The 230,686-nt window shown below is 48.0% G+C and carries 193 protein-coding genes, 2 tRNA genes, 1 other RNA gene, 3 pseudogenes and 1 CRISPR repeat array (2 of these 200 only partly in view); of the genes and pseudogenes, 87 read left to right on the forward strand and 112 right to left on the reverse strand.

Features of this window, described 5'->3' with window-relative positions:
• Window positions 1–1,915, reverse strand: partial view of a glycosyl hydrolase 2 galactose-binding domain-containing protein gene (locus PRU_RS06065; protein ID WP_177168148.1) — the 5' portion only. The gene continues 1,616 nt to the left of window position 1, outside the view; 1,915 of the gene's 3,531 nt are visible here — the first part of the coding sequence; the start codon lies at window positions 1,913–1,915; its stop codon lies off the left edge, out of view.
• 115 nt (window positions 1,916–2,030) lie between these two features.
• Between PRU_RS06065 and PRU_RS06070 the strand changes: the two genes are divergently transcribed.
• The 6 genes from PRU_RS06070 to PRU_RS06095 are packed head-to-tail and all read left to right on the forward strand — an operon-like array spanning window position 2,031 to window position 12,784.
• Window positions 2,031–3,401, forward strand: a complete 1,371-nt coding sequence (locus PRU_RS06070; RefSeq protein ID WP_013064128.1) for an alpha-L-fucosidase — start codon at window positions 2,031–2,033, stop codon at window positions 3,399–3,401.
• 26 nt (window positions 3,402–3,427) lie between these two features.
• Window positions 3,428–5,704, forward strand: a complete 2,277-nt coding sequence (locus PRU_RS06075; protein WP_041385820.1) for a GH92 family glycosyl hydrolase — start codon at window positions 3,428–3,430, stop codon at window positions 5,702–5,704.
• Window positions 5,705–5,715: 11 nt separating this feature from the next.
• On the forward strand, window positions 5,716–7,521 hold the full coding sequence (locus PRU_RS06080; protein WP_013064749.1) for an alpha-L-fucosidase: 1,806 nt from the start codon (window positions 5,716–5,718) through the stop codon (window positions 7,519–7,521).
• Window positions 7,522–7,523: 2 nt separating this feature from the next.
• The gene (locus PRU_RS06085) at window positions 7,524–9,872 is read left to right on the forward strand and encodes a glycoside hydrolase family 3 N-terminal domain-containing protein (protein ID WP_013065738.1); all 2,349 of its coding nucleotides are present in this window, start codon (window positions 7,524–7,526) and stop codon (window positions 9,870–9,872) included.
• Complete coding sequence (locus tag PRU_RS06090; RefSeq protein ID WP_013065110.1) at window positions 9,873–12,056, forward strand: GH92 family glycosyl hydrolase; 2,184 nt, start codon at window positions 9,873–9,875, stop codon at window positions 12,054–12,056.
• 56 nt (window positions 12,057–12,112) lie between these two features.
• Complete coding sequence (locus PRU_RS06095; protein WP_013063564.1) at window positions 12,113–12,784, forward strand: copper homeostasis protein CutC; 672 nt, start codon at window positions 12,113–12,115, stop codon at window positions 12,782–12,784.
• Here the strand turns inward: PRU_RS06095 and PRU_RS06100 are convergent.
• The 10 genes from PRU_RS06100 to PRU_RS06150 form a co-directional block, all read right to left on the reverse strand.
• Window positions 12,768–15,134, reverse strand: a complete 2,367-nt coding sequence (locus PRU_RS06100) for a transglutaminase-like domain-containing protein (RefSeq protein ID WP_224083075.1) — start codon at window positions 15,132–15,134, stop codon at window positions 12,768–12,770. The two genes, PRU_RS06095 and PRU_RS06100, sit on opposite strands and share 17 nt — an antisense overlap.
• 55 nt (window positions 15,135–15,189) lie before the next feature.
• Window positions 15,190–15,984 (reverse strand): prephenate dehydrogenase, encoded by a 795-nt coding sequence (locus tag PRU_RS06105; protein WP_013063524.1) that lies wholly within the window; start codon window positions 15,982–15,984, stop codon window positions 15,190–15,192.
• Window positions 15,985–16,079: 95 nt separating this feature from the next.
• Window positions 16,080–17,144, reverse strand: coding sequence for a bifunctional 3-deoxy-7-phosphoheptulonate synthase/chorismate mutase type II (locus PRU_RS06110; protein WP_013064980.1), 1,065 nt, complete (start codon window positions 17,142–17,144; stop codon window positions 16,080–16,082).
• 28 nt (window positions 17,145–17,172) lie between these two features.
• Entirely contained in the window at window positions 17,173–18,339 is a 1,167-nt protein-coding gene (locus PRU_RS06115; protein ID WP_013063091.1) for a pyridoxal phosphate-dependent aminotransferase, read from the reverse strand.
• Window positions 18,340–18,402: 63 nt separating this feature from the next.
• Complete coding sequence (locus PRU_RS06120; protein ID WP_013065389.1) at window positions 18,403–19,245, reverse strand: prephenate dehydratase; 843 nt, start codon at window positions 19,243–19,245, stop codon at window positions 18,403–18,405.
• A gap of 316 nt (window positions 19,246–19,561) precedes the next feature.
• The gene (locus PRU_RS06125) at window positions 19,562–22,087 is read right to left on the reverse strand and encodes a BT4734/BF3469 family protein (RefSeq protein WP_013063948.1); all 2,526 of its coding nucleotides are present in this window, start codon (window positions 22,085–22,087) and stop codon (window positions 19,562–19,564) included.
• Entirely contained in the window at window positions 22,045–22,503 is a 459-nt protein-coding gene (locus PRU_RS06130) for a hypothetical protein (protein ID WP_013064123.1), read from the reverse strand. Before PRU_RS06130 ends, PRU_RS06125 begins: the two co-directional genes overlap by 43 nt.
• Before the next feature lie 2 nt (window positions 22,504–22,505).
• A complete protein-coding gene (locus PRU_RS06135) occupies window positions 22,506–22,799 on the reverse strand; it encodes a hypothetical protein (protein WP_013063331.1) in 294 nt (97 codons plus the stop codon).
• Between the two features lie 49 nt (window positions 22,800–22,848).
• Entirely contained in the window at window positions 22,849–23,280 is a 432-nt protein-coding gene (locus PRU_RS06140) for a hypothetical protein (protein ID WP_041385824.1), read from the reverse strand.
• Window positions 23,281–23,750: 470 nt separating this feature from the next.
• Window positions 23,751–24,857, reverse strand: a complete 1,107-nt coding sequence (locus PRU_RS06150; protein ID WP_041385827.1) for a hypothetical protein — start codon at window positions 24,855–24,857, stop codon at window positions 23,751–23,753.
• A 478-nt stretch (window positions 24,858–25,335) separates the two neighbouring features.
• Between PRU_RS06150 and PRU_RS06155 the strand changes: the two genes are divergently transcribed.
• Both PRU_RS06155 and PRU_RS06160 read left to right on the forward strand, forming a co-directional pair.
• Complete coding sequence (locus tag PRU_RS06155) at window positions 25,336–25,635, forward strand: glutaredoxin (RefSeq protein WP_013065484.1); 300 nt, start codon at window positions 25,336–25,338, stop codon at window positions 25,633–25,635.
• 59 nt (window positions 25,636–25,694) lie between these two features.
• Window positions 25,695–26,051 (forward strand): sigma-70 family RNA polymerase sigma factor, encoded by a 357-nt coding sequence (locus tag PRU_RS06160; protein ID WP_041385830.1) that lies wholly within the window; start codon window positions 25,695–25,697, stop codon window positions 26,049–26,051.
• A 134-nt stretch (window positions 26,052–26,185) separates the two neighbouring features.
• Here the strand turns inward: PRU_RS06160 and PRU_RS06165 are convergent, their stop codons facing one another.
• Window positions 26,186–26,671 carry a DUF4112 domain-containing protein gene (locus tag PRU_RS06165; RefSeq protein ID WP_013064758.1) on the reverse strand — a complete coding sequence of 162 codons (486 nt, stop codon included), beginning with the start codon at window positions 26,669–26,671 and terminating at the stop codon, window positions 26,186–26,188.
• A gap of 6 nt (window positions 26,672–26,677) precedes the next feature.
• Window positions 26,678–27,046 (reverse strand): YccF domain-containing protein, encoded by a 369-nt coding sequence (locus PRU_RS06170; RefSeq protein WP_013065493.1) that lies wholly within the window; start codon window positions 27,044–27,046, stop codon window positions 26,678–26,680.
• A 103-nt stretch (window positions 27,047–27,149) separates the two neighbouring features.
• Between PRU_RS06170 and PRU_RS06175 the strand changes: the two genes are divergently transcribed.
• The 7 genes from PRU_RS06175 to PRU_RS06195 all read left to right on the forward strand — a co-directional run bounded on the left by PRU_RS06175 (window position 27,150) and on the right by PRU_RS06195 (window position 31,691).
• Window positions 27,150–27,602, forward strand: a complete 453-nt coding sequence (locus PRU_RS06175; RefSeq protein ID WP_013065178.1) for a LexA family protein — start codon at window positions 27,150–27,152, stop codon at window positions 27,600–27,602.
• Entirely contained in the window at window positions 27,587–28,879 is a 1,293-nt protein-coding gene (locus PRU_RS06180) for a Y-family DNA polymerase (protein ID WP_013064217.1), read from the forward strand. Before PRU_RS06175 ends, PRU_RS06180 begins: the two co-directional genes overlap by 16 nt.
• A 411-nt stretch (window positions 28,880–29,290) precedes the next feature.
• Entirely contained in the window at window positions 29,291–29,860 is a 570-nt protein-coding gene (locus PRU_RS06185; protein WP_013064714.1) for an HU family DNA-binding protein, read from the forward strand.
• Between the two features lie 58 nt (window positions 29,861–29,918).
• Window positions 29,919–30,020, forward strand: coding sequence for a smalltalk protein (locus tag PRU_RS16055; protein ID WP_157054530.1), 102 nt, complete (start codon window positions 29,919–29,921; stop codon window positions 30,018–30,020).
• Between the two features lie 216 nt (window positions 30,021–30,236).
• Window positions 30,237–30,728, forward strand: coding sequence for a 3'-5' exonuclease (locus PRU_RS06190; protein WP_013065136.1), 492 nt, complete (start codon window positions 30,237–30,239; stop codon window positions 30,726–30,728).
• A gap of 94 nt (window positions 30,729–30,822) precedes the next feature.
• The gene (locus PRU_RS16060) at window positions 30,823–30,978 is read left to right on the forward strand and encodes a hypothetical protein (protein WP_013063483.1); all 156 of its coding nucleotides are present in this window, start codon (window positions 30,823–30,825) and stop codon (window positions 30,976–30,978) included.
• A gap of 104 nt (window positions 30,979–31,082) precedes the next feature.
• The gene (locus PRU_RS06195; protein ID WP_143040060.1) at window positions 31,083–31,691 is read left to right on the forward strand and encodes a hypothetical protein; all 609 of its coding nucleotides are present in this window, start codon (window positions 31,083–31,085) and stop codon (window positions 31,689–31,691) included.
• Between the two features lie 52 nt (window positions 31,692–31,743).
• Here PRU_RS06195 and PRU_RS06200 read toward each other — a convergent pair whose 3' ends face one another.
• From PRU_RS06200 to PRU_RS06280, 17 genes are all read right to left on the reverse strand, one after another.
• Entirely contained in the window at window positions 31,744–32,718 is a 975-nt protein-coding gene (locus PRU_RS06200; RefSeq protein WP_013063234.1) for a F0F1 ATP synthase subunit gamma, read from the reverse strand.
• Between the two features lie 6 nt (window positions 32,719–32,724).
• Window positions 32,725–34,311: a F0F1 ATP synthase subunit alpha gene (gene atpA / locus PRU_RS06205; RefSeq protein ID WP_013063841.1), complete on the reverse strand. Its 1,587-nt coding sequence runs from the start codon at window positions 34,309–34,311 to the stop codon at window positions 32,725–32,727.
• A gap of 6 nt (window positions 34,312–34,317) precedes the next feature.
• Complete coding sequence (locus PRU_RS06210) at window positions 34,318–34,854, reverse strand: F0F1 ATP synthase subunit delta (protein ID WP_013065407.1); 537 nt, start codon at window positions 34,852–34,854, stop codon at window positions 34,318–34,320.
• An 11-nt stretch (window positions 34,855–34,865) separates the two neighbouring features.
• On the reverse strand, window positions 34,866–35,381 hold the full coding sequence (gene atpF, locus PRU_RS06215) for a F0F1 ATP synthase subunit B (protein ID WP_013065315.1): 516 nt from the start codon (window positions 35,379–35,381) through the stop codon (window positions 34,866–34,868).
• Window positions 35,382–35,435: 54 nt separating this feature from the next.
• Window positions 35,436–35,678 (reverse strand): ATP synthase F0 subunit C, encoded by a 243-nt coding sequence (gene atpE, locus PRU_RS06220; RefSeq protein WP_028913239.1) that lies wholly within the window; start codon window positions 35,676–35,678, stop codon window positions 35,436–35,438.
• A gap of 68 nt (window positions 35,679–35,746) precedes the next feature.
• Complete coding sequence (gene atpB / locus PRU_RS06225; RefSeq protein WP_033150092.1) at window positions 35,747–36,802, reverse strand: F0F1 ATP synthase subunit A; 1,056 nt, start codon at window positions 36,800–36,802, stop codon at window positions 35,747–35,749.
• 6 nt (window positions 36,803–36,808) lie between these two features.
• Window positions 36,809–37,201 carry a hypothetical protein gene (locus PRU_RS06230; RefSeq protein ID WP_013063652.1) on the reverse strand — a complete coding sequence of 131 codons (393 nt, stop codon included), beginning with the start codon at window positions 37,199–37,201 and terminating at the stop codon, window positions 36,809–36,811.
• Between the two features lie 15 nt (window positions 37,202–37,216).
• On the reverse strand, window positions 37,217–37,459 hold the full coding sequence (gene atpC, locus PRU_RS06235; protein ID WP_013063897.1) for an ATP synthase F1 subunit epsilon: 243 nt from the start codon (window positions 37,457–37,459) through the stop codon (window positions 37,217–37,219).
• Between the two features lie 32 nt (window positions 37,460–37,491).
• Window positions 37,492–39,018, reverse strand: coding sequence for a F0F1 ATP synthase subunit beta (gene atpD / locus PRU_RS06240; RefSeq protein WP_013063092.1), 1,527 nt, complete (start codon window positions 39,016–39,018; stop codon window positions 37,492–37,494).
• A 131-nt stretch (window positions 39,019–39,149) separates the two neighbouring features.
• On the reverse strand, window positions 39,150–40,250 hold the full coding sequence (locus tag PRU_RS06245) for an AAA family ATPase (protein WP_033150090.1): 1,101 nt from the start codon (window positions 40,248–40,250) through the stop codon (window positions 39,150–39,152).
• A 61-nt stretch (window positions 40,251–40,311) separates the two neighbouring features.
• On the reverse strand, window positions 40,312–41,289 hold the full coding sequence (pfkA, locus tag PRU_RS06250; protein WP_013064537.1) for a 6-phosphofructokinase: 978 nt from the start codon (window positions 41,287–41,289) through the stop codon (window positions 40,312–40,314).
• A 21-nt stretch (window positions 41,290–41,310) separates the two neighbouring features.
• Window positions 41,311–42,702 (reverse strand): SLC13 family permease, encoded by a 1,392-nt coding sequence (locus PRU_RS06255; protein WP_013065361.1) that lies wholly within the window; start codon window positions 42,700–42,702, stop codon window positions 41,311–41,313.
• A 13-nt stretch (window positions 42,703–42,715) separates the two neighbouring features.
• Window positions 42,716–44,539, reverse strand: a complete 1,824-nt coding sequence (locus tag PRU_RS06260) for a transporter substrate-binding domain-containing protein (RefSeq protein WP_013063454.1) — start codon at window positions 44,537–44,539, stop codon at window positions 42,716–42,718.
• A 112-nt stretch (window positions 44,540–44,651) separates the two neighbouring features.
• A complete protein-coding gene (locus tag PRU_RS06265; protein ID WP_013064275.1) occupies window positions 44,652–45,452 on the reverse strand; it encodes a DnaJ domain-containing protein in 801 nt (266 codons plus the stop codon).
• Window positions 45,453–45,458: 6 nt separating this feature from the next.
• Window positions 45,459–46,028 carry a Maf-like protein gene (locus PRU_RS06270; RefSeq protein ID WP_041385833.1) on the reverse strand — a complete coding sequence of 190 codons (570 nt, stop codon included), beginning with the start codon at window positions 46,026–46,028 and terminating at the stop codon, window positions 45,459–45,461.
• A gap of 48 nt (window positions 46,029–46,076) precedes the next feature.
• On the reverse strand, window positions 46,077–46,595 hold the full coding sequence (locus PRU_RS06275) for a KdsC family phosphatase (RefSeq protein ID WP_013063720.1): 519 nt from the start codon (window positions 46,593–46,595) through the stop codon (window positions 46,077–46,079).
• Between the two features lie 73 nt (window positions 46,596–46,668).
• Window positions 46,669–47,196, reverse strand: coding sequence for a nitroreductase family protein (locus tag PRU_RS06280; RefSeq protein WP_013064502.1), 528 nt, complete (start codon window positions 47,194–47,196; stop codon window positions 46,669–46,671).
• Window positions 47,197–47,330: 134 nt separating this feature from the next.
• Between PRU_RS06280 and PRU_RS06285 the strand changes: the two genes are divergently transcribed.
• On the forward strand, window positions 47,331–48,311 hold the full coding sequence (locus tag PRU_RS06285; RefSeq protein WP_041385834.1) for a GNAT family N-acetyltransferase: 981 nt from the start codon (window positions 47,331–47,333) through the stop codon (window positions 48,309–48,311).
• On the opposite strand, the gene PRU_RS06290 is transcribed toward PRU_RS06285, so the two are convergent.
• On the reverse strand, window positions 48,312–48,608 hold the full coding sequence (locus PRU_RS06290; RefSeq protein WP_013065404.1) for a hypothetical protein: 297 nt from the start codon (window positions 48,606–48,608) through the stop codon (window positions 48,312–48,314).
• A gap of 17 nt (window positions 48,609–48,625) precedes the next feature.
• Window positions 48,626–50,698: a RelA/SpoT family protein gene (locus tag PRU_RS06295; RefSeq protein WP_013064455.1), complete on the reverse strand. Its 2,073-nt coding sequence runs from the start codon at window positions 50,696–50,698 to the stop codon at window positions 48,626–48,628.
• A gap of 108 nt (window positions 50,699–50,806) precedes the next feature.
• Here PRU_RS06295 and PRU_RS06300 point away from each other — a divergent pair, with 108 nt between their 5' ends.
• Window positions 50,807–52,306, forward strand: coding sequence for a DUF4301 family protein (locus PRU_RS06300; RefSeq protein WP_033150082.1), 1,500 nt, complete (start codon window positions 50,807–50,809; stop codon window positions 52,304–52,306).
• A gap of 265 nt (window positions 52,307–52,571) precedes the next feature.
• Here the strand turns inward: PRU_RS06300 and PRU_RS06305 are convergent, their stop codons facing one another.
• Complete coding sequence (locus tag PRU_RS06305) at window positions 52,572–53,195, reverse strand: TetR/AcrR family transcriptional regulator (protein ID WP_013063633.1); 624 nt, start codon at window positions 53,193–53,195, stop codon at window positions 52,572–52,574.
• Between the two features lie 118 nt (window positions 53,196–53,313).
• On the opposite strand from PRU_RS06305, the pseudogene PRU_RS06310 reads away from it, so the two are divergent.
• The 4 genes and pseudogenes from PRU_RS06310 (at window position 53,314) to htpG (ending at window position 61,970) form a co-directional block, all read left to right on the forward strand.
• A pseudogene (locus PRU_RS06310) lies at window positions 53,314–55,618 on the forward strand (NADP-dependent malic enzyme).
• A 231-nt stretch (window positions 55,619–55,849) separates the two neighbouring features.
• Window positions 55,850–57,187, forward strand: coding sequence for an NADP-specific glutamate dehydrogenase (locus PRU_RS06315; RefSeq protein WP_013064508.1), 1,338 nt, complete (start codon window positions 55,850–55,852; stop codon window positions 57,185–57,187).
• 355 nt (window positions 57,188–57,542) lie between these two features.
• Window positions 57,543–59,321: a 30S ribosomal protein S1 gene (rpsA, locus tag PRU_RS06320; protein WP_013063631.1), complete on the forward strand. Its 1,779-nt coding sequence runs from the start codon at window positions 57,543–57,545 to the stop codon at window positions 59,319–59,321.
• 594 nt (window positions 59,322–59,915) lie between these two features.
• Complete coding sequence (htpG, locus tag PRU_RS06325; RefSeq protein ID WP_013064202.1) at window positions 59,916–61,970, forward strand: molecular chaperone HtpG; 2,055 nt, start codon at window positions 59,916–59,918, stop codon at window positions 61,968–61,970.
• Window positions 61,971–62,020: 50 nt separating this feature from the next.
• Here htpG and PRU_RS06330 read toward each other — a convergent pair whose 3' ends face one another.
• The 11 genes from PRU_RS06330 to PRU_RS06380 all read right to left on the reverse strand — a co-directional run bounded on the left by PRU_RS06330 (window position 62,021) and on the right by PRU_RS06380 (window position 73,138).
• Window positions 62,021–63,928 (reverse strand): sensor histidine kinase, encoded by a 1,908-nt coding sequence (locus PRU_RS06330; RefSeq protein ID WP_013063932.1) that lies wholly within the window; start codon window positions 63,926–63,928, stop codon window positions 62,021–62,023.
• Window positions 63,921–65,402 (reverse strand): HAMP domain-containing protein, encoded by a 1,482-nt coding sequence (locus PRU_RS06335; RefSeq protein ID WP_013065163.1) that lies wholly within the window; start codon window positions 65,400–65,402, stop codon window positions 63,921–63,923. Before PRU_RS06335 ends, PRU_RS06330 begins: the two co-directional genes overlap by 8 nt.
• Window positions 65,403–65,404: 2 nt before the next feature.
• Window positions 65,405–66,373: a PDC sensor domain-containing protein gene (locus PRU_RS06340; RefSeq protein ID WP_143040059.1), complete on the reverse strand. Its 969-nt coding sequence runs from the start codon at window positions 66,371–66,373 to the stop codon at window positions 65,405–65,407.
• Between the two features lie 130 nt (window positions 66,374–66,503).
• A complete protein-coding gene (locus PRU_RS06345) occupies window positions 66,504–67,208 on the reverse strand; it encodes a sigma-70 family RNA polymerase sigma factor (protein ID WP_049769098.1) in 705 nt (234 codons plus the stop codon).
• 86 nt (window positions 67,209–67,294) lie between these two features.
• Window positions 67,295–67,371: transfer RNA gene (locus PRU_RS06350), tRNA-Arg, on the reverse strand.
• Window positions 67,372–67,401: 30 nt separating this feature from the next.
• A tRNA-Arg gene (locus PRU_RS06355) sits at window positions 67,402–67,475 on the reverse strand.
• A gap of 84 nt (window positions 67,476–67,559) precedes the next feature.
• Window positions 67,560–68,444, reverse strand: a complete 885-nt coding sequence (locus PRU_RS06360; protein WP_013064863.1) for an AraC family transcriptional regulator — start codon at window positions 68,442–68,444, stop codon at window positions 67,560–67,562.
• A gap of 3 nt (window positions 68,445–68,447) precedes the next feature.
• Complete coding sequence (dapA, locus tag PRU_RS06365) at window positions 68,448–69,335, reverse strand: 4-hydroxy-tetrahydrodipicolinate synthase (protein ID WP_013064109.1); 888 nt, start codon at window positions 69,333–69,335, stop codon at window positions 68,448–68,450.
• A gap of 17 nt (window positions 69,336–69,352) precedes the next feature.
• Window positions 69,353–70,306: an SPFH domain-containing protein gene (locus tag PRU_RS06370; protein WP_013064961.1), complete on the reverse strand. Its 954-nt coding sequence runs from the start codon at window positions 70,304–70,306 to the stop codon at window positions 69,353–69,355.
• Between the two features lie 42 nt (window positions 70,307–70,348).
• A complete protein-coding gene (locus PRU_RS06375; RefSeq protein WP_041385839.1) occupies window positions 70,349–70,798 on the reverse strand; it encodes an NfeD family protein in 450 nt (149 codons plus the stop codon).
• 6 nt (window positions 70,799–70,804) lie between these two features.
• Window positions 70,805–73,138, reverse strand: coding sequence for a C10 family peptidase (locus tag PRU_RS06380; RefSeq protein ID WP_013064282.1), 2,334 nt, complete (start codon window positions 73,136–73,138; stop codon window positions 70,805–70,807).
• A 114-nt stretch (window positions 73,139–73,252) separates the two neighbouring features.
• On the opposite strand from PRU_RS06380, the gene PRU_RS06385 reads away from it, so the two are divergent.
• From PRU_RS06385 to PRU_RS06405, 6 genes are all read left to right on the forward strand, one after another.
• Window positions 73,253–75,613: a TonB-dependent receptor gene (locus PRU_RS06385; protein WP_041385841.1), complete on the forward strand. Its 2,361-nt coding sequence runs from the start codon at window positions 73,253–73,255 to the stop codon at window positions 75,611–75,613.
• 121 nt (window positions 75,614–75,734) lie between these two features.
• Window positions 75,735–78,290, forward strand: a complete 2,556-nt coding sequence (locus tag PRU_RS06390; RefSeq protein ID WP_013064675.1) for a DUF4842 domain-containing protein — start codon at window positions 75,735–75,737, stop codon at window positions 78,288–78,290.
• A gap of 153 nt (window positions 78,291–78,443) precedes the next feature.
• Complete coding sequence (mce, locus tag PRU_RS06395) at window positions 78,444–78,854, forward strand: methylmalonyl-CoA epimerase (protein ID WP_013064811.1); 411 nt, start codon at window positions 78,444–78,446, stop codon at window positions 78,852–78,854.
• Between the two features lie 42 nt (window positions 78,855–78,896).
• Window positions 78,897–80,462 (forward strand): acyl-CoA carboxylase subunit beta, encoded by a 1,566-nt coding sequence (locus PRU_RS06400; RefSeq protein ID WP_013063032.1) that lies wholly within the window; start codon window positions 78,897–78,899, stop codon window positions 80,460–80,462.
• A 16-nt stretch (window positions 80,463–80,478) separates the two neighbouring features.
• Entirely contained in the window at window positions 80,479–80,631 is a 153-nt protein-coding gene (locus tag PRU_RS16065) for a hypothetical protein (RefSeq protein ID WP_170857798.1), read from the forward strand.
• Between the two features lie 2 nt (window positions 80,632–80,633).
• Entirely contained in the window at window positions 80,634–81,062 is a 429-nt protein-coding gene (locus tag PRU_RS06405; protein ID WP_028908504.1) for a biotin/lipoyl-containing protein, read from the forward strand.
• 79 nt (window positions 81,063–81,141) lie between these two features.
• Here the strand turns inward: PRU_RS06405 and PRU_RS06410 are convergent, their stop codons facing one another.
• Window positions 81,142–82,191 (reverse strand): ATP-grasp domain-containing protein, encoded by a 1,050-nt coding sequence (locus tag PRU_RS06410; protein ID WP_041385842.1) that lies wholly within the window; start codon window positions 82,189–82,191, stop codon window positions 81,142–81,144.
• A 126-nt stretch (window positions 82,192–82,317) separates the two neighbouring features.
• Between PRU_RS06410 and PRU_RS06415 the strand changes: the two genes are divergently transcribed.
• The 3 genes from PRU_RS06415 (at window position 82,318) to PRU_RS06425 (ending at window position 88,346) form a co-directional block, all read left to right on the forward strand.
• Complete coding sequence (locus PRU_RS06415) at window positions 82,318–83,511, forward strand: ATP-binding protein (RefSeq protein ID WP_013063784.1); 1,194 nt, start codon at window positions 82,318–82,320, stop codon at window positions 83,509–83,511.
• 68 nt (window positions 83,512–83,579) lie between these two features.
• Window positions 83,580–87,155 (forward strand): pyruvate:ferredoxin (flavodoxin) oxidoreductase, encoded by a 3,576-nt coding sequence (nifJ, locus tag PRU_RS06420; RefSeq protein WP_013065372.1) that lies wholly within the window; start codon window positions 83,580–83,582, stop codon window positions 87,153–87,155.
• Window positions 87,156–87,230: 75 nt separating this feature from the next.
• Window positions 87,231–88,346, forward strand: coding sequence for an alpha/beta hydrolase family protein (locus tag PRU_RS06425; RefSeq protein WP_143040058.1), 1,116 nt, complete (start codon window positions 87,231–87,233; stop codon window positions 88,344–88,346).
• A gap of 6 nt (window positions 88,347–88,352) precedes the next feature.
• Here the strand turns inward: PRU_RS06425 and PRU_RS06430 are convergent, their stop codons facing one another.
• The gene (locus PRU_RS06430; RefSeq protein ID WP_013063206.1) at window positions 88,353–89,249 is read right to left on the reverse strand and encodes a LysR family transcriptional regulator; all 897 of its coding nucleotides are present in this window, start codon (window positions 89,247–89,249) and stop codon (window positions 88,353–88,355) included.
• 223 nt (window positions 89,250–89,472) lie between these two features.
• On the opposite strand from PRU_RS06430, the gene PRU_RS06435 reads away from it, so the two are divergent.
• The 8 genes and pseudogenes from PRU_RS06435 to pflA all read left to right on the forward strand — a co-directional run bounded on the left by PRU_RS06435 (window position 89,473) and on the right by pflA (window position 98,425).
• The gene (locus PRU_RS06435) at window positions 89,473–89,802 is read left to right on the forward strand and encodes a hypothetical protein (RefSeq protein ID WP_143040057.1); all 330 of its coding nucleotides are present in this window, start codon (window positions 89,473–89,475) and stop codon (window positions 89,800–89,802) included.
• Between the two features lie 20 nt (window positions 89,803–89,822).
• Window positions 89,823–91,109, forward strand: coding sequence for a threonine/serine exporter family protein (locus PRU_RS06440; protein ID WP_013064314.1), 1,287 nt, complete (start codon window positions 89,823–89,825; stop codon window positions 91,107–91,109).
• A gap of 110 nt (window positions 91,110–91,219) precedes the next feature.
• Window positions 91,220–92,890, forward strand: a pseudogene (locus PRU_RS06445) (Na/Pi cotransporter family protein); the annotation flags it as partial.
• A 24-nt stretch (window positions 92,891–92,914) separates the two neighbouring features.
• Window positions 92,915–93,175: a winged helix-turn-helix domain-containing protein gene (locus tag PRU_RS16270; protein ID WP_224083076.1), complete on the forward strand. Its 261-nt coding sequence runs from the start codon at window positions 92,915–92,917 to the stop codon at window positions 93,173–93,175.
• Between the two features lie 159 nt (window positions 93,176–93,334).
• Entirely contained in the window at window positions 93,335–93,784 is a 450-nt protein-coding gene (locus PRU_RS06450) for an HU family DNA-binding protein (protein WP_013064464.1), read from the forward strand.
• A 129-nt stretch (window positions 93,785–93,913) separates the two neighbouring features.
• On the forward strand, window positions 93,914–95,311 hold the full coding sequence (locus PRU_RS06455; RefSeq protein WP_013065206.1) for an endo-1,4-beta-xylanase: 1,398 nt from the start codon (window positions 93,914–93,916) through the stop codon (window positions 95,309–95,311).
• A 130-nt stretch (window positions 95,312–95,441) separates the two neighbouring features.
• Window positions 95,442–97,688: a formate C-acetyltransferase gene (gene pflB / locus PRU_RS06460; RefSeq protein ID WP_013063977.1), complete on the forward strand. Its 2,247-nt coding sequence runs from the start codon at window positions 95,442–95,444 to the stop codon at window positions 97,686–97,688.
• Window positions 97,688–98,425 (forward strand): pyruvate formate-lyase-activating protein, encoded by a 738-nt coding sequence (gene pflA / locus PRU_RS06465; protein ID WP_013064441.1) that lies wholly within the window; start codon window positions 97,688–97,690, stop codon window positions 98,423–98,425. The genes pflB and pflA overlap by 1 nt, the downstream gene beginning before the upstream one ends.
• Before the next feature lie 59 nt (window positions 98,426–98,484).
• Here pflA and nqrF read toward each other — a convergent pair whose 3' ends face one another.
• Genes nqrF through PRU_RS06495 form a run of 6 tightly spaced genes read right to left on the reverse strand, consistent with a single transcriptional unit; the run spans window position 98,485 to window position 104,236 of the window.
• Complete coding sequence (gene nqrF, locus PRU_RS06470) at window positions 98,485–99,753, reverse strand: NADH:ubiquinone reductase (Na(+)-transporting) subunit F (protein ID WP_013065499.1); 1,269 nt, start codon at window positions 99,751–99,753, stop codon at window positions 98,485–98,487.
• A gap of 29 nt (window positions 99,754–99,782) precedes the next feature.
• Entirely contained in the window at window positions 99,783–100,409 is a 627-nt protein-coding gene (gene nqrE / locus PRU_RS06475; protein ID WP_013064075.1) for an NADH:ubiquinone reductase (Na(+)-transporting) subunit E, read from the reverse strand.
• A gap of 3 nt (window positions 100,410–100,412) precedes the next feature.
• Window positions 100,413–101,036: an NADH:ubiquinone reductase (Na(+)-transporting) subunit D gene (locus PRU_RS06480; RefSeq protein ID WP_013065051.1), complete on the reverse strand. Its 624-nt coding sequence runs from the start codon at window positions 101,034–101,036 to the stop codon at window positions 100,413–100,415.
• Between the two features lie 3 nt (window positions 101,037–101,039).
• A complete protein-coding gene (locus PRU_RS06485) occupies window positions 101,040–101,702 on the reverse strand; it encodes an FMN-binding protein (RefSeq protein WP_049769215.1) in 663 nt (220 codons plus the stop codon).
• Window positions 101,703–101,704: 2 nt separating this feature from the next.
• Window positions 101,705–102,865 (reverse strand): NADH:ubiquinone reductase (Na(+)-transporting) subunit B, encoded by a 1,161-nt coding sequence (locus PRU_RS06490; protein ID WP_013063817.1) that lies wholly within the window; start codon window positions 102,863–102,865, stop codon window positions 101,705–101,707.
• Window positions 102,866–102,892: 27 nt separating this feature from the next.
• Window positions 102,893–104,236, reverse strand: coding sequence for a Na(+)-translocating NADH-quinone reductase subunit A (locus tag PRU_RS06495; protein ID WP_033150052.1), 1,344 nt, complete (start codon window positions 104,234–104,236; stop codon window positions 102,893–102,895).
• A gap of 123 nt (window positions 104,237–104,359) precedes the next feature.
• Between PRU_RS06495 and PRU_RS06500 the strand changes: the two genes are divergently transcribed.
• Window positions 104,360–108,802 (forward strand): translocation/assembly module TamB, encoded by a 4,443-nt coding sequence (locus PRU_RS06500; RefSeq protein WP_013064785.1) that lies wholly within the window; start codon window positions 104,360–104,362, stop codon window positions 108,800–108,802.
• A gap of 113 nt (window positions 108,803–108,915) precedes the next feature.
• Here PRU_RS06500 and PRU_RS06505 read toward each other — a convergent pair whose 3' ends face one another.
• The 8 genes from PRU_RS06505 to PRU_RS06540 all read right to left on the reverse strand — a co-directional run bounded on the left by PRU_RS06505 (window position 108,916) and on the right by PRU_RS06540 (window position 116,919).
• Window positions 108,916–109,833 (reverse strand): DMT family transporter, encoded by a 918-nt coding sequence (locus PRU_RS06505; protein ID WP_013065547.1) that lies wholly within the window; start codon window positions 109,831–109,833, stop codon window positions 108,916–108,918.
• A 43-nt stretch (window positions 109,834–109,876) separates the two neighbouring features.
• Entirely contained in the window at window positions 109,877–110,611 is a 735-nt protein-coding gene (gene truA, locus PRU_RS06510) for a tRNA pseudouridine(38-40) synthase TruA (RefSeq protein ID WP_013064180.1), read from the reverse strand.
• Window positions 110,605–111,198: a hypothetical protein gene (locus PRU_RS06515; RefSeq protein ID WP_013065160.1), complete on the reverse strand. Its 594-nt coding sequence runs from the start codon at window positions 111,196–111,198 to the stop codon at window positions 110,605–110,607. Before PRU_RS06515 ends, truA begins: the two co-directional genes overlap by 7 nt.
• A 2-nt stretch (window positions 111,199–111,200) precedes the next feature.
• Entirely contained in the window at window positions 111,201–112,406 is a 1,206-nt protein-coding gene (locus PRU_RS06520) for an ABC transporter permease (protein ID WP_013064127.1), read from the reverse strand.
• Window positions 112,390–113,517 (reverse strand): ABC transporter permease, encoded by a 1,128-nt coding sequence (locus PRU_RS06525; protein ID WP_049769216.1) that lies wholly within the window; start codon window positions 113,515–113,517, stop codon window positions 112,390–112,392. The genes PRU_RS06520 and PRU_RS06525 overlap by 17 nt, the downstream gene beginning before the upstream one ends.
• 62 nt (window positions 113,518–113,579) lie before the next feature.
• Entirely contained in the window at window positions 113,580–114,572 is a 993-nt protein-coding gene (locus PRU_RS06530) for an HlyD family secretion protein (RefSeq protein WP_013063338.1), read from the reverse strand.
• An 8-nt stretch (window positions 114,573–114,580) separates the two neighbouring features.
• Window positions 114,581–116,038, reverse strand: coding sequence for a TolC family protein (locus PRU_RS06535; protein ID WP_013065337.1), 1,458 nt, complete (start codon window positions 116,036–116,038; stop codon window positions 114,581–114,583).
• Window positions 116,039–116,046: 8 nt separating this feature from the next.
• Complete coding sequence (locus tag PRU_RS06540) at window positions 116,047–116,919, reverse strand: hypothetical protein (protein ID WP_013064421.1); 873 nt, start codon at window positions 116,917–116,919, stop codon at window positions 116,047–116,049.
• A gap of 198 nt (window positions 116,920–117,117) precedes the next feature.
• On the opposite strand from PRU_RS06540, the gene PRU_RS06545 reads away from it, so the two are divergent.
• From PRU_RS06545 to PRU_RS06555, 3 genes are read left to right on the forward strand one after another with little or no spacing between them, the layout of a single operon-like run.
• The gene (locus PRU_RS06545; protein WP_033150046.1) at window positions 117,118–117,336 is read left to right on the forward strand and encodes a DUF4492 domain-containing protein; all 219 of its coding nucleotides are present in this window, start codon (window positions 117,118–117,120) and stop codon (window positions 117,334–117,336) included.
• 46 nt (window positions 117,337–117,382) lie between these two features.
• A complete protein-coding gene (locus tag PRU_RS06550; RefSeq protein WP_013065568.1) occupies window positions 117,383–118,915 on the forward strand; it encodes a cytochrome ubiquinol oxidase subunit I in 1,533 nt (510 codons plus the stop codon).
• Window positions 118,912–120,060 (forward strand): cytochrome d ubiquinol oxidase subunit II, encoded by a 1,149-nt coding sequence (locus PRU_RS06555; protein ID WP_013065060.1) that lies wholly within the window; start codon window positions 118,912–118,914, stop codon window positions 120,058–120,060. The genes PRU_RS06550 and PRU_RS06555 overlap by 4 nt, the downstream gene beginning before the upstream one ends.
• 109 nt (window positions 120,061–120,169) lie before the next feature.
• Here the strand turns inward: PRU_RS06555 and PRU_RS06560 are convergent, their stop codons facing one another.
• From PRU_RS06560 to PRU_RS06585, 6 genes are all read right to left on the reverse strand, one after another.
• A complete protein-coding gene (locus tag PRU_RS06560; RefSeq protein ID WP_143040056.1) occupies window positions 120,170–120,706 on the reverse strand; it encodes a TlpA family protein disulfide reductase in 537 nt (178 codons plus the stop codon).
• A 47-nt stretch (window positions 120,707–120,753) separates the two neighbouring features.
• Complete coding sequence (locus PRU_RS06565; RefSeq protein WP_013063877.1) at window positions 120,754–122,283, reverse strand: sodium:solute symporter family transporter; 1,530 nt, start codon at window positions 122,281–122,283, stop codon at window positions 120,754–120,756.
• 81 nt (window positions 122,284–122,364) lie between these two features.
• A complete protein-coding gene (locus PRU_RS06570) occupies window positions 122,365–123,453 on the reverse strand; it encodes a hypothetical protein (RefSeq protein WP_013063054.1) in 1,089 nt (362 codons plus the stop codon).
• Between the two features lie 376 nt (window positions 123,454–123,829).
• A complete protein-coding gene (locus tag PRU_RS06575) occupies window positions 123,830–125,050 on the reverse strand; it encodes a DUF4374 domain-containing protein (protein ID WP_013065406.1) in 1,221 nt (406 codons plus the stop codon).
• 13 nt (window positions 125,051–125,063) lie between these two features.
• The gene (locus PRU_RS06580) at window positions 125,064–127,160 is read right to left on the reverse strand and encodes a TonB-dependent receptor (RefSeq protein WP_224083030.1); all 2,097 of its coding nucleotides are present in this window, start codon (window positions 127,158–127,160) and stop codon (window positions 125,064–125,066) included.
• Window positions 127,161–127,362: 202 nt separating this feature from the next.
• Window positions 127,363–128,688, reverse strand: coding sequence for a glycosyl hydrolase family 8 (locus PRU_RS06585; RefSeq protein ID WP_013063655.1), 1,326 nt, complete (start codon window positions 128,686–128,688; stop codon window positions 127,363–127,365).
• A gap of 134 nt (window positions 128,689–128,822) precedes the next feature.
• Here PRU_RS06585 and PRU_RS06590 point away from each other — a divergent pair, with 134 nt between their 5' ends.
• The 5 genes from PRU_RS06590 to porE all read left to right on the forward strand — a co-directional run bounded on the left by PRU_RS06590 (window position 128,823) and on the right by porE (window position 140,309).
• On the forward strand, window positions 128,823–130,931 hold the full coding sequence (locus PRU_RS06590; RefSeq protein ID WP_013063148.1) for a DNA topoisomerase 3: 2,109 nt from the start codon (window positions 128,823–128,825) through the stop codon (window positions 130,929–130,931).
• Window positions 130,932–131,321: 390 nt separating this feature from the next.
• Window positions 131,322–136,613 carry a GLUG motif-containing protein gene (locus tag PRU_RS06595; protein WP_041385851.1) on the forward strand — a complete coding sequence of 1,764 codons (5,292 nt, stop codon included), beginning with the start codon at window positions 131,322–131,324 and terminating at the stop codon, window positions 136,611–136,613.
• 30 nt (window positions 136,614–136,643) lie between these two features.
• The gene (locus PRU_RS06600; RefSeq protein ID WP_013064395.1) at window positions 136,644–137,996 is read left to right on the forward strand and encodes a hypothetical protein; all 1,353 of its coding nucleotides are present in this window, start codon (window positions 136,644–136,646) and stop codon (window positions 137,994–137,996) included.
• A gap of 14 nt (window positions 137,997–138,010) precedes the next feature.
• The gene (locus PRU_RS15825) at window positions 138,011–138,208 is read left to right on the forward strand and encodes a hypothetical protein (protein WP_013064869.1); all 198 of its coding nucleotides are present in this window, start codon (window positions 138,011–138,013) and stop codon (window positions 138,206–138,208) included.
• A gap of 61 nt (window positions 138,209–138,269) precedes the next feature.
• On the forward strand, window positions 138,270–140,309 hold the full coding sequence (porE, locus tag PRU_RS06605; protein ID WP_013063923.1) for a PorE family type IX secretion system protein: 2,040 nt from the start codon (window positions 138,270–138,272) through the stop codon (window positions 140,307–140,309).
• Here the strand turns inward: porE and PRU_RS15580 are convergent.
• Genes PRU_RS15580 through PRU_RS15260 form a run of 4 tightly spaced genes read right to left on the reverse strand, consistent with a single transcriptional unit; the run spans window position 140,221 to window position 142,031 of the window.
• Window positions 140,221–140,604 (reverse strand): DUF5056 domain-containing protein, encoded by a 384-nt coding sequence (locus PRU_RS15580; protein WP_176763599.1) that lies wholly within the window; start codon window positions 140,602–140,604, stop codon window positions 140,221–140,223. The genes porE and PRU_RS15580 overlap by 89 nt on opposite strands.
• A complete protein-coding gene (locus PRU_RS06610) occupies window positions 140,594–141,136 on the reverse strand; it encodes an RNA polymerase sigma factor (RefSeq protein ID WP_013063870.1) in 543 nt (180 codons plus the stop codon). The genes PRU_RS15580 and PRU_RS06610 overlap by 11 nt, the downstream gene beginning before the upstream one ends.
• A gap of 15 nt (window positions 141,137–141,151) precedes the next feature.
• Window positions 141,152–141,349 carry a PspC domain-containing protein gene (locus tag PRU_RS06615; protein WP_013063085.1) on the reverse strand — a complete coding sequence of 66 codons (198 nt, stop codon included), beginning with the start codon at window positions 141,347–141,349 and terminating at the stop codon, window positions 141,152–141,154.
• Window positions 141,342–142,031 (reverse strand): DUF6249 domain-containing protein, encoded by a 690-nt coding sequence (locus PRU_RS15260; protein WP_143040055.1) that lies wholly within the window; start codon window positions 142,029–142,031, stop codon window positions 141,342–141,344. The genes PRU_RS06615 and PRU_RS15260 overlap by 8 nt, the downstream gene beginning before the upstream one ends.
• Window positions 142,032–142,147: 116 nt before the next feature.
• Between PRU_RS15260 and PRU_RS06625 the strand changes: the two genes are divergently transcribed.
• Genes PRU_RS06625 through PRU_RS06635 form a run of 3 tightly spaced genes read left to right on the forward strand, consistent with a single transcriptional unit; the run spans window position 142,148 to window position 144,763 of the window.
• Window positions 142,148–143,371, forward strand: a complete 1,224-nt coding sequence (locus PRU_RS06625; RefSeq protein WP_013064490.1) for a methyltransferase RsmF C-terminal domain-like protein — start codon at window positions 142,148–142,150, stop codon at window positions 143,369–143,371.
• Between the two features lie 54 nt (window positions 143,372–143,425).
• Window positions 143,426–144,220, forward strand: coding sequence for a thymidylate synthase (locus tag PRU_RS06630; protein ID WP_013063515.1), 795 nt, complete (start codon window positions 143,426–143,428; stop codon window positions 144,218–144,220).
• 27 nt (window positions 144,221–144,247) lie between these two features.
• The gene (locus tag PRU_RS06635) at window positions 144,248–144,763 is read left to right on the forward strand and encodes a dihydrofolate reductase (protein WP_013065700.1); all 516 of its coding nucleotides are present in this window, start codon (window positions 144,248–144,250) and stop codon (window positions 144,761–144,763) included.
• 3 nt (window positions 144,764–144,766) lie between these two features.
• On the opposite strand, the gene PRU_RS06640 is transcribed toward PRU_RS06635, so the two are convergent.
• Window positions 144,767–145,150: a hypothetical protein gene (locus PRU_RS06640; protein ID WP_143040054.1), complete on the reverse strand. Its 384-nt coding sequence runs from the start codon at window positions 145,148–145,150 to the stop codon at window positions 144,767–144,769.
• A gap of 588 nt (window positions 145,151–145,738) precedes the next feature.
• Complete coding sequence (locus PRU_RS06645; protein WP_013064940.1) at window positions 145,739–147,121, reverse strand: inositol-3-phosphate synthase; 1,383 nt, start codon at window positions 147,119–147,121, stop codon at window positions 145,739–145,741.
• A gap of 181 nt (window positions 147,122–147,302) precedes the next feature.
• On the opposite strand from PRU_RS06645, the gene PRU_RS06650 reads away from it, so the two are divergent.
• A complete protein-coding gene (locus PRU_RS06650; protein ID WP_013063693.1) occupies window positions 147,303–149,348 on the forward strand; it encodes a TonB-dependent receptor plug domain-containing protein in 2,046 nt (681 codons plus the stop codon).
• A 50-nt stretch (window positions 149,349–149,398) separates the two neighbouring features.
• Here PRU_RS06650 and dnaA read toward each other — a convergent pair whose 3' ends face one another.
• From dnaA to PRU_RS06675, 5 genes and pseudogenes are all read right to left on the reverse strand, one after another.
• Window positions 149,399–150,820, reverse strand: coding sequence for a chromosomal replication initiator protein DnaA (dnaA, locus tag PRU_RS06655; protein WP_013063129.1), 1,422 nt, complete (start codon window positions 150,818–150,820; stop codon window positions 149,399–149,401).
• Between the two features lie 330 nt (window positions 150,821–151,150).
• Entirely contained in the window at window positions 151,151–152,053 is a 903-nt protein-coding gene (locus PRU_RS06660) for an MlaD family protein (protein ID WP_013063690.1), read from the reverse strand.
• A gap of 17 nt (window positions 152,054–152,070) precedes the next feature.
• On the reverse strand, window positions 152,071–153,297 hold the full coding sequence (locus PRU_RS06665; protein ID WP_013063107.1) for an N-acetylmuramoyl-L-alanine amidase family protein: 1,227 nt from the start codon (window positions 153,295–153,297) through the stop codon (window positions 152,071–152,073).
• A gap of 99 nt (window positions 153,298–153,396) precedes the next feature.
• The gene (folB, locus tag PRU_RS06670; RefSeq protein WP_041386700.1) at window positions 153,397–153,756 is read right to left on the reverse strand and encodes a dihydroneopterin aldolase; all 360 of its coding nucleotides are present in this window, start codon (window positions 153,754–153,756) and stop codon (window positions 153,397–153,399) included.
• An 82-nt stretch (window positions 153,757–153,838) separates the two neighbouring features.
• A pseudogene (locus PRU_RS06675) lies at window positions 153,839–154,279 on the reverse strand (ribonucleoside-triphosphate reductase); the annotation flags it as partial.
• Between the two features lie 307 nt (window positions 154,280–154,586).
• Here PRU_RS06675 and PRU_RS06680 point away from each other — a divergent pair.
• Window positions 154,587–155,351 carry a nitroreductase family protein gene (locus PRU_RS06680; RefSeq protein WP_013065629.1) on the forward strand — a complete coding sequence of 255 codons (765 nt, stop codon included), beginning with the start codon at window positions 154,587–154,589 and terminating at the stop codon, window positions 155,349–155,351.
• A gap of 181 nt (window positions 155,352–155,532) precedes the next feature.
• On the opposite strand, the gene PRU_RS06685 is transcribed toward PRU_RS06680, so the two are convergent.
• The 7 genes from PRU_RS06685 to PRU_RS06715 form a co-directional block, all read right to left on the reverse strand.
• Window positions 155,533–156,987 carry an MFS transporter gene (locus PRU_RS06685; RefSeq protein WP_013065039.1) on the reverse strand — a complete coding sequence of 485 codons (1,455 nt, stop codon included), beginning with the start codon at window positions 156,985–156,987 and terminating at the stop codon, window positions 155,533–155,535.
• Window position 156,988: 1 nt separating this feature from the next.
• A complete protein-coding gene (gene kduI, locus PRU_RS06690) occupies window positions 156,989–157,975 on the reverse strand; it encodes a 5-dehydro-4-deoxy-D-glucuronate isomerase (RefSeq protein WP_041385854.1) in 987 nt (328 codons plus the stop codon).
• 30 nt (window positions 157,976–158,005) lie between these two features.
• Window positions 158,006–159,382: a PTS galactitol transporter subunit IIC gene (locus PRU_RS06695; protein ID WP_033150025.1), complete on the reverse strand. Its 1,377-nt coding sequence runs from the start codon at window positions 159,380–159,382 to the stop codon at window positions 158,006–158,008.
• Window positions 159,383–159,463: 81 nt separating this feature from the next.
• Window positions 159,464–161,416, reverse strand: coding sequence for an ATP-binding response regulator (locus tag PRU_RS06700; protein ID WP_013065242.1), 1,953 nt, complete (start codon window positions 161,414–161,416; stop codon window positions 159,464–159,466).
• Window positions 161,413–162,876: a PDC sensor domain-containing protein gene (locus PRU_RS06705; protein WP_013063485.1), complete on the reverse strand. Its 1,464-nt coding sequence runs from the start codon at window positions 162,874–162,876 to the stop codon at window positions 161,413–161,415. Before PRU_RS06705 ends, PRU_RS06700 begins: the two co-directional genes overlap by 4 nt.
• 186 nt (window positions 162,877–163,062) lie before the next feature.
• Window positions 163,063–163,569, reverse strand: coding sequence for an NUDIX hydrolase (locus PRU_RS06710; RefSeq protein WP_041386701.1), 507 nt, complete (start codon window positions 163,567–163,569; stop codon window positions 163,063–163,065).
• Between the two features lie 6 nt (window positions 163,570–163,575).
• The gene (locus PRU_RS06715; protein ID WP_041385857.1) at window positions 163,576–164,187 is read right to left on the reverse strand and encodes a DUF4840 domain-containing protein; all 612 of its coding nucleotides are present in this window, start codon (window positions 164,185–164,187) and stop codon (window positions 163,576–163,578) included.
• A gap of 199 nt (window positions 164,188–164,386) precedes the next feature.
• On the opposite strand from PRU_RS06715, the gene PRU_RS06720 reads away from it, so the two are divergent.
• Window positions 164,387–165,211 (forward strand): EFR1 family ferrodoxin, encoded by an 825-nt coding sequence (locus PRU_RS06720; RefSeq protein WP_013065619.1) that lies wholly within the window; start codon window positions 164,387–164,389, stop codon window positions 165,209–165,211.
• On the opposite strand, the gene PRU_RS06725 is transcribed toward PRU_RS06720, so the two are convergent.
• From PRU_RS06725 to PRU_RS06735, 3 genes are read right to left on the reverse strand one after another with little or no spacing between them, the layout of a single operon-like run.
• Window positions 165,183–165,857, reverse strand: a complete 675-nt coding sequence (locus tag PRU_RS06725) for a YggS family pyridoxal phosphate-dependent enzyme (protein ID WP_013063833.1) — start codon at window positions 165,855–165,857, stop codon at window positions 165,183–165,185. The two genes, PRU_RS06720 and PRU_RS06725, sit on opposite strands and share 29 nt — an antisense overlap.
• A gap of 20 nt (window positions 165,858–165,877) precedes the next feature.
• On the reverse strand, window positions 165,878–166,354 hold the full coding sequence (locus PRU_RS06730; RefSeq protein WP_013065229.1) for a DUF4494 domain-containing protein: 477 nt from the start codon (window positions 166,352–166,354) through the stop codon (window positions 165,878–165,880).
• The gene (locus PRU_RS06735; RefSeq protein ID WP_041385859.1) at window positions 166,351–167,640 is read right to left on the reverse strand and encodes a protein kinase family protein; all 1,290 of its coding nucleotides are present in this window, start codon (window positions 167,638–167,640) and stop codon (window positions 166,351–166,353) included. Before PRU_RS06735 ends, PRU_RS06730 begins: the two co-directional genes overlap by 4 nt.
• A gap of 127 nt (window positions 167,641–167,767) precedes the next feature.
• On the opposite strand from PRU_RS06735, the gene PRU_RS06740 reads away from it, so the two are divergent.
• From PRU_RS06740 to PRU_RS06755, 4 genes are all read left to right on the forward strand, one after another.
• On the forward strand, window positions 167,768–168,973 hold the full coding sequence (locus PRU_RS06740; protein WP_013064730.1) for a pyridoxal phosphate-dependent aminotransferase: 1,206 nt from the start codon (window positions 167,768–167,770) through the stop codon (window positions 168,971–168,973).
• 19 nt (window positions 168,974–168,992) lie between these two features.
• Window positions 168,993–170,240 (forward strand): ABC transporter permease, encoded by a 1,248-nt coding sequence (locus tag PRU_RS06745; protein WP_013065170.1) that lies wholly within the window; start codon window positions 168,993–168,995, stop codon window positions 170,238–170,240.
• 86 nt (window positions 170,241–170,326) lie between these two features.
• Window positions 170,327–171,985 carry an AMP-binding protein gene (locus tag PRU_RS06750; RefSeq protein ID WP_013063510.1) on the forward strand — a complete coding sequence of 553 codons (1,659 nt, stop codon included), beginning with the start codon at window positions 170,327–170,329 and terminating at the stop codon, window positions 171,983–171,985.
• Between the two features lie 6 nt (window positions 171,986–171,991).
• Window positions 171,992–173,653 carry an AMP-binding protein gene (locus PRU_RS06755; protein ID WP_013063867.1) on the forward strand — a complete coding sequence of 554 codons (1,662 nt, stop codon included), beginning with the start codon at window positions 171,992–171,994 and terminating at the stop codon, window positions 173,651–173,653.
• 105 nt (window positions 173,654–173,758) lie between these two features.
• Here the strand turns inward: PRU_RS06755 and PRU_RS06760 are convergent, their stop codons facing one another.
• From PRU_RS06760 to PRU_RS06775, 4 genes are read right to left on the reverse strand one after another with little or no spacing between them, the layout of a single operon-like run.
• Window positions 173,759–174,922, reverse strand: a complete 1,164-nt coding sequence (locus tag PRU_RS06760) for a DUF6057 family protein (RefSeq protein WP_013064436.1) — start codon at window positions 174,920–174,922, stop codon at window positions 173,759–173,761.
• A 3-nt stretch (window positions 174,923–174,925) separates the two neighbouring features.
• Window positions 174,926–177,010, reverse strand: coding sequence for an alpha amylase C-terminal domain-containing protein (locus PRU_RS06765; protein WP_013063337.1), 2,085 nt, complete (start codon window positions 177,008–177,010; stop codon window positions 174,926–174,928).
• A gap of 33 nt (window positions 177,011–177,043) precedes the next feature.
• Window positions 177,044–177,490 carry a YhcH/YjgK/YiaL family protein gene (locus PRU_RS06770; RefSeq protein WP_013064912.1) on the reverse strand — a complete coding sequence of 149 codons (447 nt, stop codon included), beginning with the start codon at window positions 177,488–177,490 and terminating at the stop codon, window positions 177,044–177,046.
• A 26-nt stretch (window positions 177,491–177,516) separates the two neighbouring features.
• Window positions 177,517–178,635 carry an MORN repeat-containing protein gene (locus PRU_RS06775; RefSeq protein WP_013065480.1) on the reverse strand — a complete coding sequence of 373 codons (1,119 nt, stop codon included), beginning with the start codon at window positions 178,633–178,635 and terminating at the stop codon, window positions 177,517–177,519.
• A 139-nt stretch (window positions 178,636–178,774) separates the two neighbouring features.
• Here PRU_RS06775 and kdsB point away from each other — a divergent pair, with 139 nt between their 5' ends.
• A complete protein-coding gene (gene kdsB, locus PRU_RS06780) occupies window positions 178,775–179,521 on the forward strand; it encodes a 3-deoxy-manno-octulosonate cytidylyltransferase (RefSeq protein ID WP_013065425.1) in 747 nt (248 codons plus the stop codon).
• Here kdsB and PRU_RS06785 read toward each other — a convergent pair.
• Entirely contained in the window at window positions 179,501–180,184 is a 684-nt protein-coding gene (locus PRU_RS06785; protein WP_013064824.1) for a DnaJ domain-containing protein, read from the reverse strand. The two genes, kdsB and PRU_RS06785, sit on opposite strands and share 21 nt — an antisense overlap.
• 128 nt (window positions 180,185–180,312) lie before the next feature.
• Between PRU_RS06785 and PRU_RS06790 the strand changes: the two genes are divergently transcribed.
• Both PRU_RS06790 and nudC read left to right on the forward strand, forming a co-directional pair.
• A complete protein-coding gene (locus PRU_RS06790; protein WP_013064270.1) occupies window positions 180,313–182,079 on the forward strand; it encodes a bifunctional metallophosphatase/5'-nucleotidase in 1,767 nt (588 codons plus the stop codon).
• Entirely contained in the window at window positions 182,076–182,849 is a 774-nt protein-coding gene (gene nudC, locus PRU_RS06795; RefSeq protein ID WP_013063651.1) for an NAD(+) diphosphatase, read from the forward strand. The genes PRU_RS06790 and nudC overlap by 4 nt, the downstream gene beginning before the upstream one ends.
• On the opposite strand, the gene PRU_RS06800 is transcribed toward nudC, so the two are convergent.
• Both PRU_RS06800 and PRU_RS06805 read right to left on the reverse strand, forming a co-directional pair.
• Window positions 182,846–183,625: a DUF4738 domain-containing protein gene (locus PRU_RS06800; protein WP_013065637.1), complete on the reverse strand. Its 780-nt coding sequence runs from the start codon at window positions 183,623–183,625 to the stop codon at window positions 182,846–182,848. The two genes, nudC and PRU_RS06800, sit on opposite strands and share 4 nt — an antisense overlap.
• The gene (locus tag PRU_RS06805) at window positions 183,626–184,945 is read right to left on the reverse strand and encodes a UDP-glucose dehydrogenase family protein (protein WP_013063748.1); all 1,320 of its coding nucleotides are present in this window, start codon (window positions 184,943–184,945) and stop codon (window positions 183,626–183,628) included.
• A 109-nt stretch (window positions 184,946–185,054) separates the two neighbouring features.
• Here PRU_RS06805 and PRU_RS06810 point away from each other — a divergent pair, with 109 nt between their 5' ends.
• From PRU_RS06810 to PRU_RS06835, 6 genes are all read left to right on the forward strand, one after another.
• Complete coding sequence (locus PRU_RS06810; protein WP_041385860.1) at window positions 185,055–186,158, forward strand: HU domain-containing protein; 1,104 nt, start codon at window positions 185,055–185,057, stop codon at window positions 186,156–186,158.
• A 3-nt stretch (window positions 186,159–186,161) separates the two neighbouring features.
• Window positions 186,162–186,692 (forward strand): FHA domain-containing protein, encoded by a 531-nt coding sequence (locus tag PRU_RS06815; RefSeq protein WP_013065595.1) that lies wholly within the window; start codon window positions 186,162–186,164, stop codon window positions 186,690–186,692.
• A gap of 5 nt (window positions 186,693–186,697) precedes the next feature.
• Entirely contained in the window at window positions 186,698–187,570 is an 873-nt protein-coding gene (gene pepI / locus PRU_RS06820) for a proline iminopeptidase (protein WP_013064585.1), read from the forward strand.
• A 1-nt stretch (window position 187,571) separates the two neighbouring features.
• Window positions 187,572–188,363, forward strand: coding sequence for an MBL fold metallo-hydrolase (locus tag PRU_RS06825; RefSeq protein ID WP_013064200.1), 792 nt, complete (start codon window positions 187,572–187,574; stop codon window positions 188,361–188,363).
• Window positions 188,364–188,437: 74 nt separating this feature from the next.
• Entirely contained in the window at window positions 188,438–188,761 is a 324-nt protein-coding gene (locus PRU_RS06830; protein ID WP_013065371.1) for a nucleotidyltransferase domain-containing protein, read from the forward strand.
• Window positions 188,762–188,764: 3 nt separating this feature from the next.
• Window positions 188,765–189,142 (forward strand): HEPN domain-containing protein, encoded by a 378-nt coding sequence (locus tag PRU_RS06835; protein WP_013064160.1) that lies wholly within the window; start codon window positions 188,765–188,767, stop codon window positions 189,140–189,142.
• Window positions 189,143–189,292: 150 nt separating this feature from the next.
• Window positions 189,293–190,248: direct repeats of the CRISPR family, unit length 36 nt; unit sequence GTTGTATATCATTCCTTTCCTACATCAAACCACAAC.
• Between the two features lie 92 nt (window positions 190,249–190,340).
• Here the strand turns inward: PRU_RS06835 and cas2 are convergent.
• Window positions 190,341–190,649 (reverse strand): CRISPR-associated endonuclease Cas2, encoded by a 309-nt coding sequence (cas2, locus tag PRU_RS06840; RefSeq protein ID WP_013065591.1) that lies wholly within the window; start codon window positions 190,647–190,649, stop codon window positions 190,341–190,343.
• 40 nt (window positions 190,650–190,689) lie between these two features.
• Entirely contained in the window at window positions 190,690–194,304 is a 3,615-nt protein-coding gene (gene cas9 / locus PRU_RS06845; protein ID WP_013063831.1) for a type II CRISPR RNA-guided endonuclease Cas9, read from the reverse strand.
• Window positions 194,305–194,571: 267 nt separating this feature from the next.
• Here cas9 and PRU_RS06850 point away from each other — a divergent pair, with 267 nt between their 5' ends.
• Window positions 194,572–194,889 carry a type II toxin-antitoxin system RelE/ParE family toxin gene (locus PRU_RS06850; protein WP_013064830.1) on the forward strand — a complete coding sequence of 106 codons (318 nt, stop codon included), beginning with the start codon at window positions 194,572–194,574 and terminating at the stop codon, window positions 194,887–194,889.
• 7 nt (window positions 194,890–194,896) lie between these two features.
• Window positions 194,897–195,238: a HigA family addiction module antitoxin gene (locus PRU_RS06855; RefSeq protein ID WP_041385863.1), complete on the forward strand. Its 342-nt coding sequence runs from the start codon at window positions 194,897–194,899 to the stop codon at window positions 195,236–195,238.
• On the opposite strand, the gene PRU_RS06860 is transcribed toward PRU_RS06855, so the two are convergent.
• The gene (locus PRU_RS06860; RefSeq protein WP_013064412.1) at window positions 195,235–195,633 is read right to left on the reverse strand and encodes an HU family DNA-binding protein; all 399 of its coding nucleotides are present in this window, start codon (window positions 195,631–195,633) and stop codon (window positions 195,235–195,237) included. The two genes, PRU_RS06855 and PRU_RS06860, sit on opposite strands and share 4 nt — an antisense overlap.
• Before the next feature lie 725 nt (window positions 195,634–196,358).
• Here PRU_RS06860 and PRU_RS06865 point away from each other — a divergent pair.
• On the forward strand, window positions 196,359–198,473 hold the full coding sequence (locus tag PRU_RS06865) for a virulence-associated E family protein (protein WP_013063776.1): 2,115 nt from the start codon (window positions 196,359–196,361) through the stop codon (window positions 198,471–198,473).
• 33 nt (window positions 198,474–198,506) lie between these two features.
• Here the strand turns inward: PRU_RS06865 and PRU_RS06870 are convergent, their stop codons facing one another.
• From PRU_RS06870 to ssrA, 4 genes are all read right to left on the reverse strand, one after another.
• Window positions 198,507–199,784 carry an MATE family efflux transporter gene (locus tag PRU_RS06870; RefSeq protein ID WP_218140768.1) on the reverse strand — a complete coding sequence of 426 codons (1,278 nt, stop codon included), beginning with the start codon at window positions 199,782–199,784 and terminating at the stop codon, window positions 198,507–198,509.
• A gap of 92 nt (window positions 199,785–199,876) precedes the next feature.
• A complete protein-coding gene (locus PRU_RS06875) occupies window positions 199,877–201,151 on the reverse strand; it encodes an FAD-dependent oxidoreductase (RefSeq protein ID WP_013065449.1) in 1,275 nt (424 codons plus the stop codon).
• A 7-nt stretch (window positions 201,152–201,158) separates the two neighbouring features.
• The gene (locus PRU_RS06880) at window positions 201,159–202,121 is read right to left on the reverse strand and encodes a sulfide/dihydroorotate dehydrogenase-like FAD/NAD-binding protein (protein ID WP_013063434.1); all 963 of its coding nucleotides are present in this window, start codon (window positions 202,119–202,121) and stop codon (window positions 201,159–201,161) included.
• A gap of 333 nt (window positions 202,122–202,454) precedes the next feature.
• Window positions 202,455–202,855, reverse strand: a transfer-messenger RNA (tmRNA) gene (gene ssrA / locus PRU_RS15585).
• Window positions 202,856–203,009: 154 nt separating this feature from the next.
• Between ssrA and PRU_RS06885 the strand changes: the two genes are divergently transcribed.
• The 8 genes from PRU_RS06885 to PRU_RS06920 are packed head-to-tail and all read left to right on the forward strand — an operon-like array spanning window position 203,010 to window position 210,857.
• Entirely contained in the window at window positions 203,010–203,792 is a 783-nt protein-coding gene (locus PRU_RS06885) for a polysaccharide biosynthesis/export family protein (protein ID WP_013063582.1), read from the forward strand.
• Between the two features lie 10 nt (window positions 203,793–203,802).
• Window positions 203,803–205,356: a GumC family protein gene (locus PRU_RS06890; protein WP_013064213.1), complete on the forward strand. Its 1,554-nt coding sequence runs from the start codon at window positions 203,803–203,805 to the stop codon at window positions 205,354–205,356.
• A complete protein-coding gene (locus tag PRU_RS06895) occupies window positions 205,356–206,657 on the forward strand; it encodes an oligosaccharide flippase family protein (protein WP_013064226.1) in 1,302 nt (433 codons plus the stop codon). The genes PRU_RS06890 and PRU_RS06895 overlap by 1 nt, the downstream gene beginning before the upstream one ends.
• On the forward strand, window positions 206,644–207,774 hold the full coding sequence (locus tag PRU_RS06900; protein WP_013064479.1) for a hypothetical protein: 1,131 nt from the start codon (window positions 206,644–206,646) through the stop codon (window positions 207,772–207,774). Before PRU_RS06895 ends, PRU_RS06900 begins: the two co-directional genes overlap by 14 nt.
• Window positions 207,740–208,498, forward strand: coding sequence for a glycosyltransferase family 2 protein (locus tag PRU_RS06905; RefSeq protein ID WP_013065078.1), 759 nt, complete (start codon window positions 207,740–207,742; stop codon window positions 208,496–208,498). Before PRU_RS06900 ends, PRU_RS06905 begins: the two co-directional genes overlap by 35 nt.
• Window positions 208,495–209,364 (forward strand): alpha-1,2-fucosyltransferase, encoded by an 870-nt coding sequence (locus tag PRU_RS06910; RefSeq protein ID WP_013063247.1) that lies wholly within the window; start codon window positions 208,495–208,497, stop codon window positions 209,362–209,364. Before PRU_RS06905 ends, PRU_RS06910 begins: the two co-directional genes overlap by 4 nt.
• Window positions 209,361–210,176, forward strand: a complete 816-nt coding sequence (locus tag PRU_RS06915) for a glycosyltransferase (protein ID WP_013063026.1) — start codon at window positions 209,361–209,363, stop codon at window positions 210,174–210,176. The genes PRU_RS06910 and PRU_RS06915 overlap by 4 nt, the downstream gene beginning before the upstream one ends.
• 54 nt (window positions 210,177–210,230) lie before the next feature.
• A complete protein-coding gene (locus PRU_RS06920) occupies window positions 210,231–210,857 on the forward strand; it encodes a sugar transferase (RefSeq protein WP_013063779.1) in 627 nt (208 codons plus the stop codon).
• On the opposite strand, the gene PRU_RS06925 is transcribed toward PRU_RS06920, so the two are convergent.
• Both PRU_RS06925 and PRU_RS06930 read right to left on the reverse strand, forming a co-directional pair.
• On the reverse strand, window positions 210,854–211,249 hold the full coding sequence (locus tag PRU_RS06925; RefSeq protein WP_013064896.1) for a lipocalin-like domain-containing protein: 396 nt from the start codon (window positions 211,247–211,249) through the stop codon (window positions 210,854–210,856). The two genes, PRU_RS06920 and PRU_RS06925, sit on opposite strands and share 4 nt — an antisense overlap.
• Before the next feature lie 12 nt (window positions 211,250–211,261).
• A complete protein-coding gene (locus PRU_RS06930) occupies window positions 211,262–212,746 on the reverse strand; it encodes a capsule assembly Wzi family protein (protein ID WP_013065659.1) in 1,485 nt (494 codons plus the stop codon).
• Between the two features lie 158 nt (window positions 212,747–212,904).
• Between PRU_RS06930 and PRU_RS16070 the strand changes: the two genes are divergently transcribed.
• Window positions 212,905–213,744: a hypothetical protein gene (locus tag PRU_RS16070; RefSeq protein WP_013063004.1), complete on the forward strand. Its 840-nt coding sequence runs from the start codon at window positions 212,905–212,907 to the stop codon at window positions 213,742–213,744.
• A gap of 3 nt (window positions 213,745–213,747) precedes the next feature.
• Here PRU_RS16070 and PRU_RS06940 read toward each other — a convergent pair whose 3' ends face one another.
• Complete coding sequence (locus PRU_RS06940; protein ID WP_041385866.1) at window positions 213,748–214,254, reverse strand: histidine phosphatase family protein; 507 nt, start codon at window positions 214,252–214,254, stop codon at window positions 213,748–213,750.
• A 93-nt stretch (window positions 214,255–214,347) separates the two neighbouring features.
• On the opposite strand from PRU_RS06940, the gene PRU_RS06945 reads away from it, so the two are divergent.
• On the forward strand, window positions 214,348–214,995 hold the full coding sequence (locus PRU_RS06945; RefSeq protein WP_013064269.1) for an HdeD family acid-resistance protein: 648 nt from the start codon (window positions 214,348–214,350) through the stop codon (window positions 214,993–214,995).
• On the opposite strand, the gene udk is transcribed toward PRU_RS06945, so the two are convergent.
• The 3 genes from udk to PRU_RS06960 are packed head-to-tail and all read right to left on the reverse strand — an operon-like array spanning window position 214,982 to window position 217,214.
• Entirely contained in the window at window positions 214,982–215,596 is a 615-nt protein-coding gene (udk, locus tag PRU_RS06950) for a uridine kinase (protein WP_013065046.1), read from the reverse strand. The two genes, PRU_RS06945 and udk, sit on opposite strands and share 14 nt — an antisense overlap.
• A complete protein-coding gene (locus PRU_RS06955) occupies window positions 215,593–216,171 on the reverse strand; it encodes a uracil-DNA glycosylase family protein (RefSeq protein WP_013064858.1) in 579 nt (192 codons plus the stop codon). Before PRU_RS06955 ends, udk begins: the two co-directional genes overlap by 4 nt.
• Window positions 216,171–217,214, reverse strand: coding sequence for an endonuclease/exonuclease/phosphatase family protein (locus PRU_RS06960; protein WP_041385868.1), 1,044 nt, complete (start codon window positions 217,212–217,214; stop codon window positions 216,171–216,173). The genes PRU_RS06955 and PRU_RS06960 overlap by 1 nt, the downstream gene beginning before the upstream one ends.
• Window positions 217,215–217,365: 151 nt before the next feature.
• Here PRU_RS06960 and PRU_RS06965 point away from each other — a divergent pair, with 151 nt between their 5' ends.
• The 4 genes from PRU_RS06965 to PRU_RS06980 all read left to right on the forward strand — a co-directional run bounded on the left by PRU_RS06965 (window position 217,366) and on the right by PRU_RS06980 (window position 221,238).
• Window positions 217,366–217,620, forward strand: a complete 255-nt coding sequence (locus PRU_RS06965) for a type B 50S ribosomal protein L31 (protein ID WP_013064062.1) — start codon at window positions 217,366–217,368, stop codon at window positions 217,618–217,620.
• 103 nt (window positions 217,621–217,723) lie between these two features.
• Window positions 217,724–218,275 carry a glutathione peroxidase gene (locus PRU_RS06970; RefSeq protein WP_041385870.1) on the forward strand — a complete coding sequence of 184 codons (552 nt, stop codon included), beginning with the start codon at window positions 217,724–217,726 and terminating at the stop codon, window positions 218,273–218,275.
• A 29-nt stretch (window positions 218,276–218,304) separates the two neighbouring features.
• Window positions 218,305–219,237: a thioredoxin-disulfide reductase gene (trxB, locus tag PRU_RS06975; protein ID WP_013063673.1), complete on the forward strand. Its 933-nt coding sequence runs from the start codon at window positions 218,305–218,307 to the stop codon at window positions 219,235–219,237.
• A gap of 396 nt (window positions 219,238–219,633) precedes the next feature.
• Window positions 219,634–221,238: a hybrid sensor histidine kinase/response regulator transcription factor gene (locus PRU_RS06980; RefSeq protein ID WP_177168146.1), complete on the forward strand. Its 1,605-nt coding sequence runs from the start codon at window positions 219,634–219,636 to the stop codon at window positions 221,236–221,238.
• On the opposite strand, the gene PRU_RS06985 is transcribed toward PRU_RS06980, so the two are convergent.
• The gene (locus PRU_RS06985; RefSeq protein ID WP_013063139.1) at window positions 221,159–222,592 is read right to left on the reverse strand and encodes a sodium:solute symporter; all 1,434 of its coding nucleotides are present in this window, start codon (window positions 222,590–222,592) and stop codon (window positions 221,159–221,161) included. The two genes, PRU_RS06980 and PRU_RS06985, sit on opposite strands and share 80 nt — an antisense overlap.
• 143 nt (window positions 222,593–222,735) lie before the next feature.
• On the opposite strand from PRU_RS06985, the gene PRU_RS06990 reads away from it, so the two are divergent.
• A complete protein-coding gene (locus tag PRU_RS06990; RefSeq protein WP_013064193.1) occupies window positions 222,736–224,097 on the forward strand; it encodes a TrpB-like pyridoxal phosphate-dependent enzyme in 1,362 nt (453 codons plus the stop codon).
• A 58-nt stretch (window positions 224,098–224,155) separates the two neighbouring features.
• On the opposite strand, the gene PRU_RS06995 is transcribed toward PRU_RS06990, so the two are convergent.
• From PRU_RS06995 to PRU_RS07010, 4 genes are all read right to left on the reverse strand, one after another.
• Window positions 224,156–224,941: a hypothetical protein gene (locus tag PRU_RS06995; protein ID WP_013065341.1), complete on the reverse strand. Its 786-nt coding sequence runs from the start codon at window positions 224,939–224,941 to the stop codon at window positions 224,156–224,158.
• Between the two features lie 178 nt (window positions 224,942–225,119).
• On the reverse strand, window positions 225,120–225,581 hold the full coding sequence (locus PRU_RS07000; RefSeq protein ID WP_013064554.1) for a DUF4293 domain-containing protein: 462 nt from the start codon (window positions 225,579–225,581) through the stop codon (window positions 225,120–225,122).
• A 1-nt stretch (window position 225,582) separates the two neighbouring features.
• Window positions 225,583–225,921, reverse strand: coding sequence for a DNA-directed RNA polymerase subunit omega (locus PRU_RS07005; protein WP_013063820.1), 339 nt, complete (start codon window positions 225,919–225,921; stop codon window positions 225,583–225,585).
• A gap of 3 nt (window positions 225,922–225,924) precedes the next feature.
• Window positions 225,925–226,752 (reverse strand): outer membrane protein assembly factor BamD, encoded by an 828-nt coding sequence (locus PRU_RS07010; protein ID WP_013063050.1) that lies wholly within the window; start codon window positions 226,750–226,752, stop codon window positions 225,925–225,927.
• 109 nt (window positions 226,753–226,861) lie between these two features.
• On the opposite strand from PRU_RS07010, the gene uvrB reads away from it, so the two are divergent.
• The 3 genes from uvrB to PRU_RS07030 form a co-directional block, all read left to right on the forward strand.
• Window positions 226,862–228,901 (forward strand): excinuclease ABC subunit UvrB, encoded by a 2,040-nt coding sequence (gene uvrB, locus PRU_RS07015; protein WP_013063438.1) that lies wholly within the window; start codon window positions 226,862–226,864, stop codon window positions 228,899–228,901.
• A gap of 96 nt (window positions 228,902–228,997) precedes the next feature.
• Window positions 228,998–229,615, forward strand: a complete 618-nt coding sequence (locus PRU_RS07020; RefSeq protein WP_013065701.1) for a DUF4468 domain-containing protein — start codon at window positions 228,998–229,000, stop codon at window positions 229,613–229,615.
• 182 nt (window positions 229,616–229,797) lie between these two features.
• A protein-coding gene (locus tag PRU_RS07030; protein ID WP_013064143.1) for a putative porin crosses the window boundary here: on the forward strand, window positions 229,798–230,686 show its start. 1,442 nt of this gene lie beyond the right edge of the window; the window shows 889 of its 2,331 coding nt (coding positions 1–889); its start codon is at window positions 229,798–229,800; the stop codon falls past the right edge of the window.

The following is a 230,686-nucleotide window of genomic DNA, read 5'->3' on the forward strand; positions in this document are numbered from 1 at the left end:
ACTGCTTGTTGCAATGAGGACAGAAGCTTACCTCCTGCTCGGTGTTGGCAGGCAGCGTCATCTTCTTCTCAAACTTCACGTCACCAATCCAGCCCTTCAGGGTACCAGTAACTGGCTTGTTATCGTTGTTGCGTACAAACACAGCAGGCTTTACACTGGCGGTTTTGCCATCAGCAGCCAACTTGGTTTTTACATATGGATCGCTCACAGTCACATTACCTGTTGAGGTGAGATAAACCTCGTTCCAGATACCAACCTCGCGTCCACGTACAGTGGTAATCCAGTCCCATCCGATGGTAGCATGGAAGGTAGGATTATCGGCACCAAGCAGTCCACCATTCAACTGTGTGGTGTTGCGGTCCTTCTCCTTTACGGCACCAAAGTACTTGTTGCACTCCACCTCTACTGCCAGGTAGTTCTTACCCTTATGCAGCAGACCGGTTACATTGAATTTGCCACGCATAAAGGCACCCTCGATACGGCCCAGACGCTGTCCGTTCAGATAAACGTTAGCTTTCCAGTTGATACCATCGAAGTTGAGCCACTGCTGCTCGCCATCAATACGCTCTACGTTGAACTCCTGACGGTACCAGAAGTTTGAGCGGAAATATGATTCTGAAATCTGATTGATATCGTCGGCATAGTTTGGATCGGGAACAGCACCGATATTCATAAACGATGCCAGCACGGTGCCAGGAACTGTAGCAGGCACCCAACTTCTACTATCATAATCAGCCGATGCAATCTGCTCGCCACGGGCATCCACCTCCGATGCACGCTGCAACTGCCACATGCCGCCACTCAACTCGTAGCGTCCGTTCTTCATACCAGCCAAAGCATGTGGGGTGTAAACCTGTTTCTGCTTCGACAGCACCTCCAACTCACGCAGAGCATAGCAGCCAGCCTCGCCGGGCTCCTGGAGGAGCAAGCGCACGTAGCGGGCAGTACATTGAACATTGACCATTGAAGATTGACCATTGAGAGATGCCACCTTTTTCCAGGTTTGGGCGTCGTCGGATATTTGAATGATGCCTTTCTTGGGGGCATAAAGCCAGTCGAGATTAATCTGCTCGATAGGCAGACTCTTTCCAAGGTCGGTGTATATCCACTGCTCGCCGCCACCATCGCTCATCCATACGCTGCTGAACTGCTGCGATGGCAACAGCTCTACATACTCGCCGATGGCATTCTGGAACTGCAACTCGTACACGTCCCAGTGGGCAGCGCCAGTCATATCCATGACCACACGCAGATGCTGGGTGTTTACAGGTGTTTTAAACTTAATCAGCTCATCCAACTGGCGTGCTGGCAACAGGCTCTCCTCGGTCTGTTTGTTGGGGTCGGAATGCAACTTATAATACAGTGGTTTACCAGGCAGTTTGTCGCCCTTCAGTTCGCCAACCACCTGCCAGTCTTTTCCATTTTCCGAAGCCTCGCAACGAATGCTGTAGCCCTCGGTAGCCAGCTGGTCGTTATAGGCCATCATACCTACCACACGTACCCCGGCAGTTTTTACTGTCATGGCACCGCTATAGTCGTACTGCAGCCAGGTCTTCTCGCCCATCAGGATATTCTTTGAATAGGCACCGCCATCGATAGCCCACTCTGCCTCCTTACGGGGCAGCACACCATCCTGGGTAGAAACCTTCAGCAGGATGGGATCGGCAGTATCGCAGATACCATCTGTTACCAGATGTGCCGTCAGGTTGTAGTCGATAGCCGACGAAGCCCAGACCGCACGGTGGCGTGCTACATTTGTTAATGTCTGGCCATTCTCCACCCAGCTCAGTGTGGGTGCGTAATACTCACTCTTGGCACCCGGATACTGTCCGATGCCACGCGTGTAATCAGTTGGTTGAGGTGCAGCCACAGCGCACATACCGATACACGAAAAAATTGCTGTAAGATACTTCATATTGTCGTAGTTTCTGATTTTTGTGCACAAAAGTACAAAAAAAATGGATACCATACTAAACTTTCGTCATTTTTTTGCTATCTTTGCAACCATAACTAATATACAATTTCTATTTATGCTAAAAACAAGAAGATTATGTCTGGCCTTAGGGCTGGCAGTGTGCCTGACGGTAGGCGCACAGGATAACGAGATTCATCAGCGTTCCGAAACCTACGAGTGGCCAACCGACCAGCTGGTAGTTAAGAATCTTAAAGCATGGCAGGACCTGAAGTTCGGCGTGCTGTTTCATTGGGGATTGTATGCCGTACCAGGCATGGTAGAATCATGGGCTATCTGCGACGAGAACTGGATAACCCGCGACTCTACACGCACCTATCAGCAGTATATGGACTGGTATTTCGGACTGGCCGATGAGCTGAAACCCACCAAGTTTGATCCTACCCAGTGGGCTGAGGCCTGCAGCAATGCGGGTATGAAATATATGATTTTCACCACCAAGCACCACGATGGTTTCTGTATGTGGGATTCACAGGAGACCGATTTTACCATTGCCAAGCACGCCTTTAAGGACGATCCACGTCGCGATGTGCTGAAGCATGTGCTGGATGCCTTCCGCCAGAAGCAGTTCACCATCGGTACCTACTTCTCTAAGCCCGACTGGCACTCGCAGTACTACTGGTGGGATGTGTATGCCAAGAAAGGTCGCAACGTGAACTATCCCGTTGATCAGCACCCCTGGCGCTGGCAGCAGTTCAAGAAGTTCACCCACAATCAGATGAACGAAATTCTGTCGCGTTACGGTAAGGTAGATATCCTGTGGCTCGATGGCGGCTGGGTAGCTAAAGAAAACCGCGGTCAGGATCTGGATATGCCCGAGGTGGCCCGTATCGCCCGTAAGAATCAGCCTGGCATCATTATCGTAGATCGTACCATCCATGGTCCTTACGAGAACTACCAGACACCCGAGCGCACCATCCCTGAGACACAGTTGGATTTCCCCTGGGAGAGCTGTATCCCTCTGAGCGACGACTGGGGCTGGGTACCACGTCCACGTTTCAAGAGTCCTGAGAAGGTGATTGGCACCCTCATCGAGATTGTTGCCAAGGGTGGAAACCTGGTGTTAGGCGTTGGTCCTACTCCCGAAGGACTGATCGAGCCTGAGAGCGTGAAGCGCCTGAATGCCATTGGTGCCTGGCTTAAGCTGAACGGTAAAGCCATCTATAACACCACCATCACCCCTTATTACAACGAGGGTAATGTATGGTTCACCAAAGCCAAGGATGGTAGTCGCTACTATGCCATCTACCGTTTGAACGATGGCGAGAAACTGCCTACCAGCATCACCTGGAGCCAGAATCTGCCAAAGAAAGCCATCCGTTTGGTTAGCAACGGCAAACGTGTAAAATACAAGCTGCAGGGCAATCAGGTAACCGTTTATCTGCCCAAGCAGCTGCCACAGCAGTCGATTGCACTTGAAATAGAATAACACTTGTAAAACTAAACTTTGAACTTATGAAGACATTAAGCATGAAGAAGGCTTTCATTGCCTTGTCACTTCTAACATGTCAGTCGGTTGCTTTTGCTAAGATGCAGCCGGTGGATTATGTGAGTACCTTGGTAGGTACCGAGTCGAACTACAACCTCTCAACAGGTAACACCTACCCTGCTGTAGCCATGCCCTGGGGTATGAACTTCTGGGTAGCGCAGACCGGTAAGAATGGCGATGGCTGGCAATACACCTATACCGCCAACAAGATTCGCGGCTTGAAGCAAACCCACCAGCCCAGTCCTTGGATTAACGATTACGGACAGTTCTCGCTGATGCCCACGGTAGGTCCGAAGGTGTTCAACGAAAACAAGCGTGCCAGCTGGTTCTCGCATAAGGCCGAGGTAGCCACACCCTATTATTACAGCGTGTATCTGGCTGATTACGATGTAACTGCCGAGGTGGCTCCTACCGAGCGAGCTGCTGTGATGCAGTTTACCTTCCCCGAGACTGATGAGGCCAACGTGGTGATTGATGCCTTTGATAAAGGTTCGTACGTAAAAATCATCCCCACCGAGAATAAGGTGATAGGCTATACCACCAAGAACAGCGGCGGTGTACCCGAGAACTTCAAGAACTGGTTTGTGATGGTGTTCGATAAGCCATTCGCCAGCAGCGTAACGGTGCAGGATAGCATTTTTACCAATCAGTTGGAGATGACAGCCCATCATGCCGGTGCCATCGTATCGTTCAAAACCCGTAGAGGCGAGAAGGTATGTGCCCGTGTGGCATCATCATTCATCAGTCTGGAGCAAGCCGAGCAGAACCTCAACGAGATTGGCAAGCGTTCGCTGCAGCAAGTAAAAGCTGCCGGCTGCAAACGCTGGAACGAGGTATTGGGACGTATCGAGATCGAGGATAATGATATCGACCACCTGCGCACGTTCTATAGCTGCTTGTACCGCTCAGTGCTCTTCCCACGTAGTTTCTACGAGCTCAACGCCCAGGGCGAGCCCATCCACTACAGTCCTTACAACGGCGAGGTCCGTAAGGGTTATATGTTTACCGATACCGGTTTCTGGGATACCTTCCGCTGCCTGTTCCCACTGCTTAATCTGGTTTATCCCTCGATGAACACCAAGATGCAGGAAGGACTGGTGAATGCCTATCTGGAGAGCGGTTTCCTACCCGAATGGGCCAGTCCAGGTCACCGTGGTTGTATGGTAGGCAACAACTCTGCCTCGATTGTAGCCGATGCCTACCTGAAGGGTCTGCGTGGCTACGATATCAACAAGCTGTGGGAGGCTGTGGTTCACGGCACCCAGGCTGTACACCCCGAAGTGAGCAGCACAGGCCGTTTGGGCTACGAGTACTACAACAAGTTGGGTTATGTGCCTTACGATGTAAAAATCAATGAGAATGCCGCCCGCACCCTGGAGTATGCCTACGACGACTGGTGTATCTACCTGTTAGGTAAAGCCTTAGGAAAAAAGAAAAAAGAGATCGACGTGTTTGCCAAGCGCGCCATGAACTATAAGAACCTGTTTGATGCCGAGACCAAGCTGATGCGAGGTCGCCTGAAGAATGGCGAGTTCATGAAGCCCTTCAACCCTTTGAAATGGGGCGATGCCTTTACCGAGGGTAACTCATGGCATTACACCTGGTCGGTATTCCACGACCCACAGGGACTCATCAACCTGATGGGTGGTAAGGCAGCCTTTAATCAGATGCTCGACTCGGTATTTGCCCTGCCTCCCGTGTTTGATGACAGCTACTATGGCTTTACCATCCACGAGATCCGTGAGATGCAGATTATGAACATGGGTAACTATGCCCACGGCAACCAGCCCATACAGCACATGATCTATCTGTATGGCTACAGCGGCGAGCCTTGGAAAACCCAGTACTGGATTAACCAGACGATGAACCGCATGTACAATGCCAACCCCGATGGCTATTGCGGCGATGAAGACAACGGACAGACATCGGCCTGGTATGTGTTCTCGGCTCTGGGATTCTATCCCGTTTGTCCAGGTAGCAACCAGTATGTGATTGGTACCCCATACTTTAAGCAGGCTACCGTACACCTGGAGAACGGCAATACGCTCTCTATCGATGCCGACGGCGAAGGCTGCTATATCCAGCAAATGACGCTGAACGGCGCCGACTACCAGCATAACTACCTGGATCACAACCAGCTGATGCAGGGCGCTACCATCCGTTTCGGTATGAGTACCACCGCCAACAAGCAGCGCGGCACCCAACCACAGGATGCGCCGTATTCATTCTCGAATGCACAATAATAACACAAAATATGAAACAATTACTTTTACTATTCAGTTTTAACTTCCTACTACTCCCTACTTTTGCCCAGAAGCAGGCCCCCGCACCAGTTGCGCCCCTGCCTACAGCCCATCAGGTGGCTTGGCAGAAGTTAGAGACTTATGCTTTTATCCACTTCGGTCCCAACACCTTTGGCGATCGCGAGTGGGGCTATGGCGATGCGCCATTGAGTGATTTCAACCCCACCAAGCTCGACACCGAGCAATGGGCCCACACCATCAAGGCTGCCGGTATGAAAGGCGTGATACTCACCGCTAAGCACCACGACGGTTTTTGTTTGTGGCCCACCAAGTACACCGACTACAGCGTTCGTAATACGCCTTACAAGGATGGTAAGGGCGATATTGTAGGCGAGTTGGCAGCCGCCTGTAAGAAGTACGGCCTGAAACTGGGTCTGTATCTCTCGCCATGGGATCGCCATCAGGCATTCTACAGCACCCCACTCTATGTGGAGTATTTCTATGCCCAGCTCGAGGAGTTGCTCACCCAGTATGGCGAGCTTTTCGAGGTGTGGTTCGATGGTGCCAACGGTGGTGATGGCTGGTATGGCGGTGCCAAGGAGCAGCGCAAGATTGATCGCCGTACCTACTACGATTTCCCCCGTGCCCACAAACTGGTGTATAAGCATCAGCCACAAGCCATCATCTTTAGCGATGGCGGCCCCGGTTGCCGTTGGGTTGGCAACGAAGAGGGTTATGCCGATGCCACCAACTGGTCGTTCCTGCGAATCAACGAGGTTTATCCTGGTTACGATAAGTACTACGAGCTGACCAGCGGACATGCCGATGGCGACACCTGGGTTCCCTCGGAGTGCAACACTAGTATCCGTCCGGGGTGGTTCTATCACGAGAGCGAGGATGCCCGTGTAAAAAGCATCCCACAGCTCACCGACCTGTACTACCGTAGCGTAGGTCATAACGGCACATTCCTGCTCAATTTCCCCGTAGATAAGGAAGGACTCATCCATCCTATCGACTCGGCTAATGCCGTGAACTATCACCAGCAGGTAGCTGCCGAACTGAGTAACAACCTGCTGCGTAAAGTCAGCATCAAAGCCTCGAACGTACGTGATAAGAAACTGTACGCAACGGCAAATCTGACCGACGGCAACTACGATACCTACTGGGCTACCGAGGACGGTGTAACTACTGCTACACTCGAGATTGCACTCAAAGGTACGCAGAAGATTAACCGTATCATGCTGCAGGAGTATATTCCTCTGGGTCAGCGTGTTAGCAAGTTCCACTTAGAGTACTTTAACGGCGGCAAATGGCAGCCCGTCAGCATCAAGGAGGCTACTACCACTATCGGTTACAAACGCCTGCTGCGCTTCCAGACCATTACCGCCAAGAAGCTGCGTGTATGCTTCGACGAGGCTCGTGGTCCGCTCTGCATCAACGGCATCGGTGCCTACTATGCCCCCAAGGCTATGGAGAGCTACCAGCAGCAGGAACTGAATCTGAAAGGCTTTGATTACACCATCCAGCAGCAGGATGCCAAAGCCATCACCATCGACCTGGGTCGCACCCGTCAGATACGTTCGCTGCATTACAAGCCTACCACCACTGGTATGATCTCGCACTACGAGATATGGGCTGGTAATACCCTCGACAACATGAAGCGTATTGCCGCAGGCGAGTTCTCGAACATCCGCAACAACCCCATTATGCAGGATGTGTATTTTGCACCCGCCGACTGCCGTTACGTACAGCTGAAAGCCGTACACCTGGTTAACGAATCAGAATCAGCATCTTACGATAAACTCATCATTCTGTAAACATGAAACGAATACTGATATCAACAATGGCTTGCTGCATGGCCCTGAGCCTGTCGGCCGCCAAAAAGAAAGCTAAGGAGCTACTGCCCTACCAGAACCCGAAACTCTCGGTAGAACAGCGTGTAAACGACCTGGTTAGTCGTATGACATTGCAGGAGAAAGTGGGCCAGTTACGCTGCACCTTGGCATGGAACTACTACACCATCAAAGGAAAGAATGTAGAACCCTCGGAGCTGTTTAAGAAGGATATTGCCGAAGGACAGATAGGTATGCTCTGGGGTACCTACCGTGCCGACCCCTGGACACAGAAGTCGCTCGAGAACGGACTCAACCCCGAACTGGCAGCCAAGGCTGGTAATGCCCTGCAGAAGTATGTGATAGAGCACACCCGACTGGGTATCCCCCTGTTCTTAGCCGAAGAGGCACCCCACGGACATATGGCTATCGGCACTACCGTATTCCCCACCGGATTCGGTATGGCTGCCACCTGGAACCCAGCCCTGATTGAGAAAACCGGCGAGGTGATTGGTCAGGAAATCCGCTTGCAGGGCGGCCATATCAGCTATGGTCCGGTATTAGACCTGGCCCGCGAGCCCCGTTGGTCGCGTGTCGAGGAGACGATGGGTGAAGACCCCGTACTGGCAGGCGAGTTAGGTGCTGCCATGGTAAAAGGACTGGGTGGCGGCATCCTGTCGAAGCCCTATAGCACCATCGCCACACTGAAGCATTTCATCGGCTACGGCACCACCGAGGCCGGACAGAATGGCGGTATCACCATTGCCGGTGCACGCGAGTTGCAGGAGAGTTTCCTGCCCCCATTCAAGAAAGCCATCAATGCCGGCGCCCTGTCGGTGATGACCAGCTATAACTCGCTGGATGGTATCCCCAGCACCTGCAGCAAGGCGCTGCTTACCGACCTGCTGCGCACCCAGTGGGGATTCAACGGCTTTGTAGTCAGCGACCTGTATAGCATCGACGGTATCCATGGCACCCACCGTGTAGCCGAGACCAAGCAGCAAGCAGGTGTGATGGCACTGAAGGCAGGTGTTGATGCCGACCTTGGTGCCCTGGCTTTCGGCAGATTGGAAGATGCCGTACAGAAAGGCATGGTAACTGAGGCTGAGATTGATGTAGCTGTCAAGCGCATTCTGAAGATGAAGTTCGAGATGGGCTTGTTTGAGCATCCTTATGTAGATGCAGCCCAGGCCAAGCAGCTGGTTCGCAGCGATAACAACAAGGCTGTTGCCCTGCAGGTGGCTCGCGAGATTATCACCCTGCTTAAGAACCAGAACCACGTGCTGCCACTTAGTAAAACCCAGAAGGTGCTGGTGTGCGGACCTAATGCCGACAACGTGTATAACATGCTGGGCGACTATACCGCACCACAGGAAGAAGGCAACGTAAAAACCATCCTCGCTGGCATCCGCAGCAAACTGCCAGCCAGTCAGGTAACCTACGTCAAGGGTTGTGCCGTACGCGACACCACCGCATCGAACATTGCCGAGGCAGTAGCTGCAGCCAAACAGGCCGATGTCGTCGTGGTAGCTGTAGGCGGTTCGAGTGCCCGCGACTTCAAGACCAGCTATAAGGAGACCGGTGCTGCTGTTACCGACAGCAAGACTATCAGCGATATGGACTGCGGCGAAGGATTCGACCGTGCCACCCTCACCCCATTGGGTCATCAGATGCAGCTGCTCAAGGCCCTCAAGGCTATCGGTAAACCACTGGTAGTGGTATATATCGAAGGTCGTCCCATGGATAAGAGTTGGGCCGCCCAGCATGCCGATGCGCTACTCACAGCTTACTATCCCGGACAGGAAGGTGGTACCGCCATTGCCGACGTGCTGTTTGGTGATTATAACCCAGCCGGACGCCTGCCTGTATCGGTACCCGCCAACGTAGGTCAGATTCCAGTTTACTACAACAAGAAGCCACCTATGCCACACGATTATGTAGAGATGAGTGCCCGTCCGCTGTATGCCTTTGGCTACGGCTTGTCGTACACCACCTTCAAGTACGACGACCTGAACATCGAGGAGACTGGCGATACCCAGTTTAAGGTAACCTTCAACGTTACCAATACCGGCGATATGGATGGCGACGAGGTGGTGCAGCTGTATCTGCACGACGAGTTTGCCTCTACTGCCCAGCCTATGATGCAGCTCAAGAAGTTCAGTCGTATCTTCATCCCCAAGGGCGAAACCAAGCAGGTATCGTTCACCCTCGAAGCCGAGGACCTGGAGATTGTAGACCAAGAGATGAACCACGTCGTAGAGACTGGCGACTTTACCGTGATGATAGGTCCCAGCTCGGATAACATTATTCTTAAAGCCACATTTACCCAGAATTAAATGAAAAAGCTCATTTTTACATTTTTAAATTGTTACATTTTAGGCTCTCTGTCTATCAGCGCCCAGCAGCCCGTGGATTACGTCGATCCCTTTATCGGCACCACCAACTACAGCGTATGCAATCCAGGTGCCGTGTGCCCCAATGGCATGATGAGTGTGGTACCCTTTAACGTGATGGGTAGCGACCTGAACATGTACGATAAGGATAAGCGCTGGTGGTCGGCGCCTTACGAATATAACAACAAGTATTTCACCGGCTTTGCCCATGTAACGCTGAGTGGTGTGGGTTGTCCCGAACTGGGCACCCTGCTCACCATGCCTACCACCGGCAAACTGGATGTGGATTACCGCCACTACGGCTCGGAATACAGCAACGAGCAGGCCACCCCTGGCTACTATGCCGTAAGTCTGAAAAAGTACGGCATCCGTTGCGAGGTTAGTGCCACCACCCGCAGTTCGGCCGAGCGTTTCACCTTTCCTAAAGGCGAGGGTCATATCCTGCTGAACCTGGGTAACGGACTCACCAACGAGGTAGGTGGCATGGTGCGCCGTGTCAGCGATACCGAGATTGAGGGTTATCGCCTGGTGGGCACCTTCTGCTACAACCCGCAGGCCGTGTTCCCCATCTACTTTGTGATGCGAGTTAACAAACACCCCGTATCGGCAGGCTACTGGAAAAAGCAGCCACCGATGGACGGACCCGAAAAAGACTGGGACCCCGATCAGGGCAAATACAAGCTCTACACCACCTACGGCAAGGAGCTGGCTGGCGATGATGTAGGCTACTATTTCAACTACGATTGTGCCGAGGGCGAACAGATTGAGGTGCAGATGGGCGTATCATTCGTATCTATCGAGAATGCCCGCCAGAACCTGAACACCGAACAGCCCCAATTTGCTTTCGACAACACCCGTCAGCAGGCCCGTCAGACTTGGGCTGAAACGCTGAACCGTGTTACCGTCGAGGGTGGCACCGAGGCCCAGCGCCGCATGTTCTACACCGCCCTGTATCACACCCAGATTCACCCCAACATCCTGCAGGACGTTAACGGCCAGTACCCCGAAATGGAGAGCTTTAAGATTGGAAACATCAACAAAGGCAACCGTTATACGGTATTCTCACTCTGGGACACCTACCGCAACGTGGGTCAGCTGATGACACTACTCTACCCCGACAAGCAGTTGGATATGGTACGCTCTATGATTGGCATGTACAAGGAATGGGGCTGGATGCCAAAGTGGGAACTGTACAGTCGCGAAACCTGGACGATGGAGGGCGATCCTGCCATCCCCTTTATTGCCGACACCTGGTTGAAGGGGCTGTGCGATTTCGATATCGACACCGCCTACGAGGCTTTCTATAAGTCGGCCACCCTGCCTGGCAAGGATAACAAGATGCGCCCCGATGTTGACAACTACTACAAGCGCGGTTACGTGCCTATGGGCGAATATGCCGCCGATATGTCGGGCGACAACTCGGTATCGCACGCCTTGGAGTACTATATTGCCGATGCCTCGCTGGCAAACTTAGCCGAGGCTCTGGGTAAGAAACAGGATGCCAAGCGATTCCGCCAACAGAGTCTGGGCTACCGTCATTACTATTCTAAGGAGTCGGGTACGCTGCGCCCTATCAATCAGGATGGCACGTTCCTCACACCTTTCGATCCCAAGGATGGTGCCGACTTCTCGAATGCGCCCGGATTCCACGAGGGCAGCGCCTGGAACTACACCTTCTACGTGCCTCACGACATCAAGGGACTGGCACGCCTGATGGGTGGCGACAAGAAGTTTGTGCAGAAGCTGCAGCGCGTGTTCGACGAGGGATTGTACGACCCTGCCAACGAACCCGACATTGCCTACCCTTACCTGTTTACCTATTTCAAAGGCGAGGAATGGCGCACCGAGAAGATTGTTACCAGTCTGATTAACAAAAACTTCAGCGATAAGCCCAACGGCATTCCAGGCAACGACGATTGCGGCACCATGTCAACATGGCTCATCTTCTCGATGATGGGCTTGTATCCCGATTGCCCTGGCACACCCAGCTACGCGCTTACCAAACCGGTATTCGATAAGGTAACGCTGCATCTCGACAAGCGTTATTACCCCAAGGGCGACATCATCATCGATGGCACCAAACCCCTCAAGAAATATCGCATCTCGCATAGCGAGCTGGTGCATTAAACATGAAACATGAAACATTAAAGATTAAACATTAAAGATTAAAGAATAAACATTATATGAAACGAACATTAGAAGTATGTACTGGCAATATGGCCAGTGTGATTGCAGCTGCTGAGGGCGGTGCCGAGCGCATCGAATTGTGTACAGCTTTGGCATTAGGCGGTGTTACCCCCACCATAGGTATGATGAAGTGGATTCGCCAGCAGTATCCCGAACTCAAGATTCAGGTACTCATCCGTTCACGCGAAGGCGATTTTGTGTATAACAAGGCAGATATCGAGGCGATGCTCGAGGATATCCGTCTGTCGTTGCCATACTGCGATGGTATCGTGTGCGGCGCCCTCACTGCCGATGGCGATATCGACGTAGAGGCATTGAAGCTGATGGTTGAGGCTTCAGGCGACAAACCCTTTACTTTCCACCGTGCTTTCGACCGCTGTCGTGAGCCCGAGAAGGCCCTTGAGCAGATTATCGCTGCCGGTTGTGCCCGCATCCTCACCTCAGGTCATGAGCCATCAGCCGAACAGGGTATCCCCCTGTTGCGTAAACTCGTGGAACAGGCAGCCGGACGTATCATCATCATGCCAGGCGGCGGCGTAACAACAAAAAATGCCCGCCTGATCATCGACCAGACGGGCTGTATGGAAATTCACGGTTCATTCTCGGCAGGCAGTGGTGTTACCAGTGCCGACGACGTGAAATACGTGCTTTCTACAATTGACGAATAACCTTGATCAGCTGCTCACCTAAGTTGATGGTGTAGCCCTGCTGAACAAATACCACGCGGTTAAACGAATCGCAAATCAGGAACACAGGGAGTGCTGGGCTCTGCAGTTTCATCTGCTGCCACACTTCCTGTTTTATTTTACCCTCTACATCGGTTCCCCATACCACGGTGTTAGGCAGCTTGTCGAACTCGGCAAAGTTAAAGCGCTGTGCCTCGTCGTCGTTCTGGAACAGGAATATCATCTTTCTACCCCACTCCTCAAACTGCTGCTTATAAACCGAGATATCGCGCATAGCGTGGTTGGTAGGCTCCTGGTTAGGTGCCACAATAGCCAGCACATAATACCCGCGCCCAGTAGTAGAAAGCAGACTCTTATCGCTATCGGTAGCTTTGTCGTGATAGATATCCTCGGCATTTATCGACCCAATCACCTGTACATCCTCCTGATTCTCGCGCAGGGCGTAACTGATGGTGGTATCACCGTTAAGTGTAAAGCGCTGCATACGAGCCAGTACCTTACCGCTGGCCATACGCACACCGGTAGTAAGGATATACTCGCCCTTATCTATCTCCTGTCCGTTCACGAAATCTTGCTGGGTGGCATCCTCGGGGAATGTCTGCAACTGCAGCTGTCCATCCACCACCTTGCTCAGCGTAAAGTGGATGTAGTACTTAGGATTATCGTTGTGAGCCGACAGCTTGTAGTCCAGCTTCAGCTTGGCGGTGTTACCCTGCTTGGCGTTCTGGGCCTTGGCAAACACATCCACCCAACGTCCATCGGCATAGTACTGGGGCTTGCCGTTCACCTCGTTGATACGGGCAGGCATGCCTAAACTGCGAGCCACCGATACAAAGAAGATGTTACGACCCAGATCGTCGGTCAGCTTTTCGCGATACACACTCATAGGCTGCATACGCAATCCCTGTGGGTTATGATCGTTGTCGATGCGGATGTTCTGGTTGCACCATGCCTCCAGCTGGGCAGGACTCTTGATGCTACCCATGTGCTCGCGGAAGAAAGCCTTATAAGGTGTGAGCCACTCCAGCTCTACACGGGGGCACAGCACATACTTCAGATAGATATCCGATGTATCCACGGCAGCCACCTGATTATCCTTCAGCACAGCCAGTTCGATATCACGCAGGTCCTTCTTAGCCAATACGCCGAGCAGTTTCTCTGCCATCAGCTGGTTGGGAGCCTCGTCCAGGAACTGCTGGATAGTACGGTGGTTACCGCGCCAGTCCTCAACCGGCATGGTAGCCTCGTAGGCATGACGGATACTGTCCTCGTAAGCCGAACGACGGTTGTTCTCAGCACGCTGCTCAGCAGTTACCAAAGGCAGCTGACCACTAACTGGTGGTGGCACGATATCGAGATCCACCAAATCAGGCAATTCCTTGCTGTTCAGCACGATTTTCACCTGCTTGTCCTTACCGAACGATACCTTACGGGTAGCCACCAAGCCACCTTTCGATACCCACAGCAGCATGTCGCCCTTACCGGCAGTCAGCGAGGCATGGCCCAGCTTGTCAGTAGTTTTGTTAGCTACGGTGTAGAACTCAGCATAGTTATACAGCTTAAACTCTACGCGGGCACCCGAAACAGGCTTGCCTTTAGCGTTAACCACCTGTACGTTAACCTGCGCGGTAGGTGCATAGTTATCTACCACGTTAATCTCTGTGTAACAAGGTGTCTGGCTCATCACCTCCTCAGGTCCGTCGTAGTTACCAAAAGCCTTGGTGTGCATCAGCATACCACGCGAGGCACTCTCGTTAAACCAACCCAGGTTCAGCACAGGCTCTGGCTCGCAGGCACCCAAGAAGTACCACTTGCCATCGGCCCAGGCCTCTACCCACGCATGGTTATCGTCGGTATGCGCCCAACGCGGGGTATAAACCTGACGGGCAGGAATACCTACGGCACGCAGGGCTGCAACAGTAAAAGTGCTCTGCTCGCCACAACGTCCATAAGCCGTACGGAGCGTTGCCAGCGGACTGCTGGTTCTGCCATCCGACGGACGATACGTCACGTGCTCGTGGCACCAGTGGTTCACCTCGAGGATAGCCTCTTGCATACTCAGTTTCTCAACACGGGGCTTGAGGGCCTTGTAGAACACCTCGCGACTGTTGTCGAGATTCTCGTTGTTAACTCGCACGGGCACCACAAAATGGCGGAACTCGCGCTCTGGAATGGTTTTGCCCCATGGCATCTCAGCACGTGCTTTGAGCGACAGGGCAACGTTCTGCTGGTAGAACTCGCGACTGTAATCAGTCTTGTCTGGCTGTGGCATAAACTGGTAAAGGTAGTCCACATAGCTGTCGCGGGTTTGAGCGCTGGCTGGTAGGCACATGGCGCTCAGCAGAATGGTGAAAATAGTTAGCGTTTTGTACATGTAAAATATCTAGTTAGCGTTTAATCTCTATGTCGTTCTTGACGTTGTTGCGAATCTTCGTCAGATAGCCCTTCATACCAGCGGCATCCTTCTGGTCGATAATCTCCAGCAGCTCCTTCAGCTCGGTACGAATCTGTGCCACCTGATCGTGCGTGTAGGGGTTGAACAGGATTTCCTGCAGCAGGTAGTCGTCCTCATTCAGCACGCCCTTGGCAATACGCATATGGCGCTTAAAGGTAGTACCTGGTGCATCCTGATGCTTCATCACAGCAGCGAACACAAACGTTGAAACAAATGGAATACTCAGCGAGTAAGCCACCGTTTTATCGTGCTCCTCAAAGGTATACTCGTAGATGTTCAACCCCAGCTTGCGATACAGCTCCTTAAAGAAGCAACGACCCATGCAGTCGCCCTCCTGGATAATGATGGCATTCTCCTCGCTCAGCTGTTGCAGGTTGGCGAAGGTAGGACCAAACATCGGGTGCGTAGATACAAAGCGCATACCGGTCTGCTCATAGAAGTCCTTCAGATCGGTCTTTACGCTGGCGATATCGCTGATAATGCACTCCTTAGGCAGGTAAGGTATCACCTCTTTAAACACGGGGATGGTATATTTCAGCGTTACCGCATTGATGAGCAGTTCGGGCTCAAAGGCCTTAATCTCATCGTAGGTGGTGAAACGCTGACAGTTGTATGTAAATCGCATGCGTTTGGCATCTCTCTCAAACACAGCCACTTCGTGGTCGAAACTCAGCAGGTCGATGAAGAACGATCCCATCTTTCCTGCGCCCATTACTAATATTTTCATTGCTTTTTTATTTTGGCACGAATTACGCGAATTTACACGAATTTTAGCTTATTATTCAATAATTCGCGTTAATTCGTGAAATTCGTGCCTAATAATTACTTATTTATTATTTCAATCTGCTGGCGAACGCTCTCTTCGTGGATGTTCTCGAATACGTGTGCTACGAACTCTGGGTCCATGCCACAGAGTGAGCCCTGGGCACCACGCTTGTTCAGGATTTCGTTGTAGCGGTTAGCCTGCAGTACTGTCATGTTGTGCTCCTTCTTGTACTGACCAATCTCGCGGCACACACGCATGCGCTTAGCCAACAGATCCATCAGCTGGTTGTCCAGCTCGTCAATCTGCTTACGCAACTGGGTGATACCCTCGGTAGTGGTCTTCTCATCGCGGATTACCAACAAGCTCAGGATGTAGTCGAGTACATCAGGTGTTACCTGCTGCTTGGCATCGCTCCAGGCCTTATCAGGATCGCAGTGGCTCTCCACAATCAGACCGTCGAAACCAAGGTCCATAGCCTGCTGACACAGAGGTGCTACCAGCTCACGACGTCCACCGATATGCGAGGGGTCGCTGATGATAGGCAGCTCAGGAATACGACGACGTAACTCAATGGGAATCTGCCACATAGGTGCGTTACGATAAATCTTTTGTTCGTAGCTTGAGAAACCACGATGGATAGCACCAAGACGCTTGATGCCAGCCTGATTGATACGCTCCAAAGCACCAATCCAGAGCTCCAGGTCGGGGTTCACGGGGTTCTTTACGAACACGGGGATGTCCACGCCCTTCAGCGAGTCGGCAATAGCCTGCATGGCAAAGGGGTTGGCCGACGTACGGGCACCAATCCACAGGATATCTACACCGTGCTTCAGGCACAGCTCTACGTGCTCGGGAGTAGCAACCTCGGTAGAAACCAGCATCTTGGTTTCCTTCTTCACCTGCTCCAGCCATACCAGAGCGGGCTCGCCATGACCCTCAAAGCCACCGGGCTTGGTACGAGGCTTCCACACACCAGCGCGGAAGTTATGGCAGCCCTTCATAGCCAGCTGCTTAGCGGTTGTCATTACTTGTTCCTCGGTTTCAGCACTACAAGGGCCTGCAATCACAAAGGGACGTTCGTTGTCACTTGGTAAATTCAATGGTGATAATTCTAATTCCATGACTATATTTTTCTATTTTACTATTTCACTATTTTACGATTTTCTCGATGCGCTCGAGGGCGGCTTTGATCTTCTCTTCCTTGGCACAGAGCGAGATGCGGATGTATCGCTCGCCGTTGCTACCGAAGATAAAGCCTGGAGTTATAAATACGCGGGCCTCGTGCAACACACGCTCTGTCAGGTCCTCTACGTTCTGGACATCAGCGGGAATCTTTCCCCACAGGAACATACCCACCTGATTCTTATCGTAGGTACAACCCAGCACATCCATAATCTTCTCGGCCCACTGGCGGCGACGCTTGTAGCTATCGATGTTGAACTCGCGATGCCAAGCCTCGTCGTTGTTGTTCAGCGCCTCGGCAGCAGCCAACTGAATGCCACGGAAGGTACCACTCTCAATGTTACTCTGCACCTTCAGTATCCACTGGATAAACTGTGGGTTCGACAAGCACATACCTACACGCCAACCGGGCATGTTATGACTCTTCGACATCGAGTTGAACTCAATACAGCAGTCCTTGGCGCCTGGCACCTGCATAATGCTCATGTGCTCCTCGCTCAGGATAAACGAGTAAGGGTTATCGTTCACCACCACAATGTTGTGATCCTGGGCAAACTTCACCAGTCGCTCGTAGGTTTCCATACGGGCACGTCCGCCTGTAGGCATATTGGGATAGTTGGTCCACATCAGCTTCACCTTCGAGAGGTCCATCTTCTCCAGTTCGTCGAAATCAGGCTGCCAACCGTTGTCCTCACGCAGATTGTAGTTTACGATTTTGGCACCCAGAATCTTGCTGAGCGATGTGTAGGTGGGATAGCCAGGATTGGGCACCAGCACCTCGTCGCCAGGGTTTACAAAGGCCAAGGTTACGTGCAGAATACCCTCTTTCGAACCAATCAGAGGCAATACCTCAGTCTTCCAGTCGAGCTCCACGTTGTACCAACGCTTGTAGAAGTTAGCCATGGCCTCACGCAGTTCGGGTGTACCTACTGTTATCTGATAGCCGTGTGCATCGGGCAGCTTAGCCACCTCGCACAGCTTTTCGATGGTTCGCTCCGATGGTGGCATGTCGGGACTACCGATAGCCAATGAGATAATATCCTTACCCTCGGCGTTCATCTGCGCCACCTCCTTCAGTTTCCTACTAAAGTAGTACTCCTGCACCAAACTTAATCTATCTGCGGGTTGTATCATTTTAATCTTTAATGTTTAATCTTTTAATCGTTTCTTTAGTACGCTTGGCATCGCCAAGAATGTTTAATTGGTCTGCTTCCCATCCTTGTACTCACCCAGAATCTTCAGCGCCTTGGTAAGTGGGATGATGGCATCCACCGCCTGACGGTATCGTGTCAGATCATCGTACATCACATCTACGTAGAACAGGTACTCCCACTCCTTGCCGATGATGGGCAGACTCTGAATCTTTGTGAGGTTGATGTGATAGAACGACAGGATGGCCAGTACGTGTGCCAGCGAGCCCTGCTCGTGAGGCAGCGAGAACACCATGCTGCTCTTGTTAGTCTCTGTAAGCGGACGCATCATATCGGCCTTGTTAGGATTGCTCACTACCAGGAATCGGGTAAAGTTATGCTTGTTGTCCTCGATGTGGTCCTCGAGCACCTTCAGTCCGTACAGCTTGGCAGCCTCGGCATGACAGATGGCAGCCCATCCGCGCTTCTTGCCCTCGGCAATCATCTTGGCACTACCGGCAGTATCCTCGGCCTCCACATTCTTAAGCTGTGGGTGCTGTGCCAGGAAGTTGCGGCACTGCATCAGGGCTACGGGGTGCGAGTGTACCTCGGTAATGGTGTCCCAATCGTCCTCGGGCAAACAACAGATGCTGTGGGTGATGTGCAGCTTATGCTCGCCTACGATGGCAGTACCGCTATCACGCAGCAGCTCGTAGTTGTGCAACAGACTACCCGCAATCGTATTCTCGATAGCCAGCATACCTATGGCGGTAGGATCCTTCTGCATCTCCTCAAACACCTGTTCGAAGGTTGAGCAGCAAATCAACTGTATCTGTTCTCCCTCGAAGTACAGGTGCGCCGCGATATCGTGGAACGACCCGATTAATCCTTGTATTGCAATTCTCTTCATTATCTCAATTTTTACATTTTCTAATTTTTACACTTTAAAAAAGCAAGTCCCGCTATCACTTGGTTGTGAAGCGGGACCTTGTTGTTTTATCTTCCATTGTCATAAGTTGAACTTTACACGCAACTTCCCGCTTCACAGTGTCCTGCAAAGTAAAAATAATAACCGTAAAACCACACATTCAACATTGACATAATTCTCTCGTTTATTTGTTTACGGCTGCAAAAGTATAGTATTTTTGCGAAATAAACAAATAAAATGGCAGAAATTTTGCGATTTCTGCCACAAATTGTTATTTTTCGTGCTTTTACCTATATATTTACGGTAATTCTTTTAAAATTTTACGATATACGCCATAACTTACTTTCTTGATTACGCCATCCTCTTTCAAGCGCTTTAGAGCACGCGATGTGGCAGAATCACTCGTGCCAAAACTGTCCTTAAACTGCTGCGTATTAAACTCCTCAGGCAACTGGCGGAAACATTCATCGTAACGCGTGGTGCGACGACGCTGTACAAACTCCTTATTCTGATCGGCAAAATAGTTAAACGCCATCTCGCCAAAGAAGAACTTCTGAGACTGATACTGAATGTCCATCACCACACGACAGAAACGCTTATCTGTCTCATCCATGGATAGCGTGTGGTGCTCCTGCCACTCGTCCCAATGGCGCATCAGGATAAAGGGCAACGAGATGCCAATACCGTAATACGGAATACGCTTTAACAACATGCGATCGGCCTTATCGCCATTAAATTCAGCTATCTCCATCTTATCGGTCTGCCACTCATAGGTTTCGTCGTTCAGCGGTTCAATGGGTATCTCACCAGCCACCTTATCCAATCGGTAGGCCCACTTCTTCAACGTTTCTTCGCTACCCTCAATCACCTCTTGGTAGCGCTCCACCTTACCTTTATCAGGCAAAGGGATAACTGCCAGTCGGGTGCTCATACCCGTACCAAAATTACGCTGGTTCACTTTGCGATGCAGGGCATAAGGCGTGCCGGTGTAGATAAAGTTCCAATACACGTTGAACATACCCGTTACGCTCTCCTGATTAGCGTACATCTGTCCGTCCTCCTCGTTGTGAAAGGCTTTCAGCTCCAGAATCTCACGGTCTTTCCAATCGCCACCTTTGTTATTTTTGGTAACGTTGTCAAGTTCCGAGTCGAACGAGAACATGTGCAGGTTCAGCGGCTTGCCATCTATCGTTTCGATGGCTGCATTCATGTGGCGGATAAACTCACCGGTAGCCGTACGTGCAGGGTGTACGCGGATGCCTACAGCAGGTCGTTTCAATGCCTCGCCCTTCTGCGCCTTGGTGCTGGTGGTGCGTTCCGTGCGCCCCTCCTTGTAGCGGTTCACAGCATCTATCAAACAGCTATCGGCTTGAATCATCGGGTCGGCAATCTGCTTGTAAAACTCCTCAATCATATGCTTTCCCGCACCAGGATCGCCGATAATAAAGATGCAGTAATTCAAGCGACGCACAATCTTTGGCGCAAACCAGAAGTGATACCAGGCACGCGTCATCAACGTCCCGAACAGCGCCGCCGATGAGAACAATACCGCTGGCAGTTTATGGGGATGCACATTCACAAACAGCTCCTTCATACAAGGATAAAACTCAGCCATCTCCTGCAACTCTTCAGCCCACTTATCCAGCGGCAATTGCGAGTAAACATCATCAGCCTCCCCCGCCCCCTCCAAAGGGAGGGGAGAATTTACAGTTGGTTCCGAAGGCTCTAATACAGCCTTCATCTCCTTTGAGATTTTTGGCAGCCAGGCCTTCCCCTTCTTGGCATTATCGTTCTCCTGTGCCGTTACGTAGTCGGCAGCATTATCCACGGTACGCTTCACATCCTCGCCGCGCTCTGCTATCATATCCTGTACCCAAGGCTGTACCATCAGCAGGGCCAGTGTCTTAGCCTTATCACGGTCGGTCATAATGTACAAATCGCGAGCCAGCACCACGCTGGCCTCATGCCTCGAAACCTCATCGCTGCTGGTAGATCGTTTTTTCCACCATGCTGCGATTATCGAGAGTAACGGCATGCCATTGTACGTCAGAAGCTCAGCAATCCGCAGGTTGTCTCCATCGCCAGCTGATAAAGCAGGTTGGTTTTCTCCAGCACTTTCCACAGCGGCCATATCAGCGCTATCAGCACTATTCTTAGCAACGTTAATAGTAGGCTGGCTACGACCAGCATGGTACTCATCGTTATACTTCTTACCAAATTCTTCGTTTTCATACGTAATCAATTTTTCTTCGTCAATAAAAATAATATCTTCACTTGTAGTAAGGAACGCACCCCTTGAGGCATCCTTGCAAGCCTCATCGGGGTTAAGCCCCAGCTTTTTAGAGAACACTATCTGGTTGTCAATCAGGTTGCCTACGTTGGCATCAGCCATAAACACAACCTTCAATCCATGCCCCGATGGCGTAACGTACACAAACAGAATCCTGGCCTTATCCTCGTCAGACAACTTGGCATAAGCTTCCTCCCAAACCTGGCGCACATCGCCCTCCACATGGTCAAAGTCAATCACACACAAGCCGTTTAGCTTACAATGTTGCTGACTGCGCCAACTGCCCTTCTTAAAGGTTACATCGCCAGTAAGTTTGTTCTCAAACTTCTTATCCCATTCTTCATAGGTGGCAATGAAAATCACAAACGGCAGACTCTTTTTCTTGTTGTCGTAGGCATTCTTATCACCTCGGGCCAGCGCCTCGCGGGCTTCCTTTACTTTTCTGATAGTTTCAGGCGCCGTAATTAGCGCCCGAAACTGTTCTACTGTAACTATTTCGGTTGGTAAACCGAAGCTTCGTTGAAAGCAAAACATTTGTCTATTTCACTTGTTAGTTGGTACAACTGCTTCCTTACGTCCAATGCTCCTTCAACCTCGAATGTGAGCCAGGCCATCAGCTGGGGATGCTCACCTTTAACAAGACAGACCTTCAGGTTGTCGTTGTTTACCAGATACTCGCCTTTCGGCATAGTAGGTTCTGTAATCTCGATGTCCTTGGTCAGCTTAGCCAACTCCTTATGGAAATAGGCCGCCTTGTCAGCCACTTCATCCGGACATTTCAGTTCAATACACGTCAGCGGGTTCTTACCAGTGGTAGCATAACGCTTACTGCGCCCCACTTTCTTCACATCCTTCTGACTGGGCACACCCTGAGCCTGAGGGTCAACCTCTATCGAACCATCATCATAGATTCTGGTGTTCGACTTATACGATTTCTGTAGCTTTCTCATACTCATTTCACGCTAATCTTATCAATATAAATCGTGGTAGCCTGAATCTGTTCACCAGTCTGCTGCGACATCCAGTCTCTCACTACCATCGAGCACTGCACCCTGTAGAAGTAGTTCTTGTCGTAAATCGGACAGTTAACGGCTCGTTCGCCTGTCACCTCGCCTAAGAACGTGTCAATACCATCAGTCAGCTTAAATGTAACAGCATTCATTACCTTTTCCTGACCAGTCTTTTTGTCGGTGTACTTTCTTGTTGAAAGTGCCGACTGCTCCAAAATTCTAACAGTCTTTTCCATTTTAATTTTTACCTTTTTTCATTTTTACCTTTTCCTTATATCTTGTTCCTTATTTCTTTAGCATAAACAATAAATAATCCTTCGTCTCAGCCAGCAATTCGATACCTAATTGGAAGTATTCCTTTTCTGGATTGAGATGCAGCAGATTCACCAGGTTATGGGCCAACCCGGTATTGTTGAACTGCAGGTTGTTGGAACCTGTCTTAAACTTAACCTCAATGCCCCGCGTGCGATTAAACATCAGCACCACATCGGTAGTCTGTCGGCTTCTTGTAAGCAGCATGTGGGTTGATAGCTTTTTGGCTATCATCCGCGAATGTTCCTGATTAAACGTCAGTCGGTTGCCGCCCCTCAAACTCAGCGAACAGGTATCCTTGGGCAGACCCAGACAGTTACTCCTAGTCTTAACATTAATAATCTCCAAGTCCAAACTTTCCAACTGTGCAGCCTCATTAAGATCGGCACGCTTGGTTGATATCATCTTCAACCATTCTTCGTGTATAGCTAACCAAAAATCCTTGTCGTAAATCGACTTGGGATAAACACAAACGCCTGAGGTATCACGTTTTCTACCTTGGCTTTTTCAAGATAAGCCTCCCATAGTAGGAGGATTAACCGAAAGATGATTCTGTCGATAGTTCTGCGAAAACATCACATAGATATTTCGCACGTGTAGGAATCTTTTAAATTCCTGTATCTCTGTTCTTGTCATAATAAAATGCTTTTTTACGTCGCCCCCTTTCAGGCGACCTTTATAATTAATAAATAATGTATTAACAGCCAATGTATCAATAAATTAAAGAGCACTTGCAAACTGATTCTGAGCGTCCTCAGGTTTGCAAGTGCAAAGATAGATACAAATAATGTACGGGGGATAGTTTTAGGCAGCACCCGCCCTTACTATCCCCTGATTACCCTTAATTGCCCATGAAAGCCCTTAATTGCCCAAACTTATTTGCTTAGATATTGGTTGCTAAAGTGTTTTTCGCTGAATCCTTTACCAGTAGGCATACCCAATCTCACCAACTCGGCATAGACTGGCGACGGATTGGGTGGCAGAAGTATTTTCTTGTCGCGAGCCATCTGCTGCAGATACTCGCATATCACTTGTACACTTTGTCGTTTTACTAAGCGTTTCACTTCATTATGAATCGCCACCCCGTCTTCGTCACTAATCGTTGGATGAATAAACTTAAACAGCTCCTCATCCGGTGTCTTTGCATGGGATGTTTGCTTCTCTAAGTCTTTCTGTTCTGCTTTCAAGTTTATGATGTCTTCGTGAATCATTTTCAGCTGCACGTCGTACTCATACAGGGCTATGCGCTGCTCCTTTGTAAACTTCTCGAAACAATACGAAAAAAGATAGGTGTATATTTGTTGGTAATCAATCATAAACATGCGTTCATCTTTCCAATACGAATACCGCTTCAGTTTAGCACACTCCTCAACAAAGTTTCCTGGCAACTCTTGTCCATGTTTGATGTCCTTCTTTACCAGCTCCAACTTCACCGCGGCTATCTCGTCGCCTTTAGGATCCTCATCGTAGTACAAGACACCTTTTATCAGCATGTCAGCGGTTAGTTGCACCTGCTGCTGTATCAGCTGTTTTATCGTGGGATGCGGATGGCGTATGCGCCATAACTCATAATCAAGGGTATGGGTTGATTTCTCTAGTCGTGCTGCCATCCGCTTAAATACTTTTTCAGCATAATCTACATCCACTTGCAGAATCTTAATTTGCAGCTCCTGCAGCATGTTCACCAGAGTAACAATCTTCTGTTTCAGTGGCTCGATAAGCGGTTGACGAGGCACGCTAAAGATTTTGCTTTTCAGCCAGTAGTCCACATCAGTCATGCGGTCAAAGTCAATTACCAGTGGAATCCTACAGCTTCTTATTGCCGACTTATCCAATAGCCGCTTTACAACACGTATGGCATCATCGGCCAGTTCGTTCATACACAAGCTGCAATGCACAAAAATCCGTTCACAGGTAAGGTCGTGCATGTTACAATGCTCCATCAAATCAGCTAGATTCATCAAAGTCTGTTTTTGTTTCATAACAGCCAAACACCTCCTTTCTGTTTGATGGTTAGATACTTGGTTGCATAGCGGGAACACTTCACACAGAAGGTTCCCTCGCGTTGGAGCCAGTTAGCTCCGGTTTTGGGGTTGATAGTCATAATTATAAATTTTGAATGGTAATTTATTAGCGTGTTCTATTGAAGAACAGACGCAAAGGTACAAATAAGTGAGCACAATACAAAAAATGGGTACCCCAAAAAACTACATATTCATTTAAGATGTAGGATAATTAAGAATTTTTATGTACCTTTACTCGATATGCCACATGCACAACTGACGCAGTTCTGAGTGATCTGTGTATATTTTGCACATACCACTTCTCGTTGTAACTCACCCTCTTTAATTAGATACAAAGAAAAATAAGAAATACAAACATTTTAGCCAATAATTCTTGGAATTGGAAAGAAATTCGTAATTTTGTACCCAAATAACAAACATTCAAAAACGATAAGCTATGATTAAGATGTATGTAATGGAGACTTGTCCCGACTGTGCTTATGTCGAGAAGCAAGTAGAAGGAAACCCTAATTTTGAAGTGATCGACATCGGTAAGCATGTCAGAAACCTGAAGCAGTTTATCAAGCTTCGTGATACACATCCGGCTTTTGATGAAGCGAAGGCCGTGGGTGACTTAGGTATTCCCTGCTACGTACTGGAAGATGGCACAGTAACGCTCTACTCGAAGGATGTCGGTTTGGAGCCACGTCCCCAGGACGAAGGTGCTGCTTGTAGCCTCGATGGACGAGGATGTTAGGTATGTAACTCAATCGTTTAGAAAACAACATATCCTTTATATTGGATATATATTTTCAAATGGAGCTATTTGACGAGGAGAATATACATACCACGCTTGATGAACAGTGGGAGAATTACGGGACGCTCAACTATATTGAAGATGAGCGTCGTGAGAGCTATGCTGATTCTGCTGTGGAACGTAGTGAACTACTTGGACAGATAGCAGCAATGATAGATCGACATCTTACCCGTCAGGAATCAGAAATACTCCGTTCCTATTTTGGGCTGCAAATGAAGCGCGTATCTGTAGAAGAACTGGCACTAAGAAATGGTGTGTCGAAAAAACGAATCATACGGATTGTTGGTGATGCTGTAGATAAACTACGCTTCAGCGACGATGCTATTGACATCTGGAAGTATCTGTATAGAAAATGAATAAAGCCTGTCATCACGACAGGCTCTTCAATTGGAAGTTATTCAAACATGTAGATATTTTGGCTAAAACATTGTGGGTGCAAAGGTACGGTGATTCTCCGACATTTGCAATACCTAAAACATGGGATTTATATTCAGATCGATGCTATCAAAGAATAGAGGTAGCTGCCGAAGGATATGAGCAGCCATATCATGAGGGCGATTAGTAGCAGGAGTACAAGCAGGACGATGGCGGATTGCAGCGCACGGCGGTTTACTTGTTTGATGATAGCATCGTCGCCATCGATGAAGCCCTGAATCATCGCCATGTTTTTCATGTTGGCGCGGTGGAAGATATCTATCACGTCGCCGATAAAGAATGGAATCATCCCTAAGAGCACATCCCTCAGCGCATTGTTGAGTACGGCTAATGTTAATGGAATGCTCTTGATGATACACATGGAGAAATAAACGAATGGCACCACGCAGAGCAAGGCCACAGCATCACCCCACCCCGGAATCAACCCGATGACCGCATCGAGATAGAAGCGGTCCATATATCGGGTAAGTGATTGCATCGACTGATAGACTTTATTATCCATCAGCCGAGCGCGTCGTTGCAGTCGTATTTCGTCGTTCATCTGTTGCTAGATTACTGCTCTGCCAAATGGTGAGAGGGCAAGTTTGGCCAGACGGAAGTGCATTTTTCCGAATGGGATACCGATGATGGTGATGCAAAGGATGAAGCCATAGAATATATGTGTAAGCCAAATCCAGATTCCACCAACAAAGAACCAAAGTATGTTCATAAAGGTGCTCAGACATCCTGGTTGCGACTGCATCCACTCAACCTTGGTGCCGAAAGGCCACAAAGCAAGTATGCCAAGTTTGAAGCTTTGCAAACCGAACGGGATGCCTACGATGGTGAGCATCAGGATAAGTCCTGCAACGAAGTACTCGAGGGCAATGTTAATGCCTCCGAAGATGAGCCAGATGATGTTTCCTAATAGTTTCATATTCTGAATTTTTAAAAGTCTTCAACTTTTAGACGTATGAAAAGGTAGAAAAGTTGCATGATATACGAAAAAAAGTGTAATTTTGCAGCAAAATAATAAAAATATGAATGAACCAGAGATAAAAAAGGCGGATGTTTCTACCGAGCTGGAGCTGCCGATGTACGATGCGATTGCAGCCGGATTTCCCATTACCAGCGACTATCCTGCTGACAGGTTGGACTTTAATCGCGACTTTATCAAGCACCCCGAAAGTACGTTTTATGTACGTGTGAAAGGTGACTCGATGAAGGAGGCCGGCATTTTTGATGGCGACTTGTGCCTGGTGGATAAAGCCGAGGAGATGGAACACGGCAATATCGTAGCTGCGTATGTAAACGGTGGCTTTACGGTGAAGTATCTCGATACATCCACCAAGGATCAGGGCTTTATCCGACTGGTGCCTGCCAATAAGGATTTCAAGCCGTTTATCATCGATTCGTCAGATGAGTTTACCGTCTGGGGCAAAGTAATTTTTACCATTAGAGACTGGAGGAATAGCTATTGTTTGCCATTATAGATTGCGATAATTGCTTCGTGAGTTGCGAGCGTGTATTTAGGCCCGATCTCAACGGAAAGCCCGTCGTTGTATTGTCGAACAACGATGGTTGTGTGGTTGCGCGCTCAAACGAAGCAAAGGCCATGGGCATCAAAGCTGGAACACCTTATTATCAGCTGAAGGAGCTCTTCCCCGGACAGGAGATAGCCGTATTTTCATCGAACTACGAACTGTATATCGATATGACCGACAGAGTGATGTCGCTTATCCGAAAGGAGGTGCCTGAATTCTATCGTTACAGCATCGACGAAGGTTTCTGTATGCTCAAGGGGTTGGAGCATCTCGACCTGAAAGCATGGGGCGAGGAGATGCACCAGCGCATCAAACAATGCACGGGCATGCCGGTAAGCATAGGCATCGCCTCTACCAAGACCTTGGCTAAGATGGCCAGCCATTATGCCAAGAAATACCCCGGATTTCACCATTGTTGCTATATCAACCATGTGTCACGTCGCGACAAGGCCTTGGAACTTTATCCCATCAGCGAGGTTTGGGGTATAGGCCGACAGTATGCCAAGCGACTTGAAGCTATAGGCATCAAGACAGCCTATGATTTTGCAACTCAAAGCCGAAGTTGGGTTCGATCCACCTTTAATGTGGTGGTTGAGCGCACCTGGCGTGAACTGAATGGCGAGGATTGCATTTTGCTGGAGGACATGAGCAAGAAGAAAAGTATCTGTACCAGCAGGAGTTTCCCCGGGATGGTGAACGATTTTGAGACGCTGCGAACCAGTATCAGCAACTTTGCCGCCCATTGTGCCGAGAAGCTACGCAAACAGCAATCGGCAGCGGCGATAGTGAGTGTATTTATCGACACGAACCACTTCAGAGAAGATCTACCCCAGTATTGGAACTATGCCGAGGAACGACTGTTGACACCCAGCAGTAGCACGCAGGATATCGTGCAATGTGCGCTGCGATGCACCAAACAGATATACCGACAAGGCTACCAATACAAGCGAGCGGGTGTGATTGTGATGGGCATTTGCCCTGATACGGCTGTGCAGACCAATTTCATCGACTACGATTCGGAGAAATATGAGAAAAAGCGAAAACTGGATGAAGCCATCGACCGTATCAATCGCATAAATGGTAGTGAGACTGTGGTGCTGGGGGCGCAACAATATACGGCTAAAGACGGTAAAGGCCGAGCTAGTATTTTCCGTGACAGCATCAAGCACGACTTCCGCAGTCCAAGCTACACTACCAAGTGGAGTGATATCCCAGAAGCGGAATAACTTTTGCAGTTTTGCGGTTTTGCAAACTTGACTTAAAGGTTTTTAGAAATCTATAATACTAAGCCTATTATTATATAATATATATATTATATAATAATAGAGATATTTTACTAAAATATCCAATACCTTAATGTCAAGTTTGCAAAAGTGCAAAAGCGCAAAACCATCATCAGATAAAAAAAGTAGCTTTGTGGACTAAAATAACTACCAAAACATTTGCACAATTCAAATATTTTTTGTACCTTTGCAATGTTGTTGAAAGGCAACAAAAAAGAGCGCTTAAGCCATAGAAAAATTTTCAGTAGGCCTACCAGAAAATTTTAGATGGCTACACCCGCTCAAACACGACTAAGGAAGAGGTTTTAAGGAAAAGGAAAGATTATAACAAACCCTTTAATTTAAAACAAAATTATGGCACTTAAAGTAAAGGCAGTTGAGCGACTGCTTAAGTTTGACAAAGAGAAAGAAGGTAAGTATCGTTATGTACTGAGCCCCGACCTGTACTCAAGTCTGGATCAGGACAAGGTAATCAAGGAGGCTGCCAGTCGCAGCGGTGTGATGGAAGGCGTGATGCAGGCCTGCTGGAATGCTGCTGGCGAGGTAATCAAGGCCTGGGCCACCGAAGGACACTCGGTTGCCATTCCCGGACTGGGCACCATGCGTTTCGGACTGCGCGGTAAGGCGGTTGAGAACGTGAACGAGGTCAAAGCCGGACTGATCACCACCCGTCGTATCATCTTTACACCAACGGTTAAGCTGAAGGATGAGCTGGCTAACACCGCTATCCAGATTACCTGTATCGACCGCAACGGCAAGGAGGTGAAGCGTGTAACCAGTAGCGACAGCGGCGACGTGGAGGATCCTGAGAACGAGAATGGTGGCAACACCAATCAGGGTGGCAATCAGCCAAGCAATGGTGGCGGTAACCAGGGTGGTAACACAGGCGGTGGCAGCGGTAGCCACGAGCCGATTGGAGACTAAGGGCTTGGGGCTTAGGCCCCGCCCTACATTAAACATGAAACATTAAAGATTAAACATTATGAGTAAGAGAGAAACAGTAAAGTTCATCGTACAGATGATAGCGAGTATCGCCACAGCGATAGTAACCGCCCTAGGTGCAACCAGCTGCATGGGCCTGTAATCAAAGAAATCAGCCGAGGTACCCACCCCTCGGTTGATTTTTTTGCCCCCATCCCAAAATTTCCCAACCTATGCCTTGTTTTTGCACACCTTTTTTGTATATTTGCAGCGTCTAATCTTTAAAAGTATGGCAAAGAATCTATTAAACAAGTACGTATGGCTGGTGGAAACCATCTGCAAGGTTCAAAACAAATGTGGAACAAAATAAGAACGACAAATGAAAGATTTTGCTGCAATAGATTTTGAGACTGCTAACAACGAGCGAACCAGTGTTTGCTCAGTAGGAGTTGTGATTGTGAGAGATGGCGAGATTGTGGATTCCTTCTATTCGCTGATACAGCCAGAGCCCAATTACTATAATTATTGGTGTAGTCAGGTGCATGGACTAACACGTCAGGATACAGAGGAGGCCCCAATATTTCCAGAAGTATGGAAGCAGATTGAGCCAATGATTGAAGGTTTGCCCTTGGTGGCACATAACAAAGCTTTCGATGAGAGTTGCTTAAAGGCCGTGTTTCGTTGTTATCAGATGGACTATCCAGATTATCAGTTCTATTGTACTTGTGTGGCTTCTCGCAAAGCATTCCCAAATGCCGCGAATCACCAGCTACATACGATTTCTAAGCTATGTGGTTATGAGCTAGAGAACCACCATCATGCCCTCGCCGATGCCGAAGCATGTGCCTGGATAGCCAGAGAAATCCTATAAATATTCTGGTATTTTATTAGATTCTTACAAGGTGTGCACTCAAACGGCACACCTTTCTTGTATCTTTGCATCGTGAACATAAGATAATGTAAAGATGGAAACGAGACAGAAGAAAAAGATGGATTTGCTCACAGCTATTGAGCAGATAGTAGAAAAGGCCAAGGACTCGATGCTAAGCCCTGAGTTCTATCGCAAGGCCTCGCGATATATCAAATATGTGTCTGACAAACTCGATCTGACCAGGAACTGAGCGTGATGCTGGCCCTCTTCATCAATCGTAGCGATGATACTAATATTCATATCAGCGAGCTGTCGGAAGATGTTAATTGCTCTACAATCCATATAATACGCTACATGAACGACATTGATATTCTTGAAAAAAGAGAATTCGTACGTTGTTGTAGAGACTTTCATAGATATAGAAAGAGTGTTTCGTATAGAATACCATTTGAGGTTATTGAGGCTCTGAAGCATGACGAAAAGTATGTACCCAGAAGATGTACAGGCCTTACATGCCAGGAACTATTTGGCGAACTCGAAGAAATCTTTGACTTGCGCAAGGAGAATGAGATGACTTATGAGGCTATGCTGCAAAAGATCAATTCTCTTTTTGCAGATAATAGCAAACTAAATTTCGTTCAAATGGTGGATAGTTTCTTTCCTGATGGTGAAGAAAATGAAGAAAGGATGTTGTTAATTTTATTCTGCCATCTATGCGTAAATAATGGTGACGACAATATTCGCTTTCATGATTTAGATTTCTTGTTTGATGACAAACGGGAATGGAATCGTCAGAAAGTAAGACTTAATAATGGGAATCATTTTCTAATTGAGGAACATCTAATTGAGTATAACAATGATAATGGCATGATTCATACTGGAGTAATAAAAGAATATCCTGCTGATTTCATGGATGAAGCCATCCTTAAATACGCCAAAATTAATCTAAGTAACATAATTTAGAATAAAAAGAAAAGAAGTTTGCGTTTTTGGTTGCGCAAACTTCTTTTACATGTTAGTTATTAACCGAACCACCCACAATATCGAGCAATTCGGATGTAATGGCTTGCTGGCGGCTCTTGTTGTATTGCAAGTTGAGCTGGCGCAGCAATTCATCGGCATTATCAGTGGCCGTTTGCATAGCTACCATTCGGGCTGCATGCTCGGAGGCATTGCTATCCAACAGGGCTGTGTAGAGCATCAGGTGAGCCAGTTTTGGCATGAGCAGCGAGAGCACACAGTTCATGTCGGGCTCAACGATAAAGTTATCGTTAAGTGGCTTAACCTCTTCGCTCTTAGCACCCTCGTCCTTTCGCTCTCCCCTATTCTTAAGGTACTCCTGACTCTGCTTGGTGGCAATCACACTCTCAAGATCGCGCTCATGATCGGCCTGCAACTCACTCTCCACATCGATAGGCAGGAAGGTTTTGCGGGTAAGCACCTGTGAGCCTGCACTCTTAAAGTGGTGATAGATGAGTTCTACCTTATCAATCTCGCCCTGAGCAAACTTACGACCCAGCTCCATGGCTATCTCGATGCAGTCGTGCACATTGGGATGATCGGCAAGGGCCGAATACTCGCCCTGCACATTCAAGCCCATCTTGCGTGCCTTCTCGTACACCTTGCGACCAATGGGATAAATCTCCACATTATCACGACCGATGGTTTCGGCGTACTCATTCACAGCATGTGTCATCTGCTTGATGATGTTGGCATTGAAACCGCCGCAAAGCGACGAGTTACTTGAGAACACCACCAGCGCAGCCCTTTTTACGGGGCGCTCCTGATCGTAGATAGTCTGAGCCTCGGCTTCGGCAGCTAAGAACGACTTGAGGATGTGTTCCAACAACTCCTCGTAAGGCAGCATATTCTGAATAGCCACCTGTGCGTGGTGCAGTTTGCTGGAGGCAACCATCTTCATAGCCGACGTGATCTTTCGCGTAGAATTGACTGAGGCTATGCGGCCTTTAATTTCTTTCAGGCTAGGCATAGGCTATCAGGCTTTATACGTTCCAGCAATGTCGGCCATTACAGCCTCGATAGTTGCGGTGGTAGCATCGTCGATCTTACCACTGGCCAGTGTCTCGATAACCTCGGGATGAGCTGAGCGCAGCTTATCGAGGAACGATGTCTGGCATTCGCGTACCTTAGCGATGGGCACTTCGCGCATCAGGCCGTGTACACCGCAATACAGGATGGCAATCTGCTCGCCTACTGGCATTGGGCTGTACTGTGGCTGAATCAACAACTGGTTGTTCTTACGTCCACGGTCCAGTGTCATCGCTGTTACGGCATCCATATCACTCGAGAACTTAGAGAAGGCCTCGAGCTCACGATACTGAGCCTGGTCGATCTTCAGGGTACCAGCCACCTTCTTCATACTCTTGATCTGAGCCGAACCACCCACACGAGATACCGAGATACCTACGTTGATGGCAGGACGGAAACCTTGGTTAAAGAGGTCGCTCTCGAGGAAGATCTGTCCGTCGGTAATCGAAATTACGTTAGTTGGGATGTAAGCTGATACGTCGCCGGCCTGAGTCTCGATGATAGGCAGAGCGGTAAGCGAACCACCACCCTTAACGTGACCCTTCATACACTCGGGCAGGTCGTTCATCTGCTCGGCTACCTCCTGCTGTTCGTTCATCTTAGCAGCACGCTCCAAAAGACGAGAGTGCAGATAGAACACGTCACCGGGATAAGCCTCACGTCCTGAAGGACGACGCAGAATCAGCGATACCTCACGATAGGCCACAGCCTGCTTCGACAGATCGTCGTAAACTACCAGGGCTGGCAGACCACGATCGCGGAAGTACTCACCGATAGCGGCACCTGCAAATGGTGCATAGTACTGCATAGCGGCAGGATCGGCAGCTGTAGCGGCTACCACGATGGTATAAGGCATAGCGCCGTGCTCCTGCAGTGTAGAAACGAGGGCTGCAACGGTACTGGCCTTCTGACCGATAGCTACATAAATACAATACACGGGCTTACCAGCCTCGTAGAAACTCTTCTGATTGATGATGGTATCAACGGCGATGGCAGTCTTACCTGTCTGACGGTCGCCAATGATCAACTCACGCTGTCCACGACCGATAGGAATCATCGAGTCGATGGCCTTCAATCCAGTCTGCAGAGGCTCCTTAACGGGCTGGCGGTAGATAACACCAGGGGCCTTACGATCCAGAGGCATCTCGAATGCCTCGGTGAGATCGATATCACCCTTACCGTCGATAGCCTGACCCAGCGGATTGATAACGCGACCGAGCATGTTGTCGTTTACACGGATAGAAGCGATACGCTTGGTACGCTTCACTACCATGCCTTCCTTGATGCCTGAGGTAGAGCCCAAGAGCACACAACCTACGTTGTCCTCCTCAAGGTTCATCACGATAGCCATGGTACCGTTCTCAAACTCCAGCAGCTCGTTAGCCTCGGCGTTGCGCAGTCCGTAGATACGTGCCACACCATCGCTGACGGTGAGTACGGTACCTACCTCGTCGAACTTCTCGGCATCCGAGATTCCCTTGAGCTGATCGATCAGCACCTGGGAAACTTCGCTTGGTTTAATCTTATCTGACATTGTTGTTTACTTTTTTAATGTATTGAGAATACTGTTGAGTTTGGTTTTGACACTGGCGTCCATGCGGTAGGTGTCGTATTCGAGGATAAAGCCACCGATGATATCGGGGTTAACCTGCGACTCAAACTCTACTGTTCCATTAGTCTTACTCTCCACCATGCGGCGCATCTTCTGTTCTGTTTCAGGCGATACGGCTGCAGCGGTGATGAGTCGTCCGCGGATGACATTCTTCTGCTGGCGGTAAAGCGTGACGTACGAATTGGCGATGAACTGCATCACACTCTCGCGGTCTTCCTTCAGCACAAGCTGTACGAAGGCCTTCATCAGGGGCGAAGGTTCCTTGCCTGCTGCTGTGAGCAGCAGCGCCTCCTTCTTATCCTTCGAGAGCATCGGATTGTCAATCGTAGAGCGCAACTGTGGCACCTCGATGTAGCTCTTTGCTATCTGCTGCATCTCGGCATACACCTGCTGCTCTATCTTGGCGTCGGTGGCACTCTTGAGGAGTGCTCGCGCGTATCTTACCGATATGACTCCTATATCCATACGTTTAATGCTTATTTATCAGTAGAAACATCATCCAGCATACGGTCAATCAAATCCATCTGTGCCTTGTCGTCCTTCAGGCTCTGCTTGAGAACCTTCTCGGCGATGCCAACACTGAGAGCGGCAACCTGCTGACGGATATCGGCAATGGCGGCTTTCTTCTCCTGGTCGATAGCCACACGGGCATCTTCCAAGAGTCGGGCACCTTCGGCCCTAGCCTTCTCCTGAGCCTGCTCCACAATAGCGTCGCGTGTTTCGGCAGCCTCCTTCAGTATCTGAGCCTGCTTGGCACGTGCCTCCTGCAAGATGGATTCTCCCTCCTTCTCGATGTTAGCCAAACGCTCCTGGGCCTCGTGGGCCTTCTTGAGACTGTCTTCAATGTAGCGGTTTCGCTCCTCAACCATACCTACGATGGCAGGGAAACCGTACTTGGCAAGTACGAAGAAGACGACGGCAAACGCCAGAAGCATCCAGAACAAGAGTCCCAGATCGGGGGTGAGGATTGCTGGCAGTTTACTGAAATCCATATTATTTAAAATTTTTCAGTTCTTGAAAACTTCAATTCTAGAATTCTTCAATCCTTACTTGATAAGGAATGCACAAGCTGCGATAGCGAAAAGGGCACAACCCTCAACGAAAGCTGATGTCAGAATCATGTTGGTCTGAATCTTACCAGTAGCCTCTGGCTGGCGAGCAATAGCGTCCATAGCGCTACCACCAATCTTACCAATACCCAAACCTGCACCAATTGTTGCAATACCTGCACCGATACCGCAGCCCAGCTGAGCCAGACCCTCGGCTAAAAATAAAGCTGAAATCATAATACTTTTAATTTTTAATTATTAATAATGTTGTTTCTATTTCAATTTTTGAATTTTGCAATTCTTACATTTTACTCTGCGTGGTGCTCTTTGTGGGCAAGCCCGATAAACACCGCACTAAGCATGGTAAATACATAAGCCTGAACAAAAGCTACCAGCAACTCGAGTGCATTCATAAACAGAAGCATGATGATGCTGAAAGCATTCAGTCCGAGACCGAATCCTACACCCATCGACCAACCGAGGAAAATCACACAGGTAAACGAAAGAATTACTGCGTGACCAGCCATCATGTTGGCAAAAAGACGGATCATCAGCGCAAAAGGCTTGGTGAACACGCCGAACAACTCGATGAGTGGCATTACCGGAGCGGGATAGGCCTTGAGGAACAGAGGTACCTCGGGCCAGAAAATCTCCTTCCAGTACTCCTTATTGGCAAACAGGTTAATGGCCAACATGGTGCACACCGCCAGGAAGAAGGTGATGTTAATGTTGCCAGTAACATTGGCGCCGCCTGGGAATACAGGTATCAATCCGATGAGATTACAGGTAAGGATAAAGAAGAACACCGTGAGCAGGTAAGGGGCATACGGCTTGTAGTGCTTCTCACCTATCGACGACTTGATGAGGTCGTCATGAATCGTCATCACGATCATCTCCATGGCTCCTACAAATCCCTTCGGAGCCTCGCTCTTCGCATCGTGGTTCTTATACCAGCGGGCACAACTCAGGAAAACAGTAATCAGCACTACCACCACAATCCATATCTGCAGCACACTCTTGGTGATGCTCAGGTCGAGGGGGCGTACCTCTTCGCCTCCCACACGCTCATATATCTTGCCGTGATGTTCCTCGCTGAAGAAGAACTGATCGGGCAGACTGTGAGCGGTGCAGAAGAACCACTTTTGTCCTGGATTATCGCTCGCACTACGAAGGATGATTGGCAGCGGAATGCTGATATGACTACCCTGATAGCTGGCGATATGCCATTCGTAAGAGTCGGCCAGGTGCTCGAGTACAATCTCGGGGATGTCGAGCTCCTCACCTTCTCCACCCTCGTTAGCCAGGGCAGGCACAGGCAGCAGGGCTACCATCATCAGGAGGATTATCGTTCTAATTGTTTTCATTACTACTTATCTATTATTAATTCTGGCGAAGAAGATGGAATGGTGCGCAAGCATAGCAAAATAGAATGCTATAAACACCATGAAGAAACGAAGCATAGAGTCCTGAGTATCAACCAGATAATAGACAAACATAACCGCCAGCGCCAACAGCATACGGAAGCCTGACACCGCCGTAAAGAAGGTAGGCAGACTATCGGCTGAACGCTGGGCTACACGGCGCCATATCAGGGCAATACTCACGCATACTACAAGCGAGAATGCCACGCTGACGATGACGGGTGTTAGCAAGTCGAGATACTTTACCTGCATCACCAGGAAAGCGATGAGTGCCAGGGCTACTGTTACCATCAGTCCCTGTCGGATGTAGGCTACGCTCAACTTCTGGATATCCATTGTCATACGATTAACTCAAAATTACTTCAGTTCTACACAAAGACTTACCACATTCTTCTGCACCTCCACGAAACCACCTTGTATCTCCAGCTGGGCTTTACCCTCGGCTGTGGTGTACTCCACGGTGCCGCACTGGAGGGTAGAGATGATTGGCGCATGATCCTGCAGTATCTCGAACTGGCCCATTGTGCCAGGCACGAGAACGCTCTCAACCGCACCACAGAACTCTATCTTTTCGGGAGAAACAATCTTAAGCTGCAACATAAACTTTAATGTTTAATCTTTAATGTTTAATGTTACGCTTTAGCAGCTTCCAGCAGTTTCTTGGCTTTCTCCTTGGCATCCTCGATAGTACCAACATTCAGGAATGCCTGCTCAGGCAGATCGTCGACCTCGCCATCGAGAATAGCATTGAAGCCCTTGATAGTCTCTTCGATAGGTACCATTACACCAGGCAGACCGGTGAACTGTGATGCTACCGAGAATGGCTGCGACAGGAAACGCTGTACACGACGTGCACGGTTCACAGTCAGCTTATCCTCGTCAGAAAGCTCATCCATACCCAGAATAGCAATAATATCCTGAAGTTCCTTATAGCGCTGCAGAATCTCCTTGACACGCTGGGCACAATCGTAGTGAGCCTTACCTACAATCAGTGGATCGAGGATACGTGATGTAGAACCCAGAGGATCAACAGCGGGATAGATACCCAGCTCGGCAATCTTACGATCAAGCACGGTAGTAGCATCCAGGTGTGTAAACGTGGTTGCTGGTGCAGGGTCGGTCAAGTCGTCGGCAGGTACATATACAGCCTGTACTGAGGTGATAGAACCTGTCTTGGTAGAAGTGATTCGCTCCTGCATCGATCCCATCTCAGATGCCAGTGTGGGCTGATAACCTACAGCTGATGGCATACGTCCCAGCAGAGCTGATACCTCTGAACCTGCCTGGGTGAAACGGAAGATATTATCGATGAAGAACAGGATATCGGCAGCACCGCCATCCTTACCGCCACCATCACGGAATCCCTCGGCAACAGTCAGACCAGAGAGGGCTACCGAAGCACGTGCGCCAGGGGGCTCGTTCATCTGTCCGTAAACCAGTGTGGCCTGCGATTTCTTCAACTCCTCAGGGTCAACAAGACTCAAATCCCACTTACCCTGATCCATAGCCTCGCGGAACTTCTCGCCGTAGCGGATTACACCACTCTCAATCATCTCGCGGATCAGGTCGTTACCCTCACGGGTACGCTCACCTACGCCTGCGAATACCGAGAATCCGTTGTGACCTTTGGCAATGTTGTTAATCAACTCCATAATCAGTACCGTTTTACCTACACCGGCACCACCAAACAGTCCGATCTTACCACCCTTCATGTAAGGCTCCAGCAGGTCGATAACCTTAATACCTGTAGCCAGAATCTCTTTCTTGGTTGATAATTCTTCGAATGTTGGAGCCTCGCGGTGGATAGGATAAGCGCCTTCCATATCGAGCTGTTTCATACCGTCGATAGGCTGACCGATAACGTTCAGCATTCGACCCTTAATCTGATCGCCTGCAGGCATCACGATAGGTGAGCCCAGGGGGATAGCCTCAAGTCCACGATGCAGTCCGTCGGTATTGTCCATAGCCACGCAGCGCACCGTATCCTCGCCGATGTGCTGCTGCACCTCGACAATCAGGTCGCGCCCGTCGCCACGATCAATCTTCAGAGCATCGTAAATCTTTGGCAACACCTTTTCGGCATCCTGGCCCTCGGTATCGAAATATACGTCGATAACAGGGCCGATAATCTGCGAAATGTGTCCAGTAATTTGTGACATACGCTGTTTTATTTTTTAAGTTACTATAGATTTATATTTTCGTTATAATGCTTGCAAAGGTAAGTATTATTATCCGAACAAACGAACTTTTACACGACAAAATTCCCAAATTCACCATTTTTGGCGACTTTTCAATGTCGCAAAGCGATGTTATAGTTCAGATATTTAGGATTTCCGGTCACATCCTCGAGCACTTTTACGAACGGGGGGAAGTTAACGGTTTCCTGTTCCGAAATACCTTTGGTTTCCATCATCACCAGATTGCTGACAGGGTCCTGGAAGGTGTCGATCTGGAAGAACTGACCTTTCCAGATAAAGCTCTGACGCTTTTTGTGGATGGTTACGCGGTAAGGATCGGCCTGCTGCAGCATCTGCTCGTACAGGTTGTTGTCAACCTGACGCTCGGTCTCAATCACTTCGGTTTCGCTGATGCGTTTCTTCGAGCGGTGAACATTCACCACCTTACCCCCACTCCACTCGCGGCGGCGCAGGCGCACCTCGCTACCAGGCTCAGCTACCAGATAGGTCTGGGTAATCAAGCTCTCGGAGCACTCGGGAATCTCACCGATAATCTCTACGCGGAAGATACGCTCCTCCTGCACAGGCTGTGGCAAGCCTACAACCTTTGAAATCTCGGTAAGCACACGCTTAATCTTATTATCGAAATCGTCGTGATTGTTAATTACACGCAGATGGGGATGACCGGTCCAAGCCTCGATCACCTTCTTATCCAGCTCGCGGGCAATACGCAATCCTTCTTCGTTGGCCTGCTCGTAACGCGTGGCGTTGGTGGCAGTAGTATAATACTGCTCGGCGCCATCGGCTGCACTCACCAGGTGCAGCACGGCATCGTAACTCTCGCGCAAAGCCTCTGAATTGGTACCAGCCATGTGGGTAATCTCCTCCCACTCCTCGGGTTTGATATAGGCCGAAATGTCCATCGCGCCTCTATCACATACCACCAGCACGGGATCTTCACAAACCTCGGCCAACTTCATAAACTGGTTTTCGAGTGCCAACTGGGTCTCCAGAATGGCACGTTCGCCTTGATAGTACAACTTACGGTTAGGCGTCAGGTAGTTCCAGCCTGCGGTGCTATAGATAGTAGGCACCTCGGGCACGTTGAACACCTTGTAACCAAACCCTGAGAAATACTCGGTAATCTTTACCAACGCGGTAGTCTTACCAGCACAAGGTCCTCCTGTCAGAACTATTTTCTTTATATCTGGCATTTAATGTTTAATCTTTTAATCGTTTCTTTAGTACGCTTGGCATCGCCAAGAATGTTTAATATCAAATGCTGAGCTCGTCGAGTACCTTAATCAGTCGCTTGTCGAAACGCTTATCAGTACGGATGCACTCGCTGAAAGGTACATAAACCACCTCGTTATTGCGGATACCAACCATCACGTTGCGCTGTCCCTGTTTGATGGCTTCGATAGCACCAACACCTGTGGTAGCAGCCAGAATGCGGTCGCGCGCTGATGGTGTACCACCACGCTGCAGATGGCCCAGGATAGACACACGTACATCAAACTCAGGGAACTCCTTTTTTACACGGTCGGCATAGTACAGAGCGCCACACTTAGGACTCTCCGACACAATCACGATACACGACTTCTTTGATTTACGGATACCACGACTCATGAACTGTGCCAGCTGGTCGACATCGGTACTCTCCTCGGGTACGATAGCAGCCTCAGCACCACATGCAATGGCCGAGTTCTGTGCCAGGAATCCGGCATCACGCCCCATCACCTCGACAAAGAAGATACGCTCATGCGAGTTGGCTGTATCACGGATACGATCGACACACTCCATGATGGTATTCATGGTTGTATCATAACCGATAGTAGAATCGGTGCCATACAAATCGTTATCAATCGTACCAGGCAGACCGATTACAGGGAAATCGAACTCCATACCGAAGTTACGGGCACCAGTAAGCGATCCGTTACCACCGATAACTACCAGCGCATCAATCTCTTCCTTTACACAAGTCTCGTAAGCCTTCTGCATGCCCTCGGGAGTTGGGAACTCCTTTGAGCGGGCAGTCTTCAGGATAGTACCGCCACGTGTCACAATTCCACTTACATTTTCGGTGGTAAACTCCTGAACCTCATCATGAATCAGTCCTTCGTAACCACGATATATACCTTTAATCCTAAAACCGTTGTAGATACCGGCACGTGTCACAGCACGTATAGCGGCATTCATTCCTGGTGCATCGCCTCCCGACGTCAGGATACCAATTGTCTTAATCTTTGTCATATTACTATTATAATTGTTTAGTTATACATAATTCAACTCAATCCAAAGCACAGCCAAGCCTACCAGCATACCTGCCAGCACCTTCAACGTCAGGTTCTTCAGATACCAGCTTAAGCGCATGTGCTCCATCTTCATCAGGGCCAGTCCGCTAACCGAACCAACGCTAAGCAGACAGCCACCTACGGCGGTACAGAAAGCGATAATCTTCCAGTAGGCACCATTGATAACAAAATTCTCGTCGTACGAACCAACAAGTGCAGCATCGGCTATCTGATAAAGTGAGATATCGCTCATGGCGATGGTGAAAGAATCAACGATACCGCTGAGGAAGCCAGATACGATACCGAGTACCCATACGCTGTGAACGGTATCATCTATCCACTCGGCCACATCGCCAAACACGCCTGTTTCGGTTACTACACCCATCGCCAGCATGATACCCATCACAAACAGTATCTGCTGCAACGAGCCGTACTGCACCGAACGTGGTGTCAGGCGCTGCATCATTTGGTCGGCGCTGTTCAGCTTGCGGTTCATCACCTCGTTTACCACCCATAATATGCTGAGTACACACAGGGCACCAAGGAATGGCGACAGTTTGGTGATGGTATGGAATGTTGGGATAAACCACAAACCACCGATACCAACAAACAGCATTACCACACGCTGCCAAGGCAACAGATTGGTATCGTCGCCACGGAACGGCATTGGCGCCCACTGGGTATCCAGGCGTTCAGGCAGTTCGCGGTTAATCAGTATGGTAGGTACTATCCAAGCCAAAAGGGCTGGCAGAGCCAGATACGACGAATAGTTGGTGGCTGTGATAGCCTCGTCGCCCCACAGCACCAGCGTGGTAGGATCGCCAATCACCGTCAGGCATCCACCACAGTTGGCAGCTATCACAATGGCAGCACCAATCAGCATACGCTGGCGACGGTTCTGCACGATGCTATGCATAATAACCAGCATCATGGTAGCTGTAGTAAGGTTGTCGAGATTAGCCGACAGGATGAAAGTGGCCAGTGTGATGGTCCACAACAGGCGCTTCGAGTTACGGGTTCTGATCCACTTGGTAACAAAGTCGAAGCAACCGTTGTTATGCAGAATCTCTACAATACTCATGGTAGCCAGCAGGAACATCACAATGCTGGCAGCCCGACCCACATAATAAAGAAATACATTATTATATATATAGTACTTAACGGCCTCGCTCGACGGCAAGCTTCCCGCTAAGAACTCCCAGTAATCCTGGGCATGGCGCTGCATCACGAAATCGGTGCCGTAGCAGATGTATACCACCCACCCCACGGTGCCGATAAAGATGGCAATAGCCGATTTGTTTACTCCCGTTGTGTGACCAGTGGCAATCACAACGTACCCTAACAAAAGTAATATGACGATGATTAGTGTCATTTCCCTATGCCTCCTAGTTTAATATCTCAGTTGGCGTCCAATACCAGAAGATAGTGCCTCTGCCGTCTTCTGTGTTATCGCGCGCACCTATTTTTCCATTGCATCGGTCGATAATGGCCTTACAAACACTCAGTCCCAGTCCTGGATTATCCTGATTCTCGTCGTGGGTATATGTATTCTTGTCGGCCAACAGTCCGAATATATTCTGTTTCAGTTTCTCGGGCAGCCCCTCACCCATATCCTTTACCTCTACATACATACCTCCTTCTTTCAGGTAGTAAGTCAGGGTTATCTTACCCTCAGTAGTATGCTGCATGGCATTCTCAAGCAGGTGCATGGTTACAATTCGCATCAGCTTCTTATCTACCAGCGCACGCAAGCCGTCGATAGGTTCAACCACCTCAAGGGTTACGCCCTCTTTCAGCTGCATACGAATCTCTGAGGCATACTGCCCCATTTCGTAATCCACATCGGTAACCTCGCGCTTAAACAGCTGAGTATCACCCTCAACCTCGCTTAACGATAACAGTTCATTAATCAGGTGCAGCAGTTCCAGTCCGTTCTTATTAATCAACTGCAACAGATTGGCACGCTCCTCGGGTGGCAAAGCACTATCATCCATCGTCATCAGCAGATCCGAGAATCCGATGATGGCATTCAGCGGTGTACGGAGCGAGTGACTCATATTACCCAGGAAGATATCCTTCAGTTCTTCGCTCTTTCGGGCTGCTTCGGCAGCTTCGCGGGCTTTTGCCTCGTTCTGACTGGCTACCATCGCATTATGTTCAGCCTCCTTGGCGTTGCGCCTTGCCACATCGGCAATACGCTGTGCCTCAGCCTCGCTGGCCCTGGCCTTTTCGGCATTAGCATTAGCAATAGCCTCGTTCTCCCTAGCCTTCTCGGCATTGGCACGTGCCACCTCCTCACTCTGGTGTGCCTTTTCCTCGCTGGCTTTAGCTTTCTCCTCGTTTTCACGGGCTGTATCCAGCGCCTTCTTCAGCTGGCGCGTGTTGTGCATCTGGTTTAATATCACAGCCAGCAGCGCCACAATCACAAACGCCACAATGGCCATATATACCCATCGCGGTATGATGATGCCATTGAATGTCGAAGCCACGTGGCCATACACATCGTCCATCAGGCCCTCTTCCTCCATCTTATCCAATTCCTTGTCGATGGCATCAATCAGCTTTTTGTTGCTGCTTGCGTAGCAGTATTCGCGTGGTGTCAGCGTCAGTTCTTCCTGCTCCAGATTCCGCAGTTTATACTTGCCAATCAGATACTTAGCCTGATAACGATAGCACACCACCGCATCGTATTTACCTGCCGACAGTTCCTTCATCGCCTTGGTCAGGTCATCTACTATCACCAGTCGTGCACCAATCTTCTGCAGCGTGTCGCGTACGGGCCTACTGGCCATCAGCGCCACCTCCACATTGTGCATGTCGCGCAGTCCGTAGTTCCTCTTGGTACCCTTACGAGTTACCAACTGGTAGTACAGTCTGATCACGGCACGCGAGTAATTGGTAACATCCTTGCGATAAGGCGAATAAACCATCATACCCAGATCAACCTTACCACCTAAGATATCGTTAGCAATAGCTCCCCATTTGTTAGGTGCAAACTTAAACGGGATGTTCATTCGCTTCATCAGAATCTTCGAGAATTCCACATCGGCGCCACTAGGTTTTCCTTTTTCATCCACATACTCTAATGGCGGATAGTCCTGATCGATTCCGATAACCAATGGTTTAGAATCAGAATAGCCGAGATTGTTAGCATTTACCTTGAGGGCAAACGTTATTATTAGTAGAATGTTAATCAGTCTCAGCTCCATAAATTATCAACCTCAAGCTTTATGCTTGATGGGTACAAAAGTAGAAAAAAAACTTTAAACCTCCAAACTTTTTCTTGAAAAAGTAGCAAATTAGAGGTAGAAATGCGGCAAATTAAAGTCCACGTGCCTTCCAAATGCGGTCTTTGGCGGCATTTATCTCCTGGAATTTCTTCTCGGCAGCCTTTCGTACATCCTCGCCCAGAGCAGCCACCTTGTCAGGATGGTGCTGCAAAGCCTGCTTGCGATAGGCCTTCTTCACCTCGTCGTCGCTGGCATCCGGACTCACACCCAGCACCTTATAGGCATCTTCAAGACTACCACCCTCCAGATGCAGCATCGAGTCGACCTCGTTAGCATGCAATCCCATCCACTGGGCACACTCTTTCAGGGCTGTAATCTCACTCTGGGGCACACTGCCATCGGCCTTAGCCACCATCACCAGATAGTTAAGCAGTTGCAAACGCTGCGAGTAGTCCATCTGTCGGCTTATCTGTGCACAGCAGTCGCATACCGTTTGCTTGAACTGCTGCCAGCCTTCGCGTTTCTGTTCCTCAAAAAGTCGGTTTAATATCTCGTTGCCCTGTTGTACGGCAGCGTTACCAAAGTTCTGGCGCAACATCTGTCGAACCAGTTCCATCTCGGAATGCATGGCCTTACCATCGGCCTTGATGATATACGACGACAACACCAGGAGCGAGAACATAAAACTGTTACGCTGCCCTTGCAGCTGTTGCCGTTGGTAAGCCTGCTGGTAGCTCTCGTTATACGATTGCCAGGTACCAGAGTTCTCGGGGGTATTCACCCCATTCAACATAGTATCAAATAGCGAGCCAAGCAGATAGCCAGCCAGCGCACCAAGAGGTCCACCGGCCATCCAGCCGGCAAATCCGCCAATCCATTTTCCTGCAGCCATATTATTTTACATATTTTGCAGTTCGGTATAAATGCGCTGAACGGGCAGGCCCATCACATTATAATAACTGCCGTTAAGTCCTGTAACACCTATGTAGCCAATCCATTCCTGAATGCCGTAGGCACCAGCCTTATCAAAAGGACGATAGTGGCTCACGTAGTGCTGTATCTCGTCATCTGTAAGCTGTTTAAAGGTTACATCGGTAGTAACCGAAAACGAACGCAGACTGGTAGCGGTGAGCAGCGAAACACCTGTAGTAACCTGATGGGTACGACCACTAATTTCGCGGAGCATACGTACGGCATCGGCCGCATCGTAAGGTTTACCCAAGATATCGTCACCTACTATCACCACCGTGTCGGCAGTAATAATCAGCTCGTCTTTTTGGAGTGTTGGTTTGTAAGCAGCAGCCTTCTTTTCAGCAATATACTGTGCCACCTGGGCTGCAGGCAAAGTTTCGGGGTACGACTCGTCGATACCATCAATCACACGCACCTCGAAATCCAATCCCAACCCCGCCAACAATTCTTTTCTACGAGGCGAATTACTCGCAAGAATATATTTGTATTTATCCATTGCCAATATTTAATGTTTAATCATTAATGTTTAATGTTTAATGTTTAATCACCACCCGAATGCTTTGGCATTCATCACCCATTTGCCCTGGGCACGTAATACCTGTTCGATCACATCGCGACCACAACCATAGCCACCATCACGATCAGAAACATACACACTTACCTCACGAATCTCAGCACATGCATCTTTGGGACATACGGGGCAACCTACCCTACGCATTATCTCCAAGTCGGGGATATCATCACCCATGTACATCACCTCCTCGTCGGTATAGCCATAAATAGCCAAGAACTCATCATAGGTTGCAATCTTAACGGCACAACCCAGGTAAATATCCTCAACACCAAGACCCTCGTAGCGTACACGCAGACTATCTACCCTTGCACCCGAAAGGATGGCAATACGCAAGCCTAACTTCATGGCCAACTGGATGGCATAACCATCCTTGATATTCACCGTACGCAGCGGTGTACCATCAGCACTCAGATTAATCGTCTCGGCACTCAGCACGCCATCAATATCAAAGATGATGGCCTTGATTTTATTTAAATCGTAATTAATCACGTTAAAGATTAAACATTAAAAATTAAACATTAAACATTCTTTGCAAGCAAAGCGAACAAGTTCGAGCGAAACATTAGAATTTGTTCAAGTGAACGTTTTCCCACTTCAGTTTCTCTTCGTCCTGAGGCTTGCGCTCATCGGTCCAATGACCTATGGCAAGAATGCACAAGCAATTGTAGTTATCGGGAATACCCAGCACACCACGAATCACCTCGTCGGCTGTGGTACCGTCGCTCAGTCCGCGACCTCGCATCTGAATCCAGCAAGAGCCCAAGCCTAACTCTTCGGCCTGATACTGCATAGAGATAGTGGCTATCGAGCCATCCTCTACCCAACAGTCGTTCTGCATGGGATCGCCTAATACGGCAATAGCCACAGGGGCATCCTTCAGGAACTGCGAACCCATATTCTTGGCATCGGCCAACTTCTCGAGATCCATCTTATCATCTACAACCACGAACTGCCAGGCACGCTGACTCTTTGACGTGGGCGACATCAACGCTGCACGCAGAATAAGCTTCAAATGTTCGGGATCAACCTCCTTATCAGAGAACTTGCGATGGCTGCGGCGCAACTGCGCCAAATCTTTAAAACTTGTCATATCCTACCTAATTTTTGTGCAAAGATAGTGATATTTTGGCACGAATTACGCGAATTAACGCGAAAAAAGATTTTAAAACTAAAAAATTCGTGAAATTCGTGCAATTCGTGCCTAAAAATATCTATCTTTGCAGTATGAGCCAACTGATTACTACCATATACACCAAATCCAAAGGCATGCCAACATTGCGCCAGGGTAGCTATTTCCACAGTCAGGAACTGATGGAAGTATGCGAGGCCGCCCCGCGCCAGCGCCCTTATATGGTAGTCATTCACAATGAAACAGGTCGCGAACTGTGCCACATGCTGGGCATTGTGAGATACCGCACTCTGATACTGCCGCCATTCCTGCTGATACATTGCCGGATATTAGGCGAAGGTGTGTATGATGAAGACTGCGGCTACAAAAAAGACGAGCTGTTCGACCGGATGCTAAGTGCGCTCACCCACAAACTTAACAAACGCGTACTGTTTATGGAGATGAGTAACCTGAGCACCAAGATGTTTGGCTATAAGGTTTTGCGCGAGAACGGCTACTACCCTGTAAACTGGATGTCGATACACAACTCGTTGCATCGCCACGCACCCGAAGAACGAATCACTCCCAAACTGCAGAAACGAATCGACCACGCCCACGAACGAGGTGCAAAAACCGAGATAGTCAGCAACGAGCACGACTTTAAGGCTTTCTCGAAACTACTACGCAAGCACCATATTCTGAAGCCCAAACGCTATATCCCCGATGACATTTTCTTCCGTGAGCTGATGGAGGGCCAGAACGGCAACCTGTTTATTACCAAGTATCACGAAAAAGTGATTGCCTGTGCCGCCTGCGTATATAGTCAGGGCGATGCCTACCTATGGTATTCGGCCTTCAGGCGCAAAACATTCCATGCCCTACACCCCGACACCATTGTGGTGTGGGATGTGATGAAGCACGCCTACAACGAGGGCTATCAACATATGCGATTCATGGATGTGGGACTGCCTTTCCACAAAAATCCTTACCGCGAATTCATATTACGTTTCGGCGGCAAGGAGCAAAGCACCTACCGATGGTTCCGTTTCTCCATCAGATGGGTGAATAAACTTTTGGCTTGGATCTATCGCGAGTAATCAATAATCGCCACCTTCTTTTGTCATATCACCATCACCAGTACCATCGATTATATCCTTAATCTCATCATCGTTGGCTTTCATGTTGATTTTTTGGTCGGACGGCATTTCGGGATACTCCATAGCGGCATCCACATCAACCATACCAGCACTATTAATCGAGTCGATTGCTGCCGAATCAGTCACCAATGGATGATATTCGACTTCCTCCTCAACATACTTCTGCGACTGAGATCGACCACGACAAGCCGACAGCAGCAATATACCAACCGCAACATACAATAGTTTTTTACTCATACTTGCATCTATAATCATTATATTCTATCTACCTGTTTAACGCCCTTAACGGTACGCAGTTTCTTAATCAGCGCCTCCAGGCGTGAAGTATCTTCAAGCATCACCACGATATTACCGCTAAACAAACCGTCGTGACTATCAATATTGATACTACGCAGCACCAGTTTCTCTTCCTTCGAGATAATGCTGGTAAGATTATTCACGATACCGATATCGTCGTTACCAATCACACGCAGGGCGATGCTATATTGCGACGAACCCTTACCACTCCACTTGGCCTTAACAATACGATACCCGAATCGGCGGCGCAACTCGGGGGCATTCGGACAATCGCAACGGTGAATCTTGATACCGCCATTAACGGTAACAAAGCCAAACACATCGTCGCCATAGATAGGCGAACAGCATTTTGCCAGCTGGTAATCCAAACCTTTCAGGTTGCGGTCTATCACCAGCACGTCATCGTTCACCTGCTGGTTCAAACCCGCAATCTTCGACTCATCAAGTTCGAATTCCGAAGCCGAACGCGCTTGATTATCTCCTGTAACAACAGCTTCTTTCCCTCTGAGTTCCAAGAACTTATCAAGCACATCGTTTGTATCCAGCACACCATCGGCAATGGCCTTATAAAAGTCGCTTACCTCCTTGTAACCCATCTTACGGATTACGTTAAACATGATGCTGTCGTCCTGTTCAATCTTACGGTTGCGGAACTTACGCTCCAGCATCTCCTTGGCAAACAGTCCGTCCTTAACCTGGGTTTCCTTCAGCGCCAAACGTATCTTGGATTTGGCACGCGAGGTCTTCACAATATTCAGCCACTCCTGTCGGGGTTTCTGGTTAGTCGATGTCAGGATTTCAACCTGGTCGCCACTCTTCAGTTCGTAGCGTATCGGCACCACTTTTCCACTAATGCGGCCACCCGTACACTGGTTGCCCAGTTTCGAGTGGATATGGTAAGCAAAGTCAAGTACCGTAGCACCTGCGGGAAACTTCCACAAATCGCCAGCAGGTGTAAACACAAACACCTCGTCTTCGTACAGTTCCATCTTAAACTGGTCCATAGCATCCAGTCCGTCGGCATGCTCCAGCATCGTACGGATATTCGTCAGCCACTCGTCCAGCCCCGTCTCGCCCTTCACGCCTTTATAGCGCCAGTGGGCAGCTACACCGCGCTCGGCAATCTCGTCCATACGTTCGGTACGTATCTGTACCTCAACCCACTTCTGCTCTGGGCCCAGCACCGTGATGTGCAGACTCTCGTAGCCATTCGATTTGGGTACCGACAGCCAGTCGCGCAGTCGTTTAGGGTTAGGCTGATACATATCGGTAATAATCGAGTAAGCCTGCCAGCATTGCATTTTCTCCTGCTCCAGCGGACAATCGATAATGATACGGATGGCAAACAAATCATACACACCCTCAAACGGGCACTTCTGCTTCTGCATCTTCTGCCAGATAGAGTGGATTGATTTGGTACGCCCCTTGATATGGCAACGGATACCCGCCTCCATCATCTTCTGTTCAACAGGCTTAATAAACCTATCTATATAAGCGTCGCGTGCCGCCTTGGTAGCACTCAGTTTTTCGCGAATATGGTAATAGGCATCATGCTCCATATACTTCAGCGACAGGTCCTCCAGTTCGCTCTTCAGCTTATAGAGTCCTAACTTATGCGCCAACGGGGCATACAGATAAGCAGCCTCTTGCGATACCTCCAGCTTGGCCTCTACGTTCTCTGTATCGCGAATCTGTCGCATCAGGTTCACGCGATTGGCAATCATTATCAGTATCACACGCATATCCTCGGCAAACGAGAGCAGCAGATTTCTGAAGTTCTCACTCTCAACCGCAGGGTTTTTATCATACAACTGCTGTATACGGTTCAAACCATGCAATATGCGCGCCACCGATGCGCCGTATTTCTGCTCTACCTCATCCAGCGCAATGTTGCCCTCCTCTATATCAGGTATCAGCTGTACAGCCTCTATCGCATCGCCTTTCAAACCGATTTCCTCAGTCAGGATCTCGGCCGTCTGCGATGCCATTCGTTTTCTTTCCTCGTATGTAAATGCGAATTTTTCCGCCATAATTTCTAAATTTTGCCACAAAGATACATTTTTCTTTCAATTAATTAGCATTTTTCGAAAAAAATGGTTACTTTTGCCGTAGTTTATTGACTAAATACCATTTTTATTATGTTAGAGGAGAAAGACTTGAAGCAGATTGCTCAAAAAGGTATCACCAAGGAGCAGATCGAAAATCAATTGAACGAGTTTAAGACAGGTTTCCCATTCCTGAAGCTGGAGGCAGCAGCAGGTATCGGTAACGGTATTATTGCTCCCGACGCAGCCGAGCGCCAGAAGCTGGTTGCCGCATGGAACGAGTACAAGGCAGCAGGCAAGCGCGTGGTAAAGTTTGTGCCCGCCAGTGGTGCCGCCAGTCGTATGTTCAAAAACATGTTTGCTTTTGTTGACGCCGACTACGATGTGCCCACTACCGACTTTGAGAAGAAATACTTCGACCAGATAGAAAACTTTGCCTTCTACGAGGCACTCGACGCTGTTTGCCTGAAGAACGAGGGCAAAGGCATCAAGGCCCTGATGGCCGAGGGCAACTATAAGGCTGTAGCAGCCAACATGCTGAAAGCCGAGGGACTGAACTACGGTCAGCTGCCAAAGGGCCTGCTGCTGTTCCATAAGTACCCCGAGGGTGCACGCACACCAATGGAGGAGCATTTGGTAGAGGGTGCCCTTTATGCTGCATCTAATGGCGAGGCTCACGTACACTTCACCGTCAGTCACGAGCACATGGAGCTGTTCAAGGCAAAGGTAGCCGAGAAGGCCGACTTCTTTGCACAGAAATACGGCATCAAGTACGATATCAGCTTCTCTGAGCAGAAGCCATCTACCGATACCGTAGCCGCTAACCCCGATAACACCCCATTCCGCAACGAGGATGGCAGTCTGCTGTTCCGTCCAGGCGGTCACGGTGCCCTCATCGAGAATCTCAACGAGATCGAGGCCGACGTTATCTTCATTAAGAATATCGACAACGTAGTACCCGACCGTTTGAAGCCCGAGACTGTAGAGTGGAAGCAGGTACTGGCAGGCGTATTGGTAACCCTTCAGAAGCAGGCCTTCGAGTACCTCAAGGTTCTGGATGCAGGTGCCAGCGAGGCCCAGCTGCAGGAGATTGCCCAGTTTGTAGCCAACAACCTGTGTACCGATGCCAAGAATAATAAGGTAGATGCCGCTTATCTGCGTGGCAAGCTCAATCGCCCCATGCGTGTGTGCGGTGTAGTTAAGAATGTAGGCGAGCCTGGTGGCGGCCCATTCCTTACCTACAACCAGGATGGCACCGTTAGCCTGCAGATTTTGGAGAGCAGTCAGATTGATACCAACAACGAGGCCTACATGAAGATGTTTACCCAGGGCACCCACTTCAACCCAGTTGATCTGGTTTGCGCCGTTAAGGACTATCAGGGCCGTCCATTCAACCTGCCCGAGTTTGTTGATAAAACCACAGGTTTCATCTCATCTAAGTCAAAGGCTGGTAAAGAGCTCAAGGCTCTCGAGTTGCCAGGTTTGTGGAATGGTGCCATGAGCAACTGGAGCACCGTATTTGTCGAGGTTCCCCTGGGCACCTTCAATCCTGTTAAGACCGTTAACGACCTGCTGCGCGAACAGCATCAGTAAACAATATCGTAAAATAAAAATAACAAATCCCCGTTCTCATTCAAGTGAACGGGGATTATTGTTTTATACTTCAAGAAGAACATAGTCATACTTGCTCAAAAAACTGTACATTCTTACGAAATATACCAGCAGAACAAAAAGCATCGTTTTTTTACGCCCTAGTTATGCAAAAAAAATTTCCTAGTTAACCAGCAAGTTTTTCATGGGTTGAGAGTAAAAAAAATCATCCCCACTAAAAATAAGCGGGGATGATTTTTTGTTTACTTTATTGGAACAGCATCTCGTCGATGGCCTTGATGCCCTTGTCGGTACAGAGCCCTCGGAGGGATACGAAGACCAGATTGCGGAAGATGTCCTCGATGGAATATTGGCGATACAGCTCTTTCTGCATGATATACTCGCCCATGGCATCGAACTGCAACACAGCCATCTGATAGTTGAGGTCGGCGCGGAAGTAACCCTCTTCTACCCCACGCTGAATAAAACCATAACTGCTATCACGCATAAGATTGTTCTGCTCGTCGAGGAACTTCTTGACCTGAGGATAGCGAATCATCTCGGTAAAGAACAGGGGATTGGTTTCCTTAAAGTTGCTCACCTTCATGTGATATACCTCGAGCAGTATCTCCATCACATTTGAGCAATGGCTCACAGCCTGCTCCATGCGATCCATACGCTGCTTGAAGTGCTTTACAACCACCTCGAAGAGCAAATCCTCTTTTTTGTCGTATAATTCGTAGATAGTACGTTTTGAAATACCCATGGTTTGCGCCACATCATCCATCCTCACGGAATTGATGCCTCGCTCGGTAAAAAGTTGCAAAGCAACATCGGGAATTCGCTCCTTTAAATTTAATTTGTAGTCCGAAATGTCTTTTATTTCTTGCATAATCTTACAATTTGGTGGCAAAGTTACAAAAAAATCTAAAAACTAAAATGTTTTTCAATAGTTTTTTGTATTTTTGCGGTCGTATTTCAGAATAATAACATTATTAATAATACACTTTATGGTAAAGATATCTAAAGAAGCCGCACTCATATACCACGAGAGCGGACGACCGGGCAAAATCGAAGTAAAGCCTACAAAGGCTTATCGTACACAAACAGACTTAAGCTTAGCCTACTCTCCAGGAGTAGCATATCCTTGTCTGGAAATTCAGGAGAACCCCGACGATGCTTACAAGTACACCGATAAGGGTAATCTGGTAGCAGTTATCTCGAACGGTACAGCTGTACTGGGACTGGGCGACATTGGTGCCCTGAGCGGTAAGCCTGTAATGGAAGGTAAGGGACTGCTGTTTAAGATTTATGGTGGTATCGACGTTTTCGATATCGAGGTAGCCGAGAAGGATCCTGAGAAGTTCTGCGAGGCTGTAGAGCGTATCGCCCCCCACCTTTGGCGGTATCAATCTGGAAGATATCAAAGCCCCTGAGTGTTTCTATATCGAAGACCGACTGAAGAAGACTCTGGATATCCCCGTGATGCACGACGACCAGCACGGTACTGCCATTATCAGCGCTGCCGGACTGAAGAACGCCATGGAGGTAATCGGCAAGGATATTACCAAGGTTAAGATTGTGGTTAACGGTGCCGGCGCTGCTGCCATCAGCTGTACCAAGCTGTATATGGCTATCGGTGCCAAGAAGGAGAACATCGTGATGCTGGACTCGAAGGGCGTGATCTCGAAGGAGCGTACCGACCTGAACGAGCAGAAGAAATTCTTTGCTACCGACCGTACCGATATTCACACCCTGGCCGAGGCTGTTAAGGATGCCGACGTTTTTGTAGGACTGTCGAAGGGTAATGTACTCTCGAAGGATATGGTTAAGTCGATGGCTAAGGACCCCGTGATTTTTGCGCTGGCTAACCCTGTGCCCGAGATCAGCTACGAGGATGCCATGGAGGCACGTCCCGACGTACTGATGTCGACCGGACGTACCGACTATCCTAACCAGATTAACAACGTAATCGGATTCCCCTACATTTTCCGTGGTGCACTTGACGTTCATGCCAAGGCTATCAACGAGGAGATGAAGCTGGCTGCCGTACACGCTATTGCCGACCTGGCCAAGCAGCCTGTACCTGATGTGGTGAACGATGTATATAAGGTGAACAACCTGACTTTCGGACGCAACTACTTTATCCCAAAGCCTGTTGACCCACGACTGATTACCGAGGTATCGTCGGCTGTTGCCAAGGCTGCCATCGAGAGTGGCGTGGCCCGCAAGGAGATTAAGGACTGGGACGAGTACAAGCGCTCGCTCTCGGTACTGCTGGGTCAGGAGACCAAGCTTACCCAGAAGCTTTACGCTACTGCAGCTGCTCACCCACAGCGCGTGGTATTTGCCGAGGCTGTACACCCCACTATGCTGAAGGCGGCTGTACAGGCTAAGGCTGAGGGTATCTGCTACCCCATCCTGCTGGGTAACGACGAGGTGATTACCAAACTGGCTGCATCGCTGGACCTGAACCTGGATGGTATTGAAATTGTGAACCTGCGCCACCCCAACGAGCAGGAGCGCCGCGAGCGCTATGCCCGCATACTGGCCGAGAAGCGCCAGCGCGAGGGTTACACCTTCCAGGAGGCTAACGACAAGATGTTTGAGCGTAACTACTTTGGTATGATGATGGTTGAGACTGGCGAGGCTGATGCCTTTATCACCGGACTGTACACCAAGTACTCGAATACTGTTAAGGTGGTAAAAGAGGTGATTGGTATCCGACCCGAGTACAAGCACTTCGGTACCATGCACATCATCAACTCGCCAAAGGGTACTTATTATATTGCCGACACGATGGTGAACGAGAACCCCGACCGCGAGGCATTGCTGGATATCTCGAAGCTGATTTCGACTGCCGTACGCTTCTTTAACGAGAAGCCTGTGATCGCCATGGTATCGCACTCTAACTTTGGTAGCAGCACCAGCGATGGCGCCCTGAAGGTGAAGGACACCGTAGCTAAGATGCACGAGCTGTATCCCGATCTGCCTATCGACGGTGAGATGCTGCTGAGCTTTGCACTCGACAACGAGCTGCGCGACCAGGAGTATCCATTCACCAAGCTGAAGGGACAGAAGGTTAACACGCTGGTATTCCCCAACCTGACATCGGCACGCTCATCGTACAAGATGCTGCAGATGCTTGGCAGCGACGCCGAAATCATCGGCCCAATCCAGATGGGACTGAACAAACCTATCCACTTTATCGACTTTGGTGCCAGTGTACGAGATGTCGTAAATATCGTGGCTGTAGCGACAATTGATGCGTATGTTGACAAAATTAAGAGCAAATTGTCAGCAATAGGCAAATAATCGCTTACACATTATTATATTATATAGGCCTCTTTTTTGTGCTCGAACACAAATAAGAGGCTATTTTTTGCCATTTTGAATTGACTTAAATCAATAATCTTTCAAAATGAAAGTATTTTTGAGAAAAAAGTGATAAAAAGTTTGTTATTTCAGAAAAAAGCTGTAATTTTGCAACCAGAATTAAAAAATTAAATCACAAACAAACAACAACTAAAAAAAGGTATTAAGATTATGAATGCAGCAAAAGTTGTAGAAGATCTGAAGCAGAGATTTCCCAATGAGCCTGAGTACATTCAGGCAGTAAGTCAGGTACTCCCCACTATCGAGGAAGAGTACAACAAGCACCCCGAGTTCGAGAAGGCTAACCTCATCGAGCGTCTGTGTATCCCCGATCGCGTATGTGAGTTCCGTATCACATGGGTTGACGACCAGGGTAAGGTTCAGACAAACATGGGTTACCGTATCCAGCATAACAACGCTATTGGCCCTTACAAAGGCGGTCTGCGTTATCACAAGAGTGTAAACCTGGGTATTCTGAAGTTCCTTGCTTTCGAGCAGACTTTCAAGAACTCACTCACAACCCTGCCTATGGGTGGTGCTAAGGGAGGTTCAGACTTCTCGCCACGTGGCAAGAGCGACGCTGAGGTTATGCGTTTCTGCCAGGCATTCATGAACGAGCTTTACCGCGTTATCGGTCCTGACGAGGACGTACCTGCTGGTGATATCGGCGTAGGTGGTCGTGAGGTTGGTTACCTGTTCGGACAGTACAAGAAGCTCACACACCAGTTCCAGGGTGTATTGACCGGTAAGGGTCTCTCATTCGGTGGTTCACTCATCCGTCCTGAGGCTACTGGTTACGGTACAGTTTACTTCCTGACCTCAATGCTGGCTACTCGCGGTATCGAGCTGAAGGGTAAGAAGGTGCTGATTTCTGGTTCGGGTAACGTTGCTCAGTATGCTGCTGAGAAGTGCCTGCAGCTTGGCGCTATCCCCATGACCCTCTCTGACTCAGACGGTTACATCTACGATCCAGACGGAATCGACTTCGACAAGCTGGCTTATGTTAAGGAGCTGAAGAACGTTGAGCGCGGACGTATTAAGGAATATGCTGAGGAGTATCCTAACGCTGTATATCACGCTGGTGAGCGTCCTTGGCACGAGAAGGCTGATATCGCTCTGCCTTGCGCTACACAGAACGAGATCAACGGCGAGCAGGCTCAGGCTCTCGTAGACAATGGTGTTATCGCTGTTGCTGAGGGTGCTAACATGCCTTCACTCCCCGAGGCTATCAAGATCTTCCAGGATAACAAGCTGTTGTATGCTCCTGGTAAGGCTTCGAACGCTGGTGGTGTATCAGTATCAGGTCTTGAGATGAGTCAGAACTCTGAGCGTCTGAGCTGGACTGCTAAGGAGGTTGACGACTATCTGAAGCGCATCATGAACGACATTCACGAGAACTGCGTGAAGTACGGTACACAGGCTGATGGTTACATCAACTATGTAAAGGGTGCTAACGTAGCCGGCTTCATGAAGGTTGCAAGCGCCATGATGGCTCAGGGCATTGTATAAATGCACCGTAATAACCTTGGAATTTGTTTAAATTTCAATATAAATCGCCATTAACTTGTAAATAGTTAGTAAAAGTAAAGTATAAAAGGTTAAAACTGGAATGGGAGGGGCCAGCTCGTGAGAGTTGGCTCTTCTTTTTGTTAATAATTCATAAATCTTTAAATTATCAACCGTCTAAAACGAGCTATCTCGCTAAAAATCAGTACCTTTGCACCCGATTTTCGCCCCATAGGGGCAATAGGTGTAGGAACAGGCGCCCGCTCCTATCAATATTAACCCTTTAAAATATGGTCTGTTAAACGTCTGTACAGATCTCGCTCCGACACACAAACGAGGAGCACAAATTTATTTAATTATGTCAGAATTAACAAAGAACGTTAAGCCACTCGACGATTTTAATTGGGACGAGTTCGAGAATGGAACAGTTGCTAATGTTAGCAAGGAAGAGCTCGACAAGGCTTACGACGAAACCCTGAACAAGGTTGCCGACCATCAGGTAGTAGAGGGCACAGTAATCTCTATTGACAAGAAGGAAGTAGTTGTCAACATCGGCTACAAGAGCGACGGTATCATCCCCGCTTCTGAATTCCGCTACAACCCTGATCTGAAGATCGGCGACAAGGTAGAGGTTTACGTTGAGAGTGCAGAGGACAAGAAAGGTCAGCTGATCCTCTCTCACAAGAAGGCACGTCTGAGCCAGTCTTGGGAGAAGGTTAACGAGGCTCTCGAGGCAGACGCTATCATCCAGGGTTACATCAAGTGCCGCACTAAGGGCGGTATGATCGTTGACGTATTCGGTATCGAGGCCTTCCTCCCCGGATCACAGATTGACGTTCACCCAATACGCGACTACGACCAGTTCGTAGGCAAGACTATGGAGTTCAAGGTTGTTAAGATCAACCAGGAGTTCCGCAACGTAGTTGTATCTCACAAGGCTCTCATCGAGGCTGAGCTCGAGGCACAGAAGAAGGAGATTATCGGTAAGCTCGAAAAGGGTCAGATCCTCGAGGGTACCGTTAAGAACATCACTTCTTACGGTGTATTCGTTGACCTCGGTGGTGTTGACGGACTGATCCACATCACAGACCTTTCTTGGGGCCGCGTAGACGATCCTCACAAGGTTGTTGAGCTCGATCAGAAGATCAACGTTGTAATTCTCGACTTCGACGATGAGAAGCGTCGTATCGCTCTCGGTCTGAAGCAGCTCACTCCACATCCTTGGGATGCTCTGGATGCTGACCTCAAGGTGGGCGACCACGTTAAGGGTAAGGTAGTTGTTATTGCCGACTACGGTGCATTCGTTGAGATCCAGCCTGGTGTTGAGGGTCTGATCCACGTTTCAGAGATGTCATGGAGCCAGCACCTCCGTTCTGCTCAGGAGTTCCTGAAGGTTGGCGACGATGTAGAGGCTGTAATCCTGACTCTGGACCGCGACGAGCGCAAGATGTCTCTGGGTATCAAGCAGCTCCGCGAGGATCCATGGGAGGCTATCGAGACTAAGTATCCTGTAGGCAGCAAGCACACCGCTAAGGTTCGCAACTTCACCAACTTCGGTGTATTTGTTGAGCTCGAGGAGGGTGTTGATGGTCTGATTCACATCAGCGACCTGAGCTGGACTAAGAAGGTTAAGCATCCTTCAGAGTTCACACAGGTAGGTGAGCAGATTGAGGTTGTAGTTCTGGATATCGATAAGGAGAACCGTCGTCTTTCTCTCGGTCACAAGCAGCTCGAGGAGAATCCTTGGGATGTATTCGAGGGTAAGTACGCTGTAGGTTCAATCCACGAGGGTAAGATCAGCGAGATGCTCGAGAAGGGCGCCGTTGTAGCTCTCGAGGAGAACGTAGAGGGCTTTGCTACTCCTAAGCACCTCGTTAAGGAGGATGGTTCACAGGCTCAGGCTGGTGAGACTCTCCAGTTCAAGGTTATCGAGTTCAACAAGGACTCTAAGCGCATCATCCTGTCACACAGCCGCACATTCGAGGATCCCGCTCGCGAGGAGAAGAAGGCAGCTGCTAAGAAGGGCGGCCGCAAGAACGATACTCCAAAGATCGAGAATATCGCCGCTAGCACAACTCTCGGTGATATCGACGCTCTGGCTGAGTTGAAGGCTAAGATGGAGAAGGCTGAGAAGTAATTCTCACCTACCCTATAAAAACCAATCCCTCCGATTTCCATCGGGGGGATTTTTTTGTCCCTACCCCTAATTTCATTTTCTTTCTGTCACCAGATAGAAAACCGAAACAAAAGAAAGAGTGCGAAAACGTCCTGAGCTCGGAGGCCGGTACACAAATTCTTCAAATCACTCAAAGCGCTCGGCTTTGCCGCTTGGCTTGTCCAAGAACTCGCTACGCTCAAACAGCTTTTCGTATTTCGTTGTTCAGATTGCGTTCCGCAATCCGAAACTCAATATCGATTCAAAGAATTTGCATCCCTCTAAAGACCTCCTCGTGCGGAATGTTTTCGAGTGGGGGTTTGGGGGCTTGCCCCCATTAAGCAATAAAGGCCGAAGTCCCGGCCTGCCAAAACATAGCATGGATTTGGGTTTTCCCAAATCCAGGATTTAAGTCCCTTGCCAAAGATTGGCGAGGGGTTTGGGGAGTGGTTTGAAGCCCTCCTTAGGACAAGGAGGGTTGGGTGGTTGTGACTTTGGCACGCTATTTGCATAATCGTGGATTAGACAATAAGAACAAATATCATTTTGATAATAAGAACATAAATACATAAGATTATGCAAAAAGGTAACATCGGGGTTACAACCGAGAACATTTTCCCCGTCATCAAAAAGTTTCTCTATTCTGATCACGAGATATTCCTCCGCGAAATGGTGTCGAACGCCGTTGACGCTACACAGAAGTTGAAGACACTGGCTGCTCAGGGCGAATACAAGCAGGAGCTTGGCGACCTGACCGTACGCGTAAACCTGGATACCGACAAGGGTACCATCACCATCAGCGACCACGGTATCGGCATGACCGAGGAGGAGATTGACAAGTATATCAACCAGATTGCTTTCTCGGGCGTTACCGACTTCCTTGAGAAGTATAAGGATAATGCCAACAATATCATCGGTCACTTCGGACTTGGTTTCTACTCAAGCTTCATGGTAGCCAAGAAGGTTGAGATTATTACCAAGAGCTGGAAGGAAGGCTCGAAGGCTGTTAAGTGGAGCTGCGACGGAAGTCCTGCCTACGAGATTGACGATGCTGAGCGCGAGCAGCACGGATCGGACATCATCCTGTACGTAGATGATGACTGCAAGGAGTTCCTCGATAAGTTCAAGCTCGAGGGATTGCTCAACAAGTACTGCAAGTTCATGGCTGTACCCGTGGCCTTTGGTAAGAAGACCGAATGGAAAGACGGCAAGCAGGTTGATACCGACGAGGACAACATCATCAATAGCGTAGAGCCCCTGTGGACCAAGACTCCAAGCACCTTGAAGGACGAGGACTACAAGAGCTTCTATCGCACACTCTACCCCATGAGCGACGAGCCTCTGTTCTGGATTCACCTGAACGTAGACTACCCATTCAATCTCACAGGTATCCTCTACTTCCCAAAAATCAAGAACAACATCGAGCTGCAGAAGAACAAGATTCAGTTGTACTGCAACCAGGTATTCGTGACCGACCAGGTAGAGGGTATCGTACCAGAGTTCCTCACCCTGCTTCATGGTGTGATCGACTCACCAGACATTCCTCTGAACGTATCACGTTCGTACCTGCAGAGCGACCGCGAGGTTAAGAAGATCTCTACCTATATCACTAAGAAGGTAGCCGACCGCTTGAAGGCCATCTTTGGCGAGAACCGCAAGGAGTACGAGGAGAAGTGGGACGACCTGAAGCTGTTTATCAACTACGGTATCCTGAGCGAGGACGGTTTCTACGATCGCGCCAAGGAGTTTGCACTCTTCAAGGATACTGAGGGTAAGTACTTTACCTTCGACGAGTACAAGACTCTGATTGAGGCCAACCAGAAGGATAAGGACGACCAGTTGGTATATCTGTACGCTACCGACAAGGAGGAGCAGTACAGCTACATCAAGGGTGCCCAGGATAAGGGTTACAGCGTGCTGCTGCTTGACGGACAGCTCGACGTACCAACCATCCAGACTCTGGAGCAGAAGTTTGAGAAGAGTCGCTTCACACGTGTAGACAGCGATATCATCGACCGACTGATTGTAAAGAGCGATGCACCTAAGAACAACCTGAGCGAGGATCAAAGTGACAATTTGTCAGCCGTATTCCGCACTCAGCTGCCAAAGATTGAGCATACAGAGTTTATGGTTCAGGTAGATGCCCTTGGTGCCGAGGCCCGTCCTGTAGTTATTACTCAGAACGAGTACATGCGCCGTATGAAGGAGATGAGCCGATTCCAGCCAGGTATGAGCTTCTATGGTCAGATGCCCGACTCGTTCAACCTTGTTCTGAACTCAGACCATCCTCTGGTAAAGAAGGTGCTTGATGAGAGCAGCGCAGCTACCGAGGAGGCCCTGAAGCCAATCGTAGCCGAACTGAAGGGTCAGGAAGCCCGTTTGGCTGCTATCCGTGCCCAGCAGGACAAGAAGAAGTACGACGAGCTTACACAGGAGGATAAGGACCAGAAGGCCGAGGCTGAGAAAGCCGTACAGGAGCAGAAGGACAAGAAGCAGGCTGTAATTGCCGAATATGCCAAGGGAAACTCGGTTGTTCATCAGCTGATTGACCTGGCTCTGCTGCAGAACGGTATGCTTAAAGGCGAAGCCCTGGATGCATTCCTGAAGCGCTCAGTTGATTTGATTAAATAAAAGAATCAAGCATAAAGAAAGCTCCCAATTTTGAAGTTGGGAGCTTTTTTTTATTTAGGTAATTCGAGCGTTACACGACAACCTTGATGATAATCGGCATCGAAAACCAGATTTCCACCCAAGCTCTTAGCATGGCGTTTGGCCAATGGAAGACCTAAGCCGAGACCTTCGGACAAATCGCCTTCGCGGGTAAATGGCTCGAACAGAAGCTCTTTCTTGTCGTCGGGCAATCCCGGACCTACATCCTCTACCGTATAGCTAACGGTATTATCGGTATCGGTAATACTCAGCTTGATATGCTGACCATCTGAATATTTCGCAGCATTATAAAGCAACTCACGCAGCGTACGCATCAGGTAAATATGATTAGTAACGATGCAAAGCGTATCGGATACGGTTGAAGAGAGCTCGATATTGGCATCGGGGAAGTGGGCGTGCGTATAAAGGATACACTCGTGGGCCAACGCATTAACCGACTCCTCGTCCTGTTTCTTACACTTCAAGGCCTCGTTGGCATCGCTCTCCGAAGCATCGAACAGCATCAGCACCATACTGTTAAGATTGATGGCGTTGCTCTTCATCATACTTGAGATATTAGCCAGTTCCTCCTCGCCTATCATATCCTTATTGTTGCTGCTCTCGCGTAGCATGCTGGCAAAACCAGTAATCACATTTAATGGCGAACGCATGTGTTGGGCCACCTGCTGCATGAACTGATTCTTTTTCTTCACGTTCTCCTCGGCCTGCAGCACATCCTGCTCTAAGGCTTCGTTACGCTGGCGGGCCTCGTCGACACGCTGACGCAAATGTCCCATCTTGTCGTTCAAAGCCATCTGCATCTGTGCAAAACTATTCTGTAGTCGCGCTATCACACCTTTACCCAAGTTGACAGGAATCTGCTCGTCATATCGCCCTTCAGAGATATCCTTCGTCATATCAAGCAAATCGTTCAATGGACTGACGGTTTGTTTTACGATACGATTACTTAACCACATAATGGCCAGCAATCCTATCACAATCAAGGCTATGATAACGTATCCCAACCTGTGATAACTACGCATCAGCTGGTTATCGGGACAAACCAAAGCCAGACTCCAGTTGGTACCTTCGACAGGCTCGTAACACACATGATAGAGCTGGTTACCTATATGCACATGCATAGAGCCGCGCTTTCCAGCCGTCATCTCATAACTTAATGATATCAAATCCTGATTCGCATTGGGGTCGACATCCGTATAAAGCGTTTTACGGAACAAACGAGTGGTGTCGGGATGAATCAGATACCGTCCGTCACTACCTATCAGCACATAATACGAATGATCGTAAGTATTCTCATCTTCGTTAATGAGCTTAGCCAATCTGCTGAATGAGAAGTCGACGGTAACAACACCTATCATACGACCATTATTCTGGCGCAGGGGTTTGCAATAGGTAGCGATTGCCTGGCGATAGTCGATCGTACTTTCGGTATGTTCAATAAACGGATCAACCCAGCATGATTTACCTGTTTCTACCGGTTTGGTATAGCTAAGTTTTTCCAGATAGTCGTATTCCGGTTCGCAGTAAGTAGCCAAAGTGTCACCCGTTCTTTTGGTGTAAACCGAGAATTTCTCGCCATACTGCGGAAACATGTTCGGCAAAGCATATACGGAACAACTCATCACATTGCCATTCAGGCGCACAATACGGTTAGACACAGTCTGAATAGCTTGAGGCTCAAAGTTTTCCTCGAGCATCCATACATTAGCATCAGCTGCCGTTTCAATGGTTTGCATATAGTTCTGAACGCGCTGCAAGGTGGTGTTCAGTAAACTCTGCGAACTCTCCATAGCCTCATGATGTATGAGATAACGCGACTGCAGGAAAAGGATGCCTAACGCCACCACAAAGATTGGGATAGCCAGCAGCATGATACCCAAGCTAAGCTCTCTCGACAAACTACGACGTACCTTAATCATGGTTGGCCTCCTTTCCTGTTTCGGCATCAGTAAAATGAGCCATATGATTCAACAGTTCGACCAGCATATCGCTTTTACGCTCGATATTATCTACCTGCTTATCTATTTCGTCTTTACTAATATCATGATAGTTGTTACACAACGTTGTGACGCTACGGTCGATACTCTCGGCTGGTACAGCCATCTGGTTTGTGATATAGTGCAGGAACGAAGTTTTCATCCTATCGTTCTCTTCTATCCTACCATAAGCAGCACGTAACTCATCGCTATGTTCATGCAACTGCATCGTTTCGTTCTCCAAATCAGCTGTCTGCTCCTTCAATCTGTCCTGCATCTTACGTAAACGGTTCTGCAAATGTCCTACCTCATCTTCGCGATTGGTGGCAGGTACCGATTCATCGTAGTTTCCAGCGGCTATACGCTGGGTTAATTGAGTAAGCAGACTGAGAGGCTTGAGTTCGTGACGAACAAGCCAGCCACAAAGCAGGAAGAATAACAACAAGCCTACAATGGTGATAGCAACCACCAGATAAAGCAGTTTGTTGTGCACACTATGTATATCGGCATCAGGATAAACCACACCTACACTCCAGTCTAACTGCCAATCAGAGCGCCCCTCCCACTCTACACGCTTAAAGGGCTTGAAGAACACACTCCACGATTCGTCGTTCATACAGAAACGCTTCATACCGCTCTGTCCCGAAAGCATCGCCTCGGCAGCCTCGAGTACGGAATGGTCGGCACCCTCATTCATCTGTGTGAATACCGTCTTACTCTGCAACTTTTCTTTGTCGGGATGCACAATGAACGAGCCGTTCTTAGCCATCAGCACACAGTAGCCTCGCTCTGAGGGTTTTGCTGCCAATACAATCTTCGACAGCTGACTGATAGAAACATCGACAGCAATCACACCCACACGCTGGCCACTCTTATCGCTGAATGGCAGACAGAAATTAACCAGCGGCTCATTCTCGGTATCCTCACCTTTCAATGGGTCGGTCCAGCCCATCCATCCTTTGTTCATAGGATCTTTATACCAAGCCTGCTCGGTATAAGGACGATCGGTAAAAGTATCGGTAGTAACCAAATCGCTCTTGATATCGGTAGTAAAGGCACGGCGATGCACATAGGCCATAAACAGATCCTTACCCGGGAAATAGCCAGGCTTAAAGGCGATGGCACAACCCACAATATTTGGATTGCTTTCAACAAACTCCCGGCAATACACATACATGCGGTCGGGCTCATCAAGATGCTCCATCAGATCGCAATACATATTACCTGTACTCTGCTCTACGCTCAACAGGATATTGTCGATTGTTTGCGCAGTACCCTCAAGCGTTAGTTCAGCATCGCGCATAGCCTCGTTCTTCAACGCCTTATGGGAGAAGTAGAACAAAATACCCAACGATATGGCCAACAACAAAAACGTTTGGCCTGCTATCAGTATATTAAGCTTATACTTTTTCTGCATAACTACATACGCTTACAAATAAAACCTACAGCCACAATGCCTATAATGGACAAAAATAAGAGTGTCCATCGCATACATCTGAAGGGTTTCGATACATCAGATATAGGAGCTACAACAGCCACCGACCAGTCAATACCATCAATCGGGCCGTAGAAAACCAACGAAGGCTCACCATCCACTTCCATCTCAATCATACCAGATTGCTGCTGCTCAAGATTCTTCAACATCTCAGGATCTTTAAACACCGTTTTCTTACCCTCGGGATGCACAATGCAAGAGCCATCATGATCAACAACCATCGAGAAGAAAGTGAAATCGCGCATCAAATGGTATTTGTTTACCTGCTGGTCGTTACGACAAGCATCGTCGATACGCTGCAAGGCCTTAGTAAGCCACTCGAAAGTGATATCAGCACCACACACGCAGGCCAGTTTACCATCGGCTGTATAAACGGGCTTTACGAAAGTACAATAATGACCACTAATATTGGTTCCATCATAGTAATAATAAGGCTCCGACCAGAAACTGGTCTTGATATCCTTGGCATGCTTGTACCAGTCCGACTGGGTGTAGTCATGACGGGCCGAACCTACCATACTAATTTCGAAATCCGAGCTATCAGAATGGTGTATATAGGGCTCGAACCATTGACCCTTACTGGGGAAGAAATTAGGTTCGAATGCAGCAAAATAACCACGCACATCGGGATTCAGGTTCGACTCCTCTTCGAGGGCTTGTACTACCGACTCGGGGCTATCCATGTGTTTCTCAACCTCATTAAAAACATTGGTTGCACTCATCTCCATACCCCTGATGGTTTTATTAAGCTGTACAGCTATTACACTTTGCAGGCCTGCATAACGTACATTAGTCTCTGCGCGCATAGCCACGCGAAATGCCCAATACGATACACCTACAACCACCAGTATAACTACTGATGCTGCAATTAATACATACCATTTCTTATTCATATCTTTCTTCACAGAATACAGTTCCACGGTCTTATAATCAATTAGTTAGAACGTAATATTTCTGCAAAGATAGATAATTTTTCGATGTATCCAAAGAAATATTAATAAATTAACATATATTAATTAACGCCTATAGCGATTTAAGCTTGTTGCGATAGGCCTTACGCAGTTTACGAACAGCTTTTTCGCGTATCTGGCGTACACGCTCGCGCTTGACATCCATATCCTCGGCTATCTCGGCCATCGTTTCGTGCTCCTGATTAATTCCGTAGAAAGCATTTATCACACGGCGTTCGCGCGCATCAAGTGTGCCTAAAGCAAATTCTATGGCATCCTCGATAGCTTCAGAGTGTACTCGCTCATCAGCCAAGGGCGCATCCTTGTTAACCAATACCGACAGCAGACTCATGTTGGTACGATGCCCCAGAGGTGCATCAACAGATACGGCTTGTGCCTGCTGGCGAGCCACCTCTTGCTTTACGTCCTTTGGCACCTGATAAAGTCCACCCTGCTGGTCGATAGCCTTCTCGATAGACTGACGGATGTAAACAAAAGCAAAGTTAACAAAACGCACACCTTTGCTAGCATCAAACTTGGCAGCAGCTTTCATCAATCCGAGATTGCCCTCGCTCACCAGGTCTTCCATATCTACACCTTTACCTTTGTACTGGCGAGCAACAGATACCACAAACTTAAGATTAGCCTCGATCAACTTCGACAGCGCACGTTCGTCGCCTTTTGCAATACGTTCGGCCAACTCGCGCTCCTCTTCATTGGTTAGCAACTGCTCACGTCCAATCTCATCCAAATATCTGTTTAATGCTGAATCTTCCATATCAATCTCTTTTTGTTTGCAAAGATACGAAAGTATTTCGATATACACAAAAAAAGAAGAGAAAACCTTTCGATTTTCTCTCCTCTTGGTGATTCCGGCGGGATTCAAACCCACAACCTTCTGATCCGTAGTCAGATGCTCTATTCAGTTGAGCTACGGAACCATTGTTCCTTTATTTTTGCAACCGTTTTTGTGATTCCGGCGGGATTCAAACCCACAACCTTCTGATCCGTAGTCAGATGCTCTATTCAGTTGAGCTACGGAACCATTTCCGATTTGCGGGTGCAAAGGTACTGACTTTTTTTGGAACCACCAAACTTTTGGAGGACTTTTTTCGAAAAAAGTGCAGTTTTACACGATAATTCGCGTTTTATGGTAGTTTTCGCGGAACTCAGAGGGGCTACAACCCTTACGTTTCTTGAAAATACGATTAAAGTTGCTCAGGTTATTGAACCCACAAGCATAGCTGATTTCGGATACCGAATTGGTACTATCCACCAACATACGGCTGGCATAACCCAATCGCTGGTCGATAATATACTCACTTAGATTACGACCGGTATGCAACTTGAAGAAACGACTGAAAGCCGAAGGACTCATACCTGCCAGGTCGGCAAGTGTAGTCAATCGGATTTCCTTGGTGTAGTTCTGCTCGATATAGTTCTTTACCTTCGTAACGCGTCGGCTATCGCTTGTTACCTCGATCTTAGCAAAGCTACTTGAAGCCAACGTATGAGCACCATCACACTTCGACAGCTCGTACAGGATGGTAAGGAACTGCTGGAAAGCATAAAAACCATCCTTTACGCTACAAAGCGTATTGAGTTGCTGATACACACGCATGATAGCGTCCATCGGGAAACTAAGTCCCTTGCGTGCCTCCTGCATCATCTGCTGGATAGAGATGAAGGGATTTCGCGAAAAGATACTATTATCGGAAAAATCGAACTCAAAATGTATAGTTACCTCGTGGATATCGTCGCTGGTGCAATCGCCTTGCTCCCATACATGCTCCAGATCAGGACTAGTTATCAGCACCAAGTCGTAATCGCCAATCACCTCGCTAGAGTCGCCCACAATGCGACGAACGCCTGGGGCATGCTCTACGAAGTTAAGTTCGAATACCTTATGGTTATGAATGGGATAGGTGAACTCTTTTTTATGTCGTTCGGCAATATAGAGTACATCCTTTCCCGTCAACTGGGTAATCTCATGGATAACCTTGCTTTCTACCATATCTTAAATTTTCAGTTCTTTGAGAATCTCAGACATACGCTGCATGTTATTGATTCGCATGGGCACCAATGGCAAACGGAGCACATTCTGGATAAAGCCCATCTCCGAAAGCATGGCCTTCACACCTGCAGGGTTGCCATCAACAAACAGCAGAGAGAAGAGATCGGTAAAACGATGATGGATAGTGCGTGCAGGATCGTACTCGCCGCGCATCTGCAAACGGATCATACGCGAGAACTCCTTTGGCAACGCATTACCAATAACAGAGATGACACCTACGGCGCCACAGCTAACCATAGGGAATGTAAGCGAATCGTCGCCAGAGATCACGTCGAAATCGGCAGGTTTGTTCTTGATAATCTCATCAACCTGCTCCAGATTACCACTGGCCTCCTTGATAGCTACGATATTCTGACAGTCGCGAGCCAGGCGAACAGTAGTTGCAGCCTGAAGGTTTACGCCTGTACGACCAGGCACATTATAAAGCACAACAGGCAGTTGTGTAGCTGCAGCAATGGCTTTAAAGTGCTGGTACAAGCCCTCCTGCGAAGGCTTGTTGTAATAAGGACAAACGCTAAGTATGCCGTCGATGCCCTTGAAGTCGGCTGTTTGTAACTCTTCTACGACAGCAGCGGTGTTGTTGCCGCCACATCCTATTAATATAGGTACGCGCGCCTGCACGTAGTCTACTACTAAATCCTTAATCTTCTGTTTCTCCTCACGTGTCAATGTAGGTGTCTCACCTGTTGTAGCGAGGATACAAAAGAAGTCAGCACCGTTGTTAAGCTGATAGTCAACCAGACGTATCAGCGCATCATAGTCAACCGAACCGTCTTCCTTGAATGGGGTAATGAGCGCAATGCCCAGACCTTTAAAAATGTTATGTACCATGTATAATTGTGTTGCTATTATTCTGCTTTAAATAAATCCTTGATACCGCCGATTGAACCGAGGAGGTTAGTGGCCTCATACGGCAGGTAGACGGTCTTTGTCTTGTCGCCCTCTGCAAGTTCCTGCATCATCTGAATATACTTCTGAGCCAGCAGGTAGTTGGCAGGATTGGTGCTCTTACCTACAGCCTGAGTAATCAGTTCGATAGCCTTTGCTTCGGCCTCGGCTTTACGGATACGAGCCTGTGCCTCACCCTCGGCCTGCAAGATAGCCTGCTGCTTAGCAGCTTCGGCCTTATTAACGATAGCAGTCTTCTCACCTTCAGAAGCCAGAATCTCAGCAGCCTTCTGTCCCTCCGATGTCAGAATCTGCGCACGCTTATTACGCTCAGCCTGCATCTGCTTCTCCATCGCAGTAAGTACAGAATCTGGAGGTGTGATATCCTGCAGCTCTACGCGGTTAACCTTAACGCCCCACTTATCGGTAGCATCATCAAGTACGGCAGAGAGCTTTTTATTGATGGTGTCGCGAGATGTCAGCGTCTCGTCGAGCTCCAGTTCACCGATGATGTTACGAAGCGTAGTCTGAGTAAGCTTCTCGATAGCATTGGGCAGGTTGTTAATCTCGTAAGTAGCCTTAAACGGATCAACAATCTGGAAATACAGCAGCGCATTAATCTCAGTCTGTACGTTATCTTTTGTAATCACATTCTGCTTTGGGAAATCGTACACCTGTTCACGCAGATCGATGGTGGTAGAGTACATATAGCGTCCGTGATGCAGAACAACTATCGACTTGGCACGATCGATGAACGGAATGATGATGTTGATACCTGGCTGGAGCGTAGCATAGTAACGACCCAGACGTTCGATGATCTTGGTTTCTGACTGAGGAATAATCACAAGTGCCATTTTGGCAAAGATAACCACGCATACCACAATGGCTATCAAGATGTAAGACATTATATCCATTTTTTAATTCTTTAATTTTTCAATTCTTTAATTTTTAAATTTTTACATTTTCTCCACCGTAATGATGGTTGACGCACGATCTACCACTACCACGTTGGCACCCTCTGGGATGTCGGTATCGCTCTTGGTCACGGCTTTCCAGATGTCGCCATCTATCTGCACACGTCCAAAACCGCCAGCTTGGATAGGCTCTACCACCCTGCCCTGTCGGCCCAGCAACGCATCGGCATTACTAATGCGTTTGTCTTCGCCTTTATGCAGATAGCGCTTAGCAAAGGGGCGCACATAAAACAAGCTAACGAGTGTTACAACCGCAAACACCACAATCTGATAATAAGTGCCCGCACCAATAGCTGCCACGATAGCAGCAGGTACAGCGCCGATAGCGAAGCAGATAATGAAGAAATCGCCCGCTGTGAGTTCGAGTATCAGACAGATGAGTGCTACTGCAGCCCATAACTGCCAGAGATGTTGCATGATATAATCAATCATAATCGTTTATTTGTTTACCACTTTCTTCTTATTAATAATGTATACGCCCTTAGGCAGACTCTTCAGTTCAGAAGCCTTACCCAGGCGAACACCACGCATGTCGTATACATCGGCATCAGGTGAATCAAGCTGGATATCCTTGATGGCAGTATCTTCTATCATAGTGAAGATGTAAATATACTTAATACTTCCATCATCCTCCCAATTCAGATATTTTACATCATCGCCATCAGGAATCTTCACTAATATTATATAAGTACTATTAAGAGTCAAGTTCCTGAAGTTGAAAGAAACCTCCTGCGAATCCCCTATAGCAATGTGGCAATCTGTAGTAACACTCTGACCGATAGTGTTCAAAGTATTACCAATAAGTTCACAAGGCAGGATGCCAACTTTATCATTATATGGCTCCGAACCATAATTAGTAAGAACTATCTTGCCCTTCAAAGCTGTTCCAGGAACCTCACAAGGAGCGGCTCCTTTAACTACTGCACCTTCAACCTCCATCTCCATAATTAACGCTACTCCCGTAACATTTGCTTCGAAACGATAGAGTGAATCGGTAAGTTCTGTTCTATCACCACTCAGATAAAATACAAAATTGCCCGCACGCTGAGGTGTGTATTCCAGTACCACATCGCCTGTCTCACCAGCCTCAAGGTTGGTACCACCACCTGTCAGGAGCTGGAACTTATCAGTACCCTGCTCTAAGCTGGCATTACCATACAGGAACAATGGGGCATTGTTTGTCTTGTTCTTATCTGTTACGTTTACGGTAATTGTTATTGGCTTACCCACCTCACAATTCTCGCTTACGGTTACCGAATTGATAGTAAAACTTGAAACAGAAGGATCTTCAAATGATCCGTAAGCCTTGGTTGTCATCTGATTACCATTGATGGTTAGCTCAATATAACGACAAGTAGCGTTCAAAGCCTGTTGCCACAAACTCTTTCCCGTTTCACGGCTCATGGCTCGCAGCTGATAAGTACCATCATCAAGTCCCTTACCAAATGCCAACGAAGCGGTAATATATGAAGTGCCTTTAAAATAATCAAAATTGTAATTTACTGATGTCGAATCAATCATTGCCACCAGTTTATCATTCTGGTATAATGCATAGCCCAGATCATAGTGGCGTACTTCTTTAGGTTGGACAACATTATATATATACATCATCAACTGTATGCCAGGGAAGTTTTCCGAAGCAGAGTTACGAGTATAGGTACCTTTATCGCTTTTTATGGTACAGCTATTTACAAACAATCGCATAGACTTTCCTGCAACCGACGCACCCTTCTCAACACCTACAAGTGCCGACTGACTGAAAGAATAGCCACTTGAACCAGCATTACCACCCGTATATTGCATTTCAGGATTCAAAACAGAAATCAGGAAGTAATCATCGCTTGAACCTCCCCAACCCCAGTTTACATGGAAATAGCCCACACCATCTTTTGCCTGATAACCATCAAGGATAAAGGCATGCCCAACTATTCCTTGACCAGAAGAGGCTGAATTTCCACTATAGAGAACTGGACGATTAGCTGCTAACTCATTATAAATAACTTCGTCCCAACCCTTGGCGGTATAGCATGTACGCTCGATATAATTCGTTGTTTCGGCATAGCCGTATTGGATACGAAGCGCTTCACAGGCATCATAATCATAGGCACTTGAGCTTTCTGAGCCATATTGCATGTACACTTTCTCGCCTACATCTGCCATCAGTTTGGCTACAGCATCAACAGCCTCACCAGTATCGTCTGACGAATAGGTGGTCTTCATGGCATCCCAATTAAATGTTTCAGGCCATTTGTGATAATACATAATCTGAGCCGTCGCAGTAGCCACACAACCAGTAGGACAGTTCACGCCCGACTCAACAGGGCAATTATTATTATAGGGAGTATTCTGATTCCATTGGGTCTTAATCAGAGGAGAAATATCTGCATGCGTAGGTACGGTAGCACGTGTTTTAACGCTACTGTTTACTGCATGATTATAAGCCTCGAGCATAGCCTGCATAGCAGGAGAAGCTGTCTGGGCATCATAGCTATTCTTCAAGCCATATGCCAGTACCGACGGCAGTTCGTCATCTGCACTAATAACCACAAAACCGCCATCACAATTAAACACATATATACCAGCGCTGTCTCCATCAGCTACGCCTGTTATGGCACGGGTTAACTCTCCACTGGCCGCACGGGTTACTTGCGGCATTTTACTACGCAGAAAATCACTTGCGATTCTACGGGCCGATTGCTCGTCAACAGGTGCTGCCATCGTCAGCAAGAAACTGAATAGCACCAGGTAGGTTGAGAGTAGATATTTCTTCATAATTGTAACAATTTGATGGTTTTATAGTGCAAAAATAGACATTTTTGTCGAAATAGCAAAGAAAAAACAAATTATTAGCAAATAAAAGCGCGATTTTTCCGTTATTATGTTATAATGATACGCAAATTAAACAAATTCATCATCATATTGGTACTATTGATGAGTACCCTGACTGCAGCCGCCGATGACTTCACCCTGAAGGGAAAAGTGATCGACGAAGATGGGCATGCATTGGAACTTGTAACCATATCGTGCGCCGCCCAAGGAAAGCTAACCATGACTAATCTGAAAGGCGAGTTCAGCATCGGTCTGAGCACAGCCGACTCGGTTGTGGTAAAATTCACGATGGTGGGCTATGGCGTAAGAAAACGCGTGTTTAAACGTCCCAAAGGCAAGATGACGGTACAGATTGTGATGCATCCGGCAGCCACGCTGAGCGAGGTAACGGTAACGCAACGCCGCCGACAGACATCACAGACAGAACAACTGGACACCAAACACCTGAAACAAACACCTTCAACCACGGGAAATGCGGTCGAGGAGATGATACAGCAGCAGGCGGGTGTATCGAGTCATAACGAGCTGTCGTCACAATATAATGTACGCGGCGGATCGTTCGACGAGAACTCGGTTTATATTAACCAGATTGAGGTTTACCGACCTTTATTAATAAGTAGCGGACAACAGGAAGGCCTCTCGGTTATCAACCCGAATATGGTTGAGAAAATCGGTTTTTCAACAGGTGGATACGAAGCGAAATACGGCGACAAAATGTCGTCGGTACTAGACATCACATACCGACACACAAAAGGCTTTGAGGCCAACGCTACAGCCTCGTTGTTAGGAGCGAGTGGATTTATCGGTTACGGTAACAGCCGTTTCTCGATGAGTCACGGCATCAGATACAAGACCAACCGCTACCTGCTAAACACATTAGAAACTACAGGAGAATACAAACCAAACTTTCTTGATTATCAGACATATATAAGCTATACACCAAACAAAAGGTGGAACATAGATTTCATAGGTAATATAGCTGATAATCATTACAACTTTACGCCCAAAGACAGAGAAACGAGCTTTGGTACTTTAGCCGATGCCAAACAGTTTAAAGTATATTTCGACGGACAGGAAAAGGACCGTTTCAACACCCTATTCGGCGCACTTGGAATTACACGTAGAATTAGTGATTCAACCAGTATAAAGTTTATTACATCAGCATTTCACACCAAGGAACGCGAAACGTACGACATAACGGGCCAGTATTGGCTAAACGACACGCAGACTCAGGAGAGTTTAGGCGTGGGTACCTATATGGAGCACGCCCGCAATTATCTTTCAGCCGATGTGATTAATTTCAAGCTGATAGTCCGCCATCAAACACGTCGTCACGACATCGAGGCAGGCATCAGCTACAAGACAGAACACATTAAGGAACAATCACGCGAATACGAGATGCGCGACTCGAGTGGCTACTCTATCCCCCACTCTGCCGATAAGCTGAACCTGATATACACGCTGAATGCCAAGAACGATATCCGCAGCAACAGGATTGAAGCTTACATACAAGATGTTTACCGCTGGGCAAAAGGCGACAATTACTTTACGCTGAATTACGGCGTAAGATTCGCCAACTGGAGTTATAACAAGGAAACAACCGTATCGCCCAGAGCTTCATTAGCCATCGTGCCGGCATTCGATAGCGATCTAACCTTCAGATTCGCAACAGGCTTGTATTATCAGGCGCCATTCTACAAAGAGATGCGCGACACCACAACGGTTAACGGCATCACAACAGCTGCACTGAATAACCATATCAAGAGTCAGCAGTCCATCCACCTGATTGCCGCTGCCGACTACCGATTCAGAATGCTGAACCGTCCGTTCAAGTTTACAGCCGAAGCCTATTACAAAGCGCTTAGCAACCTGATCCCGTATAATGTACAGAACATGAAGATTACCTATTACGGCGAAAACCTCACCAAGGGTTACGCCACAGGTATCGACCTGAAACTGTACGGCGAATTTGTGCCAGGTACCGACTCATGGCTTACCCTCTCGCTGATGAGCACCCGCCAGAAGTTCAACAACCAATGGATACCATTACCCACCGACCAGCGTTGGGCGGTAAACCTGCATTTTACCGACTATTTTCCAGGTACCGAGCGATGGAAAATGACGCTACGATTGGCATTTGCCGACGGACTGCCATTTGGCGCACCACACAGAGGACTGGAACAGCAGCAATTCCGCGCCCCAGCCTACAAACGTGCCGATATCGGTATGAGCTATTGCGCTTTGAAAAACACCAAAGGCATCAAGGGCATCTGGTTAGGAATCGACTGCCTGAACCTGTTTGGTATTTCAAACGTCAACAGCTACTATTGGGTGACTGATGTATCGAACACCCAGTGGGCTGTACCTAATTTCCTGACGAATCGCCAAATTAACGGGAAAATTACTATAAATTTATAATATTTGTTAATTTTCGAGGGTTTTTCGAAGCTTCGCGGGTACAATTATAAATAAAAACGTTATCTTTGCAGAAATTACAGTTTGTTTGAAGTATAATAACGTAACTAAAAGAATTTTTGCGATGAGAAAGATATCGATTTATGCACTACTAAGCATTTTATCGTTAGGCAGTTGTACCAAGGAGTTTGTTTATAACGATGCTAACGACATTAAGGAAAATGCCGAACAGATATTTGGTTTGATAGATCCTAACCAGGATTGGCGCACCACAACATCAGGAACGGTAAGCATTACAGCTGATGCCGACTTGGCCGATATTGCCAAAGTACAGATTCTGACCGAGTCTCCATTTTTTAATGGCAACTCTGTTATTTTGGCCGAAGCAGAAGCCACAGCCGGACAGACCGTTACCCTGAATTACGATGCCCCACGAGGTGCCGAAACCGTCATCGCCGCTTGTACCGACGACAAGGGCCACTACTTTATCAAGGCCATCGATTTAAGCACCAAACAGGTAAGCTTTGCTACCAAAACCGCCCAAACCCGCGCAGCCACAAGAACTGCCGAAGCAGGTATCGGCGTTAGCAATCTCACCCTTGATGGCAGCAACGTTACCAGATCGCTGAATGCCAATAGAGAGATTTATGCAGAATTGGGCACAAACTCCGACAACAGCTACATGACAAATTTCACAACTTCTAAGAAAATCTACCCTTGGGAGAACAACAACTGGAAGAACGAAGCCCAGTGGCAGCTCACATCAACCAGCACCATAAGTGGCGGATGGAATGTTGTAGAAGGTACTGTAGTACGAGACATCTCTTCAAGCAATCCCATGTTAGAAGACGAAGCCAAGACCCTCAAGGCTATTTTCGATAAATATCTCTCACACAAAACAAATTCCGACGGGTCGAGAGTAAATAATCTGGTATATATCCGTGAGGGATCTGCCTTAAGGTTCTTTGACAACCACTTGACGAGTGATGGCAACCCGATTACTCTCATCCCAGTTAACATGGCATCTACTGAGATAGATTGCAGCACGCTTTATTATTACTATTACAAACCCAGCGACGTTCCCAGCGGCACAAGTCTTACCGATTACGTTAAGAAGTTGCCTAAGTTCAAGGCTATTCCATGCGAATACACCAACACTAATAAGGGCGTAAATAGAGAAGATTTCTTCAGAGTACACGAGTATCTGCTGCCCTACTACGGTGATTTTATGCCTACCACACAGACTTTCTATCCACAAAATAATGTTTATCGCATACGTAATGTGGGTAAGACAAGCAAAAATCAGAAGAACTATCTGACATACTTTAACAGCAACAACCACAATGCCGAAAGACTTGCAAATGCCTATGAAGCCAGCGACAGCAAATTCCTCAATCAGCTGTGGCAGGTTTTCGATATTGACAACGGCAGATACCTGCTCTACAATATCGGTGCAAAGAAATTCTTAACTAACGTTGGTAAATATATTGAGGACGGCAACAATTGGGAATTCTTCTTTACCGACTATCTACCGTTTGTAAAAGAGATACCCTATACCATCAGTATAAACGCAGACGAAACAAGACGCATCAAGTGCGTTAATACACCAACAACCTTTGTTGGAGCTACAAACAATAGTAGCAACCCACGTATAGCCAGCAACAAAACAACCAACGATGGCGAATTTATCAATTGGGCATTTGAAGCCTACAACTTTACCGCCAATATCGATGCGCTTGAATCGGTTACACTCGAGGCTGATCCTACAGATCACGCAGCCATAAGCGACTGTATTCCATCAGGCTACCGAGTAGGCTTTATGCTGAGCAAGATTTATAATCCGAACCTGTTACAGAACTACCTGAAGGAAGCCAAAAACGGTTGTTTGTATGGCTACGGCGAAATGAACACTACCATCAACAACTTCCCCGACCACTTTAGTAGCGCTGTTACAAATAAGAAATATGGAATGGAACCTAACGATCCTCGCATCGCCATGTTCAACGCCAACAACAAGACATTCCTTGCTTTCGAGGATGGATCTGATACCAACTACAGCGATATGATTATCGAACTGGGCGGTAATAGCGGCAGCTTCTTCGACGACCCACAGGAGGTTGAGGAGCAGGCTTATACCATGTGCTTTGAGGACCGACCGAATGTGGCCGACTACGATATGAACGACGTGGTATTGCGTTGTACCCGCGTTTCGTCAACCGAGTTAGAGTTGTCGCTGATTGCTACTGGTGCTAACGACCCCGTACTTATCAACGGTATTGTAGGCGATTACGTGAGCGGTACCGAACTTAAGAACAAAGAAGTACACGGGCTGTTTGGCGTAGAAACCTCAACATTCGTCAACACCGTGACATCAGACGATGTTTTGCCTTCGGTATCTTGCGTTTACAGAGTAGATGCATCAACAAGCATCAAGCAGTTCCTGAGCAACATCTACATCACCAACAATGGTCAGGGCGGTCGAACAATTGGCTTGCCTGCAACTGGTGAGTCTCCTTTCGCACTCATCATGCCAGGCAACTTTAATTATCCTCAGGAAAAAATCAGCATCGCAACGGCATATACCACGTTCCGCAATTGGGTTAATAACGCCAACAACTACGGTAACTGGCCTGAGTACTACGACGATTCGAAGATATACATTAACCCTTACAACAGATAAACAATTCGATAAATATACACAATATGCAAGAGATTGTAGCCGAAAACGGGCTGCAATCTCTTTTTTTTAATAAAAAAAGCAAAATATGGGTGGATTATCCAATAAGTTTTGTACCTTTGCAATTCGAAAATATTAATTCTAATTTTTAAGGTTATGAAGATTTCGCACATTGAGCATCTGGGTATTGCCGTCCAGAGCATTGAAGAAAGCCTGCCGTATTTTACCGACGTGCTGGGTCTGGAGTGTTATGCAACAGAAGTAGTTGAGGACCAGAAAGTGAAGACAGCCTTCCTGCGTTGCGGCGAGGTAAAGCTCGAGCTGCTGGAGCCAACATCACCTGAGAGCACCATCCAGAAGTGGCTCGACAAAGGTAACAAGGGCGTACATCATGTAGCCTTCTGTGTTGAGGACGGTGTAGCCAAAGGTCTGGCCGAGGTTTCGGAGAAGGGCGTTCGCCTGATCGACGAGAAACCACGCAAGGGCGCTGAGGGATTGAACATCGCTTTCCTGCACCCCAAATCAACCTGCGGTATCCTGACAGAGCTCTGTGAGCACCCGGAATAAAATTGAGAATTGAAAATTTAAAATATTGAATTACAAAAAGAAATGAGCAAACAATTAGAAAAAATCAAGCAACTCATCGAGAAGCGCGAACAGGCCCGTCTCGGTGGTGGTGAGAAAGCTATTCAGAAACAGCACGACCGTGGTAAGTATACCGCTCGTGAGCGTATTGACATGCTGCTCGACGAGGGTTCGTTCGAAGAGTACGATATGTTTAAGGAGCATCGCTGCCATAACTTCGGTATGGAGAAGAAGCAGTTCCTTGGTGATGGTGTAGTAGCCGGTTCAGGTACTATCGATGGTCGTCTGGTATTCGTCTTCGCACAGGACTTTACTGTACACGCAGGTTCTCTGTCGGAGACTATGAGTCAGAAGATTTGTAAGATTATGGATATGGCCATGAAGATGGGCGCTCCTGTTATCGGTATCAACGATTCGGGTGGTGCACGTATTCAGGAGGGTATCAACTCTCTGGCTGGTTTCGCCGAGATTTTCGAGCGTAACATCCTGGCTTCAGGTGTTATTCCTCAGATTTCAGGTATCTTCGGTCCTTGCGCCGGTGGTTCTGTTTACAGCCCCGCTCTTACCGACTTTACTCTGATGATGGAGGGTACATCATACATGTTCCTCACAGGTCCAAAGGTTGTAAAGACCGTTACCGGCGAGGATATCGACCAGGAGCACCTGGGTGGTGCATCGGTTCACGCTACCAAGTCGGGTGTTACCCACTTCACAGCTAAGACCGAGGAAGAGGGTCTGCAGATGATTAAGACTCTGCTGAGCTACATCCCATCTAACAACATGGAGACAGCTCCTTCGAAGCCTTGCACCGATCCTATCAACCGTATGGAGGACACTCTGAACGAGATTATCCCAGAGAACCCCAACGAGGCATACGATATGTACAAGGTTATCGCTGCTATCACCGATAACGGCGAGTTTTTCGAGGTACAGCCTAAGTTCGCTAAGAACATCATCGTAGGTTTCGCTCGCTTCAACGGTCAGAGCGTAGGTATCGTAGCTAACCAGCCTGCTTGCTATGCAGGTGTGCTCGACGTTAACGCCAGCCGTAAGGGTGCCCGTTTCGTTCGTTTCTGCGACGCCTTCAATATTCCTATCGTATCACTTGTTGACGTTCCAGGATTCCTGCCTGGTACAGGTCAGGAGTACAACGCTGTTATCCTGCACGGTGCTCAGCTGCTCTACGCTTACGGCGAGGCTACTGTGCCCAAGATTACCGTTACTCTGCGTAAGTCGTATGGTGGTTCACACATCGTTATGGGCTCTAAGCAGCTGCATACCGACCTTAACTACGCATGGCCATCAGCCGAGATCGCCGTTATGGGAGCATCAGGTGCTGCTGCCGTACTGTACGCTAAGGAGGCTAAGGCTAAGAAAGAGGCTGGCGAGGACGTTAAGGCATTCATCGCCGAGAAGGAGGACGTGTACAACGAGCTGTTCGCTAATCCTTATCAGGCTGCCAAGTATGGCTACATCGATGATGTTATCGAGCCACGCAACACTCGTTTCCGCATCTGCCGCGGTCTGGCCCAGCTCGCTACCAAGCGCGACTCGCTGCCCGCTAAGAAGCACGGTAACATTCCTATGTAATTGATAATAGATAATTATGAATAATAACGAAGTATATGCTGCAATTGCCCTGGCCCTGCACGAGCATATGGGAAACAACGTTCACGACGTTGAAACAGGCATTATAACAATTAACGCACGCCCAACCCAGTGGAACGGCTATGCGCAAACATTCACTCAACATCCCTAAAAATGAAAGAATACAAGTATACCATTAATGGAAACAAGTACGAGGTTGTGGTAGGCGATATTACTGATAACATCGCTACCCTGACCGTTAACGGCGAACAGTATACCGTTGAAATGGAGAAGCAGGCTGAACCTGAGAAGAAGAAGCCAGTAGTTAAGGCTGCCGCAACAGCTGCTGCCGACGACGCTCCTGCAGCCAACAAGGGCGCTGTAAACAAGGCCAATGCCGTAAAGGCTCCTCTGCCAGGTGTTATTACCGACATTCTGGTTGCCGAGGGCGACGAGGTAAAGGCTGGCGATACAGTAGTAGTTCTCGAGGCTATGAAGATGGCCAACAACCTGGCTGCCGAGAAGGATGGTAAGGTTACTGCTATTTGCGTAAAAGTTGGTGAGAGTGTGATGGAGGACGATGCTCTGATCGTTATCGAGTAAGATTACACCTTATTAATAATAAAGAGAAATCCCTGCCAATGTAGTTTGGCAGGGATTACTTTTTTCTTCTGTATCGATGTTATCGTTTTACCACGTGCATCTTATATTTATCGGTATATTCTATGCGCATCACGCGTGTAAAGCCATCGGCAAAGGGCCGTATGGCCAGCGCCACATGGCCCATGGTGCGACGCAGATTTATCTCAACACATGGGTGCAACAGGAACCCATCCTTATCGGCTGTAGATACCAGCATCATATCCACGCCGAACGGTCCGCGATACTTATCCTTGAGTTTCTCGCCCATATACTGGCATATCTTTTCTCTAACATCTGCCAGCAAACCCGCTGGTATATAGTTACTTATCAACTCCTGCTTATCTTCTTCGGTAGCAATCAGGTTGCCCGTATAGGCGCCGTTCTTAGTATGAAACAGCGATAATCCCAGATACGTAACCTGGCCGTTACCATCGCTCATAAACTCCATACCAAAATCCTTCACCTTATTATAATAAGGCTCAACCACCACGCATCCCTGACTCTTGACAATGTTCTTAATCCAGCGTTCCTGATACTCGTCGAAAGCCACAGTTAAGAAACGCACCCCTCGCCCACTACTGCTCCAGGGGGCCTTTACCACCACCTTACCGTGACGTTTCAACTCATCACGAATCTCAAAGATGGTATCAGCACAACATGAATCGCCAATAGTCCCAGGCAGCTGCAACTGGCGCAGCAAATCTATCGCATGCTTACGATGCGACAAGTCGCGAATCGCCTCTATCTGTTCCTCATTAGGCACAGCATCTACACCCTTACGCTTCAGGAAAGCGCGCAAGGCCAGATCCCAGCCCCAAGGTTCCACATCTGTAATATCCTCGTTAGCCAACTGCGATGCATGGATAAACTTCTTGGGTGTTCCACCCACTTTTGCCCTTAATCGGCCATAAGCCCTCACGGCTGTTTCCACATCATCCACCAGAATCAGATCATCGTCGCCAGCCCAAAGTGCGGGCAGGTATCCCAAGTCATGTCGCAACTGTCGTCCAGCATGTGGTGCAGTAAAATTTGAGAGGTTTGCTGCCAAAGCAAGGTCGTGTTCTGGATTAAATACGTATAATTTTGCCATTTTCATCAATTTTGGCGCAAAATTACTATTTTTTTTTGAGATTTTGCTAATTAGACTTTGCATTTTAATATAAAATGTGTATCTTTGCACCACTTTTAAAAGTACAAAGAAACAAATCAAGCAGGAATGGAAGCTTTTTTCAGGACGCACAGATATCTCGTAGAGCATGCAAATGCACCGGTTCGTCGCATTCTTATGGATGAGATAAACTGGAACGACCGCATGATTGGAATTAAAGGCACACGAGGTGTCGGCAAAACCACTTTTCTACTTCAGTACGCTAAGGAGAATTTTGATTTACTCGACAAGCAATGTCTGTATATCAACATGAACAACTTCTACTTTCAGGGTCAGGGCATTGCCAGCTTTGCCGGTAAGTTCTACAAGCAGGGCGGTCGCGTACTTCTGATCGACCAGGTGTTTAAGCAGCCCGACTGGAGTAGCGAGCTCCGTAAGTGCTACGACCTGTACCCCAACCTGAAGATTGTATTCACCGGTTCGAGCGTGATGCGCCTGAAGGACGAGAACCCCGAACTTAACGGTATCGTAAAGAGCTACAACCTGCGCGGTTTCTCGTTCCGCGAGTTCATCAATCTGATGACGGGCAACAACTTCAAGCCCTACACACTCGAGGAGATTCTGCAGGATCACGAGCATATCATCAAGCAGATTCTGCCCAAGGCTTCGCCCAACAAGTATTTCCAGGATTACATCCACCACGGCTTCTACCCCTTCTTCCAGGAGCATCGCAACTACAGCGAGAACCTGCTGAAGACCATGAACATGATGACCGAGGTAGATATTCTGCTGGTTAAGCAGATTGAGCTGAAGTACCTTACAAAGATTAAGAAACTTTTCTACCAGATTGCCGAAGAGGGTGCCTCGAAGGCTCCCAACGTAAGTAAGCTGGCACAGGATATCGAAACCAGCCGCGCCACGGTGATGAACTACATCAAGTATCTTACCGATGCCCGACTGCTGAACCTGATTTACCCCGTTGGTCAGGAGTTCCCCAAGAAACCTACCAAGATTATGCTGCACAACTCAAACCTGATGTACGCCATCTATCCTATCCAGGTAGATAAGCAGGAGGCTATGGAGACCTTCTTCGTTAACTCGCTGTGGAAGGATCACAAGGTTAACAGCTGCAGCACACGCGATGCCAACTACGTGGTAGATGAGAAGCTTAAGTTCCGCGTGATAGATGCCAAGGCCACCGGCAAGCAGCGCACGTCGCCCGACATCATCTATGCGCGTTACAATACCGAGATTGGAAAGGACAACCAGATACCCCTGTGGCTACTGGGATTCCTATATTAATAATGTACGAGTCTATTAAGTAAAAGTTACACATATAGTTATTCATTTTTTTATAGTTATCAAAGACAATGGCTAAAGAAAAGAAGTTTATCACCTGTGATGGTAACGAGGCTGCAGCTCATGTGAGCTATATGTTCTCGGAGGTAGCTGCTATCTACCCCATCACCCCGTCTTCGCCAATGGCGGAGCATGTTGACGAGTGGGCTGCACGTGGTCGTAAGAACCTGTGGGGCCAGAACGTCTCAGTTCAGGAAATGCAGTCAGAGGCTGGTGCTGCCGGTGCCGTTCACGGTTCGCTGCAGGCTGGTGCTCTCACCACTACATTCACCGCATCTCAGGGCTTGCTCCTGATGATCCCTAACATGTACAAGATTGCTGGTGAGTTGATTCCTTGCGTATTCGACGTATCTGCCCGTACGCTGGCTTCACACTCTCTGTGTATCTTTGGCGACCACCAGGACGTAATGGCTTGCCGTCAGACCGGTTTTGCTATGTTCTGCTCAGGTTCAGTTCAGGAGGTTATGGACCTTACCGCTGTTCCTCACCTGGCTACCCTCGAGACTATGGTTCCATTCGTAAACTTCTTCGATGGTTTCCGTACCTCTCACGAGTATCACAAGATTGAGATGATGGACATGGAGGATATCCGTCCTCTGGTTAAGGAAGAGTACATCAAGCGTTTCCGCGATCGTGCTATGAGCCCTGAGCGCCCTGTAACACGCGGTACCGCCGAGAACCCCGAGACCTTCTTCACACACCGCGAGGCTAGCAATCCTTACTACGATGCAGTACCCGAGGTAGTAGAGAAGTACCTGGGCGAGATCTCTAAGATCACCGGCCGTGAGTACCACCTGTTCTCATACTACGGAGCCGAGGATGCCGATCGTATCATCATCCTGATGGGTTCGGCTACCGATGCAGCTCGCGAGGCTATCGACTACCTGAACGCAAACGGTCAGAAGGTTGGTATGATCTCAGTTCACCTGTATCGTCCATTCTCAGTTAAGCACCTGCTGGCTGCTGTTCCTAAGACAGTTAAGAAGATTGCCGTTCTGGATCGTACTAAGGAGCCAGGCGCTAACGGCGAGCCTCTGTACCTCGACGTGAAGGATGCCTTCTACGATGTTCAGGATCGTCCAGTTATCGTTGGCGGTCGCTACGGTCTTGGTAGCCGCGACACCACACCTGCTCAGATCATCAGCGTGTTCAACAACCTCGCTATGCCCGAGCCAAAGAACCACTTCACAGTTGGTATCGTAGACGATGTTACCTTCACCTCTCTGCCTGAGGTTGAGGAGATTGCCCTGGGTGGTGCTGGCATGTTCCAGGCTAAGTTCTACGGTCTGGGTGCCGATGGTACCGTAGGTGCTAACAAGAACTCAGTTAAGATTATTGGTGACAACACCGACAAGTACTGCCAGGCTTACTTCTCTTACGACTCTAAGAAGTCGGGAGGTTTCACCTGCTCTCACCTGCGTTTCGGTGATACACCTATCCGCTCTACCTACCTGGTAACTACACCTAACTTCGTAGCTTGCCACGTTCAGGCTTACCTGCACATGTACGATGTTACACGTGGTTTGCAGAAGAACGGTCAGTTCCTGCTGAACACTATCTTCGACGCCGACGAGCTCGAGAAGTTCATGCCTAACAAGGTAAAGCGTTACTTCGCACAGAACAACATTACTGTTTATACCATCAACGCTACTAAGATTGCTCAGGAGATTGGTCTGGGTAACCGTACCAACACTATCCTGCAGAGTGCCTTCTTCCGTATTACAGGCGTAATCCCCGTAGAGCTGGCTGTTGAGAAGATGAAGGCTGCTGCCTTGAAGTCTTACGGAGCTAAGGGTCAGGATGTTGTAGATAAGAACTATGCCGCTATCGATCGTGGTGGTGAGTATGTTCAGCTCACAGTTAAGCCTGAGTGGGCTAACCTGGCTGACGACGCTGAGAAGCAGGACGATGCACCCGCATTCGTTAAGGAGCTGGTTCGTCCTATCAACGCACAGGCCGGTGACTTGCTGAAGGTTTCTGACTTCGTTAAGCACAACACCGTCGACGGTTCTTGGGAGGTTGGTACAGCCGCTTACGAGAAGCGTGGTGTTGAGGCCTTCGTTCCTGTTTGGAACAAGGACAACTGTATCCAGTGTAACCAGTGTGCTTACATCTGTCCTCACGCTGCTATCCGTCCATTCGTTCTCGACGACGAGGAGCTGAAGGGCTTCGCAGCTGCTGCTGATACTCTCGAGATGAAGGCTCCTGCCGCTATGAAGGGCATGCACTTCCGCATCGAGACTTCAGTACTCGACTGTCTGGGTTGCGGTAACTGTGCTGATATCTGCCCAGGCAATCCTAAGACTGGTAAGGCTCTTACCATGGCTCCATTCAATCCTGATGCTGCCGATATGGTTCAGGAGGCTAAGAACTGGGAGTACCTGGTTAAGAACGTTAAGAGCAAGCAGAACCTGGTTGACATCAAGAGCAATGTTAAGAACTCACAGTTCGCTCAGCCTCTGTTCGAGTTCTCTGGCGCTTGCTCTGGTTGCGGTGAGACTCCATACGTTAAGCTGATTTCTCAGCTGTTCGGTGATCGTCAGATGATTGCCAACGCTACTGGATGTTCTTCAATCTACTCTGCTTCTATTCCTTCTACACCTTACACCAAGAACGAGAAGGGTCAGGGTCCTGTATTCAACAACTCTCTGTTCGAGGACTTCTGCGAGTTCGGTCTGGGTATGGCTCTTGGTAACAAGAAGATGAAGGAGCGCGTAGCTAAGCTGCTGCAGGAGATGATCGACGGCAACGCCAGCGACGAGTACAAGGCACTTGCTCAGGAGTGGATTGCTAATCAGGACGACGCTGAGAAGACTAAGGAGATTGCTCCAAAGCTTCGTGCTTGCATCGCCGAGAGCGCTGCTAAGGGCTGCCCAGTTTGCAAGGAGCTCCAGACTCTGGATCACTACCTGGTTAAGCGTTCACAGTGGATCATCGGTGGTGACGGTGCCTCTTACGACATCGGTTACGGCGGTCTCGACCACGTGATTGCTTCTGGCGAGGATGTTAACATCCTGGTACTCGATACCGAGGTTTACTCTAACACCGGTGGTCAGGCTTCTAAGGCTACTCCTCTTGGTGCTATCGCACAGTTCGCTGCTCAGGGTAAGCGCATCCGCAAGAAGGATCTGGGTATGATTGCTACCACTTATGGTTATGTATATGTAGCTCAGATTGCTATGGGCGCCGACCACGCACAGACCCTCAAGGCTATCCGCGAGGCTGAGGCTTGGCACGGACCTTCAATCATCATCGCCTACGCTCCATGTATCAACCACGGCTTGAAGGCCAAGGGCGGTATGGGTAAGAGCCAGGCCGAGGAGAAGAAGGCTGTTGAGTGCGGTTACTGGCACCTGTGGCGTTTCAACCCAGCTCTGGCTGAGGAAGGCAAGAACCCATTCTCTCTCGACTCTAAGGAGCCTAACTGGGAGAACTTCCACGACTTCCTGCTTGGCGAGGTTCGCTACCTGAGTGTTAAGAAGGCTTATCCTAACGAGGCCGAGGAGCTCTTCGCTGAGGCTCAGCGCATGGCTCAGCTCCGTTACAAGTCTTACATCCGTAAGAGCCAGGAGAATTGGGAGGACTAATTTTTCCTGAATAGTATATTAAGAGAGGTGGGGCTCAAAGAGTTCCACCTCTTTTCACAAAAACACTAAATGACAATGAAAGCAAAGCAACTAACTATCTTACTAATGTGGCTCACTACTGCATTCGGCGCGAGTGCAGCTACAACCGACGAGCAAACACTCATCAACGAGTGGAAGGACTCAGTACGTACCGTGTTTGCCGATGCCTACCGCAATAAGGTGCTGGTAAACGACAGCCTCACCATGAAACTGCATTGGAGCATCTATGGCCCCAAGCCAGCCGATGGCTACGCTCTGTACATCTCGCTGCATGGCGGTGGCGGCGCCCCTGCCGAACTGAACGATCAGCAATGGGAGAACCAGAAGCGACTGTATCGCCCACAGGGTGCCGTTTATCTCAGTCCGCGAGCCATCACCAACACATGGGACCTTCATTTCCGTCCTGAGGACGACACGTTCTACCGTCAGATTATCATGATGATGCAGGCCTACTGCGATGTAAATCCCAACAAGGTTTACATCATGGGTTACTCGGCCGGTGGCGATGGCGTGTGGCGCCTTGGTCCCCGCATGGCCGACCATTGGGCAGCCGCCTCGATGATGGCTGGTCACCCAGGCGATGTGTCGCTCCTGAATCTGCGTAACACCCCATTCATGATCTGGTGCGGACAGCTTGATGATGCCTACGATCGTGTGTACCGTTGCCAGGATCGTATCGTAGAGATGGACTCGCTGCACGCAGCCGATCCCGAGGGCTACATTCACGAAGGACATATCGTTGAAGGCAAGGGCCATTGGATGGATCGTGTTGATACCGTGGCTGTTACGTGGATGGCCAAGTATCAGCGTAACCCCTACCCTAAGCGTGTGGTTTGGCATCAGGCCGATGTGGTTACCCCATACTTCTACTGGCTCTCAGCCCCCGTTAACGAGCTATCGCGCGAAAAGGAGGTACGCGCCCAAATAGATGGCAACACCATAACCATCACCCGTTGCGACTATTCGCAGCTCACACTCTCGCTGTGCCAGGAGATGGTAGATCTTAAAAAGCCCGTTACCGTTATGTATCAGGGCCGCAAGCTGTTCAAGGGCAAGGTAAAAACCCAGCCCGGCACCCTGCGCCGCACCCTTTACCAGCGTAACGATCCGGCTTACATGTTCCCCGCCGAAATTACGGTAAAAATCAAGTAATAAGAGTTATAAGGCCATCGTTTTCCAGATGGCAATACTCTCATTCACCATTCTGATAAACTCTCGAGCGGCTGCCTTCTGGTAGCCGTTCTTTAGTGTATGTATGCAGCCCTCCATAACATTACCTTCGGCTATGATGGGTATAGCCGTAAGCCCGTCCTCGTCGATAACCGACGCTTCGGAGAGTACGGTTACATACTTGGTCTTGTACATGAATTTAAATATCAGGTTTACGTTGTTTATCTCGGCCTTCAGATTATACTCCAGTCCGCTATGGGCCGTCATACGGTCGAATGCATTACGTGCCTGCAAGCCCTTAGTGGGCAGCACCAGCGGATAGCGCTGCAGGTCCTCAAGCGTCATACTCTTTTCGCCAGCCAAGGGGTGCTCATGGTTCACTACAGCTGCCAGACGGGTGTTAAACAGCAGTCGGCTCTCTATGCGCGGGTCGGCCTCGTTGGGTTTGAAAGCCAGCACCAGGTCGAGTTCATGGCGCAACAGGCGCTCAATCAAGTCCTCCATCGACGAGTAGCATACCGACAGCTTTACCTTAGGATGCTGTCGCATAAAATCGGTCATCGTCTCAGCCATAATGCTGCTGAACGAGAACGTTACGCCAATGTTCAGCTCGCCGGTAAGCAGCTGTTTCAACTCCTGCAGGCGCAGCACACAGTTATCTACCATGTGTATGCTCTCACGGGCCATCGGCAGCAGTATCTCGCCGGCCTCGGTAAGCATCACCTCATGACTGTTGCGCACAAACAGCTGCTGGTTAAGCTCCTGCTCCAGGTGGAGAATCTGCTGCGACAATGTGCTCTGAGTGATAAACAGCTCGCGGGCTGCCTGCGAGAAATTAAGCGTTTCGGCCACACGTAGAAAGTGTCTAAGCTGACGGATTTCCATGATATATACCTTATTAAATTAATGTTTGCGCGTGCAAAGTTACAAAAAATATGCATTTGCCAACACGTTCGGCTATCGTTTTTACCGATAGCCGCATTCGTCTTGACATAAATTGCCACGTTCGGCACAAATCATAGCCAATTGCGTGCCAGGTGCCCAAAAAGCCGTACCTTTGCACCCGGAAAAAGAAAAGTAACTGTTTTAATATAATTAATTAGGTATTATGTCTTCAAGTTGGTTTATTGTTTTAGGAGAACTATCTGTGTTATTCATCTGCCTCTACTGGTACCTGCAACACAACCACGAACGCAAGTTTGCTGTAGTCATCGAGCACGACAGCATCGAGGGGCTGACGCTGGGTAAGGTAGAAGAGTTGATAAGTCGCCGTTTTGTGGTGCGCGAGATTCGATTGGCTGACTCATCGAATTGTATCGTGCACCCCGACGACGACACGGTGCTGCACCACGGCGACCATTTGCTGATACAAGCGCGTCCGCACGAGATAGAGCCAATAATCGCCTTTCTGGGACAACGCGAAAACACCACTAAATGATGATTCAGGATAATTTGCAAATGAGGCTGGACCTGCTGCTCCGTACTGGATGTTTGTTGATGGAGAGCGCGGCAGATACCAGTCGTACCATGAGAACCATGAAACGAGTGGCGGCTTATTTAGGGCTGCCACTCGACAGGTTACATATCTACATTGTTTATAACATGCTGATGGTAAACCTGAGTGACGGCCAGCGCTCGTTCACCAAGTTCCAGCGTGTTGAGCGGCATGGCGTTAATCTCGACACCCTGCGCCAGGTGAGTCACCTGTCGTGCGAAGCGCTGCGCCTGCATTATCAGCTGGATCGCTACCGGCAGGAGCTTGATTACATAGCCCGCCAAAAACGCAACTACTCGCCTTGGCAGGTGGCTGTGGGTGGCGGACTGGCCTGTGGCGGATTCTGCATTCAGTTCGGATGCGACTGGACCGCTTTTTTCTATGCCGCTCTGGCTGCCATCATGGGTTTGCGCCTGCGCATGTATCTGAACGAGAAAGGCAGCAATGCCTACGTGAACATCGGCATCGCCGCCTTTGTATCCACGCTTCTGGCCTGGGTGTGCAGTCTGCTGTCGGTTTATGCCCAAGCAAGCAGCTGGCTGCCGTCGGTACTCGTATCCTCTACCCCCTGGCACCCGTTGTTGGCCTGCGCCCTGTTTATCGTGCCCGGCGTACCGCTCATCAATTTCGTAAGCGACATGCTCTCGGGGTTCACCCAGGTGGGCATGACGCGCGCCGTTAACACCCTGATGATGCTGCTGGCCATGGCCTTCGGTATTGCCTTTGCCATCCAGGTGTGCGGCATCGACAACTTTGCCAAGGATCTGCCGATGACGCCCCATCACAATTACCACGAATATATGCTGGCTGCAGCCATCTCGGCCATTGGTTTCTCGATGATTTTCAACACCCCGCGCCATCTTATGTGGGCGGTGGCCTTAGGTGGCATCATCAGCGTTTGCACGCGCAATTTCGTTAATCTCGGTCCATCCAGCGGTAACATCGGACTGGACCAAGGCCTGGTAGTAGGTTCGTTTGCAGGTTCGGCAGTAGTCAGCATCATCTGCTGTGCGCTCGTTCGCCAGCTGCACACGCCCCATCAGCTGCTCAGCATCCCCAGCGTCATCCCCATGATTCCTGGTGTGCTCATGTATCGGGCCCTGTTTGCCTTTATCAACATGCACGGCATCGAGGGCGAGGTAACAGTAGCTATGAACAATGCCATCCAGGCCTCGCTCACCATCCTGTTCATCGCCCTCGGTGTTGCCATCCCCAACATCTTCTTCCGAAGGATGATTGCGGCGAAATAAAGGTATAATATAGTTATTTAAGTAATCGTAACCAAAACGTAGCCTGTAATATTTGCAGGCTAATTACTTTTTGCGTATCTTTGCCACCGAAATCATTAAAATACAAAACTATGACATTAGAGATTGTTTTACAACTTTTAGGCTCGCTCGCACTACTTATTTATGGCATGAAGACCATGAGCGACGCCCTACAGAAAATGGCAGGATCAGGATTACGACATATTCTTGGGCGAATGACCACAAACCGATTAACCGGCATGCTTACTGGCACATTTGTTACCTGCGCCGTACAGTCGTCGTCGGCCACTACAGTCATGACGGTATCGTTCGTGAGTGCCGGACTGCTCACGCTGGCACAAGCCATCTCGGTTATCATGGGTGCCAATATCGGTACCACGCTTACAGCTTGGATCATGTCGCTGGGTTATAATTTTAACCTGAGTGTAGTGGTTTTCCCCGCCTTCCTGGTGGGCATGGTGCTCATCTATAAAAAGCGCCATCGCTATGCAGGCGAATTCCTTTTCGGATTGGCGTTTCTGTTCTGGTCGCTCGTTATGCTGAGCGGCGCTGGTAAGGCTATGGACCTGCAGCACAATGCCCAGGTGGTAAGCTTCTTTTCATCGTTCGATACCAGCAGCTATCTCACCATTTTTATCTTCCTGATTGCAGGCACACTCATCACCTGCATCGTACAGTCGTCGGCAGCCGTCATGGCCATCACCATCCTACTCTGCTCTACGGGCGTACTGCCTATCTATATGGGTATAGCCCTGGTGATGGGCGAAAACATCGGCACCACGGCTACGGCCAACCTGGCAGCACTCGGAGCAGGCATCGAAGCCCGACGCGCAGCATTAGCCCACCTGCTGTTTAATATGTTCGGTGTGGTGTGGGTGCTGATAGTTTTCTACCCGTTCGTAGATCTGGTGTGCAGCATCGTTGGCTACAATCCTGCTATAGGCTCACAAACAGCGCTTCTGCCGGTGGTACTGGCCATGTTCCATACATGTTTCAATGTGCTTAATACCGCTCTGCTCATCGGTTTCATCCCGCAGATGGAGCGCATCGTGTGCCGTTTGCTGCCCGACCGCCAGCTTACCAAACCCAACGCCACCCTGCACTTTATCGATGGCGGCGTAATGGCAACGCCCGAAATATCCGTCATGCAGGCACAAAAGGAGATTATCCATTTTGCCGAGCGCATGCAACGTATGTTTGGTATGACACGCACGCTTACCGACGAGAAGGATAAGAAAGAGTTTGAGCGCCAGTACGAGCGTATCGAACGCTACGAAACCATTGCCGATAATATGGAGATAGAGATTGCCACCTATCTTGAGCAGGTAAGTAACGATCACCTTTCCGATGCCACCAAGGATAAGATACGTATGATGTTCCGTCAGATAGGCGAGCTCGAATCAATAGGCGATGCCTGTTTTAAGATGGCCCGGACCATCAAGAATCTGCGCGAAAACCGCGAGGATTTCACACCTGGACAGTATGCGCGTTTGCGCGATATGCAGCATCTGGTAAACGAGGCCCTGACACAGATGATGGTTGTATTGAATGGTCGTCGCGAAAACCTCACCATCGATGCCTCGCGGGATATCGAGACCGACATCAACACCATGCGCGACAGCATCAAGGCCCAAACCCTTAGCGATGTCAACAGCCATGCCTATAGTTACACGCTGGGTACAATATATACCGACATTGTGACCGACTGCGAAAAGCTGGGCGATTACGTGATGAATGTGGTTGAGGCACGTTTGGGCAAACGCTATCAGAACTATAACGGTTTGAAGATGAATGTAGATCGCCGAACCGTAACTATCGATGGCCAGCCCATCAGTCTTACCCGTACCGAGTTCGACCTGCTGTACCAGCTGCTCGCCCACCGCAACCATGTGCTCAGCCGCCAGCAACTCATGGACACGGTATGGGCCGATGTCATCGTAACCGAACGTACGGTTAATGTACACGTCACCCGCCTCCGCAAAAAGCTAGGCCTCTACGCCCAAAACATCGTCAGCCGCCAGGGCCTTGGCTATGTGTTCGAGGGGTAGCAATAATGACCTATAAAGCAAATTCAGTGTATTTGCATATCAAATTCAGTGTATTTGATGAACAAATTCAGTGAATTTGTTTTGCAATTTCAGTGAATTTATAGTTAAATAATTTGGAATCGGCTTAAAAATGTATTATCTTTGCAGCAAAAACGAATTATGGCCATACAGTACAGACTATTACAGAACAAAATCAAAGGTAGTAAAAACTACGGTAAGTATTACGCTCACACTGTAAAACAGGGTGTTATCTCATTGGAAGACATCGAAGAGATGATTGAGGAAAATTGTACAGCAAAAGCCTCTGACGTGAGGCTCGTGCTACGTGAACTGTTTGACACCGTGAAGTTTTACATGCAGAACGGCTATACCGTAGACCTGAAAGAGATGGGCAAGCTATCGATCTCAGTAAAGAGTGTATGCGTAGATGATCCCAAGGAATTTAGGCGCGATCGTCACATTACAGGTTTTAAATGTAACTACACACCTGAAGGAAAACGCTATAGCGCCTATGGTCCAGAAAAGAATGGGCATATACATCGCAGCATCTTGGATGGATGTGAAGCCATCGAAACACAATACTACAATACAACATCAAAAGATAAATAGTATCCGGGAGACAAAACAAAAAAAGTTTTGTCTCTTTTATTGTGTTTTGTTGATGGTTTCTCGAAAAAAACGTGTACCTTTGTAGCCGCAATATTACAATAGCTAATAATTATCAACGTAAATATCACAATGAAACAATTACTTATGTGTGTACTTGCTGCCAGCCTAACCACAACCATGGCAGCTCAAGAGAAATTTGAACAGGGTAAACCTAACAATAGCAACTATCGCTATCTCGACAATTATCAGGCCCTGAAAGATTATATCAACTACGAAAAGAACCCCACCTTTAAACTGGGCATCGGCACCACCGTGAACGATTACTTTACCAATCAGACATTCAGAAACCTGGTGAACAAGAACTTTACCGAAACCGTGGCTGGCAACGCCATGAAGATGGGCAGTTGCGTGGATGCCAACGGCAATATGAACTTTGCCAACGTGAAGCGCTACGTGCAAGCTGCCACCGAGGCCGGACTGAACGTTTACGGCCACACCCTGGCCTGGCACTCGCAGCAGCCCAACGCCTGGTTGCGCAGTCTGATCAGCGGGCAGAGTCAGCAGGTGCGCCACGACACCCTGATATACGCCATGGACAAGTGGATTAAGGGTATGATGGAGGCTTGCGACGGCAAGGTAAAGGCTTGGGACCTGGTGAACGAGGCTATCGCTGGCGATGGCAACGACGGTCAGGGCAACTACACGCTGCAGCACTCCGACGCCTATAAGAAAGGTACCTGGGATGTGGGTGGCGATGCCTTCTTCTGGCAAGACCATCTGGGCGATCTCGACTACGTGCGCCAAGCCTGCCGACTGGCTCGCAAATACGGCCCCGAGGACGTGAAGCTGTTTATTAACGACTACAACCTTGAGAGCGACTGGGACGATAACAAGAAGGTGAAGAGCCTGGTAAACTGGATTAAGAAATGGGAGGCCGACGGCGAAACCCACATAGATGGCATAGGCACCCAGATGCACATCTGCTGCTTTGAGGACGACAACACCATGAACAGCATTAAGCAGCACATCACCACCATGTTTGAGGTGATGGCAGCCAGCGGCAAGCTGTGCCGCATCAGCGAGATGGACATGGGCTATGTGCGCGGCACCAACAACCGATGGGGCGACAAAATTAAAACTGTACAGCTTACCGAGGCCGAACACCAGAAGATGGCCGACTTTTACGAGTGGATTATCAAGGAGTACCTGCGCGTGATACCAGCCGAACAGCAATGGGGCATCTGCCAGTGGTGCCCTACCGATGTACCCGACGCGCAATACATGTGGCGTAGAGGCGAGCCCGTGGGTATCTGGGATCTGAGCTACTATCGCAAGCACGTGTACGCAGGCTTTGTTCGCGGACTGGGTGGACAGGCAACCAGCGGCATCAAACAGGTAGAGGCCAGCAAGACCATCAACGCGCAAAAAGGCATCTACACGCTGAACGGCACCCGCGTACAGGCCACCAGCGTCGACAAGCTGCCACACGGCATCTACATTGTAGATGGCAAGAAGTTGGTACGCTAAATCAATTGCGCCAAATCAAAATAATCAATTATTGCTACGTAAATATTTGCGTAGTCCAAAAAAAAATAGTACCTTTGCACCCGATTTTGCAATAGGTATTATTTTTTTTATATAAAACACTAATTGATTTATGCGTAAAGAATGGCGTGGTTTTAAAGGAACCAAGTGGACCGAGGAGGTCAATCTCAGAGACTTTATTCAGAACAACTACACAGCTTACGAGGGCGACGAGACCTTCCTGGCTGAGCCTACAGATGCCACAAACGTATTGTGGGGCCGTCTGCAGGAGCTGCAGAAGGAAGAGCGTGCCAAGGGCGGTGTGCTCGACATGGAGACAGAGATCGTATCGAGCATGACAGCTTATGGCCCTGGCTACATCGACGAGAGTAAGAAGGACCTGGAGAAGGTAGTTGGTCTGCAGACTGATAAACCCTTGAAGCGCGCCTTCATGCCTTTTGGCGGTATTAAGATGGCTGAGCAGGCTTGCACCAACTACGGTTACAAGCCATCAGAGAAGCTGCACGAGATTTTCACAAAGTATTGCAAAACCCACAACGACGGCGTATTTGATGCTTACACCGAGGAGATGAAGCACGTACGTCACAACCACATCCTGACTGGTCTGCCCGATACTTATGGCCGTGGCCGTATCGTAGGCGACTACCGTCGTGTGGCTCTGTATGGTATCGACTTTATCATTGCCGAGAAGGAGGCCGACAAGCGCAACTGCGGTGCCGGTGTAATGAGCGACGATATCATCCGTCAGCGTGAGGAGATCTCAATGCAGATTAAGGCCCTGAAGGAGATGAAGGCTATGGCTCAGATCTACGGCTTCGACATCTCGCAGCCTGCTAACAACGCTCGCGAGGCTGTACAGTGGCTGTACTTCGGCTACCTGGCTGCCATCAAGACTCAGAACGGTGCTGCCATGTCGGTAGGTCGTGTATCTACATTCCTGGATATCTACATCCAGCGTGATATGGAAGAGGGTACCCTGACCGAGAGCGAGGCACAGGAGCTGATCGACCACCTGGTAATGAAGTTCCGAATGGTTAAGTTCGCACGTATCCCATCATACAACGAGCTGTTCTCGGGCGACCCCGTTTGGGCTACTCTCGAGGTAGGTGGTATGGGTATGGACGGACGCCACATGGTGACCAAGAACGACTACCGTTTCCTGCACACTCTGGAGAACATGGGTCCTTCACCCGAGCCAAACCTCACCGTACTTTACTCGCCACGACTGACCGAGAACTTCAAGAAGTACGCTGCCATGATCTCGGTTAAGACCAGCTCGATCCAGTACGAGAACGACGAGGTAATGCGTCCTGTATGGGGCGACGATTATAGCATCTGCTGCTGTGTAAGTGCTACACAGACCGGTAAGGAGATGCAGTTCTTTGGAGCACGCGCCAACCTGGCTAAGTGTTTCCTGTATGCATGTAACGGTGGTGTCGACGCCAAGACCCGCGAGCAGGTTGCTCCAGGTTTCCGCCCCATCAAGGACGAGTACCTGACATGGGAGGAGCTGGCTCCACGCTTCGACCAGGCTATGGACTGGCTGGCTGGTGTATATGTAAACACCCTGAACCTGATTCACTACATGCACGATAAGTACTTCTACGAGGCTGCCGAGATGGCCCTGATTGATACCAACGTACGTCGTACATTCGCTACCGGTATCGCAGGTTTCTCACACGTAGTCGACTCTATCTCTGCTGTTAAGTATGCAAAGGTAAAGATGATTCGCGATGAGGAGGGATTCAACGTTGACTATGTAGCCGAGGGCGACTTCCCACGCTATGGTAACGACGACGACCGCGCCGACGAGATTGCTGTATGGCTGCTGAAGACCTTCGTTAAGAAGATTCGCAAGCACGCTACCTATCGTAACGCTACCCCAACCTGCTCTATCCTTACCATCACATCTAACGTGGTATATGGTAAGTACACAGGTAACCTGCCCGATGGACGTCGTGCTGGTACTCCTCTGTCGCCAGGTGCTAACCCAAGCTATGGTGCCGAGAAGAACGGTCTGTTGGCATCGCTCAACTCAGTAGCTAAGCTGCCTTACGAGTATGCCCTCGACGGAATCTCGAACACTCAGACCATCAGCCCCAACACTCTGGGCCAGAACGACGAGGAGCGTGCTAACACGCTGGTTCGCGTGATGGACGGTTACTTCAGCCGTGGTGCTCACCACCTGAATGTAAACGTGTTTGGTGTTGAGAAGCTGCGCGATGCTATGGAGCATCCTGAGAAGCCCGAGTACGCTAACTTCACCATCCGTGTATCGGGTTACGCTGTGAAGTTCATCGACCTGACTCGCGAGCAGCAGGAGGATGTAATTGCACGTCAATCTCACGAGAGTCTGTAATGAGTAGTACAGGCTATATACACTCTACCGAATCCTTTGGCTCTGTTGATGGGCCAGGGATTCGGTTTCTGATTTTCATGCAGGGTTGCCGCATGCGTTGTCGCTACTGCCACAATCCTGACACATGGAAATTGGGCTCGGATGCCTGTGGCACCACAGCTACCGTAGATGAGCTGCTGAACAAGGCCGAGCGCTACCGCAGCTACTGGGGCCCCGATGGCGGTATTACCGTGAGCGGTGGCGAGGCGCTGCTGCAGATTGATTTCCTGATAGAGCTGTTTGAGGAGGCACATCGACGCGGCATCAACACCTGTCTGGACACCGCTGCCCTGCCTTTTACCCGCGAGGAGCCTTTCTTTGGTAAGTTTGAGCGCCTGATGCAGAGTACCGACCTGGTGCTGCTCGATATCAAGCATATCGACAGCGAGAAGCATCGCTGGTTGACAGGTCACGGCAACGAACATATTCTGGATTGCGCCCGCTATCTGTCGGACATCAACAAACCCGTGTGGATTCGCCACGTACTGGTGCCTGGCATCACAACCGACGAGGAACAGCTCACACAGCTGCGACACACCATCGACACGCTGCAGAATGTGCAGAAGGTAGAGGTTCTGCCCTATCACACCCTGGGCACCTTTAAATGGGAACAGCTGGGCATAGATTATACGCTGAAGGATGTGGCCCCGCCCACGGCCGAGCAAATAGCCAAAGCAAGAGAGATTTTAATCAAATAAAAAAAAATGAGGATGCGCCGAAAGGTACATCCTCACTTTTTTTATATTCACAAAAGCGATTATCCGCCAAAGTTATCGTACATAATGCTTTCGGGATCTACGCCGAGCGAGTCGAGCATAGAAACAACGGCCTTCGACATGGGGCCAGGACCGCACATGTAGTACTCGATATCCTCGGGAGCCTCGTGGTCCTTCAGATAGGTGTTCAGCATTACCTGGTGTACAAAACCTGGAGTGTACTTTACGCCAGCTGCATCGGCTGCAGGGTCTGGACGGTCGAGGGCCAGGTGGAAGTGGAAGTTGGGGAACTCCTTCTCCAGTCCCAGGAAGTCCTCGAGATAGAACACCTCGTTCAGCGCACGTGCACCATAGAAGTAGTGCATCTCGCGATCGGTAGTGTGCAGCGTCTTGGTCATATGCATGATCTGAGCACGCAGAGGAGCCATACCGGCACCACCACCAACCCAAATCATCTCCTTCTTCGAGTCGAAGTGTGGGTGGAAGTCGCCATAAGGGCCACTCATGATTACCTTGTCGCCAGGTTTCAGCGAGAAGATGTAACTTGAAGCGATACCAGGATTTACATCCATGAAGCCCGAACGGTCGGCCTTGAATGGAGGTGTAGCGATACGTACGGTAAGCATGAATACATCACCCTCGGCAGGATAGTTAGCCATAGAGTAAGCACGGATGGTGTCCTCGGGGTTCTTACACTTAAGTGGGAACAAACCGAACTTCTCCCATGCGGGCAGATACTCGTCGCCAATCAGACTCTTGTCGAAGTCCTTATCATAGTCGATGCAATCAAACTTAGGAATACGGATCTGAGCGTAAGAACCAGGCAGGAAGTCCATGTGAGCGCCAGCAGGCAGCTGTACCTTGAACTCCTTGATGAAGGTAGCCACGTTCTTGTTAGAGATAACGGTACACTCGTACTCCTTAACACCCAGGATCGACTCATCTACGTGAATCTTCAGGTCGCCCTTAACCTTACACTGGCAACCCAGGCGCCAATGGTCCTTAATCTGCTTACGAGTGAAGTGAGGCTTCTCAGAGTCGAGAATCTCGCCACCACCCTCGAGCACCTGAACCTTACACTGGCCGCAGCTGGCCTTACCACCACAAGCCGAAGGCAGGAAAATGCCATTCTCGTTGAGGGTAGCCATCAGGTTGTTGCCCTGTGGTACGTTCAGCACCTTATCTCCGTTAACTGTAATATTCACATTACCGCTGGGGCTGAGATACTTCTTAGCCACCAACAGGATAATCACCAAGAGGATGATTACCGCGAGGAAAACCCCTATACTATATGCTATAAACTGAGCCATAATCTACATTAAACATTAATCATTAAACATTAAATGTTAAGGCCTGAGAAACACATCATAGCCATAGCCATGAGGCCCACGGTGATAAACACGATGCCGAGGCCCTGCAGAGGCTTGGGCACATCGCTATACTGCATCTTCTCGCGGATGGCACCCATAGCCACGATGGCCAGCGCCCAACCGAGACCAGAGCCGAAGCCATAAACGATGGCATCCCATACGCTGGTAATGGCCTGCGAGTTAGAGGGGTCCATCAGGATGCGCTGCTGCATGAACAGCGAAGCACCCATGATAGCGCAGTTTACGGCAATCAGAGGCAGGAAGATACCCAGCGCTGCATAGAGCGATGGAGAGTACTTCTCAACAGTCATCTCAACCAACTGCACCATACCGGCGATAACGGCGATGAAGAGGATGAACGACAGGTAGCTGAGGTCAACACCCTCGACAAGACAGTCGGGACCCAGCACCTTGGTCTGCAACAGATAGTTAACAGGAACGGTAACGGTAAGCACGAAGGTTACAGCGAGACCGAGTCCTAACGAAGTCTTCACAGTCTTCGACACAGCCAGATAAGAGCACATGCCGAGGAAGAAAGCGAAGATCATATTGTCGACAAAGATCGACCTGAATAGTAATGATATTGCGTGTTCCATATCTTATTTCTCCTTATAAAAGTAAGCACGATGAACCCAAATCACACATCCCACGAGAATCAGCGCCATAGCAGGCATCGTCATCATACCGTTGTTAACGTAACCGAAGTCGTAGCAGGCATCGGGTACAATCTGGAAGCCCAGCAGACTGCCGCGGCCCAGCAACTCACGAACGGCACCAACAATCACCAGAATCATAGCGTAGCCCAGACCGTTACCTACACCATCGAGGAACGAAGGCCAAGGCTTGTTCTGCATGGCGAACGCCTCGAGGCGACCCATCAGGATACAGTTGGTAATGATCAATCCTACATATACCGACAGCTGAACGCTCACATCGTAAGCGAAAGCCTTCAGAATCTGGCTAACGATAGTTACCAGCGCAGCCACAACCACCAGCTGAACCACAATACGAATGCGGTTAGGGATAGTGTTGCGGATGATTGAGATAATTACGTTTGAGAATGCGGTAATCACAGTAACGGCGAGTCCCATTACGATGGCAGGCTTAAGCTGCGATGTAACAGCCAATGCCGAGCAGATACCCAGCACCTGTCCAAGGATAGGATGGTCGACGTTTAATGGGTTTGTAAAAACCTCCTTATTTTGTTTACTGAATAATGCCATAGTTTATTCCTCCACTACTTTAGTTGAATCAGTATTTGCAACAGTCTCGAGCATTCGGCCGATAGCATAGGTCTGGAAACCTTTCAGGCCGTCCTTCAGCATGGCGTCAACACCATTCGAAGTAAGGGTTGCACCAGTTACACAGTCGACCTGAGTAGCGGGATCCTCAACCTTCTTAACAACCGAGAGTACTACGTTGCCGTTCTCGTCCCAGATCTTCTTGCCGATGAACTTCTCCTGCCAAGCCTGAGAGTCCTTGATTTCGGCACCCAGACCAGCGGTCTCACCTTCGTGGTTGAAGTAGGCACCGTAAACCTTGCCCTCTTCGTCGATAGCAAGATAACCGCTGATGCCACCCCAAAGGCCCATACCCTTCAGGCTAACTACAGTAATGTTCTTACCATCAATCTGGCACTCATAGGCCTTCTGACCATTATTCTCGTCCTCCTTCTCGGTCTTTACCACCTCGGCATACTTGGCCTCGGCCTCGGCACCATCCAGATTGCGGATATTGAGCGAGTAGAGAATCTGCTTCTTCACATCAAGTGCTACGTTAGCATCCTGCATAGGCTTCAAAGCCTGATAGACAAATGCCAGCAGGAAGGCTACGATAACCACCATTACCGCGCTATATATAATAATGTACGCGTTAGAGTTTGTATTCAGTTTCATTTGCGACCTCCTCTCTTTAAACGGTTAGAGATATTGCGCTCCACAACGAAGTGGTCGATAGTAGGAGCAAACATGTTACCAAAGAAGATGGCGAGCATCATACCCTCAGGATAACCGGCATTCAGCACACTGATGATGATGGCCATAGCACCAATCAGGAATCCGTAAATGTACTGACCTGTGGTTGTGCGGCATGATGTAACAGGGTCGGTAGCCATAAACACGGCACCGAATGCGAAACCACCCATTACCAGGTGATGCCACCATGTCATGCCCTGACCAGTCTGCTCGAACAGTACGGCGAGTGCGATACCACCCACGAACACGCTGAGCATGGTGCGCCAAGAGGCGATGCCTGTCCACAGCAGGATAGCAGCACCGATAGCGATAGCCACAAGCGATGTCTCACCGATTGAACCTGGGATGAAACCGAGGGCCATATCGAGAATCGACGAATCGGGAGTGATGTTCTGTGCCAGCTGACCGAGTGGTGTAGCTGCTGTAAAGCCATCGGGCAGGTCGTTACCCAAACCGAAGATAGAATTCTGAGCCACCCAAACGGTATCACCAGTCATCTTCGAAGGATAAGCGAAGAACAGGAACATACGTGCTGCAACAGCAGGGTTGAAAATGTTCATACCTGTACCACCGAATATCTCCTTACAGAAGATTACTGAGAATGCGCAGGCCAGAGCCAGCATCCACAATGGGCAACCGATAGGAATAATCAATGGAATGATGATACCTGATACGAGGTAACCCTCCTGGATTTCCTCACCCTTCCACTGTGCCCAGGCAAACTCGATGCCCAGACCTACGATGTAGCTAACCAGAATTTTTGGCAGAACGGCCAGGAAACCGAAAGCAAAAATCTCGAAGAACGATGCTGTGGCGAGTGTGCCGGCAGCAGCATAGTTCTGGTAGCCGATGTTATACATACCAAACAGCATGGCAGGCATCAGGGCGATAACCACCATACTCATAATGCGCTTCGAGTCGATAGAGTCGTGAATATTCACGCCACCAGCCTTCGCTGTGTCGTTAGGCACATAAAGGAAGGTCTCAAAGCCGTCGAACACCGAGCGGAAGGCATGAAGTTTGCCACCCTCCTCAAAGTTCGGCTTGATCTTATTGAGATAATTTCTTAAAAAGCTCATGTAAAATTATACATTAAAGATTAAACATTAAGCATTTTCCTTACGAAGGATATTGAGGCCTTCACGCACGATGCGCTGCAACTCCAATTTAGAAGAATCTACGAACTCGGCAAGAGCAAAGTCCTCGGGAGCAACCTCGTAGATACCAAGAGCCTCCTGACGGTCGATATCGCCAGCGATGATAGCCTTAATCAGGTATTCGCCGTAGATGTCCATAGGCAGCACCTTGTCGTACTCGCCACTCATAATCATGTGGCGCTCGCCACCCTTTACGCGGGCATCGAGAGCGTACTTCTTCTTACCACAAAGCCAAGAGAAATAGCTGCGGTTAACCGAGAACTGCTTAAAGCGTGGCAGAATCCAACCCAGCATCTCGTCAGCATCGTTACCCTCGGGGATAACGGTAATCTCGCTGGTGTGAGCACCCAGGAAACCTTCCTTGGTTGTTGGACGGCCAGTAAGCACGTTACCATTAATAATACGAACGCTCTTCTGGGCATCGTAGCTGTTGCTCAACAGGGTTGAGAGCTCCTCGCCTACCAGCATATCCACGTGGGCAGGGTTCTTAACCTCGCTACCACACAGGGCTACGGTACGATGCAAATCAACCTTACCTGTATTGAACAGGCGACCGATGAACAGTACTACCGAAGGGTCGCCGATGGTCCATACCACCTCGCCCTTGTTTACAGGAGCGATGTTGTTAACCTGTACACCTACGTTACCTGCAGGGCACTTACCATCAAATACGGTAACCTCGGCATTCTTGGTGTTCTCGAGTTTAGAACCGACTCCTACACCCAGATATACGGTAGCGATACGCGACAGGGCGTCGATACCAGTCTGGAAATCGTCAATCTGTCCTTCTACCTCGTACTCAAAATCGCAAGCCAGGGGCTTATCGCGCAGAGCAGAAACAAAAATTGCCCTCGGCTTCACACTAGGATTGGTGGAAACAGCGTAGGGCAACTGATTAATGTATCCGAAGATACCTGCCTCTAACAGCGCATTAATAACCTGCTCGTCTACAAGCTTGCTGACGTCCTTTTTGCCGAAGTCGGTAAACTCCTGCTGCTCGTCGGCATCAACTCTCACGCAGAGCACTTTTCTTCGTTCACCACGCACCACCTCGCGGACGGTTCCGCTAACAGGCGAGGCAAACTTTACCTCAGGATACTGCTTGTTAACAAACAAGGCATCCCCGGCCTTGACATGATCACCCTCCTTGACAACAACCTTTGGAGTTACTCCCTCAAAATCGTCGGGTACAAGCGCAAACTTGCCGTTCGATTTCAGCTGGATTTTCTTCTCCTCGGCCTTGCCCTCAAGGGTAATGTCTAAGCCTTTGCGTAACTTAATCACATTTGCCATTTATATCAGAAATTTTATTGAATAGTGTCGTTGCGAGTGCAAAATTACATAAAAAAAGCCACATAATAACAAATAATGAGAAAAAAAAGCCCAAATCACAACAAAAAGTCGTAATTTTGCCTCGTGAAGTTACTCAAAAGATTCGTTAGCTGGACAATTTGGGGTGTCATTCTACTTAATGTGGCACTCATGACCGTCTCATATATACCCCAGGCTCAGAACTACCTTGGCAGCAAGGTAGCCGATGCTATTGCCGATAAATTAGGCACCCAGGTAAGCATCGGTCGCGTTGATCTGGGACTGTTTAACCGTGTGATTATTGATGATGTGCGAATTAAGGACCAACAGCAGCAGGACATGTTGCGTGTAGGCCGCCTGTCGGTACGTCTGGAACTGCTGCCGCTGCTGGATGGCAAGATTTCCATCTCGTCGGCCCAGCTGTTTGGCGCACATCTTATATTATATAAGGAGAACGAGCGCAGCAAGACCAATTTTCAGTTCGTACTCGACTCGCTGGCATCGAAAGATACCACCAGTCATACCCCACTCGACCTGCGTATCAACTCGCTCATCGTACGTCGCACCAGCGTAACCTACGACGAGAAATACAAGCCCGTTACCATCGGCGTGTTCAATCCCTCGCACCTGAAGATAAGCGACCTGAGTGCGCACATCAACCTAAAGGCGCTGACCGACGACTCGCTGAACGTGAACGTAAAACGACTGGAGTTGAAGGAGCGTTGTGGACTGGTGGTGAAGCGCTTAAAGTTCCACTTGGCAGCCGGTCGCAAGCAGTCGCAATTAGAGAATCTGCTGGTAGAACTTCCCCAGTCGCGTTTGCAGATCGACACGCTGAACGCCACCTATCTGATGACCGACAGCGGCTTGCAGAAGGGCTCGTTAGACTATTACGGAAAGATTTCTAACACCAGCATAACTCCCTCAGAGCTAGTCTGTTTCGTTCCACAACTAAAGGGATTATCAAACCGCTTATCCATCGCAACCAGCTTTAATGGTACCGATACAAAAGTAACCATACCCAGCCTGCTGATAGCATCGGCAGGACACGAATTGGACATCAACGCCCATGGTTGGGTGGCCGACTGGCAGAAGCGCCCATCGTGGAGCGTACAGCTGAACCGCCTGGCGGTTTCGGAGGGCTATCTGGCCACGCTTGCCAACGCCTTCCCTCAGATACCTGAGGAGCTGACACGTATGGGTGGCGTACAGCTATCGGCCGAAAGCGAGCGCAACCAGCAAGGGGCGGGCAACCTGCAGGCCGATGTGCATACAGGCGCCGGCGATGCCAAGGTGGATATGAACCTGGCAGCCGACCAATCGTTTGCCGGTACGGTTGAAGTTGCAGCCTTGAACCTGCAGCAGCTGCTGGCCAGCAACGACCTGGGTAAGCTAACCACTACCCTCGCCCTGAAGGGTCAGCTGCACGAGGGACAGAAACCCGACGTGAATGTGGATGGCATTATCAGCGATTTCGACTACAAGGGCTATACCTATCATAACCTGGCGCTTAACGGCGGCTACAATCAGGGTGTGATAACCGGTAACTTTGATATAAACGACCTTAACCTGGAGGCGCAGATTACAGCAGAGCTGGCCGACCAGCATCTGAACGACAAGCCTCTTAACAGCATTAAGCTGCAAGCAAACATAGAGCGATACAACCCGCACGCCCTGCATCTGACCGACCAATGGGGCGGCGCCACGCTGAGCGGACAGCTGGAGGCTAATCTGGCTGCACGCAACCTGAACGATGCGCAAGGTAACATACGACTGAGTAACTTCAACATCTCGGCTACCGAGCAGCATCCTGCCTACCGTCTGGATAACCTGAACATCACAACAGGTCATACGGATGGCATCCACTTCCTTACCGTAAAGAGCGACTTTGCCGATGCTGAGTTGAAGGGACAGTTCGACTTTAACACGCTGGCAGGATCGTTTGTAAACCTGCTGAAGAGCAAGCTGCCCACCCTGCCCATTCTGCCTGCTACCACCACCAAGACCCACAACAACTTTGTGGTACGCCTGATGGTAAGCAAGAGCGACTGGCTGCGACGTGTGTTTAACGTCGACCTGCAACTGCGCCAGCCCGTAACCCTACAAGCCCGCGTTAACGACTTTACCAACGAGCTATACTTGAACGGCGACATCCCATCGTTTGCCTACAACGGCTCGTGGTATAGCGATGGCTACATCAACATCTCGTCGCCAGCCGACACCATGCGTTGTAACCTGAACATACGTAAGCAGATGGACGACGGCCAGCATCTGGATCTGGGACTCTCGGCCCATGCCGCTAATAATAACCTCACCACATCGCTCTACTGGGACAACCACAACGAGGGCGAGCGTATGAGTGGCGAGCTGAACACCATCATGCAGCTGTACCACAACGTGGCAGGCAAGCAAGAGGCACACCTGCGATTCATGCCGTCGCACATCATTTTGCGTGGCGAGGGTTGGGATGTAGAGCCTTCGGATGTGCTGTATAGCGATAAGTTCCTGCTGGTAGACCATTTCTCGGTTCAGCACGGACGTCAGCATATCATCGTGGATGGTATTGCCTCGAAGAACGCAACCGACTCGCTCACCGTGGATCTGCGTGAGGTTGAGGTGGGTTATATCCTCGACCTGGTGAACTTCCACAGCGTGGAGTTCAGCGGTAAGGCCACAGGAAAAGCCCGCGCCTGGTCGCTCTTCGACGAGTTTAAGGCTAATGCCGACCTGACCGTAGATGAGTTTAAGTTTGAACGCGGACGCATGGGTGTGCTGCATGCCCTTGCCAACTGGAACCACGAGGCCCAGCAGATAGATATACATGCGGTGGCCGACGACGGTCCCGATGCCCAGACACGTATCAACGGCTACGTATCACCCGTACATAACACCATCGATCTTGGTATCGAAGCCGATGGCACCAGCATCGAGTTCATGCACAACTTTACCAAGAGCTTTCTCTCGAGCATTACCGGTCATGGTAAGGGCTTGGCCCGTGTGGCTGGCACTCTCGACGATATCAACCTGACAGGTAAGCTGATTGTGGATGGCGAGGCTACCGTTACGCCGCTGAACACCACGTATAAGCTGGTACGCGACACCGTAGTGATGGTGCCCAACGAGATAGAACTGCGCCACATGCCTATCTACGATGCCTTAGGCAACAAGGCTATACTCTCGGGTGGCATACACCATCAGAGCCTGACCAACCTGAGTTTCGACCTGTTTGTAGAAACCGACAACCTGTTGGCTTACGACTTTAAGGATTTTACCAATCCCGATGGTAGCGAATCAACCTTCTACGGCACCGTTTATGCAGGTGGTAACGTATCTATCAGCGGTCATGGCAACGATGTGATTATCGATTGTAACGTAACGCCCCAGCCTGGTAGTGTGTTTGTGTATAACGCCGCCAGTCCAGATGCTATCAGCAATCAGGAGTTTATTACCTGGGAGCACCCCGATACCACCACAGTTGGCACAACGGCTAAGCTGGGCGCCACCACGCCTGCCAACACGCGTGCCGACGATACGGATATCTACATCAACTTCCAGATTAACGCCACGCCCAACGCCGCCCTGAAGCTGCTGATGGACGAAGGTACCAAGGATTACATCACCCTTTATGGTAACGGTTCGATACGCGCATCGTTCCACAACAAGGGCTCGTTTAATATGTTTGGAACCTACACCGTTGATCACGGCACGTACGGCATCACCATCCAGAATATCATCAAGAAGAACTTTACGTTTAACCGCGGTGGTACCATCGTGTTTGGTGGCGATCCCTATCAGGCAGCACTCAACCTGCAGGCCGTTTATACGGTTAGCGGCGTGAGTCTTTCCGACCTGAACATCGGCAACTCGTTCAGCAGCAACACCATTCGTGTAAACTGCTTGATGAACATTGGCGGACAGCCCGCAGCACCACAGGTTGACTTCGACCTGGAGATGCCAACGGTAAATGCCGACGAGCAGCAGATGGTACGCTCGGTTATCAACGGACAGCAGGAGATGAACCAGCAGGTGGTATATCTGTTGGCTATCGGCCGATTCTACAATCAGGGTGCCAACAACAGCACCAGCGCCACAGGCGAGCGAACCGACCAGACATCGCTGGCCATGCAGAGTTTCCTGTCGGGTACGCTATCGTCGCAAATCAATACGCTTATCAACCAGTTTATCAAGAACGATAACTGGAACTTTGGTGCCAACATATCTACTGGTAACGAGGGCTGGCACAATGCCGAGTACGAGGGTATCATCAACGGTCGCATGCTAAACAACCGACTGCTGATTAACGGACAGTTTGGCTATCGCGACAACGCCACGCAAGCCAACCCATCATTCATTGGCGACTTCGACGTGCAGTATCTCCTCTACCCCAACGGCAACTTAGCCCTGAAGGTTTACAACCAGACTAACGATCGCTACTTCACCAAGTCAAGCCTTAACACCCAAGGCATCGGTCTGATTATGAAAAAAGACTTCAACGGTATCAGAGATTTATTCTCGTCGAAGAAACGTAAACGCAAAGAAAAGAAATAGAGATTTTAGGCACGGATTAACACGGCTTAATAAAATTAAGACACGGCTTTAGCATTGCAACTAAGGCCGTGTCTTTTTATAAAAAAGCCGTGTTAATCAGTGCCTAAAAAAAACTACTTGCTACCAATGTAGAGGAATACCATTCCAAGGAGCACAAGCGCCAAGTCGAAGGCTTTGGCCTTGAGATTCTTCTCGTGGAAGAACATCGCACCAAACGTAAAGCTTACAATCACGCTACCACGACGAATCATCGATACGATAGAAATCATGGCCTCGGGCAACGAGAGTGAATAAAAGTACATGAAGTCGGCGATGCTCAGGAAAAGACTCACACCCACAATCGACCACGACCAATGGAACGGCGTTGTCTGCTCGTGCTTAGGCCACCACAGCAACCACAGCATAGCACCCATCATTAAACATTGGTAGATGTTATACCACGACTGCACCATCATGCGGTCCAAGCCCACGCCGCCATTCTCTACTGGCGCCATCAGGAACTTGTCGTACAAACCGCTCACGGCACCCAGAATGGCAGCACCTACAATCATAAATATCCAGTTGTTGTGCTTAAAGTCGATGCCCTCCTTCTTGCCGCTACGACTCAGCAGTAGGAACGAGGCGATGGCCAGCAGCACACCTATCCATTGCCAATGGTTCAGGCGCTCGCCAAACACCAAGAGCGCACCCACCAGCACCATCACCGGACGTGTGGCGTTGATAGGACCCACAATCGTAAGTGGCAGATGCTTCATGCCGAAATAGCCCAGAATCCAGCTCGACAGCACGATGAGCGACTTGAGCAGGATATACTTGTGCATATCCCAACCGCCTGCCGACACATGGAATATACTGCCATCAAGCACCTGAGTAGTACCACTCAGCACTATGAACGGCAGGAAAAACAAACTTGAAAACAACGTATTGAGAAAAAGCACGGGAATAACCGCATTACCCTTCAGGGCCTGTTTCTTTAATGAATCATAGCAGCCCAACAAAGCTGCCGACATAAACGCCAATAATAACCACATAATCTGTTATCCTAAAAACTTCAATTTTTCAATCTTTCAATTCTTAATACTTCACATCCTCAAGGAACAAGGCGTTACCAGGCATCGACTCGCCTGCATCGCTGCGGCGCTTGCCCTCAATCACACTTCGGAACTCATCAAGCGAGAGTCGACCACGACCCACATCTACCAGCGTACCCACCACGGCTCGGACCATATTACGCAAAAAACGATTGGCCGTAATCACAAAGTACCAGGTAGTATCGCCTGTTTGTATCCACTCGGCACGGGTTACGTTGCAAAGGGTGGTCTTCACATCGCTATGCGCCTTGCAGAAAGCACCAAAATCCTCGTAGGTACAGAGGATACGACCAGCCTCGTTCATCTTCTCAAAATCGAGCGGATAGTGAATCTCGCACGAGTAATGGCGCTCGAACGGACACTTTCGTGTGTGTATATAATAATGGTACGTACGCTCGGTAGCCGAGAAACGGGCATGCATATCGAGCGACACCTCCTCAATCCTATCTATAACAATATCCTGAGGCAGCATGCGGTTCATCTTATAAGCCAACTGCTTGCAGTCGATATCGGCCTCTATCTCAAAATGCGCCGCCATCACACGGGCATGCACACCTGCATCCGTACGTCCTGCGCCCGTAATACTAATATCCTGTCGGAGTAAGGTTGAGAGTACGCGTTGCAACTCGCCCTGAACAGAGATACCGTTAGGCTGCACCTGCCATCCATGATAGTTGGTGCCATCATAACTCAACCAAATAAAATATCTTTTTACCATCTGTTATCAAAACAATTTCGCTTATTCCACACACTCAGCTGAAAACTGAAGTTAGGATTCACGTTATATTTCACCATAGCGCCAATCTTGTCGCCAAAATCATCACCAAGCCACCACATGTTCTGTAGCGGCATGCGAGGTTGCATCATCGACTTCTGTGCAAAAATGCCTGCCTCCCAATGCTCATCAAAGCGATAATTCAGCATAGCCGTCAGTCCGGCATCCTTCATCTGATGGCGCCCATAGTCCAGAAACGAGCTATAGCCGCCTATCGAGAACGAGAGTTTAGGCATCAACTGCCCAGCATACATGACAGCCGCACTATTGGCAAAGCCGCTGCTGGCATGTTTGCCCACCCCAAAGATGGCCGAAGCCGAAAACGACGCATTCAGTCCGGGATGCAGCTCCCAGTTACCCAAACTGGTGTACATCGGTCCTATATACGGATAGGTGGCTATGGTGCCACGATACGTTAGCGGGGGTAACGAGAAGGTGGTATCGGGCTGTAGCAACACACCACGCTCTGCCTCCTGCGCCTTGAGGCAGGTGGCGAAACAAACTAATGCGATGACCAACCACTTTCTCATATCTAATCCGTTATGTGTAAATGCCGGCGCGTCTCACGCAGCTGATGACCATATACCAGGCACGCCATACCAAAATAGAAAGCCACCTGAACCCAAAGACAGCGCAACTCGGAAGTAACATCACCAATACTGGCGCCCATACTGTTTAATCGCATATAGGCTCTGACACCAAAAGTACTGGGGAAAATCCACGACACGCCCTGCCATGCACCAGGAATATTGCTTTGCGGCCACGAAACACCCGTCAGGAACAACAACGGCAACGAGATGAACACCATCAGCAGAATCACATTCTCGCGATAGCGCACCATACACGAAACCGTCATGCCAAAGAAGACACAGGCCAACAGATAAGGCACCATGAGAGCCATCAGATTCTGCCAAGGAGCCAACTGCATAAAACCAAACAGCTTTGGCACCACCGCTACCAGATAAGTGCCCATAACAGCATACACCATCAGATAGCAAAGCGCTTTACCACCTACGATACGATAGATGCCCGAATAAGCGGGATGAGCAGGTACCAGATCGCCATCAGGATTTGACTCGCGAGCCGTACCGGCAGCCAGTCCGATGCCAAGCGCCAACGTCTGCTGGATAATCAGCATCAGCACGGCAGGCAAAACCGATGTACCATAACCACCTTGGGGATTAAACATCGGCACCTCCTCTACTTCGAGCGGACTAACGGTTATCACATCCTCGCGCGCAGTATAGTTGCCAGCCAGCGCCACCTGCATCTGCGCACCCATCTTGGTGCTCACAGCCATCGCCGTCTGATAAATAGCTTTATAGGTAAGCATCAGCGCCATATCACAATACACGCTAATGGTGGATTGCTCCATGCGATTCAACTTCGTGGCAAAATCCTCGGGAATATAATAGATACCCTTTGCTACCTGCCGACTCACTAAGCTTTTTGCTTCGTCTAAATCTAATGCATGACTAATCACCTTCACATCGGGCGAAGCATCGCACATGCGGATAAACTGGCGCGACTGATGCGAATGCGACATATCGACCACTACAACAGGCACCTCGCGAACGGTCTCATTATTATAAACCCACGAGTAAAGCAGCGGATAAACCAAAGGCACAATGACACAGAAAATCAGCACGCCCTCGTCGCGAAGCACCTGCTTGAACTCCTGTCGCCAGATATAAGCGGCATCATTTAAAGCCTGTATGATTTTATGGAATATAGACATAAGTGAGCATAGCATTTTTAACCTTACTGATAACAAACCAAGGCATCAGCGTGAAACCTATCAGCGCTACCAGATGGAACCAGGCATCAATAAGCGGATAGCCATTAAATACCGTTATCTGGAATAGCATATAATAATGGCGCAACGGGAATAGCCACGTGAGCGCCTGCAGAGGAGCATCCATACCCATAGCCGGGAAAGCAGAACCCGCCAGCGAGAAACTAAGAACGCCCCACAACGAACAGATACTCATGGACATGCGCAACGAAGGCATCAGGCCAAAGGCAAAGATACCGAATCCGATAGACCCAAACACGCCAAGTAAAGACAGGAGGACTACCATCATCCAACCGCCTACGTGTGGGAAATGGAGCACATGATAGATGTAGAACTGATAGAAAAACATCAGCATCAAGAATAACAATATATGTGGCAGATACTTACCAATGATGGCTACAACTATCTTACCATCGGCCTTTTCGATCCACTCCTTACCACGATTAAACTTCAGTTCCATGCCCAACGAATAGGCGGATATCAGAAACATAAAGAGCATCATCACACCAGGCACAAACACGGTAGAGAGATACACATTATAGTTTGACCAAGGATTGGCCACCTGATGCAGGTCGATTCGGATGGGTTGCAAAAAAGCCTGAATCTGCTTGTCGGTAGCGCCTTTAGCACGCAACGTGGTCATACCTACAGCTGCTGAACCAAGGGTTGAAACGGTTTTCAAATCCTTCATCACCATCGAGCCGCCCGATAATGACACATTACTATAATAGAACGACACCTTGGGCCGACGAGCCGATATCAGATTACTGGTAGTGCCCTTGGGGAAATACAGGAATCCGTAGATCTCGTTTTCCTGCATAGCATGACGCGCCTCGGCAACCGACTGGAAATGAGCCACTACCCGCGAATTCTGAAAACCATCGAGCTTACGAGTAAGCGCACGGGTAGTCGAGGTATTGTCGAGATCAACCACACCCACAGGCAAGTCCTGCGGCAGGCCATCGTCGAGCAGCGATGTAAAAAACACCATCGTCAACAGCGGGAAAACCACCATACAGAAGCCATACATGGGATTCTTTTTCAGAATCTTCATCTCACGCAAAGCTATCTCCCATATCAAAGCTAAGTACTTCAATTCTTCAATTCTTGAATTCTTCAATCCTTAATAATCAAGCTCATGCCAGGGCGCAAGCCTTCCATCTTCTCAACCGGACGGGCTTTAACCTCAAAGGTTTTCAGGTCGTACTGACCATTAGCCTTGGTGGCCTTCCACACGGCATATGAACCCTGATCTTTCAGGTAGTAAACCTTCATCTTGATGATTTTATCGAATGCAGGCACATAGGCATTAACCTCACTACCCACCTGCATGCCTTTCAGCTGATCCTCGCGAACATTGAATGTTCCCCAAAGATCCTGCATCACAGCTATCGACATGATGGGCGAACCAGTACCAACCAACTCACCTACCTTTGGATAAACATCAGAAACCTCGCCTTCCATCTGGGCCACCTGAACCGTCTCGTGAATATAAGAGTTAACCTCCTGCACGGCACCACGGGCACGCCCCACCTGAGCAGCAGCAGCCATCTTATCCTCGCGGCGCGCACCATTCACAGCCATGTCATACTGGCTCTGAGCGGCTTTCACCTGTGCCTCCATCGCCTTGTAATTGGCAAAAGCCTCGTCGCGTTTCTGGGCACTCATCACGCCCTCGTCGAACAGGCGCTGCACACGATTGTAAGATTTCTCGGCAATCTCAAGTCCTGCCTTAGCCTGCTGGAGAACAGAGAAAGCACCCTGAATCTGCTCCTTGCGAGCACCATTCTGAGCCTTCAACTCCAAAGCCGCAGCGGCGCTCTCGGCGCTTTGGGCTTGTTCCATCTTGGCACGCACCTCAGGGGCATCAAGTATAGCAAGTGTATCACCCACCTTTACATAGTCGCCCTCTTTTACGCGAAGTTCAAGAATACGACCTGGCACCTTGCTAGATACACGGTACTCTGTAACCTCTACCTGTCCCTGGATAATGTCTGGATCACGATCCAGCGCAAAGAATCCAATCAATGCCACGATAACCACAACTGTAGCAAAACCTAAAATAGCAAGCAGTATGTTGTTATGCTGGCGTTTAGCTTGTTCTGTCATAATATCTTTTATTCTAATGTGCCAAGGGCCTTCTGCAGGTCAACCTGACTAAGTTTAACATCAATTTCTGCATCTATCTTCTGCGACTGAGCCTGCAGCCAAGCTGTCTGAGCCTCCATCACAACGGTAGGACTGATAACACCCTCCTGGAATCCCAGGTTAGCGGTACGCAGGTTCTCGTCGGCGCGCTGGATATTCTTCTGCGCCATGGTCAGCTTCTTGTTAGCCTCATCAACCTTAAAGGTGGTCTGGTTAACCTGAAGCTCAATCTTTTCGCGGGCCTCGTCGAGTTCGAGGGTTGCGATGGCAGTAGCGCCCTTCGAGGCACGTACCTTATACATCACGTCGCCCCAGTTCCAGATGGGCACACGAACGATAACGCCCAAATGCCAGAAACCTGCGAACTTCTTTTCGAAACCATTCAGCACGTTAGGATTGCTGACAGCGTAACCACCCATGAGCGCTACCTGAGGCAGGTTTGCAGCCTTGAGCACGTTGGTGGCCTGCTTACTCAGGTCGACGGTATTCTGCAGCATCTTCAACTCTGGGCGATGGGCCACAGCATTCTCCACATCCAACTGTGGGGTGAGCTCTACTACAGCAATATTATCGGCCTGCTCGTCCTGCAGAATCACAGACTCGTTCAAGGGCAGTCCGCACAACTGATTGAGCAACATACGTGAGAGTACCAAGCCGTCGTTCACCTTAGTCAGGGTCATCTCGGCCTCGTTCACCTTCACGTCAACACTCAGTCCGTCGCTACGTGTAGCCACGCCCTCGTCAATCATCTTATGTACATCGCTATCAAACTTCTTAACGAGTTCGAGATAGCTCTCGGCCAATGCCTTTTTATGATGGAGCGATACCACCTGCCAGTAGGCCTGATCGATCTGATACAGCGTGGCATGACGACGGGCATCCATCGAGTTCTTGGCCATCTCGGTGGTGATGTCGGCCATCTTATTGAGAGCTACGATAGCACCACCCATAAACACGGGTTGGGTAACCACAACCGAACCAGCAAAGATGTTACGGGTATCGGTACGGAAAGCATCTACGATGTTCTGGCCCTTCTGGTTCAAACCAGCTGTTACATTAGCCATATCCTGCGCCATCTGCATCTGGGCTGCTGGTGGCAACGTGGCTACCAACGAACCTAAAGTGTTTTGCAGGGTACCACCGACAAGAGTACCAAGACCACCCAAGGCAGCCTTCTGACCATCATTAAGAATAGATATCTCCTCGCTCGTAAACTCATAGGTACCTATAGCACTCACGTGGGGCAGGTACTTGGTGCGCGCCGACTTACGAGCATTTTCGGCCACATCCTGTTTAAGTTTGGAAATACCTAACTGCTTATTGTTTCTCAGCGCCATCTGTCGGCAACTGTCCAAGCTCAATATTCTTTGAGCCCCAACAGGCGTGATGACTGCCGAAAGCAGTAAAATTCCAAAAGTTTTTTTCATCATATCTCTTATTTAAAACTAAATGTCTTCGTTCCTATCATATTGCCATCCACAAAGATGCTCACACGGTAGTCGCCTGCCTCCAGCATCTGTGTCATGTTCCAATAAACGGTTACAGGGGTCTCCTCGCCTGTGTACTCAATCACCTTCTTAGCCGAACACTCGATGTTACGGTTCTCGTAAGCAAAGCTGCCGCCACCACTCAGGGTGTTACCGCCAGGGTTCTGGATACGTACATAAACGGTACGGTTACCATTCGATGCGGTTACGTTCTTGGTGATGGTGAAGTTTACGCGCATCTGCTTGCAATCCTTCAGTTTCTTGGCGGCCTTACCATTCTTACCCAGAATCTGCATCTGGATATTGGTAGCATCAAGCTGGGCAGCAATAGCCACCTTCTCCGAGAGCGATGCCTTCTCGCTGTTCAAGCCTGCCACCTGGGCATTACGCTCGTTCAACTCAGCGTTTACACGACTGTTCTCGGCCTTCAGATTCTCGTTCAAACGGTTCAGCGAGTCAATCTGATACACATAATCGCGCAGCACCTCACGAACGGTTGCCAGTTCCTTCTTCAGTCGGGCAATCTCACGTGCGTCGCTGGCCTTTACCTGCTTCAGCTCTTCCAGCAACTTCTGAGTCTTCATCTGCTCCTCGGTCAGCTGGGCGATAATCGAGTCGTTGTTAATCTGCGTTTTCATCTCGCTATACTGCATGGTGAAACGCTCATATTCATTCTCCATTTCCTGCTTGTCGAGTTCGGCCAGTTCCTCCATATCCTGCACAACCTGTTTCTGTTCCTGCAGACTCAAAAACAACCATGTAGCAGCACCACAGAGTGCCAAAATTACAACAATCAGGGGTATTAAAACTTTCTTATTCATAACTTTCTTTATATTTTCGGGTGCAAATTTAGGTTATTTCATTGAAATAACAAAAAATTTTATGTTTCAAACATTTAAGCAACATTAAAAATTAGAAAAATAGCGTGATTTAGACCAATTTTTGAAGTTTACACCTTAATTATTTGGAACGTAACAATAAAAAATGTATATTTGCCACATCATTTTACAACAATCTGTATGAGTAAGAACAACTTTTTCAGCAAGGTGTTCCGTCTGTATTACGATGGGTTCCGCTCGATGACGCTCGGCAAAACGCTTTGGGCCATCATCCTCATCAAATTGTTTATAATCTTTGCGGTACTCAAAGTGTTTTTCTTCCCCGATTTCCTGAAGACGCATGCCGATGGGCATGAGGCGGAGTATGTGGCGGGACAGCTGCTGGACATGAAAGATTAAACATTAAAGATTAAACATTAAACATTAAATATTAAACATTATAGTTATGCTACAAAACCTATTACTAAACATTGATGCCGGAACGATCGACTGGTCGAGAGCACAATTTGCGCTGACGGCAATCTACCACTGGCTCTTCGTACCTCTGACGCTGGGTTTGGCGGTTATCATGGGTATTGTTGAGACCAAGTATTACCAAACAAAAGACGAGTTCTGGAAAGAGGCTGCAAAGTTCTGGCAGAAGCTTTTCGGTATCAACTTCGCCATGGGTGTGGCCACAGGTATCATCCTCGAGTTTGAGTTTGGTACCAACTGGAGTAACTACTCGTGGTTTGTAGGCGACATTTTTGGTGCCCCACTGGCCGTTGAGGGTATTGTGGCTTTCTTTATGGAGAGCACCTTTGTGGCCGTGATGTACTTTGGATGGAAAAAGGTTTCGCCAGGCTTCCACTTGGCATCAACGTGGCTTACTGGCTTAGGTGCTACGATATCGGCTTGGTGGATTTTGGTGGCCAACGCGTGGATGCAGTACCCCGTAGGTTGCGAGTTCAACCCCGACACCATGCGTAACGAGATGGTATCGTTTGCCGAAGTGGCCCTCTCGCCCTTCGCCATCTCTAAGTTCTGCCACACCGTTACCTCATCGTGGATTATCGGCGGCATCTTCTGTGTAGGCGTTTGCTGCTGGTATCTGATGAAGAAACGTCACACACGTCTGGCTGTAGAGAGTATGAAGATTGGTGCAGGCGTAGGTTTGGTGGCCGCTCTGTTGGCAGGTGCTACTGGTCATAAGTCGGGTATGGATGTGGCCGAGGTGCAGCCCATGAAGCTGGCTGCGATGGAGGCACTTTACGATGGTGGAACCGAACAAGGCCTGAAGCTGATTGAGGGCATCGAGGTGCCTTACGGACTGAGCATCATGGCTACCAACGATCCTAAGGGATATGTGCCAGGCATTAACGACTTGCTGAACGGCTATACCACTCCCGATGGCAAGACCGAGCCAAGTGCCGACGAGAAGATAGCACGAGGCAAGAAGGCCATCGAGGCACTCGCCGCCTATCGCAAAGCCAAAGCCGAAGGAGCTCCCGACTCAACTATCAACTATCAATTGTCAATTATCAATTCAAACATGAAGTACTTCGGCTACGGCTATGTAAAGGATAAGGCCGACCTGGTACCACCTGTTCTGGTAAACTTCTGGGCATTTAGAGTGATGGTTGGTGTGGGTTGCTTGTTCATCCTGTTCTTTGCCGTTATCTTGGCTGTAACCTACAAGTTCCCCAAGGCTCTGTTCAAGAAGTACGACATTACCGCCCTACCCGCCTGGCATTATTGGGTAGCCATCCTGCTTATCCCGCTAGCCTATATCGGTTCAGAGTGCGGTTGGTTGGTAGCCGAGTTCGGACGCCAGCCTTGGACCATCCAGGATATGCTGCCCACATGGGCATCGGTGAGCGATCTGCAGTCGTCGAGCGTCATCATTACGTTCTTCCTGTTCCTCGTACTCTTCACCACCATGCTGGCGGTTGAGATAAATATTTTACTAAAACAAATTAAGAAAGGACCAGAGTTATGACATACGATTTCTTACAACATTATTGGTGTTTTATCGTTTCGCTGTTAGGAGCGATACTGGTATTTTTGCTTTTTGTTCAGGGAGCCAATTCTGTAGCCCGCTCGTTGGGTCGTACGGAGGAGGGACGCCGACTGGTGTATAACTCTACTGGTCGCAAGTGGGAGTTCACATTCACCACACTTGTTACCTTTGGTGGTGCGTTCTTTGCCTCGTTCCCATTATTCTACTCTACCAGCTTCGGCGGTGCCTATTGGTTGTGGATGATTATCCTGTTTACTTTTGTACTGCAAGCCGTGAGCTACGAGTTCCAGAATAAGATTGGTAACTTCTTGGGGCCCAAGACTTTCCAATTCTTCCTTACACTAAATGGTATCATTGGCCCGCTACTGTTAGGTGGTGCTGTTGCCACCTTCTTCGAGGGTTCTAACTTTATCATCGCAAAGGACAATCTGGTTGATGCTGGAGCCATCACTCCTATCATCAGTCGTTGGGCCAACGCTTCGCACGGACTGGATGCCCTACTGAATCCTTGGGTGCTGGTACTAGGCTTTGCGGTGGTGTTCTTGGCACGTGTTTTAGGCATTTTATATGTAATGAACAACGTAGCCGACGAGGATATACGCTCGCGTGGCAGCGTACGCTTGGTGGGTGCAGCTGTACCTTTCCTGCTGCTGTTTGTAGCCTATCTGGTACACGTACTGCTGAAGGACGGTTTTGCTTATAACGACGAGGGAATCATCTACATGGAACCATACAAATATCTGAACAATTTCCTGGAGATGTGGTATCTGTTGGTATTATTATTAATAGGTGTAGTATTGGTGCTGTTTGGTATTGGTAAGACCATCTTCAGTAAGGGGTATAATGGTGGCATCTGGCCTGCAGGCATAGGTACTGTGCTAACCGTTCTGGCACTCTTGCTCAGCTGTGCCTGGAACCATACCGCTTATTATCCCTCCACAGCCGACTTACAGAGTTCGCTCACCTTGGTTAACTCCTGCTCAAGCGAGTTCACCTTGCGCACCATGTTCTATGTATCGCTGTTAGTACCATTTGTACTGGCCTACATCATCTACGCCTGGCGCGCTATCGACAAGAAAAAAATCACCAAGGAAGAACTCCAAGGTGACGACCACGCTTACTAATTATTAGGCACGGATTACACGGCTCTTTTATAAAGAAACACGGCTTTAGCATTGTAACTAAGGCCGTGTTTTAAATTTATTTAAGCCGTGTAAATCCGTGCCTAAAAAACTACTTGAACAACTCATCGAGAAACGTGTAGAAAGCAGGATCCTCGCCTACTACCGTTCTTACAAGTTTACCATCAGGATCGATGATAACCTTTGTGGGGAAACCTTCGATGCTATACTGCGAAGCGATAGTCTGCAGCTGCTCATCAGGACAACGCACCTGCAACCAAGGCAACTGGTGCTCATCAACGGCAGCTCTCCACTTTTCCTCAGTATCGCGGCAGTCAACACCTAATATCTCCATCTTGTCCTTATACTTTGTATAAGCCTCTTTCATTTTGGGAATACCACGAATGCACCAAACGCACCATGAACCCCAGAAGTCGAGTACTACATATTTGCCACGCAGCGACGACAGTTTGGTAGTAGATCCCTGCAGATTAGGCAATTCAAAGTCGGGTGCCAGTTCGCCATCCACAGCCACCTCGGTAGCCTCTGCGGCAGGGGCAGCAGCAGCCTTTGGTTTGTTGGCACACGAGGCAGCCATCAATGTGATGGCCACCCCCAGAAAAGTAACGGTTAAAACGGATTTCTTCATAAAGTCTAATTGTTAATCTTTAATGTTTAATATTTAATGTATAATGTTTAATGTTTCTTGTAGCACTCGAAAATAGCATCCACGCGGGCCTTCGACATCTGATGGGTAAACAAACTTACCAACCAAACCACAGGGAAACCGCCTACCATGGCAATGGCACCACAGTTAATGGGGTTGATGGGGTTACCAGCCAGCATATTAACTACAGTAAGTCCAACACCCCACACGAAGCAAGCCCACACGCTCATGGTGGTGATGCGACGTGAATACAAACCCAGCATAAATGGTGCCAGGAATGCACCTGCCAAAGCACCCCACGAAATACCCATCAGCTGGGCAATAAACGTTGGTGGGTTAAGGGCAATGAGCAGCGAGATGGCGATAAAGAACATGATGAGCACGCGCATCACGATTACCTTACGACGCTCAACCTTCTCGGATACGATATCGTTAATCTCGCCATCCTCTACCTCGCCTGGCAACGCTTTCTTATCGCGATAAATCAGGTCGAGTGTCATGGTGCTTGATGAGGTGAGCACCAACGAAGCCAGGGTTGACATCGAAGCACTCAGTACCAGCAATACAACGAGGGCAATCAGGATATCGGGCAATGTTACCAGCATCGAAGGCACAATCGAGTCGAAAGCCAGCTTGCCATTAGGCAGCATGGGTGGTGTACCAAACAGGCGACCAAAACCACCTAAGAAGTAGCAGCCACCAGCCACAATAAAGGCAAATACGGTTGAGATAACGGTACCACGCTTGATGGCACTCTCATCGGTAATCGAATAGAACTTACCCACCATCTGTGGCAGTCCCATCGTACCAAGTGATGTTAGGATAACTACCCCCAACAAGCCCCAGGGATCGGGACCGAACAGCGTAGCAAAACCACCATTCACCGTTGGGTCGGCATCTGATGGCATAGCAGCCAGCTTGTCGACAGCAGCCACCAAACCGCCCTGCACGTTAAGCACAGCCACAATCACAGCCACAATACCAAACAGCATGATAATACCCTGAATAAAGTCGTTCATGGCTGTGGCTTTGTATCCACCCAGAATCACATATACAGCTGTGAGTATCGACATAATCACCACGCAATACTCGTAAGGAATGCTGAATCCCATCTCGAACAAGCGCGAAATGCCGCTATATACACCAGCGGTATAGGGAATAAGGAATACAAAGGCGATGATTGATGCTGCCACACGCAAGCCCTGATCGTTAAAGCGGGTGCCAAAGAAATCAGGCATCGTGCGACTCTCGATATGTTGCGTCATCAGTTTGGTACGGCGACCTAAGATAAGCCACGCCAACAGCGAACCGATGACAGCGTTACCAATACCAATCCATGCCGACGACAATCCGTATTTCCAGCCAAACTGACCGGCATAACCTACGAACACAACAGCCGAGAAATAACTGGTTCCGAAGGCAAAGGCTGTGAGCCAAGGACCCACGGCACGACCGCCCAACACAAAACCTTCGACACTACTGGCCTGCTTACGGGTGTAAAGTCCTACCCCAATCATCACGGCCAGAAATATAACTGTAAAAAGTATCTTGATAATCATAATTAATTCTCAATCTTTAATGTTTCATGTTTAATGTTTAATGTTTCGCTCGAACTTGTTCGCTTGACTTGTTCAAGAATGTCAGAAGGCCACCTGCATCTGAGCCTGCACCCAGTTGTAGTCCTTACTGCTGATATTCTCGCCACACAGGCAACGGGTGTACTGCAGCTGCATACGGCACTTTTTGTAGAACCAGTACTGCAGACCGATGGTGAGATTTGTCTGATCCCACCCCTCTACCTTGGTGTTACGATCATAGGTCTCGCCACTAGCCACGATATCGAGGGCATCAACCACAGGTATGCAGGTTGTCACGTAACCACCTCGGCTACCCACCTTTCCATCCTGTCCGCCTAACCACTCGGCACGTATCGATGCTGGGCGTGCCTCTTTATATTTACCACCCGTATAGGCCTGTGTTTTGTACTCAGCACCTATGCTGTACCGATTACGCTTATAGTTATCGCCCACCTGTATATCAGGGTTCCACTTGGCTGTACCCACGGCACAACCTGTACCCAGATAACCTGATGCCACCACGCGGAAGCCATCTACAGGGCGAAGTTCCAACTTGGCAATAAAGTCTTTCTGATTGTTCAGGTCCTTACGATTGATACCCTGACCACTCATCAGCGCCAGTTCGTAGTGCAGCACGCCTTTAGCCAGATCGCCATAAACCTCCAATCCCATATCACGACCGTAGTTTACGCCATTCAGCGGGTCGGGTCCCTCGCCTGCCAGATACAATACTGCCTGCGAGTACACATCCACCAGCTCCAGCTGCGTAGGACTCATGGGGTTCTCCATCGTGTACGAGTGTTTAAACTGTCCTAAACGCACCGTCAACTCGTTACCTTTTGATAAACGATAATCGGTGTAGAACTCTTGAACCACACTCGAGAAGTCGTGCATAAACATAAACGACCATCTGTCGGTGATTCGGGCCTTAGCCCAAAGCAACGTACGTTTTAGGTTGTAAGCATTGGTTTTCTGCCCATTAGGATCTTGGTAACTCCATCCACCCTGAGCATAACCATTCAGAGTAATACGACTGGTAAAATCCTTCATCCAGTCGATGTCGCTGTCTTTCTGCTGTGCGTTAGCCATGGTGCACAATCCCATTGCTGCCAGAATAGCAAGCGTTCTCAATTTGCAAGTTTTACGTTTCATTTAGTCATCTTTTTCTGATTATTTAGTTCCTTGCGGCAGCAAAAGTACTACTTTTCTTTCAATTTGCCAAAAATATTCGCAAATTTCTTATAGAATTTTATATTTATGCATCATTTTACTACCAGTTGTAGTACCTATACAAATCAAAAGTGGCTCGTTTCACAACGAACCACTTTCTCAAAAAATTACTTAAAAAACTAAATTAATCAACCATAAACCTTAACCATTAAAATCTTTTTCTGCTGCAAATATACGACAAGTTTTTGAAACAAACAAGAAAAATACCGTTAAATTTTGTTTATAAAGTGACTTTTAACGCTTTTTAGACATAAAATACGCCAAAAACAACAGTATTTTTACCCATTTCGTCGTCTACTTACAGTTGAAAGAATCCACCAACGAATGTAGTTGAGACCCTCGCACCACGCTCTGCTCGAGCTGTAGTAACGTCGGTTCGATAGATATAAACCCCATCAGAAGTGGATACTGGCAGGTATACATTATTTCCCTCGGTTAAATATGCAAAACGTCGGCCGCCGTTGCCATTATGTACGGGTATGCCCTCTACATCGGTTACCGTCTGGTTCACCAGATCGATGATGCAGCACTTCAGGCTCTTATCGCCCCAGCGGTCGTTAGCTGTCTGTGGGTTCAGGGTGCTCACTTCGGCAAACACCAACCCATTGCCTACATAAGCCACGTGGGCTGGCTTCAAGCCACCTGTAAGCTCCTCGAAGTCGAAGAAGTAATCGGCGTCAAACTCAGTCCCGCCTTTGTTGATACGCAGAAAACCTGCGTGCTTGGTACTCTGCGAGTAACCGTTAGAGATAGCCGAATTCGACATCACGTACAGGTTATCGTTCTCGTCCTTCATCAAACCGTTAAACGCACCCCACGAGCCACCAGGGCCCACGCGGGTATCCTTCATCAGCTTAACAAACTGCATGTCGGGAAAGCTGTAAACAGCCACAAAGCAAGTATCGGTATAAGCCGTCTCAAAGGTCATGCTGTTCATTGGGGTATAAGTTACATACAGATTGCCACCACTATACATCATACCTGTAATCGAGGGCCAGTCCAGGCGGTCGATAGGATCAACGGCAGTATCAGTATTCTTCGCAAGGATGGCAGCGGTGTTGGCATCAACGGTATAGAAAGTAAGCTGCGAACCGCTCTCCTTGTTGGTAGGCACCTCCAGTCCCACCATCGTGTTGGCATCTACCTGGCAGAATCCGCTCAGCGAATTATCGAACACAAACTCGCCCTGCTCCTTCAGCAAGCCGTCGGCACCACGTACTACGGCTGTGGCGCTGGTAACGCCCATACCACCAATACAGAAGATGCTGTTACCACCCTTCTGGTAGTCGTGATAGCCATTCTGCTCAATGCCCTTACCCACGGCATTAATGGTACCCTCCATCAGGTTATCGGTACTAACCACATAGTAAGTGGTGTTACCATTCGCTGTTACACCCAGACTCAGAACATAGGGGGCGTTAGGTGTTTCCTGCTCGGCAGCCAGGTCGTCTTCGCACGATGTCAGGACACCTACGGCCATAGCGGCCAATATGATAGAATTTCTAAAGCAATTTTTCATAACTTACTGAGTTTTACTTACTTAAATAATAACGGAACTTTACATTAAATGAGCGACCGGGCTTCTGCAGGCGGTAGTTATCGTACAGCTTGGCATCGGTCAGATTGTTGCACTCGGCCACCACGCTGTAGCGTCCATCGCACAGACTGTAGCCTACCGAGATGTTATGACTCAGCTGCTCTGGAATCACCTTCTTGGTTGCCTTAGCACCCAGACCTGTGAACGAGAGATAGTAGTCGTGAATGTACTGAATGTCGTAGTTCAAGGTGAGACTATTACCCTTGGCGCCCAGATTAAAGAACTGGTAATCGGCATGGCCGTTCATAAAGAAATAAGGGATGTTAGGCAGACGCTGACCGTAGGTGATGTTCTCGCTGATGCCATCGCCCACGTAAGTGTTCTGCGACTCCTGATATTTCATTTTATCCTTGATATTCTGATAGGTGAGATTGCCATTGATGTGGAAGTTGCGCTTGTAGGCATAACCCAGCGAAGCCTCGATGCCACGTGTCTGCACCTTGCCGATGTTATCGTAGCTGGTAGTAGGATTGCTCGACAGGCTTACCCCTTTCAGGATAAAGTCCTTGGTGTCGCGATAGATGTAGTTCACCTCGGCCTGCACGCGATGGGCACCAAAGGCCTGATCGTACAGCAAACCGGCATTCAGGTTGTTACTGCTCTCAGGCTTCAGGTCGGGGTTAGCCTTCTGTACCAGTCCGTCGCCAAACATCTCAACGGCCTCGGGCATACGGTAGGCGCGCTCAAAGCTCACCTTAGCCTGCAGCGATGGCAGTATATAATAGGTAGCGGCGGCACCATAGCCGTAACGCTGCTTGCGGTCGCTCAGCTTCTCCCAGCGCTGGTTCTCAGTAAACTGGTCCATCAGCTTATTGGTCGAGCTGTACAAGCGGTACATCTTTCCAAACACGTTGGCATTCCAACGGTTATAGCGTATCTGGTAGCCCAGACCTGTGATATTCTTCGTCAGCTGCTGGGGCACGTTGTTCATCTCGTCGTCGGGATACATCTCGTCGTTGCTCTTGCGGCGGTTGGCCGAGAACACATTGTTGAGTACCAGCGAGTGGTGATCGCTGATAATGTAGCTCAGGTTGGCATTAGCCTGCCACTGGCGCTCACGGATGGTAGCATCAGTCAGGTAAGCCTCGCCTGCGCTGGTGCTGGCCACATAGTCGCCATACCAGTTATAGCGGCGTGCCAGGGTATCCACGTTATAGGTGTTCACCATGCTGTAGGTGCCATAAAGCGAGAGCGAGAGGCCTGGCAGCAGCAGGTCGTTCTTCTTATAACGCACGCTGGGAATCAGGCTCCAGCTGCGATTCTTCACACCACCATACACAGCATCCATTGTGGCACCAGTCTGTACGTTGCGCTTATCGGCCGAAGCTATAACACCAAACAATAGATAGTCGGCCCACGATTTGCGAACCACACCTGCTTCGAGCTTCAAGCCGTACGACTGGTAGCCATCATTGAATCGTCGCACCCACTCTTCGCCCTCCTGCTTGTTGGTAGAAAGGTTCACGATAGGTGCAAACACTTTATAATCGTTATCTGAATAGTTAGCAAACGCATTGGCGCGCAGCGTAAAGCCACCCTTGGATGTGTAAACGCCATTCAGGGCAGCACGATGGGTGTTGAACGAGCCAACTGAATAGGTTGCATCCAGATAGTTGGCATTGGTGCGCGATACGATGTTAACGGCACCACCCAGCGCATCGCTACCCAGGTAAACGGGCAGCACACCCTTGTACACCTCGATGCGGTCGGCCATGTTGGCTGAGATATTAGCCAGATTGAACGACGAGCCGAAGTTATCCATAGGGATACCATCGATGAAGAACTTTACCTGATTACCCGAGAAACCGTTCATGGCAAAGCTATAGTTCGAACCCAGTCCGCCATCCTCGCGTATTTTAATAGATGTAACGGTGTTCAGCACCTGGTTAAGTGCCGATGCACTCTGATACTTAGTAGCCAGATCAACTACCGATATGGCATAAGCCTGCTCGTGCATCTTGCGCGCCTTGGTCTTGCCCACAATCTGCACCTCGTGTAAATCGATAGAATCATGAAGATCGGTCTGTGCCATAGTCTGAGAGCAAAAAGCAAGTCCAGCTACTGCGCACAGCATTTTTGTTGTGTTGATTTTGCGCATTTTTTATTCCTAAATTAATCTTTTTTACCTTAGTATTTTTTCCTTCTTGAAAGCGGGTGCAAAGGTACAACAATTCAGGAATACCCACAATACCTAAAAATAATGAAAAGCCCCGCCATCGCGGCGGGGCCCATCATCACTTCTGTGGAATAATCTCTCTGTAATTACCACTTAAGTGCATAAATGCAAACAACCTTAATAAGCCATCATAATATGCATCAAAATAACCATCTTCAAAGGGTTCGTGCTTAGCATTCCAAAGGGCATCAACAAACTCCTTACTCTTGGCATGCTTACACATGATAGAGGCAGCGGCTACTGTACTAACCAGTCCGATGCTATGGCGCAGCTTGCGGAAACCGCCAGCTTGCAGTATCTCGTTCTCCTCGGGCAGCGAGCCATCCGGGCGATACTGATCCACGAACTTGTCAACGCCCTGCGAATAGAAGAAGTTCTGGATTCGCTCACCATAACCACGCTGCCACTCAGCATCGGCCCCACTCCACTCGTAGTCGAGTGTAATGTTCATGGGCACACGCCACGAGTCGTAGCGGAAGTTGTTGCTACCATTACGGCGTGGCTTCTCGCCTGGCTTGGGCTGAGGCATACCAGGCCAGCGGGGCATCTGCATCTCGCTACCATCATACTGGCACATATCGGCATTCAGTCCTGTAACAGGGTGTGTGGCCTTATGCAGGAACTCGCGACTCTTCTGGGCGCACACCTTCCACAGGTCGGCTCTACCATCGTCGGCCCACTTGGCCCATACCTCGTAGAAGGCGGGGATGTGGTACGAAGGGTCGGTATAGCGGTTACCAAAGCCATCAGGGGTAAAGGTGATGAGCTTGGTCTCTGGGTCGATAAGATACATCTTCTGAGGGCCCTGCTGCTGGGCACCAAAACCGCCAAAACCTGGGAAACCGCCCTTGCGTGGCTCTGGGGTGTACTCCTTAGGCTGAATGCAGTTCAGAATATGCTGCGCTTCGGCCTTGTAGTTAATACCTGTGTTATCGCCCCAACGGTTCGAGGCAAATATCAGGGCTGTAATAAAGTACAGCTCGCCATCGCTGGCAGCACCATCGGCATTACGGGTGCCATCAGTCTTACAGCTCCAGGCAAAATAGCCCTCGCGGTTGCCACTCTGGTGCTGCATGTACTTCTTGCTCCAGCGCCACAAACGGTCGAATATATCTTTCTCGCCAAACTGCACGGCTATCATCATTCCGTACGACATACCCTCGGTACGGGCATCGTGGTTCTTAATGTCGGATACATAACCCATCGAGTCGCCCACCTCAAAATACACCTTGTTGGGGCCACGAAACACATCGTTAAACACCTCTTTCAGCTTTGCATCCACCTGAGCAGGCTGGTAGCCCATCTCAACAAACACGTTACGGCACTTGGCATACACTACGGTAGTGGCGGCCATTAGGATAGTGATAATAAATAGTTTTCTCATATAAATATAATAATGTGATTAATTTCTATACTAGAATGACGAAAATACGCGCCAAAAGTTTAATATCAAGTGATAAATTTGGTATTTCGGTCGATTTACACTATCTTTGCATCCAAAATTACAAATAAAGGAATATGATTGTTTGTATAGCAGAGAAACCGAGTGTAGCTCGTGATATAGCAAGAATCTTGGGAGCCAACAGCTCGCACGACGGATATATGGAGGGCAACGGATATCAGGTAACGTGGACCTTCGGACACCTGTGCACGCTGAAGGAGCCCGGCGATTATACACAAGCCTGGAAACCCTGGGCGCTTACCCAACTACCCATGATACCCCAGCGTTTTGGCATTAAGCTGATAAACGATAAGGGCATCGAGAAGCAGTTTAAGATTATCGAGGGCCTGATGCAGAAGGCCGATGGTATTGTGAACTGTGGCGACGCCGGTCAGGAGGGAGAGCTTATCCAGCGATGGGTGATGCAGAAGGCCAAGGCCACCTGCCCCGTTAAGCGATTGTGGATTTCGTCGATGACCGACGAAGCCATCAAGGAGGGTTTTGCCAGTCTGAAGGATCAGGGCGATTACCAGCCCTTGTACCTGGCAGGCTTGAGCCGTGCCATTGGCGACTGGCTGCTGGGTATGAACGCCACCCGTTTGTACACACTTAAGTACGGTCAGAACCGTCAGGTGCTGTCCATCGGTCGTGTGCAAACGCCTACCCTGGCGCTCATCGTGAACCGTCAGAAGGAGATCGAGAACTTTAAGCCCGAGCCCTACTGGGTACTGGCCACCGTTTATCGCGATACCACTTTTACGGCTACCAAGGGAAAGTTCACCTCGCAGGAAGAGGGCGAAAAAGCCTTTGCCACCATTGAGGGCAAACCCTTCGAGGTAACTAAGGTTGAGAAGAAAGAGGGCAAGGAGCAGCCCCCACAGCTGTACGACCTTACCTCGCTTCAGGTGGATTGTAACCGCAAGTTCGGCTATTCGGCCGAGATGACGCTCAACCTCATTCAGAGTCTGTACGAGAAGAAATATACCACCTACCCCCGTGTTGATACGCAGTACCTCTCAGACGATATCTACCCCAAGTGCCCGCAAACGCTCAACGGGTTGTATCAAACTAAGTTCGACGGCGTTCAGCCTTACGCTGAGTTCATCAAGCCCATTGGTGGCAAAACGCTGAAGAAGACCAAGCGCGTGTTCGACACCTCGAAGGTAACCGACCACCATGCCATCATCCCAACAGGCGTGGTGCCACAGAACCTTACCGATCTCGAGCGCAAGGTATTCGACCTGGTAGCACGCCGCTTTATCGCTGTGTTCCTGCCCGATTGTAAGTTCTCAACCACCACCGTTCTTGGTGAGGTTAAGGGCGACGAAACGGTTGAGTTCAAGGTTACAGGTAAGGAGATTCTGGATCCAGGCTGGCGCGTGGTTCAGGGTAAGGTGCAGAAAGAAACAGAGGGCGACGAGAAGCCACAGCAGGATGATGAAGGGCTACGGGTAGGCGAGCTTGACTCGGGGATGGAGAGGACTTTGCCAACCTTCGTTAAGGGCGAGAGTGGCGACCACAAGCCTACGCTGACAGAAAAGTGGACAACCCCACCCGCTTACTATAACGAGGCCTCGCTGCTGCGCGCGATGGAAACAGCAGGTAAGTTTGTGGAGGACGAGACCCTGCGCGCTGCCATGAAGGAGAATGGTATCGGCCGCCCATCAAGTCGTGCCGGCATTATCGAAACGCTCTTTAAGCGCCACTATATCAAGCGCGAACGCAAACGCCTGATTGCCACACCCACAGGTATCGAGCTGATCGACCTGATTCGCGAGGAACTGCTCAAGAGCTGCGAGCTCACAGGTATCTGGGAGAAGAAGCTGCGCGACATCGAGCACCAGAAGTACGATGCCCAGCAGTTTATCGAGGAACTGAAACAGCAGGTAACCGAGATTGTTAACGAGGTGATGACCGACTCAACCAATCGTCGTGTAACCGTACTGTCGGATGCCGACCTGAAGAAGGTGAAATCGCCTAAGGCCGAAGCGGCACCCAAGCCCAAGGCCACCCGCAAAACCAAAGCTGCCAAGCAACAGGAGGCAGCCCCCCACGCCCAGGCTGGCGGCATAAAAGAGGGCGATGTTTGTCCTGTGTGCGGTCAGGGTCACATCATCAAGGGCAAAACAGCCTATGGTTGCTCCCGCTGGAAAGAGGGTTGCACGTTCAGGGCTCCACTTGAATAGATTTTCCTAATAAAACATAAAATGCGAGGTATTTTACTATATAATAGTAAGTATCTCGCTTTTTTTTCTTATATTTGCACAAAACCAAACTAAAAATATAACTATATGAAAAGACTACTATTACTATTATCCATTTTGACAACGTTAATAACATTTACGTGGGCTCAAATACCAGAAGGAACTTACTATATCTTAGGTGGGTCGATGTCTCATCTCTACAGCTGGACACCAGGATATGCCAAACCAGGAGATATTGTAACTATTACAGAGAGTACAGAAGCTAGCAATTTTAAGCTAAAAGTATACAAAGTTAGTGGAGAGAATAACAATTTATACGAACCTATTAGCACAACAAAGGTTGAAGGTGAAGAACACCAATATACCTTTGTGATGCCTACATTTGATTACGCATTAAACTATGTGGAGGTTTCTGGCGAGCAGATTATGCTGCAACCGGTTGTTATCCTAAGTAAAAATCTCAAGACACTTACCCTCCAAGGGATAGAACCAGAGAATGTCCAACAGCTAAGCCAACAGGTTCGTATGGTTTCATATGCCAGTTACCAGCAAGAGCAAATGGGTAACCACCAGGATGATGAAACTGCACAATTTGTAGCTGATTGTCAAAACAATGTAGAATCAGTGGTTATTGAGCCAAGCATGTATAATGTTGGAAAGATGCAGATGAGTCAAGGAGGCGCACGCATGTTCAATGGATTTAGCAAATTAACATCCATCTCAGGAATAGATAACCTGAACATGCGTAATTTCACATCAACGCAAGAGATGTTCGCAGGCTGTAGCAGTTTGGCAAGCCTGACTATAGGCAGCAACTTCTATGTTCCTGAAAAAGGTATCAGTCCCTATGGCGATGAGTTTGAATTTAACGCCAACGACATGTTCAAAGGGTGTGATGCGTTGGAAAACGGAATGCTAACGGTGAAGGGCACAACTCCGCCTGTTATTGAGCAGTATATCTTTACCTGTTTCGCACAAGGCACTCTAATGACAGACCCCAAAGACCTGCTAGATTATAGTGTGATGCGCGACAACATGGGCAACGTTTATTATTGGGGCGGAATGTTCACCAGATTCAATTCAACTGCCGAACCATACGTAACACTGAGCGACGATAGCAAGACATTAACATTTGCCTATGGCGAAAAACCTGAACAAGGACAATCATGGGACATAACAGACGATTGGAACTCCGAAACCAAAGGAACGGTAACAAATGTCGTATTTGATTCATCATTTAAATCAGCACCAGTTACCAGTTGCGAAGGATGGTTCAGCGGATTTACTAAACTCACCACAGTTGATGCTACATATCTGAACACAAGCAGATGCACCTCGACGAAAGAAATGTTTGCAGGATGTAACAGTCTGTCAAGCCTTACAATCAGCGATATGTTCTATATTGCCCAAGATTGTAACACTACCGATATGTTCAAGAACTGCACAGCAATGTCTAAAGGAACGGTTACAATCGTAAATACCACACCAGCCTCAGGCATGTATCCTATCATCAATCAGGATATCTTCAGTTTCATCACAAACGGTACGCTGATTACTGGTAATGGTATAGATCTCAGCACCTATGTTGAAGAGAAAGACGATGGTTTCAGATGTTTGGGAGGTATCTTTACCACTTATAACGACAAGCAGATTTTTGTCATCCGTCCTAACGACCCTGCAAATGCGGTCAGCAAGGAGAATCCCTATATTATTAATAATGTGGCCGACATGGTAATACTGGCAAAGGCTGTGAATGCCGGAAAGGATTGGACGAAGAATACCTGGATTAAAATAGCTACAGCAAACGAAGTATTCGACTTTGATGGCATCACCGACTTCGAACCCATCGGAACATCCACAAACAAGTTCACCAGTAGTTTCGACGGCAATGGCGTAACGATTAAGAATTTGAACCTCACAGGTACAACCTATACAGGTGTATTCGGCTATGCGAGTGGCGGTTGGACACACACAATCGAGAATATCCACATCGACAAGAGTTCTTCATTCTCCAGCAACAACACCTATTTAGGTTCACTTGCCGGCTATGCCGAGGGTATTACCATTACCAATTGCCATAACAACGGGGCTACTGTAACAGCCTCGGGTACTGCTTCTGAAGTGGGCGGACTAATTGGTTATATGCTCTCAGGAACTATTACCAACTGTACAAGTAATGCCAACGTCGGTGGTTATACCGATGTAGGCGGTCTGATGGGCCATGCAGGCTATGGAAACGGCAAAGTAGAGATGAACAACAACACCGTTGGAATGGCTCTGAGCAAGGATGAAACCATCAGTATTACTGCTACTGCTGGTGCTATTGGAGCGATGGTTGGTTCGGTCAACACTTGCAGTGGTACAGGCAACTACTATAACGGTCAGGCAATAACAGCAAAGCAAGGCGCCAAGGAACTGACAGGATACGGTTTTGGTGTCAACCAGACTGACAACGCATACATCATGTCAGCCACAGGAGGACTGTTCGCCACAATGAATCCTGGTCATACAGGCAAGACCATGACATGGAGCTACGACCTCTATACGAAGACATTTACTTTCGTTGGTAATCCTGATCTAGGCTATGTTATAACGTCGATTATCGTCAACTACACAGATGCAGACGGAAAGAGCCAGACGATAAGCCGCGATGAAGAGGAAATAACAGCAAGCCCATCCTTCGAAGTACCATTCCATCCAACAGAAGTTACGGCCAACTACTCTACCGTTCTAAAACCAGCCGACCCAACGACAGCTGCCAGCAAGGACAATCCATACCTTATTAATAATGTTGATGATGTGGTAACACTGGCAAAGTTAGTAAATACAGGTGTGGCTTGGACGAAGAGCACCTATTTCAGGGTGTCCAAGGCCAATGATGTCTTCGACTTCGATGGCATCACAGACTTCGAGCCTATTGGCAAATACGTAAGCGACGCCACGAAAACCTTCCAAAGCAGTTTCGACGGCAATGGTGTCACCATCAAGAATCTGAAACTCAGCAGCGATAGATATGCAGGCTTCTTCGGCTTTGCCAACGGCAACAAGCAGCATAGCATCGAACACATCACCATCGACAAAAGCTGTTCTTTCAACGGAACGGGCCAATGTCATGGTGCACTTCTTGGTTATGCCAACAACCTGGACATTTACGACTGTCACAACAACGGTGCAACCGTTTCAACTAAAAATCAGGTAGCAGGTGGTCTGGTAGGACAACTCGCCGGCGGTACTGTCTCGGGCTGTTCGAGCAATGCCAACGTTAGCGCAAGCGCGTATGCCGGAGGATTGATAGGTACTGCTGTCTCACAGGTAGTACTTAACAATTGTAGTGTGGGAATGCAATTGGCAAGTGGTGAAATGGTGACTGTCGCCAGCAACAGCAACACTGTAGGTGCAATTCTAGGATATAACCAGAACTGTAGCGGTGCAGATAACTGGTATAATGGTATGACCATTACTGTCAAGTACGGCAATACGGAATATCACAACCACGGCTACGGCGTAAGCCTTAACGACAACGACTTCATACGGTCGGCTACAGGCGGGTACTTCCCAGCTACCACGGGCCATCAGGCCAAAGGGCTAACATGGAACTATAACCTCTATACCAAGGCATTTACCATCATCGGCTCACCTGATCCCGGCTATGAACTTACTTCTGTAACCATCAGCTACAAGGATGCAAATGGCGAAGTACAAAAGCTGGTTCGCAACAAGGAACAGCTGAATGAGTCGTTGACATTCGAGGTGCAGAACTATCCCACAAACGTTGATGCAAAATATAAAACAGCATTAAAGCTCGCAGATCCGACGCAACCAGCAAGCAAGGAGAATCCATATCTGATTAACAATGTAGATGATATGGTGACATTAGCCAAGGCTGTCAATTCTGGTGAGGAATTTACCAGAAACACTTGGTTTAAGGTAGCCAAAGAGAACGACGTATTCGACTTTGAGGGTATTACCGATTTCGAGCCCATAGGAAAGTCAACGAACAATAACACCAAGTTCACAAGCCGTTTCGATGGTAATGGTGTAACCATCAAGAATCTCAATCTTACTGGCAATGAATATGTAGGACTCTTCGGATGTGCATATTATACACCCACTACATATAATATAAAATCTGAGATCAGCAACATCATAATCGACTCCAGTTGCTCGTTTACGGCCAACACCAACTATGCGGGTGCCATCGTCGCCACAACAAACTATACCGACATCATTAACTGTCACAATATGGGTGCAACCGTTATAGCAACCGCATCATACGCTGGCGGTATTGTAGCTCAGGCAGGGTCAGGTTCTACCATTTCCGATTGTACCAGTAAGGCCAACGTAACCTCCAACTGGTATGCAGGAGGTATTGCAGGACTGGTGTCATACGCCACGATGACAAACAATCTGGTAGGTCTGGACCTAGAAGAGGACGAAAACATCACTATCAGCAGCAACAACGAAGGCGGTGCTATTGTAAGTCATATCATCGAAGTTACCGGTTCTGAGAATTTCTACAACGGAATGGCTGTAAAACTAATATACAAAAACACCACCTATCAGGGACAGGGATATGCCTACTGGCGCTCTGACAATGATTTTCTCAAGTCGGCTACAAGCGGTTATTGCGGCGTAACATCAGAAAACAGCGGTAAGAATGTAGAGTGGAAGTACGACCTTTACACGAAGAACTTCACAGTATCTGGTACAGGTGCGACGGCAGACTATACAGCAAGCATGGCCCCCAGTATCGTGAAGGATCAGATAGAGAAGCTTACCATCAGCGCTGGTGTAACAACCATCGGCGAAAATGCCTTCAAAGGTTTGACCAATCTGAATACAATCACTTTCGATGGTTGCCAGCTGACGGCTGCTGCCGCCAACGCATTTGATGGTTGTACAGCGATGGCCGAAGGAACGGTGATTATTAATACCGTTATCCCGTTCGGAACTGGTGTAGGCAGCAACTTGCTAAGCATCGTTACCAATGGTTCGCTGAAATGTGATGTCGCCAGTAACCTGAAAACAGAAGTGGGGCGCCAAGGCGACTCCTTCCTTTGGAAAGGTGGAACCTTCGGCACCTATCAGCAAGAACTGACCATCGCCGATATCTCATTCGGAGAGAACAAATTCTGGGCCACCTACTACTCGGACGAGAACATCACAACACCTGATGGCGTAACAGCCTTTGTAGCGAACGGCATCGAAGACAACACAGTAACGGTTAGCGCCATCGATTATATCCCAGCTAACGTAGGCGTGCTGCTTTACAGCGAGACACCTGGCACCATCCAGAAATCCTATTTCTATACAGGTAGCGAACAAAGCTACTTCAGCATGCTGAAAGGTTCGATAGACGGCATGACGCTAACAAAGGAAAGTGGCTACATTCTTATGAAAGATGAATTTGTACTCACATCTGGCGGAAACCTGGCAGGCCATCGCTGCTATCTGCCCATCATGAAGAATTCAGGCAAAACGATGGCCAGAACCATGAGCATTGGTTGGGGTAACATCATGGGAACTACGGATATCGAAGCCCCGAATACAGATGATAATACGACCGATGACAGTTGGTACACAATCGACGGTAGAAAACTGGACAACGCCCCTGTACGCAAGGGCCTATACATTCATGGCAGACGTAAGGTTATAGTAAAATAAGTACAGCTAATAATAAAACAGATTAGAGATATGAAACAGAACGCGAAAAACATCATGATGCTTATGCTGTTCACTGGCTTAGCCTTGATAGCAAGAGCTGCAGTAGATGTTGACATCGTAGCCACAAATGGCACGGTAAAAGCATCCGTATCCGCAAGTAACAATATCTGCACACTAACAGTAAAGCCCGATAACGACTATTATATCACCCGCTATGATATAGTAGTAAGCAAACTGGCCGATGCCTCGCATGCTGCAACTCGCGCATCGGGCAATGGGCCTAGTATCAGCAACACATTAACTCTCGAAGGCGAGGATCCATCCGACTTAGGTCAGGAACGCACCTATACGTTCCAGCTTCAAGGTGATGAATACAGCTATAAGGTAGAAGCCACCTTCAGAAAGAAGAAGATAGAGACAAACGACGTGCAGACCAATGCCACCGACGGCAGTAGCAGCGCAACGCCTCAGGCCTCGTTAGAATTAAGTGTGAGTCAAGACAACAATGTGCAGCAGAAAGAGGTGACTGTAGTAGATGAAACCACAGGCGAGGAAACAACAAAAACAGTTAACGTGGTAGAAGTAAAACTCGATAACTTATCGATACCAGAAACCACTACTGGCGGCGGAACCCCACAAGAGGTTGCAGTTACCATCCCAGCCACAATTACCAGTAGCGACGGCACAACAGAGTATGCCATCAAAGAAATCGGAGCTGGCGTTCTGAGTAACATCTCTTCATCTGTTACCATTACAGAAATCTCGCTGCCTGCAACCGACGATCCGTTGAAGATTGCAAATGATGCATTTAAAATGGATGATCTGCCCCCTGGCGATTCTAACCATAAGGTGCTTACCATCAAGTCGCCACTTGAATTGCTCGACGATTACACACTCGACGGTTGTTTGCAGGAAAACGTAGAATCGGGGAAGCTGAAAGCTACTGTTACCCCACCCAACCATTACTGGACGTTCTCTTGTGGTGTGGATGTAATTGTGCCCGATGGCATTACCGTTTATACCTGCCGGATGGAAAGCAATAGCCAGGTAGAGATTATCCCTATCGACGACAGCGCTTTGTTAGTTAATGGTGTACGAGTTATTAAGGCCAACAACGGCGTACTGATAGCCTGTACCGACAACAGCGACAATAATGCATACGACATAGTAGCTGCAACTACAAACGAGGCCACAGGCAACAGACCTGCCACTGGCGATGCCAAAAGCTATGGGGCCCAGAATATGCTGGAACCAGTTATCGAGAGAAAAAACTACAATTCTGACGAATACTTCGTGCTCAAGGACAACGAGTTCCACTCTATCATGAACAATAGTTCTAAAGTGCCTGCTTGCAAGGCTGTTTTAAAGAAATCCAATCTATAAAAGGAGGAACAACTATGAAGAAGAATATGATATTGAAAATAGCTCTTTTGCTATTGTTGATGGTGGGCGCCACATCGTGCTGGTTCGACGACAATCCTGTAGCAGAACAAACCAACATTACGCCTAAGCCCAGCAGCGGAGGTGAGACCGCAACCGCCAACAGTTCCGTTGGCATTGCCAGCACCATTGTCGACCAATCCGAAGCCGATTAGAAAAAGGAAATAATGGCTTGTTAAGGCAATAAAATAGGAGTCCTTTCGTTATATTATAAGTATGAGGAAGGACTTTTTTATTATATATATAATAATGTGTACCCTGCTGCTTGGTGGCTGTGGGGCCGATCAGGCTGTGAAAAAGGGCGATAAGTTCTGGGCTGTGGGCGAATACTACGATGCCGCTGCCCAATATCGCAAGGCCTATGCCCAAACACCCAGCAAGGAGCGCGCCACCCGTGGCGAACGGGCCCAGAAACTGGCCGAGTGCTATCGTCGCCTGAACCAGACCAACAAGGCCATCACCGCCTATAAGAATGTGGTACGCTATAAGAAAGCCGACTCGCTCACCCATCTGTATCTGGGTCAGCTGTATATGCGCAACGGAAACTACAAAGAAGCCGCAAGAAGCTTTGCAGCTTCAGTTGATAGTTTAAAGTTGACAGTGGATAGTTGTCATCTGCAACTCGCTAAGGTGGGATTGGAATCGGCGCTCAAGGCACCTGCGTGGAAAAAAGAGGGCTCGGCCTATACCGTTAAGCGCATGGACCTGTTTAACTCGCGACGCGACGACTACTCACCTATGCTGGCAGGCGATGCCGACGACCAGCTTTACTTTACCTCTACCCGCAATCAGGCGCAGGGCGATGAACTCAATGGCATTACAGGCACCAAGAGTGCCGACATCTTCTATGCTCAGAAGGATGAGAAGGGCAAATGGGGCAAGCCACAGGTGATAGCCTCCGAGCTAAACTCGGCCTTCGACGAGGGTGCCTGCTGCTTCTCGCCTGATGGCAAAACCATATACCTGACCCAGTGCCAAACCGACCCTAACTACCCGCGTTACGCCCGTATCATGGTGTCACGTCGTAGCGATGCCGCCTGGAGCAAACCTCAAGAGCTTATCATCTCCAACGATACCACCTGCAGTTTCGCCCACCCCGCTGTGAGTCCCGATGGACAGTGGCTGTATTTCGTCAGCAATATGAGTGGCGGCATGGGCGGACTTGACATTTGGCGCTGCCGACTGCTGAGTGCTACCGAGGCAGGTGTGATGGAGAATCTGGGTGCGCCCATCAACACCCCAGGCGACGAGATGTTCCCCACCTTCCGCCCTAATGGCGATTTTTATTTCTCCAGCAACGGTCACCCCGGCCTCGGAGGCTTAGATGTTTATTTTACGACCGACGGTCGTAAAATAAACCATCCGGGCTATCCCCTCAACTCCCAGGCCGACGATTTCGGCATGACCTTCGAGGGCAAGCTTAATCAGGGTTTCTTCTGTTCCAATCGTGGCGATCTGCGTGGGTTCGACCACATCTACAGCTTCTATAATCCTGAGATTGTGCAAACCATCAAGGGTTGGGTGTACGAGCATGACGGCTACGAACTGCCCGCTGCCCAGGTGTATATGGTGGGCAACGATGGCACCAACCTCAAGCTCAGCGTGCGTAGCGATGGCTCGTTTGTGCAGGAGATTAAGCCCGACGTAGATTACGTGCTGCTGGGCACTTGCAAGGGCTATCTGAACCATCAGGAGCAGATACGCGTGCATCCCGTTAAAGCCTCGCACGAGTACGTGCTTCAGTTCCCCCTGGCAAATATCTCAGCCCCTGTGCTCATCGAGAATATTTTCTATGATTTCAACAAGGCCACGCTGCGCCCAGAGTCAAAAACGGCTCTCGACCAGCTGGTGGTGCTGCTCAATCAGAATCCCAACGTAACCATCGAGTTGTCGGCCCATACCGATTGTCGTGGTTCCGAGGCTTACAACCAGCGCCTGTCGCAGCAGCGCGCCGAGAGTGTGGTGGCCTATCTCATTGCCCATGGTATCGCTGCTGATCGCCTTACGCCAAAAGGTTATGGCGAGAGCATGCCCAAGCGTATAAAAGCCCGTGTGGCCGAAAAATATCAGTTCCTCAAGGAGGGCGACGTACTCACCGAAGAGATGATTAACGCGCTCCCTGAGGAACTGCACGAACAGTGCCATCAGATGAACCGACGCACCGAGTTCAAAGTGTTGCGGACAACTTACGGAATGTTTGATAAGGCAGGAAAACTAATACAAAGCCCAGCAGCAGTACCACCGTCCAAGGATTAATTTCAATCTCGGTAGTAGGTGCCGTCAGCATAAACACCTCGATGGTGTTTATCAGCATGTGCTTGCCGCCAGTCATCATGCTTTCTATCATATCCCATCCACTTATCAGCCAGAATATCAGTATGGCCATCACCACACAGAACATCGTCCAGAGTCGTGTATAGCAACGCACGCGGCTCTCTTTTACCTCAGGCAGGTTCATCATCACCCGCTCGGTAAATCCGTTGTCTTCTATCTGCTGCTGTGCAGCCTGCTCAAACAACTGCTTCAGTAATATATCATTCTTATCCTCCATATCCATTCTCTCTTAAATAGTTAGCCATTTTATCTTTCCCTCGTTTCAAATGCGATTTAACAGTATTTTCGGCAATGCCGGTTATTTTGCTGATCTCGTCGATGGGATAGCCATCTATCAGCTGCAAGGTAATGCACGTGCGTTCGTCAGGTTTCAGTAGCGCCATCGCGGCGTGTACGTCCATCTTGATGTTCGAGTCGCCAGTCTGTGCAGTCTGTCGCATAACGGTTGGCGATTCCTCGATATCATCGGTCTGGCGTTTCGAGCGCACCTGATCGTAGAACACGTTGTAGGCAATACGCATCAGCCAGGTCGAGAAACTGCTCATGCCACGAAACTTGGTAATGTTCACATAGGCCTTGATAAAGGTCTCCTGTGCCAAGTCGTCGCTCAGCTGCTCATCGCCCAGCGTCTGGTTCAAGAAGAACCTGCGCACAGGCGACTGGTACTTCCTCACAAGCTGGTCGAAGGCCTGCTTGTTGTGGAACACCGCCACCTGTGTCACTAATGCTATGTCGCTGATGCTTGCCATCTCAATGGTCAATGTTCAATGTTCAATCAGATTTCTCTCAGGCATTACCAGCCAAAGTACAAAGTAGAATATCAGTCCGCTAAAAGCGGTAAAGAGTGTCAGGAATGCGTAAGCCAAACGTACCATTGTTGGGTCGAAATCGAAGTACTCAGCCAATCCGCCACATACGCCAGCAAACACTCTATCGTTCGATCTCATCAGTCGCTTATTCATAATTCTGTATATTTTGGTTGTTATTAAATGTCTGATTATTATCGCGGTTGTTACGGTCCTGTCGGGCTATATACCACTTACCCAGTCCGATAAAGAATACCAGTGCGCCGATACCAAAACCCACCTCGCCAGCTACGATACCCAGGAAGATGGCCAGTCCCACGCCTGTAAACATCTGTCGGATGCCGGCATTATAGCTTGTGCTGTCCCAGTCGTCGTTCTTACTTTCTTTCAGCAGCGCATCGGGTATAGGCTGTCCGTTCTTGATAGCCATTTCGGCCAGACGGTACTTCTCTTTGCGGTTGCGATTAATAAAGTAGAACACCAGCAGTACCAGGATAACGGGCAACAGGAATCCTACACATACGATAGCCAGGATAGGTATCAGCATGCCCATAAAGGCAGCGCCGCCCATATCTCCAAAAATCCCACTAACCACACGCTCAGTGTCTTCGCCCTCGTAAACCACGTGGTGGCGGTAGCCGCTGTGGTTGTCGTTGTCGTCAGCGTTGGCGTTGTTAGTAGCAGTAGTGTCCGAGTATGCCTCGATGGCATCTTGGTTGTGCTTTACTGTATCGCTCACCTGCTCAGTGCGAGGCGTGTGGCGATGCTTCTGTGCTGTTGCATTAGCGTTTGTGCTAAGTGCGAGCACCATGGCGATTGCGATTAAATACTGTTTCATATCTCCTTTGTTTTTAAATTCTACATCTGTTTGACGTTTCAAAACTAAATTTAGTTGCAAAGATAGTGTTTTTTCTCAGATTTTTTTTAATTTTGCCACAAATTTCGGATATAATGGTGAATTTACCCGCAGATTTCGTAGCAGAAACACGCCGTATCATGGGCGATGAGAGATATAATCGCTTTGTAGGAGCCTTCGACGAAGAGGCGCCAACTAGTATTCGTGTGAATCCACGAATAGCCATTGACCATGGACCATTGACCATGGACCATTCTGATAGTCAGGTGCCTTGGTGCAGCGAGGGCTATTATCTCAACGATCGCCCTCAGTTCACCTTCGATCCCCTACTCCATGCCGGCTGCTACTACGTACAAGAGGCCTCCTCTATGTTCGTTACCCACATCCTGCGTAATGTTCAATGTTCAATGGTCAATGTTCAATGTGCTCTCGATCTCTGCGCTGCTCCTGGCGGCAAATCTACTGCCCTGCGTAGTGTGCTGCCCGATGATTGCGTGCTCATCAGCAACGAGCCCATGGGCAATCGCGCCCAGATTCTATTGGAGAACGTTACCAAATGGGGCGGCCCTAACCACATTGTCACCAACAACTACCCTCGCGATTTCCGTAAGGCCAAGCTTAAGTTTGATCTCATTCTGTGCGATGTGCCCTGTTCAGGCGAAGGCATGTTCCGTAAGGATCCCAATGCCATCAGCGAGTGGAGTGCGCAGAATGTGGAGAAATGCTGGCAACTGCAGCGCGAGATTGTGGCCGATGCCTGGGAATGCTTAAACCCTGGCGGCCTGCTTATATATAGTACGTGTACATATAATACTAAGGAGAACGAGGAGAATATCCGTTGGATACTGGATACCTACGATGCCCAGGTGCTCGATATCCCTGTAGATCCCTCGTGGAATATCACAGGTTCGCTGCTCCAGGGATTTAATGAGCCCGTTTATCGTTTCATCCCCGGCATCACCCGTGGCGAGGGTCTGTTTGTCTGCGCCCTGCGCAAACGAGGTAATAGTGGTAGTACCAAGAATTGTAAATTGTCAATTGTCAATTCTCAATTAAAGGTGCTCTCGGCCGAATTGGAGCACAGCGACGTGTACGTCGATGTGCCCTACGCCGAGGCGCTTAAGTATCTGCGTGGCGAGGCACTCGTACTGCCTGCCGATACCCCTCGCGGCATCGTCACCATCACCTATCAGGGGCAACCGCTCGGTCCTGCCAAAAACATCGGCAACCGTGCCAACAACCTCTACCCCAAGGCCTGGCGCATTAAGAGCACCCACCTGCCCTCCGAACCACCCGAAGTGCTGAAAAATGTAAAAATTTAAAAATGTAAAAATGTAAGAATTTAATGTTTAATCTTTAATGTTTAATCTACATAAATGAAGCAGTATTTAGACATCCTGAACCGCATCCTTACCGAAGGCACCCAGAAGGGCGACCGCACCGGTACAGGCACCATCAGCATTTTTGGTACCCAGAGTCGCTATAATCTCGACGATGGTTTCCCCTTGCTCACCACCAAGAAGCTCCACCTTAAAAGTATCATCTACGAGCTGTTGTGGTTTCTCAAGGGCGACACCAACGTAAAATACCTGCAGGACCATGGCGTTCGCATCTGGAACGAGTGGGCCGACGAGAATGGCGAGCTTGGTCCAGTTTATGGTCACCAGTGGCGTTCGTGGCCCGATTATAATGGTGGTACCATCGACCAGATACAGTATGTGCTCGATCAGTTGAAAAACAATCCCAACTCGCGTCGAATGATTGTGTCGGCATGGAATGTGGCCGAGGTCAACAAGATGGCCCTGCCCCCCTGTCACACCATCTTCCAGTTCTATGTAGCCGATGATCGTCTGTCGCTGCAACTCTATCAGCGTTCGGCCGACACCTTCCTTGGCGTACCTTTTAATATTGCCAGTTATGCCCTGCTGCTGCAGATGATGGCACAGGTAACAGGCTTTAAGGCAGGCGACTTTATCCATACCACGGGCGATACCCACCTGTATCTCAACCACATCGAGCAGGCCAAGCTGCAGCTCACCCGCGAGCCCCGTCCGCTGCCCAAGATGATTATCAACCCCGATGTTAAGAATCTGTTCGACTTTACGTTCGAAGATTTTCAGTTAGAGGGTTACGATCCCCACCCCCACATCAAAGCCGAAGTTTCGGTCTAATGTTTAATGTTTAATGTTTAATGTTTAATGATTAACATTATTGCAGCTGTTGCTCAGGATAGAGCTATCGGATTTCAGAACAAGTTAATATATTGGTTGCCAAACGATCTTAAGCGCTTCAAGGCGCTCACTACCGGGCATACCATTATTATGGGTCGCAACACCTTCCTGTCGCTGCCCAAGGGCGCCCTGCCCAATCGTCGAAATATAGTGTTAAGTAAAAGCGCATTCTCCTCCCCCTTTGGGGAGGCCGGGAGAGGCTCCTTTCCTGGTTGCGATGTGTATCCATCGTTAGACGAGGCCCTGGCTCATTGCGCCCCCGACGAGGATGTGTATATCATCGGTGGTGCCAGCGTTTACCAGCAGGCCCTGCCCCTGGCCGATCGCCTCTGCTTGACAGAAATCGACGATACCCCAGCCGAGGCCGACACCTTCTTCCCTCCCTACAAAGATGAGTGGAAAGAGGCCGCCCGCGAATCACACGACATCGACGATCGCCACGCCCACCGCTACGCCTTCGTAGATTATATTAGAAAAAGTTGATGGTTACTCGCCATCAACTTTTTTAATATGGTATCGCTCGTTCGAGTTATACTCCCTATCCTTATCCTTACCAAAGTACTCCAGCAGATACGTCTTTTCCTCATCCAGTTTGGTTACACGTATCAGCACTTCGCGATAAGTTACTGCACCGTTTTTAAGGTATGTCTCGTACGCATTATAGCAGGTGGTAGCCTTATTCTCGCTGTTCTTCACCAGTTTAAAGGCCGACAGGTTTCGCATGCTCTGCGCCACGTCAACATACAAGCTGTCGCCCTTAAACACAAACATCAGTTCTCCACTCTGCGACAGGTATTTTCCATCCAGTCCGGCCGCCTTAACCCCACAGCAGCCACACATCATCAGTAAAAAGATTATTAATTTCTTCATCATCATATCATGTTATCAATAGTGCACAATCACGTTTTAGTTCACAATGCAAAGATACTAAGAATAAATGAAAGCACCAAAAATATAATTGCAAAAATTGATTAAATTAATCTATCTAATGGAATCACTGTGACAATTGTTACAGTTACAGTTTTTTAGGCGAGCAAATATGCAAAAAGAAAGAATTTTTTACAAAATTAATTACTATATATAATATAATTATATATAGTAAAAATTTAGTTGTTAGTTTTTAGGGCTCATTAAAGAAACTGTAACTGTCACTACTGTAACACTTACAGCACCTTGGTGAATTTAACAATTCATTAACAGTTGATATTTCATAGTATAACGAAAATTCCTTACCTTTGCATCATCAAAATACAGATAGAGATGATACTCCCACGCGAGGGAAAACAATCTTCTACGTGCACGAGAAAAATCTGCCACGTGTGGGCGCAAAAAAGCCTTCAGAATAGCTGCAGACAAAAACCAAACAAAAATATTAACAAGCACAGATACCCCACAACAAAAAGAGGCCCGCAAACCAGTTCACAGACCTCTCTTCGTGCTTAATTTAATGTTTAAAGTTTAATCGATCTCTTCGTCGGGTTCGTAGCCGCCCATTTCGCGGATGGCGTTTTTGAGCATGGTGTACTGCTGATAGAGATGATTAACGGCCTCCTCGCCTTGGGTGTAGTCGTGCATAGGCGACTTGAGGAAGAACGAGAGGAAACGTTGGATGCCAAAACGACCAGCACGAGCAGCCAGGTCGCTAAGCAGACAGAGGTCGAGACAGAGGGGTGCTGCCAAGATTGAGTCGCGACACAGGAAGTTGATCTTAATCTGCATGGGATAGCCCATCCAGCCAAAGATATCGATGTTGTCCCAACCTTCCTTATTATCATTGCGTGGGGGATAATAGTTGATGCGCACCTTATGATAATACTGGGTGTCCTCGTCGTTACCATGACCATAGAGGTCGGGCTGCACATCGGGTTTCAGGATGGTTTCGAGGGTTGAGAGTTTTGATACCTCCTTGGTGCGGAAGTTGGCAGGCTCGTCGAGCACCAGTCCGTCGCGATTGCCCAGGATATTGGTTGAGAACCAGCCATTCAGTCCCAGGCAGCGGGTGCCGATGATGGGGGCAAAACCTGACTTGACGAGGGTTTGACCGGTCTTGAAGTCCTTACCAGCGATAGGCATTTTTGTCTGCTCGGCCAACTGCCACATGGCGGGGATATCGACGGTGGTGTTAGGAGCTCCCATAATGAATGGGGCGCCCTCGCTCAGAGCTGCATAGGCATAGCACATGGATGGGGCGACATGCTCGCGGTCGTCGGCCTTCATAGCTGCCTCGAGGTCGGAGAGCTGATAGTGAACCGACTCGCACACGGGCACATAGATTTCGGTAGAGGCAGCCCAGAGCACTACCACGCGGGCGCAATCGTTAGCGGCCTTGAACTGCTGGATGTCCTTACGCAGCATCTCCACCATCTGCCAACGGGTGGGCATTGAACATTGACCATTCTTGCCTTGCAAGCCAGCAGAGCTGGAGCGGACCATTGAACATTTCACATTATCACCATCCAGGCGCTTGGCGTAGTTCTTATCGAAGGCGGCAGGCATGGGCACAATCTTCTCGAGCTCATCGCGAACGGGCTCGATATCCTTCTCTTTCAGCACCTCGGCATACATGGCTGCCTGATAGGCGTTCTGCGGATACACATCCCAACAGCCAAACACGATATCATCGAGCTTAGCCAGGGGCACGATGTCGGCATAGTGCAGATAACGGGCATCGGCACCACGACCAACGCGTATCTTATCGTACTGAGTCATTGAACCTACGGGTTTAGTTAAGCCCTTGCGAGCCATGAGCACACCCGTAATAAAAGTGGTAGATACGGCGCCACAGCCAACTACCAGGATGCCCAGCTTACCTTGGGCGGGGGTTACTTTGTTTTGTGTCATTTCTTACTTTATTTGGTTGATAAACATATCTATGTTTAGTGCGCTGCAAAGGTGCACAAATAAATTGAAACAAGCAAAGAAAACTTAAAATTTTTGCAAAGTTTTACAGCTTTTAAGTGTTTTGTTACAGAAAAATACATTAATTTTGCACCCGATTTTTTTTAGGTAACAAAAATTATTTATGTACAAACAAGCATTCAACATGAAGCGCCAGCGCCTGGTTTTCCGTCATTTCGGAAACAAGGGCTACTCGCTCTTTAGTTGTCTGGGCCGCGAGGTGGTTTGCAGCGTGCTATCGGTTAGCACCCTTACCTACGCATCGGCCGAGAGCGTGAGCACACACCCTGTGGTGAGCGACTCAACCGCTACGACAACTGCACGCGAGATGATGCTCGACGAGGTTAGCGTAACCGGATCGAGGGCGCCACTGACCAAGAGTCAGGCTGCGAGAATGGTAACTGTACTGGACCGCAAGGCTATTGCGCAGGCGCCAGTACAAAGTGTAAACGACCTTTTAAAGTACGCTGTAGGCGTGGATGTTAGGCAACGAGGACCCATCGGTGCCCAGACCGACATTGGCATACGCGGCGGCACACAGGACCAGATTATCCTGCTGCTGAACGGTATAAACATCTGCGACCCGCAAACGGGACACAATGCGATGGACCTGCCGGTTGACCTGAGCGAAATCATACGCATAGAGGTGATTGAGGGGCCAGCAGGACGAATCTACGGATCGTCATCGCTCGTAGGAGCGATTAACATCGTGACTAAACCCACCCTCCCCTCAGTAGTACATGCCGAAGCAGGTTCGTATGGGTATGCTCAAGTAGGAGGCAGAGTGGCTTTTGGCGGCAAAACCAGTCACAGTGTATCGGCTAACTACAGCCGCAGCGACGGCTGGAGCAGGGCTAAGAGCGGCACGCTGAATACGGACTACAGCGGTACGAAGGCTTTTTACCAGGGACAGTACGACGACGATGACGTGCGACTGAACTGGCATGTGGGACTGGCCGATAAAGGTTGGGGCAGCGGCACTTTCTACGCTACTCCCAAATGGCAGGCCGACAACCAGTACGAGCACACCACTAAACTATATACAGCGATACAGGGCGAAACCAAACGCGGACGCCTGCACTTTGCACCCAGCATATACTGGAACCAGAACCGCGACCGCTACGAGGGCTATCGCAACCAACCCGAAAAGATGAAGTATAACTACAACCGCACGGATGTGTACGGGGTGAACCTGAACGCTTACTTTGACTGGGCTGCAGGACGCACGGCCTTTGGCGGCGAACTGCGTAACGAGGACCTGGTGAGCGGCAACCTGGGCGAGCCTCTGAACCAGACGCACCACATAGCTGGTACGGACCGCGATTACACGCTGGGACTGAACCGCACCAACATCAGCGGCTATCTGGAGCACAACGTGCTGCTAAACCAGCTGACGATATCGGCAGGACTGGTAGCAGTAAAAAACACCTGGAGCAACATGAACATAACGGTATATCCAGGCATCGACCTGAGCTACCGCCCTACCCCAGCCGTTACACTGCATGCAGCCTGCAATACATCGCTGCGCATGCCATCGTTTACGGAGATGTACTACAAGCTACAGGGCTACAAAGCCGACCCACACCTGAAGCCCGAAGAGATGACGGCGGTAGAAGGCGGCGTGAGCTGGAACCAAAAATGCCTGATTGTATCAGCCAATTTATGGTACCATCACGGGCGTAATATGATTGACTGGATAATGGACACCAGCCTGGGCGACGATGCCGTTTGGCAGAGCGTGAACCATACGAAGGTGAATAGCATTGGTTTTGAGACGGCTGTACAGCTCAATGTTAAAAGCTCAAAGTTCAATGTTAGCTATAGTTACATTAATCAGGAAAAGGAGCAGGAGGCACACATTGTATCGCAGTATGCGTTGGAGTATCTGCGCCACAAACTGATAGCGAATGCCCTGATACCGATTGCAGATAAGTTAAAGCTGAGCCTGAACTACCGCTGGCAGGACCGCGTGGGACAGTACACCGACTTTGACGGCCGCGTGCAGGATTACAAGCCATTCGGACTGCTGGATGCACGCTTAACGTGGAGCCCACAGCCTTGGAAGCTGTATGTAGAGGCCAACAACGTACTGGATAAGCGGTATGCCGACTTTGGCCATGTAGAACAACCGGGAAGATGGGTGATTGCAGGATTTGCAATCCAATTATAAAACAAAAGAGGCTCGCTGAATAGCGGGCCTCAATTGATAACAATTATTTATTAACCTTTAAGCTTAAACGAATTTTCGATGCTGCTGAGCTCGGCTACGAAGGCCTTATCAATCTTAAGGCGCTGCTCGACAGCATTGCAGCTGTGGATAACGGTAGAGTGATCGCGACCGCCGATGAGCTGACCAATACGCGACGAAGGCATCTTGGTGTGCTTCTGAGCCAGATACATAGAAATCTGACGGGCCTGCACGAAATCGCGCTTGCGACTCTTGCTGAACACACTCTGCTGACTTACGCCATAGTGGTTACAAACCTTATCAAGGATATCGTCGATAGTAAGCGGATGGTTGTCGACCTTAACTGAACGCTTAATCACACGCTCGGCCAACTTCATATCGATGTTAGAGTTGTAAACAATCGAGTAAGCCATCAGCGAGTTTACCACACCCTCCAAGTCGCGTACGCTGCCATTAGCAGTCTGGGCGATATACTCGATCACATCTGCAGGAATCTTCAGTCCGTCGCGCTTACACTTAGCGTTCAGGATATCTACACACAACTGCACGTTGGGCTTCTCGAGCTCGGCAATCAGTCCGCAGGCAAAACGGGTAAGCAGGCGGTCCTTAACACCAGTAAGATCTACTGGGGGACGGTCGCTGGCCAGAATAATCTGCTTGCCGATACGGAACAGGTGATCGAAGATATGGAAGAAAGTATCGAGTGTTTTTGGCGAATTTACCCACTCCTGAATATCATCGACAATCAGTACGTCGATACTCTGATAGAAGTTGATAAAATCGTTCGTGGTATTCTGACGTACAGAATCGGTGAACTGTACCTGGAACAGACGGGCACTTACGTACAGCACGCGCTTGTTAGGATAAAGCTCGCAGCACTTCAGTCCGATGGCGTTGATAAGGTGGGTTTTACCGCAACCTGAAGGGCCATATATAAAGAAGGGGTTGAAGGTGGTTTTACCTGGGTGCTCGGCGATAGAGAGACCAACGGTACGAGGCAGCTTGTTAGAGTTACCCTCGATATAGTTGTGGAAACCCTTCTTGGTGTCGAGCTGGGGGTTGAGCTGCTGCTGACGGGGTGCATCGAGCACATTGGGCGCCTTGTTAAGATGCTGGCGGGCGGGTACGGTCTCCAAGCTGGGACCCTCGCTCTCAACATCGGTAGTAACGTCGTGCCCCTTAGCAGTAGCGGCCTTAACCTCAACGATTCTGTAATTGAGTTTTACATTTGTACCAAACACTCGCTCTAATACCTTACTTAATAATCCAACGTAGTACTGCTCCAAGAACTCGAATACGTATCGGCTTGGAACCTGCACCAGAACCGAACGGTTCGCTTCGTCGAACGACTCGAACACGATTGGTGCAAACCACGTTTTGTACTGCTGCTCTGTAACGTTAGCCTGGATGAGACGAAGGCAGTTAGCCCAGAGCGCCTGATGATTATTATTCATTTGGCGAATGTTATATTTTTTAAATTTTTAATTGAACAATATACAAGACTTAGGCTTGTAGAGTTTATTGTTGTTTCCGAGTGCAAAGGTAAAATAAATTTTTGAAACTTGCAAATGTCCAATTTTTCTCAATGTGTGTACACAACTTGTAACTGCTTAAAAACGTGATAGTTACGGTGTTTCACAGAAGTAGTACCAATTTTGCGCACTTGTAAACGCACCAAACCCTGAAAATCAGGCACTTACGCGTGTACGAACACACAAATAATAATGGCCAAGGTACAAAAAACGTACCTATGGCCAAAATTTGTTATTTAGACAAAATCTATTTTACTTGTCTTTCTTGCCGAAAACTGAGAAGTGAACATAGCGTTTTGGATGTTGCTTTAGATCAAGCATCAGCGAGTCGGCATGCATCATGGTGCTGTTCAGGTTGTAATACAGACTGGGGTCGCGCATCAGCAGTCCGAGGGTACCCTCGCGGCTGTTCAGGGCGGCAGTCATCTGCTCTACATTCTTCAGCGTGGTATTAACGCTGGTCATAGTAGCAGCAAAATCCATGTTGCTGATATCCTTGGTAATCTGGTTGGTGTTAGCCAGCACGCCATCGGCATTCTGCAGCATCTGGGGCATCTGACGGTTGAGCTGTGCTGTGAGCAGGCTCAGATCGTGCGAGGTGCGTGTCAGGTCAGCAGTAATCTGATCGACATTATGCAGCGAGTTGGCGATGGCAGGATCGGCCAACAGGGTATTTACGCTGGCCAGGATAGAGTCGAGCTTAGGCAGCATCTGCTGTACGGCTGGAATCATATCGGCAGCCTTACCCATAGCGCCTACCTGCTGACTGCCTGTGATGGTATCGCCAGGGGCCACCATACCGTCGGCAGCATTACCCAGCACCAGCAGCACTTTTACATTGCCCATCAGGTCGGTAGCAATCTCGGCACGACTGCCCTTGGGCACACTCAGTTCGGTATCTACATCGATAGCAGCCACAATCTCGCCTGTGTTCTGATAGTCGAACATGATTTCCTCGACCACACCTACACGGTAGCCGTTGGCAAAGATAGGACTGGCCACCGAGAGGCCGCTTACATCCTTGAACTTAACGTAATATTTGTTGTCGCCAGAAAACAGCGTCATTCCCTTTAGAAAGTGCAAACCAAAATAGAGCACCAACAGACCAGCAATGGCCACCAGGGCAATCTGAATTTCTTTCGAAAACTTTTTCATATCTTATAGCTTATAATTTATTTCTTTGATTTAAACTCGCGGATAGCCGCATTCACATCTACACGCTGACCGCCCTTGAAGGCAATGATAAACGCCTCGGGGATGGTGGCAGCCACCTGCTTGCGCAAGCGGTAGATCTCGTTGTAATCGGTTGATGCGCCAACGGTGTACTTGTACATACCGCCATCGCGATACGAATCAACATCGGTAAGACCCTTAAAGCGGGCATCGCCAGCCTTGAGCTTGCTGGAGCTTGAGAGTATCTGCACCTTAAACACAGGGGCATCGTTGCTGGCAGCTGCTGCAGCAGGCTTGGGCTCGGCCTTTGCAGGTACCTCTGCCTTTGCTACGGGCTTTGGCTCGTTAACCTGGCGCACCTCTACGGGTTCAACCCTGGCCTCGGCTACCTGCTCCTGTGGCTCCTCAACCTGCGCATCGGGCAGTGGGGCCAAACGGCGCTCTGGCTCAGCCTCTTCAATCTTCTTATAAGGGATGGTGATGTTACCACCATGACGCTTACGATAGTTCAGGAAGGCATTGAACATACCTGTGGCATACAGGGTTTCGGCACGGGCCGAGTTCATAAACTCCTCCTCGTCGCGGGTTGAGATAAAACCCAACTCCAGCAGCGCACCAGGCATCGACGAGAGTCGCAGCACAGCCAGGTTGTCCTGCTGGGCACCCATATCCTGGCGGCCAGTGGCCTGGCACACGTAACGCTGCATGTACTTGGCCAGCTCAACGCTGTTCTCCATATTCTTATCCTGGATAAACTCAAACATGATATCGCTTTCGGGCGAGTTAGGATCGTAGCCATGATAGGTTTGCTGGTAGTCCTTCTCCATAAAGATAACCGAGTTCTCGCGCTTGGCCACCTCCAGGTTCTGCAGCACACCAGTCTGCTTGCCTGTACGCTTGCTGGAACCAAGGGTGTAGGTTTGGAAACCACGCGCCACCCTACCCTTTGGCAAGGCGTTGATGTGGACAGAGATAAACAAATCGGCCTTGGCCTGATTAGCTATCTCGGCACGACGGTACAACTCTACAAACTTATCGGTTTTGCGGGTATAAACCACTTTTACGTCGGGACAGTTCTGCTCAACCATACGTCCGAAGGCCAGCGCAAACTTCAGCGTGAGGTTTTTCTCCTTAGAGACTGCACCCACGGCACCCGTATCGTGACCGCCATGACCGGCATCGATCACCAACGTAAAACTATTTTTACCAGCTGCCTGGGCTATCATAGCCCCTCCCAGCAGCAACACACATAATATATATCTTAACCTAATCACGTTCCTAACCAATCTTCAATTTTTTAATTTTTAATCTTTAATGTTTAATCTTTAATGTTTAATGTACAATTCCACTCCTGCGCCTTTGCTATCGGCCCCCATCGGCGGATTCTTCTTGGTGATACGTAGATGGATGCTCGACACCTGCGGAAACTGCTGATGGATGGCCTTTACGATGCGACCTGCCACATGTTCGAGCAGCTTTGAGGGGATGTCCATCTGCTGTTTTACCAACTGGAACAGTTCGGCATAGTTCAGCGTGTCGGCCACATCGTCGGTTTCCATAGCCCCCTGGATGGGATAACCCACACGCAAGCTAACCAAAAACTCGCCTCCCACCTGTGTCTCCTGGGGCATCACCCCATGAAAGGCATAAAAGCGAACCTCGTCCAGATATATGTAACTTTCAATTATCAATGTTTAATCTTTAATGTTTAATCTTTAATCTTTAATCCTCCATCTGGAGTTCCTCCTCATCGTGGCAGCCAGGAGCGTACTTCTTCAGTGCGCGCTCAACACCTGTTTTCCAGGTATTGATACTCTCATCCTTGAGCGAGAGCGAAGCCACCAGCTTGATGACATGTTCGATAGGCATGCGATAACGCAGCACACCTGATATCAGTTTAGCGTAGTTCCAGTACTCGGGGTTAAACTTCTCAGAGAGGCCCTCGACGGTGGTTTTATAGCCACGACGGTTCTCGAACTGGAAATCGTAACGCTTGGTGCCATCGGGGTTAACCTGCTTAATGATTTTACCCGTTGTAACGGTTTTGGGCAGCACAATGCCATCCTCGTCGTCGGCCAAGCCTGTAAATATCTCGTAAGGGTAGCCATTCAGCAAGCCTACCAATGCCACCCATTTTTCGCGGTTATTCTGGAAACGTACCACGTCGCACTCCAACACCTCAGGACGCACCTCGGTTACCTCTGGTCGGGTGCCCAACAAGAAGATATCGAATGCCTGATTGGCCAACGTAAGCAGCAATTCGGCATCATCGGCCTTAACCGATTTGAGGCACTGGTTAAGGATGCTGGCCACACGCTCCTCGGACAGAGTAGCATCGCTGTGCTGACCTATGGCTGTGAGTTCGTGAGCAATACGCTCAACGAGTTCACTACGCAAGTTTTCTTCCATATCAAACTATTTTTGCGTGCAAAGTTAGATAAATTTGCCGAATTATTTGTATTTTTGCAACCAAATAATACAAAAAAGAAGATTTTTATAAGCAAAATTAAGAGATATGAAACATTTATTGACACGACGAACCATCAGAAAATACACCCAGGAGCCAGTAAGCGACGAGTTGCTGAACCGTCTGATGAACGAGGCTGCACGCACCCAGACCATGGGAAACCTGCAGCTTTACAGCGTGGTGGTGACCCGAAGCGACGACATGAAAGCCAAGCTGGCACCTGCCCATTTCAACCAGCCCATGGTGAAACAGGCGCCTGTGGTGCTTACCATCTGTGCAGATTTTAACCGCACCAGTTTCTGGGCAAAATGTCGCAAGGCCGAGCCTGGTTACGACAACTTCCTGTCGTTTATCAATGCGGCTACCGATGCCTTACTCTACACACAGACGCTGTGCAACCTGATGGACGAGGAAGGCTTGGGCTACTGCTACCTGGGTACCACCGTGTATCAGCCCCAGCAGATTATCGACGTGCTGCAGTTGCCTAAGCTGGTAATGCCTGTGGCTACGCTTACCGTGGGTTGGCCTGATGAGGAACCCGCCCTGAGCGACCGATTGCCACTTGAGAGTTTTGTGCATCAGGAGACATATCAGGATTATCTGGGTGCTGATATCGACACCTATTATAATTATAAGGAGAACCTGGAGGAGAATAAGAACTTTGTTAAGATCAACAACAAAGAAACGCTGGCGCAGGTATTTACGGATATCCGCTACACCCGCAAGGACAACGAGGCGATGTCAACCACACTCCTCCAAACCTTAGAACGCCAAGGTTTCCTCCCCCACACTATCCTGCTGCAGAAAATTTAGGCACGGATTACACGGATTAACACGGATTTTTTTCCGTCCTCGCGATTTTAATTTTGGCACGGATTAACACGGCTTTAATAAATTAAAGACACGGCTTTAGCATTGTAAACTAAGCCGTGTCTTTTTTATAAAAAAGGCCGTGTTAATCCGTGCCTAAATATATAGCAAAAATTACAATCTCTTACTCGAGCACGATAGGCTTGTACTTTGGTACGAGTGCCTTCATGATGCACCAACCTATCAGGTAGGCAACAGCACAGATACAGAATACTACCATGTAAGCAGCAGGCTTGCCTTCGAAGCCGAAGAACTGGAAGGCGGCACCCTGATTGGCTGCCCAGGTAAAGAACTCACCCGAACCCATGTTGATGGCCATTGAGCCGAAACCACCCGTCATAGTACCCAGACCAACGATGGTACCGATGGTGCTCTTGGGGAACATGTCGCCGATGGTTGAGAACAGGTTGGCACTCCATGCCTGATGACCTGCACCCAGCAAACCAATCAGGATAGCTGGCCACCAAGCGCTATAAGCACCAAGAGGCTGAGCCAACAGACCTAATACTGGGAAACAAGCAAATATCAGCATGGCACGCATACGACCCAGATAAGGATTCATGCCCTTCTTATCAACAAAATAGGTTGGCAGATAACCACCACCGATACTGAGAACGGTTACAATGAGGTAGAGCGTAAAGATGAGCGCAATACCCATAGCCGAGTCGGAGGTATAGCCGTACTGGTCGCTGAAGTAAGCAGGTGCCCAGAACAGGAAGAACCACCAAACACCATCGGTCATGAGCTTACCTACGAGGAATGCCCAAGTCTGACGATAGGTAAAGCACTTGAGGAATGGGATAGCCTTCTCCTCCTTCACCTCGCCGCGATCCTTCACCTCTTCAAGGTCGTTGTCCTGCTCAATGTAGTTCAGCTCGGCCTGGTTCACAAACTTGTTGCTGCGTGGCTTCTCGTACAACCACATCCACAAGCCCATCCAAACATAACCCAGCACACCAATGATGACGAATGCCATCTCCCATCCCCAGGCACGGGCCAACAGGGGAATAGTGGCAGGGGCAGCCAGCGCACCTACCGATGCACCACTATTAAAGATAGAGGTAGAGAAAGCACGATCCTTCTTTGGGAAGTACTCGGCAGTGGCCTTGATGGCAGCGGGGAAGTTACCTGCCTCGCCCACAGCCAGAATCATACGACATGAGAGGAACAACCATACTGAGATGGTGGCAATGGCCACAGCGGCATCGCTACCAGCCTGCACCATGCGCAGCGCCTCGATGCTGTCGTAACCCTCGATATTCATAGCTACCCATCCGCAGCCTGCATGCATCACAGCACCTGTGCTCCATACAAAGATGGCGATGAGATAACCTTTTTTAGTTCCCATCCAATCGATGAACTTACCTGAGAACAGGTTGGCGATGGCATAGAACAACGAGAACAAACCCGTAATCTTACCATAGTCGGCATCGGTCCAATGGAAATCAACAGCGATAAAATCCTTCCAAGTTAAAGAGAGAACCTGACGGTCCATATAGTTTACTGTGGTTGCCAGAAACAGCAGCGCACAGATAACCCAACGGAAGTTGGACATTTTTGTAGTCTGTACTGGTGTCATATTATCTCAAATCTTTAACCTCGATGTTATCTTTATCATTATAGTTCAAGTTCTCGCCAGCCATACCCCAGATAAAGGTATAGTAATAGGTGGCCGAAGCGCAATGGATGCTCCACTCAGGGCTCATGATGGCCTGCTCGTTCTTGAGCCATACCACACGGGTCTCCTGGGGCTCGCCCATCACATGACTGATCTGATGACCCTCGGGCAGATTGAAATAGTAATAAGCCTCGATACGGCGACCATGGGTGTGAGGTGGCATGGTGTTCCATACGCTACCCTCCTGCAACTGGGTCAAACCCATCTGCAACTGGCAGGGGCCCTCCTCAAGGGCGGTATTTACAATCAGCTGGTTGATGGTGCGCAGATTACTCTCGGCCTTGCTGCCCAGAGGCTTCTCCTTGGTACCAACAATCACAGCCTTCAGGCTCTGTACCTTACCGTTCTTACGACCATCGAGTGTAACCCACTGTGTTTTATAGTGCTTGTGGGCTGTAGCCGAGTTAAGATAGAACTTAGCTGGATTGCTGGCATCCTTTGAACGGAAGATAACCTCCTTGTTGCAGTCGATATCGTTCCCCTTCTTATCCTTACCCAGCCAGCCGCGACCTACGTAAAGGGCCTCGCTATAGCCAAGCGGGTACTCCTGACCATCGACGATAACCACGCCAGGACCACCAGTATTGATGATACCCAGCTCGCGGTTGCGCATAAAATAATCGGCACGCAGCTGGGGATGGGTCTCAAGCTTCAGATTCTTGTTAACAGGCATAGCGCCTCCGTAGATAAAACGATCGTAGTACGAATAAGTGAGGTTAATCTCATCGGGCGCCATCACCTTCTCCATCACAAAACGGTCGCGCAGGGTCTGCGTGTCGTAATGCTTCACGTCGGCGGGGTGACAAGCCGTCTGGAACGTCATGTTCTGCTGGCCAAAGGCCGTCATCAGATTTCCCATAAGCATCAAAGTAAAAATAGATTTCTTCATATTGTTATTAATTAATAATTTTGCAACGGACTACAGGACTTCATGATTCTTTTTTTCGTCCTCAATAATTCGCTTGCGGTTGAACCACATCATAGCGGCAGTAAAGACAGTAAGCACGCCCAGGCCTACCCACTGCAGGTTGTTAACGCACTTGTAGATAGTCCAGCCAAACAGGCTCGAAGCAAAGTCGAGCGCACCAGCCTCGAAGCCCTCAGGAATCTTGGCAGCGTTATCGCCCGTCTGCTCAAACACGGTGTGGGCGGCCTGCGTAAAGGCGGGCGCCATATCGGTTACAAACCACAGACCGATGGCCAGAGCCACCAGTCCAACGATAAAGGTCTTAACCACGTTACCCTTGGTGTAAGGCAGCACCATCACAAACACATAGAACATACCAGCCAACGAGGCCAGAGGCAGGAACTGGTTGCCTGGCAGGATAACAGCCAAGCCCAGGGTTACAGGTATCAACAGCAGCGATACTACCAGCGTGGTGGGATGACCGATGACCAATGCTGGCGACATGCCGATATATACCTTCTTACCATTGAACTTCTTCTTAACCACCTCCTGAGTTTTCTCTGAGATAGGCATTAAGCCATCGATAAACAGCTTGGTAATACGTGGGATGAGCTCCATCACAGCACCCATGGTAACACCCAGGAACAGGATTTTCTTAATATCCAACTGAGCCAAAGCACCAATCAGCGCACCTACGATAACACCCAACACCAAGGGCTCGCCCAGTACACCAAACTTCTTTTTCAATCCCTCGGCATCGATGTCCAGCTTTGAGAAACCAGGAATCATATCCAAGCCCTTATTAACGAGCATGGCAAACGGAGTGAAACTCTGCACAAAAGGCTGCGGGATAGAGATGCCCTCCATACCCTCGTAATAGCCCTGGAACTTAGGCGCTGTAAGGTCGGCCATTACCAGCGTGTTGATGTAGCATACGATAGCGGCGAAATAGCCCCATGCCAGACTCTGATCCATCACGAAATAGGCTACGGCACCAATAAAGGCAAAGTGCCAGTAGTTCCACAGGTCGATATTAACGGTGCGGGTGGTTTTGGTGATGAGCATGAGGAAGTTTACACCCAGACAGATGGGGATGATGAGTGCGCCTACAGCCGTGTTGTAAGCCACAGCAGCTGCTGCCGGCCAACCCATATCGAACACGCCGAGCTGGAGGTTGTACAAACGCGAAATCTCAGAAAGCGGATCGCCAAAATTGTTAGTTAGCAGGGCCGTTACAATGCCCAGACCAACAAATCCTACACCTACGTAAAGTCCTGATTTCAAGGACTTTCCGAATTTCAATCCAATACAAAGTCCAATAATAGTAAACAGTATGGGCATCATGACTGATGCACCAAGACTGATAATGTAACTGAATACTTGTTCCATTGTTTTTAGTCGATTTTTGGTGCAAAGATACACATTTTTGCCGAACAACACGAGAAAGCGAACGTTTTTTTTACTCAAACGTTAACGTAAGTCGTCGTGCAGGTCAACCCATGCCTCTTCGTCGGGTATCACAATCACAAATCGTGAGCCGTTGGTATAGGTGGCATCCAGCTTCAGCTCGCCTCCAATCAGGCGCACCAACTGGCGGCATACTGGCAAGCCCAAGCCTAAGCCCTCGCTAAAGATATCACCCTTCTCGAACGTATCGAAAAGATTCTTGCGAACACTCTCACTAATACCAGGACCTGTATCCTCGACAAAGAACATCACCTTGAGTCCATCGGTCTTTACCGACAGCTTTACATGGCCCTCGGTAGTAAACTTCTTGGCGTTAAACAGCAACTCGTTCAAGGCCTTGGTAAGATAGTCGCGATTGGTTTTAACCGTACGTGTATCATCCACCTGCACATCGGTAGTTAAATCGATGGTATGCGGCGGGCGCGAGGCATAGATATCGGCCACATGCTGAATAAGCTCCTTAATGCAAACACGCTCATGGGTATCCACCTTTACATCCTTACCGGCATTCGAGGCAACAATAAGCATACCCACCATACGACTGATGAGGATGGCGTTGGTTTGCATGGTTTCTGTAATATTGCCGAGATCCTCCTGAGGGATACTCTCGTAATCGTCGCGCAGCACCTGGGTAAAGCCGTTGATAATGTTGAGCGGCGTACGTATCTGGTGGGTTATATCCTGCAAGAACTCGTTCTTCTTCTCGTCGGCCTTATGCGCCTGTTCGTTGGCCTCGGCCAAATCCTGGTTCATCCGCTCGGCATCCAGGTTGGTTTGCTTCAGGTTCAGGATATGACTACTCAGGGCCTGTTGCATCTCAGCAAAATTATTCTGCAGGCGACCTATCACATCCTTACGCCTACTGAAGCTGATGGCCTCGTGGAAGTGGCCGTCGGTAATGTAGCTGATTTGATGCGTCAGGTCGTTAAGCGGCTGCACCATCATCGACACCACATTGAGGCAGAATACCAGAATGAGCAGCAAACCAAACGTAAGCACAGGTATCAGAATGTAGAGCAGTTTGTTGTAGCTCACAAAGACATCGCTCTCGTAACATATCAGCGCCATGCTCCATGGGGCTTTGGTGAGCGACTGATAGAGCACCACGCAAGGCTCGCCATTCACCTTTACGTTGAGCATACCCTTCTTGCCGGCTATCATCTGGTGACCAAGTGAAATCAGATCCTGCTGCTTGGTGGGGTCGGCATCGTTGAAGATGGTACGACTCTTAAGCTTCGTGGTATCGGGATGCACAATATACTGGCCATTGGCACCCAGCAACATGACATACGATTTAGGATACGGCTTATACGACGATATCACCTCCGACAGCCAGTCGATGGCCAAGTCGGTTGAGATGACACTCATCAGACGCTTGTGGCGATCGTACATCGGCACGCAGTACGACACAATCATATCGTTGAAATCGGTCGACTCTACACCCTGCAAATCCTCGGCATAAGCCTCAACCCAGCAGGGTTTGCCTAAGGTGGCGGCTGTGCGATACCAAGGTTTGTCGAAATAGTTGTAAGGCTTCTCAATATTAGCCACTACCGTATCGGCATTTTCTGGATTATAGGCATAAACAGAGAAATAGCGGCCACGATCGGGGAAGAAATCGGGCGCCATAACCACCGAACAACCATCAAAGTTTGGATTCTGCCCTACTACCAATCGGATGTAATTAAGCAGCGAGTCGGGGCGTATGTCGTCGCCCAGATGCCATACGGCAGTACGGGTGGCAGTCTCCACCTCGTTCATCAGCTCGTTTACACGCTCGGTACAGTTCTCGAGCTCAAGGTTGGCGTGCTCCATAGCCTGCTGCTTTACCAGCTGGCGCGAATAGAGGAACAGGGTGCCGATAGAGAATGTGAACACCACTACCAGGAACAAGAGGATGCCCAAACTGAGTTTGAGCGACAGCTTGCGTTTGATGCGATTCAATAATATACTCATGCCTCTCCCTCCTCTTCTTGATTTTTAGTTGCAACTTCGAGCAGTTTGTCCAGCAACTGAGTAACAGTAAACGTATGGGCATCAACCTGATTAGCCAGCTCTACAATCTGCTCGTGCGGCATCTCATGATGATGCTGGCGCACCTCGGTTACCAGTCGCGATATCTCGTTAACTGGTTCATCCATCTGGTCGGTCATATTCTGCAGGAAGGCCATCTTCACCCTATCAGCCTCGGTCTTATGCTTCTGAGCCTCGGTAAGCAGCCAGTTCTGCTCAACCAGCATCAGATTCTTGTGGTCGATCTCGTCGAGGTGCTGCCTGATGGATTGCTGCATGGTAATAAAGCTGTTGGCCAGAACACCCACCTCGTCCTGGCGGTTACTGGTCTTGATAGGCACATCGTAATGACCGCTCTTAATCAAACAGGCCGACTTCTCGAGAGCGCGCAACGGGTGCAGCTCACGATGGATAAATACTGAGCAGAACACCACGATAGCAATCAGAGCCAGCAGCACTACTGCAAACATCAGCGGAATCATCGTGTTGTAGTTACCCATAATCTCGTCCTCGGGGCATGCCACCGTAATCTCCCATTTAGTTTTCTCGAAAGGCTTATAAGCTAAAACACGGGGCGTACCGTTCAGGCTGAGCTGCTCGGTACCACTCTGACCGTTCATCATCTTATAGGCTGTTAAGCTGTACTTCTCCTCAGGATACTGCTCCATCAGCGTAAACATGGCGCGTGGGCGCAACAACGAGGTATCGGGATGGATGACAAAAGCTCCCGTATGGGTCATGAGCGAACCTGTTACATAAGGTAACGGGCGCTGCTCGTAAATGATTTTCGTCAACCAATAGATAGAGATATCTACACCATACACACCTACTACCTTACCATCCCTGTGTATAGGCATGGCGTAGGTGATAATAGGCTCATCGTCGGTTCGGTAATCCTCGCGGGGCTCTGTCCACATATTCTTATCGTGGGTCATTGGCTCCTCGTACCACTGCTGGTGCAGATACGAGTCGTGGGCAAACAGCTCGCTCCTGACTACCTTTCCCTTCCATCGGTGATAGTAAATCATATAATCCTTTTCGCCACGATCGGGGAATGTGCCAGGCACAAAGGCGGTGGCAATACCTATAATCGTGGGTTCGTTGGCCAGTATCTGCTGGGTGTACTTCCCAATCTCGAGCGTGTCGGTCATGTTCTGCTCTACCCACCAATGCGTCTGACGGGTTATCACCTCAATCTCGTGCAACTTCTGCCCCACCGCTATCTCAAACTGATCAAGTATATCCTCGGCCTTACCCAGCGATTCGTCGTGAACCGCCTGGCGGGCATAATAGAACATCAAGGAGAAAGTGGCGGCAAACAATATTGACACGAACAATACCACCCACAAACTGAGCTTTGCAGATAGTGATTTTATGATGGTATATAGAAAGTTCGGTTTCATTGTTCCAAAATTAATAGAAGATTGTTTGGGTACAAAGATACAAAAAAAATTAATACAACCAAACTTTTTACCATATTTTTACAAAAAAAGATCGGAAGCCCGCATCACTGCGAGCTCCCGACAAGGACTCTAATAATAAGCCCCGCAATACAAATTGCAGGGCTCAAACATCATATTTATAAGGGATTATGCCAGAAAGAACTTGCGGAACTCGCTCTCGAAGTTAGGCGTCAGGAATCCGCGGCCCATCGCCAAACGTATCTCCTGGATGCTCCAGAACCGTCCACCATCAAGCTCTGAGGCCGAAGGGGTAACAGGACCATCGTAAACGGTGCGATGTACATATACCAATTCGCGCTCGCGTGCACTCTCAAATACGTACATTCCTACCCGCTCGGGCTTAAAGTCGGTAATACCAAGTTCCTCGCGCACCTCGCGCACCAAGGCCTGCTCTGGGGTCTCGCCATAATCTATATGACCGCCCACGCTGGTATCCCACTTGCCTGGCTGAATATCCTTCCATTCAGGGCGGCGCTGCAGATACACCTCGCCCTTACTGTTAAACACATGCAGATGCACCACAGGATGCAAAAGACGAGAGCCACTATGGCACTCGCCTCGTGTGGCTGAGCCGATAACGCTGCCGTCGTCGGCCACCACAGGGAATAGTTCCTCACTATTATCGCTCATCACCACTTATTATTTGTTGCGATAAAAAACAAATGGTGTGTCCTTGCTAAGATATGAGGTAAGCTTATCGTCCATATAGATGGCACCCTCGATAATCTCCATCGAAAACTCCTTAGTGCTGGTGTTATAGATACCGCTTGAATAGGTGTTGGTAGAATAGAAAGCCACCTGTACCTTGTGCTCGCCATCGTTGAGCTTAACAGTATATTTTGGAGCCTTGGGGTTAATGAGCCAGTAGATAGGCGAAATCTTCATAAAGCCAATGTAGCAATCGATGTCCTGATCGGGACAAGCCTGAAGGGCAGCACGCAACTCCTTACCCTGAGTACTTACGCTATCGATATTGTGAGCCAGCAAACGGGCGGGAAAATCGTGAATGGTCATGGTGCTATCGGTAGAGATAGTCCAGCTGATGTCTACTGAATCTACATTGTTCACATCCTTCTGGGTGGGAGCCGAATAATACACCTTACCAAGATGAGTGCCACGAACGGCGTTTAAACAGGTAGCAATCTCGCCTTGAGTAAGGTTCTTAACCTCACTGCTATCATCACCAATACACGATGTTAAACAAACAGCTGCCATGCAGCATGCAACAGAGAAAATTTTTAATGCTTTCATTTTTTTACTTATTGTTTTTGTTTTGTGATTTGAATTGTACACACTCTAAATGCACTACAACCCAAAATCTTGCATCACTAACCGTTAATAATATTTAATTCGTCGCTTTTTTAGGTTTCGACCCTGCAAAGGTATATTGTTTTTGCGAAAAACACGAAACTTTAATCAGAATATCAACAAAAAAATGTAATTTTGCACCATGATATTCTATTTTACAGGCACAGGAAACACCAAATGGGTGGCCAAGCAGATTAGCGAGGCCATCGGTGAAGAGTTATTCTACATCCCCGACTTGATACGTAAGGGACAGAACCAGTTTGAGTTAAAGCAGAACGAAACCATCGGCTTCTGCTTCCCCACCCATGGCTGGCAACCACCCAAAATCGTGCGCGAGTTTATCAAAAAATTAATTATCAATTATCAATTGTCCGCTCCAGCTCCGCTGGCTTGCAAGGCAAGAACTGTCAACTGTTACTGCTGGGCGCTCACCACCTGTGGCGACAACATAGGCGAAACGATGACGATACTGAACAAGGATTTAGCCACTATCGGCTTGCAGGCCACCACGCAGTTTGCCGTTGTGATGCCCGAAAGCTATGTGTGCCTGCCGTTTATGTACACGGATACTGAGGAGAAAGAGCACGCCAAGATAAACCAGGCACGAAAGATGCTGCCACATATCATATCGGTTATACGCGAACGCACGACGGGTGTTGAGGAGTTAGTAAAAGGCGGCACTCCCCGACTCTACTCGTACGTGATTGGTGCTTACTTTAATGCCCGCATGGTAAACGACAAGAAGTTTACGGTTGATGAGGATGTGTGTATCAAATGTGGCAAATGCATAAAAGTGTGCCCTGTAGATAATATACAAGGAACACCGCCCGAGTGGATTCACAACGGACGGTGTACCTCTTGTTTAGCCTGTTATCATTATTGCCCCGTGCATGCCATCAACTTTGGCAAGATTACACGTAAGCGCGATCAGTACTACTTTAATAAACGCGGGGACCAAAAATCTTAGTGCCCACACGTATCATGGTTGAGCCTGTCTGCAGGGCGATGGGATAATCATCGCTCATACCCCACGAACGCTCACAAAACGCATCGTCGTCGGCAAAATACTGAGCCTTCACCTCGTCGAAGAAATCGCGAGCAGTCTGCATCTCCTGGCGAATCTGCGCTTCGTCATTCACAAACGATGCCATCATCATCAAGCCACAAATCTGCACATGCTGCATCTCGCGCCACTCGCCAGCTGCCAACAGCTCACGACAGGCATCGAGTGTAAGACCGTACTTGGTAGCCTCCTCGGCAATATGCAGCTCAAGCAGCACCTTGATACGGCGACCACACTTTTCGGCCTGCTTGTTAATCTCGCGCAACAACTTGAGCGAGTCAACAGCCTCGATCATCGTTACATAAGGTGCAATGTACTTTACCTTGTTGGTTTGCAAATGGCCGATAAAGTGCCATTCGATATCCTGAGGCAGCGACTGATGCTTCTGGCGCAACTCCTGTTCGTGACTCTCGCCAAACACACGCTGACCCTCCTCGTAGGCTGCCTCGATATACTCGTTAGGGTGATATTTAGAGATAGCCACAAGGCGAACACCTTGTGGCAATGTATCGAGCACCTCGTGCAGATGGGATTTAACGTCGTAATCCATCATCGTATCGTTTGCGTTTCTTACTGCTGCTCGTATTCGGGCTTATCGTTCTTTTTGCCGTACTCGTAAACGTCCATCAACGTTGTCTCGGCTACCGACGAAACCACATAATCAATCATGGTACCGCCCATCACCTCGTCGATATTCTTCATGGCACCGTTCATCGAACCAGCCTGAACCAGGTAGTTAACGGTTGAACGCTTCTCCTTCTCAGTCTTCTCATCGATAGTGATGAACTGGAGCTTAGCCTTGTACCACTTATCGGCAATGTTATCATCGGTAAAGAATACCTCTTTGTAAGCTGCTTTCTTTATATCGGCCACCTCGAACTCGCCGCTGATATACGACGACATCTCCTCGGTGACGCGAGTCTCGGCCTCGCTGAAACTCAGGGCGTCGACTACATAATTTTCGTTTACTTTCCTCTGCAAGCCGTCCTCGGTTACCTTCTCATAACGGATCTTGCATTCAAACCACGTTGCTGTTCTACTTCTCATTTCTTTTCTGTTTTATTCTTTTTTATTCCCATATAATCTTTGTCCAGCGCCTCCATTTTCTTGGTGGTAAGCTGGTCGATAATCTCACTGGCAATGCGCTGCGAGCGCTCGTTACCCAGGCTGCTTTGCTTGGCAAGATCCTGTTCGGCCTTGGCCAACTCCTGAGTCATACTACGGCTGCGCGCCATAAAATCCTTTTCCGAAAGGTTCATCTGCTTGTTGTTATAAACCTTCGATAGGATGCGGTCGGCCTCTTTGGTAAACTGCTTGCGGAATATCTGCTCGGCCTTGGCCTGATACTCCTTCATCTCCTTCTCGTCGATAGTGAGCGAATCCTTCATACGCATCTGCCTGGCCACGATATTGGCGATGGTAGCCGAATCGGCATCGGCACCCAAGCCGTAAAGCAGGTTCTCCTCGTCGAGCATATCATCGGGGATAGGCTCCTCAACGGCCTTTACGTATTCTACGTCCTCGGGCTGGGGCAACATATAGAAATAGCTACCCACAATGGCCAGCGCAATAGCAACTGCAGCAAAACCCACCAAGGCTGTGCGGCGCATCTGCTTGCGACTGATGAGCGCATGGTAGAAATCGTGAACCGACTGATAACGGCGGTCGGGGTCCTCGGCTGTGGCCTTAGTGATAATCTGGCGCCACTCGAAAGGCAGACCGGCTGAGTGATACAGCCACACCACAAACTTGGCCATCGAGTACACATCGGCACGGGCATCAATCTCGCCACCAGCCAACACCTCGGGCGCTACGTAATCCTCAAGTCCGTCGTACAGTATCTCCTGATCCAACTTAGCATAGAACGAACCATGACAAAGCAGGCGGATGGTAGCATCGTTTTTGCGAGCCAGCACATTACAGGGGGCAAAACATACGTGATACACGCCCTGCTCGTTAAGCTGATGGGTGAGTTCTACCAGATCGCGCAACGTGTTGTTGGCAAAATCCTCGCGCGCCACAACAGCCGGATTCTCGTTCAGCAGCTGCTCGAAAGTAACAAAGTTACCCACCTCAACCGCTATGGCATAAACACCACCGTCGCCCTCGTTGGGCACAAAGTGCAACTGGTGCTTATCCTTTACCTTATCCATATCGGCAGCCTCGGTACGCACACAATTACTAAAGGCGACATGATCGGCCACCTCGTCGTGGAACTCCACGAAGTTAGAGTACTTTCCATCGATCAACCGCTTGTAGAAGTAACCGTAGGGAAGACGGACTTTCGTGGTTTTTCTAACGTCACGCGTTTCTAATAATTCCTCGAAATTCATCGTAAGCTCACAATTTTGCTGCAAAAGTAAACAAATAAATCGAAAAAAAGCACGATTTAAAAATATTTTAGTAACTTTGCACCGCAAAATAATGAAATAGTAAATTGTCAAATCGTAAAATAGAAAGATGCCTGAGATATCAGTTCGCGGACTAGAGATGCCCGAGTCGCCTATCAGAAAACTCGCCCCTCTCGCTGTAGCCGCTAAGAAAAGAGGTACCAAGGTGTACCATCTGAACATCGGTCAGCCTGACCTGCCAACACCGCAAGTTGGACTCGACGCCCTGAAGCAGATAGATCGCAGTATCCTGGAGTATTCACCCTCGCAGGGTTATCAGAGCTATCGCGAAAAGTTGGTAGACTATTATGCTAAGTACAATATCAACGTAACAGCTGATGATATCATCATTACCAGTGGTGGTAGCGAGGCGGTGCTGTTTGCATTCCTGAGCTGCCTGAATCCTGGCGATGAGATTATCGTACCAGAGCCTGCTTACGCCAACTATATGGCCTTTGCCATTTCGGCAGGAGCCAAAATCCGCACTATTGCCACTACCATCGAGGAGGGTTTCTCGCTCCCCAAGGTAGAGAAATTCGAGGAGCTGATTAATGAGCGCACACGCGCTATTATGATATGTAACCCCAACAACCCAACGGGTTATCTGTACACACGCCGCGAAATGAACCAGATTCGTGACTTGGTGAAGAAGTACGATCTGTATCTCTTCTCCGACGAGGTGTATCGTGAGTACATCTACACTGGCTCGCCTTATATTTCGGCTTGCCATCTGGAGGGTATCGAACAGAACGTGATCCTGATCGACTCAGTATCTAAGCGTTACTCAGAGTGTGGTATCCGTATCGGCGCCCTGATTACCAAGAACGCTGAGGTACGTAAGGCCGTAATGAAGTTCTGTCAGGCTCGCCTCTCTCCCCCACTCATCGGACAGATTGTGGCCGAGGCTTCGCTGGATGCCCCTGAGGAATACTATCGCGACGTGTACGACGAGTACGTTGAGCGCCGTAAGTGCCTGATCGACGGACTGAACCGCATTCCTGGTGTTTACTCACCTATCCCTATGGGTGCTTTCTACACCGTAGCTAAGTTGCCTGTAGATGATGCCGAGAAGTTCTGCCGTTGGTGCCTGTCGGAGTTTGAGTACGAGGGCGAGACTGTGATGATGGCCCCAGCAGCCGGATTCTACACCACCCCAGGTGCAGGTATCAATCAGGTACGTATCGCCTACGTATTACAGAAGAAAGACCTTGAGCGCGCACTTATCGTATTGCGCAAGGCACTCGAAGCTTACCCAGGACGAGTGGATGAGGACTAAAAATTGAAGGATTGAAGTTTTGAATTTTCCTCTATACATAGCCAAAAGAATATATAGCGATCAGGGCGACAAACGAAAAGTGAGTCGCCCAGCTATTCGTATAGCCACCATCGGCGTAGCTATCGGACTGGCTGTGATGATAGTAACGGTAAGCGTGGTACTTGGTTTTAAGCATACCATCCGCGACAAGGTGGTGGGCTTTGGCAGTCATATCCAGGTACATAATATCATGAACTACAATGGTTCTGATCCTCACCCTATCTGCGCCAACGACAGCTTGATGAAGGCTGTTGGCAAGCTGCCAGGTGTGGCCAAAGCCGAACGCTTCAGCATGACGCAGGGTATCCTGAAAACCGACGAGGATTTCTTGGGAATAGCCATCAAAGGTATCGCCGAAGAATACGACACCACCTTTCTGAGTCAGCACCTTATAGCAGGAAACATCACTTCATTCAGCGATAAAACAAGCAAGTATAAATTACTGGTTTCCAAGATGATAGCAGACAAGATGCGCCTTAAGGTTGGCGACAAGGTATTTGGCTATTTCATCGATAATCAGGATGTTCGCACGCGTAAGTTCACCATCAGCGGCATTTACCAGACAAACATGACGCGCTTCGATGAGACGCTGTGTTTTACCGACCTGCATACCGCCAACAAACTGAACGGCTGGACCGATAATCAGGCTACTGGTATTGAGGTGCTGGTGAAGGATTTCGAGAAGGTGAACGAAACAGCCAACCAGTTTATCGACAACATTAACCGCACCAGCGACGAGCAGGGCAACTCGCTCACATCCGAGACCATTTACGAGTTGTATCCACAGGTATTCTCGTGGTTGGAGCTGCTTGATATCAACGTATGGATTATCCTGGCACTGATGGTTTGCGTGGCAGGCTTCACAATGATTAGCGGTTTGCTCATCATCATTCTGGAGCGCACACAGATGATTGGTATCCTGAAGGCCTTAGGCGCCCGCAACAAGACTGTTCGCCACACGTTCCTGTGGTTCTCGGTATTCATCATCGGTCAGGGATTGTTCTGGGGTAACATTGTGGGTATCGGCATCGTTCTGCTCCAAAAATACACAGGTTTTATCACCCTCGACCCACAAACCTACTATGTGAGCGAGGCTCCCATGGAGCTGAATCTGCCATTGGTAGCACTCATCAACATAGCCACTTTGTTGATCTGTGTGTTTGTTCTGATAGCACCAAGTTACTTGATTTCGCACATTCATCCAGCGAAATCTATGAGATACGAGTAAATTTTTAAAAAATTGCACAAAAACATTTGGTAGTGTGCAAAAAATGAATTACCTTTGCACAAAATTTCAAAAATTGTGCAGTTTTAATGAAAGAATTTAGCAGTTTTAATGCTTTAATACAGAAAGCGATTGTAGACAACTGGAATCAAGATGCCCTAACTGATTATCAGGGCATCACGCTTCAGTATCACGACGTTGCACGCAAAATTGAGAAACTCCACATATTATTCGAGAACAGCGATGTAGTAAAGGGCGACAAGATTGCCATTTGCGGTCGCAACTCTGCCCATTGGGCTGTTGCGTTCTTAGCTACACTCACCTATGGTGCAGTTGCCGTACCCATCCTGCATGAGTTTAACGGCGAGCAGATTCAGAATATTGTGAATCACTCAGGCGCTCGTCTGCTGTTTGTAGGCGATTTTGCGGTTAAGACTATCGACGCTGAAGCCATGCCTGCTTTGGAGGCTATCTTTAACTTGCCCGATTTCTCGCTTCACGTATCGCGATCTGAGAAGATAACATACGCACGCGAACATCTTAATATGATGTTTGGTAGCAAGTTCCCCAAAGCATTCCGTGCCGAACATGTAAAATACCATGAGGATACGGCCGAAGAGTTGTCGATGATTAACTACACCAGCGGTACAACGGGCTTTTCGAAAGGCGTGATGCTGCCCTACCGCGCTATTTGGAGTAACGTAGAGTTTTGTTTGCGAGTACTTGGTCGCAACGTAAAGGCCGGCGACAACATGCTGAGCATTCTGCCTATGGCACACATGTATGGTATGACCGTTGAGTTCCTGTTCGGATTCTGCAACGGTTGCCATCTGTTCTTCCTTACTCGCCTGCCGAGTCCGGCTATCATTGCCGAGGCGTTTGCTACAGTAAAACCAGCATGTATCATTACCGTTCCGCTGATTATCGAGAAGATAATTCGTAAAAATGTATTCCCCAAGATACAGAACAACCGTATGCGACTGCTGCTTAACATGCCAGTAGTGAGCAAGAAGGTTAAGAACCGCATCTGCAAAGAGGTATATAACGCCTTTGGCGGCAACCTGTACGAGGTGATTGTAGGTGGAGCCCCACTCTCTAAGGAGGTTGAGGAGTTCCTGCTCTCAATCGGATTCCCCATCACAGTGGGTTATGGCACTACCGAGTGCGCCCCACTGATTTCGTTCTCAGACTACCACGACTTTATAGGCGGTTCGGTTGGACAACCTGTCGACCGTATGGAGGTGAAGATTCTGAGTTCCGACCCACAGAACGTGGCTGGCGAGATTGTTACCAAGGGTACCAACATGATGTTAGGTTACTACCTGAACGAAGAGGACACACGCGAGGCTATCGACGAAGAGGGTTGGTATCATACTGGCGACTTAGGCACCATGCTACCAAGCGGACACATCTTTATTCGCGGACGCTCGAAGAACATGCTGTTGGGCGCCAACGGACAGAACGTATATCCAGAAGAGATTGAGGACAAGTTGAACACGATGGCTATGGTTTCAGAGAGCATCGTGATTCAGCGTGGAGAGAAACTGGTGGCTTTGGTTCACCCTGATCAGGACGAGGTGGTAAGCTTCAGTCAGGAGGAATTGGAACACATCATGGAGCAGAACCGTCAGGAGCTTAACAACATGCTGCCTGTTTACAGCCGTATCTCGGCTATCGAACTGCATGAAGAGGAGTTCGCCAAGACACCAAAGAAGAGTATAAAACGCTACCTATATAAGAATAACTAATAGCATATGGAACATATACCTAGTTTTAACGCTCTGATTCAAAAGAGCATCATTGATAATTGGGATCGCGACGCGCTGACCGATTTTAAGGGTCAGACGCTGCAGTTTCATGACGTAGCCAGAAAAATCGAAAAGTTGCATATCCTTTTCGAAAACAGCGGCATTCAGAAGGGCGATAAGATTGCCCTCTGCGGTCGCAATTCATCACAATGGGCAGTGGCTTTCTTAGCCACACTTACCTACGGTGCTATTGCTGTGCCCATTCTGCACGAGTTTAATGCCGAGCAGGTACACAACATCGTGAACCACTCTGAAGCCCGCCTGCTGTTTGTGGGCGACCATGTGGCTACCATCATCGATCCCCAAGCCATGCCAACACTCGAGGGTATCATCAACAACCCCGATTACTCACTCATGATTTCGCGTACCGATAAATTAACCTATGCACGCGAGCATCTGAACGAGCTCTATGGTAAGAAGTTCCCCAAGTACTTCCGTAAGGAGCACGTACACTATTATATGGAGGAGAGTCCTGAGGAGTTGGCCGTAATCAACTATACGAGCGGCACAACAGGTTTCTCGAAAGGTGTTATGCTACCCTATCGCGCACTCTGGTCGAACTTCGACTTTGCCGTGAGCGTATTGGGCAATACCATCAAGGCTGGCGATAAGGTTATCTCGATGTTACCAATGGCACACATGTATGGTATGGCATTCGAATTCATATTCGAGTTCCTGTACGGTTGTCATGTGTACTATCTGAACCGTGTACCTTCGCCCGCTATCATCGCACAGGCTCTGGCTGAGATTCGTCCACGTATCGTCATCGCCGTACCTCTCATCATCGAGAAGATTATCCGCAAAAAGGTATTCCCAAAGATACAGAACAACCGTATGCGACTGCTACTGCAGATGCCTGTAATCTCAAAGAAGGTTCGCGAGATGATCTGTCAGGAAGTGCTGAAGGCCTTTGGTGGCAACATGTACGAGGTAATCATTGGTGGTGCTGCCCTGAACCAGGAGGTAGAACGATTCCTGAAGCGTATCGACTTCCCCTACACCGTAGGTTATGGCGCTACCGAGTGTGCACCTATCATCTGTTATCGCGACTGGCATACCTTTGCCACAGGTTCGTGCGGACGTGCCGCTTTGCATCAGGAGGTAAAGATTGTATCACCCGACCCACAGCGTATTCCTGGTGAGATTCTTACCAAGGGTCCAAACGTGATGTTGGGATACTATAAGAACCCTGAGGCCACAGCCGAGACTATCGACCGCGATGGCTGGTACCACACTGGCGACCTTGGTACAATGGACGCCGATGGTAATGTGTTTATCAACGGACGCTCAAAGAACATGTTGTTGGGTCCTAACGGACAGAACATCTATCCAGAGGAAATCGAGGACAAGCTGAACTCGATGACCATGGTGCTTGAGAGTGTGGTAGTACAGCGTGATAACAAACTGGTAGCTTTGGTTCACCCTGATATGGACGAGGCTAAGAATATGGGCTTCTCAGAGGAGGATCTGAAGAACATCATGGAACAGAACCGCAACGGTTTGAACGAAATGATTCCTGCTTACGAGAAGATCTCTGAAATCGAAATCCACGAAGAGGAATTCGAGAAGACACCAAAGAGAAGTATCAAACGCTACCTTTATAAATAATTAGGCACAGATTACACGGCTTTAATAAATTAAAAACACGGCTTAGTTGCTAATACTAAAGCCGTGTTTCTTTATAAAAAGAGCCGTGTAAATCCGTGCCAAATATTATTCATACCAATAGTAATACCAATAAGTACCAAAGTACTGGTCTTCTACCTTACCTTTCTGTTCCATTTTATTAGGATACTGGCGGCGCAGCTCGCGGAAGTTTTCGTAATCCTCGTCTAACACGGTGTTACGATAAACAGCCACAGGCTTTGAACGCAGATGTCCATAGAGCACCAAGGCCTCGCGATAGTGCTTAGGCAGACTATCGTTCAGGGCGTAATACTTACCTACCTCACCAGCAAATTTATCAATCTGCTTATCGATAAGATACCCCGACAACTGATAATCGGCTACCACCTTGCTGGGTACAGTATCCTTACACAACACATGGTGCTGCACCAACTCGAGATAATGCATGGGTTCCATCTGATAGGCAGGAGCTGCACCCATGAACTTATACACGCTGTCGACAGGATATAATAATAAGGTAGAATGTCCATCGGTAGGCAGAATGCTCTTACTGTTACCACACACCTTATACTCGAAGAGTTTATCGCCTATGGCGTCCTTACGAGCCAACGCCTGCATACGTAACATCACCAGATGCTCGTCGCACTCTAACGACTTTTTACCTGCGGCCAACGCGCCATCCACATCGCCCTCGAGCAAACAACGTTCTGCTCGCATACGATAATGGAACACAGCATTGGTATTGCCGACACTAACCGTCAGAACCATAAGAAGTACCATGATAAGCAAGTTCATCCACATGGAACGCGACAGGATGTGGGGATTAGGATCATCGTCGAGCTCCTGCAGTTTGGTAAAGAAATAGGTGCATCCACCCCAAAGTAAGAGATAAACAATGATAAGCCACCACGAGAACATGTGCGTGATACCACCAGCTGGATCGGGCACAATATCAGTAAGCATGCCCAAAGCCAACATAGATGGGAAATAAGTAAGCGCATAAAAGCTCTTATTAAGGTGTGTTACCTTATGAATAAGGTGCTGGAGCAGATAAAGCACAAAGGTGATACCTACAGCACCAACCAAACGATTATAATGCGTAATACCATGACTGAGCACATGCTGCGCCATCATCAGCAGATCGTTCTGGAAATAATACAACCAGCACCAAGAGAAGAGAATAAAAACGATAGCGCACACAACGCGTATGGTTATGGCGCTACCTTCTTGTTTCTTTTTACGATAATTCATATTTTAAATTTTCTTCAACACAACGGCTGAACGAGCCGGGATATAGAGTTTAAGCCACTCCTTATGATCGGCCACATAAAGCGGATCGTAGTTTGTGAAGTGGGTAACGGTGTCGTCGGCAAAGCCGTTGCCACCAAAGTCTTTCGAATCGGTATTCAGAACCACCTTATACGAACCGGTGGGAACTAGGAAGCCATAATCGGTATAGCTACGTGTGGGCGAGAAGTTGAACACAAATACCAAGTCGCCACGCATAAAGCAGAGCACCTGGTCGCCATCATCGTGCCATATCTCAGTAACAGGTGTAGCCTGGAAGTTGCGCACGCTCTTAATCACCTTCAGCATCTCGCGATCAAAGTCGCCCAGCCAATGGTAGCAAAGGTCCTTGTTATCTACCAGATTCCACTGACGGCGTGCGTACTTATAACTCCAACCATTACCCTCGCGTGGGAAGTCGATCCACTCTGGATGTCCGAACTCATTACCCATAAAGTTCAGGTAGCCACCATTAATGGCAGCAACGGTAACCAAGCGGATCATCTTATGCAGGGCAATACCGCGCTGGGCAATATCGTTCACATCCTTCTTAGCAAAGTGCCAATACATATCGGCGTCAATCAAACGGAAGATAATGGTCTTATCGCCAACAAGTGCCTGGTCGTGACTCTCGCAGTACGAGATAGTCTTCTCATCAGGACGGCGATTCTTAACCTCCCAGAAGATTGAGCACACATTGATATCCTCATCGCGCACCTCTTTAATCGTCTTAATCCAGTAATCAGGGATGTTCATGGCCATACGATAGTCGAATCCATATCCACCATCCTCGAACTTAGCTGCGAGGCCGGGCATACCTGATACCTCTTCGGCGATGGTGATAGCGGCAGGATTTACCTCGTGTATCAGCTTGTTGGCCAAGGTGAGATAACAGATGGCGTTATCATCCTCGTGACCATTAAAGTAATCACCATAACCACCAAAGGCCTCACCCAAACCATGCGAGTAGTAAAGCATAGAGGTAACGCCATCAAAGCGGAAACCATCGAACTTAAACTCCTCGAGCCAGTATTTGCAGTTAGAGAGCAGGAAATGCAGCACCTCGTCCTTACCATAATCGAAACAGAGCGAATCCCATGCCGGATGCTCGTGACGATCGCCTGGATAGAAGAACTGATTAGGATCGCCAGCAAGATTGCCAAGACCTTCAACCTCGTTCTTAACAGCATGCGAATGCACGATATCCATAATAACTGCCACACCATTCTTATGAGCAGTATCAATAAGCTCCTTCAACTCCTCTGGAGTACCAAAACGACTACTTGGAGCAAAGAATGATGATACGTGATAGCCGAACGAACCGTAATAAGGATGCTCCTGAATGGCCATTACCTGAATGCAGTTATAACCATCCTTGATAACGCGTGGCAACACATTATCCTTAAACTCCTTATAGGTACCAACCTTCTCGGCATCCTGTCCCATACCTACATGGCACTCGTAAATGAGCAAGGGGTTCTTCTTGGGTTTGAAGTTCTTTTTCTTGAACTCGTATTTCTCCTCAGGATTCCATACCTGAGCTGAGAAAATCTTTGTATTCTCGTCCTGAACCACACGACGGCACCAAGCGGGAATACGCTCGCCTTCTCCCCCATTCCACTTTACCTTCATCTTGTAAAGCTGACCGTGCTTCAGGGCCTTTTCGCTGAGTTTCAACTCCCAGTTGCCCGTACCCTCGATACGCTTGCAACGGTACTTCTCGTTCTCCTGCCAGTTATTAAAGTCGCCAATCAGATAGATATCGGTAGCGTTAGGAGCCCACTCACGGAACACCCAACCTTTTGACAACTTATGCAGACCAAAATAAAGATGACCAGAAGCAAACTGACTCAGCGTTTTCTTGCCATTCTGTGTGAGCTGGTTCATCTTCCAAACAGCATGGTCGTGACGGCCACGGATAGCTCCCTCGAAAGGTTCCAACCACGAGTCATTACGTACCAAGCCGATATGTTCAGGCTGTGTAGGAGCAGCTTTCTTGGCCGAGGTCTTTTTGGCTGCCGGTTTCTTGACAGATTGTTTCTTTGTTTCCATAGTTATTGTATTTATTATTTTGCTTTTAATGTTTTATGCCTTAACCTTGAAAATAGCTTTCTTGATTTCAGGCTGGTTGATGATGCAAGGGGCATGACCATCTTGCGGAAAGAAGATGACGAACTGGCCAGGTTTAACCGTTACATAGGTCTGAGCCTTGGTGTCGCCATACTTGGTAATATCCTTTTCGGCATTATACTCAAAATCGGGCAGATCGCACAAAGGGGTATAGCCGAATGTTTCTTCACAGGTGATAGGAATCTGGATATCAATCATCTCGATATGTGTTTCGAGAACTGCAGCCTCTTGGGTTTTGCCCTTAGCCACCTGAATATTTACAAACAGATCCTTATCCTTGATGAAGTGCTTACCCTCTTCTATAGCCTGAAAATCATTGTTTTTCAGGAACTCAACCACATCGGCAAACAACGGATTAAGTGCTACGTATTTGCCCAGATTCTCAATTGTATCAATAATCATAATCAGTAAAATATTTAAGTTGTTTGTTACTTTAATTGTCTGTGTCCACGGGTATAGGTACCTTGAGCCGTTACCTTACCATTACGGTCTTTTTCAACAAAGTTGCCATCACGCACATCGTCGAGATAGGTGCCTTCGAAACGATTGCCATCTTTATCCTCCTCGATAGCCGCACCGTTACGTCGACCGTTCTTGAAAATACCTTTGAATTTAGAGCCGTCGGCAAAACGGGCAATGCACTCGCCATTGGGCTGACCAGCCTTAAAGGTCCCCTCAACAGTATCGCCGCTCTTCTTGGTAAGCTTACCACGACCATCCTGTTTATCGGCCTTCCACTGACCCACATAGGTATCGCCATTCTGCCATACCAGCGTACCCTGACCTTGCTTATCGCCCTTAAAGAACTGACCAGTATAAACATCGCCATTGGCATACTTAAAAATGCCCTGACCAGTACGCTCACCTTTTACGTAGTCGCCCTCGTAAACGTCGCCGTTCTGGAACTTATAGATGCCACGACCGTTCATCTCGTCATCGGTCCAAGGACCAATATACACATCGCCGCCAGCATACTTGAAAGTACCTTTACCCGAGCGCATATTCTCTTTCCAATCGCCATCATAAACAGAGCCATCGCCCCAGTCGTAGATGCCTTTGCCGTTCTTTTTATCGTTCAACCAATCGCCTTTGTAGAAAGCGCCACTAGCAAAAGTATAGGTTCCAAAGCCCGAACGCTTGTCCTGTCGCCATTCGCCGTCATACTTATCGCCGTTATAGTAGTACATTACACCATGGCCCTGCTGATAATCGCGGAACCACAAACCATCGTAACGATTGTTATTTGCGAAGTAATATGTTCCCTTACCATGTTGCTGATCCTGAAACCACTCGCCCTCGTACTTTTCGCCATCAAAAAAAGTAAAAATACCAAAACCCTGACGCTTACCTTTAACGTATTCACCCTCGTAAAGATTACCATTCTTATACACAGCCTTACCTTTACCATTGGGTTTACCCATGACCATTTCGCCCTGATATTCGCCACCATCCTTTGTTGTGGCCGAGCCGAGTGTTATCTTCTGTGCTCCTGCAGTAAAAGGCAGAAACATTGTGAGTGCAATTATCGAAAGTTTGTTTATATTCATTTGTAATACTATCCTTGTTTTAGTGCGCAAATTTAAATAAAAAAATTGATGTGCGCAAATTACACAGCCATATATTAATATAATTTTTCACTTTTAAAATTTGGTTTTCTTCTCACTTATTCGTAATTTTGCACCCGTTATGAAGTTTATGGCTATTATTCCTGCCCGTTATGCTTCTACAAGATATCCGGGCAAACCGCTTGCAATACTGGGCGGAAAATCAGTGATTCAGAGAGTGTATGAGCAGGTGAAGAGCGTGCTCGACGAAGTATATGTAGCAACCGACGACCAGCGTATTTTCGACGCTGTAACAGCATTTGGTGGCCAAGCAGTGATGACCCGTGCCGACCATAAGAGTGGTACCGACCGCATCGAAGAGGCTGCCGAGAAAATCGGCTCGGATGCTGATGTAATCATCAATGTACAGGGCGACGAACCATTTATCCAGCCCTCGCAGATTGAAACCTTGATGCACCTTTTTGATGCACCAGAGACTCAGATTGGTACATTGGGAAAGTTGTTCGAATCGATCGAAGCAATAGAGAATCCCAATTCGCCAAAGATTGTGACCGACAATCGCGGATTTGCACTCTACTTTAGTCGTAGTGTGATACCTTATATCCGAGGCAAGGAGCGTAACGAGTGGTTTGGCGAATACCCATTCCTGAAACACTTGGGAATCTACGCTTATCGCCGTGAGGTTTTGGCCGAAGTAACAAAATTGCCCCAAAGCAGTCTGGAAAAAGCAGAGAGCCTGGAGCAATTACGTTGGTTACAGAACGGCTACCGCATCCGTGTGGGCATGACCGATATCGAAACTGTTGGTATCGACACCCCAGAGGATCTGACCCGCGCCGAAGAATTCTTACTGAAGCATCTGGCGTAAAAGATCCTTCTGACGTTCTGTAAGATTTGTTGGAAGTTTTACCTGATAGGTAATGATAAGGTCACCAAAGGTGCCATCGCCCCTATCATACCCTTTACCACGCAGTCGGACCTTAGTGCCTGGCTGCGTTTCCGGTTTAATCTTCAGCTTCAATTTCTGACCGTTCGACAGAGTTACAATCACCTCGCCACCTAACATGGCAGTGTAAAGATCTATCGTAACGTTAGCATTCATTTCGCCGCTATGTGTTCGGGCCTGGCGACCGCCGCCAAAACCTTGGAACCCACCAAAGCCTCCGCCTTGCTGACCTTTGCGACCAAACAGATCCTCGAAGAACGACGAGAAGCCACCTCCACCTTGGAAGCCGCTAAAGTCGAAACCACCAAACGGATTGCCGCCGCCCTGACCGCCACCTCCAAATCCTTGGAACTGTTCGGCCTCGCGCCACTTCTCACCATACTGGTCGTACTTCTTACGTTTCTCAGGATCACCAATCACATCATAAGCCTCCTGCAAGGCCTGGAACTTAGCCTGAGCCTTGGGGTCATCAGGATGCAAATCGGGATGAAACTGCTTAGCACGTTTCAGATAGGCCTTCTTTACATCCTTCTGCGCAATTGTTTTATCTACGCCTAAAATCTTGTAATAATCAATAAATGCCATTATCTTATCCTCCTATTTTTTCAACTTTTCCAGCAAAAAATGTGCCAAACAAAATACAAAATAATCGAATAAATATTTGGGCATATCAACTTATTTATGTAATTTTGCAAACAAAAAGAAGAATATTGATGAAAAAGCTTGCTATCATACTGATTTCCACACTGTTATCAGTGGCGCCCATCGAGGCAAAAGACAATAAGACCGTAAAAATTAAGGTGATTGAAACCAGCGATGTGCATGGACATTTTTTCCCCTACGACTTTATGGAGCAGACACCCATCAAGGGTACACTTTCGCGCGCAAACACCTATATCAAAAAGCAGCGTAAAAAGTATGGCGAGGATCATTTCCTGCTGATAGATAATGGCGACATCCTGCAAGGTCAGCCTTGCGTATATTGGTCGAACTATGTGATGCCCGAGGATGAAAACATCGCAGCTTCGGTTATCAACTATATGAAATACGATGCCGAAACCGTAGGTAATCACGACATCGAGCCTGGCCACAAGGTTTACGACAAGTGGATTCGCGAGGTTCGCTGTCCATTGCTGGGCGCCAACATCGTTAAAGAGGAATACAAGAACGCAGAGGCCCGTCCTGAGCATATCTATACAGGACTGAAGCCCTACTCTGTACATTACAAAGATGGTGTTAAGATTGTAGTTATCGGCATGATCACCCCCGCCATTCCAAACTGGCTGAACAAATCCATCTGGAAAGGTCTGGAGTTCGAGGAGATGACCGCATGCGCCAAGAAATGGATTAAGTATGTAAAGGAGAACGAGAAACCCGATTTGATTTTCGGTTTGTTCCACTCTGGTCTGAACGGTGGTATTAAAACGGCTGAATACGAGGAAGATGCAACAGAATCAGTAGCCCGCGAGGTTCCTGGTTTCGACATTATCTTCTTTGGTCACGACCACCAGGTACACAACATGCTGATTACCAACAAAGCTGGCGAAAAGGTGCTTTGTGTAGATCCCTCGTGCTATGTAAACAACGTGGCTGAAGCAGAGATTACGCTGACATACAAGGATGGCAAGCTTAGCAAGAAAAGCATTATCGGTAACATTGTAAATGTGCGCGACGAGAAGATCGACAAGCAGATGATTACCTACTTCCAGCCTACCATCGATAAGGTTAAGGAATACGTGAGTCAGAAGATTGGATACTTTAAGAATCCTATCTACACCCGCGAGAGTTTCTTTGGCAACTCGGCTTTTACAGATTTGATTCACAATCTGCAGATGAGCATCTCGAAAGCCGACATATCGTTCAACGCCCCCTTGGCTTTCGATACCACCATCGATGCCGGCGAGGTTACACAGGCCGATATGTTTAAGCTGTATCGCTTTGAGAACCTGCTGTTTGTACTCAAGATGACTGGCGAGGAAATCAGAAAACACCTGGAGTTCTCGTACGATATGTGGTGTAACACTATGACATCGCCCAACGACCACGCATTGCGTTTAAACGATGATTCAAAGGAAGACCAGCAGCGTACAGGATTCCAATACTACACCTTTAATTTCGACTCGGCTTGCGGTATCGACTACGAGGTTGATCTGACCAAGCCCGACGGACAGAAGGTAAGAATTCTGCGCATGTCGAACGGTGAGCCATTCGACGAGAAGAAGTGGTATAAGGTAGTAATGAACAGCTATCGCGCCAATGGCGGTGGCGAGTTGCTGACTCGTGGCGCAGGTATCCCACAGGATTCGCTCGAGAGTCGTGTGCTCTTCCACACCGAACTGGATCAGCGCCACTATCTGACAGAAGAGATCAAACGTTTGGGTACTATCGACCCACAGAAGAATAACAACTGGAAGTTTGTGCCCGAGGCATGGGTAAAACCAGCCCTCGAGAGAGACCGTAAACAACTGTTTGAAAAATGAAACAACATTATTTCGTATTCTGTAAAGAAGACTTATTGTTAGAAAAAACCGCAGATGGCGGATATACCATTCCCTTTCAGGAAGAACCACCCACCGAGGTAAAACCTTGGACCAACGTAATGACCGTTACCCCGCTGGATGGCGTTGAGGTAAAAACATATAAGATAGACAGTCCGGTTTGCGACGACCCACGCTACGAGATGTGCGGCCTGCGACAGAGCTTTTACAAACTTGATAAAGCCCTGTACCAGAAAGCAGGCAAATGTCAGGAACTGCTGTATTGGGATGCCAACACCAAGTATTGTGGCGTGTGTGGTGCCCCCATGCGAATGGATACCGACATCTCGAAGAAATGTACTGAGTGCGGCAAAGAGATATGGCCACAATTAGCTACAGCAGTCATCGTACTGATACACAAAGGCGACGAGGTTCTGCTGGTTCGCGCCAAGAACTTCCGTACCGATTTCTACGGATTGGTAGCAGGATTTGTTGAGACAGGCGAAACACTCGAAGAAGCGGTAGCCCGTGAGGCATTCGAGGAAACAGGCGTAAAGATCACCAACATACGCTACTTTGGTTCGCAACCTTGGCCCTACCCTTGCGGACTGATGGTAGGCTTTAATGCCGACTATGTATCAGGCGACATCCACCTGCAGGCCAGTGAGATAGCTAAAGGTGGCTGGTTCCGTAAAGACAACCTGCCTACTATCCCCGAAAAATTATCTATAGCACGTATGCTGCTCGATGCGTGGTTAGCCGAGAAAGATTAATACTCTACTAACTGCATCGATAACACACCCGTATAACTGATGGTTGATTCTACCATATAACAGGTAGCGCCATCAGGGATACATAGTGTGGCGTTAAAATGTAAGCCAGAGGCATCAATATGACTAAAGGCCATATTGGCCAGAATGGCATCGTTTAAGAATTCGGCAGGCACCAGACCTTGGTACTGCTGCTTATGGAAATCACTCGAATAGATCTGTCGCGCACCTTGGAAAACACTAATGTGCATGATGTTATCGTAGTACACATTCTCTACTTCCAATCCATCCTCGTTAAAAGTACGCTTTGTGACTTTATACTTGGTAGGATTAATAGCGATATACCAATGGTAGCGATTGCCGTTATAGGCAGCCACCGAGTCGATCTTAACCTGATGGGTATAGGTAAGCACACTCGGAGCAGCAGTCTCTATATCAGCATCATCAGCGTCGTCGCTCTTTTGCAGTTTCAACAAATCACCATTCTGATTATTAAACCAGAAGAGATGTTCGGTATGTTTAACGATACTATACGATGTGCCCGATGCCAGATAAAGCGAGTCCTTGTAGATGCGGAAGTAGGTAGGCATACTGGTAGCATCGGCAAAGTAGAGCGTATCGCCGCTTACACGGAACGACACATCACCACTCTCCTCATCTACCCAAACTCCCTGAAGCATCTCCTTTGCCGCCTTATCGTCGGGCAACGTTGATGAGTTGTTCTGGTTACAAGCCACCAGAACAACCATCAGCATTGATATCGTTAAAATCTTCTTCATTTACTTACCTATGCAATGATACTCAAAGCCATTCTCGTCGAGCTCCTCGCTATCGAAGATGTTTCTACCATCAATAACCAGCGGACGCTTCATAGCCTTTTTAATCACACCCCATCCTGGCAGACGGAACTCCTTCCACTCGGTGAGCAGCAACAGGGCATCGGCATCCAGCACCACATCATACATGTCGCGACAATAGGTTACCGTTTCGCCGATTCTGCGCTTACACTCATCCATAGCAATGGGGTCGTAAACACGTACGTTACAACCAGCCTCAAGCAATTTGGCAATCATCACGAGGGCTGTTGATTCGCGCATATCATCAGTCTCAGGCTTGAACGAGAGTCCCCACATGGCGATGGTATTACCTTTCAGAGCCTCAACGCTGCCAAATGCCTTAACCAGCTTCTCAAACAGCACGCTCTTCTGCTTTTCGTTCACACGCTCAACGGCCTTCAGAACCTCCATCGAGTAGCCATTCTGATCGGCAGTCTTAATCAGCGCCTTTACATCCTTGGGGAAGCAAGAGCCACCATAACCGCAACCTGCATACAGGAACTTTCTACCGATACGCGTATCGCTACCGATACCAGCGCGCACCATGTTAACATCGGCACCAACACGCTCGCAAAGGTTGGCAATATCATTCATGAACGAGATACGGGTAGCCAGCATCGAGTTGGCAGCATATTTAGTCATCTCGGCCGATGGGATATCCATGAAAATCACACGGAAATTATTAATCAGGAAAGGCTTGTAAAGCTTGGTCAGCGTTTTCTTGGCCTTCTCGCTCTCAACACCTACTACCACACGGTCGGGACTCATAAAGTCCTTGATGGCGTTACCCTCTTTCAGGAACTCCGGGTTCGAAGCCACGTCGAATTCGACATCCACGCCACGCTTAGCCAACTCGTCCTCGATAGCCTTACGCACCTTTTTGGCAGTACCTACCGGTACAGTACTCTTGGTTACAACAACCACGTACTTCTTCAGGTTCTGACCGATGGTCTTAGCCACCTGCAGCACGTATTTCAAGTCGGCCGAGCCATCCTCATCGGGAGGTGTACCTACAGCTGAGAAAACAATCTCCACATCATCGAGTACAGAAGCCAAGTCGGTAGTGAACTTCAAGCGACCAGCGGCCACATTCTTCTTTACCAACTCGTCGAGTCCTGGTTCGTAGATGGGGATTTCACCGTTTTTCAGGCGTTCTATCTTATTTTCATCAACGTCTACACACGTAACATTTGCTCCTGTATCGGCAAAGCATGTTCCCGATACCAAACCTACATATCCGGTTCCTACAATAGCAATATTCATACTGTTAACAACTAAATTTTGTGCAAAGGTACACTAAATTTTTAATATCACAAGCATTTTAAGTTTCTTTTATTTGTTTATGTCGAAAAAATACAGTAATTTTGCACCCGTGATTGAATTAGAAAGACATATTGAGATACTGCTGCTCGACAACGACTGCGTGATTGTGCCCGGTTTGGGCGGATTCATGGCGCACCATGTTGAAGCAAGATACGAGGAAGACGAACAGGCCTTCCTTCCCCCACTCCGTACATTAGGTTTTAACCCACAACTTAAGATTAACGATTCACTTCTTGCCCAGTCGTACATCGAGGCTTACGACATCAGCTACCCAGAGGCCCTTCAGCGTATTGAGGACGAAGTGAACGAACTGACGCAAATCCTGCAGAACGAAGGTCGCTACGAGCTTAATAATATAGGTATAATAGAGCTTAACGAGGATGGCAACTACGTGTTCACCCCTTGCGAGGCAGGTATTCTTACCCCAAGCCTGTATGGACTGAACTCGTTCGAGATGAAACTGATTAAGACAGTCAGCTCGGAAAGTGTCGAAGAGACTCCTGAAGCAAAGGTGGTTGAGATGAAGCCAGAGCCCAAGCCAGAGTCGGAGGTTAACAGCGTTCTGCAGCAGAACCTGGTTGACATCAACGACGACGATACCGATGTGGTTCGCATCAAGTTCTCGTGGATTCGCAATGCCGTTGCCGTAGCCGCCATCCTGTTGGCTGTGTTCTTTGTAGCAATGCCTACTGGCAAGACCGAGCTGATGAAGAGCACCATCAACAGTCTGAACAATCAGATTTTGTTTGGCATGATGACCTCGAAGGACACTAACACCAGCGCCATCGATTTTAAGCGTAAGGATGCACAGAAGCCTGCCGCAGTTAAAACTGCCGAGGCTATACTCGATACCATCAAGCCCGCTAAGCCAGCCGAAGCTACCAAACCCGTTGCCATCAAGCCCGACAGTACTCGCGAGGGTTACTGCATTGTGTTGGCCAGCCATGTTAACAAGCAGAATGCTGAGATTTTCATCAACAACTTGGCAGAGCGTGGTTACAAAGGTGCCGAGATTTATGTGCACAACAACATTACCCGTATCGTTTACGGTCACTACGAGAATCAAGCCGATGCTTATACCCAGTTACAGAAGATAGCCAAAGAAAAGGATTTGGCCGAATCGTGGGTTTACAAATATAACGAGAAAAAATAATCAATGAAGAGAGTACGCTGCCCTAAGTGCGACCAGTACATCACCTTCGATGAGACCAAGTACGAGGCTGGTCAGTCGTTGGTTTTCAAATGCCCCGACTGCGGCAAGGAGTTTGGTATCCGTATCGGCGTGAGCAAACTTCGTGAGCGTCAGAAAGATGAAAACCCCGACGAGCAGGCCAACGAACAGGGTTGCGGATCAATCGTTGTTATCGAAAACGTATTCCATTACAAGCAGGTTATCCCTCTTCGTATGGGCGACAACATCATTGGTCGTTATCAGAAAGGCAATCCCGCCAATACCGCTTTCGAGACAGTAGATCCCAGCGTCGATCTCAATCATTGCACCATCACCGTTAGTCGTGATAAAAAAGGTGGCTTGCGTTATACGCTGAAAGACAACAACAGCAACACTGGCACCTTTATCGATAACGTAGAGCTCACCCCAAAAGAGCGTCGCGTTATCAGCGATGGCACCCTCTTCACCCTTGGTGCCACCTCTATCATCCTTCGCACATCCAACGACGAAGAATAAAAAATATGATTACCGAAGGCTACATGCCGTTTATGGGCTACCAAACCTACTACCGCATAGTAGGCGAGGCATCGGAGAAAACACCGCTATTGTTGCTGCATGGCGGTCCTGGTAGTACGCACAACTATTTCGAGGTGCTCGACTGCATCGCCGAAACAGGACGACAGGTTATCTCGTACGACCAGATAGGTTGCGGCAATTCTTATCTCGACGGACACCCAGAACTTTGGACACAGAAGACGTGGATTGACGAACTTATCGCCATCCGCGAGTATCTTCAGCTCGATGCCGTGCATATACTTGGCCAGTCGTGGGGAGCTATGCAGGCCATCGCCTATGTCATCGACCATCAGCCCCAAGGCATCAAGTCGCTCATTCTGTCATCAGGCCATGCCTCCAGCAGTTTATGGGCCAGCGAGCAGCACCGTCTTATCAAATACCTGTCGGACGAAGATCAGGAAGCCATCCGCCATGCCGAAGCTACAGGCAAATGGGATGATGAAGCCTATCTGCAGGCAAACAATCATTACTTTGAGCAGTTTGTTATTAGTGTTGATGAGCACTCACCCGAGTGTCTCCGTCGTCCCAAGCGTGCTGGTGCCGAAGCCTACCTCTATGGTTGGGGCCCCAACGAGTATCAGCCACTCGGCAGTCTGAAGGACTTCGAATACACCGATAAGTTAGACCAGATTTCTCAGCCTACACTTATCTGTAGTGGCACACGCGACATCTGTACCCCCGTAGTAGCAGCCTCACTCTACGAGCATATCCCCCACAGCCAATGGCATCTGTTCCGCCACTCGCGCCACACTTGCTTTATCGATGCTCACCAGGAGTATTGCCAGGTACTCACCAAGTGGTTGGAAGAAAACGACTAACATGACGTGGACTGTAATTTCAGATAACCGTTCGAACAATCCAGAGCTTGAAACAGAGCATGGATTGTCAATCCTTCTACAAACAGAGCGACACAAGATTCTGCTTGATACCGGAGCAAGCGACGTGTTTATGAGAAATGCCGAGCAGATGGGTATAAACCTAAGCGATGTTGACTATGTTTTTATTTCTCATGGACATAGCGACCATGCAGGAGGCTTACGTTACCTGTTAGAGCATAATCAGCAGGCCAGAATCATTGTCTCTCCCGATGCTATGAGCGGCAAATTCTTTTCAAAGCGAGGCAATCTTCATAGCATCACCACAGAATGGCCTGAGATAAGCAACGACAGACTTATCTTGATAGATCACGCCTGCGAAATTGCCGACGGTCTGCGAGTGATTGCTCATATCCCTCAGACGCATCCAATGCCCAAAGGCAATCAGAATCTCTTTATACAAGATGGCTACGGCGATTATATTCACGACGACTTCCGCCATGAGTTAGCGCTTTACTCCGACGGACTGTTGTTTACCGGCTGTGCTCATAACGGACTGGAAAACATTCTGTCGGCATGTCCTTGGCCCGTTCACACCGTTGTAGGAGGTTTCCACTTGCTCGACGGTCTGCAATCTGACGAAGAGATTACAGATTTGGCACAAAGACTGACGACTAATTACCCCAATACCCATTTCTACACCAGCCATTGCACAGGCGACCATGTATTCGAGGTAATGAAAACCATCATGCCCACCCATATTCACCCCTTCACCTGCGGCACAACTAAAGAATAGAAATATTTTGCAAAACATTTGGATGTTTGGAGTATTTTGTCTATTTTTGCAGCAGAACAAACAAACATTGTTGTATGACAGATAAAAACAGAAAGGTACTCGACCAAATCAAAGCAGTTGCACGTGAGTCTGCCCCCAAAGGCAGTCTGGTTATTCTGTTTGGTTCAAGAGCGAGAGGCGAAGCAAAAAGAGGATCCGATTGGGATATTCTGATTGTTCTGCCAAAGAACCGCTTGGAACAGAGCGATTACGATGATGTAAGTTTCCCCTTTGTTGAGTTAGGTTGGAAACTCAACGAACAAATCAACCCCGTTATGTACACCAAAGCTGAATGGGATGCCAGCAGCATTACCCCATTCTACGACAACGTGGTACGTGATGGCATAAACCTTATATAATATATGGATAAAGAACTACTGATAAAACTGCAAAAAGACAAGTCACATAAGATGCTGGCCGATGCCGACGAAATGGTAATCCAAAAGCGTTGGGACATTGCCGCTAACAGATATTACTATGCTTGCTATCACATGTTGCAAGCACTGTTTATCTCTCGTGGAGTATCAGCCAAATCTCATGATGGCTCACTCACCCATCTTGGCCAGGATTTTATCTTATCAGGCGAGGTTGATAAGAAATTTGGTCGTTTCTTCTCTCGTATGGTCCAACTCCGCCACAAAGCCGATTATAACAGCATCGCCGAGGTAACGGAAGACGAAGTTTTAGAAATGCAACCTCTTTCAAAAGAATTTGTTGAACAGGTAGAGGCTATCATTTAGTTATTACAAACTAGAACCTGCGGTAGTGTAAGTTGAACTGTGTCAAGGCCATTTTCCTTGTTATATTAACCTCAGATGGGGGACACGATTTTTAATCCTTTTCCTACATCAAACCACAACCGCCGCAATGCTTTCTACTTTGTGCGTGCAGTTGTATATCATTCCTTTCCTACATCAAACCACAACCAGAATCCCAAAAGAGCAAAAAAGTAAAAAGTTGTATATCATTCCTTTCCTACATCAAACCACAACGTGGATGGTGCGCCAGCTGCAAGGGGACGGGTTGTATATCATTCCTTTCCTACATCAAACCACAACCACGTGTCGGCCACCCTTCCACACGCCCTCGTTGTATATCATTCCTTTCCTACATCAAACCACAACATAACTATAAGAAAGCCCAGAAGGGTGGTAGTTGTATATCATTCCTTTCCTACATCAAACCACAACTCACCACATCACCATTCTCGTCACGCTCAGTTGTATATCATTCCTTTCCTACATCAAACCACAACCGCCTTGATGGTGATGCTGTCGTGCAGATAGTTGTATATCATTCCTTTCCTACATCAAACCACAACTGGGTTCTTCCACACCATGCAGAGCGATATGTTGTATATCATTCCTTTCCTACATCAAACCACAACACGGGCACCGCGACAAGCAGAGCGGTTGGAGTTGTATATCATTCCTTTCCTACATCAAACCACAACTAAAGGTTAGCAACTCCCTCCATTTTTTTGTTGTATATCATTCCTTTCCTACATCAAACCACAACATTGATGGTGTTCCACCATTGACTGAGCAAGTTGTATATCATTCCTTTCCTACATCAAACCACAACCTACTACAAAACCCTGCAATATCAGTGCGAGTTGTATATCATTCCTTTCCTACATCAAACCACAACGATACCGCCACCACTCTCTGACGCATCGTCGTTGTATATCATTCCTTTCCTACATCAAACCACAACTGCGTCTGCCAGGTATGCCCACCATGCGCGTTGTATATCATTCCTTTCCTACATCAAACCACAACCAGTCCCAGTTGCTCGCGCAGTTGGTCGCGTTGTATATCATTCCTTTCCTACATCAAACCACAACCTAGGTTGAATTTTGGCCTGTTTTTCAGGCATTTACGAAGCTTTTTTAGCCTAAGAAGTGGCTTGTTTTTGTGGATTATCGTTGCAAAAATACTAAAAAAATTCCAATTGCAAAGGATCTGTCGGTACTTTTTTACTCTTTTCCTTCCCCCAGAAGTTAACTATATCACCATATTGTTTATCTGTTACACTAAGTATGCTCACCATACCAGTTTCTGGAACAATAGATTTAACCCTTTTGATATGTACGGCTTGACTCTCTTTTGATGCACAATGTCGTATGTATACAGAGAATTGCAACATAACGAAACCGTCTTTCATCAAGTTCTTGCGAAAGGTCGCAGCAATTTTGCGTTCTTTCTTAGTTACAACTGGTAAATCAAAGAATACAAACAGCCACATAATACGGAAACAGGATTCGAAAACATTAATGTTTGCTTTATCATATTAACCTCCTTATCTCACCAAGATCGTTAATTTCGAAATCTAAGTCCTGAACGAGTGCATTAAACTGATTATAGCTATTAACGATTAAAGGACGATAATCTTCGTTAATCTTAAATGAACCAGATTTTTCTTCTAAATCCTTTTTCTCTCTGGCTTCTTGATGGTGCATCATATATATTCTCCCATCATATTTCATCTTTGTAATTATGTATAACCGCTTTTGCAAGTTGCGTATATCAAGATCCCATACTTCATCTCTATTATTCTCATACAAAAGGATCATAGTACCAGATTTTAATTTATAAATCAAATCAAATCCTTCCTTTGAATAATACGATTCCCATACAACTTTTCCTACTTGCGACCTCTTATGACTTTTTATTACTTCAGTAGCCTCCAAACTATTAATCACAACATGTTGCCGGATTTCGCGACCTTTATTGTTGAGCTTAGAGAATATAAGCATCATGTAATTACCATCATTTGTCACATAATAATGTTGTTTATAATCTTTATCTGACAAATCTCGTTGATCTTTTAGCTCGATTGGCTTCTTAACATCATTACGAAATACCCGAACTTTCTTTATTGGTATATGTTTTTCTTCGTTCATCCAAATACCCTTATTGATAGCCGCCTTCAAACTACCGTGAATAGCTATAGCTGACTCAATTATACTTCTTACAGTAGGATCTACAATATTTCCAATCGACTTTGCATCAAGAGCTTCAATATTTGTTCTATAAACATACTTTATTTCTCCTTCATGATTGATGGCACCATAGAATTTATCATTATGTAAGGAATTCCTTGAAGTATCACCCTTCATTTGTAGTTTGTTTCCAAACTTATCTCTGATTATTCTACCATCTTTTCCACGAAGATTTTTTTTAGTAAACTTTTCCAAGTTATCTTTAGCATAATGTGCTATCAACAATTCGTCCTGAATATGCTTGATATCAATAACAAAGGATGGCCAAGGCTTATCAAACGTTGGCTTTGTTTTTCCTTGGAATAAATAATCATCATATTGATGACGATAATCCGCCAATTTATCATACTCAGCCTTGCCGATACAGGCGATAGTAATTGCATCAATACAATGGTGAACATGATTAACTCGTTCTTTCTTTGCATACTCGTCCTGTATACCCCACATCTTTCTAAAATCGGACGTAGCGATACCTTTTACAATATATACCTGTTTAAAAACAGATTTAAGATACATACGTGCATAGCGAGAAATAACGCTAATATCAGTTCCCTGACGACGAGAGAAGCCTTCAGGAACTTCTGTCATCGTGAATCGCTGGTACTTGCCTCGCCAATAATCACGTTGCAATATCAGATAATGACGTCGACGGATTTTACTATCTTTATCTTCTTTTGATGTCGCCCCTTTAGTACTAATCTTACGTATCTGCTTGTCTATATCTTCATATTTTTCTTTCCAATTACTAATACGTTCCAGTATTTCGTCATGATTTACTAATTCTGCAGGGAGCTTTGTTTTCTTCTCGTCTCTATTAAACCTACTACTACAAAGCGTGAGGTTCATTTTTGTACTATCTCCCCCAGCGCTACGAGGGATTGTATGCTCAATATCGTATTTGGGATTATCACCCAAGAAGTCTGTAATACGAATCTCATCGCCAGTATATAAGCACTTATGATTCTGTTCCTCCCATAACTGATATTTCAAAATATCTGTATCAGACGGAGATGCGATGTATTTCTCGATTTCTTTGCGACAACGTTCTCTTTCCTTTTCATTTTCACGCTGCCACGTTTGTATAGCCCAACGTTTGTTGGCATCGTTTAAGTCGCGCGAAAATTCGATATGCACTTTCGTATCAGGAGTAATATATCCTTTTTTCAGCATCAGGTTAACCACCTTTCTAAGTCGGAACAACGAATGCATTGCCATCGGATTCTTAACACTACTTATTCGAGGAGAACCAAGTTGGAACACACCTTCATCATTTGGACGCTGTCTGGGATATGGATCCAACATTGATGGGTGATAAAGTTTCTTCAGATTATCATCGCTTACTTGATACCTTTCTTTAAGGAATGTTTTTACGCACCCTTCGAGCGTAATTCCATCGATGTTATTCTTGTCATACGAGTGCATCACATCAATAACATTTTCGATAGCAGCCTCTCGCATTTCTTTAATCCCCCAAACATGTTGAGGTAACACATCAACAAGATTCGCCAAGAATACCGCTTCTGAATAAATAAGTCCATAATCTCGCAAGTAAGGCATTATTTTGCGTATTGCTTTTAGACTCAAAGCTGCATAATCGTTGGGAATAGATATTTTGCTAAACTTCTCAGCTAATTCATCATCCAACTGTAAACGGTCCTTGGCAAACTCTTTCAGTTTATCCTCATCGTCATAGAAAAATAAAACATGCCATACATCGTTCATAATTTGGAATCGACTCTTATTATTTGCAAGCGTGTAAACCTCACAAACACTACTAAGCCAATCTTCACCAAATATTTCCTCTAACTGCGCATTTACAGGACTACCAGAAACCTGAGTATCCATTTGGTAGTTGAACTTATACGCTTTCTCTTCATTACTCTTAATATAGCAATAGTTATTCTTGCCAGCAATCTTTTTGGCAATATCTTCGAATGGGAATGTACGTTTTGATTTACGTTTAAACAAGGGAATAATAAGTTGTTTTTCCTCATCTGTAAGACTTCGTTCACCCTTATCGTAAAGCGTATCTACCTGCACTTTGATATTATTGATAAAACTATACATTCTAAAATCCTCGTATAGTGGATGAGATGATGGACAACGAGATTTACCTTTTTCGAATGTACAAGTTCCAACCTGCCCCTTTTGCGATTTGAGAGGACGCTGGTCAAATATTGCTTTCTCTAACTTTTCAATAAGCGCGTCATCAAGCTCTTGCTTAGAGCAAATAGCCTTAAACTCTTTCAAATAATGTTCTTTACGAGCTGTATAGTGATTCCTTATCTTTTTGCCTTGTTGATAAAGCTGATAAAAATATTCACCAAGATACTCACAGCCAGAATCTTTCATATCCTTAGAAAGACTACTTATACCCTCTTTTACAGTTCCTTCAGACTCTTTCGTAGCCTCCTTGCGATTACTCAAGAAACCTCTGCGTTGGTTTAAATGGTATAAAGCACGACCTAGAATAAAACGCTGAGTAATATCACTCAAATCAAGTTTCTGAGTTAAGCAGATATATCTAAACTTATATGGATTAACCTGAGCCTTATCTTCTGTTCGCTGCCACTCCATAAATGTATCATCAGTAGGATATACTTTCTTTAATCGCCACTGACGAAGTTGCTCATGTTTAAGCCTAGGACACAAGTCATTATCAGACAATATAGTCAGTAATCTTATCTTTCGAATCTTTCTTCGCCAATAGTGTTTCCTAACAGAACGATGCTCTGTTCGCTCTGCAGCTTTTGACGACTCTATTCCTTTTTCTATTTTAACACCTTCTGAAAAGATATTTGTACCTTTAGCAACTAGGTGATATTGATTCTCATCCTTATCTACAATAGCCCATCCGAGGCTATTGGTTCCTGTATCAATACCTAAGATTCTCTCCATAATAGCAATATTTAGTTAAATTTTGCGGTAAAAGTACGAAATAATTTTGAAATAACAAAGGTTTTTCCTATTTTTGCACACGTAAGATTCCTACATCTTATCACAATAAGGCCATTATGGCCGAAGGGTAAAACCTATGCTCCCGCTTCGGTGGGAGCTTTTTTATTCAAATTCCAGGAGGAACAAATTGAATAACAAGAAAAAAAATTCGATTTTTTGCGAATTTAAAATAAATATATTATCTTTGCACCCAAAATAGTTATTATTATGGTAGTAACGTTCAACGAGGATTATCTGGAGAAGCTCTATACAAAGGGCGAGACTGGGGTGAAGAAACTCCGGTTTCAACCACAGATAGTCAGAGGATATCAAAAGGGCATCAAATTTCTGATTCAAGCCAAACGGAAAGAAGATTTGTTCCCCTTTAAGTCTCTTCATTTCGAAGCGTTGCATGGCGACAAGGAGGGACGTTTCTCTATAAGGGCTAATGATCAGTATCGCATAGAATTCACTCTAGAAGAGACTGGCGACGAGCCCGTAGTAACAATATGTAATATAATGGAATTGTCAAATCACTATAAATAAATAAGGTATGGCTAAAAATAATTTTTCAAAAGAAAAGATTGCTAATAACATGACATCATCGATGTTGATTCATCCTGGTGAGATGATCAAGGATGAGATTATGGCGCGTGGCCTTACCCAAAAGGATTTGGCCCAGCAGATGGGGGTATCATATACGGTGTTTAACGAGATATTGAATGGTAAGCGACCTGTTACAACCGAGTATGCTCTATTACTTGAGGCTGCTCTTGGTACAGATGCCAACATCTGGCTTGGCTTGCAGGCAGATTACAACATGCAGAAGATGAAGCAGGACAAATCATTCATGTCGCGCTTGGAGAAGATTCGCAAGATTGCAGCGATATTTTAATCCTCTGTATAGAGTTTGTCTTTCTCGAAGGTGATGCCTTCGTAGAGTTCTTGGTGGCCTTCGTAGCTCTGGGGGAGGAAGTGGAGGCGGACACCACGGATGTGCTTTTTGGCTTTAAAATCCTTGAGATTGTCAACCTTTTCGCTTTCGATTTCGAGCTTCATCATGCCCCAGTCCTCTAAGCGCACACGATCGCCCTCACGTAAATGATTGTTTACAACCTCGGCAACACTCGTCATGACTGCCAATACATTAGAAGTATGCGTACCCATGCGTTGGGCCACTTCTTTAATAAGTTGCCTGCTCTCTACGGTGTGGTAGTGAACTGCCACAGCCTTGTACTTACCAAAAGTGGGCAACGTTGGTTTGGTTTCTTTCTTTAATCTATATTTCATAAGTAATACGTTTTTAGTGCTGCAAATATACACATTTTCTAGAGAATAAACAAAATAATTAATGAAAATATTATTTTTTGTTGAATGCGGCAGAGAAAATAAAATAAAAAATTATGCAATAAGCCTACATGCCTACATATTTTTGACTTAAACACCTATTACACAATATGTTACAAAGATTAAAGCCTACACAAAGCCCCACAAAAGCCTACATAAAGCCTACATGCAGCCTACATGTTTTTGCCGTTTACCCACGTACTAACAGATATTGTTTGCCTGAATAGCAACCTTTATCCTTAATACTCGTTACGAAATTCTCTAGAGAATTTTGCAGCTACCCAGGTACTCAGTAATGTTTAGTAAGGCACTTAGCCGAAAATTCTCTAGAGAATTTCGCAGCATCCTTTAGGGAGAAATATTGCAAGTACATTAATAAGTATGTTTTCGCAAGGCAGGAAGTAGCTTTTTGTGCCTTAAAAAGTTACTTTTGGGATGTCGAAAAGCTACTTTTCGGTCGAATTTATGTAGGCTTTATGTAGGCTTTTGTGGTACTTTATGTAGGCTTGAAAACGCACAAAACCATCTGTACATGCGGTTTTCGAGCGATTTTATGTAGGCATGTAGGCTATATAGCAAAAATAATTTCTAAAAATGTAATTAATTCTCGAATATTTGTAGTACCTTTGTGGGCGATTATCATAAACAAATAACTAATAAACATAAATATGAAGATTACATTACTTAAAAAAGAAGGCCGTAAAGAGGTTATTAACCGTGTAGAGTTGGCTGAGATGGCCTCAGCCATCAAGAATGGTATGATTGAGAAGACTGTGCGCCAAACGCGCGAGGTATATCATTTGATGAATCCACACAGATTGAGCGACGGACAGATTACCACACAAATAGAGGGTGGCATCAAACTGCCACGCATCTGTTTTGTGGCCGACTATCAGAATCGCAAAGGCGATTGGCGCATGCTGGCCTATAATGGATTGGTAGTACTGGAGGTGAACGACCTGCAGACCTACGAAGAGGCTGTAGAAATAAGAGAGTTGGCCAAGAAACTGCCTGAAACATTGATGTGCTTTCTGGGTGGATCGGGAAGAAGCGTAAAAATCGTCTGCCGAGGCGAACTATTTGAGGGCGGTTTGCCCAAGGGCGAGAAGGATATCCGCCAATTCCATCTTAATCTGTATAACACAGCCAGACAAGCCTATCAGAACCAGTTTGGATTCGACATCCAGTTTTTGGAGCCACGACTGGACCGCACCGTCTACATGAGCGCCGATCCCGAGATGGGCTATAATGCCGATGCTCGTCCGTTTTACGCCGATACCAATGAGCACACCCTACCCCAGCCTGTAACCATCAGTAGGGATGAAGATCATCTGATGCCAGGTCGCACCGTTACGCGAACCTATCATCTTAACTGGACCTTTATCGTCGAGACCATCATGGGCCACTATTTTGATTTGCCCGATGAGAATAAAGAGGCCGAGTTGCTAATGCAGATAGCAGCCAGATGCCTTGACGAGGGTATCCCTCAGGCGCATGCCAAGGGCTTGACGATGCTGCACCCTGTGCTGAATCGCGACAAGATGCTGGTTGAGAAGATTTTCCAGACCGTTTATAGCGTGACCGAACAGGAGGATTATCGCGAAAAGCATAAGATTAAGCCCTTGAAGAGTGTGCCCGAAGATACTATCCAGGCGATGAAGACTGAGATATTCCTGAATTCGAACTTCGATATGCGTAAGAACCTGCTTACGGGTGTAGCCGAGTATCGCGAGAAGTTTAGCAACGACCAGCGATTCAAGCCTCTTACCGAAGAGGTGCGTAACGATATGACGCTGAGAGCCACCGAGTTAGGACTGAAAGCGTGGGACAGAAACGTGAACCGCTTTATCGACTCGACCCGTATTGAGCAGTTCGACCCCATCAATACCTGGCTTGATCAGTTGCCCAAATGGGACGGGCATGATTACATAGCCGAACTGGCAGCCCGTGTACCCACCTCGCAGCCACATTGGCCAAAGTACCTGAAGTATTGGCTGATGGGCATGGTAGGACAATGGCGCGAAAGCGATAAGCAGTTGACAGGTAATGCACTCACGCCACTATTGATTGGTCGCCAGGGATGTGGTAAAACGCGATTCTGCAAGATCATCCTGCCACCCGAACTGCGCGATTATTACAACGACAAGCTGAACTTTAAGAACGAGTTCGACCTGAACATTGCCCTTACCAGCTTTGCCCTCATCAACATTGATGAGTTTGATAAGACCACCTCGTCGCAGCAGATTGTACTGAAGTATCTGCTGTCGTCGAGCGATGTGAAGTTCCGTCCACCATACGGCAAAACCATCAAGTTATATCGCCGTTACACCTCGTTTATCGGCACTACCAACCAGATGAAACCGCTGGTTGACCCAACAGGAAGCCGCCGTTTTGTGTGCGTAGGTGTAGAGGGCAACATCGACTTCAGCGACACGCTGAACCACGAGCAGCTGTTTGCCCAGGCCCTATACCTATTTAATAAAGGTGAGCGCTTTTGGCTGAATGATGATGAAATCAAGCAGCTGATGGCCGAGAACGAGCCGTTCCAGAAGCTGAACGATCTGGTTGAGATGATTGGCGAGACCTTCCGCCGCCCCAAGGAAACAGAGCAAGGCAAGTGGTGGAGTCTGGGCGATATCAGTCAGGTGCTGGCCACGCGCTATGCCAACTTCGACCCAGAAACGCCATTCCAGAAGATAGGCAACGCCTTGAACGATGTTCAGTTCAATTTTAAGAGCAAACGCAAAACCAACCACATGGAATACTGGTTGATTGAGAAATAAAACACATGCTGTAATGGTGCAATGAAATGCTGATTAGTAGTCATGAATCTGAGCCCGAATCTGAGAGGAAAAGTAAAAGGCAACCAACATTGAAGTGAAATCAACTATCGGCTGCACCCACATGCAGCCAAACAAAGGCCATAGCGCATTCATGACAATGAGCAGGGGAATATCGACAACACCTTTTCGCAGGATACTGCAGATAAGGGCCTCTCGTGAACGCTCCATAGCTTGAAAGAGCGTGATGGAGGGATAGCACACCGCCATGAATGGCATGGCTACTACCTGTATCCGGAGAAAAGGTACGATGTATGATACCGTGAGCGATTCCTGTGTGAACAGCATGGCCAATTGGTATGCCCAAATTTCAAAGACAGCGAAGCACAGCATGGCAAATCCGAACGAAATGATACAGCCACACTTGAACACGTGATTGCGCCGGACAACGTTACCCGACGAGTGGTTGTAGGCAAGTAGTGGCAAGATGCCTTGAGAAAGTCCGATGGTAAAATAGAGCGGCAGATAGTCGAGCCGTTTCACAATGCCAAGGGCTGCTGTTGCCTCAGTGTTATATTGGGCAACAAAGTGCGTCAGGGCTGCTACGGCAACCACCGTCAGCATATACTGTATAGATGATGGGAAACCAACCTTGGAAATGCTGCCTATATAATGTCTGGTATAGCGCAGAAGCTGTGGTGCAAAGGTCAACACGCCAGTCTTTCGGCGACGCCAGATGACGACAAGCAGCCACAATACCGAAACCATGTTTGATACTGCCGTGGCGATACCTGCACCAACAATACCCATATTACCCATGCTCGGCAGCATGAGCAGAGGATCGAGCAAGCAATTCAATATACCTCCTGCCGAGATGCCGATGGAAGCCTGGAGTGCCATGCCCTCTGCTCTGACCAGATTGGCAAGCACGAGATTCATGATGACCGGTATGCCGCCGATGGTAATCACCCAGAACGCATACTCCTTGGCGGGGGCAAGAGTTCGTTCGTTGGCACCGATGAGGCTCAGTAGTATGTCGCTATACAACGGAAAGGACAAACAGCATACCAATGCCAGTATCATACCCATCCAGAAGGTGATCGATGCCACACGTTGCGCCCCTGTATAATCGTGCTTGCCCAGATGATTTGCAAACTGGCTTCCGCCGCCAACTCCAGGCAGGTTACCGATGGCGGTCAGCATCAGATAGAGGGGCAGTACAATAGTAGCCGCCGCCACCAGTTCCGGCTTGTTCAGACGTGCCAGGAAAAAAGTGTCGGCCCAGTTGTAAAGAAGCACTATCAGTTGAGCCACAATGGCTGGGATACTCTGAGCTAGTACAGCCCTTGCAACAGGCATTCGCTCAAAGACTTCTATGTCAACCTTATAGGAGCGCATTCTGATAGCTATACATGTTCATTATACACTCCCAGCAGTCCAGCCTGTTCCACCCGCAGCCTGATGGCTTCGATGTCGGTGGTGTATAGCTGTTTTTCCTTCATGCGGTTGAAGTAGTTTCCACCCGAGAAGGTAAAGCGCTCCATGGTGTCGTGCCTTTCCTTGATAGCACTGTTAGCCGCTGCAATGAGGTCGCCTACGGCAAGAGTCTGCGGCAGTGTCAGCAAGGGCTTGGCGGCAGCCAATCGTGCAGCGTTGTGACCAGCCAAGGTTCCTGTGGTAATGGCCTCTGTGTGACCAATAAACAGACCACTTTTCTCGCCAGCGCAAAGCAGGTTGCTGATACCATCCACAGTCATAGCATTTGAGCGGTAGGCTACTGAGAGGTAACGTATGGAGTTGCCCTTGCTGCCAGCACATGGATCTACGTAACGGGCATTTTCCATGCCGGGCAGCCGCCTCAACTTCTCAACGGGATAGTAGCTGGTCATGAGCTTGGCGTCGCCAGTATCGAGTAGGATCATATTCTCAGAGAAATCCTTGATGGCATATTGTTTACAGGCCTTTATCTTCAGTTTGTCGTAGTTGATCTCCTCCTTAGGAAGTGGTATCAAGGCTACACCTTTGCTGTTCAATTCTTCCTGCAGCGCTGCCGACAGACTCTCTTTCGAAACCTTGCACGATCCAGAGAACACACCGAACATGTCGGGCTGGCGTTCGCCCTGATAATCCTGGCCTCCACAGCGCTCAGTGATACTGATGCGCGGACCAAAGGCCGGGCAGCGCAGCACGCACATGCAGCAACCATTGCCATATTTCAAGCAGTTACCCATTGGTCCGGCACTGCCTGTAGTTTCAATGAAGACATCACCTTCGAAAAGGTCGCCAGAGTCGGCATAGACACCTTTCAACTGATTGTTATCACACACTACATCGCAGATGTGTGTAGAACAGTGAACATCAATACCCATTTCCAGAACCAGTCTACGAACATGCGCCTCGATGGTGTTGACGGGATAGAGTGTGGCGTGATGATGACCTGGGAACTCCACATTGCGGTGCAACGCAATACGGTCAATCAACTGGAACAGTTCGCCACCTCCCAGCGCAATCATCTCTTCGGCAGCCGTGAACCTACCGTTGTTACGCATGATTCCACCTGCATTGCCACATCCCAGCAACATATCTGTTTTCTCTATCAGACAAACCTCGGCGCCAGCTTTTCTTGCAGCTATCGCAGCAGCTGTACCAGCCCATCCGCCTCCTATGATAATAACTCTCATATAACGTTTATTTTATTTTTACTTGTTCTTTACAATGATGAATCACCCGTTTGTCGGCAGTTGTTTCTGTGCATGCGCCGCACACACCTTCGCCGCAACACATCCTGGCATTGTTACAGGCCGAAAGCTTTACATGACGGTTGCCGATATAATGCAGATAGGCGGCCACCTGGTGTATCACATATTCCGAAGCACCGACATGAATCAGGCTGCCGCCATCGGCCACGAACCGTCTGATAACGTGCTTGGCAGGTGTGCTGAGCTCACCATCGTCATCAAGCAGAGTCAAAGGCTTAAATGGGAGTTCAAACAGATCGAGCTGGAACTTCAGGATAGAAGGTGAGAAATTTCCTTCGTCAACATACAATTCTGTTTCGTTGTGCCTGGATTGAAGATATCTGACTGCGGATACCGATGGCAATAAACCAATGCCCTTGGTCAGTATCAGGCAGCGACTCGATTGTTGCGCTTCCAGATGCTGCAATCCTAACAGGCCGTTGTTGAACGGGCCGCGTAGCAGTAGCGTGTCACCCTCGGCCAAGTCCTTGAACTGGTTCGTCTTGACACCACGAAAAAGAAGCGTCATTCCGATGCTGCCCACCATCATCTCCTCAAATTGTACGGAGATGGGGACATCGTACCAGGAAGCCGCATCTTTACGGCGTACAAACACAAAGCCGCCCGGACGTTTCACCTCCCTCTCTAATGATATAGGAACCTTCACCCTTAAAAATACCAAGCCGTCGTAATGAATCACCGATATCACCTCGCATTCATACGTTAACCTACCGGGGTTTGCCTTCCCACCATTTCTGAGCAGTTCCTGCTTGATGCAGATACCACCACTGGCCTTACAGTCGCAAAAGGCCTTGCCATTGACCTGACTGCAAACTACACAACCACCCGTCACCGCCAAAATACATGGGCAGAAACGGCTGCCATAATCAGCACATAAACCGTTTATAATCACAAGTTTTCAATCTTTCAGTTAATAGATGCTGCAAATATAAAAAGAAATATCTGAATTTGGATCAATCCGATTGTTAATAATTATTAACGTGCAATTAGTTCTACTGGTTAATGGAAAAAAAAATAAAGAGCCCTCACGAAGGTGAGGCCCCTCTGGCGTAACATAGTGGAGCTGGAGGGAGTCGTAATCGACGTAGTCGCTTCGCTTGCGAAGAACCCTCACGAGGGTGAGGCCCCTCTGGCGTAACATAGTGGAGCTGGAGGGAGTCGTAATCGACGTAGTCGCTTCGCTTGCGAAGAACCCTCACGAGGGTGAGGCCCCTCTGGCGTAACATAGTGGAGCTGGAGGGAGTCGAACCCTCGTCCGCACAAGGAAACCATACGCTTTCTACACGCTTATCTTGGCCTTCATTTTCGAGCTGCGGCAAGACCCAAGCCACCAACCGCAACCTTATCTCCTAAAATTTCACCGCTACATCGGAGTCTGCAACGACTATTTCCGATTTAACCTGCGCCGCTTGATCTTTGGATTCGGAACAACATCCTCGGAGCGACGTCTCGTTCCTCTACCTTGTAAAGGAATAAAGCCAGTAATCTACTATACTTCGATTAGGCAGCGAGAGCATACTCATTGTTGCCAATTAAATTTTCCTTGACTCAGATTATGGAGGGAACCAAAGAAGCCTCCGCGTGCTTACGTACCATTTCATCTCGCCGTCAAATCCAGTCAACCCCAAGACGTAAATGTCGTAATTTCGAATCGCTCACTAGCTATTCGGCTGCAAAGATAGCACTTTTTCTGCTACAAACCATGTTTTTAAGCAAAAAATTAGTATTTTTGTAGCCGATTTCTATAATAATAAGGTGTAAGAAACGTTTTATAAGATATATGAAGACCCGTTTTTATATAGCTATTTGCGCGGCTATGGTGATGGCAAGCTGCTCGACGCCACGCAATTTCAACTATCTGCAGGACCTACAGAACGGTCAGCAGACGGATATCACCATCGACGGAACCATTAAACTGCAACCTAACGATCAGCTAACGGTGATTGTAAAGAGCAAGGACCCGCTGATGAGCAACCTGTTTAACAAGAGTATGGCCACCCAGATTACCCAAGGTAACGCTGCAGGCAATCCCTATATTGCCCCCTATACCGTAAGTCCGCAAGGCACGATTGATTTCCCAGTCATTGGCGAGATACTTGTGGGTGGATTGACCAGATATGAGGCCGAACAGACCATCAAACGCGAGCTGCAGAAGGAGCAGCTGAAGGATGCCAACGTAACTGTGGAGCTGCAGAACATGACCTACACAGTAACTGGCGAAGTAAAGGAACCTGGTGTTTACAAGATTGAGAAAGACCAGATAACGCTGCTGGAGGCGCTAGGTAAGGCAGGCGACCTGTCGCAGTATGGTAAGCGCGACTCGGTGATGGTAATCAGAACCGATGGCGGCAAACGTAAAACCTACGTATTGAGCCTTACCGACGGACAGAAGCTGTTAAACTCTGAAGCCTTTAACATCCACCAGAACGACATCATCTACGTAAAAGCCAATAACGTAAGAGCACGCCAGTCGACTGCCAACGGCAACGAGACACGTAACGCATCGTTCTGGCTGTCGATTGTATCGGTGCTCACCACTGTAGCCGTATTCCTATTTAAATAATCAAGCTGATATGGACTTAAAAACATACATAAACGAATGTAAGAAACACTGGCGATGGTTTGCAGCCACGCTTGCCACAGCCCTGATAGCTGCTATCCTGTTCCTGCTGATGTTCGCCCCACGATATGAACGTAGCGCCACTGTGCTTATCAAGGACGAGAACGGTGGTGGCGGATTGTTGTCATCGATGTCAGCCAGCATGGGTATGCTGGCCGGAATGGCAGGCATCAACATCGCATCGAACGTCAGCAACGAGATGGAGATCATGTCGTCGCCTGCCCTACTGATGGAAGTAATCAACCGCTTAGGTCTGGACACACGCTATGCCGCTTACGACGGGCTGATGAAATGCGACCTTTGGGAGGAAACGCTGCCAGTAAAGCTCACCTTCCCAAAGCTGACAGACAAAGACGGCGCCTACCTGAAGATGGACCTGCGAAAGGACGGAACATTTACGCTTTACAAGATGCGTAAGAACAAGGAAAAACTGAGCGGCGAGGTAGAAGGCAAGGTAAACACCGTATGCCAAACGCCTATCGGACCTGTTAGCGTGATTGCCACCAAATACTTTAAACAGGTGATGGACGAGAAGGGCGAAATGACCATCCGCATTACCAAAGAAAGGAAATACGATCAGGTGGAGCGCTGCATGGAGCAGTTGGATATCGACCTGACCGACGATCAGACCAGCATCATCCACATAGGCTATCGCGACCAGATAGCCGAGCGCGCCGAACTGATTATCAGCACACTGATAAACGTGTATCAGGAGGCTTGGATGAACGACAAGAAGAATGCTGCCGACATCTCTACCCAGTTTATTAACGAACGCATCAAGGACATTGAGCAGGAGTTGAGCGGACTGGATAAGGACATCGCTCAGTTCAGAGGTAGCAACCTGATGCCCGACTACGAGGAGGCCGCCAAGATGTTTATGACCAATGCCAGCTTGACCTACGAACAGCAGGTAAAGGTTAACAACCAGTTGTATATGATGGAGCAGATGCGCAATCAGGTTAACCATACCGAAGGAACGAACCAGGTATTGCCAGCCAATCTGCTACCCGACAACGAGAATGTAGCCAAGCAGATTAACGAATACAACAAGCTGCAACTGCAACGCAACCAGATGGCCGAGAACAGTAGCGATAACAACCCTCTGGTAAAGGATTTGGATGTACAGCTTGGCAGTATGCGCAAGGCTATTGTAAACTCGTTGGATCATGGTGTGGCCCAGTTACGTGCAAGTCAGAAGGCTGTGAATCGTGAAGATCAGAAACTGAAACAGCAGATATCAGCAGCCCCATCGGCTGTAACAAAAGTTCTGCCAGCCGAGCGCCAGCATAAAATCATCGAGGCCCTTTACATCTACCTCTTAGAGAAGCGCGAGGAGAACAGTCTTACCCAGGTGTACAACTCGCAGAATCTGCGCATCGTATCGCCCCCTATGGGAAAACTTAAGCCTGTATTCCCCAAGAAAGGCCGCACACTGGCTGCAGCATTCCTGCTAGGTTTGTGCATACCAGCATGCATTATTTACATGAGGCAACGTAAAAAAGAATAATGCAGAATACTATACAGAAATTGTCCCAACAAGTATTAACCAGCGACATAGGTAAACGTATTGCCTATGGCGCTTTTTGGTCGATGACAGGTACTGCCTTGGGTAAATTTCTGGTATTAGTAGCTGGCATTATTTGCGCTCGAATTCTTGGCAAAGAGATTTTTGGCGAGTTCGGTATGGTCAGATCTACTGTAGGCATCTTTATTGTATTAGGTTCTGCAGGCATTGGCATTACCGCCACACGCTTCATCTCTTTATATAGAACAACTGACCAGAGCCATTCGTATAGCATCTATCGTCTGTCGCTGCTTTTTGCATTTTGTTCCGGCATGGTGCTCACAGTTTGCTTAATGCCGATGGCCAAAACCATTTCAGAAGTGGTACTTCATTCACCACATCTTTCAACTGCCATACAAATAGCAGCACTCATTTTGTTTGCATCAATTCTTAATGCTACATTGAATGGTGTGCTTACAGGGCTGGAGGACTTTAAATCGATAGCCATCAATACACTTATTGGCAGTAGCATCGAATCAATACTGATGGTGCTTGGAGCATGGTATTATGGTTTACATGGTGCTATTATCGGCTTTGGACTGGGCATAGCAGCGCAGTATATAGCCAATCACATAGCTATTCGTAAAGACTTCAAGAAATACGGCATTACGTCAACAAGCCATATCGAAAGAAAAGACTATAGCCTTATTTATTCATACTGCATTCCGGCCACACTATCGGCCCTTACCGTAGCCCCTGCATTTTTTATAATCAGGGCTATGGTGGTTAGAGCAACTGGCTACGGTGAATTGGCCATTTTCGAAGCGGCCGACCAATGGAAAGTTATCATTCTGTTCATCCCTACAGCTGTTAGTCAGATAGTGCTTCCTATCCTCTCGAGTACTACAGATGGTAAAAAATTCAGCAAAGCACTACTGGCCAATATAGCATTGATAGGTATTGTATCGGTAGTTGTAGCTGTTATCATCAGTATACTCAGTCCATACATTATGCCATTATACGGAAGCAGCTTTGACAATCAAACGCCACTTATGCTATTAGCCGCATCAACTGTTTTTTCTTCTATTGCCAACGTCATTGAAATGGCCGTTTGCAGCAAAGAAAAAATGTGGCAGAACTTTGCATTGAATCTCGTATGGGCCACTATAATGATAGTTTGCGCACAAATGAATATTAATAAAGGAGCTACTGGTTTAGCACTTGCCGTACTTATTTCGTACGCCATCAAGTGTATACTATTCTCTCTGTATCTTAAACATATCAATCAGCATGAAGATAAGTAATCACATAGAATATGGTTTACTTGGAGTAAGTTTGGTATTACTCCAGTTTGCTGGTTACTCAGTACTAACCTTGCCATTCTTGGCATTAACGGCAGTGCTGATGTTCTCTTTCAAATCACTACAGACACAAGTAGAGGAAAGCGCTCCATTCTCACTATTCTTAGTTACAGCATTTATCGTAGGTCTAGTGCACTTAATTTTCAGAGATACAACCGCCAAGTCGCTAATGATGTGGGGCCAACTATATTTTCTCGCCATTATCCTAGCCTGTGCAAGCAACAAACAAAAGGTTATTTCCATCATCAAATACGTTATCTACGCTATTTTTCTTGCAGATATCACCTCAAACATACTGCTTGCTGCTGGATATTCATTACCTTGGACTCACTTCCCGCCCATACGTCCAGGCGAAATATTACCCAGATTCCCTGGTGTAAAGAGTAGTTCTCTGTTCTCTGGCAGTATTTCTTTCCTAGCACTTTGCTGCATCATCCAAGAACCTATCAAGCCAAAATGGTTGAAGTTTTTTATTGAGTTCATGATGTGTATAAACCTGCTTCTGGCAGGCTCATTCAGGTATTACATTATCCTTGCTGCTGTTATCGGATTATACGTATTAAAACTATACAGAAAGCCCAAATTACTGATTAGCTTCTATATCTGTTTTATTGTATTCGTTGTTCTGTTTACTTATCTTACCAAAGATATTAGTCAGAGTAACATGCTAAGGTGGAAATTATGGTTACACACAATCGATCATATCAGCGATAGTCCGATCTGGGGCATAGGTTTCTATTTCCAGTACCTAAGAGAACATACAATATTCACCTTCCACAACTTAGCTGTGGCTGGAGTTACCGAATCAACAATTCTACTATTTGCATGGTGTTTTGGACTCCCCATCATGGTCATATTCCTTTATGCCCTTTATAAAACCCTTAGACAATTTTCAAACTATAGCGAGTACAAATTATTTCTTGGATTATTCTTAGGATTAAGCTTAGATCTCTTCTGGGGAGGCAGCCTCGACAATTGCATGTCGCTCTCAATATTCCTCTTATGTATGTATCAAATCAATCACGATGAAAAAGTTCAGCATCATCATACCAACCTATAATCAGTTGCCTTTGCTGAAACGGGCACTTGAGTCGGTTCTGCACCAACAGGATGCAGACTACGAGGTGATTGTGACTGATGACTCGGATAACGAAGATATTGCCACATACATCCAATCAATTGGTAATCAGTCGGTTAAATACTTTTATCACAAATCTACTGGAAGAGCTGCCGACAATTGGAACTTCGGTTTATCGAAGGCTGAGGGGCAGTATGTGATAGTGATGCACCACGACGAAGCAATGGCAAGCAGTAATCACTTAAGTTTGATGGCTCAGGCCTTGACTGATGCCGATGTGGCGATTGCCGACATAGAGGTGATGAATGGTGGCAAGCAAAGTAGCAGATGGCTCTCCCACCTTACCAGAAAGTTATGTTGCAAGCATCCCGAATGTCTATTCCTACAGAATGCCATCGGACCTACCGCCTGTATCGCTTTTAAGCGCGATCAGCTTCAGTCATTCAATCCAAATTTGAAATGGCTGGTAGATATAGAGTGGTACTATCGCCTACTAAAAGGTAAGCGTGTAACTATCTGCAAGCGTTGCAAGATACAATCTACCCACGGACATGCAGAACAGATTAGCCAGCAACTGGATATTATGCAGGCTTTCAGTCAAGATAAAGCCATCATCTGTCAGACTCATGGCAACGCTGTACGCTTGATGCTGTGGCTATATGAGCACTTGATATTAGGAACCAAACGATTATTACGACGGATATGAGGATAGTAAAAGTGTTAGGCGGTCTGGGCAATCAGATGTTTCAGTTTGCTCTTTACAAGGCGCTGCAAAAGCAGTACCCTGAGGAGCGCGTGCTGTTAGACCTGCACTGCTTTAACGGCTATCACAAACATCGCGGTTTTGAGATAGACAGCGTGTTTGGTGTTACCTACGAAAAGGCCACTTTGAAAGAAGTAGCCAGTCTGGCCTATCCCTACCCTAACTACCAGTGCTGGCGGATAGGTAGCAGAATACTTCCTGTACGCAAAACCATGCTCAAGGAGGAGCCCAACTTTACGTTAGAGCCCTCAGCACTCAGCCTACCAGATAGTACTTACTACGATGGTTACTGGCAGCACGAGGAGTATTTCATGCATATCCGCGAGGAAATACTCAGCACATACGCTTTCCCCGCATTCGACGATGAGCGCAATAAAACAACTGCACAGTTGGCTGCAAGCACTAACAGCTGTAGCATACACATCCGTCGTGGCGACTATCTGACAGACCCTTTACGTAAAGGCACTACCAATGGTAACTACGTGATTGCCGCCATCAAAGAAATGCAACAAGAGGTTAAGCCCGAAAAATGGCTGGTATTTTCTGACGACATCGCCTGGTGCCAGCAGCATCTGGCCTCAACACTCGACGCCACAAACACCATCTATATAGATTGGAACACAGGCGCTAACAGCATTCACGATATGCACCTGATGGCACTCTGCAGGCATCATATTATCGCCAACTCATCCTTTTCGTGGTGGGGCGCATGGCTCAGTCAACAGGATGGCATAACCATCGCACCATCTAACTGGATGAACTTAAAGGATGTATGTTCACCAGTGCCTGATAATTGGATAAAAATATGAATAAGATATCTGTTCTCATATCAGTATATAGCAAGGAACAGCCTGCGTATCTGCAGCAAAGCCTTGACAGCATCTTCGCCCAGACGATGCCGCCTGATGAGGTGGTGCTGGTAGAAGACGGACCACTGACAGAGCCACTCTTGGCGGTGATAGCATCATTCGCCCAACAGCATCAGGAACTCCACATCGTAAAACTACCCACGAATGTAGGCTTAGGCCTTGCGCTGAACGAGGGATTGAAACATTGCCATAACCATCTGGTGGCACGTATGGACTCGGATGACATCATGAAACCTGAACGTTTGGCTAAGCAAGCTGCCTATCTTGAGCAGCACCCCGAGACAGCTATCGTGGGTTCGTGGACAGAGGAATTCAGCGGTAGCATTAACGAATCGTGCGCCATCCGTAAGGTGCCCGAGACTCACCAGCAATTGGTGGCTTTTAGCAAGCGCCGCAATCCTATGAACCACCCTACTGTGATGTTCCGCAAACAAGCAGTAGAGGCTGCCGGCAACTACAGACACTGTCTGCTTTTTGAGGATTACGACCTTTGGGTAAGAATGATGAGCCAAGGTGCACACTTCCACAATCTGCAAGAGTCGCTACTCTATTTCCGAGTGTCGAACGACTTCTTCAAACGTCGTGGAGGCTGGGCTTATATCCGTCAGGAAATCAGATTCCAGCAGTCGCTACACCAAATGGGACATATCGGCTATGCCACCATGATACAGAACATCATGATGCGTACCTTATTAAGAATGATACCCAACAAATGGCGACAAAAAAGCTATCTTTTCTTGCTGCGGAAATAATAAATTGAGAGATTTTACGTTATATATTAAGATTAAGGAACTAAATAATATTGGATGGAGCAACACTACTCGTATATATATGATGGAATGAACGCCTTTGAGAAAGAAGTCAAGCGATGGATTGATTTCTTTTTCGCAGGTATATGTCTGATTGTATTCTCACCATTGTTTTTAGCTTGTTATATTGCTATCAAGCGCGACCACGATGGTCCAGTGATATTCAAACAAGAACGTATAGGCCGATTCGGACGACCGTTTACTATCTATAAGTTTCGCAGCATGACGGTTAACGCCGAATCCAAGGGTCCACAACTGTGTAGTGAGCACAGAGACAAGCGCCTTACTAAAACAGGCAAGTTTCTGCGCGAGCATCATCTCGACGAACTGCCTCAGCTATGGAATATCTTCATTGGCGATATGGCCTTTATCGGTCCGCGTCCTGAACGAAAATTCTATATCGACCAGATTATCCAGCACGATCCACGCTACACCTATCTTTATCAGATACGTCCAGGCATCACATCGATGGCCACACTCTATAATGGCTATACCGATACGATGGAGAAAATGCTGAAACGATTAGAGATGGACCTCGACTACCTGAAGCATCGCTCATGGTGGCTCGATGGTAAGATTCTGTGTCTTACCTTCCTCAAGATAGCCTTTGGCAAGAAGTTCTAAAACTTTCTGAACTCCAGATGTGTGGTGTTATTATCAAGCACCATTCTGCTACTGGTCAGCTCTGAGATGCGAAACTCGGTACTGGTATTGCTAATGCCATAAGGTATGAGCATATCAGCATCCTTGAGGGCAACATCGTCGGAGTCGCGATCCACTCTGTAAGGATCCGACAGTTTCAGTTTATCACCTTCGCGAGTAAAACTCATCACAATATCCTGATGCACTTTTTTCACATCACGCAGTTCCAGAATGTGTCCCTGAAAAGCCCAAGTGATGCCAGGCGAAGAACTCATCTGCCAAAAGCCATCAAGATGTCCGTTGGCCGAATCTTCTTTATCACAACTGGTCAGCAACAAGGTTACACCTATTATAATATATAATAAACGCTTCATCTTTACAAACTGTTATTTAATCAATCCTGTTTTTACGATAGACAGATGGAAACCGAAGTTGTCGCCTCGCAACTTACCGAAGTCGGCAGCTACAGCACCTTTTATGCTCCAACCATCCTTTAGCATATAATCAGCCTCAGCCATACAACTTACATTCTCCATGGGGTTGACTGGCAAGTAATAATACGAGCCATAACTCTTTTGCCATGAAGCCAGCACGCGATAGTTCAACTGTTGTATAGGCGAACCACTAAAACCTAAATGCCAAGCCACAAAGCGGTTATGCTCTACCTCAATATGTCCATCGGCATTATACAGCGGAGATACATAAAGCGGATTACCCATCACCTGTCCCCAATGCTGCCAACCGGTATAGAGATGGTGATTGTAGTAATTGTCGCGCCCACTTATCTGATAGCCTACATGACTGGTCTTGTCATGATAAACCGGACCAGCCTGATACTTGGTGTACAGATACTCTACAACAATATTGTTGAGCCAAGCATTATCCTTCAGTTTCAGTTCGGCACCTAACAGCCAATCCTTAAAGTCGTACCAGAAGTACTTGTCGCCACTCTTGTTTACATGAAACATCATAGAGTTATCCTCGAAAAACTGATCGGCATATACAGCCAGATTCCAGGTAGGCTGATCGTAACTAAAACGTGCTACCCACGAACCCAACTGGTTACCTTCGGCATTCTTAAAATTGCCATCGGTAGCATCAGTTCCGCCTGGAATAAAAGCATTCTTAAAGGCTTTTAAACCGCCATCATTGTCATACACCTTTTCTACGCCATTCTCAAACAGATGCGAGGTACCACCAAACTGGCAGGCCATTTCTAAGCCTAACTCGGCAGTAAAGTTGCCTGGACCAATCTTCAGATATCCTGCCTTACTATGGTAGAGCGTACCCTCGGTATATCGGTTCTGCGGAGCCACAAAATCCTTTTGCCAACCATCGTCGGTGGTTTTGCCGTAAGCGATATGTCCCTTCAGCGCCAACCAGTTATTTGTACCTGGGATAGTCCAGTATTCAGGCAACGCCAATCGTACCTGAGGCACAGGACGGGCATTGATACCCAAGGTTTGAGAACCAGAACTCAACGCCTGGTTCTTCAGTTCCATCGGATATTCCTTGGCACCAACAGTCAGTGTTCCCTTCAGCCAGCGACCTTCGACATAAGCCTGCTGAACCACCAACGTACTGGTGAAACCGGTAGCCACAGCCACATCGGCCCCGTATCCAATCCCCCACTTGCGCCCATCATCAGCACTGAGCTTTCGTTCTATCGCACCACGCACATAGCCATTAGTGGTTTTCAGCGAACTAAGTCCATACTTGTTGGCATTCAACCACAAGGGCGCATGATCGCCCGACGACAAGGTAGCCTGCATCTCAACCCGATACTGAACACTATCGGTAAGCGAACGCTGCTGAGCGCTTATAGCAAAAGGGCTACACATTATTAATAATATAGACCAGAATTTCTTCATACCGGGGGCAAAGATACGAATTTTTTCTTTCTTAAAAATACTTTTAGGGAATTTCCTCTACCTTATTAGGGAAAATCCTTTGCGTATAAACCCAAAATGTTGTTTCTTTGCACTGTGATTAACAAAACAGAATGTGAAACCATTTAAATGATACGATTATGAAGAAGATGTTTTTCGCACTGATGGTGATGCTGACCTCGACAATGGCAGCGAGTGCAATGAGCTACGAGCAGGCCCGCAACGAAGCTCTGTTTCTCACCGATAAGATGGCGTACGAGCTGAACCTCACCGACGAGCAGTATGAGGCTGCATACGAGATAAATCTGGATTATCTGATGGGCGTAGCCGGACGCGATGATGTTTTTGGCACTTACTGGGAGCGCAGAAATCTTGATTTGAGCTATATCCTGTTCGACTGGCAGTGGAATGCATACATTGCAGCCAGCTACTTCTACCGTCCACTTTACTGGGAGGCTGGTTACTGGCACTTTGGAATCTATCGTCGCTATCCGCATCGCGATTTCTTCTACTTTGGTCGTCCGCACTTCTATGCGACCTATCGTGGTGGACATGCCTGGCACATTCATGGCACTCATGGCTACTACTATGGACGCAGAGAGCACTTCCGTCCTACTCACAGAGAGCACTTCGGAATGCACGATCGCTGGAATCGTGGCGACTTCCGCAACCCTCGTCACAGTTCAACCCGTGTAACTGGTCGTCACGATAGTCATCGTATCGATGTTCGCCACGACAATTCTCGTCGTATCGAAGGCCGTCATGACAACCGTCGCATCGAAAATCGAGATAATGGCATGAACCGTCACCACAACGATATCAATCGCCATAACGATACCAATCGTAATAATGGTTCGTTCAGTGGTCATCGCGGTGGTAGCAACTCACACACCAGAAGTATGGGCGGCGGTGCATCGCACAGTACATCACACGGAACTCGCAGCGCTGGTGGCGACAGCCGCATGGGAGGACGCCGATAAGACTTACAACTCAAGGATGCGGACCTCGGCGTTCTGCATCCTTTGAATTTCGTTCATTGGCTTTTGATAGTAAAATGATTGTATAGCTTTGTTGATGATGCCATGGCCTACGGCCAACACCTTCTTTCCGGGGAATGTCTGCTTGACATACGCGATGAATTCGCCCGCCCTGGAAAGAAGGTTTTCTAATGTCTCGATATCATCAGGCCAAACCTCGCCTTTCAAATCAGGAATAAAGCGCCCGGTAAAGCTTCCCCAATCGCGTTCACGAAGCAAAGGCGTAGTAAGCACCTCTAACTGATGTGGCTCGGCAATGATTCGGGCAGTATCAATAGAGCGTTTTAAATCGCTGGCCAATATAATATCAATCTCCTTATTCTTCCACTGCTCACTAAACGCACGAGCCTGCTGAACACCATTTTCGTTCAACTCGCCCTGAGTTTGTCCCTGCATAATCTGATTGGCGTTATCTACCGTCTCGCCATGTCTTACTAAGTATAAAGTTGTCATCATCTATTAAATTTTGCTGCAAAATTACAGAATAATTTGCTTTTTCCACCTTATTTTATTATTTTTGCAGCGTAAAACTTAGAATTATTATATATGAAGATATTACAAAGTTCCATTTTCCGTGCCATTTGCGCCATAGCCATTGGTATCATGCTGATTAAGTATCCTGATAATACTGTAAACTGGATTACAGTTGCTATAGGTATATTATTCCTGCTGTCGGGTGTTATCTCGATGGTGGTATATTACAATGCCACCAAGCATGTAGCCGAGTATAAGATTATGGACGAAAACGGACAGGTGATAGCTGGCGATAAACCAACATTCCCGCTTGTAGGTTTGGGTAGTATTATCCTAGGACTGATGTTGGCCCTCACGCCAACCGTATTTATTACAGCCCTGATGTACATCATCGGTGCTATACTGGTTCTGGGTGCTATCAATCAGTATATGGCATTGGTAAGAGCACGCCGACTGGGCGGTATCGGCTTTGGTTATTGGATATTCCCATCGTTCATTCTCCTCACTGGTCTTTATGTGATGATTAAACCCATGAGTCCTGCCAGCATGGCTATGACAATATTAGGTTGGTGCTCGCTGCTCTATGGTGTTACCGAGATTATCAACTCGCTGAAGATTCACTCTAACAAGCGTAAAGCCGAGAAGGCTCAGGAGATACCAGTAGCCGAGGAAGTGAAAGATGACGATAAAAAAGTTACGGAAGTGACTACACTCCCGTAACGATTCCTTCGATATATGTCTTAAGGATGTGGATACCCGTGCGGTTATCTCCACCCCAGGGAACAATCAGGTCGGCAAACTTCTTTGTTGGCTCGATGAATTGTTCGTGCATGGGCTTCAGCACCTTTTCGTAGCGATCCAGTACCATTTCTACAGTTCGTCCACGCTCTACCACATCGCGACGGATGTTACGGATCAAACGTACATCACTATCAGTATCTACAAATATCTTCAAGTCCATCATATCACGTAGTTTCTTGTGATGCAAGGCCATAATGCCCTCGATAATAATCACAGGCTTTGGCTCTACGTGGATAGTCTCCTTCTGTCGGTTACTCTCGATATACGAATATGTGGGCTGCTCAATAGCCTCGCCATTCTTCAACTTCTTGATATGCTCGGTGAGCAACTTCCAGTCGAAAGCGTCTGGATGGTCGAAGTTGATAGCCTTACGTTCCTCAGGAGTCATACCCGTTGTATCGTTATAATACGAGTCGAGGGGAACAACTGCTGCACAATGAGGAGGCAGAGCCTTGGATATTCTCTTAACTACGGTAGTCTTACCCGAACCGGTACCGCCTGCAATTCCAATGATTGTCATAATCTTAAGTATTTAAATACGATGTTATAAAATTCTGCTTTACGCTCTGTTTTCATGGGGTAAGCCCTCGAACTGCTTGGCATACGATAGAGTCGTATCACCCTGTCGTCAAGTGTAAACTCTGCATATTCGCCAACTTTAGGGCCTTTAATACCATAATGGTTACAAAAAACGTCGGTGGCCAACTGGCCTGCTGTTATCACAGCCTCGCAGCAAGGCAAGCTTCTGAGCATGGCATCAAGATCGGTCTCTTCTACAATCTCCAAGTCCTTATCCGAAGCATTATCCTTTGTTCTGCGAATACGGGTGGCCGTATCATACATGGCAATTCCTTTTTCATTCAGGAAAGGGATAATCCGTTCCAAATCAAAGCGTTTCTCCTGTTCCAACACAAAATGCTGCTTGTTATCAAAGAAACAGATGCCAAAGATACGCCACATGTCGTTGATGAAGTTGGGGTAATAGAAACGCATACACCATCGCTTTTCAGCAGGAGGGAAAGTGCCGAGCATCAATAGCTTAGCATGCCCAGGCATAAAAGGCTCGAAGGGATGTGATTCTATTATTTCGCTCATCAGTTCTTCTTCAAATAAACCAAAGTGGGTAAGTGATCGCTATAGCCGTTCTGCCATTTGCCACCTGCGGTGGTACGTAGTGTATTGCCACGATACGCGCCTTCCTGCTGAATCAGGTAATCGCGACGGAACACCTGATAATCAAAGAGTTTCAATGTAGAGTAATCCTCCTTACCTGACTTATTGAGCAGATTCGACGAGAGGATAATCTGATCGAAGAGATTCCATGCCCCCTGAAACTGAAGTGTGCCCTGACCAGAGGCCAACATATTCCACCAAGGATTATAAAGTCCTCCCTCCTCTACTTCACTCATTTCGCGTCTGGCACCCAGGCATTTTGCCATCGATGCATCGTTGGGGTCATCGTTCATATCACCCATGATAAACAGCTTTACCTTGGGATCATCCTTCTGCAACGAGTCTTTTACTACACGCAACTGCGAACCACCATCCTCACGGGCATACGATGGTGCACCACGCGATGGCAGATGATTAACGATAATAGTAACATGCTCTTTGGCCATCGTACCACTAACCACCAGGAAACCACGAGTAGCACGACCGGCATCCTCTGGTCTATTATATATATAAGGTACAAGCTTTACATGATTAACCTTAAAAAGCTGGGGATTGTAAAGCAAAGCACAATCAATACCACGCTGATCGGGACCTTCGATATGCACGAACTTAAAGTTGCGAGCCTTCAAAGCTGGCTGATTGCATAGATCGGTCAAGCACTTGGCATTCTCAACCTCTGCCACACCAATAGCAGCACAACCAACCTCGGGCAACTTATCGGTACCCATATCGGCCAGCACGCGAGCCATGTTATGCAACTTGCACTTATATTTCTCGGCGTCCCACTTAAACGAACCCTCAGGCAGGAACTCATAATCGTTCTTACCTTCGTCGTGAGTGGTATCAAAAAGATTCTCAAGATTATAAAAACCAATGCCATACACTTGTTGCTCCTTTTTATTCTTGGCTTGGCATCCCACCAAAACAAGGAGTAATAAAAACGTTAAAAACTGAAATTTACGCATATTAGTACTGTTTATGCTTGCAAAAATAGCACAAAAAATTGAGTAAACAAAGAAAAAAGCACAAAAAGTTTGTAAATTCGGAAAAATCTTCGTAACTTTGCACCCGCTTTATGCGAAATTAGTATTTATAACATTAATATTTAAACTCAAAATGAAAAAAGGTATTCATCCAGAAAACTATCGCCCCGTCGTATTCAAGGATATGTCCAACGGCGATATGTTCCTTACGAAGTCTACTGCAAAGACAAATGACACTGTAGAGTTCGAAGGCGAAACTTACCCAGTGGTAAAAGTCGAAATTTCAAGCACCTCTCACCCATTCTACACAGGTAAGAGCAAGCTCGTTGACACTGCAGGACGTGTTGATAAGTTCATGAGCCGCTACGGTAAGGCTGCGAAGAAGTAAGATAAAACCGCAAAGAACATTAAAAGATGCGTCCATGGTAGTTGCATATGCCAAGGCCGCATTTTTTTTTATTACAACAACCCGAATATTATTACAACACGATATGAAAACAGTTTATGACTTCACTGTCAAGGACAGAAAAGGAAAAGACGTATCTCTGAAAGAATACGCCAACGAGGTGTTGCTGATTGTAAACACAGCAACTAAGTGTGGATTCACGCCACAGTACGAGGAACTGGAGAAACTCTATGAGCAGTACCACAGTCAGGGTTTCGAGATTCTCGACTTCCCCTGCAACCAGTTCGGACAGCAGGCACCTGGTACCGATGAGAGTATCCACGAGTTCTGCAAGCTGAACTTTGGTACTGAGTTCCCACGCTTTAAGAAGATTAAGGTAAATGGCGACGACGCCGATCCTCTGTATAAGTTCCTTCAGGAGCAGAAAGGCTTTGCCGGTTGGGATATGAGCCACAAGATTGCCCCTATCCTCGACGACATGCTCTCGAAAGAGGATCCTGACTACAAGCAGAAAGCTGATATTAAGTGGAATTTCACAAAGTTCCTGATTAACAAGAAGGGACAGGTTGTTGCTCGTTTTGAGCCTACTGAGAATATTGAGAATATTGCCAAGCAGATTGAAGAGCTGCTTAAGTAATAGCCAACATATAAATAAACAGATATCATATGGAACATACTAAGTGTTTAATTATCGGTAGTGGCCCTGCTGGATATACAGCTGCCATTTACGCCTCGCGTGCCAACTTGAGTCCAATCGAGTATAGCGGCATGCAGCCTGGCGGACAGCTCACTCAGACCACTGAGGTTGAGAATTTCCCTGGCTATCCTCAGGGTGTTGACGGCAACCAGATGATGATGGACCTGCTGGAGCAGGCTCAGCGCTTTGGAACCGATATCCGTAACGGCGAGATTGTGAAGGTCGACTTCTCAAAGGCCCCCTACGTTTGCACAGCCGACGACGGCACAGAGATTGAGGCCGACACCGTGATTATCGCTACAGGCGCCTCAGCCAAGTACTTAGGTCTCGACGATGAGCGCAAGTATAACGGACAGGGCGTATCAGCCTGCGCTACCTGCGACGGATTCTTCTATCGCAAGAAGACAGTTGCCGTAGTTGGTGGTGGCGATACAGCTTGCGAGGATGCCCTTTACCTGGCAGGATTGGCCAAGAAGGTGTATCTGATTGTACGCAAGCCATTCCTTCGCGCCTCACAGGTGATGCAGCAGCGTGTGAAGGAGAACGGGAACATCGAGATTCTGTTCGAACATAACACCCTTGGTCTTTATGGCGAGAATGGTGTCGAAGGTGCCCATCTGGTTAAGCGTAAGGGCGAAGCCGATGAGGAACTGGTTGACATTGCTATCGACGGCTTCTTCCTGGCTATTGGCCATAAGCCCAATACCGACATCTTTAAGGAGTGGCTGGATATGGACGAAACAGGCTATCTGAAGAAGATTGACGGAACACCTAAGACCAAGGTTCCTGGTGTATTCGTAGCTGGCGACTGCGCCGACCCTGTATATCGTCAGGCTATCTCTGCTGCAGGTTCAGGTTGCCAGGCGGCTATCGAGGCTGAGAGATTCTTGTTGAATAAGTAATATAAATGAGAAAAGGCTCGTCTCACGACGAACCTTTTCCCAAAAAAAATTACTTAAAAAACTAAATTAATCAACCATAAACCTTAACCATTAAAATCTTTTTCTGATGCAAAGATATGGCAAGTTTTTGAAATGGATGTTTAATTTAAGTTTTTTGTTGTTGAAAATGCGTGAACTAACGCAAAATGAACACAAAATCACTAATTTTATACATTTTAACGCTTAAAACGGCAAATTTTATCGAAAAAAGTTGATTGATATCGAAAAAATAACTATTTTTGCACAACCAATAATTATAAAAGTATGGACAACCGTTTACTATTAGCCCTCATCATAATGGTAATTCTGACCATTATTCTCCTCGTAGGAAGACGTTTATTCCTGCGAAACCAAAAGGTGCAAAGAAGATTACGACTCAGCGCCATATTTACAAATATTACGCACGAGCTTCTAACTCCCCTATCAGTCATCTCGGCCTCTGTCGACAAGTTGCGCGACACCGAACCGCAGTACAGCCATGAATACGACTTGATGCAATTCAACATTCAGCGCATGGTGAGACTGTTACAGCAGATTCTGGAAACCAGCAAATCTGATGCGGGCCAGCTACGGTTGCTGGTTGCTCAGGGCGATGTAATGAAGTATATACGCCAAACCGCCGAATGCTTGGAGCCACTTATTGCCAAGAAAGACATGAAGTTCAGTATCAACTGTCAGCCAGAAAGCATGATGGGCTGGATTGATACCGACAAGTTGGATAAGATTATCTATAACTTATTATCTAACGCAGCCAAATATGGCAAAGAAGGTGGCACCGTGTCGATCAGCGCCATCACCAACGATAAATACGACGAGGTAGAAATCAAGGTGAGCGACGATGGCGATGGTATCTCTGCCAAACAGATGAAACACCTGTTTAAACGCTTTCATGATGGCGATTACCGACAGCATCAGACAAATGGAACTGGGTTAGGTCTGTCGTTAACGCAGGATCTGGTTTATCTGAACAGAGGAACCATCACCTGCCACAGCGAAGAGGGAAAGGGCACAGAGTTTATCGTCAGACTCCCTATCAAGAAAGAAGCCTTTGCACCTGATCAGATTGACGAAAAGCATAAGATTGATTTCAATATTCCTAAGAACACCATCGTAGATATCAATACCATCGTACCAGATGTGAATGCAGATCCAGAAGATCCTATTGAGGATGGCTATAAATTATTGGTAGTAGAGGACAATCTGGAATTACTGATGCTGATGCAGCAACTGCTAAAGACCACCTATCATGTTTACATAGCCCGCAATGGTGCCGAGGCTATAAAAGTGATACATGAAAAAGAGCTCGATCTGATTATATCAGATGTGATGATGCCCGAGATGGATGGTATCGAACTGACCAAAGCCGTAAAAGCCGACCCTAACTATAATCACCTGCCCATCATCCTGCTGACAGCCAAGACACAGGAGGAAGACGAGAAGGAAGCATTGCAAAGTGGAGCCGACGAATATCTGAGAAAGCCATTCCGCTTAGGCGATCTGAAACTACGCATCGATAACATCATCGAGAATCGTAAACGCATGCAGACAGAATTCAGTCAGTTCAGTGCTGAGGAAGAAATAAAACACATTGCCAAAGCCCCAAGTCCCGACGAAGCTTTTGTTAATCAGGTTCTGGCAAACATCCATAAACACATCGACGACGAATCTTATGATCGCGATGCATTAGCTGCCGACATGGGCACCAGCGCTTCCACCTTATATAATAAGTTACGCTCTATCACTGGCATGAATGTATCGGCTTTTATTCGTGATGTAAGAATGAAAGAGGCCCGACGCCTGGGCATGGAGAACCCCAACCTGCGTGTCAGCGATTTGGCTTATAGCGTTGGATTCCATGATCCACGCTACTTTGCTACTTGCTTTAAGAAACAGTTTGGCATTCAGCCGAAGGAGTTCTTGGAGAGTTTGCTGAACTCAAAACAAAAAGGGCCAGGAAGGTAAGCGCACCATTCATCATCAGCAACTCATAACCGAACCGATAACCAGCCAAATGCCAGGTTATCTCATCAATAGCATAGCAAAGCAAAGGCGATGCGATGCAGATATAAGGCACATACCGATCGCGTGGCATACGTTTGGTAAGCATGCCAAAGGCAAAGAGTCCCAACAGCGGACCGTATGTATAGCCACAAATCGTATAGATGGCATCAATCACGCTTGTTGAGTTCAGCAGTCTGAACAGCAGAATCATCAACACAAACAAGATGCTGATACCCAGATGGGCACGCTTACGCAACTGCTCGTCGCCTGCCCTACCCCTGATATCTACGCAATAACTGGTGGTAAGCGATGTTAAAGCCGAATCGGCACTCGAGAACGAGGCTGCTACAATACCTATTGTGAAAGGAATCAGTACCGACAATCCGCTACGCTGAACAAATCCAGGCAGCAAAGTATCTGATACGCCCGTTTCACCCAGCATCACCAGCAGAACACCCAACGACAAGAACAGCAGATTAGCAGGCACAAAAGCCACACCATAGGTACACATATCCTTCTGAGCCTCTTTCAGCGTTTTACATGTCAGGTTCTTCTGCATCATATCCTGATCAAGTCCGGTCATCACAATCACTATAAACACACCGCTCAGAAACTGTTTCCAGAAGTTCTGCTTCGAAACCCAGTCGTCCATCACAAACATACGACTATGTTCGTCGGCAGCTATCGCACTAACAGCCTCAGGTATCGCCATTCCCAGTTCGCCCACCACCTTATATATAATAAGGAGAAGGGCCGAGAACAGACAGATGGTTTGGAAAGTATCGGTCCATACCAGTGTTTTGATACCTCCACCCCTTGTATAAAGCCAGATAAGGGTCACCATCGCCGATACGGTTACCACAAACGGAATACCCATCTCATCGAACACAAACTGCTGCAGAATCATACAAACCACATAGAAACGCACCACAGCGCCCGTCATCTTCGACAAAAGGAAAAACGAGGCACCTGTTTTATAGGCGCGAGGGCCTAATCGCTTTCCCAGATAGGAATAAATGGTTGTGAGATTCAAGCGATAGTAGAGCGGAAGCAGGATGAATGCAACTGCAAAATAACCCAGAATAAAGCCCAGACAGGTTTGCATATAAGTCATATCGATACTGGTTACCATACCAGGCACCGATACAAAGGTTACACCAGATATCGACGCACCAACCATACCAAAAGCCACCATATACCATGGCGACTGACGATTACCACGAAAGAAGGTATCGTTAGTAGCACGTCGTGCAGTTAGTCGACTGATGGCAAACAAAACTGCAAAATAGCCTAATATTATTGCAATCATCCACATAATCGTGTGCAAAGGTACACTTTTTTTCAAAATTATCAATTATCATTTATCAATTTTCAATTAATTGTGTTATCTTTGCAGACGGTGATCGGCTTTGCCGCTTGCCTTAAGCAAGAATTCCAAATTCTAAAACGTATTATATTATGTCTAAACAAAAAAAATTCATCCTCCAAGAGAGTGAGATTCCCACACAGTGGTACAACATTCAGGCTGACATGCCAACCAAACCAATGCCTCCCATCCATCCTGCAACCAAGCAGCCTCTGGGTGTAGACGATCTGGCACACATCTTCCCTCGTGAGTGCTGTGTACAGGAGCTTGATACAGAGCATCGCTGGATAGATATTCCAGAAGAGGTGCTCGAGAAGTACAAGTTCTATCGTTCAACTCCATTGGTTCGTGCCTATGCGCTCGAGGAGGCTTTGGGAACACCTGCCCATATCTACTTTAAAAACGAGAGTACCAACCCATTGGGTTCACATAAAATCAACTCTGCCATTCCTCAGTGCTACTACGCCAAGCAGGAAGGCACCACTAACGTAACCACCGAAACCGGTGCCGGACAGTGGGGAGCAGCCCTTTCATACGCTGCAAAAATCTACGGTCTCGACTGCGCTGTTTATCAGGTAAAGATTACCATGCAGCAGAAGCCATACCGCTCAAGCATTATGCGTACCTTTGGTGCTGTGGTCGAGGGTTCACCTTCGATGTCAACCCGCGCCGGTAAGGACATCCTCACTAAGGATCCTACCCATTCAGGTTCATTAGGTACAGCCATCTCTGAGGCTGTTGAGCTGGCTACTACCACTCCAAACTGTAAGTACACCTTAGGTTCGGTATTAAACCACGTAGGTTTGCATCAGACCATCATCGGTCTTGAGGCCGAGAAGCAGATGGAGATGGCTGGCGAGTATCCTGATATCGTGATTGCTTGCTTTGGTGGAGGTTCTAACTTCGGTGGTATCGCCTTCCCATTCATGCGCCACAACCTGTGCGATGGCAAGAAGACCGAGTTTATCGCTGCCGAGCCCGACAGCTGTCCTAAGCTCACACGTGGTCAGTTCCGCTACGACTTTGGCGACGAGGCTGGTTACACCCCATTGCTGCCTATGTTCACACTGGGTCATAACTTCAAGCCAAGCAACATCCACGCTGGTGGTCTGCGTTATCATGGTGCTGGTATGATTGTAAGTCAGCTGTTGAAGGACGGACTGATGCGTGGTGTTGATATCCCACAGCTTGAGACCTTCGAGGCTGGTATGCTATTTGCACGCACCGAGGGTATCATCCCTGCTCCTGAGAGCTGTCACGCTATTGCAGCCACCATCCGCGAGGCTAAGAAGTGCAAGGAAACTGGCGAGGAGAAGGTGATTCTCTTCAACCTCTCAGGTCATGGTCTGATTGATATGCCAAGCTACGACTCATTCATCAAGGGCGACCTGCAGAACTACACCGTTACTGATGAGATGATTGCCGCTAACCTGGCCGAACTGGATAAGCAGTAATCTTATTTTATCAGAAATAGCAATCCCCACTCGCTTGAGTGGGGATTATTGTTTTCGCTTAGAAGATGCGACCAGTAATCGTAAGTTTCAGTACTGGATAAACGGTCCATTTATCAATGATCTTTGATAAGTCATCATCGCTATCGTTCAACTCGTTTATCTTAACCTCCTTATTGTCCTGATATACTTTAAGCTTTCCCATAAACTGGCAGCCAGCCTCGAAACGGAAGCCTACGCGATGCTTGGGCACCAGACGTCCCACACCCAGTCCAACATACGGACGGAAATTCTTTACACGGATATCGCCGTTGATATCACCATTCTCGTCGAACTTTACATTATATTTGTCAAGTTCGGCAGAGATGCTATTCAGAATCACATCCTTGAAAGTTGGAAAAGTAGTAATAGCACTCTGTATAGCATCGCTATGACCTGTCAGTTTGCCAAGTTTCTCACCACCAAACGAGAAACCACCAGCCACGAAGAAAGTAGAATTGCCTCCAAATGGGTAGATGTTCAACTTTACATCCATTGTGGTACGCTTCAAATTGCCAGTAATCTTAACTTTGTCGTGGTTAGGAATAGTAACCTGTGCAGGAAGAACTCCGAGATTGTAATCTACGTTAACATCCCCTTTAATCTTAACGCCTGGCATAAAGTTCACCCCAGCACTCAGTTCCAGATAGTCGGTAATAGGTGCAGCTACACTCACACCGATACCCTCGGTGCTTGCCGATACATTCAAACCTAAGTGGTTAAAAACCCCACGCTCATAATACTCTTGTGCCGATGCAGTAGCTATTCCCATCAACAACGCAAAACATGCAATCAGTAGTTTTTTCATATTCGTAAGTGTTTGATATTAGTAATAACAGTTCCTATCAATTGCAAAGATAAATATATTCTTCCTAAAATGCAAATTTTTACTCTAAAAAAAAAGTACCTAAAGAAAAAATGCACTCTAAGTACTTTGCAATTGAAAAGTACCTAGAGTGCAAATTACACCTAAAACTTATCGTTTTTTATCGGATTCTATCCATCGAGCGAACCAGCTTTTCATCTGCCAGGATAGCTCGGCGAGCCATCAAGTAGAGTATCAGCGAGATAGCTGGGAATACAGCTGGCCAAGAGGGACGGAAAACAACAGCTCCCCACGACTTATCGCCCACCATCTGACCTACAACAAAGAATACCACATACCAACCAATGATAAACAACACATTGAACAAGCAGAACAAAGCCTGCATCTTACGGTTGTTATATATAAATATGGTGTAGGTAGCGATTACCGCTGTAGGCAGCAGTACAGCCATCAAGGGCCAGGTATCAAAATGATGCTTGCCAATGGGGTCGGTGTACCAAAGGTTATACACCTTTGCCACAGAGATACCACCCAACTTGAATGAGCCTATCTGCATACAAAGACAAATGACGGTCATAATAATGGCCGCCAAAAGATATAATGTCTGCTTACGCTGTATCATATTAATCTTCCTGGTTCTGGTTCTCGCGAGAAGGATCACGCCAGTAAACCTTATCCTCAATAAACTCCTGAGTAGCCAGAAGACTTGGTTTTGGCAGCTTTTCGTAGTAACGAGAAATCTCGATCTGCTCACGATTCTCGAATACCTCCTCGAGTGAATCGTTATATGAAGCGAACTCAGCCAGCTTCTTAGAGAGATCGTCCTTAATCTGCAGACTGATCTGATTGGCGCGCTTGCCAATGATAGCTACACTCTCGTAGATGTTACCTGTGTCCTCACACAGATCCATAATGTTACGTGTTACGGTGTTAACCGGTGCTTTTGACTTCTTATAATCCATATCTTAATCTTTAATAACTTTTTTGCACTTATTGATAAACTTCTCGGCCATAGCGGCATTCTTCGACTCAGGGAACTCGTTCAGGAATCCGTAGCACTCGTCCTCGGCATCGCGATAACGATCCATACGCTTCTCCTCCGAACTGTTCTCGGCCAACTCGAACTTAGCCTTCATAATGAGCAGCATCAAATCCTCGCGGATACTGCAGTAAGGATAGTTCTTCAGGCAGTTCTGAGCCGTAATGATACAAGCATTGTAGTTACTCTCCTCGTTTGAGTTGATGTTACCGAAGTAGCCACCCAGATTATAATACAACTCGGCTGAGAGATACTCCTTCTGAATCAGCTTCTCGTGGAGCTCGTACAAACGTGACTGAGCCTGAGGACGAAGCGATGACTCGGGATAGAGATCCATAAACTGCTGGTAGGCAGTAATGGCGCCATTAGTAGGCGACTGATCCAGTCGAGGCTCGGGGGCACTCTGATACAACGACTGACCTACATAGAAGTAAGCCAACTCGGCATAGGTTCCACGAGGATAGCTTGTAGTATATTTCTTGAAAGTTTCCGAAGCAGCATCGTAATCCAGATTGCCGTACTGAGCCATACCCAACATATACAGACACTCCTGAGCTTCGTCGGAGCCTTTCTTGATAGTCACCAGTTCTTCCAACAGCGAAGTAGCCTGCTGGAATTTTCCACATGCGAATGCTTCTTTAGCATACTCATACTTATAATCAGTGTCACCATACTTGTAGACACTGTTAAACTCTGAGGCGCAACTGCTAAGCAGTAATGCCGCACATGCCAATGTAATGATACCTTTATTCATATTCGGGGTGCAAAATTAGCACTTTTCGGTCAAATAACAAAGTTTTATGTAAGGTTTTTGGCGTTTTTTGATGTTTTTTTAATAACTTATTCGTATCTTTGCACACTCAATGAGCAAATTTATACTAACATCGGAATATAAACCCACTGGCGATCAGCCCGAGGCGATACGTCAGTTAACTGAGGGATTGGATCGCGGAGACCGTGCTCAGGTACTGCTTGGAGTAACGGGATCGGGTAAGACATTTACGATGGCAAACGTGATTGCGCAACACAATCGCCCTACCCTGATTCTGAGTCATAACAAGACATTGGCAGCACAGCTTTACGAAGAAATGAAAGGTTTCTTTCCGCAGAACGCCGTAGAGTTTTATGTAAGCTATTATGACTACTATCAACCAGAAGCATACCTACCCACCACCGATACTTACATCGAAAAGGATCTGGCCATCAACGACGAGATCGACCGCTTGCGTCTATCCGCCGTATCCAACCTACTTTCAGGTCGTAACGATGTAGTTGTGGTATCATCCGTATCATGCATTTATGGTATGGGAAGCCCGGTAGCGCTTCAGGAGAATGTAATCGAGCTGAAGAAAGGTCAGATTCTTGACCGCAATGCTTTGTTAAGAAAGTTGGTAGCCGCATTATATGTACGAAACGACTTGGATTTGCAGCGAGGTAACTTTCGCGTAAAGGGCGATACCGTAGATATTGCGATGGCCTATAGCGAGGTGGTACTCCGTATTACATTCTGGGACGATGAGATCGACGCCATCGAAGAGATGGATGCTGTTACCTTTGACCGACTGGCCAGTTTCGACGAATACCGCCTGTACCCAGCCAACCTTTTCATGACCTCGCAAGAGCAAACCAACATAGCCATCCACCAGATTCAGGACGACCTGATGAAACAGGTGCTCTATTTCGAGGAGATTGGCGATAACATCAAGGCTCAACGCATTAAGGAACGCGTAGAGTACGACATGGAAATGATCAAGGAACTGGGCCATTGCTCGGGTATCGAGAACTATAGCCGCTATTTTGATGGTCGCCAAGCTGGCGAACGTCCTTACTGTCTGCTGGATTTCTTCCCCGACGACTATCTGCTCATTATCGACGAGAGTCACGTAAGTGTACCGCAAATCAGCGCCATGTATGGCGGCGACCGCAGCCGCAAGCAGAACCTGGTAGAATACGGTTTCCGTTTGCCTGCCGCCTTCGACAACCGACCGCTGAAGTTCGAGGAATTCCAGCAGGAGGTGAATCAGGTGATCTACGTGAGCGCTACCCCAGCCGATTACGAATTGAATGAGGCCGAGGGCGTAGTGGTTGAACAGGTTATCCGTCCTACAGGACTGCTCGACCCAGAGATTGAGGTACGCCCCAGCGAGAATCAGATAGACGACTTGATGGACGAGATCCTGACTCGTAGTCATCGTGGTGAGCGTGTACTCATCACCACACTGACCAAGCGCATGGCCGAGGAACTCACAGAATATCTGCTGAACCACAGCGTAAAAACCGCCTACATCCATAGCGATGTAGCCACACTGGACCGTGTAAAGATTCTGAGCGATTTGCGCCAAGGCGTTTACGACGTACTGGTAGGTGTAAACCTACTTCGTGAAGGTCTCGACCTGCCCGAAGTATCACTGGTTGCCATCCTTGATGCCGATAAGGAAGGCTTTTTGCGCAGTCATCGCAGCTTGACGCAGACAGCCGGTAGAGCCGCCCGTAACGTAAACGGCAAGGTGATTATGTATGCCGATACCATCACGGCATCGATGCAGCTAACCATCGACGAAACCCTGCGCCGCCGCCTGAAACAGATGAAATACAACGAGGAGCATCACATCACTCCAAAGCAGATTGTGAAGAACCTGAGTTTCAACGCTTTACAGAAGGAGAACCGTGCCGACACGAAGGAGCTGATGCGTAACTTCTCGATGGCTGCCGAAAACGGCGATGCTGGTGTGAGAGTGGCTGCCGACCCGATAGAGGAACGCATGACCCGACCACAGATGGAAAAGCTGATAGAAGAGACTACACGCAAGATGAAAGAAGCTGCCAAACAGCTCGACTTCCTGCAAGCTGCACAATATCGCGATGAGATAGTTAGATTGCAGAAAGAGCTGGAATTGAAGTAAAAAAACATAAAATCCGTGTTAATCCGTGTAATCCGTGCTAAAATTTAAAAATAAATTAGTACTTTTGCACGGTTTTATTAAAATAAAAAAGGTTATATGAAAAAGTTTTTGATAGCCATACTGATGGCAATGCCTGTAATAGCTTCGGCTCAGGACAATACTTGGGAGCGTATCGAACAGGAACCTGTTTCAACTGTTAACCCAGATGCCAAATACCTGGCAGAAGGTGCAGTACCAGAGGTTGACGGCAAGGTTTGCTGGCAGACCACCATCAAAGCGCCAGGCAAATCGGCTCAGCAGATTTACGACATTCTGCTTAAGCAGATGGAAAAGATGGTTAACGAGCCCAACCAGATTGCCAATAGCGCCGTTGCCATTAAGGATGCCGACAAGCATGAGCTGGGCGCCGTATTCCACGAGTGGCTGGTATTCAAGAACACCACCCTGTCGCTCGACCGCACTCAGTTTAACTTCCAGCTGATTGTAAAATGCAGCGACGAGCAGGCCGATGTAAAAATCGCTCACATTTCGTATAACTACGACATCGAGCGCAAGCCCGTACGCTATAATGCTGAAGAATGGATTACCGACAAGTATGCCGTTAACAAGAAGCATACCAAGCTGTATCCACTCTCGGCTAAGTTCCGCCGCAAAACAATTGACCGTAAGGACTTTATCTTCAATAAGTTCAATACGTTGTTAAACGATAAATAAATAACATGAGCAAAGACCAGATACGCAATATTCTGAATTTAATCTTTATGATTGGCGCAATCGTAGGGCTGATTTTCTTTTTCTCTAAGAACGAAGAACGACATACCCTCGGTTTGTACATCATCTTATTCTCGATGTGCTTCAAGATAGCCGAATCGTCTATGCGAATGATCAAATAATCTATGTACAGAAGACTATCCACACTTATCGTAGCACTATTGGCGCTGGCTCATGTCAGCGCTCAGACTGATCGTGATTTCAATCAGATTGACGAGAACGGAAATGTAAGCCGTCGAAGCGAGAACTTCAACAAGCATAGCAAGGATACCACTCAGCACAAGGAGATTCCAAAGGGACTCTACACGTGGACTATCGACAGAAGGTTTGGTGATGTAATTCCTACAGAGCCCGACACCCTGTCGCACTTGTTTATGAATACCACTTTCAATAGTGGCATGTATGGCGACTATAACACCACGGGAAGCAACTATACCGCCCGACTGAGTCGTATCTTTATCGACCGTCCTTATGGCGATTACTTCATATTCACCGAGCCCTACAGTTTTGTGAATAAGAAGCCAGACGAATTGCTGTACATGAACACCTTGTCGCCCTATACCAGCGTACTTTACGACAATTGCGGCGATAAGACCAACGGCGAGGACCATATCGATGCCAAATTCGCAGTAAACGCCAACAAGCGACTCAACTTCGGATTCGATCTGGATTATGCTTATGCCCGCGGCTATTACAGCAATCAGAACGTTTCGCATTTTAACGGAACCTTGTTTGGTTCGTATTTAGGCGACCGCTATCAGATGCATTTCTTCTTTAATGCCGCTCACCAGAAAGCTTCAGAGAATGGTGGTATCACTACCGATGATTATGTAACCCATCCCGAATCATTCACCGACAATTATACTGAGAGTGAAATTCCTACCGTGCTCTCAAAGAACTGGAACCGTAACGACCACCAGCACCTGTTCCTGAGTCATCGTTACAACATTGGTTTCTATCGCATGGTTAAGATGACCGACGAAGAAATCAAGGCCCGCCAGTTTGCCAAGGAAT

It is taken from the genome of Xylanibacter ruminicola 23 (assembly GCF_000025925.1).
GTDB classification, from domain to species: Bacteria; Bacteroidota; Bacteroidia; order Bacteroidales; family Bacteroidaceae; genus Prevotella; species Prevotella ruminicola.

Bases quoted from the DNA above. Each gene is read 5' to 3' on its own strand.
- PRU_RS06070 (WP_013064128.1), top strand. From the start codon at position 2,031: ATGCTAAAAACAAGAAGATTATGTCTGGCCTTAGGGCTGGCAGTGTGC.
- PRU_RS06075 (WP_041385820.1), top strand. From the start codon at position 3,428: ATGAAGACATTAAGCATGAAGAAGGCTTTCATTGCCTTGTCACTTCTA.
- PRU_RS06080 (WP_013064749.1), top strand. From the start codon at position 5,716: ATGAAACAATTACTTTTACTATTCAGTTTTAACTTCCTACTACTCCCT.
- PRU_RS06085 (WP_013065738.1), top strand. From the start codon at position 7,524: ATGAAACGAATACTGATATCAACAATGGCTTGCTGCATGGCCCTGAGC.
- PRU_RS06090 (WP_013065110.1), top strand. From the start codon at position 9,873: ATGAAAAAGCTCATTTTTACATTTTTAAATTGTTACATTTTAGGCTCT.
- PRU_RS06095 (WP_013063564.1), top strand. From the start codon at position 12,113: ATGAAACGAACATTAGAAGTATGTACTGGCAATATGGCCAGTGTGATT.
- PRU_RS06100 (WP_224083075.1), bottom strand. From the start codon at position 15,134: ATGTGCCTACCAGCCAGCGCTCAAACCCGCGACAGCTATGTGGACTAC.
- PRU_RS06105 (WP_013063524.1), bottom strand. From the start codon at position 15,984: ATGAAAATATTAGTAATGGGCGCAGGAAAGATGGGATCGTTCTTCATC.
- PRU_RS06110 (WP_013064980.1), bottom strand. From the start codon at position 17,144: ATGGAATTAGAATTATCACCATTGAATTTACCAAGTGACAACGAACGT.
- PRU_RS06115 (WP_013063091.1), bottom strand. From the start codon at position 18,339: ATGATACAACCCGCAGATAGATTAAGTTTGGTGCAGGAGTACTACTTT.
- PRU_RS06120 (WP_013065389.1), bottom strand. From the start codon at position 19,245: ATGAAGAGAATTGCAATACAAGGATTAATCGGGTCGTTCCACGATATC.
- PRU_RS06125 (WP_013063948.1), bottom strand. From the start codon at position 22,087: ATGTTTTGCTTTCAACGAAGCTTCGGTTTACCAACCGAAATAGTTACA.
- PRU_RS06130 (WP_013064123.1), bottom strand. From the start codon at position 22,503: ATGAGAAAGCTACAGAAATCGTATAAGTCGAACACCAGAATCTATGAT.
- PRU_RS06135 (WP_013063331.1), bottom strand. From the start codon at position 22,799: ATGGAAAAGACTGTTAGAATTTTGGAGCAGTCGGCACTTTCAACAAGA.
- PRU_RS06140 (WP_041385824.1), bottom strand. From the start codon at position 23,280: ATGATATCAACCAAGCGTGCCGATCTTAATGAGGCTGCACAGTTGGAA.
- PRU_RS06150 (WP_041385827.1), bottom strand. From the start codon at position 24,857: ATGAAACAAAAACAGACTTTGATGAATCTAGCTGATTTGATGGAGCAT.
- PRU_RS06155 (WP_013065484.1), top strand. From the start codon at position 25,336: ATGATTAAGATGTATGTAATGGAGACTTGTCCCGACTGTGCTTATGTC.
- PRU_RS06160 (WP_041385830.1), top strand. From the start codon at position 25,695: ATGGAGCTATTTGACGAGGAGAATATACATACCACGCTTGATGAACAG.
- PRU_RS06165 (WP_013064758.1), bottom strand. From the start codon at position 26,671: ATGAACGACGAAATACGACTGCAACGACGCGCTCGGCTGATGGATAAT.
- PRU_RS06170 (WP_013065493.1), bottom strand. From the start codon at position 27,046: ATGAAACTATTAGGAAACATCATCTGGCTCATCTTCGGAGGCATTAAC.
- PRU_RS06175 (WP_013065178.1), top strand. From the start codon at position 27,150: ATGAATGAACCAGAGATAAAAAAGGCGGATGTTTCTACCGAGCTGGAG.
- PRU_RS06185 (WP_013064714.1), top strand. From the start codon at position 29,291: ATGGCACTTAAAGTAAAGGCAGTTGAGCGACTGCTTAAGTTTGACAAA.
- PRU_RS16055 (WP_157054530.1), top strand. From the start codon at position 29,919: ATGAGTAAGAGAGAAACAGTAAAGTTCATCGTACAGATGATAGCGAGT.
- PRU_RS06190 (WP_013065136.1), top strand. From the start codon at position 30,237: ATGAAAGATTTTGCTGCAATAGATTTTGAGACTGCTAACAACGAGCGA.
- PRU_RS16060 (WP_013063483.1), top strand. From the start codon at position 30,823: ATGGAAACGAGACAGAAGAAAAAGATGGATTTGCTCACAGCTATTGAG.
- PRU_RS06195 (WP_143040060.1), top strand. From the start codon at position 31,083: ATGAACGACATTGATATTCTTGAAAAAAGAGAATTCGTACGTTGTTGT.
- PRU_RS06200 (WP_013063234.1), bottom strand. From the start codon at position 32,718: ATGCCTAGCCTGAAAGAAATTAAAGGCCGCATAGCCTCAGTCAATTCT.
- atpA (WP_013063841.1), bottom strand. From the start codon at position 34,311: ATGTCAGATAAGATTAAACCAAGCGAAGTTTCCCAGGTGCTGATCGAT.
- PRU_RS06210 (WP_013065407.1), bottom strand. From the start codon at position 34,854: ATGGATATAGGAGTCATATCGGTAAGATACGCGCGAGCACTCCTCAAG.
- atpF (WP_013065315.1), bottom strand. From the start codon at position 35,381: ATGGATTTCAGTAAACTGCCAGCAATCCTCACCCCCGATCTGGGACTC.
- atpB (WP_033150092.1), bottom strand. From the start codon at position 36,802: ATGAAAACAATTAGAACGATAATCCTCCTGATGATGGTAGCCCTGCTG.
- PRU_RS06230 (WP_013063652.1), bottom strand. From the start codon at position 37,201: ATGACAATGGATATCCAGAAGTTGAGCGTAGCCTACATCCGACAGGGA.
- atpC (WP_013063897.1), bottom strand. From the start codon at position 37,459: ATGTTGCAGCTTAAGATTGTTTCTCCCGAAAAGATAGAGTTCTGTGGT.
- atpD (WP_013063092.1), bottom strand. From the start codon at position 39,018: ATGTCACAAATTACTGGACACATTTCGCAGATTATCGGCCCTGTTATC.
- PRU_RS06245 (WP_033150090.1), bottom strand. From the start codon at position 40,250: ATGCCAGATATAAAGAAAATAGTTCTGACAGGAGGACCTTGTGCTGGT.
- pfkA (WP_013064537.1), bottom strand. From the start codon at position 41,289: ATGACAAAGATTAAGACAATTGGTATCCTGACGTCGGGAGGCGATGCA.
- PRU_RS06255 (WP_013065361.1), bottom strand. From the start codon at position 42,702: ATGACACTAATCATCGTCATATTACTTTTGTTAGGGTACGTTGTGATT.
- PRU_RS06260 (WP_013063454.1), bottom strand. From the start codon at position 44,539: ATGGAGCTGAGACTGATTAACATTCTACTAATAATAACGTTTGCCCTC.
- PRU_RS06265 (WP_013064275.1), bottom strand. From the start codon at position 45,452: ATGGCTGCAGGAAAATGGATTGGCGGATTTGCCGGCTGGATGGCCGGT.
- PRU_RS06270 (WP_041385833.1), bottom strand. From the start codon at position 46,028: ATGGATAAATACAAATATATTCTTGCGAGTAATTCGCCTCGTAGAAAA.
- PRU_RS06280 (WP_013064502.1), bottom strand. From the start codon at position 47,196: ATGACAAGTTTTAAAGATTTGGCGCAGTTGCGCCGCAGCCATCGCAAG.
- PRU_RS06285 (WP_041385834.1), top strand. From the start codon at position 47,331: ATGAGCCAACTGATTACTACCATATACACCAAATCCAAAGGCATGCCA.
- PRU_RS06290 (WP_013065404.1), bottom strand. From the start codon at position 48,608: ATGAGTAAAAAACTATTGTATGTTGCGGTTGGTATATTGCTGCTGTCG.
- PRU_RS06295 (WP_013064455.1), bottom strand. From the start codon at position 50,698: ATGGCGGAAAAATTCGCATTTACATACGAGGAAAGAAAACGAATGGCA.
- PRU_RS06300 (WP_033150082.1), top strand. From the start codon at position 50,807: ATGTTAGAGGAGAAAGACTTGAAGCAGATTGCTCAAAAAGGTATCACC.
- PRU_RS06305 (WP_013063633.1), bottom strand. From the start codon at position 53,195: ATGCAAGAAATAAAAGACATTTCGGACTACAAATTAAATTTAAAGGAG.
- PRU_RS06315 (WP_013064508.1), top strand. From the start codon at position 55,850: ATGAATGCAGCAAAAGTTGTAGAAGATCTGAAGCAGAGATTTCCCAAT.
- rpsA (WP_013063631.1), top strand. From the start codon at position 57,543: ATGTCAGAATTAACAAAGAACGTTAAGCCACTCGACGATTTTAATTGG.
- htpG (WP_013064202.1), top strand. From the start codon at position 59,916: ATGCAAAAAGGTAACATCGGGGTTACAACCGAGAACATTTTCCCCGTC.
- PRU_RS06330 (WP_013063932.1), bottom strand. From the start codon at position 63,928: ATGATTAAGGTACGTCGTAGTTTGTCGAGAGAGCTTAGCTTGGGTATC.
- PRU_RS06335 (WP_013065163.1), bottom strand. From the start codon at position 65,402: ATGCAGAAAAAGTATAAGCTTAATATACTGATAGCAGGCCAAACGTTT.
- PRU_RS06340 (WP_143040059.1), bottom strand. From the start codon at position 66,373: ATGAATAAGAAATGGTATGTATTAATTGCAGCATCAGTAGTTATACTG.
- PRU_RS06345 (WP_049769098.1), bottom strand. From the start codon at position 67,208: ATGGAAGATTCAGCATTAAACAGATATTTGGATGAGATTGGACGTGAG.
- PRU_RS06360 (WP_013064863.1), bottom strand. From the start codon at position 68,444: ATGGTAGAAAGCAAGGTTATCCATGAGATTACCCAGTTGACGGGAAAG.
- dapA (WP_013064109.1), bottom strand. From the start codon at position 69,335: ATGGTACATAACATTTTTAAAGGTCTGGGCATTGCGCTCATTACCCCA.
- PRU_RS06370 (WP_013064961.1), bottom strand. From the start codon at position 70,306: ATGGATATAATGTCTTACATCTTGATAGCCATTGTGGTATGCGTGGTT.
- PRU_RS06375 (WP_041385839.1), bottom strand. From the start codon at position 70,798: ATGATTGATTATATCATGCAACATCTCTGGCAGTTATGGGCTGCAGTA.
- PRU_RS06380 (WP_013064282.1), bottom strand. From the start codon at position 73,138: ATGAAGAAATATCTACTCTCAACCTACCTGGTGCTATTCAGTTTCTTG.
- PRU_RS06385 (WP_041385841.1), top strand. From the start codon at position 73,253: ATGATACGCAAATTAAACAAATTCATCATCATATTGGTACTATTGATG.
- PRU_RS06390 (WP_013064675.1), top strand. From the start codon at position 75,735: ATGAGAAAGATATCGATTTATGCACTACTAAGCATTTTATCGTTAGGC.
- mce (WP_013064811.1), top strand. From the start codon at position 78,444: ATGAAGATTTCGCACATTGAGCATCTGGGTATTGCCGTCCAGAGCATT.
- PRU_RS06400 (WP_013063032.1), top strand. From the start codon at position 78,897: ATGAGCAAACAATTAGAAAAAATCAAGCAACTCATCGAGAAGCGCGAA.
- PRU_RS16065 (WP_170857798.1), top strand. From the start codon at position 80,479: ATGAATAATAACGAAGTATATGCTGCAATTGCCCTGGCCCTGCACGAG.
- PRU_RS06405 (WP_028908504.1), top strand. From the start codon at position 80,634: ATGAAAGAATACAAGTATACCATTAATGGAAACAAGTACGAGGTTGTG.
- PRU_RS06410 (WP_041385842.1), bottom strand. From the start codon at position 82,191: ATGGCAAAATTATACGTATTTAATCCAGAACACGACCTTGCTTTGGCA.
- PRU_RS06415 (WP_013063784.1), top strand. From the start codon at position 82,318: ATGGAAGCTTTTTTCAGGACGCACAGATATCTCGTAGAGCATGCAAAT.
- nifJ (WP_013065372.1), top strand. From the start codon at position 83,580: ATGGCTAAAGAAAAGAAGTTTATCACCTGTGATGGTAACGAGGCTGCA.
- PRU_RS06425 (WP_143040058.1), top strand. From the start codon at position 87,231: ATGAAAGCAAAGCAACTAACTATCTTACTAATGTGGCTCACTACTGCA.
- PRU_RS06430 (WP_013063206.1), bottom strand. From the start codon at position 89,249: ATGGAAATCCGTCAGCTTAGACACTTTCTACGTGTGGCCGAAACGCTT.
- PRU_RS06435 (WP_143040057.1), top strand. From the start codon at position 89,473: ATGTCTTCAAGTTGGTTTATTGTTTTAGGAGAACTATCTGTGTTATTC.
- PRU_RS06440 (WP_013064314.1), top strand. From the start codon at position 89,823: ATGAGGCTGGACCTGCTGCTCCGTACTGGATGTTTGTTGATGGAGAGC.
- PRU_RS16270 (WP_224083076.1), top strand. From the start codon at position 92,915: ATGAATGTAGATCGCCGAACCGTAACTATCGATGGCCAGCCCATCAGT.
- PRU_RS06450 (WP_013064464.1), top strand. From the start codon at position 93,335: ATGGCCATACAGTACAGACTATTACAGAACAAAATCAAAGGTAGTAAA.
- PRU_RS06455 (WP_013065206.1), top strand. From the start codon at position 93,914: ATGAAACAATTACTTATGTGTGTACTTGCTGCCAGCCTAACCACAACC.
- pflB (WP_013063977.1), top strand. From the start codon at position 95,442: ATGCGTAAAGAATGGCGTGGTTTTAAAGGAACCAAGTGGACCGAGGAG.
- pflA (WP_013064441.1), top strand. From the start codon at position 97,688: ATGAGTAGTACAGGCTATATACACTCTACCGAATCCTTTGGCTCTGTT.
- nqrF (WP_013065499.1), bottom strand. From the start codon at position 99,753: ATGGCTCAGTTTATAGCATATAGTATAGGGGTTTTCCTCGCGGTAATC.
- nqrE (WP_013064075.1), bottom strand. From the start codon at position 100,409: ATGGAACACGCAATATCATTACTATTCAGGTCGATCTTTGTCGACAAT.
- PRU_RS06480 (WP_013065051.1), bottom strand. From the start codon at position 101,036: ATGGCATTATTCAGTAAACAAAATAAGGAGGTTTTTACAAACCCATTA.
- PRU_RS06490 (WP_013063817.1), bottom strand. From the start codon at position 102,865: ATGAGCTTTTTAAGAAATTATCTCAATAAGATCAAGCCGAACTTTGAG.
- PRU_RS06495 (WP_033150052.1), bottom strand. From the start codon at position 104,236: ATGGCAAATGTGATTAAGTTACGCAAAGGCTTAGACATTACCCTTGAG.
- PRU_RS06505 (WP_013065547.1), bottom strand. From the start codon at position 109,833: ATGTGGTTATTATTGGCGTTTATGTCGGCAGCTTTGTTGGGCTGCTAT.
- truA (WP_013064180.1), bottom strand. From the start codon at position 110,611: ATGGTAAAAAGATATTTTATTTGGTTGAGTTATGATGGCACCAACTAT.
- PRU_RS06515 (WP_013065160.1), bottom strand. From the start codon at position 111,198: ATGAGAAAGTGGTTGGTCATCGCATTAGTTTGTTTCGCCACCTGCCTC.
- PRU_RS06520 (WP_013064127.1), bottom strand. From the start codon at position 112,406: ATGTCTATATTCCATAAAATCATACAGGCTTTAAATGATGCCGCTTAT.
- PRU_RS06525 (WP_049769216.1), bottom strand. From the start codon at position 113,517: ATGAAGATTCTGAAAAAGAATCCCATGTATGGCTTCTGTATGGTGGTT.
- PRU_RS06530 (WP_013063338.1), bottom strand. From the start codon at position 114,572: ATGACAGAACAAGCTAAACGCCAGCATAACAACATACTGCTTGCTATT.
- PRU_RS06535 (WP_013065337.1), bottom strand. From the start codon at position 116,038: ATGAAAAAAACTTTTGGAATTTTACTGCTTTCGGCAGTCATCACGCCT.
- PRU_RS06540 (WP_013064421.1), bottom strand. From the start codon at position 116,919: ATGAATAAGAAAGTTTTAATACCCCTGATTGTTGTAATTTTGGCACTC.
- PRU_RS06545 (WP_033150046.1), top strand. From the start codon at position 117,118: ATGAGTAAGAACAACTTTTTCAGCAAGGTGTTCCGTCTGTATTACGAT.
- PRU_RS06550 (WP_013065568.1), top strand. From the start codon at position 117,383: ATGCTACAAAACCTATTACTAAACATTGATGCCGGAACGATCGACTGG.
- PRU_RS06555 (WP_013065060.1), top strand. From the start codon at position 118,912: ATGACATACGATTTCTTACAACATTATTGGTGTTTTATCGTTTCGCTG.
- PRU_RS06560 (WP_143040056.1), bottom strand. From the start codon at position 120,706: ATGAAGAAATCCGTTTTAACCGTTACTTTTCTGGGGGTGGCCATCACA.
- PRU_RS06565 (WP_013063877.1), bottom strand. From the start codon at position 122,283: ATGATTATCAAGATACTTTTTACAGTTATATTTCTGGCCGTGATGATT.
- PRU_RS06570 (WP_013063054.1), bottom strand. From the start codon at position 123,453: ATGAAACGTAAAACTTGCAAATTGAGAACGCTTGCTATTCTGGCAGCA.
- PRU_RS06575 (WP_013065406.1), bottom strand. From the start codon at position 125,050: ATGAAAAATTGCTTTAGAAATTCTATCATATTGGCCGCTATGGCCGTA.
- PRU_RS06580 (WP_224083030.1), bottom strand. From the start codon at position 127,160: ATGGCACAGACCGATCTTCATGATTCTATCGATTTACACGAGGTGCAG.
- PRU_RS06585 (WP_013063655.1), bottom strand. From the start codon at position 128,688: ATGAGAAAACTATTTATTATCACTATCCTAATGGCCGCCACTACCGTA.
- PRU_RS06590 (WP_013063148.1), top strand. From the start codon at position 128,823: ATGATTGTTTGTATAGCAGAGAAACCGAGTGTAGCTCGTGATATAGCA.
- PRU_RS06595 (WP_041385851.1), top strand. From the start codon at position 131,322: ATGCCTACATTTGATTACGCATTAAACTATGTGGAGGTTTCTGGCGAG.
- PRU_RS06600 (WP_013064395.1), top strand. From the start codon at position 136,644: ATGAAACAGAACGCGAAAAACATCATGATGCTTATGCTGTTCACTGGC.
- PRU_RS15825 (WP_013064869.1), top strand. From the start codon at position 138,011: ATGAAGAAGAATATGATATTGAAAATAGCTCTTTTGCTATTGTTGATG.
- porE (WP_013063923.1), top strand. From the start codon at position 138,270: ATGAGGAAGGACTTTTTTATTATATATATAATAATGTGTACCCTGCTG.
- PRU_RS15580 (WP_176763599.1), bottom strand. From the start codon at position 140,604: ATGGAGGATAAGAATGATATATTACTGAAGCAGTTGTTTGAGCAGGCT.
- PRU_RS06610 (WP_013063870.1), bottom strand. From the start codon at position 141,136: ATGGCAAGCATCAGCGACATAGCATTAGTGACACAGGTGGCGGTGTTC.
- PRU_RS06615 (WP_013063085.1), bottom strand. From the start codon at position 141,349: ATGAATAAGCGACTGATGAGATCGAACGATAGAGTGTTTGCTGGCGTA.
- PRU_RS15260 (WP_143040055.1), bottom strand. From the start codon at position 142,031: ATGAAACAGTATTTAATCGCAATCGCCATGGTGCTCGCACTTAGCACA.
- PRU_RS06630 (WP_013063515.1), top strand. From the start codon at position 143,426: ATGAAGCAGTATTTAGACATCCTGAACCGCATCCTTACCGAAGGCACC.
- PRU_RS06635 (WP_013065700.1), top strand. From the start codon at position 144,248: ATGATTAACATTATTGCAGCTGTTGCTCAGGATAGAGCTATCGGATTT.
- PRU_RS06640 (WP_143040054.1), bottom strand. From the start codon at position 145,150: ATGAAGAAATTAATAATCTTTTTACTGATGATGTGTGGCTGCTGTGGG.
- PRU_RS06645 (WP_013064940.1), bottom strand. From the start codon at position 147,121: ATGACACAAAACAAAGTAACCCCCGCCCAAGGTAAGCTGGGCATCCTG.
- PRU_RS06650 (WP_013063693.1), top strand. From the start codon at position 147,303: ATGTACAAACAAGCATTCAACATGAAGCGCCAGCGCCTGGTTTTCCGT.
- dnaA (WP_013063129.1), bottom strand. From the start codon at position 150,820: ATGAATAATAATCATCAGGCGCTCTGGGCTAACTGCCTTCGTCTCATC.
- PRU_RS06660 (WP_013063690.1), bottom strand. From the start codon at position 152,053: ATGAAAAAGTTTTCGAAAGAAATTCAGATTGCCCTGGTGGCCATTGCT.
- PRU_RS06665 (WP_013063107.1), bottom strand. From the start codon at position 153,297: ATGATAGCCCAGGCAGCTGGTAAAAATAGTTTTACGTTGGTGATCGAT.
- PRU_RS06680 (WP_013065629.1), top strand. From the start codon at position 154,587: ATGAAACATTTATTGACACGACGAACCATCAGAAAATACACCCAGGAG.
- PRU_RS06685 (WP_013065039.1), bottom strand. From the start codon at position 156,987: ATGACACCAGTACAGACTACAAAAATGTCCAACTTCCGTTGGGTTATC.
- kduI (WP_041385854.1), bottom strand. From the start codon at position 157,975: ATGAAGAAATCTATTTTTACTTTGATGCTTATGGGAAATCTGATGACG.
- PRU_RS06695 (WP_033150025.1), bottom strand. From the start codon at position 159,382: ATGGAACAAGTATTCAGTTACATTATCAGTCTTGGTGCATCAGTCATG.
- PRU_RS06700 (WP_013065242.1), bottom strand. From the start codon at position 161,416: ATGAGTATATTATTGAATCGCATCAAACGCAAGCTGTCGCTCAAACTC.
- PRU_RS06705 (WP_013063485.1), bottom strand. From the start codon at position 162,876: ATGAAACCGAACTTTCTATATACCATCATAAAATCACTATCTGCAAAG.
- PRU_RS06715 (WP_041385857.1), bottom strand. From the start codon at position 164,187: ATGAAAGCATTAAAAATTTTCTCTGTTGCATGCTGCATGGCAGCTGTT.
- PRU_RS06720 (WP_013065619.1), top strand. From the start codon at position 164,387: ATGATATTCTATTTTACAGGCACAGGAAACACCAAATGGGTGGCCAAG.
- PRU_RS06725 (WP_013063833.1), bottom strand. From the start codon at position 165,857: ATGGATTACGACGTTAAATCCCATCTGCACGAGGTGCTCGATACATTG.
- PRU_RS06730 (WP_013065229.1), bottom strand. From the start codon at position 166,354: ATGAGAAGTAGAACAGCAACGTGGTTTGAATGCAAGATCCGTTATGAG.
- PRU_RS06735 (WP_041385859.1), bottom strand. From the start codon at position 167,640: ATGAATTTCGAGGAATTATTAGAAACGCGTGACGTTAGAAAAACCACG.
- PRU_RS06740 (WP_013064730.1), top strand. From the start codon at position 167,768: ATGCCTGAGATATCAGTTCGCGGACTAGAGATGCCCGAGTCGCCTATC.
- PRU_RS06750 (WP_013063510.1), top strand. From the start codon at position 170,327: ATGAAAGAATTTAGCAGTTTTAATGCTTTAATACAGAAAGCGATTGTA.
- PRU_RS06755 (WP_013063867.1), top strand. From the start codon at position 171,992: ATGGAACATATACCTAGTTTTAACGCTCTGATTCAAAAGAGCATCATT.
- PRU_RS06760 (WP_013064436.1), bottom strand. From the start codon at position 174,922: ATGAATTATCGTAAAAAGAAACAAGAAGGTAGCGCCATAACCATACGC.
- PRU_RS06765 (WP_013063337.1), bottom strand. From the start codon at position 177,010: ATGGAAACAAAGAAACAATCTGTCAAGAAACCGGCAGCCAAAAAGACC.
- PRU_RS06770 (WP_013064912.1), bottom strand. From the start codon at position 177,490: ATGATTATTGATACAATTGAGAATCTGGGCAAATACGTAGCACTTAAT.
- PRU_RS06775 (WP_013065480.1), bottom strand. From the start codon at position 178,635: ATGAATATAAACAAACTTTCGATAATTGCACTCACAATGTTTCTGCCT.
- kdsB (WP_013065425.1), top strand. From the start codon at position 178,775: ATGAAGTTTATGGCTATTATTCCTGCCCGTTATGCTTCTACAAGATAT.
- PRU_RS06785 (WP_013064824.1), bottom strand. From the start codon at position 180,184: ATGGCATTTATTGATTATTACAAGATTTTAGGCGTAGATAAAACAATT.
- PRU_RS06790 (WP_013064270.1), top strand. From the start codon at position 180,313: ATGAAAAAGCTTGCTATCATACTGATTTCCACACTGTTATCAGTGGCG.
- nudC (WP_013063651.1), top strand. From the start codon at position 182,076: ATGAAACAACATTATTTCGTATTCTGTAAAGAAGACTTATTGTTAGAA.
- PRU_RS06800 (WP_013065637.1), bottom strand. From the start codon at position 183,625: ATGAAGAAGATTTTAACGATATCAATGCTGATGGTTGTTCTGGTGGCT.
- PRU_RS06805 (WP_013063748.1), bottom strand. From the start codon at position 184,945: ATGAATATTGCTATTGTAGGAACCGGATATGTAGGTTTGGTATCGGGA.
- PRU_RS06815 (WP_013065595.1), top strand. From the start codon at position 186,162: ATGAAGAGAGTACGCTGCCCTAAGTGCGACCAGTACATCACCTTCGAT.
- pepI (WP_013064585.1), top strand. From the start codon at position 186,698: ATGATTACCGAAGGCTACATGCCGTTTATGGGCTACCAAACCTACTAC.
- PRU_RS06825 (WP_013064200.1), top strand. From the start codon at position 187,572: ATGACGTGGACTGTAATTTCAGATAACCGTTCGAACAATCCAGAGCTT.
- PRU_RS06830 (WP_013065371.1), top strand. From the start codon at position 188,438: ATGACAGATAAAAACAGAAAGGTACTCGACCAAATCAAAGCAGTTGCA.
- PRU_RS06835 (WP_013064160.1), top strand. From the start codon at position 188,765: ATGGATAAAGAACTACTGATAAAACTGCAAAAAGACAAGTCACATAAG.
- cas2 (WP_013065591.1), bottom strand. From the start codon at position 190,649: ATGTGGCTGTTTGTATTCTTTGATTTACCAGTTGTAACTAAGAAAGAA.
- cas9 (WP_013063831.1), bottom strand. From the start codon at position 194,304: ATGGAGAGAATCTTAGGTATTGATACAGGAACCAATAGCCTCGGATGG.
- PRU_RS06850 (WP_013064830.1), top strand. From the start codon at position 194,572: ATGGTAGTAACGTTCAACGAGGATTATCTGGAGAAGCTCTATACAAAG.
- PRU_RS06855 (WP_041385863.1), top strand. From the start codon at position 194,897: ATGGCTAAAAATAATTTTTCAAAAGAAAAGATTGCTAATAACATGACA.
- PRU_RS06860 (WP_013064412.1), bottom strand. From the start codon at position 195,633: ATGAAATATAGATTAAAGAAAGAAACCAAACCAACGTTGCCCACTTTT.
- PRU_RS06865 (WP_013063776.1), top strand. From the start codon at position 196,359: ATGAAGATTACATTACTTAAAAAAGAAGGCCGTAAAGAGGTTATTAAC.
- PRU_RS06875 (WP_013065449.1), bottom strand. From the start codon at position 201,151: ATGAGAGTTATTATCATAGGAGGCGGATGGGCTGGTACAGCTGCTGCG.
- PRU_RS06885 (WP_013063582.1), top strand. From the start codon at position 203,010: ATGAAGACCCGTTTTTATATAGCTATTTGCGCGGCTATGGTGATGGCA.
- PRU_RS06890 (WP_013064213.1), top strand. From the start codon at position 203,803: ATGGACTTAAAAACATACATAAACGAATGTAAGAAACACTGGCGATGG.
- PRU_RS06895 (WP_013064226.1), top strand. From the start codon at position 205,356: ATGCAGAATACTATACAGAAATTGTCCCAACAAGTATTAACCAGCGAC.
- PRU_RS06900 (WP_013064479.1), top strand. From the start codon at position 206,644: ATGAAGATAAGTAATCACATAGAATATGGTTTACTTGGAGTAAGTTTG.
- PRU_RS06905 (WP_013065078.1), top strand. From the start codon at position 207,740: ATGAAAAAGTTCAGCATCATCATACCAACCTATAATCAGTTGCCTTTG.
- PRU_RS06910 (WP_013063247.1), top strand. From the start codon at position 208,495: ATGAGGATAGTAAAAGTGTTAGGCGGTCTGGGCAATCAGATGTTTCAG.
- PRU_RS06915 (WP_013063026.1), top strand. From the start codon at position 209,361: ATGAATAAGATATCTGTTCTCATATCAGTATATAGCAAGGAACAGCCT.
- PRU_RS06920 (WP_013063779.1), top strand. From the start codon at position 210,231: ATGGAGCAACACTACTCGTATATATATGATGGAATGAACGCCTTTGAG.
- PRU_RS06925 (WP_013064896.1), bottom strand. From the start codon at position 211,249: ATGAAGCGTTTATTATATATTATAATAGGTGTAACCTTGTTGCTGACC.
- PRU_RS06930 (WP_013065659.1), bottom strand. From the start codon at position 212,746: ATGAAGAAATTCTGGTCTATATTATTAATAATGTGTAGCCCTTTTGCT.
- PRU_RS16070 (WP_013063004.1), top strand. From the start codon at position 212,905: ATGAAGAAGATGTTTTTCGCACTGATGGTGATGCTGACCTCGACAATG.
- PRU_RS06940 (WP_041385866.1), bottom strand. From the start codon at position 214,254: ATGACAACTTTATACTTAGTAAGACATGGCGAGACGGTAGATAACGCC.
- PRU_RS06945 (WP_013064269.1), top strand. From the start codon at position 214,348: ATGAAGATATTACAAAGTTCCATTTTCCGTGCCATTTGCGCCATAGCC.
- udk (WP_013065046.1), bottom strand. From the start codon at position 215,596: ATGACAATCATTGGAATTGCAGGCGGTACCGGTTCGGGTAAGACTACC.
- PRU_RS06955 (WP_013064858.1), bottom strand. From the start codon at position 216,171: ATGAGCGAAATAATAGAATCACATCCCTTCGAGCCTTTTATGCCTGGG.
- PRU_RS06960 (WP_041385868.1), bottom strand. From the start codon at position 217,214: ATGCGTAAATTTCAGTTTTTAACGTTTTTATTACTCCTTGTTTTGGTG.
- PRU_RS06965 (WP_013064062.1), top strand. From the start codon at position 217,366: ATGAAAAAAGGTATTCATCCAGAAAACTATCGCCCCGTCGTATTCAAG.
- PRU_RS06970 (WP_041385870.1), top strand. From the start codon at position 217,724: ATGAAAACAGTTTATGACTTCACTGTCAAGGACAGAAAAGGAAAAGAC.
- trxB (WP_013063673.1), top strand. From the start codon at position 218,305: ATGGAACATACTAAGTGTTTAATTATCGGTAGTGGCCCTGCTGGATAT.
- PRU_RS06985 (WP_013063139.1), bottom strand. From the start codon at position 222,592: ATGTGGATGATTGCAATAATATTAGGCTATTTTGCAGTTTTGTTTGCC.
- PRU_RS06990 (WP_013064193.1), top strand. From the start codon at position 222,736: ATGTCTAAACAAAAAAAATTCATCCTCCAAGAGAGTGAGATTCCCACA.
- PRU_RS06995 (WP_013065341.1), bottom strand. From the start codon at position 224,941: ATGAAAAAACTACTGATTGCATGTTTTGCGTTGTTGATGGGAATAGCT.
- PRU_RS07000 (WP_013064554.1), bottom strand. From the start codon at position 225,581: ATGATACAGCGTAAGCAGACATTATATCTTTTGGCGGCCATTATTATG.
- PRU_RS07005 (WP_013063820.1), bottom strand. From the start codon at position 225,921: ATGGATTATAAGAAGTCAAAAGCACCGGTTAACACCGTAACACGTAAC.
- PRU_RS07010 (WP_013063050.1), bottom strand. From the start codon at position 226,752: ATGAATAAAGGTATCATTACATTGGCATGTGCGGCATTACTGCTTAGC.
- uvrB (WP_013063438.1), top strand. From the start codon at position 226,862: ATGAGCAAATTTATACTAACATCGGAATATAAACCCACTGGCGATCAG.
- PRU_RS07020 (WP_013065701.1), top strand. From the start codon at position 228,998: ATGAAAAAGTTTTTGATAGCCATACTGATGGCAATGCCTGTAATAGCT.